Source organism: Pseudomonas sp. B14-6 (assembly GCF_013260315.1).
Taxonomy (GTDB): domain Bacteria; phylum Pseudomonadota; class Gammaproteobacteria; order Pseudomonadales; family Pseudomonadaceae; genus Aquipseudomonas; species Aquipseudomonas mandelii.
Window position 1 is genome coordinate 3630282 of sequence record NZ_CP053929.1, and the last position, 230686, is coordinate 3860967.

Annotated in this window: 219 protein-coding genes, 6 tRNA genes, 3 rRNA genes and 10 pseudogenes (1 of these 238 running past the window's edge); 88 read left to right on the plus strand and 150 right to left on the minus strand. The window is 57.2% G+C overall.

Going from position 1 to position 230686, the window contains the following annotated elements; all coding sequences use genetic code 11:
* Both HP062_RS16605 and HP062_RS16610 read right to left on the minus strand, forming a co-directional pair.
* Positions 1-987, minus strand: a pseudogene (locus tag HP062_RS16605) (TrkH family potassium uptake protein); it reaches 467 nt to the left of the window's first position.
* Between the two features lie 156 nt (positions 988-1143).
* Complete coding sequence (locus tag HP062_RS16610) at positions 1144-1680, minus strand: hypothetical protein (protein ID WP_172791713.1); 537 nt, start codon at positions 1678-1680, stop codon at positions 1144-1146.
* A 555-nt stretch (positions 1681-2235) separates the two neighbouring features.
* Between HP062_RS16610 and HP062_RS31340 the strand changes: the two genes are divergently transcribed.
* The 3 genes from HP062_RS31340 (at position 2236) to HP062_RS31515 (ending at position 4640) form a co-directional block, all read left to right on the plus strand.
* Positions 2236-2820 (plus strand): hypothetical protein, encoded by a 585-nt coding sequence (locus tag HP062_RS31340; protein WP_306163349.1) that lies wholly within the window; start codon positions 2236-2238, stop codon positions 2818-2820.
* A 184-nt stretch (positions 2821-3004) separates the two neighbouring features.
* Positions 3005-3781, plus strand: coding sequence for a GGDEF domain-containing protein (locus tag HP062_RS31345; protein ID WP_306163350.1), 777 nt, complete (start codon positions 3005-3007; stop codon positions 3779-3781).
* Between the two features lie 475 nt (positions 3782-4256).
* Positions 4257-4640: a DoxX family protein gene (locus HP062_RS31515; protein WP_218585105.1), complete on the plus strand. Its 384-nt coding sequence runs from the start codon at positions 4257-4259 to the stop codon at positions 4638-4640.
* A 71-nt stretch (positions 4641-4711) separates the two neighbouring features.
* Here the strand turns inward: HP062_RS31515 and HP062_RS16625 are convergent, their stop codons facing one another.
* From HP062_RS16625 to HP062_RS16635, 3 genes are all read right to left on the minus strand, one after another.
* Positions 4712-4999, minus strand: coding sequence for a hypothetical protein (locus HP062_RS16625; RefSeq protein ID WP_172791715.1), 288 nt, complete (start codon positions 4997-4999; stop codon positions 4712-4714).
* 510 nt (positions 5000-5509) lie between these two features.
* Complete coding sequence (locus tag HP062_RS16630; protein WP_172791716.1) at positions 5510-5851, minus strand: hypothetical protein; 342 nt, start codon at positions 5849-5851, stop codon at positions 5510-5512.
* A 106-nt stretch (positions 5852-5957) separates the two neighbouring features.
* Complete coding sequence (locus HP062_RS16635; protein WP_172791717.1) at positions 5958-6896, minus strand: sensor domain-containing diguanylate cyclase; 939 nt, start codon at positions 6894-6896, stop codon at positions 5958-5960.
* Positions 6897-7304: 408 nt separating this feature from the next.
* On the opposite strand from HP062_RS16635, the gene HP062_RS16640 reads away from it, so the two are divergent.
* Positions 7305-7706, plus strand: coding sequence for a response regulator (locus HP062_RS16640; RefSeq protein WP_172791718.1), 402 nt, complete (start codon positions 7305-7307; stop codon positions 7704-7706).
* 232 nt (positions 7707-7938) lie between these two features.
* The gene (locus HP062_RS16645; protein ID WP_172791719.1) at positions 7939-8226 is read left to right on the plus strand and encodes an HU family DNA-binding protein; all 288 of its coding nucleotides are present in this window, start codon (positions 7939-7941) and stop codon (positions 8224-8226) included.
* Positions 8227-8979: 753 nt separating this feature from the next.
* Here HP062_RS16645 and HP062_RS16650 read toward each other — a convergent pair.
* Positions 8980-9222, minus strand: a complete 243-nt coding sequence (locus HP062_RS16650) for a DUF6555 family protein (protein WP_172791720.1) — start codon at positions 9220-9222, stop codon at positions 8980-8982.
* Between the two features lie 219 nt (positions 9223-9441).
* Here HP062_RS16650 and HP062_RS16655 point away from each other — a divergent pair, with 219 nt between their 5' ends.
* Together HP062_RS16655 and HP062_RS16660 are read left to right on the plus strand one after the other, a co-directional pair.
* A complete protein-coding gene (locus HP062_RS16655; protein WP_172791721.1) occupies positions 9442-9927 on the plus strand; it encodes a hypothetical protein in 486 nt (161 codons plus the stop codon).
* A 53-nt stretch (positions 9928-9980) separates the two neighbouring features.
* Positions 9981-12836 (plus strand): EAL domain-containing protein, encoded by a 2856-nt coding sequence (locus tag HP062_RS16660; protein WP_172791722.1) that lies wholly within the window; start codon positions 9981-9983, stop codon positions 12834-12836.
* Between the two features lie 129 nt (positions 12837-12965).
* Here HP062_RS16660 and HP062_RS16665 read toward each other — a convergent pair.
* The 5 genes and pseudogenes from HP062_RS16665 to HP062_RS31120 all read right to left on the minus strand — a co-directional run bounded on the left by HP062_RS16665 (position 12966) and on the right by HP062_RS31120 (position 19651).
* A pseudogene (locus tag HP062_RS16665) lies at positions 12966-13321 on the minus strand (copper-binding protein).
* On the minus strand, positions 13318-16476 hold the full coding sequence (locus HP062_RS16670; protein WP_172791723.1) for an efflux RND transporter permease subunit: 3159 nt from the start codon (positions 16474-16476) through the stop codon (positions 13318-13320). Before HP062_RS16670 ends, HP062_RS16665 begins: the two are co-directional and overlap by 4 nt.
* Positions 16473-17957, minus strand: a complete 1485-nt coding sequence (locus HP062_RS16675; RefSeq protein ID WP_172791724.1) for an efflux RND transporter periplasmic adaptor subunit — start codon at positions 17955-17957, stop codon at positions 16473-16475. Before HP062_RS16675 ends, HP062_RS16670 begins: the two co-directional genes overlap by 4 nt.
* Positions 17954-19210 carry a TolC family protein gene (locus HP062_RS16680; RefSeq protein WP_172791725.1) on the minus strand — a complete coding sequence of 419 codons (1257 nt, stop codon included), beginning with the start codon at positions 19208-19210 and terminating at the stop codon, positions 17954-17956. Before HP062_RS16680 ends, HP062_RS16675 begins: the two co-directional genes overlap by 4 nt.
* A 99-nt stretch (positions 19211-19309) precedes the next feature.
* Positions 19310-19651: a hypothetical protein gene (locus tag HP062_RS31120; protein ID WP_256665827.1), complete on the minus strand. Its 342-nt coding sequence runs from the start codon at positions 19649-19651 to the stop codon at positions 19310-19312.
* Positions 19652-20077: 426 nt separating this feature from the next.
* Between HP062_RS31120 and HP062_RS16690 the strand changes: the two genes are divergently transcribed.
* Positions 20078-21547: a HAMP domain-containing sensor histidine kinase gene (locus HP062_RS16690; protein ID WP_172791727.1), complete on the plus strand. Its 1470-nt coding sequence runs from the start codon at positions 20078-20080 to the stop codon at positions 21545-21547.
* On the opposite strand, the gene HP062_RS16695 is transcribed toward HP062_RS16690, so the two are convergent.
* From HP062_RS16695 to HP062_RS16705, 3 genes are all read right to left on the minus strand, one after another.
* Positions 21544-21885, minus strand: a complete 342-nt coding sequence (locus tag HP062_RS16695; RefSeq protein WP_172791728.1) for a DUF3703 domain-containing protein — start codon at positions 21883-21885, stop codon at positions 21544-21546. The genes HP062_RS16690 and HP062_RS16695 overlap by 4 nt on opposite strands.
* Before the next feature lie 103 nt (positions 21886-21988).
* Positions 21989-23125 (minus strand): nickel/cobalt efflux protein RcnA, encoded by a 1137-nt coding sequence (locus tag HP062_RS16700; RefSeq protein WP_172791729.1) that lies wholly within the window; start codon positions 23123-23125, stop codon positions 21989-21991.
* A 7-nt stretch (positions 23126-23132) separates the two neighbouring features.
* Complete coding sequence (locus tag HP062_RS16705; protein WP_172791730.1) at positions 23133-23432, minus strand: metal-sensing transcriptional repressor; 300 nt, start codon at positions 23430-23432, stop codon at positions 23133-23135.
* Positions 23433-23943: 511 nt separating this feature from the next.
* Here HP062_RS16705 and HP062_RS16710 point away from each other — a divergent pair.
* Positions 23944-24681 carry a HupE/UreJ family protein gene (locus HP062_RS16710; protein ID WP_172791731.1) on the plus strand — a complete coding sequence of 246 codons (738 nt, stop codon included), beginning with the start codon at positions 23944-23946 and terminating at the stop codon, positions 24679-24681.
* 12 nt (positions 24682-24693) lie between these two features.
* On the plus strand, positions 24694-25341 hold the full coding sequence (locus tag HP062_RS16715; RefSeq protein ID WP_172791732.1) for a transmembrane anchor protein: 648 nt from the start codon (positions 24694-24696) through the stop codon (positions 25339-25341).
* Between the two features lie 388 nt (positions 25342-25729).
* On the opposite strand, the gene HP062_RS16720 is transcribed toward HP062_RS16715, so the two are convergent.
* A complete protein-coding gene (locus HP062_RS16720; RefSeq protein ID WP_172791733.1) occupies positions 25730-27118 on the minus strand; it encodes a heavy metal sensor histidine kinase in 1389 nt (462 codons plus the stop codon).
* Positions 27115-27798: a heavy metal response regulator transcription factor gene (locus HP062_RS16725; RefSeq protein ID WP_172791734.1), complete on the minus strand. Its 684-nt coding sequence runs from the start codon at positions 27796-27798 to the stop codon at positions 27115-27117. Before HP062_RS16725 ends, HP062_RS16720 begins: the two co-directional genes overlap by 4 nt.
* Positions 27799-28082: 284 nt before the next feature.
* On the opposite strand from HP062_RS16725, the gene HP062_RS16730 reads away from it, so the two are divergent.
* Positions 28083-28529, plus strand: a complete 447-nt coding sequence (locus HP062_RS16730) for a DUF411 domain-containing protein (protein ID WP_172791735.1) — start codon at positions 28083-28085, stop codon at positions 28527-28529.
* 51 nt (positions 28530-28580) lie between these two features.
* Here HP062_RS16730 and copD read toward each other — a convergent pair whose 3' ends face one another.
* From copD to HP062_RS16755, 5 genes are all read right to left on the minus strand, one after another.
* Entirely contained in the window at positions 28581-29516 is a 936-nt protein-coding gene (copD, locus tag HP062_RS16735) for a copper homeostasis membrane protein CopD (protein WP_172791736.1), read from the minus strand.
* 2 nt (positions 29517-29518) lie between these two features.
* Positions 29519-29905, minus strand: a complete 387-nt coding sequence (gene copC, locus HP062_RS16740) for a copper homeostasis periplasmic binding protein CopC (protein WP_172791737.1) — start codon at positions 29903-29905, stop codon at positions 29519-29521.
* A 69-nt stretch (positions 29906-29974) separates the two neighbouring features.
* Positions 29975-30985 (minus strand): copper resistance protein B, encoded by a 1011-nt coding sequence (locus tag HP062_RS16745; protein WP_372242592.1) that lies wholly within the window; start codon positions 30983-30985, stop codon positions 29975-29977.
* 10 nt (positions 30986-30995) lie between these two features.
* Entirely contained in the window at positions 30996-32861 is a 1866-nt protein-coding gene (locus tag HP062_RS16750) for a copper resistance system multicopper oxidase (protein ID WP_172791738.1), read from the minus strand.
* 149 nt (positions 32862-33010) lie between these two features.
* Positions 33011-33220 carry a co-regulatory protein PtrA N-terminal domain-containing protein gene (locus HP062_RS16755; protein WP_172791739.1) on the minus strand — a complete coding sequence of 70 codons (210 nt, stop codon included), beginning with the start codon at positions 33218-33220 and terminating at the stop codon, positions 33011-33013.
* Between the two features lie 285 nt (positions 33221-33505).
* On the opposite strand from HP062_RS16755, the gene HP062_RS16760 reads away from it, so the two are divergent.
* The 6 genes from HP062_RS16760 (at position 33506) to HP062_RS16785 (ending at position 38125) form a co-directional block, all read left to right on the plus strand.
* Positions 33506-33901 (plus strand): hypothetical protein, encoded by a 396-nt coding sequence (locus HP062_RS16760; RefSeq protein WP_172791740.1) that lies wholly within the window; start codon positions 33506-33508, stop codon positions 33899-33901.
* A 99-nt stretch (positions 33902-34000) separates the two neighbouring features.
* Entirely contained in the window at positions 34001-34402 is a 402-nt protein-coding gene (locus HP062_RS16765; RefSeq protein ID WP_172791741.1) for a hypothetical protein, read from the plus strand.
* A gap of 125 nt (positions 34403-34527) precedes the next feature.
* Positions 34528-34779: a DUF2933 domain-containing protein gene (locus tag HP062_RS16770; protein ID WP_172791742.1), complete on the plus strand. Its 252-nt coding sequence runs from the start codon at positions 34528-34530 to the stop codon at positions 34777-34779.
* A gap of 90 nt (positions 34780-34869) precedes the next feature.
* A complete protein-coding gene (locus HP062_RS16775; RefSeq protein ID WP_172791743.1) occupies positions 34870-37140 on the plus strand; it encodes a heavy metal translocating P-type ATPase in 2271 nt (756 codons plus the stop codon).
* Positions 37141-37254: 114 nt separating this feature from the next.
* Positions 37255-37527: a heavy-metal-associated domain-containing protein gene (locus HP062_RS16780; protein WP_172791744.1), complete on the plus strand. Its 273-nt coding sequence runs from the start codon at positions 37255-37257 to the stop codon at positions 37525-37527.
* Positions 37528-37678: 151 nt separating this feature from the next.
* Complete coding sequence (locus HP062_RS16785) at positions 37679-38125, plus strand: PAS domain-containing protein (protein ID WP_172791745.1); 447 nt, start codon at positions 37679-37681, stop codon at positions 38123-38125.
* Positions 38126-38199: 74 nt separating this feature from the next.
* Here HP062_RS16785 and HP062_RS31125 read toward each other — a convergent pair.
* The 3 genes and pseudogenes from HP062_RS31125 to HP062_RS16795 all read right to left on the minus strand — a co-directional run.
* Positions 38200-38426 (minus strand): annotated as a pseudogene (locus HP062_RS31125) (integrase core domain-containing protein); the annotation flags it as partial.
* A 137-nt stretch (positions 38427-38563) separates the two neighbouring features.
* A complete protein-coding gene (locus HP062_RS16790) occupies positions 38564-38839 on the minus strand; it encodes a DUF2790 domain-containing protein (protein ID WP_172791746.1) in 276 nt (91 codons plus the stop codon).
* Between the two features lie 276 nt (positions 38840-39115).
* Complete coding sequence (locus HP062_RS16795) at positions 39116-39445, minus strand: helix-turn-helix domain-containing protein (protein ID WP_172791747.1); 330 nt, start codon at positions 39443-39445, stop codon at positions 39116-39118.
* Positions 39446-39533: 88 nt separating this feature from the next.
* Between HP062_RS16795 and HP062_RS16800 the strand changes: the two genes are divergently transcribed.
* Positions 39534-40283: an SDR family NAD(P)-dependent oxidoreductase gene (locus HP062_RS16800; protein WP_172791748.1), complete on the plus strand. Its 750-nt coding sequence runs from the start codon at positions 39534-39536 to the stop codon at positions 40281-40283.
* A gap of 276 nt (positions 40284-40559) precedes the next feature.
* Here the strand turns inward: HP062_RS16800 and HP062_RS31350 are convergent, their stop codons facing one another.
* The 5 genes from HP062_RS31350 to HP062_RS16825 all read right to left on the minus strand — a co-directional run bounded on the left by HP062_RS31350 (position 40560) and on the right by HP062_RS16825 (position 44326).
* The gene (locus tag HP062_RS31350; RefSeq protein WP_306163351.1) at positions 40560-40985 is read right to left on the minus strand and encodes a Rho-binding antiterminator; all 426 of its coding nucleotides are present in this window, start codon (positions 40983-40985) and stop codon (positions 40560-40562) included.
* Positions 40986-41021: 36 nt separating this feature from the next.
* Positions 41022-41558 (minus strand): carboxymuconolactone decarboxylase family protein, encoded by a 537-nt coding sequence (locus HP062_RS16810; protein ID WP_172791750.1) that lies wholly within the window; start codon positions 41556-41558, stop codon positions 41022-41024.
* A 170-nt stretch (positions 41559-41728) separates the two neighbouring features.
* Entirely contained in the window at positions 41729-42676 is a 948-nt protein-coding gene (locus HP062_RS16815; RefSeq protein WP_172791751.1) for an alpha/beta fold hydrolase, read from the minus strand.
* A gap of 80 nt (positions 42677-42756) precedes the next feature.
* On the minus strand, positions 42757-43287 hold the full coding sequence (locus HP062_RS16820) for a RidA family protein (protein ID WP_218585106.1): 531 nt from the start codon (positions 43285-43287) through the stop codon (positions 42757-42759).
* Between the two features lie 13 nt (positions 43288-43300).
* On the minus strand, positions 43301-44326 hold the full coding sequence (locus tag HP062_RS16825) for a zinc-binding dehydrogenase (protein WP_172791752.1): 1026 nt from the start codon (positions 44324-44326) through the stop codon (positions 43301-43303).
* Positions 44327-44473: 147 nt separating this feature from the next.
* Here HP062_RS16825 and HP062_RS16830 point away from each other — a divergent pair, with 147 nt between their 5' ends.
* Positions 44474-45412 (plus strand): LysR substrate-binding domain-containing protein, encoded by a 939-nt coding sequence (locus HP062_RS16830; protein ID WP_172791753.1) that lies wholly within the window; start codon positions 44474-44476, stop codon positions 45410-45412.
* A gap of 383 nt (positions 45413-45795) precedes the next feature.
* Here the strand turns inward: HP062_RS16830 and grxC are convergent, their stop codons facing one another.
* Positions 45796-46050, minus strand: a complete 255-nt coding sequence (gene grxC, locus HP062_RS16835; protein ID WP_172791754.1) for a glutaredoxin 3 — start codon at positions 46048-46050, stop codon at positions 45796-45798.
* 24 nt (positions 46051-46074) lie between these two features.
* A complete protein-coding gene (locus HP062_RS16840) occupies positions 46075-46593 on the minus strand; it encodes a carboxymuconolactone decarboxylase family protein (RefSeq protein ID WP_172791755.1) in 519 nt (172 codons plus the stop codon).
* A 129-nt stretch (positions 46594-46722) separates the two neighbouring features.
* On the opposite strand from HP062_RS16840, the pseudogene HP062_RS16845 reads away from it, so the two are divergent.
* From HP062_RS16845 to HP062_RS31135, 6 genes and pseudogenes are all read left to right on the plus strand, one after another.
* Positions 46723-47535 (plus strand): annotated as a pseudogene (locus HP062_RS16845) (AraC family transcriptional regulator).
* 909 nt (positions 47536-48444) lie between these two features.
* Positions 48445-49275: an alpha/beta fold hydrolase gene (locus HP062_RS16850; protein WP_172791756.1), complete on the plus strand. Its 831-nt coding sequence runs from the start codon at positions 48445-48447 to the stop codon at positions 49273-49275.
* A gap of 362 nt (positions 49276-49637) precedes the next feature.
* Positions 49638-49763: a hypothetical protein gene (locus tag HP062_RS31130; RefSeq protein ID WP_256665829.1), complete on the plus strand. Its 126-nt coding sequence runs from the start codon at positions 49638-49640 to the stop codon at positions 49761-49763.
* A gap of 399 nt (positions 49764-50162) precedes the next feature.
* Positions 50163-51083, plus strand: a complete 921-nt coding sequence (locus HP062_RS16855) for a cupin domain-containing protein (protein WP_256665830.1) — start codon at positions 50163-50165, stop codon at positions 51081-51083.
* 584 nt (positions 51084-51667) lie between these two features.
* Positions 51668-52213 carry a YkgB family protein gene (locus HP062_RS16860; RefSeq protein ID WP_172791758.1) on the plus strand — a complete coding sequence of 182 codons (546 nt, stop codon included), beginning with the start codon at positions 51668-51670 and terminating at the stop codon, positions 52211-52213.
* Between the two features lie 199 nt (positions 52214-52412).
* Positions 52413-52570 (plus strand): annotated as a pseudogene (locus HP062_RS31135) (DUF1289 domain-containing protein); the annotation flags it as partial.
* 225 nt (positions 52571-52795) lie between these two features.
* Here the strand turns inward: HP062_RS31135 and HP062_RS16870 are convergent.
* The 5 genes from HP062_RS16870 to HP062_RS16890 form a co-directional block, all read right to left on the minus strand.
* Positions 52796-53125 (minus strand): hypothetical protein, encoded by a 330-nt coding sequence (locus HP062_RS16870; protein ID WP_172791759.1) that lies wholly within the window; start codon positions 53123-53125, stop codon positions 52796-52798.
* Positions 53126-53344: 219 nt separating this feature from the next.
* Complete coding sequence (locus HP062_RS16875) at positions 53345-54211, minus strand: hypothetical protein (protein ID WP_172791760.1); 867 nt, start codon at positions 54209-54211, stop codon at positions 53345-53347.
* Positions 54212-55543: 1332 nt separating this feature from the next.
* Positions 55544-55927, minus strand: a complete 384-nt coding sequence (locus HP062_RS16880; protein WP_172791761.1) for a hypothetical protein — start codon at positions 55925-55927, stop codon at positions 55544-55546.
* A gap of 61 nt (positions 55928-55988) precedes the next feature.
* Positions 55989-56411 (minus strand): hypothetical protein, encoded by a 423-nt coding sequence (locus HP062_RS16885; protein WP_172791762.1) that lies wholly within the window; start codon positions 56409-56411, stop codon positions 55989-55991.
* Positions 56412-56452: 41 nt separating this feature from the next.
* The gene (locus HP062_RS16890; protein ID WP_172791763.1) at positions 56453-56851 is read right to left on the minus strand and encodes a hypothetical protein; all 399 of its coding nucleotides are present in this window, start codon (positions 56849-56851) and stop codon (positions 56453-56455) included.
* A gap of 245 nt (positions 56852-57096) precedes the next feature.
* Between HP062_RS16890 and HP062_RS16895 the strand changes: the two genes are divergently transcribed.
* Entirely contained in the window at positions 57097-57546 is a 450-nt protein-coding gene (locus HP062_RS16895; protein WP_256666182.1) for a helix-turn-helix domain-containing protein, read from the plus strand.
* A gap of 105 nt (positions 57547-57651) precedes the next feature.
* Here the strand turns inward: HP062_RS16895 and hrpB are convergent, their stop codons facing one another.
* Together hrpB and HP062_RS16905 are read right to left on the minus strand one after the other, a co-directional pair.
* Positions 57652-60174: an ATP-dependent helicase HrpB gene (gene hrpB, locus HP062_RS16900; RefSeq protein WP_172791765.1), complete on the minus strand. Its 2523-nt coding sequence runs from the start codon at positions 60172-60174 to the stop codon at positions 57652-57654.
* Positions 60175-60448: 274 nt separating this feature from the next.
* Positions 60449-60829: pseudogene (locus tag HP062_RS16905) on the minus strand (DEAD/DEAH box helicase); the annotation flags it as partial.
* 109 nt (positions 60830-60938) lie between these two features.
* On the opposite strand from HP062_RS16905, the gene HP062_RS16910 reads away from it, so the two are divergent.
* Positions 60939-61358, plus strand: a complete 420-nt coding sequence (locus HP062_RS16910; RefSeq protein ID WP_010467395.1) for a hypothetical protein — start codon at positions 60939-60941, stop codon at positions 61356-61358.
* A gap of 29 nt (positions 61359-61387) precedes the next feature.
* Complete coding sequence (locus HP062_RS16915; RefSeq protein ID WP_010467394.1) at positions 61388-62293, plus strand: cation diffusion facilitator family transporter; 906 nt, start codon at positions 61388-61390, stop codon at positions 62291-62293.
* Here the strand turns inward: HP062_RS16915 and HP062_RS16920 are convergent.
* Positions 62278-63294 (minus strand): DUF6515 family protein, encoded by a 1017-nt coding sequence (locus tag HP062_RS16920; protein ID WP_145308840.1) that lies wholly within the window; start codon positions 63292-63294, stop codon positions 62278-62280. The genes HP062_RS16915 and HP062_RS16920 overlap by 16 nt on opposite strands.
* Before the next feature lie 435 nt (positions 63295-63729).
* Between HP062_RS16920 and HP062_RS16925 the strand changes: the two genes are divergently transcribed.
* On the plus strand, positions 63730-64209 hold the full coding sequence (locus HP062_RS16925; RefSeq protein ID WP_007894448.1) for an Lrp/AsnC family transcriptional regulator: 480 nt from the start codon (positions 63730-63732) through the stop codon (positions 64207-64209).
* 194 nt (positions 64210-64403) lie between these two features.
* Positions 64404-64613: a DUF2788 domain-containing protein gene (locus tag HP062_RS16930; protein ID WP_010467392.1), complete on the plus strand. Its 210-nt coding sequence runs from the start codon at positions 64404-64406 to the stop codon at positions 64611-64613.
* On the opposite strand, the gene HP062_RS16935 is transcribed toward HP062_RS16930, so the two are convergent.
* The 4 genes from HP062_RS16935 to HP062_RS16950 all read right to left on the minus strand — a co-directional run bounded on the left by HP062_RS16935 (position 64608) and on the right by HP062_RS16950 (position 71107).
* Positions 64608-65249 (minus strand): pseudouridine synthase, encoded by a 642-nt coding sequence (locus HP062_RS16935; protein ID WP_010467391.1) that lies wholly within the window; start codon positions 65247-65249, stop codon positions 64608-64610. The genes HP062_RS16930 and HP062_RS16935 overlap by 6 nt on opposite strands.
* Before the next feature lie 70 nt (positions 65250-65319).
* On the minus strand, positions 65320-66819 hold the full coding sequence (gene amn, locus HP062_RS16940; RefSeq protein ID WP_169858286.1) for an AMP nucleosidase: 1500 nt from the start codon (positions 66817-66819) through the stop codon (positions 65320-65322).
* A 180-nt stretch (positions 66820-66999) separates the two neighbouring features.
* On the minus strand, positions 67000-68649 hold the full coding sequence (locus HP062_RS16945; RefSeq protein ID WP_172791767.1) for an acyl-CoA dehydrogenase family protein: 1650 nt from the start codon (positions 68647-68649) through the stop codon (positions 67000-67002).
* A 73-nt stretch (positions 68650-68722) separates the two neighbouring features.
* Entirely contained in the window at positions 68723-71107 is a 2385-nt protein-coding gene (locus HP062_RS16950; protein WP_172791768.1) for a hybrid sensor histidine kinase/response regulator, read from the minus strand.
* A gap of 417 nt (positions 71108-71524) precedes the next feature.
* Between HP062_RS16950 and HP062_RS16955 the strand changes: the two genes are divergently transcribed.
* The 4 genes from HP062_RS16955 (at position 71525) to HP062_RS16970 (ending at position 75058) form a co-directional block, all read left to right on the plus strand.
* Complete coding sequence (locus HP062_RS16955; protein WP_010467387.1) at positions 71525-72322, plus strand: hydroxymethylpyrimidine/phosphomethylpyrimidine kinase; 798 nt, start codon at positions 71525-71527, stop codon at positions 72320-72322.
* 32 nt (positions 72323-72354) lie between these two features.
* Positions 72355-72978 carry a thiamine phosphate synthase gene (thiE, locus tag HP062_RS16960; protein ID WP_010467386.1) on the plus strand — a complete coding sequence of 208 codons (624 nt, stop codon included), beginning with the start codon at positions 72355-72357 and terminating at the stop codon, positions 72976-72978.
* A 15-nt stretch (positions 72979-72993) separates the two neighbouring features.
* Complete coding sequence (gene hemL / locus HP062_RS16965; protein ID WP_010467385.1) at positions 72994-74277, plus strand: glutamate-1-semialdehyde 2,1-aminomutase; 1284 nt, start codon at positions 72994-72996, stop codon at positions 74275-74277.
* Between the two features lie 226 nt (positions 74278-74503).
* Positions 74504-75058: a tetratricopeptide repeat protein gene (locus HP062_RS16970; RefSeq protein ID WP_010467384.1), complete on the plus strand. Its 555-nt coding sequence runs from the start codon at positions 74504-74506 to the stop codon at positions 75056-75058.
* Positions 75059-75237: 179 nt separating this feature from the next.
* On the opposite strand, the gene HP062_RS16975 is transcribed toward HP062_RS16970, so the two are convergent.
* Positions 75238-75567, minus strand: a complete 330-nt coding sequence (locus tag HP062_RS16975) for a DUF1820 family protein (RefSeq protein WP_007894425.1) — start codon at positions 75565-75567, stop codon at positions 75238-75240.
* A 134-nt stretch (positions 75568-75701) separates the two neighbouring features.
* Here HP062_RS16975 and miaB point away from each other — a divergent pair, with 134 nt between their 5' ends.
* From miaB to lnt, 5 genes are all read left to right on the plus strand, one after another.
* Complete coding sequence (gene miaB / locus HP062_RS16980) at positions 75702-77030, plus strand: tRNA (N6-isopentenyl adenosine(37)-C2)-methylthiotransferase MiaB (RefSeq protein ID WP_010467383.1); 1329 nt, start codon at positions 75702-75704, stop codon at positions 77028-77030.
* Positions 77031-77236: 206 nt separating this feature from the next.
* On the plus strand, positions 77237-78241 hold the full coding sequence (locus HP062_RS16985; protein ID WP_010467382.1) for a PhoH family protein: 1005 nt from the start codon (positions 77237-77239) through the stop codon (positions 78239-78241).
* A complete protein-coding gene (gene ybeY, locus HP062_RS16990) occupies positions 78234-78728 on the plus strand; it encodes an rRNA maturation RNase YbeY (protein WP_010467381.1) in 495 nt (164 codons plus the stop codon). Before HP062_RS16985 ends, ybeY begins: the two co-directional genes overlap by 8 nt.
* Before the next feature lie 5 nt (positions 78729-78733).
* Positions 78734-79573 carry an HlyC/CorC family transporter gene (locus HP062_RS16995; RefSeq protein ID WP_010467380.1) on the plus strand — a complete coding sequence of 280 codons (840 nt, stop codon included), beginning with the start codon at positions 78734-78736 and terminating at the stop codon, positions 79571-79573.
* A gap of 14 nt (positions 79574-79587) precedes the next feature.
* Positions 79588-81111, plus strand: a complete 1524-nt coding sequence (gene lnt, locus HP062_RS17000; RefSeq protein ID WP_172791769.1) for an apolipoprotein N-acyltransferase — start codon at positions 79588-79590, stop codon at positions 81109-81111.
* A gap of 140 nt (positions 81112-81251) precedes the next feature.
* Here the strand turns inward: lnt and HP062_RS17005 are convergent, their stop codons facing one another.
* Together HP062_RS17005 and HP062_RS17010 are read right to left on the minus strand one after the other, a co-directional pair.
* A complete protein-coding gene (locus tag HP062_RS17005; protein ID WP_010467378.1) occupies positions 81252-82010 on the minus strand; it encodes a YdcF family protein in 759 nt (252 codons plus the stop codon).
* A gap of 104 nt (positions 82011-82114) precedes the next feature.
* Positions 82115-82435 (minus strand): hypothetical protein, encoded by a 321-nt coding sequence (locus HP062_RS17010; RefSeq protein WP_010467377.1) that lies wholly within the window; start codon positions 82433-82435, stop codon positions 82115-82117.
* A gap of 279 nt (positions 82436-82714) precedes the next feature.
* Here HP062_RS17010 and leuS point away from each other — a divergent pair, with 279 nt between their 5' ends.
* From leuS to HP062_RS17035, 5 genes are all read left to right on the plus strand, one after another.
* Positions 82715-85321: a leucine--tRNA ligase gene (gene leuS / locus HP062_RS17015; RefSeq protein ID WP_083375690.1), complete on the plus strand. Its 2607-nt coding sequence runs from the start codon at positions 82715-82717 to the stop codon at positions 85319-85321.
* Positions 85322-85410: 89 nt separating this feature from the next.
* The gene (gene lptE / locus HP062_RS17020) at positions 85411-86016 is read left to right on the plus strand and encodes an LPS assembly lipoprotein LptE (RefSeq protein WP_077749947.1); all 606 of its coding nucleotides are present in this window, start codon (positions 85411-85413) and stop codon (positions 86014-86016) included.
* Positions 86017-86055: 39 nt separating this feature from the next.
* A complete protein-coding gene (gene holA / locus HP062_RS17025; RefSeq protein WP_077749946.1) occupies positions 86056-87093 on the plus strand; it encodes a DNA polymerase III subunit delta in 1038 nt (345 codons plus the stop codon).
* 205 nt (positions 87094-87298) lie between these two features.
* A complete protein-coding gene (gene arfA / locus HP062_RS17030) occupies positions 87299-87463 on the plus strand; it encodes an alternative ribosome rescue factor ArfA (protein WP_003176285.1) in 165 nt (54 codons plus the stop codon).
* A gap of 62 nt (positions 87464-87525) precedes the next feature.
* A complete protein-coding gene (locus HP062_RS17035) occupies positions 87526-88848 on the plus strand; it encodes a lytic murein transglycosylase (RefSeq protein ID WP_010467373.1) in 1323 nt (440 codons plus the stop codon).
* Positions 88849-88941: 93 nt separating this feature from the next.
* Here the strand turns inward: HP062_RS17035 and HP062_RS17040 are convergent, their stop codons facing one another.
* The 13 genes from HP062_RS17040 to HP062_RS17100 form a co-directional block, all read right to left on the minus strand.
* Positions 88942-89892, minus strand: coding sequence for an LD-carboxypeptidase (locus tag HP062_RS17040; protein ID WP_172791770.1), 951 nt, complete (start codon positions 89890-89892; stop codon positions 88942-88944).
* A gap of 162 nt (positions 89893-90054) precedes the next feature.
* A complete protein-coding gene (gene lipA, locus HP062_RS17045) occupies positions 90055-91080 on the minus strand; it encodes a lipoyl synthase (RefSeq protein WP_010467371.1) in 1026 nt (341 codons plus the stop codon).
* A gap of 1 nt (position 91081) precedes the next feature.
* On the minus strand, positions 91082-91729 hold the full coding sequence (gene lipB / locus HP062_RS17050) for a lipoyl(octanoyl) transferase LipB (protein WP_010467370.1): 648 nt from the start codon (positions 91727-91729) through the stop codon (positions 91082-91084).
* Entirely contained in the window at positions 91729-92004 is a 276-nt protein-coding gene (locus HP062_RS17055) for a DUF493 domain-containing protein (protein WP_010467369.1), read from the minus strand. The genes lipB and HP062_RS17055 overlap by 1 nt, the downstream gene beginning before the upstream one ends.
* Positions 92005-92084: 80 nt before the next feature.
* Entirely contained in the window at positions 92085-93242 is a 1158-nt protein-coding gene (locus HP062_RS17060) for a D-alanyl-D-alanine carboxypeptidase family protein (RefSeq protein WP_010467368.1), read from the minus strand.
* A gap of 181 nt (positions 93243-93423) precedes the next feature.
* Positions 93424-94434, minus strand: a complete 1011-nt coding sequence (locus HP062_RS17065) for a septal ring lytic transglycosylase RlpA family protein (RefSeq protein ID WP_102594337.1) — start codon at positions 94432-94434, stop codon at positions 93424-93426.
* Positions 94434-95444, minus strand: a complete 1011-nt coding sequence (gene mltB, locus HP062_RS17070; RefSeq protein WP_010467366.1) for a lytic murein transglycosylase B — start codon at positions 95442-95444, stop codon at positions 94434-94436. The genes HP062_RS17065 and mltB overlap by 1 nt, the downstream gene beginning before the upstream one ends.
* Positions 95445-95461: 17 nt before the next feature.
* Positions 95462-96565 carry a rod shape-determining protein RodA gene (rodA, locus tag HP062_RS17075; protein WP_049870746.1) on the minus strand — a complete coding sequence of 368 codons (1104 nt, stop codon included), beginning with the start codon at positions 96563-96565 and terminating at the stop codon, positions 95462-95464.
* 31 nt (positions 96566-96596) lie between these two features.
* Positions 96597-98492, minus strand: coding sequence for a penicillin-binding protein 2 (gene mrdA / locus HP062_RS17080; protein WP_010467364.1), 1896 nt, complete (start codon positions 98490-98492; stop codon positions 96597-96599).
* 10 nt (positions 98493-98502) lie between these two features.
* Entirely contained in the window at positions 98503-98970 is a 468-nt protein-coding gene (rlmH, locus tag HP062_RS17085; RefSeq protein ID WP_007937439.1) for a 23S rRNA (pseudouridine(1915)-N(3))-methyltransferase RlmH, read from the minus strand.
* A 9-nt stretch (positions 98971-98979) separates the two neighbouring features.
* Positions 98980-99474, minus strand: coding sequence for a ribosome silencing factor (gene rsfS / locus HP062_RS17090; protein WP_010467363.1), 495 nt, complete (start codon positions 99472-99474; stop codon positions 98980-98982).
* 73 nt (positions 99475-99547) lie between these two features.
* On the minus strand, positions 99548-100237 hold the full coding sequence (nadD, locus tag HP062_RS17095) for a nicotinate-nucleotide adenylyltransferase (RefSeq protein ID WP_169858290.1): 690 nt from the start codon (positions 100235-100237) through the stop codon (positions 99548-99550).
* A 1-nt stretch (position 100238) separates the two neighbouring features.
* Positions 100239-101510, minus strand: coding sequence for a glutamate-5-semialdehyde dehydrogenase (locus HP062_RS17100; protein WP_172791771.1), 1272 nt, complete (start codon positions 101508-101510; stop codon positions 100239-100241).
* 189 nt (positions 101511-101699) lie between these two features.
* Between HP062_RS17100 and HP062_RS17105 the strand changes: the two genes are divergently transcribed.
* Positions 101700-102398, plus strand: coding sequence for a DNA-3-methyladenine glycosylase (locus tag HP062_RS17105; RefSeq protein ID WP_042932526.1), 699 nt, complete (start codon positions 101700-101702; stop codon positions 102396-102398).
* Between the two features lie 176 nt (positions 102399-102574).
* The gene (locus HP062_RS17110) at positions 102575-103891 is read left to right on the plus strand and encodes a bifunctional DedA family/phosphatase PAP2 family protein (protein ID WP_010467359.1); all 1317 of its coding nucleotides are present in this window, start codon (positions 102575-102577) and stop codon (positions 103889-103891) included.
* A gap of 53 nt (positions 103892-103944) precedes the next feature.
* Here HP062_RS17110 and HP062_RS17115 read toward each other — a convergent pair whose 3' ends face one another.
* The 5 genes from HP062_RS17115 to HP062_RS17135 form a co-directional block, all read right to left on the minus strand.
* Positions 103945-104523, minus strand: a complete 579-nt coding sequence (locus HP062_RS17115; RefSeq protein ID WP_172791772.1) for a hypothetical protein — start codon at positions 104521-104523, stop codon at positions 103945-103947.
* An 87-nt stretch (positions 104524-104610) separates the two neighbouring features.
* Complete coding sequence (locus tag HP062_RS17120) at positions 104611-104826, minus strand: hypothetical protein (RefSeq protein WP_102594344.1); 216 nt, start codon at positions 104824-104826, stop codon at positions 104611-104613.
* Between the two features lie 112 nt (positions 104827-104938).
* Positions 104939-105529: an LON peptidase substrate-binding domain-containing protein gene (locus HP062_RS17125; RefSeq protein ID WP_010467356.1), complete on the minus strand. Its 591-nt coding sequence runs from the start codon at positions 105527-105529 to the stop codon at positions 104939-104941.
* A gap of 10 nt (positions 105530-105539) precedes the next feature.
* Positions 105540-106256, minus strand: a complete 717-nt coding sequence (locus HP062_RS17130) for an LrgB family protein (RefSeq protein ID WP_010467355.1) — start codon at positions 106254-106256, stop codon at positions 105540-105542.
* Entirely contained in the window at positions 106253-106615 is a 363-nt protein-coding gene (locus tag HP062_RS17135) for a CidA/LrgA family protein (protein ID WP_010467354.1), read from the minus strand. The genes HP062_RS17130 and HP062_RS17135 overlap by 4 nt, the downstream gene beginning before the upstream one ends.
* Positions 106616-106812: 197 nt before the next feature.
* On the opposite strand from HP062_RS17135, the gene HP062_RS17140 reads away from it, so the two are divergent.
* From HP062_RS17140 to HP062_RS17150, 3 genes are all read left to right on the plus strand, one after another.
* Complete coding sequence (locus tag HP062_RS17140; protein WP_010467353.1) at positions 106813-107268, plus strand: MaoC family dehydratase; 456 nt, start codon at positions 106813-106815, stop codon at positions 107266-107268.
* Positions 107269-107383: 115 nt separating this feature from the next.
* A complete protein-coding gene (locus HP062_RS17145) occupies positions 107384-109102 on the plus strand; it encodes a C13 family peptidase (RefSeq protein ID WP_172791773.1) in 1719 nt (572 codons plus the stop codon).
* A gap of 27 nt (positions 109103-109129) precedes the next feature.
* Positions 109130-109771, plus strand: coding sequence for an oxidoreductase (locus HP062_RS17150; protein WP_010467351.1), 642 nt, complete (start codon positions 109130-109132; stop codon positions 109769-109771).
* Between the two features lie 117 nt (positions 109772-109888).
* Here HP062_RS17150 and HP062_RS17155 read toward each other — a convergent pair.
* The 4 genes and pseudogenes from HP062_RS17155 to HP062_RS17170 form a co-directional block, all read right to left on the minus strand.
* Positions 109889-110172: pseudogene (locus HP062_RS17155) on the minus strand (YceK/YidQ family lipoprotein).
* On the minus strand, positions 110165-110797 hold the full coding sequence (gene ubiX / locus HP062_RS17160) for a flavin prenyltransferase UbiX (protein WP_010467349.1): 633 nt from the start codon (positions 110795-110797) through the stop codon (positions 110165-110167). Before ubiX ends, HP062_RS17155 begins: the two are co-directional and overlap by 8 nt.
* Positions 110794-112143: a UDP-N-acetylmuramate:L-alanyl-gamma-D-glutamyl-meso-diaminopimelate ligase gene (gene mpl, locus HP062_RS17165; RefSeq protein WP_172791774.1), complete on the minus strand. Its 1350-nt coding sequence runs from the start codon at positions 112141-112143 to the stop codon at positions 110794-110796. The genes ubiX and mpl overlap by 4 nt, the downstream gene beginning before the upstream one ends.
* 183 nt (positions 112144-112326) lie before the next feature.
* A complete protein-coding gene (locus HP062_RS17170) occupies positions 112327-114240 on the minus strand; it encodes a sigma-54-dependent Fis family transcriptional regulator (protein WP_172791775.1) in 1914 nt (637 codons plus the stop codon).
* Between the two features lie 316 nt (positions 114241-114556).
* On the opposite strand from HP062_RS17170, the gene HP062_RS17175 reads away from it, so the two are divergent.
* The 9 genes from HP062_RS17175 to HP062_RS17215 all read left to right on the plus strand — a co-directional run bounded on the left by HP062_RS17175 (position 114557) and on the right by HP062_RS17215 (position 123991).
* Positions 114557-116077, plus strand: a complete 1521-nt coding sequence (locus tag HP062_RS17175; protein ID WP_010467346.1) for an aldehyde dehydrogenase family protein — start codon at positions 114557-114559, stop codon at positions 116075-116077.
* A 115-nt stretch (positions 116078-116192) separates the two neighbouring features.
* Positions 116193-117641, plus strand: a complete 1449-nt coding sequence (gene eat, locus HP062_RS17180) for an ethanolamine permease (protein ID WP_172791776.1) — start codon at positions 116193-116195, stop codon at positions 117639-117641.
* 51 nt (positions 117642-117692) lie between these two features.
* Positions 117693-119087: an ethanolamine ammonia-lyase subunit EutB gene (locus tag HP062_RS17185; RefSeq protein WP_172791777.1), complete on the plus strand. Its 1395-nt coding sequence runs from the start codon at positions 117693-117695 to the stop codon at positions 119085-119087.
* An 8-nt stretch (positions 119088-119095) separates the two neighbouring features.
* A complete protein-coding gene (gene eutC / locus HP062_RS17190) occupies positions 119096-119920 on the plus strand; it encodes an ethanolamine ammonia-lyase subunit EutC (protein WP_172791778.1) in 825 nt (274 codons plus the stop codon).
* Positions 119921-120040: 120 nt separating this feature from the next.
* On the plus strand, positions 120041-120499 hold the full coding sequence (locus HP062_RS17195) for an N-acetyltransferase (protein WP_010467342.1): 459 nt from the start codon (positions 120041-120043) through the stop codon (positions 120497-120499).
* A gap of 238 nt (positions 120500-120737) precedes the next feature.
* Positions 120738-121394, plus strand: a complete 657-nt coding sequence (locus tag HP062_RS17200; RefSeq protein ID WP_010467341.1) for a DedA family protein — start codon at positions 120738-120740, stop codon at positions 121392-121394.
* A 6-nt stretch (positions 121395-121400) separates the two neighbouring features.
* Positions 121401-122213 (plus strand): zinc-dependent peptidase, encoded by an 813-nt coding sequence (locus HP062_RS17205; protein ID WP_010467340.1) that lies wholly within the window; start codon positions 121401-121403, stop codon positions 122211-122213.
* Between the two features lie 273 nt (positions 122214-122486).
* Positions 122487-123014, plus strand: a complete 528-nt coding sequence (ppa, locus tag HP062_RS17210; RefSeq protein ID WP_008052339.1) for an inorganic diphosphatase — start codon at positions 122487-122489, stop codon at positions 123012-123014.
* A gap of 230 nt (positions 123015-123244) precedes the next feature.
* Complete coding sequence (locus tag HP062_RS17215; RefSeq protein ID WP_102593823.1) at positions 123245-123991, plus strand: S24 family peptidase; 747 nt, start codon at positions 123245-123247, stop codon at positions 123989-123991.
* Positions 123992-124395: 404 nt separating this feature from the next.
* Here HP062_RS17215 and HP062_RS17220 read toward each other — a convergent pair whose 3' ends face one another.
* Genes HP062_RS17220 through HP062_RS17245 form a run of 6 tightly spaced genes read right to left on the minus strand, consistent with a single transcriptional unit; the run spans position 124396 to position 134574 of the window.
* The gene (locus HP062_RS17220; RefSeq protein ID WP_172791779.1) at positions 124396-125211 is read right to left on the minus strand and encodes a YfaP family protein; all 816 of its coding nucleotides are present in this window, start codon (positions 125209-125211) and stop codon (positions 124396-124398) included.
* A gap of 3 nt (positions 125212-125214) precedes the next feature.
* Complete coding sequence (locus HP062_RS17225) at positions 125215-126834, minus strand: DUF2300 domain-containing protein (protein ID WP_172791780.1); 1620 nt, start codon at positions 126832-126834, stop codon at positions 125215-125217.
* 1 nt (position 126835) lies between these two features.
* Entirely contained in the window at positions 126836-131401 is a 4566-nt protein-coding gene (locus tag HP062_RS17230; protein ID WP_172791781.1) for an alpha-2-macroglobulin, read from the minus strand.
* Complete coding sequence (locus tag HP062_RS17235) at positions 131398-132000, minus strand: DUF1175 domain-containing protein (protein WP_186353740.1); 603 nt, start codon at positions 131998-132000, stop codon at positions 131398-131400. Before HP062_RS17235 ends, HP062_RS17230 begins: the two co-directional genes overlap by 4 nt.
* A gap of 32 nt (positions 132001-132032) precedes the next feature.
* Complete coding sequence (locus HP062_RS17240; protein ID WP_010467334.1) at positions 132033-133745, minus strand: DUF2138 domain-containing protein; 1713 nt, start codon at positions 133743-133745, stop codon at positions 132033-132035.
* A gap of 37 nt (positions 133746-133782) precedes the next feature.
* Positions 133783-134574, minus strand: a complete 792-nt coding sequence (locus HP062_RS17245) for a YfaP family protein (RefSeq protein WP_172791782.1) — start codon at positions 134572-134574, stop codon at positions 133783-133785.
* Between the two features lie 15 nt (positions 134575-134589).
* Here HP062_RS17245 and HP062_RS31140 point away from each other — a divergent pair, with 15 nt between their 5' ends.
* From HP062_RS31140 to HP062_RS17265, 5 genes are all read left to right on the plus strand, one after another.
* Positions 134590-134715, plus strand: a complete 126-nt coding sequence (locus tag HP062_RS31140) for a hypothetical protein (RefSeq protein ID WP_255311815.1) — start codon at positions 134590-134592, stop codon at positions 134713-134715.
* A gap of 367 nt (positions 134716-135082) precedes the next feature.
* On the plus strand, positions 135083-135325 hold the full coding sequence (locus HP062_RS17250; RefSeq protein WP_007894317.1) for an exodeoxyribonuclease VII small subunit: 243 nt from the start codon (positions 135083-135085) through the stop codon (positions 135323-135325).
* A complete protein-coding gene (locus HP062_RS17255) occupies positions 135322-136224 on the plus strand; it encodes a polyprenyl synthetase family protein (protein ID WP_010467332.1) in 903 nt (300 codons plus the stop codon). The genes HP062_RS17250 and HP062_RS17255 overlap by 4 nt, the downstream gene beginning before the upstream one ends.
* 92 nt (positions 136225-136316) lie before the next feature.
* Positions 136317-138215 (plus strand): 1-deoxy-D-xylulose-5-phosphate synthase, encoded by a 1899-nt coding sequence (gene dxs, locus HP062_RS17260; RefSeq protein ID WP_010467331.1) that lies wholly within the window; start codon positions 136317-136319, stop codon positions 138213-138215.
* A 132-nt stretch (positions 138216-138347) separates the two neighbouring features.
* Positions 138348-140261: a TonB-dependent receptor domain-containing protein gene (locus tag HP062_RS17265; RefSeq protein ID WP_372242596.1), complete on the plus strand. Its 1914-nt coding sequence runs from the start codon at positions 138348-138350 to the stop codon at positions 140259-140261.
* Between the two features lie 105 nt (positions 140262-140366).
* Here the strand turns inward: HP062_RS17265 and HP062_RS17270 are convergent, their stop codons facing one another.
* The 12 genes from HP062_RS17270 to nrdR all read right to left on the minus strand — a co-directional run bounded on the left by HP062_RS17270 (position 140367) and on the right by nrdR (position 149175).
* Positions 140367-141167 (minus strand): cobalamin-binding protein, encoded by an 801-nt coding sequence (locus HP062_RS17270; RefSeq protein ID WP_145309999.1) that lies wholly within the window; start codon positions 141165-141167, stop codon positions 140367-140369.
* Positions 141167-141586, minus strand: coding sequence for an MFS transporter (locus HP062_RS17275; RefSeq protein ID WP_154913615.1), 420 nt, complete (start codon positions 141584-141586; stop codon positions 141167-141169). Before HP062_RS17275 ends, HP062_RS17270 begins: the two co-directional genes overlap by 1 nt.
* A complete protein-coding gene (gene ribA / locus HP062_RS17280; RefSeq protein ID WP_027924335.1) occupies positions 141583-142200 on the minus strand; it encodes a GTP cyclohydrolase II in 618 nt (205 codons plus the stop codon). Before ribA ends, HP062_RS17275 begins: the two co-directional genes overlap by 4 nt.
* A 251-nt stretch (positions 142201-142451) precedes the next feature.
* Positions 142452-143189 (minus strand): ABC transporter substrate-binding protein, encoded by a 738-nt coding sequence (locus HP062_RS17285; protein ID WP_010467326.1) that lies wholly within the window; start codon positions 143187-143189, stop codon positions 142452-142454.
* 22 nt (positions 143190-143211) lie between these two features.
* Positions 143212-143715, minus strand: coding sequence for a phosphatidylglycerophosphatase A (locus HP062_RS17290; RefSeq protein WP_008033735.1), 504 nt, complete (start codon positions 143713-143715; stop codon positions 143212-143214).
* Entirely contained in the window at positions 143712-144677 is a 966-nt protein-coding gene (gene thiL / locus HP062_RS17295) for a thiamine-phosphate kinase (protein ID WP_172791783.1), read from the minus strand. The genes HP062_RS17290 and thiL overlap by 4 nt, the downstream gene beginning before the upstream one ends.
* Positions 144678-144698: 21 nt before the next feature.
* Positions 144699-145199: a transcription antitermination factor NusB gene (gene nusB / locus HP062_RS17300; RefSeq protein WP_077749235.1), complete on the minus strand. Its 501-nt coding sequence runs from the start codon at positions 145197-145199 to the stop codon at positions 144699-144701.
* Complete coding sequence (gene ribE / locus HP062_RS17305) at positions 145196-145672, minus strand: 6,7-dimethyl-8-ribityllumazine synthase (RefSeq protein WP_172791784.1); 477 nt, start codon at positions 145670-145672, stop codon at positions 145196-145198. Before ribE ends, nusB begins: the two co-directional genes overlap by 4 nt.
* Before the next feature lie 91 nt (positions 145673-145763).
* Positions 145764-146855 carry a bifunctional 3,4-dihydroxy-2-butanone-4-phosphate synthase/GTP cyclohydrolase II gene (ribBA, locus tag HP062_RS17310; protein WP_010467323.1) on the minus strand — a complete coding sequence of 364 codons (1092 nt, stop codon included), beginning with the start codon at positions 146853-146855 and terminating at the stop codon, positions 145764-145766.
* Between the two features lie 16 nt (positions 146856-146871).
* Positions 146872-147534, minus strand: a complete 663-nt coding sequence (locus HP062_RS17315; protein WP_010467322.1) for a riboflavin synthase — start codon at positions 147532-147534, stop codon at positions 146872-146874.
* Between the two features lie 46 nt (positions 147535-147580).
* Positions 147581-148714 (minus strand): bifunctional diaminohydroxyphosphoribosylaminopyrimidine deaminase/5-amino-6-(5-phosphoribosylamino)uracil reductase RibD, encoded by a 1134-nt coding sequence (gene ribD / locus HP062_RS17320; RefSeq protein WP_102593812.1) that lies wholly within the window; start codon positions 148712-148714, stop codon positions 147581-147583.
* On the minus strand, positions 148711-149175 hold the full coding sequence (gene nrdR, locus HP062_RS17325; RefSeq protein ID WP_003228656.1) for a transcriptional regulator NrdR: 465 nt from the start codon (positions 149173-149175) through the stop codon (positions 148711-148713). The genes ribD and nrdR overlap by 4 nt, the downstream gene beginning before the upstream one ends.
* 128 nt (positions 149176-149303) lie before the next feature.
* Between nrdR and HP062_RS17330 the strand changes: the two genes are divergently transcribed.
* The 3 genes from HP062_RS17330 to trxA all read left to right on the plus strand — a co-directional run bounded on the left by HP062_RS17330 (position 149304) and on the right by trxA (position 151480).
* The gene (locus HP062_RS17330) at positions 149304-149768 is read left to right on the plus strand and encodes a YbaY family lipoprotein (RefSeq protein WP_042932997.1); all 465 of its coding nucleotides are present in this window, start codon (positions 149304-149306) and stop codon (positions 149766-149768) included.
* A complete protein-coding gene (locus HP062_RS17335) occupies positions 149765-150421 on the plus strand; it encodes a methyltransferase (protein WP_077749237.1) in 657 nt (218 codons plus the stop codon). The genes HP062_RS17330 and HP062_RS17335 overlap by 4 nt, the downstream gene beginning before the upstream one ends.
* Before the next feature lie 186 nt (positions 150422-150607).
* Positions 150608-151480: a thioredoxin gene (gene trxA, locus HP062_RS17340; protein WP_077749238.1), complete on the plus strand. Its 873-nt coding sequence runs from the start codon at positions 150608-150610 to the stop codon at positions 151478-151480.
* Here trxA and HP062_RS17345 read toward each other — a convergent pair.
* The gene (locus HP062_RS17345; RefSeq protein WP_172791785.1) at positions 151477-151824 is read right to left on the minus strand and encodes a hypothetical protein; all 348 of its coding nucleotides are present in this window, start codon (positions 151822-151824) and stop codon (positions 151477-151479) included. The genes trxA and HP062_RS17345 overlap by 4 nt on opposite strands.
* Positions 151825-151958: 134 nt before the next feature.
* Here HP062_RS17345 and HP062_RS17350 point away from each other — a divergent pair, with 134 nt between their 5' ends.
* The 5 genes from HP062_RS17350 to HP062_RS17370 all read left to right on the plus strand — a co-directional run bounded on the left by HP062_RS17350 (position 151959) and on the right by HP062_RS17370 (position 156122).
* The gene (locus HP062_RS17350; RefSeq protein ID WP_077749239.1) at positions 151959-152537 is read left to right on the plus strand and encodes a DUF2796 domain-containing protein; all 579 of its coding nucleotides are present in this window, start codon (positions 151959-151961) and stop codon (positions 152535-152537) included.
* Between the two features lie 163 nt (positions 152538-152700).
* A complete protein-coding gene (locus tag HP062_RS17355) occupies positions 152701-153411 on the plus strand; it encodes an ABC transporter ATP-binding protein (RefSeq protein WP_172791786.1) in 711 nt (236 codons plus the stop codon).
* Position 153412: 1 nt separating this feature from the next.
* The gene (locus HP062_RS17360; RefSeq protein ID WP_102593808.1) at positions 153413-154678 is read left to right on the plus strand and encodes an ABC transporter permease; all 1266 of its coding nucleotides are present in this window, start codon (positions 153413-153415) and stop codon (positions 154676-154678) included.
* A gap of 11 nt (positions 154679-154689) precedes the next feature.
* Positions 154690-155202 (plus strand): DUF3299 domain-containing protein, encoded by a 513-nt coding sequence (locus HP062_RS17365; protein WP_042932995.1) that lies wholly within the window; start codon positions 154690-154692, stop codon positions 155200-155202.
* Between the two features lie 221 nt (positions 155203-155423).
* Positions 155424-156122: an OmpW family protein gene (locus HP062_RS17370; protein ID WP_172791787.1), complete on the plus strand. Its 699-nt coding sequence runs from the start codon at positions 155424-155426 to the stop codon at positions 156120-156122.
* Positions 156123-156197: 75 nt separating this feature from the next.
* Here the strand turns inward: HP062_RS17370 and HP062_RS17375 are convergent, their stop codons facing one another.
* Together HP062_RS17375 and HP062_RS17380 are read right to left on the minus strand one after the other, a co-directional pair.
* Positions 156198-157127 carry an NAD-dependent epimerase/dehydratase family protein gene (locus tag HP062_RS17375; RefSeq protein ID WP_172791788.1) on the minus strand — a complete coding sequence of 310 codons (930 nt, stop codon included), beginning with the start codon at positions 157125-157127 and terminating at the stop codon, positions 156198-156200.
* The gene (locus HP062_RS17380; RefSeq protein WP_010467310.1) at positions 157120-158004 is read right to left on the minus strand and encodes a sugar nucleotide-binding protein; all 885 of its coding nucleotides are present in this window, start codon (positions 158002-158004) and stop codon (positions 157120-157122) included. Before HP062_RS17380 ends, HP062_RS17375 begins: the two co-directional genes overlap by 8 nt.
* A 308-nt stretch (positions 158005-158312) precedes the next feature.
* Between HP062_RS17380 and HP062_RS17385 the strand changes: the two genes are divergently transcribed.
* Positions 158313-162638 (plus strand): DEAD/DEAH box helicase, encoded by a 4326-nt coding sequence (locus HP062_RS17385; RefSeq protein ID WP_172791789.1) that lies wholly within the window; start codon positions 158313-158315, stop codon positions 162636-162638.
* A 97-nt stretch (positions 162639-162735) separates the two neighbouring features.
* Here HP062_RS17385 and HP062_RS17390 read toward each other — a convergent pair.
* A pseudogene (locus tag HP062_RS17390) lies at positions 162736-164852 on the minus strand (mechanosensitive ion channel family protein).
* Between the two features lie 356 nt (positions 164853-165208).
* Between HP062_RS17390 and HP062_RS17395 the strand changes: the two are divergent.
* The 5 genes from HP062_RS17395 (at position 165209) to HP062_RS17415 (ending at position 170533) form a co-directional block, all read left to right on the plus strand.
* Entirely contained in the window at positions 165209-166411 is a 1203-nt protein-coding gene (locus HP062_RS17395) for an MFS transporter (protein ID WP_172791790.1), read from the plus strand.
* 121 nt (positions 166412-166532) lie between these two features.
* The gene (locus HP062_RS17400; RefSeq protein ID WP_172791791.1) at positions 166533-167459 is read left to right on the plus strand and encodes a DUF72 domain-containing protein; all 927 of its coding nucleotides are present in this window, start codon (positions 166533-166535) and stop codon (positions 167457-167459) included.
* Positions 167456-168253: an endonuclease/exonuclease/phosphatase family protein gene (locus tag HP062_RS17405; RefSeq protein WP_172791792.1), complete on the plus strand. Its 798-nt coding sequence runs from the start codon at positions 167456-167458 to the stop codon at positions 168251-168253. Before HP062_RS17400 ends, HP062_RS17405 begins: the two co-directional genes overlap by 4 nt.
* Positions 168250-169545, plus strand: coding sequence for a cardiolipin synthase ClsB (clsB, locus tag HP062_RS17410; protein ID WP_083375656.1), 1296 nt, complete (start codon positions 168250-168252; stop codon positions 169543-169545). The genes HP062_RS17405 and clsB overlap by 4 nt, the downstream gene beginning before the upstream one ends.
* The gene (locus HP062_RS17415; protein WP_172791793.1) at positions 169532-170533 is read left to right on the plus strand and encodes a lysylphosphatidylglycerol synthase domain-containing protein; all 1002 of its coding nucleotides are present in this window, start codon (positions 169532-169534) and stop codon (positions 170531-170533) included. Before clsB ends, HP062_RS17415 begins: the two co-directional genes overlap by 14 nt.
* 65 nt (positions 170534-170598) lie before the next feature.
* Here the strand turns inward: HP062_RS17415 and HP062_RS17420 are convergent, their stop codons facing one another.
* The 3 genes from HP062_RS17420 to HP062_RS17430 all read right to left on the minus strand — a co-directional run bounded on the left by HP062_RS17420 (position 170599) and on the right by HP062_RS17430 (position 173756).
* Positions 170599-171357 carry a S9 family peptidase gene (locus HP062_RS17420; RefSeq protein ID WP_010467301.1) on the minus strand — a complete coding sequence of 253 codons (759 nt, stop codon included), beginning with the start codon at positions 171355-171357 and terminating at the stop codon, positions 170599-170601.
* Complete coding sequence (locus tag HP062_RS17425) at positions 171347-172456, minus strand: DUF3182 family protein (protein WP_172791794.1); 1110 nt, start codon at positions 172454-172456, stop codon at positions 171347-171349. The genes HP062_RS17420 and HP062_RS17425 overlap by 11 nt, the downstream gene beginning before the upstream one ends.
* Before the next feature lie 304 nt (positions 172457-172760).
* Complete coding sequence (locus tag HP062_RS17430; RefSeq protein ID WP_077749249.1) at positions 172761-173756, minus strand: GlxA family transcriptional regulator; 996 nt, start codon at positions 173754-173756, stop codon at positions 172761-172763.
* A 104-nt stretch (positions 173757-173860) separates the two neighbouring features.
* On the opposite strand from HP062_RS17430, the gene HP062_RS17435 reads away from it, so the two are divergent.
* The 10 genes and pseudogenes from HP062_RS17435 to HP062_RS17480 all read left to right on the plus strand — a co-directional run bounded on the left by HP062_RS17435 (position 173861) and on the right by HP062_RS17480 (position 183169).
* Positions 173861-174415 (plus strand): cysteine hydrolase family protein, encoded by a 555-nt coding sequence (locus tag HP062_RS17435; RefSeq protein WP_172791795.1) that lies wholly within the window; start codon positions 173861-173863, stop codon positions 174413-174415.
* A gap of 283 nt (positions 174416-174698) precedes the next feature.
* Positions 174699-175280: a YjfI family protein gene (locus tag HP062_RS17440; RefSeq protein ID WP_010467297.1), complete on the plus strand. Its 582-nt coding sequence runs from the start codon at positions 174699-174701 to the stop codon at positions 175278-175280.
* A gap of 24 nt (positions 175281-175304) precedes the next feature.
* A complete protein-coding gene (locus HP062_RS17445) occupies positions 175305-176003 on the plus strand; it encodes a PspA/IM30 family protein (protein WP_010467296.1) in 699 nt (232 codons plus the stop codon).
* Between the two features lie 160 nt (positions 176004-176163).
* Entirely contained in the window at positions 176164-176727 is a 564-nt protein-coding gene (locus HP062_RS17450) for a rhomboid family intramembrane serine protease (protein WP_077749252.1), read from the plus strand.
* Positions 176728-176798: 71 nt separating this feature from the next.
* Positions 176799-177832 (plus strand): annotated as a pseudogene (locus HP062_RS17455) (ion channel).
* Entirely contained in the window at positions 177819-178493 is a 675-nt protein-coding gene (locus HP062_RS17460; RefSeq protein ID WP_077749254.1) for a DUF2491 family protein, read from the plus strand. The pseudogene HP062_RS17455 and the gene HP062_RS17460 overlap by 14 nt, the downstream one beginning before the upstream one ends.
* A gap of 15 nt (positions 178494-178508) precedes the next feature.
* The gene (locus HP062_RS17465; RefSeq protein ID WP_010467290.1) at positions 178509-178937 is read left to right on the plus strand and encodes a DUF350 domain-containing protein; all 429 of its coding nucleotides are present in this window, start codon (positions 178509-178511) and stop codon (positions 178935-178937) included.
* 18 nt (positions 178938-178955) lie between these two features.
* Positions 178956-179675: a DUF1190 domain-containing protein gene (locus HP062_RS17470; RefSeq protein ID WP_010467288.1), complete on the plus strand. Its 720-nt coding sequence runs from the start codon at positions 178956-178958 to the stop codon at positions 179673-179675.
* Between the two features lie 12 nt (positions 179676-179687).
* The gene (locus tag HP062_RS17475; protein ID WP_172791796.1) at positions 179688-180845 is read left to right on the plus strand and encodes a glutathionylspermidine synthase family protein; all 1158 of its coding nucleotides are present in this window, start codon (positions 179688-179690) and stop codon (positions 180843-180845) included.
* A 120-nt stretch (positions 180846-180965) separates the two neighbouring features.
* Positions 180966-183169, plus strand: a pseudogene (locus HP062_RS17480) (OsmC domain/YcaO domain-containing protein).
* A gap of 68 nt (positions 183170-183237) precedes the next feature.
* On the opposite strand, the gene HP062_RS17485 reads toward HP062_RS17480, so the two are convergent.
* On the minus strand, positions 183238-183765 hold the full coding sequence (locus HP062_RS17485) for a single-stranded DNA-binding protein (RefSeq protein WP_010467282.1): 528 nt from the start codon (positions 183763-183765) through the stop codon (positions 183238-183240).
* Positions 183766-183774: 9 nt separating this feature from the next.
* The gene (locus HP062_RS17490) at positions 183775-185172 is read right to left on the minus strand and encodes an MFS transporter (protein WP_010467280.1); all 1398 of its coding nucleotides are present in this window, start codon (positions 185170-185172) and stop codon (positions 183775-183777) included.
* A 191-nt stretch (positions 185173-185363) separates the two neighbouring features.
* Here HP062_RS17490 and uvrA point away from each other — a divergent pair, with 191 nt between their 5' ends.
* On the plus strand, positions 185364-188198 hold the full coding sequence (uvrA, locus tag HP062_RS17495) for an excinuclease ABC subunit UvrA (protein WP_010467278.1): 2835 nt from the start codon (positions 185364-185366) through the stop codon (positions 188196-188198).
* Positions 188199-188263: 65 nt separating this feature from the next.
* Here the strand turns inward: uvrA and bfr are convergent, their stop codons facing one another.
* The 55 genes from bfr to HP062_RS17770 form a co-directional block, all read right to left on the minus strand.
* On the minus strand, positions 188264-188728 hold the full coding sequence (gene bfr / locus HP062_RS17500; RefSeq protein WP_010467276.1) for a bacterioferritin: 465 nt from the start codon (positions 188726-188728) through the stop codon (positions 188264-188266).
* 149 nt (positions 188729-188877) lie between these two features.
* Positions 188878-190332 (minus strand): catalase, encoded by a 1455-nt coding sequence (locus HP062_RS17505; RefSeq protein WP_172791797.1) that lies wholly within the window; start codon positions 190330-190332, stop codon positions 188878-188880.
* 209 nt (positions 190333-190541) lie between these two features.
* Positions 190542-190928, minus strand: coding sequence for a 50S ribosomal protein L17 (gene rplQ / locus HP062_RS17510; protein ID WP_008145500.1), 387 nt, complete (start codon positions 190926-190928; stop codon positions 190542-190544).
* Positions 190929-190970: 42 nt separating this feature from the next.
* Complete coding sequence (gene rpoA / locus HP062_RS17515) at positions 190971-191972, minus strand: DNA-directed RNA polymerase subunit alpha (protein ID WP_003176403.1); 1002 nt, start codon at positions 191970-191972, stop codon at positions 190971-190973.
* A gap of 22 nt (positions 191973-191994) precedes the next feature.
* Positions 191995-192615, minus strand: coding sequence for a 30S ribosomal protein S4 (gene rpsD / locus HP062_RS17520; protein ID WP_003210056.1), 621 nt, complete (start codon positions 192613-192615; stop codon positions 191995-191997).
* A gap of 18 nt (positions 192616-192633) precedes the next feature.
* Positions 192634-193023, minus strand: a complete 390-nt coding sequence (gene rpsK / locus HP062_RS17525; protein ID WP_002555466.1) for a 30S ribosomal protein S11 — start codon at positions 193021-193023, stop codon at positions 192634-192636.
* Between the two features lie 30 nt (positions 193024-193053).
* The gene (rpsM, locus tag HP062_RS17530; protein ID WP_003186020.1) at positions 193054-193410 is read right to left on the minus strand and encodes a 30S ribosomal protein S13; all 357 of its coding nucleotides are present in this window, start codon (positions 193408-193410) and stop codon (positions 193054-193056) included.
* Between the two features lie 130 nt (positions 193411-193540).
* Complete coding sequence (gene rpmJ / locus HP062_RS17535; RefSeq protein WP_002555468.1) at positions 193541-193657, minus strand: 50S ribosomal protein L36; 117 nt, start codon at positions 193655-193657, stop codon at positions 193541-193543.
* A gap of 27 nt (positions 193658-193684) precedes the next feature.
* Positions 193685-195013 (minus strand): preprotein translocase subunit SecY, encoded by a 1329-nt coding sequence (secY, locus tag HP062_RS17540; RefSeq protein WP_007896784.1) that lies wholly within the window; start codon positions 195011-195013, stop codon positions 193685-193687.
* A complete protein-coding gene (gene rplO / locus HP062_RS17545; protein ID WP_010467269.1) occupies positions 195014-195451 on the minus strand; it encodes a 50S ribosomal protein L15 in 438 nt (145 codons plus the stop codon).
* Between the two features lie 3 nt (positions 195452-195454).
* On the minus strand, positions 195455-195631 hold the full coding sequence (rpmD, locus tag HP062_RS17550) for a 50S ribosomal protein L30 (RefSeq protein ID WP_003186033.1): 177 nt from the start codon (positions 195629-195631) through the stop codon (positions 195455-195457).
* Positions 195632-195633: 2 nt separating this feature from the next.
* Complete coding sequence (rpsE, locus tag HP062_RS17555) at positions 195634-196134, minus strand: 30S ribosomal protein S5 (protein WP_007943782.1); 501 nt, start codon at positions 196132-196134, stop codon at positions 195634-195636.
* Positions 196135-196137: 3 nt separating this feature from the next.
* A complete protein-coding gene (gene rplR / locus HP062_RS17560; RefSeq protein ID WP_003186037.1) occupies positions 196138-196488 on the minus strand; it encodes a 50S ribosomal protein L18 in 351 nt (116 codons plus the stop codon).
* Between the two features lie 10 nt (positions 196489-196498).
* Positions 196499-197032, minus strand: a complete 534-nt coding sequence (gene rplF, locus HP062_RS17565; RefSeq protein WP_003176412.1) for a 50S ribosomal protein L6 — start codon at positions 197030-197032, stop codon at positions 196499-196501.
* A 12-nt stretch (positions 197033-197044) separates the two neighbouring features.
* Entirely contained in the window at positions 197045-197437 is a 393-nt protein-coding gene (rpsH, locus tag HP062_RS17570) for a 30S ribosomal protein S8 (RefSeq protein ID WP_003186040.1), read from the minus strand.
* Between the two features lie 209 nt (positions 197438-197646).
* Positions 197647-197952 carry a 30S ribosomal protein S14 gene (rpsN, locus tag HP062_RS17575; protein ID WP_003176414.1) on the minus strand — a complete coding sequence of 102 codons (306 nt, stop codon included), beginning with the start codon at positions 197950-197952 and terminating at the stop codon, positions 197647-197649.
* Between the two features lie 13 nt (positions 197953-197965).
* Complete coding sequence (rplE, locus tag HP062_RS17580) at positions 197966-198505, minus strand: 50S ribosomal protein L5 (protein ID WP_003176415.1); 540 nt, start codon at positions 198503-198505, stop codon at positions 197966-197968.
* Between the two features lie 20 nt (positions 198506-198525).
* The gene (rplX, locus tag HP062_RS17585) at positions 198526-198840 is read right to left on the minus strand and encodes a 50S ribosomal protein L24 (RefSeq protein WP_003176416.1); all 315 of its coding nucleotides are present in this window, start codon (positions 198838-198840) and stop codon (positions 198526-198528) included.
* An 11-nt stretch (positions 198841-198851) separates the two neighbouring features.
* Positions 198852-199220 (minus strand): 50S ribosomal protein L14, encoded by a 369-nt coding sequence (gene rplN / locus HP062_RS17590; protein ID WP_002555479.1) that lies wholly within the window; start codon positions 199218-199220, stop codon positions 198852-198854.
* Between the two features lie 23 nt (positions 199221-199243).
* Entirely contained in the window at positions 199244-199510 is a 267-nt protein-coding gene (gene rpsQ / locus HP062_RS17595) for a 30S ribosomal protein S17 (protein ID WP_003176419.1), read from the minus strand.
* A 2-nt stretch (positions 199511-199512) separates the two neighbouring features.
* Positions 199513-199704: a 50S ribosomal protein L29 gene (gene rpmC / locus HP062_RS17600; protein WP_008030901.1), complete on the minus strand. Its 192-nt coding sequence runs from the start codon at positions 199702-199704 to the stop codon at positions 199513-199515.
* On the minus strand, positions 199704-200117 hold the full coding sequence (gene rplP / locus HP062_RS17605) for a 50S ribosomal protein L16 (protein ID WP_007896757.1): 414 nt from the start codon (positions 200115-200117) through the stop codon (positions 199704-199706). The genes rpmC and rplP overlap by 1 nt, the downstream gene beginning before the upstream one ends.
* Positions 200118-200129: 12 nt before the next feature.
* Positions 200130-200816, minus strand: coding sequence for a 30S ribosomal protein S3 (rpsC, locus tag HP062_RS17610; protein WP_003176422.1), 687 nt, complete (start codon positions 200814-200816; stop codon positions 200130-200132).
* A 13-nt stretch (positions 200817-200829) separates the two neighbouring features.
* Positions 200830-201162 (minus strand): 50S ribosomal protein L22, encoded by a 333-nt coding sequence (gene rplV, locus HP062_RS17615; RefSeq protein ID WP_003103908.1) that lies wholly within the window; start codon positions 201160-201162, stop codon positions 200830-200832.
* 13 nt (positions 201163-201175) lie between these two features.
* Positions 201176-201451, minus strand: coding sequence for a 30S ribosomal protein S19 (rpsS, locus tag HP062_RS17620; RefSeq protein WP_002555486.1), 276 nt, complete (start codon positions 201449-201451; stop codon positions 201176-201178).
* 16 nt (positions 201452-201467) lie between these two features.
* A complete protein-coding gene (rplB, locus tag HP062_RS17625) occupies positions 201468-202292 on the minus strand; it encodes a 50S ribosomal protein L2 (protein WP_003176423.1) in 825 nt (274 codons plus the stop codon).
* Between the two features lie 14 nt (positions 202293-202306).
* Positions 202307-202606 carry a 50S ribosomal protein L23 gene (gene rplW, locus HP062_RS17630; protein WP_002555488.1) on the minus strand — a complete coding sequence of 100 codons (300 nt, stop codon included), beginning with the start codon at positions 202604-202606 and terminating at the stop codon, positions 202307-202309.
* Positions 202603-203205 (minus strand): 50S ribosomal protein L4, encoded by a 603-nt coding sequence (gene rplD / locus HP062_RS17635; protein ID WP_007896707.1) that lies wholly within the window; start codon positions 203203-203205, stop codon positions 202603-202605. The genes rplW and rplD overlap by 4 nt, the downstream gene beginning before the upstream one ends.
* A 12-nt stretch (positions 203206-203217) precedes the next feature.
* Positions 203218-203853 (minus strand): 50S ribosomal protein L3, encoded by a 636-nt coding sequence (gene rplC, locus HP062_RS17640; protein WP_003186059.1) that lies wholly within the window; start codon positions 203851-203853, stop codon positions 203218-203220.
* 80 nt (positions 203854-203933) lie between these two features.
* A complete protein-coding gene (gene rpsJ / locus HP062_RS17645) occupies positions 203934-204245 on the minus strand; it encodes a 30S ribosomal protein S10 (RefSeq protein WP_003186070.1) in 312 nt (103 codons plus the stop codon).
* 156 nt (positions 204246-204401) lie between these two features.
* The gene (tuf, locus tag HP062_RS17650) at positions 204402-205595 is read right to left on the minus strand and encodes an elongation factor Tu (RefSeq protein WP_007896660.1); all 1194 of its coding nucleotides are present in this window, start codon (positions 205593-205595) and stop codon (positions 204402-204404) included.
* 31 nt (positions 205596-205626) lie between these two features.
* Positions 205627-207732 (minus strand): elongation factor G, encoded by a 2106-nt coding sequence (gene fusA / locus HP062_RS17655; RefSeq protein ID WP_010467261.1) that lies wholly within the window; start codon positions 207730-207732, stop codon positions 205627-205629.
* A 30-nt stretch (positions 207733-207762) separates the two neighbouring features.
* A complete protein-coding gene (gene rpsG / locus HP062_RS17660) occupies positions 207763-208233 on the minus strand; it encodes a 30S ribosomal protein S7 (RefSeq protein WP_002555493.1) in 471 nt (156 codons plus the stop codon).
* 118 nt (positions 208234-208351) lie between these two features.
* A complete protein-coding gene (rpsL, locus tag HP062_RS17665; protein WP_002555494.1) occupies positions 208352-208723 on the minus strand; it encodes a 30S ribosomal protein S12 in 372 nt (123 codons plus the stop codon).
* A gap of 216 nt (positions 208724-208939) precedes the next feature.
* On the minus strand, positions 208940-213139 hold the full coding sequence (rpoC, locus tag HP062_RS17670; RefSeq protein ID WP_007896632.1) for a DNA-directed RNA polymerase subunit beta': 4200 nt from the start codon (positions 213137-213139) through the stop codon (positions 208940-208942).
* 64 nt (positions 213140-213203) lie between these two features.
* Positions 213204-217277, minus strand: a complete 4074-nt coding sequence (gene rpoB, locus HP062_RS17675; protein ID WP_010467260.1) for a DNA-directed RNA polymerase subunit beta — start codon at positions 217275-217277, stop codon at positions 213204-213206.
* A gap of 220 nt (positions 217278-217497) precedes the next feature.
* Positions 217498-217863, minus strand: a complete 366-nt coding sequence (gene rplL, locus HP062_RS17680) for a 50S ribosomal protein L7/L12 (protein ID WP_077749256.1) — start codon at positions 217861-217863, stop codon at positions 217498-217500.
* Between the two features lie 80 nt (positions 217864-217943).
* Positions 217944-218444, minus strand: a complete 501-nt coding sequence (rplJ, locus tag HP062_RS17685) for a 50S ribosomal protein L10 (RefSeq protein WP_010467255.1) — start codon at positions 218442-218444, stop codon at positions 217944-217946.
* Positions 218445-218642: 198 nt separating this feature from the next.
* The gene (gene rplA / locus HP062_RS17690; protein ID WP_007896626.1) at positions 218643-219338 is read right to left on the minus strand and encodes a 50S ribosomal protein L1; all 696 of its coding nucleotides are present in this window, start codon (positions 219336-219338) and stop codon (positions 218643-218645) included.
* Positions 219338-219769 (minus strand): 50S ribosomal protein L11, encoded by a 432-nt coding sequence (gene rplK, locus HP062_RS17695; protein ID WP_003210097.1) that lies wholly within the window; start codon positions 219767-219769, stop codon positions 219338-219340. The genes rplA and rplK overlap by 1 nt, the downstream gene beginning before the upstream one ends.
* Positions 219770-219886: 117 nt before the next feature.
* On the minus strand, positions 219887-220420 hold the full coding sequence (gene nusG, locus HP062_RS17700) for a transcription termination/antitermination protein NusG (protein ID WP_007896622.1): 534 nt from the start codon (positions 220418-220420) through the stop codon (positions 219887-219889).
* Between the two features lie 9 nt (positions 220421-220429).
* Positions 220430-220798, minus strand: coding sequence for a preprotein translocase subunit SecE (gene secE, locus HP062_RS17705; protein ID WP_008145488.1), 369 nt, complete (start codon positions 220796-220798; stop codon positions 220430-220432).
* A gap of 45 nt (positions 220799-220843) precedes the next feature.
* Positions 220844-220919 (minus strand) — tRNA-Trp (locus tag HP062_RS17710).
* A gap of 53 nt (positions 220920-220972) precedes the next feature.
* Positions 220973-222166: an elongation factor Tu gene (gene tuf / locus HP062_RS17715; protein WP_010467251.1), complete on the minus strand. Its 1194-nt coding sequence runs from the start codon at positions 222164-222166 to the stop codon at positions 220973-220975.
* A gap of 83 nt (positions 222167-222249) precedes the next feature.
* A tRNA-Thr gene (locus HP062_RS17720) sits at positions 222250-222325 on the minus strand.
* Positions 222326-222352: 27 nt separating this feature from the next.
* Positions 222353-222426: transfer RNA gene (locus HP062_RS17725), tRNA-Gly, on the minus strand.
* A 24-nt stretch (positions 222427-222450) separates the two neighbouring features.
* Positions 222451-222535 (minus strand) — tRNA-Tyr (locus HP062_RS17730).
* A gap of 142 nt (positions 222536-222677) precedes the next feature.
* The gene (locus tag HP062_RS17735) at positions 222678-223118 is read right to left on the minus strand and encodes a hypothetical protein (RefSeq protein WP_010467249.1); all 441 of its coding nucleotides are present in this window, start codon (positions 223116-223118) and stop codon (positions 222678-222680) included.
* Between the two features lie 7 nt (positions 223119-223125).
* Positions 223126-223875 carry a pantothenate kinase gene (locus HP062_RS17740; RefSeq protein WP_010467247.1) on the minus strand — a complete coding sequence of 250 codons (750 nt, stop codon included), beginning with the start codon at positions 223873-223875 and terminating at the stop codon, positions 223126-223128.
* Positions 223865-224824, minus strand: coding sequence for a bifunctional biotin--[acetyl-CoA-carboxylase] ligase/biotin operon repressor BirA (gene birA / locus HP062_RS17745; protein ID WP_077749258.1), 960 nt, complete (start codon positions 224822-224824; stop codon positions 223865-223867). The genes HP062_RS17740 and birA overlap by 11 nt, the downstream gene beginning before the upstream one ends.
* A gap of 136 nt (positions 224825-224960) precedes the next feature.
* Positions 224961-225076 (minus strand): 5S ribosomal RNA (gene rrf / locus HP062_RS17750).
* 158 nt (positions 225077-225234) lie between these two features.
* Positions 225235-228126, minus strand: a 23S ribosomal RNA gene (locus HP062_RS17755).
* Positions 228127-228364: 238 nt separating this feature from the next.
* Positions 228365-228440: transfer RNA gene (locus tag HP062_RS17760), tRNA-Ala, on the minus strand.
* A 10-nt stretch (positions 228441-228450) separates the two neighbouring features.
* Positions 228451-228527: transfer RNA gene (locus HP062_RS17765), tRNA-Ile, on the minus strand.
* A gap of 123 nt (positions 228528-228650) precedes the next feature.
* Positions 228651-230189, minus strand: a 16S ribosomal RNA gene (locus tag HP062_RS17770).
* The 16S, 23S and 5S rRNA genes sit together here with 2 tRNA genes alongside, the layout of an rRNA operon.
* Between the last annotated feature and the right edge of the window lie 497 nt (positions 230190-230686).

Here is a 230686-nt window from a genome sequence, read left to right on the forward strand (position 1 = left end):
AACTGCCCCACAGTGTGTAATCACCCAATGCAACGCCTGTGGTGGTCACGACGGAGGTCACGTTGACGGCCACGATACGAATGGAATCCCACCAGCTATTGTCGCTGTTCAGACTCAGCCATGTACCAACTACCAACCAGGTAATGACCAAAAAGCTGATGAAACCGCGTACCTGTTGATCTTTCACCAACGCCATCCTATGTCCACGCAAAGTCGCGACATACAAGGTGAATGGCAGGCTACCTAAAATCATGATGACCACCGCTATCCAATGGATAGCTGGCTGCGGCCAGTGAGCTAGCGATGCATCCGAGGTCGAGTATCCACCTGTAGAAATCAACGACATTGCGTGATTGATCGCCTCAAACGGCGTCATTCCTGCCAACCAAAGTGCCAAGGCTGATCCACCAGTCAACCCGAGGTAGAGCCATAAGATGTACGTGGCAGCAACATGGGAACGCGGCGTTACTTTCTCTGACCAATCTGAAGATTCGGTTTGAAACAGACGCATGCCGCCCACCCGCAACAGTGGAAGGATTGCCACCGCCATACCGATAAAGCCAATCCCCCCAACCAGTGAAGCATTGAGCGCCAAATCAGCAAACCAGGAGAAGCGGTATCCAACCCGGTGAGAATGGTAGAGCCAGTGGTCGTGATGCCGGACATCGTTTCAAAGAACGCGTCGGTGTAGCTGATATGGTGGATGAACACCATGGGAAGAGCGGCAAAAGAACAGACGACAACCCAACTGGCTGTCGTCAGCAGATACATATCTCTTGGCCTAAGCTGCGAGGTTTCTGGACGACCGCGCACAATGAGCATCAGCCCACAGATGAAGGTGATCAGGCTAGACCAGAGAAAGGCAGAGAGTTCATCGCTTCGCTCATAAAGCACCAGCGTAATCATGGGGATCGCCATGCTTACGGCCAGTGTGATCAGAAAAATACCTAGGATGAAGCCAATAAGCCGCATTGCAGCGATAGACATGAAAAAGCCTGATTGGTGAACGTCGCGCAATATTAAATGTACTAAGGACGCACAACGTAGTTTTTTGCAGCTTTTCTTTGGTGGGTTGGAGACGGGATAGCGCGAGCAGAAACAACGCGTCTGGTGCACATGAAGATAAAGCCCTTACGCGAGGGCTTAGGCACCTGGATTTGTGATTTGGATGTAGACCGACCAAGAACCAAGCAATATCCAGAACATCGCGGAGATCCATGGTGTACGAACTGAAAACAGCAAAGCCTTACGATATCCCTTATGAGTGGATTCCCTATCACAAAATAAGGGCGATTCGTCAAAAGCCAATCCCATCAAAGGTTGGCTGCTTAAAAGCTCACTTTGCTTGAAATGCCAGTGATCAATGATGTCATAGGCCGCTCGAATCCCGGGCCAAGCATTCAACGAACTCAGCATTCCAAGCAGCGCAAGAAACGGTGGCACCACTAGAGTGAACAGCTTTCCCCACTCAGGGTTCAGATTGGACATGCACGATGCAAAGGCTATGACCAAAAAGGACTGCGCAGCCAAGTAAGCATCAGTTCGATTTGCCAAGATTCTGGTCTCGTACTGAATCTCCCTCCTGTAAAAATCTAATCGATCTTTTGGGGCTCCGAATATCTTGGTATTATGCTCGTTGAGTTCGGTATCCCCAATTTGGGAAGTCAAAATTCTAGGCATGATTTGTTAATCCCAATAAACTGATAAATCTCCGATATCTATTCTTCTCTGTGCCCGGAGAATTGAGGGCCATCCGCACAATTAATGCTGCACTGGTCGGAAACACCTGCTGCGTTCCTATTTTGTGGTTTAGACAGCGTTAGGCGTTGAGCAGATCCAGGGGTTCATAGCGTGCGACAGTCGGCTGATTTCTCAGCCTTGGAAGGGGGAGTGCATTCCGATTGGGCTAGATGCACGGAAGAAATAGATCCACCTAATGAGGAAAATAGGCCTGGAGCGTAGGCCCAACGCTGCACTGATACAGGATTTTTTCTCATTAACAAAGGAGTTCCGACGACATCGGAAGGCGAATCGATAAGTTTCGATACCTAGCCTATGACGGCCAATAATGGGAAATAGGCCCAATCTACTCTTCAAAAAATCTTGGATTGATCGCGAGGCAGCAAATTCTCTAGTCCTAAAGGGCAAGATCCAACATACTTATCCTACTGATGAACTGCTCACACCAAACAACATCTAAAGACTACCCACCCGAATCTCATGCTAGGAGATCTTGTGAATAATCTTCCCGAGGACACCGCTCGGCAACCTGAATTCCGGCCAAGAAGACTACCGGCTACAGTGATATCGGTCGCTTTCATGGCTCTGGTGACTATTTCAATTATTAGTATCTATTGGATCCAGGCCGTTCAAAGTAAAGCATATGATATTTCACAAGCAGAATTAGTTTCAGGAAATCTAACACGTTCAATTGCTCAGCAAGCCACTGATACTTTCGATGAGGCCAATTTAATTTTAGATGAGTTAATCGAAAGGATTCACGACAATCTGTTAAGCCCCCATGAGCTTGATAAAACCCAAAGGCTTCTTAAAAGAAGAGTATTTACCACCGAGCAGCTTCATGGACTTTTTTTCTATGATAAAGATGGTAATTGGATTTTGTCTTCGTTCGACTCAAAACCAGATGCTGCAAATAACGCTGATCGTGATTACTTTCAATTCCACAAACACAACGTCACACTCTCCCCCGAATCGGCCAAGCAATACGCAGCCGGACAACAGGGGAATGGGTTATTCCATTTTCGAGACGAGTCAACGACAGCGAAGGGAGCTTCAGAGGTGTCGCGTTGGCAACTATAAAAATGACATATTTCGACGACTTTTTCTCTACTTTCTCCATAGATAAGAAAGGCGCTATATTTCTAGCACTTCCTGACGGGAGGATTATCGCAAGACGGCCTTTTGTTGAACAGGTAATTGGCACGTCTCTGGCTAAAGGTGAAATATTTTCCATACATTTGCCAAAATCCCCGCAAACACTGTAATGATCAATTCAATAATAGACGGAGTAGATCGTCTGTTTGGATATAGCTTGCTTCAGAAGTACCCTTTGGTTGTTGCTGCTGCAAATTCGCGAGAAGCGATTTTGAGCGCTTGGTGGGCTGGGACAATCAAGATGGGAGCGATGATTGGAGTAGTTCTTGTAGTAAATCTCCTTGTTGGCCTATTACTGATTAAGCAAGTCCGTCATGGGCTAACGGTAGAGGGCGATTTGAAGGATGCGCAGGCAATCTTAGAAAAGTTAGTATTACAAGATGCGCTAACTGGCCTTTCAAATCGACGTCATTTAGAGAAAAATCTAAAACTTGAATGGCTTCGCGCTATACGGCATCGCTCTTCTATCAGTTTGATAATGATTGATATTGATTTCTTTAAAAGTTTTAATGACCAATATGGTCACATTGCTGGCGATCATTGCATAACTTCGGTGGGAGAAGCCGCCAGGCAATCTATCAATAGGCCATCTGACTTGGCGGTACGATACGGCGGCGAAGAGTTTGCAATATTGCTTCCTGACACAAAAGCAGGCGGCGCTTACAAAATGGCCGAGAAAATCAGGCTGGCTGTGATGAGCTTATCCATTCCCCACCAAGAGAATCCGAACGGATCTGTCACCGTTAGTTTGGGGGTCTATACATGCGTCCCGGACAGCTCCGATTACCAGTTTCTTATGACACAGGCAGATTCCGCACTTTATTTGGCGAAACGTTCTGGCCGCAATAGGACTATAGCTGCAGTGGTTACGAACAGCAATTCATGAGCATGGTGCCTTCCTACTTTTAGCAAAAGTAAGCCGTTAAAACACGAGGGATACAGTTCTCACCACGGAAGCTAAGCAGGGGCTAGCTAGCTATAAGGAGCCTCTTAACTTAATTGCTCATGCTTAGGTTGAACCGGAACCTTTCAATGGAATCATTGAATTTCAAAAACACGCCACCATATAAGAAATCAAGACAATTTAACTCAGGGGCCTTCATTAAAACCAGAAGTTTGATTGCAAACTATAAGTTGCAAAAAATCTTGTCACTCAACCAGAAACCCGCCGAAGCGGGTTATTCAAGGTAGTCACTTAATCAGTTAATCTCTTATTTATTGACTTGTATCGTCCTCGTCCATGTCGTCCTTTTTCATGCCATCGTTCTTCATGCTATCGTTAGACATTGAGCCTTTCGTCATGCTGTCCTTTACCTCCGCGCTTTGTTCGCAAACGAGAGGGGCTTCGACGACTCCTTCGTTTGATACTCGCGCTGTTCTACTTTACTGCGGGTTGTTTTCACCTCTATGCGACAGCGGGATTCGTGAGCATCGTCCCGGACTGGGTTCCATATCCCGTTGTGGTGGTAATTCTCACGGGTTGCTGCGAACTTCTGGGGGCTATCGCATTGCTAACGCCACGTTTTCGTAGGCTGGCCGGGATAATGTTGGCTGTTTATGCCGTGTGCGTGTTTCCCGCGAACATCAAACACGCGCTGGAAAACATACCTGTTGGTGGTTTTTTACTGGGTTGGGGATACCACGCGCCACGGCTAATTTTTCAACCCTTCTTGATCTGGCTTGCGTTGTTCTGTGGTGATTTGGTGACATGGCCGTTCCACAGCCACCGACGTGTCTCTGCGTGATTTCTTCGAATCGAAAGGCAGTTGCCTGACGCTCATCATACAGGCCCCGCGAGATAACTTCGGCAACGCCTTCAAACAAGAGCGTGCCGTGTCGGCACAAGGAAGTTCCCTACTGTCGCTTCAGAGTCGAGCTGATTGGAGAGGCTAACAGTTCGACATGGCTCATTCACATCCGTTGAGCCGATTGCATTCATCACGCGCAGCCGCTGGCAAGGAATAGGTTCTATCCAATCGCGTTTTTTTTGAGTGTCATAGATGCTGAAACTGCTTTTCGCCATCACGGAGTAAAAGCGAACGCCGTCACGAAAAGTTTCAGTTTCTGTTAAGACGGCTGGCACTACTACAAATCGCGTACTCATTTCCAGCTCCCAGGTAAGGCCTCGTTGTGCAAGCTAAAGATATCCTCCAAACCGTATTTTTCATTTTTCCCGACACAGCAAATTGAAAAATGACAGAGCAAGGACTGTCGCACGCATCCCTCCGCTCTCAACGGTGAAACACGACCAACACATCAGTGACAGCCAGCCGCTGATCTTTGTGCAGTCTGCCTTGAGTCTTATAACGATGGCAGTACTCTGAACGCCTTGAGTGGAAATCTATCGAGGGGGCGCCAGCAATTCATTGTCGAGAAGTCTCACCTTAGCTGCGCAGCGTGCTGTTGCATACGCCTAGTATCTGGTGGCCTCTGGAAACGATGCGTGCTTTGGCCGCTGAAGGTTATACGGGGTGAATGCACCTCAACGATCCCGCCTTTAGGAGTGGGGTTTAGCGGAAGATGGCAGACTCTCAAGGCAGCAAATATCCTTGGTCATACTTGCAGGTACTGGCTTGCTCACATACTCGCGCTGCGACGGTACAATTTCTTTCGCTCAGTCTCTGTTGATGAAGCGAAAAAGCTGTGGCGCAACAACGGCCAGTAAAGGCAGTACGAGAACCATCAGAAACAGCTCCGGAAGCACACCCAAAACTGCTCGATAGAACCCTTTCTGGATCATTTCAACGAGCACCGATAGGCTGCTTGAAAACAACAGCACCGACGTGCAATAAGCAATGACGCCCCCGCTCCACTGCTTGGGATACCTGCTCATTCGGCTTAAAACAACACCCCATACGACACTCAATAGTGACAGCGCGATTAAGCCTGGCGGTGAGCCTGAGAAGAGCCAGCTTATTAGCGCACCGGTCAATGCGCTCGTACCATAAATATGCATGAATCAATCGCTCCTTTACGTACAGGGTGACGGGCGAACTATTTCCATCATGGCTGTAAAATTAGACCATTTGAAAGATCTATCAGCTTGGCAGACCGGTTGCGCTTTAGATGCGCTCTTTTTCTTCAATTTTTTTCATGCGTTTCTGCTCGTACATTTTCTTGTCGGCCAGGGTCAACGCCAAGCTTATATTGTTGGCAGCGCTTGCCATGGCTAACCCCACAGATGCGCTAACGCCTGACACTTGAAGTGATTGATAGACCCTCTCACGCAGCGCTTCGCCGCCAGCTCTGTCGCAATTGACACCGATGATTCCAAACTCATCGCCCCCCAATCTTGCAACAACATCGTCAGCCCGAGATGCTTGGTTGAGTGCGCTAGCCGCCTGCTTGATCACTTCATCACCCGCAGCGTGACCCTCGCTATCATTGATGAATTTCAAATCATCGAGATCAATGATCACAACAGCCGAGGACTTTCCGTAACGCCGGTTACGTCCATCCTGACAAGCTGCCAGCTGATCCCAGCCGGCACGGTTGTAAAGTCCCGTCAGACCATCGCAAAGCGCCTGCGCCTCAAATCGCTCCGCTCTGCTGGACTGCTCATCAGCCCTTAACTCCATTTGCAAAATCTTACTCAGCACCTTACCAACCATCTCAATGAGCGCTTGATCCTCTCTGATTTGTTCGGGTTGAGGAGCAGGATCAATTGCGCAGAGAGTGCCAAAGAGGGAGCCATCTGAGAGCAGAAGCGGAACACCAATGTATGAGTGGATTCTTAATTGCTGGCCTATTGGTGCAGCCGCATAGCAAGGCACCAATCGAGAGTTCGGCGCTATGCGCGGCCCGTTTCCATTCACCATTTCACTGCAAAAGGAATCGCTCCAACGGAGAACTCTGCCGGGCTGAATTTCATAGCCATGATTTTCGCAATGCAAAACAGTCCATTCATCACCGTCTGCCCGAGTAATCATCCACAAGTCGAATCCTAGCCGGTGCCGCAAGAACGAAAGCACTTCTCGCGCTGTATCTTCAAAATCACTCATCTGGTGTTTCGACTCATAGGTTCGGCGTGGGCAAAAGGTGGGCACCATCGCCAGAGCGCCGCGTGGGCCTATGAATGGTGGGCGAGTGCATCCGCGAAATGCATTGCTTAGCATCGAGTCTGCTACGGAATAAGACCTTTCCGATGAAATACGTAATCGACTCGTGGTTTCAAGTTACAACGCCCTCCGAGCAAAGTTTTAACAAAGACCCTCACAGCAATTTTCTTAGGGAGCGCTCGTGGCCTGGAGATGTGATTATTTGGACTGTCGTTCTTGACGGTTTTGATTGGGTTTCAGCAGAATAAATGCAGCTAGGATAGGTGTCCGTGATGCAGGTCGATCTAACTCAAAAAAGGTGAAATACTTGTAGATCTTGGAATTTGAATTTGAATTTGAAGGGAGGGAAACATGATTGTGAGTCGCGATCTGCAGCTGTCCATCGAAGGGGACGTGATAATCGTCGAGGACGACGACCTGCTAAGTAATCTGATGATGGAAATTCTTAGCGATATCGGCGCAGGCTGCTTAGCGTTCGACACAGCGGATGACGCACTAATTCACCTACTTCAATCCCACCGCGCTTGTTCATTGGTGATCGCAGATCACGGCGTTCCTGGACAGATACTAGGTACCGATCTTGCTAAAATGGTCAAAGAAAAATGGCCTGAAATAGCAGTGATCCTTACCAGTGGCCACGAGCTAAAGGTGAGCGATTTACCCTCAAATGTTAGATATCTTCAAAAACCCTGGGCCATAGATTCGTTGGTATCGACTGTGCGTGAGGTGCTTCATCCCCACGGTCGGCTCTAGCTCAAACTGAACGAAGCTCGATCTCCAGCAGCTGTGCCAACAGCCTTGAGCCCTCATCAATAACGTCGGTACCGGACAAAAAATTTCACCACGTCGGAGTTCAGACTCAATAGGATCAACGGCATCACTCGCATCGGCAACGACAGGAAATATAGTCTTTACTCAGTGTTCTGCGTGCCAAACGTTAGTAGAAAGCACGTCAAAAAACACTGTCATTTTCTGGAGTTTCGTCATGAACAAAGCTGAACTCATTGACGCCATTTCTGCGGCGGCACAGGTGCCGAAAGTAACTGCAGCGTCTGCTCTGAATGCGATCACCAACTCAATTTCCGAGGCTTTGCAACAAGGCGATAATGTAACCCTGGTAGGATTTGGAACGTTCACGGTAAAGGCCAGAGCCGCCCGTGAAGGTCGAAACCCGAGAACAGGTGGGAAAATAAACATCGCGGCGGCAAAATCCCCCACCTTCAAAGCTGGAAAAGACTTAAAGAATGCAGTCAACCTTGTACCGAGGGGATAAACAGAAGCGCCTGCGCCCAGAGCCTTCGTGAAGATAAGTCTATAAGACAACCGTCTACAAATTTACAGTGCTGCAGAACAAAACTAGATACCGCAGTTTTTGCGGGGCCAGGCATCCAGCTTTTCATTAAGATAGATATAGTCTAACTGTCCGGCCTGAAAATGTAGACTCTTTGCTAGAGCCTAAAGGACTTGCACTGTTGCGGAGATTGCCTTTAGTGCCTGACTGTTCGGTTGAGACATTTGGGCTATGCACCCTACGTTACGTAGCCATGCCTTAGTTCGCGCTATATCAAAACTTCAGCGCGATCATATCCACCACGATGACGACACTCGGTGATCCATCAAGTGTGTTGACGATATGAATGTGGCTTTAGACCAATATGCTTCTTGACTAACTTATCTAAAGAGATCATCACCATCGAGCCATGAAATTCCGACGCCCGCATAGCCATTTTTTGCAATGCTCGGATTGAGGCAGTAAGGGTTTTACCTCCCTAATTCCGCTCGAAAAATTGCACCTTTCAGTGCGCTGCCCTCAAAGGTTTTATAGGAAAGACGCGTAGAGTGCTCCCAAGCTGATGACTAAGTGCCATAACCTTTAAGAAAGCTGTACGCGGAATTTATGTTGTATAGTTGTCAGCTCGAAACACGTACTCAGGCTTCGAAAATTCGCGGTATGCGGGGCTTTGCAAACGAGATGGTCGTACCGTCATTTCTCTCAGACACACGCTAAGGCTAGTCGACTACTAATTCAAATTTTTGACTCAAACTCTCTAGCTAGGCCCCACCAAACATCAGTAATGCCAAGCTTTTCCGTTTGTGTTTTCGCTTGGCGCATTGGTCTGAAGGCGGTATCAGGCACTTCATCAACCCCGGCATGGAGAGCGGCAAAATGACAGGCATCGCTGTCGCACAGATGAGTTGTCTCCATGAAGAAACTTCTACGCTTGGCATTGAAGAGGTAACGGATTTCGAACACCGTTATTTGTGTCATCACTGGCCTCCTGTCACAGCTACTAGAACGTTCCGAAAGCCTAGTGCCACCACAACCGCGTTGGAAATTAACCGACTGGTGGTAAAGATTTCCAGTGCAGGCAGAGCAAATCAATCCAGCGCGTTTTGCGGAGCATTTTTATCGTTAAACGAACGAAAAATGAAGTGGACGTCAGAGACGTTCAGACTTTTCCATGACCAAATAATTGGGGCCTGAACCTTGGAAAAATCACAGACGGCGACTTCGGACATAGAGCCATCCATCCCCTTTCCACAGACCTGGTCTCTTCGATCCTTTTTGTTTCCCATTTGCATTCTGCTGCTGGGTGTTTTGCTTTCCGTGACCCTAGGTCATTTGGACGTCCAGCAGGAATTAAGTGAGGATAAAGCGCAGGTCACTGCAAAATTGACGGGCGTTCGAGCTCATTTGGAAGGGCAAATACATTCAACGTTTGATGTGACTGAAGGTATCGCTCAGCTATTGAGGTTAGACGGAGGCATAACATCAGCGCATTTTGAAGGTATGGCCAAGCAGGCAATTGCTCTGCAGCCCCATATCCATCACATCGCCCTTGCTCCGGGCAATGTGCTTCGCAGCGTTTACCCACTCAAAGGAAATGAAGGAATTCTAGGCGTCGATTATCGCAATGTGCCTGGTCAGTATGCTGCGGTATTGCGATCTCTCGAATCTAGATCCCCCTGCTAGCGGGCCCTATTGATCTTTTCCAAGGAGGGCGGGGGTTTATTCATCGTCGCCCAGTGTTTGTTACCGCAGAAGATAGCACTGAACGATACTGGGGCAGCGCTTCAGTGGTTGCTGATGTAGACGCTCTGCTTGAGGCGGGCGGCATAACGGCGACAGGGACGCTAGAGCTGGCATTGAGAGGAGGAGACGGCTTAGGAAACAATGGCGAGATGATTTGGGGCAATCCTAAAGTCTTTCAAGAAGATGCAATTACAACGCCTGTTGATGTGCCTGGCGGTACGTGGCAACTCGCTGCGATTCCTCGGGATGGCTGGCGGAGCGAATCGCTCTTCAGATCCTCCTTGTTCCTGTTCGCGCTCACCTGCACGGGCTTTTTTACATTCTTCGCAGCTCAACTTAGCAGAAGTCACCGCCTTGTCCGGCAACGTCATGCGGAGCTCGCTCGAGAGGTCGAAGTGCGTAAAAGTGCTCAGCAATCTTTAGTGCAAAGCGAAGCTCGCTTTCGCGCACTCTTTGAACGGTCTCCAGATCCGACCTGGATTCTGGGACGTAGAGGCATTTGTAGTGATGCAAACGCAGCGGCACTCAAGATATTCGGCTATGAGGACATAACAACATTACATAAAATCAAAGCCACGGATATTTCGCCGCTATTTCAAAACGATGGTCAGTCCACGACAAATAAAGCACAAGCCATGTTAAATATGGCAATAGAAAAAGGTGTTCATCGTTTTGAATGGCTCCATAAACGCGCCGATGGAACTGTATTTCCAGCCGAAGTAACACTTTCCAGTGTCACCTTATCAGACGAACCGATGCTGTATGCCGTAGTGCGAGATGTATCAGGCCGTAAGCAGACTGAACAGGCATTGCTAACTCAAACGGCTTTGTTACAGGATGTCGTAGATAATGCACCGTCTTTAATTTACGTCTTCGATCTTGAAGGAAAGCTTCAGCTATGCAACCTCATGTTTGAGCGTTCAGTAGGCCGATCATTTGCAGAGATGAAAGGTAGACCACGGGAAAGCTTTCTTCCCCTTGGTGAAGCCGAAACTCAGCGTCAAAATGACGAAAAGGTTCTGGCCACTGGGAATGCTCTGCGCTTTGAAGATCAGATTAAAAAAAATGATAGCACTCATTTTTATCTTACAACAAAATGCGTTCTTCATGATAATGATGGCAAGCCTACAGGCGTGCTTGGTATTTCTACCGATATCACTGAGATCAAACAGAACACTGAGCAATTACGCCTAGCCGGTGTTGTCTTGGAAAACACTGCCGACGGGGTCATTATCACTTGCGCGCAGGGCTATATCGTATCCGTCAATAAGGCATTCTCCACTATCACCGGATTTAGTGCAGATGAGTCTATAGGATTTAAGCCGCATGTTTTGATTTCAGAAGAACAGGATATTTATTTCTATCGAGACATTATTGAAAATCTTAGGATGACCGGATTTTGGAGAGGTGAACTCTGGAATCGTAGGAAAGATGGATCGCTTTATCCTGAGTGGTTGACCATCAATGCTGTGTTCGATGAATTCAGTAGCCCGGTAAACTATGTAGCAGTATTTTCAGACATATCCGCTATTAACCAGTCTCAGTCCGACCTTCAGCGAATGGCACATTATGATCCAGTGACGAGCTTGCCCAATCGAGCCCTTTTTCATGAAAGGCTTCAGCACTCTTTAGATCTTTCGTTTAGCTATGACCAGACGCTGGCAGTGCTTGTAGTAGATCTGGATGGTTTCAAGACTGTGAATGATAGTCTCGGTCACTCCATGGGAGACTTACTTTTACAGCAAGCAGGAATTCGCTTTTTGCAGTGTGTACGCTTGGAGGATACCGTCTCCCGTTTAGGCGGTGACGAGTTTGCACTCATCTTGAACAACCTAAGCCAACCAACCGATGCCACTGTCGTCGCCCAAAAAATGCTGGCCTCACTGCAAGAACCTTTTGATCTAAAGGGCAACTCAACTCTGCTGACCGCCAGCATTGGTATCGCAGTAGCCCCTCAGGATAGCGGAACTCCCGAGCAGTTGCTCCGTCAAGCTGATACAGCCATGTATGGTGCAAAGGAGGGAGGCCGCAACGACTATCGCTTTTATCAGCCCGAGATGACCATACGTGCGCACGAGAGACTGATCCTTGAACGTTCGCTTCGACGCGCAGTAAAAAACCACGAATTTGAAGTTTGGTATCAGCCAAAGATCAATCTTTTGAGCGATAGGGTCGAGGGGGCTGAAGCGTTAGTTCGGTGGAGGGATCCGATCCATGGCCTGATTTCTCCGGTAGACTTCATTCCTCTCGCAGAAAGTACGGGATTGATAATCCAGATAGGCGCGCAAGTTGTCGACATGGTCTGTCATGATATTCGCTATTGGACTGATAGCGGTATTTCCCATGGGGTCATCGCAGTAAACGTGGCAGCTCTGCAAATTGATAGAACCGACTACATCGCAACGCTTCGAGATGCACTAGATAATTATGACTTGCCTGCTAGTGTCTTAGAAGTCGAGGTTACAGAAAGTCTGATGATGGCTAGTCCGGAGCATTCCAGGGAAGTCTTGAGCACGCTTCAGGGTCTGGGCATAACCACAGCAATAGATGATTTCGGCACAGGGTATTCATCCTTGGCCTACCTCAAAGTATTACCCATCAATAGTTTGAAAATTGATCGTAGCTTCGTTTCGGATCTGCCCCACGATAAAAATGACGTGGCCATCACTAAGGCAATAGTAGAGCTGGGGCATGCACTTGGCTTTAAGATTGTCGCAGAGGGTGTTGAAACAGCTGAACAAAGCTCTTTTCTGAAAAGTATTGGATGCGATCAAGCGCAGGGATATTTTTATGCCCAACCTATGCCTCTAATTGAATTTGAATCTTGGTTAAAAGGCAGAGAGGCGTGAGCTATGAAAATATTAATTGCCTATTTAGCAGCTTGAGCTTCAGGGGCGTACAGCAAAAGTCCAAACAAAGCTCGGGATGGTTGCCTGAAAACACAGTGTGAGTATCGAGCCAGGCAGCCACTCGCATGTTTAATTCAGAGTTTCGATAGATACGATGCTGGCGGCGTCGCCCTCAGCGCGAAACTCAAACTTAACTCGACCCCCAACATGTAGTCCGGTCAATTGTTCATTTGTTGCTTTAAATCCCATGGTCATTGGAGGCCATTTCAAGGCCGGCACAGCGCCATGGGCGATGGTCACCGTTAGCTTCCCGTTATCGATAGATTTGATCGTGCCCCCGGCTTGCTTGCTTGAGCTTACTTCGTCTCCTGCTTCATCTGCATGCCCTCCATACCGTCCATTTTCATGCCCGGCATGTCCTCCGCGTGGACAGAAAGCGAAAGCGCAAATACGGTGCTTGCAACTGCAATCATGGTCAGTTTCATACGACTTTTCCTTGAGGGTTGATGGGTTCAACTATGAGGTGCCGGCGACGCATCAGGCGATAGGCTGCCGGAATGACAAACAGGGAAAGCAAGGGTGCCGTGATCATGCCGCCGACCATAGGCGCGGCGATGCGGCTCATCACTTCGCTACCAGTACCGCTGCCTAACAAAATGGGTAAAAGGCCGGCAATGATCACGGCAACGGTCATGGCCTTGGGTCGAACGCGCTGCACAGCGCCTTCGCGAATGGCCGCAACCAGCCCACGCTCAGTGTTGTCGCCGAGGTCTTCACGCTCGGCCCAGGCGTTCTTCAGGTAGAGCAGCATGATTACGCCGAACTCGGCAGACACCCCGGCCAAGGCGATAAAGCCGACTCCGGTGGCGACCGACAGGTTGTATCCCAGCAGATAGAGAAACCATGCTCCGCCAGTCAGTGCGAATGGCAGAGTGGCCATGATCAGCAACGCCTCATCGAAGCGGGCAAACGTCAGGTAGAGCAGCACAAAGATGATCAACAGCGTGGCAGGCACCACCAGTTTGAGGCGTGCGTTGGCTCTTTCTAGAAACTCGAACTGTCCTGAGTAACTCAGGCTCATGCCGGGCTGCAACTTGACCTGCTCATTGACGACCTGGCGTAGATCGGCGACCACCGAGGCAATGTCTCGCCCCCGCACGTCGATGTATACCCAGCCAGAAGGCCGTGCGTTCTCGCTCTTGAGCATTGGCGGCCCGTCGCTGACCTTGACCTTCGCCACAGTGCCGAGGGTGATCTGGCTGCCTAACGGAGTGTAAATCGGTAATCGCTCCAGGCTGCCGACCGAGTCACGCCACTCACGTGGGTAACGCACGTTAATCGGAAAGCGTGCGAGACCTTCAATGGTCTCCCCAACGTTTTCGCCGCCGATAGCGCCGGCCACAATTGACTGCACATCGGCGATATTCAGTCCGTAGCGGGCGGCGGCCTTGCGGTCGATATCCACGTCGATATAGCGGCCACCGGTCAGTCGCTCAGCCAGAGCCGAACTGACACCGGGCACATCCTTGGCCACCCGCTCGACCGCCTGAGTAGCGGCATCGATCTCCGTCAGATTGGTGCCGGCAACTTTCACGCCGATAGGACTCTTGATCCCAGTGGCCAGCATGTCGATGCGGTTTCGAATCGGTGGTATCCAGATATTGGTTAACCCAGGAACTCGTACCACTCGATCCAGTTCTTCCACCAACTTTTCCTGGGTCATGCCAGGGCGCCATTGCTGATGAGGTTTGAATTGAATCGTGGTTTCGAACATTTCCAGCGGTGCCGGATCGGTAGCGGTTTCGGCGCGACCTGCTTTACCAAAGACGTGTTCGACCTCTGGAACAGTCTTAATCAGGCGGTCGGTTTGTTGCAGCAATTGCGCCGCTTTCTGCGCCGACAATCCCGGCAGGGCTGAAGGCATATAGAGCAGATCGCCTTCGTCCAACGGGGGGAGAAACTCACCGCCCAAGCGCGACATTGGCCATAGCGCACTGACAAAAACCAATAGCGCCACCAGCAGCGTGATCCTTGGTCGACGCAAGACCGCGTCCAGAGCGGGCTGGTAGATCCGGATCAGCCAACGGTTTAGCGGGTTATGTTGCTCAGTGGGGATTCGACCCCGAATCCAATAGCCCATCAGCACTGGCACTAAGGTCACTGACAATCCCGCCGCTGCGGCCATGGCGTAGGTTTTGGTGAAAGCTAATGGGCCGAACAATCGCCCTTCCTGTGCTTCCAGGGTAAAAACCGGAATGAACGACAGGGTGATGATTAACAAACAGAAGAACAGTGCTGGGCCTACTTCTGCCGCCGCTTCGGTCATTACATGCCAATGACGCTCCCCCTTCAGTTCCTCCCCAGGATTGGCTACATGCCAGGCCTCGATCTTCTTATGGGCGTTTTCGATCATCACCACGGCGGCATCGACCATGGCGCCGATGGCGATGGCAATCCCACCCAACGACATGATGTTGGCGTTGATCCCTTGGTAACGCATGACGGTGAAGGCAATCAACACACCAACAGGCAGGGAGATGATCGCCACCAGCGATGAGCGCAAGTGCCAGAGAAAGATCCCGCAGACCAACGCGACGACGATGAACTCTTCGATTAGCTTGTGGCTGAGGTTTTCCACGGCACGGTCGATCAGCTTGCTTCGGTCATAGGTGGTGACGATTTCCACCCCGACTGGCAAACTTTTTTTCAGCTCGTCGAGTTTGGTCTTGACCGCCGCAATGGTCTCGCGAGCATTCTTGCCACTGCGCAAAATTACCACGCCGCCGACGGTCTCACCTTCGCCGTCAAGTTCAGTAATGCCACGCCGCATTTCCGGCCCCAACTGGATCGTGGCGACATCGCCAAGACTCACCGGTACACCTCCAGCACCAAGCTTCAACGGGATAGCACGAAAGTCATTGAGCGTTTTTAGGTAGCCTGAGGCCCGCACAATGAACTCGGTCTCAGCCATCTCCAGCACGGCCCCACCGGTTTCCTGATTGGCCTTGCCGATGGCCTCGGTTACCTCAGCTTGAGTGATACCGAGGCTGGCCAGTTTGAGCGGATCAAGCTGCACCTGGTACTGCTTGACCATACCCCCCACAGTGGCCACCTCCGCAACGTTCGGCAGGGTCTTGAGTTCGAACTTTAGAAACCAATCCTGAAGCGCACGAAGCTGTGCCAGATCGTGTCCGCCACTGCGATCCACCAGTGCGTACTGATAGATCCAACCCACGCCCGTCGCATCCGGCCCCAACGCGGGCTTGGCGCTGGCTGGCAACCGACTTTGTATCTGACTTAGATACTCCAACACCCGTGAGCGGGCCCAGTACAGGTCAGTCCCGTCCTCGAACAGCACGTAGACGAAGCTGTCACCGAAGAAGGAATAACCACGGACGGTCTTTGCGCCTGGCACCGAGAGCATGGTGGTCGCCAACGGATAGGTCACTTGGTTTTCGACAATCTGCGGTGCCTGGCCTGCGTAAGGTGTACGGATGATCACCTGCACATCGGAGAGATCCGGCAGCGCATCGATGGGCGTGCTCTGCACCGACCAAATGCCCCAAGCCGTGACGAACAGTGTCGCCAGTAGTACCAGGAATCGGTTGGCCACCGACCAACGAATGAGGGCAGCAATCATGGCTGGCGCCCCGATTTATCCAGACGCTCAACACGCAAGCCATCGTCAGTCTGGCTCACCGCGACCCGAACCTTGTCACCCGTTTTGAGGCCCTGCATCAGGGCCGGGTTGGCGAGTGGGAAAGCCATCGTCATGCCAGGCATGCCCAGCGTCTTGAAGGGGCCATGGGCGAGTGTGACTTCTTTGTCGTTGATCTCAACGATCTGCCCATCCGCCTCATGAAAACTGGAGGTTGCTGCGCTGGGCAGTGACTCTTCCTCCGAGCTTGCAACAATTCCCTTAAGACTGGCCTCTGAGTCGAGCAGGAACTGGCCAGACGTAACCACCTTCTGGCCTTCTTCCAGACCTTTCACTATCGCCGTCTTGCCATCGCTTTCCTGCCCGAGGTGCACTTCCACTGGACGGTAGCGGCCCGCGTCTTCGGCGAGCATCACTAAGGCACGTCGGCCAGTGCGGATGACGGCCTCGCTCGGCACCCACAACACACTTTGCCCGGTCGAGCGATTCAGGCGTACCTGCGCCGTCAAACCCGGTCTGAGGCGCCCGTCGGGATTGGGTAGTTCCACACGCACGCGAAGAGTGCGGCTGTCCGGGTTGGTCTCGGGTAAAATCGCACTGACCTTGCCACTGAGCATTGTCCCAGGGAAGGCTGGCAGACGCGCTTCGACCGCCTGCCCCACGGTGATCGATCCGGCATCCGATTCTGGAACGGCCACGGCGAGCCAGACACTGCTCAAGCCATTGACGCGTGCCAGAGTATCTCCAGTCGCCACGGTCATCCCCGCACGTACATTCAACTCTTGCAGCACACCACCAATAGGGCTGGTGAGGGTCAGGTAGGGCTGAACCTTACCGCCACGCTCTACTTGAGTAATCAGTGCTGCCGGCATCCCTGTGAGCCGCAGTCGCTGGCGGGCCGCAGCCAACAGGTCAGCATCCCCGCTGCGCTTCAGGGCAAGAAACTCTGTCTGGGCAGCCGCCCATTCCGGCACCAGGATATCCGCCAACGACGCGTTGGCTTTGAGCACATCACCGGGAGCGTGGGCATAAACCCGCTCCACAAAGCCCGTGGTGCGTGCCTGAATCACAGCGACATCACGTTCGTTGAATCCCAAGACACCTGTCACATCGAGGCTGGAGTCAAAAATTCCACGGGTGACTGTTGCAAAACGCAGACCGAGATTCTGGGTCAGACTCGGATCGATACTGGCGGTCGCACGATCCCCTGCTCCACCGGCGTACTGAGGAACCAGTTGCATGTCCATGAAGGGGGACTTACCCGGATTTTCGAACTTTTGCTGCGGGTACATGGGGTCGTACCAATACAGTGCTTTGCGTTCGCCCGGTGAATTGAGGCTCTGCTCCTGTGTGGTATTTGGTAGTCCACTCAAGCGCTGATGCGCCAACCAGTAACCACCGGCAACACCCAATGCCAGCGAGATGCCTAACAGCAATGCCCCGTTCCCTTTTTTAAGGATCATTGGCTGGACTCCCCATAAGCAAAATACAACCGCGCACTGGTCAGCGCTCGCTGCTCTTCCACGTCGATCTGTTTGAGGCGGGCCTCGATGAGTTCACGTCGGGCGGCAACAACGGCGTTTAAATCGCCTTTGCCCGAGCGATAACTGGCCATGCTGAGTTCGACCTTTTCCTCAGCCAGCGTCAACAGGTTTTCCTGGTTACGGCGTACCGCACGATTCAGGCGCTCATAGTCAGCCAGTTCGTTTTCCAGTTGCTGGGTATGCTCGCGTGACAGGGCTTCGCGCTCGGCCTCAAGCTGACTGAGTTCCGCCTGTTTGGCTGCGATTTTGGGGTTTTGGCGAGAGTCAGGAAACAGCGGCAGATCCCAGGAAAATTGCACGCTGACCATATCGCCGAACTCACGGCCACGGCGCTGGTAATCCAGTTCCCAGCTCCAGTCTGACTGCTTCTCCGACACGGCTTCACGAACCTTGGCTTGCGCTTCGCGGGTCATCGGCGCAAACGCTGCCAACTCGGGATGGTGTTGCACTTTATGGGAGTAACTTGAGGTGTCGACGGGCCATTCAGGCAAGCTGCCCACAGGCTTGTCGTTGGCGGCGGAGCCAATCCAGCGTTTGAGGGCCGCTCGGGCCTGTGCGCGCTGGCGAATCAGATCGTCCTGCTGCTCCGCCAATTGCGCCGCTTCTTGCTTGGGCGTCACCGCATCGGCGGGTTGAGCGCGGCCCCCGGCAATCTGGGCCCGGACGGTATCGGTCAATAATCGGTTTTCTTTGTAGAAGTCTTGGAACAGCGCATCTTTGCGCTCAACAGCATAGCTACTGATCCAGGCCAATGCCGTGGACTGGCGTACCTTCAGACGTTCGACTCTACGCTCCGCAGCAGCGCGATCAACAGCCGCATCGGCGACCTCGATGCGCGCTTTGCGCTTGTCGCTGTTGGGCATCTCCTGCCTGACCCCGACCATTTGCATGGTCATGAAGTCCTGGTCGATGCTCCAGCGATCCGGGCCGCCAATGGGGTAGTTCTGCACACCCACCAATAACTTAGGATCGGGTAATTCACCAGCGGGGATAGCTGCACTGCTGGCAGCCTGAATTTTAGCGTCTTGCGCGTTTAGCGACGGCGCATTGTTTTCGGCCAGCCGCAACGCTTCATCGAGTGTCAATGCGGCAGCGAAGCTCGGCAATGCCAGTACGCTTGCCGCCAGACCGGCCACGAGGGGCCAACCTGTGCAATAGCACCTAAAGGTCATGTTTGCGATTCCTGTGATCATCCACTGCACGCGAAAAAAAACATGCGCGCAGCTAGTCCATCCCGCTAATTCGGAATGAGGCTCAATGTGGGACAGGAATCAAACGCGAGGCGGTCGCCAAACCCCAGACGAGGTCTTTACAGGTAAGGAATTGCTGAAGGATGAAAACACGACGGGGCTGAATACGGTTGCAGGAGGCTTTAAGATCGAGACTTGCAGCATGCCGCTCGTCTTGCATTCCTGGCCCGGCTTACAAGGTTTACCGTGCTCGGAAGGGCTTTTCATATCGTTGCAGCAGTCCATCCCCATGTCGTCCATCATCGCCATGCCCATCGTCTTCATTGGGCATGGTTCTGTCGGCGCCTGGACGCCCGCCATCCCGCTGAGGGGAAGCGCCAAGCTAATCATGAAGATGATGCAAAACCGCAAATAGCGTTTCATGGGCTGGAGTGTAGTCGCTGCAAATGTCTCTTACAATTGGTCATGTATCATCAACAACCCGTCATCAAGGTGTGACGTAGGCAATAACACCTGATATCAATTAAGACAGAATTACGTGTCAAAAATAGATATCTAACCCATCGATTCAACCATAAAACATCCCTACCCCGCGCGCCCCCTCAAAAGGGGATTTTGTCCCCGGAGTTGGCTGTATTTCCCCAATGCTCGTGTCTGGCTATCTAAACTGTCGGAACGGTCGCGGATTTAATTTGCCTGTTTCAAACGCAGCGCAGTTCAGATACTGGCTGCGCGCCCCATCATTGCTTGGCAGCGGATACTTGGCATAGAGAATGCTGGATGTCACCTAGGCTTCATTGAGAAATTCAAATTGAAGGTGTAGTTAGGAATTCTCTATAGGACGCTATCATGCCTGCAATATCAGTATTGTTTAGGCGCCTACATCGGGTAGCAGATGACTCAGTTGCTTCGACCAGACAACCAAATCTCCTGCGCTGGTTTTCGATCATCAGCTTCATCCTGATCAGCGCGATAGCTTTTGGGCTGGGTTCAGTATCGACTCGCTTCCTGGTCATCGAAAGCCTGGAGCGCGACGCGCTGCTGTCGGCGCAATTTATTCAGACCATCGCTGTGGGTGAAATCCGTCACCACGGGTTGTCCGGGATGCGGATGGGTGACGTTTTGGCAGCCACCCCATATGGAATGCTGTCGGAAGAAATGGCGCTGAATCGGCACCGTGCCCGCTCCGAGTTCCTCGACCACCTTTCACACCTCCCGGATTCACTCCTGATTAGCATCTACTCGCCACTTAGGACGGTGATGTGGTCAACCAATCCGCAACTGATTGGACAGAAAATTCTCAACGACGAAGCACTTGAAGCGGCATTCAGCTCGAAAGACAGGGTTTCCACTAAGTACAGCAATGCTGATGAACGCCGTCCCGAACAGCAGTTTTTGCTCGCACCGAAAATGTTCTTCATCGAGAGCTACATCCCCCTTTTAGATGATCTGGGGAATACCCTGGCTGTGGTGGAAATTTATAAGGAACCAGCCGATTTGATCGAACGCCTTAACCGGGGCCACTGGATCATCTGGCTGTCTACCGCACTGGGCGGTCTACTGCTTTATTTCGGGCTGTATTGGATCGTTCGACGGGCATCGATTCAGTTGGCCTCACAAGAGGCGCAACTCGTCGCCAACAAGACTTACGTGGGCTTGGTCGAGATGTCCACGGCAGTCGCCCACAGTCTGCGCAACCCCTTGGCCTGTATCCGCTCCAGCGCAGAACTGGCGAACGAAACGGAGGGCCAACCCGCCAAGAAGAACATCGACGATATTGTCAGCCAAGTGGATCGGATGTCGCAGTGGGTGCATGAACTGTTGCTGTGCTTGCGACCGATTCGTGGAGAGGCGGAACTGGTGGAGCCGATGAATGTGGTACAGGCCACGTTGGCCGGCTACAGCGCGCAACTGGCTCAATCAAGAATCCAGGTCGAGTTCAACAATGAGCCGACACCCCGGATCATCAGCAATCCACTTTTGCTTTCTCAAATTCTCAATAGCGTCATTGCCAATGCAATAGAGGCGATGCCGGGAGGCGGGAAGCTAACCATCCAGGCGAACGTGGATGACACCCATCAGTGGCTGCATCTCATCATTGGTGACACTGGGGATGGAACGTCACGACAACAGGAAATGATGGCTTTCAAGACCTTCTACACCACCAAGCAAGGCAAGCTCGGTATAGGGCTGATCATGGTGAAGCAGATCATGGAAAATTTTGGTGGAGAAGCCAGTTTGACCCACCACGAAGACCAGGGAACATCCGTGCACCTGAGTTTCAGGGTTGTGGAAAGAAGAGCCAGTGGGGTGCGCTAGTCTTCGCGCAACAGTTCCTCTAGATCGGCAGAAAGCGGCATGGCGGAAAAAGCACTGACGCGCGCTCTTCCCCTGTTGCCGACAGGCACCCAGATCCTGGAAAACAACAATGCGGCAATGATCCGAGGAAGCTGACCTGCAACCTCCCGCCAATCCTTGGTAAGTAAACCAAGGTTCAACATAAGCCAATGAGATTTCGCATGAGCCAGCGGCATACGCTGGGTAAGGATGTGCGCACGCTCAATCCAGCTGTAAGCAGCCTGAAAGTCATGGGCCCTCATAGCAAGCCCAGCCTCATGGAACGCCTCGGTTATGGCGTTACGCAAAACCTCTTTCATGTCGACCTCCAACGCTACTTCTTCAGCAATCGAAGCCCGTTAAGCACCACCAGCAAGCTGACTCCCACATCGGCAGAGACAGCCAACTGTCGCGCTTTGTCCACTATACGTTTAGGCCTATCCAGCCATGGAAGCCAACGTAGAGGCCAACAGCGATAATCAGCACGCTGGATAGGTAGGGCGCACGTCGAGCAACGGTGCCCAGCCATGGCCAGCGGTTGGAAGCCTGCTTGGCACCGATGGCTGCCGCCGCACCGACAGATACCAACGTGAGCGCCAAACCAATACTGAAGCACAGGACGAGAACACCACCCAAGGCGACTTCTTTGACTTGAAGGCAGAGCAACAGGACGGTGATAGCCGCTGGGCAAGGAATGAGCCCACCCGTCAAACCGAATATGATGATCTGGCCCGTGGTGACTTCACGGTTGGTGAAGCGTTTGCGGATATCGTTGGCATGGGTACGCTCATGCGCATCCTGATAGCCGTCAATCGACAACTCCAGACCTTCCAGTTCGGAATGCGCATGCCCGTGATCATGCTCCTGGTAGTCCAGATCATAATCATGGGAGTGGCCCGCATGCCCAAGACTCAAGCGAGCACTGAACTCATGAGGTTCCGGGATATCGACTGCCGATTCCAGGAAGCCTCCGCGCTCGACGAAAGAGAACGATTGGGTGCTGCCGTCTGGACGGGTAGTCATCAGGCGAACATCTGAGTCAGCCCAGGCATGTCCGGTCAATGTCTTCAGGCGCCAATGCGGTGGCATACCTACTTCAAAAATCGACAGTTCGATGCGCCCGTGGCCGGTATCGATTCGATGAGTTTCATCATGATGACCATGGTCATGCGAACCGTGGTGGCGGTCATCAGCTTGCTCGAACTTGAACATCTGCTCACCGCGCCAGGTACGCCACAGCATCCAAAGCGCAATCACGATGATCAGTGCAGAGGACGCAAGCTGGAAGTACGGCTCAGTGGTTTGAGCATCCAGGCGTTTGCCCAGGTACATGCCGCCGATGGCGACCAACCACACCACAGCGGTGTGCGACAGCGTCGCGGCCAAACCCAACAAAACAGCCTGTTTTACCGAGCCACGGATGGCCACGATGAAGGCTGCCATCATAGTTTTTGAATGTCCTGGCTCAAGGCCATGCAAGGCGCCAAGCAGGATAGCGCTCGGGAAATACAGCCAAGCGTGAGCCCCGCCTTGTTGTAACAGTTCAGCGAAGTTGGGCATGTCAGACCTAGAGGTACTTGGTGATTTGCTTGAAGGCTTCCAGTGGTGCGCGCTCGCCATTGTTCAACGCCGAGACGGTGTCCTCCAGACAGTGATCAATGTGATCCTGAATGAGCGTGCGCTTGGCTTGGCACACCGCTTTTTCAACAGCATGCAACTGCTGGGCGATGTCCACGCACTGACGACCCTCTTCGATCATGGTGATGATGCCGCGTAAATGGCCATCCGCCCGCTTGAGGCGCTTGATGATCGCCTCGTGACTTTGGTGGGTATGGGGATGGCTGTGCTGGTGATCGTGCTCACTCATGACTTGAGCCTCAGGCCTCAATGAATTACGCTGGCATCCTATCCCCCTAGGAGGATGGGTCAAACGCATCAAAGCCCTACAAAACGAGTTGAAACCCGAACGCTATGTTCAGCAGAACACTGACAACGACGGTGGTGATCGCGCTTGCTCTCGCCATGTTTGTGGCCTGGGCCGGGCATACCTATACGTTGTCAGTGATGTCGAAACAGCCAGCCTGGGAGATTGCGCAAGACGCTCATCACTCCCATGAAGAACAAGCCGAGATTTCGTGTGCGAGCTGTTCGGATCACTTTCACTCCCCGTTGACCCCTGACCACCAGCACGAAACGCCACAGCTCAGTTCTGCGTTGATTTTGTCTGCGCAGCCGAAGCTGTCCATGCGACTCGAAGCCCCATCCTATTCCGTTCCTCGTCCGCCGATTTTCTTGATCGAGCGTCCTCCCCGTCCTTCGTTCGCATCCTGACCATGGCCGTACTGCGGCCTTTGATCCCTGCAACGTAGGATAGATCTATGCATTCGCACTCGATGAGCGGCGTTGACGCATTTACTGCGCCTTCGCGTCGCCTGCTACTGCTGTTGTTTTTATTTGTCGCGGCACTTTTCCTCGCAATGCCCGAGGCGATGGCTCACGCCGTCGCCGAAGGTGACAAGGGTTTCATCCAGGAAAGCTCCGGCGTCATGTTGTTGCCCTTCATCTACATGGGCGCCAAGCACATGATGACGGGCTACGACCACCTGCTGTTTCTGTTCGGGGTGATCTTCTTCCTCTACCGCCTGAAAGACGTGGGGCTCTACGTCACGCTTTTCGCCGTAGGTCACTCGGTCACGCTGCTGCTTGGCGTACTGACCGAGATCAGTATCAGCTCGTACATCATCGACGCCATCATCGGCTTCTCGGTGGTGTACAAGGCGCTCGACAACCTGGGCGCATTTCAGCGCTGGTTCGGCTTCCAACCGGACACCAAGGTGGCCACGCTGATCTTCGGCCTGCTCCACGGTTTTGGTCTGGCTACCAAAATTCAGGAGTACGAAATCTCGCCTGACGGCCTGATTCCGAACCTGATCGCCTTCAACGTCGGCGTTGAGATTGGCCAATTGCTGGCCCTCAGCGCGATTCTCATTCTGATGGGGTATTGGCGGCGCACCGGCAGTTTCTGGCGCCACGCCTATACCGCCAACGTCGCCATGATGAGTGCCGGCTTCCTCCTGATGGGTTACCAGATCACTGGCCTGTTTGTCTCCGCGTAAGGAATTCTGACTATGTTCAATACTCCGCTTCCAACTGCTAATGAATTGCCTAGCACTCGCAAACTGGTGCGCTCGACTGTCATTGCAATACTGGTCGCAGCTGGCCTTTTGGTGACCGTGGTCATGCCCTCGGAATACGCCATTGATCCGACAGGCGTGGGCCGGACACTGGGTCTGACCCAGATGGGCGAACTGAAGATCACCCTTGCCCAGGAGGCGTTGGCGGATGCAGCGCCACCTCAACCAGCCGCTTCAGCTCCAACTCCGGCTCCGCAGGTTGCGCAAGTTCAACCTATTGCGAAACCGGTGGCTCAATCGGTGGCGACCCCTGACCCTGCTTTGAAGACAGATCAAATGACCGTCACGCTCAAACCTGGTGAAGGGACAGAGATCAAACTGGAAATGTTGAAGAACAAGACGGTCAGCTATGAATGGACTGCGGCTGGTGGGCCTGTGAACTACGACACTCATGGCGAGCCCTACAACGGTGCGAAGGGTTACTTCCACAGCTACAACAAGGGCAAGCAAGTCAAAGGTGATAAAGGTGAATTCACCGCCATTTTTGACGGCACCCACGGTTGGTTCTGGCGTAATCGCAGCAACAACGACGTGACCATCTCACTGAAAACGACTGGTGATTACTTGAGCGTCAAACAGTAATCCGAAGCAGCGATGGCTGTTCACTGCCGAAAACGCGGCGCACATCCTGAACACAGACCATTTATTTCATCCATTTTTTGAAGAGTCTTCCCATGAAAAACCCAACCACCCTACTTCGTTCGATGCTCCTGATCTGCTTCCTTGGCCTGATGACGGCATGCGGTGGTGAAAAAGGCACTACCTCCGAAAGCGCTGAGCACGGGCACTCGCACGAGTAGGTCGCTGGATGAAACAGGGCCGCTTTTGCGGCCTTGTTTGCTTTCTTATCTCAACTTTTACCGAGTTCGATCACACGGTTCAGCGGCAGATTTGAGGTTTCTAGTCGCTTACAGAGCAGGCGCCACATCCTGTTGTCATAGGGTAAGGCACGCAACCGATCTCTTTACTTTCACTCCTGGTCAGCACGCCACGCGGGAAGGCTGATCACAAAGGTCGTATGGCCTTCTCTGGAGACACATCCGACGGTGCCGTCATGGGCGTCAACCAGTGATTTGACGATTGCCAACCCTAACCCCGCATGGTTCGTAGCGCCCTCTCTCCGTGCGGGATCGACTCGGTAAAAACGGTCAAACAGCCGGGGCAGATGCTCTACCGCTATCTCCTCGCCGGGGTTTTCCACTGACAAGCTGATCATGTCGCCAAGGGGCTCGATTTTCACGGAGATCGTACAGTCAAGTGCGGTATACCTGAGCGCATTGGACAGCAAATTCGAGATCATCCTATCCAGCATCGTCCCATCACCATTCACCGCGCCGTGCCCGACTACCTCCAGCTTTACCCCTGTGTCGTCTGCCAGAAGCTGGTAATACTCGAACAATTTCTCGACGACCGAACGCAACTCGATTTTCTCTTTGGCAGGTAGAACCAGACCGTTGTCCGACTTTGCTAAGAAAAGCATGCCGTCAATAATGCTGGAGAGTCGGTTCAGATCTTCCAGGTTGGAATAAAGATTCTCTTCATAATCCTCTGGTGCACGTTTCTTTGTGAGGATGACTTCGGTATGTGTGCGCAGATTGCTGATAGGAGTACGTAGCTCGTGCGCGATATCGGCTGAAAAGTTAGACAACCGAGCAAATGACTCTTCAAGGCGAGCAAGCATAGCGTTGAATGAAGTGACAAGGAGCTCAAGCTCGCGAGGCACAGAATCCATCGGAATACGCTCTTTCAGCGATCCGGCTGACATCGAGGCCGCGACTTTCGTTACTTGTGCGACCGGCTTCAGCCCGCTGAGCGCGACCAACCACCCTAAACCTGCGCTGACCAAGGCGCTAATCGCCAGCCCGATCACCAACCACCAGCGCAGAGTTTCAACGAAATGCATATGGCTTGTGACGTCTAGACTCAGCCACGCGGTCAGCGGCTCAGCTTCATTCACCAAATGAACTTGGGCTTTCATGCCTCGGTACATATGGCCTCCAGCTGTCCACTCCCACATATCTTTCCCAAGCACATCAGAGGAGAAAGGAGGAAGTCCAACTGCATTTGGAGTCGCAAAGATCGTTTTCCCTCCATTCGTGATAATTGAAGCCGAGAGTTCCTGGTGAGCACCGAGCAGAGCTTGTAGCTGCAACACAACTTCTGAAGGGTCTGCGGAGCCAGCTTCGCCATCCATTATTTGCCGAATGGATTCGAGCTTTTCCGTCATCGATTGACGGTCGAGGGCCTTGAAGTGATGTTGGCTGAATCCGTCAAAAGTAAAGCCTGCAACTACCAGCACGGCGACCACGGCGCAGACAAACATCATGCTTAAACGGAGGGTAAGAGATGCACGCTTCATTCTGTATCCGGAGCATCTAGCATGTAGCCCATTCCCCTCGCGGTCTGAATCATCTTGGTGTCGAAATCGTCATCGATTTTGGCCCGGAGCCGACGAATCGCGACTTCGATCACGTTGGTATCACTGTCGAAGTTCATGTCCCAAACCTGCGATGCGATCAGTGATTTCGGCAAGACTTCTCCCCGACGGCGCATCAGCAGTTCTAACAGTGAAAATTCCTTGGCAGTAAGGTCAATGCGTCGACCTGAGCGCGAGGCCCGTCGCTTTAGAAGATCGACCTCCAGATCCCCAATCTTAATAGATGTCTGGTTGGGTACGGCAGCACCACGGCGAAGCAAGCTTCTGACGCGAGCAAGCAACTCGGAAAATGCGAAGGGTTTGACTAGATAATCGTCCGCACCTAACTCCAAGCCTTTGACCCGGTCATCAACTCCGTCCCTGGCCGTCAGAAACAGCACAGGGACTAAACTTCCGCCTGCGCGGACATTTCGGATGACTTCCCAGCCATCAATGCCCGGCATCATTACGTCCAAAATTAGAAGATCGTAGGCCTCATTTTGCGCCTGGTGCAGCGCCTCTGTTCCCGTTACAACCCGGTCGACACTGAAGCCAGCTTCCAGGAGGCCTTGCTGTAGGTACATTCCAATTTTGGGTTCGTCTTCTGCAACCAAGATTCTCATGCAGGGGCTCCGGTTTTGCGGTGTTCTAGTGTGCTACCAATCTGACGACTGTGCGGAAGCTTACGCAAATGTAATTGCCCCAACAGCAAACAGAAAGCACGCAGTCACGACAGGCTCGGGGGCAATTGAGCGGCGGCAGCGAAGATGCGGCTTACAAAAATGTAATCGGCAACCTGACTTTTTGCGCTTAACCTACTTTTCTGACGGTGCGGAAGCGCTACTCGTGGCGCACGGCCAAGGGCATGCAGAGCAACCGCGCAATGACACGTGACGAGGTGCATAGCATGTTCAAACGAAAGCTATCGCTTGCTGTGGGATTGATGATTTGTGGGGTTGTGCAGGCAGCTGATCCACTCACGATTGACGTACATCGTGACGCGAACTGCGGGTGCTGCAAGGAGTGGGTAAAGCACCTTGAATTGAATGGATTCAATGTAGTCGACCACGTGGAAAGTGATATGAGCGCTATCAAGCAGAACCTGGGCGTGCCACAGGGACTCGCTTCATGCCATACGGCTGTAATCGACGGCAAATTCGTGGAGGGTCATGTCCCAGCCGATGAAATCAAGAAGCTGAATGGTCGTTCAGACCTCGCAGGAATTGCAGTGCCAGGCATGCCCGCAGGTTCTCCTGGCATGGACTACGGCCAGAATCATCAACCTTACCAAGTCCTGGGGCTCACCAAGGCAGGTGCGAAAGAAGTGGTCGCTGACTACCCCATCAACCGATAGTCGTTGCTCAGATCTGAGCGCACTTGGGGCCGCTCGGATCTAGCTCCTGAATCACCCTTGAGCCATCTCGATTGAGGGGCTCAATGTTCCTAGCCAAGCCACCAAGCAAACGATGACGACAGCACAGGTCGATTCGATCACCACACTTTTTCTCAAAGCAGTTGCTGCTAGAGAAAAATCACCGGCCACCACAGACCGCTCTAGTGAAGGGCTCAGGTAGAAACGATTGAGGGTAGCTAGCCCGATCATGCCCACGAAAAGTATGATCTTCACGAGTAGGAGAGCGCCATAGGTGCTGGTTACGACTTCGATTACTGTCGGCCCGACAATGAAGAGATAATTAGCGACGCCAGTAACTATGATCGTACCAACAATGAATGCGCCCGCTGTTTCGAATCCCTTGAGCGCTCGCGATAGCACTCGTACCAGTTGCTCCGAATTAGCCCCCCTAATACTCAACATCAGACCGAACGCCGCGAGAGCTCCGATCCAGCCGCCAGCGGCAAGTAGGTGCAGAATATCAGCGGCAAAGTGCCAGAATCGCAGGGCGCCTTCATCCATCGCCCCGTGACCTGTCCATGGGAGTGTCGCTAATGCAATGCTCCCAGCCAAGGTAGCAACCCAGAGACTGCCCGTTGGCCATCGCTTGCTCTGGCTTCCAACAAAAATCACCACTGCTAGCGAGATCATGCGCGTCACCCAGCTGTAGCCGATCTCTGTCTCGTACAGCATCATTTCCAGGTGAGTTCGCAGTTCCGCCCAGTCGGATGCGCCGCTCATATTTTTTGTCATAACTGCGAAAGCTGCTAGGGACAAAAGCATACCTATAGCGGCGGTGCCAGGCAGTAGCGACCCAAAATGTAGCACAGTTCCCGATACCCGCTCTTTTCCCCGAAGGCTGTACAGCCCAAAGACAGCGAGACCGAACAGGAGCATCAGATCCAGGTAAAGGGCGAGGCGCAGTACCACATTCAAAGGGTCGCTCATGCTTATTTCACTTTGAAAGTAACGCTGCCGGTAATCGGATGGGTATCGGAGGAAACCGCTCGCCATTCCACTTTGTAGGTGCCCGCTGTGAGAGGAGAGGCCGGGGTCAAGACCATGGTTTTAGGATCGTTACTGCCGGCCACGCTGGCTTTCACACCCATAGGAGAGTGCGACGACATGCCAGGCATTTCGGTCATGACCAACTTAGCTCCGGAAAACTGGGTAACCAGATTTTCAGAAAAGTGCAGCTCAATCTTCGCCGGAGCTGGGCCGCTCTCGCCTTCGGCAGGAGTGGAGGACACCAGTTTGGGGTGAGCCTGGGCAATTGCACTGAGCAGAAGGCTGGATGAAAGAGCGACGGCCACAACACAGGATTTAAATACAGACATGCAAGGCTCCTCACAGCGCGTAGCTGTTGTAATGAGGTTATATAATTATTTGGTGCCGCTAACTGTGGTTTAGAACCACATCCGGACGCCGAGCACTAGGCGTGCTTCGTTATTGTCTTCGCCTTCCTCGCGGGCATAGTCAGCAGTCTTTCCATACGCCCGATTCCAACTCACACCTACGTAAGGTGCGAATTGTGGGCGGATTTCGTACCGGAGCCGCAAACCGACCTCACTCTCAGACAGCCCTGAACCAACTCCACGTTTGGGATCGTTTTTGCCATAGAAATTGAATTCTGCCGTTGGTTGCAAAATCAGCTTATTGGTTAGGAGAATGTCGTAATCACCTTCCAGCCGCGCTGCGGTCTGGCCGCCTTCTCCCAAATAAGCAGTAGCCTGGGCCTCGAAATTGTATAGCGCCAAGCCCTGGATACCGAAAGCCGCCCACGTTTGGGGTTCGCCTGGTTTGAAGTCTTGACGAACGCCGCCGACTAGATCCCACCAGGGGCTGATGGCGTGGCCCCAAAGAGCTTGAACCTCTGCCTCCTCAGTCTTCCCATTGGTGCGCTCGCCTTCGGAGCGCAACCATAGACGATCAATATCTCCCCCTATCCAACCTTGGGCTTCCCAGTTCAGTGCGCTTCCATCGTCAGCATCCTGCCATTCCAATTTCTCAAATATAAAAAATGAGTTGAGGGCTGTGTCATGAACTTGGTGACCACCAGGGGACTTATAGACTGCAGCTCTGTCAGCATCGGTTAGCGGTGGTATCGGAGTCCGGCTTTGAGTTTGTGGTTGCTTGGCGGGCTGCATACCCTCCATTTTGCTGTGATCCATGCCCTGCATCTGGCTATGATCCATGCCCTGCATTTTGCCGTGATCCATACCCTGCATCTGGCTGTGATCCATACCTTCCATCTTGCCGTGATCCATGCCCGGCTTTTGGCTGTGATCCATGGTCTGCATCTGCCCGTCTTCGGTACCCTGGCTAGTTTCAGCGGCTGCCGGCAAGACAAAACCAGCGGCTAGAGCGACGGTAAATACAGCTGAGTGCATGCGAGTTCCGCAAAAATAATTGCTCATAGTCGACTCCTTATTCCTCTACACGCACTTCGCGGAACATCCCCATTTCCATGTGATACAGGAGATGGCAGTGGTAGGCCCAGCGCCCCAGCGCATCGGCTGTTACTCGGTAGCTGCGCTTCGAGCCTGGCGGCATATCAATGGTGTGTTTGCGGACAAGGAATTGCCCGTTTTCATCTTCAAGGTCGCTCCACATGCCATGCAAGTGGATGGGATGAGTCATCATGGTGTCGTTGACGAGAACGATCCGGACTCGCTCGCCGTATTTCAGTTTTAAAGGCTCGGCGTCCGAAAACTTCACGCCGTTGAAAGACCAAGAAAATTTTTCCATATGACCGGTCAAGTGCAGTTCGATAGTTCTACTTGGCTCACGGCCATCTGGATCTTCAAACGTGCTTTTTAAGTCAGAGTACGTCAGTACCTTTCGACCATTCTCACGAAGCCCCATGCCAGGATCATCAAGCTTTGGCGACGTCGACATTGCCTGCATGTCGACGAGAGGATTGTTGGACTCCGTGGCTGGGTGCGACTGCATTTCTCCCATACCACTCATGCCGCCCATAGACATTTTGCTGTGATCCATTCCAGCCATGCTGTCCATGCCGGACATGTCCTGCGTAGCGCCATGGTTCATACCTTTCATGGCACCGCCGTCCATTCCCGACATACCCTCCATTGAGCTGTCTCCCGAACCCGCCATCTTGCTGTGATCCATTCCTGGCATATCACCCATACCAGCCATCGCGCCGTGATCCATACCGGCCATACCCATGTCAGCCATGGTGACGAGAGGACGTGGGTCTAGCTCAGGTACTGGAGCGGCCAAGCCAGACCGGACGGCCAAGGTGCCTCTTGCGTACCCCGACCGATCCATCGACTGCGCAAACAGTGTGTAGGCGTCCTGAGTTGGTTCGACGATCACATCGAAGGTCTCAGCTGTGGCGATCCTGAACTCGTCCACGCTTACGGGCTTAACATACTGGCCATCGGCAGCCACAACAGTCATCTTCAAACCCGGAATACGGACATCGAAGTAGCTCATGGCTGAACCATTGATGAACCTCAACCTAAGCTTTTCGCCAAGTTTGAAGGTGCCCGTCCAGTTGGAGTTCGGCGCGAGGCCGTTCATCAAGTAGGTGTATGTCGCGCCACTGACGTCTGCAATGTCAGTGGGGTTCATCTTCATTTCTGCCCACATCTTGCGGTCAGCAACGGTAGCTGACCAACCTTTGTCAGCTACGTCATGTATGAAATCACTGACTGTGCGTTTATGGGTGTTGTAGTAGTCAGACTGTTTCTTCAATGTTTTCATCAGCGAAGCAGGATCTTCATCCGTCCAGTCAGTAAGCATCACCACGTAGTCACGGTCATACTCAAATGGCTCGGGCTCTTTCGCGTCGATTACCAATGGGCCGTATACACCTACCTGTTCTTGGAAGCCGGAGTGACTGTGATACCAGTACGTTCCGTTCTGCTTGACCTTGAATTGATAGACATACATGCCGTTAGGCTCGATCCCATGGAAGCTAAGGCCCGGCACACCGTCCATATTCGCGGGGAGGATAATCCCGTGCCAGTGGATTGATGTCATATCCTTGAGGCGGTTCTTGACCCGCAAGGTCACGGTATCGCCCTCACGCCAGCGCAGCTGAGGCCCCGGAATCCCACCATTGATTGTCATGGCAGTCCGGGCATTCCCAGTGATATTTACCGGTGTTTCTCCGATAAAGAGGTCGAACTCTGTACCTGACAGGACATTAGTCTCGCCTAAGCTACGGGCCGCCCATATAGGGGTATGCCAGAGGCCTAAGCCACCGAGAATCCCGCCTGCGGTGAGACCTTTCACAAAGGTGCGCCGAGAAGTTTTGAAATGCATACCGATTCATGTCCCGTCAGTCGGATGTCAGGTGCACGCACGTTGGCGTGTTCCCGAGGGTTCACGCTTTGGATAGCTAGTGCGCTTGATACATCGAAGATGCCATAAGCCAGCAAACGGGGTGATTACATTTCCGTAAGCTGGGCGGCTCAGCATTGATGCTTCTGCTCTTCAGCCGTGGGCTTTTCCTGTGCAATATCCTCTTGCACTTGCGCTTGTGAGACGGGTTTGGTGGTGGCCGTTGCCGTCTCGCGAGCTCGTTCCATGCGCTCAACCGCACGGTCGCCGCCACCTTCGCCAAAGGCCAGGGACGATATAGCCAAACTGAGTGTAAGAATCACAACGTAGGTAGCTTTCATAGTGCATCTCCTTCAAGGAATTGACTCTCGATGAAACCAGAGAGTTTGAGCGTCAGCTCGATGAGGATGATGAGGGGACGCACCTGTCAGCACGCTTAGCCGGTGATTACACTTTTGACAGCACGCGGAGAAACTCAACATCTGAAAGATCGACGGGCGTCATAAAATTTGACCGCACCACAGAACCGACAGCCGGCTGCATAAATTGATGTAGATCAACCGTGGCACTTCAATGTGGCGTATGTTGAAAAATCAAAATCCGCTAATCAGTACCGGAGATTCTCCATGTTCTGGTTTCGCCATCGTCAACCAACGTTCATACGCCTCGCCATCGTGCTGTGGGTGTTAGCGTTTGGTCTGGCAGCGACCCAGGGATGTCTGGCACAGCCCAGCCACAATCCGGCTACAACTCATGTCTCGCTGATCACCGCGCAAGATCACGATAGCCACGACGCCCATGCCCTCGGTTGCCTTCAGCACTGCGCCGATGCGTCAATAGCTGTAAGTCCTTCGCTCCATCTTCATATATTTGACCTGTTCAGTTGGACGTTTCTGCTCCTTATCCCAGCGTTGCTGATTTTGTATCCCGCCAATCCCTCCGCTTTTGCCTTTCTTGCATTACGGCGCCCTGTACCGGCCAGACCGCCTGCCCGCCTGATTTTCGTCCGTTTCAACGATTAATCCGACCTTCTGCGCGCCGATCTTCGGCGCACTGTCTGACTGCGCCAGCCTGGCGCGGCTTGGTATTACCTGAGTTGTCCTGACCCTTTGGAGATTGCCATGCATGCCACATTGAAATTTATCCTCGCCACCCTGCTCGTGAGCAGCCCACTTATCGCCTCGGCAGTCGATGAGCATCACCCGGAGGGGCAGACCGCGCCCACCAAGACAAGCGAAGCAGCTACGCCGATGCAAAACAATGTCATGACCGAGCAAATGCAAAAAATGCAGGCTGCACACGACAAGGCAGCCGCCGCCAAGACCCCTGCCGAGCGACACGCCGCCATGCAGGAGAACATGAAGACGATGAAGGACAGCATGGCCATGATGCATAAGAACTGTCATGGCAAGGGCATGGGCATGGACGGCAACAAAGACGGCATGGAGATGGGAATGATGAACATGATGATGAAAATGATGGATCAGCAAACGAGCATGATGAACATGCCGATGAGCAAGTGACGCGCACAAGCCTGTAGGCAATGCAGCGACGGTTTTACTTTAGCCAATATGCCAACGGTAAAACTGCCGCCCGTTGCACCTTTACGACGTATCACTAAACAGCACTCCCTTAGGAGTACAGAACCATGATGAATTCGCCACATTCCGCTAACACCTCTCCAACATTTTGGAGGAGTAAACCCGGCATAGCGCTGGGTATGCTGCTGGTGATCGTGCTGTTCTATCTGGCAAGAGAACACTACGGCCATATGCTGGGTTTACTGCCTTATATGATTTTGCTGTTGTGCCCGCTGATGCATTTTTTCGGGCACCACCACGGTGGTCACAGTCATCACGGCGAAACCTCAGTCTCAACCAAGGATGCGAACAGGAGTTAGCTCATGCACACTCCTGAGGTTCGTCAAGCGCACGGCCCAATACAGAACTCTGAACCCCAACCCACCGGCTCCCATGACCCGGTATGTGGCATGACCGTCAGTAACGACAGCCAGTTCAGCACGGAATATGAGGGGCAAAACTACCGGTTCTGCAGCCAGAAATGCCAAACGACCTTCAGGGCAGCGCCCGAGCGTTATCGAATATCTCAACTGAAAATCGAACAAATCCCTCAGACAACAGTAGAACCGTTAACGGGTGCCGCTGAATACACATGTCCCATGCATCCGGAGATTCGCCAGATCGGCCCCGGCGTCTGCCCTAAGTGCGGCATGACCTTAGAGCCGGTGATTCCCGAATTGGAGGAAGAAGAGAACTTAGAACTCAAGGACTTCAGCAAGCGCTTCTGGTGGACATTGCCACTGACAATAATCGTCACCGTTCTGGCCATGGGCGGCCATGCCTTTGTGCTGTTTCACGGCCCCACGCAAAACTGGATCGAGATGGGACTGGCCACGCCCGTGGTGCTATGGGCTGGATGGCCGTTTTATGTGCGCGGCGTCCGCTCGGTGATTCAGCGTAGTCCGAACATGTGGACGTTGATCGGGCTTGGCACGGCGGGAGCCTTCCTTTACAGCTTCGTGGCCACCCTGGCCCCCGATGTATTCCCCAGCAACTTCATGATGGAGGGCCGCATCGGTGTGTACTTCGAAGCTGCGGCTGTGATCATCTCACTGACCCTTCTCGGCCAGATGCTTGAGCTCAAGGCTCGCTCGCAAACCTCGGCTGCCATCAAGTCGCTGCTTGGACTGGCACCCAAAACTGCCCGACGGATCAATGCCGATGGCACGGAAGAAGACATCCCTCTGACACACGTATACAGCGGCGATACGTTACGTGTGCGACCGGGCGAAAAAGTGCCTGTCGACGGCCAGGTGTTACAAGGCGAAAGCGCTGTAGATGAGTCGATGCTCACCGGAGAACCGATACCGATCATGAAGAGGGCCGGCGACGCGCTGATCGGTGCCACTCTCAACATTCACGGCAGTCTGGTGATGCAGGCGCAGAAGATAGGGTCGGCGACCCTGCTCGCACAGATTGTGCAGATGGTTGTGCAGGCACAACGCTCAAAAGCGCCGATGCAACGGCTGGCAGACGTGATTGCCAGTTACTTCGTGATTGTGGTGATTACTATCGCCGCGCTGACGCTACTCGGCTGGGGGCTGTGGGGGCCCGAGCCAAGTTGGGTGTTCGGACTGATCAACGCTGTCGCGGTCATGATCATCGCCTGTCCCTGTGCCCTTGGCCTAGCGACACCGATGTCAGTCATGGTCGCCACCGGGAAGGCTGCTGGCAGCGGCGTATTGTTTCGCGATGCCGCCGCCATCGAAAACCTGCGCAAGATAGACATCTTGATAGTCGACAAAACTGGCACCCTCACTGAAGGTCGACCAGCGTTCCATAGCGTCGAGGCCGTACCCGGATTTACTCAGGATGAAGTGTTGCGCCTGGCCGCAAGTCTCGATCAGGGCAGTGAGCATCCATTGGCCCACGCCATCGTCGAGCAGGCTCGTGCCGCAGGGCTAAAACTGGTGACACCTGAAACCTTCGAGTCAGCCTCAGGTATTGGTGTAAGCGGTCAGGTCGAGGGTCGCCGCCTGATGCTAGGCAATACCGCGTTGATGCAGGAGGCCGGCGTTTCCACAGAGAGCTTGCAAGAACATGCCGAGAAGCTACGCGGCGACGGTACGAGCATCATGTACCTGGCAGTCGATGGCGCCCTGGCGGGTTTGCTGGCTGTTGCCGACCCCATCAAACCCACCACGAAGCTGGCCGTCGAGCGTCTGCAGGCGGATGGCGTCAAGGTCATCATGGCCACTGGCGACGGCCTTACGACTGCTCGCTCGGTAGCTCGCCAGTTGGGCATCGAGGAGGTTCACGGCGAGGTCAAACCGCAAGATAAAGAGCGCTTGGTGGCATCTCTGCAACAAGCCGGACACCGGGTGGCGATGGCCGGCGACGGCATTAATGATGCCCCCGCACTGGCTCGCGCTGATGTAGGTATCGCCATGGGCACTGGCACTGACGTGGCGATGAACAGCGCTCAGGTCACCCTGGTCAAGGGGGATCTGCTCGGTATCCTACGTGCTCGCAGCCTGTCAGTCGCGACGGTGAGAAATATGCACCAGAACCTGACCTTCGCCTTCCTTTACAACGCCATGGGCATCCCACTGGCTGCCGGCTTGTTCTATCCACTTACCGGTCACCTTCTGTCACCGCTCATTGCCGCACTGGCCATGAGCGTGAGCTCGGCGTCGGTAGTATTCAACGCCTTGCGTCTGCGCCAGGCGTCCATTGATTGAGTGACAACGACCGCTTGACCTTGCCATGGCAGCAAGGTTGAGGATAAGCCAACGCCGCAGAAAAGCCTCATGCGTCAGTCTTTCCATGATCAACTTTGTTGTGAGGAGTCACCAATGAAAACTGTTGAACTGCAAGTCCAAGGCATGAGCTGTGGTTCATGTGTCAAACATGTCACCGAAGCGCTGCGCCCAGTTGAAGGCGTGAGTGACGTAGCGGTGGATTTACAAGCCGGACGGGTGAAGGTCAGCGGCGATTCGGACAGCCATGCGCTGCTTGCAGCCCTGGAGAACGCGGGCTATCAAGCACAGCTGGCGACAGTGGAAAGCGTAGCGAGTAAGAAAACCTCGGGCTGTGGCGGGAACGGCGGTGGTTGCTGCTGTCGGTAAGCGTTATTTTTAAACTGGAGACTCGCAGGTACGGGTCTTCGCCCAGTCCAAAAGGGCAAAATCATGAAAAAAACAGGTCGTGATTTTCTCGAAAGCGTTCAGAAGCCCTAAGTTATCCTAGAATGATTTGACATTCACTGGGGCTCTGAAAATGATCGACGCAGAACTGCTGAAACTGGTGGTTGAAGCATCCAACGATGGCATCGTGGTAGCAGAGCAGGAAGGCGACGAAAACATCCTGATCTATGCCAACCCCGCCTTTCAGCGCCTGACGGGGTACAGCGTTGACGACATCCTGTACCAGGACTGCCGCTTCCTGCAGGGTGATGACCGTGACCAAGCCGGCCTTTCAGTTATCCGAGAGGCGATAAAAAACCTTCACCCCTGCCGGCAAATCATTCGCAACTACCGCAAGGACGGGAGTGCCTTCTGGAACGAACTGTCGATTACTCCAGTATTCAACGACACCGATCAACTCACCTACTTCATCGGTATCCAGAAGGACGTCAGCGTCGAGGTTGAGGCTAGCGAGCGAGTGCGCGAACTGGAAGCTGAAGTCGCACTGTTGAAGAGCCAACTGGCTCAATTGCAACGCTAAATCTAAGAGCACTCGGAGAAAGAACAACTTTGAACATAGACTTGCCCCTACAAAAACCGGACACCAACTGCCAGTTAAATTGATGCTATCGCTAAGCGCCTGAACTCCCTCAGTGAACGATATTTCAAGGCGCTGTGCGGATGCTGCTCGTTGTAATGTTCGAAGGTGATAGCCAGGTATCGCAGCGCCGTTTCTCGATCTGGCGTGAGTATATGCGCAAGTAGTCACGCGTGATTGTCTTCACGAAGCTCTCGGCCTTGCAGTTGCTGCGTGCTGTGGTGGTCTCCCGTCGCAGGCTGATCTCTCGAGCATGCATCATCTCCTCCTGGCAGCCGACCGATCAAGCGCATCAACCACCAATCGCCTAATGAGAGCAACAGAAAATATCAACACATCTCCTTACAGAACTCTGTTAAAACTGGACTCGCTACAATTAAATCAGCTTCCAATAAAGCAATTATCTGAGTGCAACTGGTAAGTAATGGCGTGTTGAAGTCCTGCATAATCAAGGTAAGTCATCTTGGATTGTATTATTTCGCAATGATTGGTGTGAGGTTTTTCAATTGAAAGCACCTTGGCGACATCTAAGCTCATGCCATAAGCGTAAGGAATCGCTGGTACAAGCTCGGGATCCGTAGACGCTGATGCAAAGGACGCCGTCAATCCGGACAGAGAAATGGAAAGCAAGAGGCCAACTATCGATAAACGTTTCATAACCTTTCTCCAAGACCAGCGCGAATTGCGTTGGGTATGGAGCTATCTTCGTTTGTCTCGACGATTCTGAGCATACCGAATTTCTCAATAACTGTGCAGATCGTCTAAATCGCCCGCGACGGATAAAGGTTTTCTGGCGACATGTTGGCTCACCATTTCAAATTGTTGGATTTCCGATTAAAAACTAAGACGGTATGCAGTCTGCGCTTGATTCCAGAACCATTGGTACCCGTTTGCACAGGCACTTATTAACTATTTCGATCATGGCTATAGTTTTTAAATAGCTGGAAAATTACTTTCAACATGACGCCTATTTTCATTTCCCCAATCACACAGTGGCATGAGAGCTTGAGCAAGCGTCCTGCCAAACTCAGTTATCGAATAAACAACGCGAGGTGGTACTTCTTGATAATCACGTCGTACAATAATTCCGTCGTCCGTTAGCCCTCTCAATTGTTGGATCAATACCTTTTCGCTGATGCCTGCCACAAGCCTTTTCAGTTCACCAAAGCGGCGCGAGTCGGCACTTAGGTAAAAAAGAATCAGCGGCTTCCATTTGCCGCCAACCACCCGCAACGCTACATCCAGCCCACAAATATTTTCCATCACAGCACCATACTTACCTTTTAGTAGGTACTACCTTAATTGAAATCAATCCTTCAAAGTAGTCCTTCTTTTGATTGAGGTTTCCGAAATGGGCAAGCTTGAAGGAAAAATCGCGGTGGTCACAGGTGCAAACAGTGGTATCGGCCTAGCCACCGCGAAGCGATTCGCAGAAGAAGGCGCACGAGTGTTTATGACTGGCCGGCGTCAGAAGGAGCTTGATCTAGCGGTTTTAGCGGTTGGACAAAACGCTCGGGGAATCCAAGGTGACGTGTCCAAATTAGAAGATCTCGATAGACTGTTCGAGACAATCAAAAATGAAGCCGGTGCAATCGACGTGTTGTTCGCGAATGCCGGCGGTGGAACGTTTGCAGCCTTAGCGGACATTACTGAGGAACATTTCGAAAGCATTTTCGCCACCAACGTCAAAGGAACACTGTTCACAGTCCAAAAGGCGCTTCCCCTACTGAAAAATGGATCATCGATAATTCTGACAGGATCGACGGGCGCTACGACAGGTATACCGGCATTCAGCGTCTATTGCGCAAGCAAAGCGGCAATACGTAACTTCGCAAGGGGTTGGATTCTCGACCTTGCCCCTCGAAAAATCCGCGTGAACGTTCTGGTTCCAGGCGCAACTTCAACTCCTGGATGGCATGATCTAGCCCCGAATTTAGAGACTAATCAGGAAATGATTCGGTTCGTGGAGTCGAGCACGCCACTGGGTCGTTTGGCGAACCCTGAGGAGTGCGCAAGCGCAGCCTTGTTCCTAGCCTCCGATGAGAGCAGCTTCGTTAATGGAAGTGAATTGTTCGTGGATGGGGGCTCAGCGCAGATCTAAAGGAAAACATCGGCGCTGAGAAAAGAAGGTCATCGTGAAAAACCTTAACACGATGACTTTCCATAAGTTTTGATTGGGCGTCTTTGAGTTTCAATCGTCGAATTTTTGGCAAAAAAAAGCTCGCAATGCGAGCCGAATCAAAACAAGGAGCCCTACTAACATGCCGTTTCAATTGTGAAATTTTTGTGAAATGGTGTATTGGCGGATCAAAAAAGGCGGTAAATTGTGCTTGGGTTTCCAAAGCGGCGGCCCTTATGCTAATTCGTTAATGTCTGATCAAATGGTACAGGAATTATTGGTAAACTCTTTTCGCAGATAACCGGAGTTTTCTTCTAGTATAGTAATTGCCAAAATCATATCCAGCCTAACCTCTTGTATTCGGCCCGGCGACTCCAATTGAAGATACTCCTCCTTGGATGTTGATATCTTCGTAGTTAAGGCTCTCGCTTTCAGACATTCACCGTCGAGCAATTCTACTTTAAGTTCGTAATTTCGCATGCAGACAATCTCAATAAAATCGTAGAGACTACAATCCAGCGGTTGGTATTTCATATTGATGACCTTTTTCCTTCGAGTGCTGCAAGCCAACGACCAGCGATAAAATTTGAAATCGCGAGAAGCGCTAGATCTTTTCGCAAAAATTGCCCAGGTGCAACAGTTTCTTATCGTAGGCCCGCACCGAGCCAGAGCTAATACCAACATCAGTGCCGCATGTAAATATGCGGCACTGACGGATACTCAGCTAACAGCTGGAAAATCAAGTGGCGTATCGTTTACTCGGTTGATCAGGTTAGTGAATGTAATGCTGGTGACGGCGAGCAAGATATCCATAATCTGCTGATCACTGTACCCTGCATGCTTAACGGTATTAACAGTATCGGCAGAGATGGTTCCCGAAGTGCTCACCAGCGTTCTAGCGAACTTGGACAAAGCATCAAATTTTATGTTTCCAGAAGATGTGCTATGGCGAGCCGCCAGTATCTCATCGTTCTTAAGGCCGGCACCTTTCCCGATGACAGTGTGTGCAGCAAGGCAATAGTCACAGCCAGAAGTCTGGCTGACGGCAAGCTTGATGACCTCGATTTCCTTGACGCTCAAACTGCCCTTATGTAGGGCGCCGTCAAGTGCAAGTGCAGCTTCCAAAGCTAAGGGACTATTGGTGCCAGCAACCAAAAAAGCGTTCGGTACAGCACCAAATGCACGTTTGATAGAAGCAAATACTTCTGCGGTGTGGCCAGTTGCTTCGTCGACGCTAACAACATTTAAGCGGTTCATAGTAATACCTTTTTTTTTGCATGGGAGAACACGGCAGCGCCTTCGTAATGAGTGCTGGATTCTGCTTTCGTGTTCATATTTACGCCTTAGTATAGGCGATCTCTAATGCTGGCTATAAAACCAGCATTGGTGGATTTAGGGTGATGGAAAAACTAATAGTATCGCGACGATTACTTCAAATTCTGTCCGAGAAATTTAAGCATTTTCTCAGCGATGACATCTCCATGAGTTTCAATCGCGAAATGCCCGGTGTCGAGAAGTACGATTTCAGCATTTGGAATGTCGCGTTTAAATGCCTCGGCGCCAGCGGGCAAGAAGAATGGGTCGTTTTTACCCCAGATTGCTAACACAGGAGGTTGCTTAGATTTAAAGTATTTATGTAATTCAGCGTACTGCTTAATGTTTTCGCCATAATTCATAATCAAATCAAGTTGAATGTCAACGCCTAAGCGCTCTACAGCGGCTTGTGCCAAGAAATAACTTTCGGGCGGTATAAGAGCTGGATCCTTGACTCCTTCGGTGTACTGCCATTTAGTCATTTCCAGCGTATTCAACTTGCGCAACGCTTCGCGATTTTCAATGGAGGGATCTGCCCAAGCTTTACGCATATCAGCCCAACCAGGACTAAGCCCCTCCTCGTAGGCGTTTCCATTTTGAGTGATAATAGCTGTAATTTTCTCAGGGTTTTTTACCGCCAGACGCCAGCCTACAGGCGCACCGTAGTCGAACACATACATTACATATTTATCTAAAGCTTTAGCCTCGGTGAATTTTTGTATTGTTACTGCTAGATTATCGAAGTTGTAGACAAACTTCCTTTCCGGATTGACCGTTGTTAAGCCAAATCCTGGCAAATCCGGTGCGACAACGTAGTATTTTTTAGCCAATTTCGGAATTAGATCGCGAAACATATGAGATGATGCGCCAAAGCCGTGCAGCAACAGAATCGCAGGGGCGCTCTTGTCACCCGCTTCGCGATAAAAGACTTCTACTCCGTCGATATTTATACTTAGGTGACGAGTTTGGTTAGCAGCAGGGTTCGCCGAGGTGACGCTTGAAAGCAAACCTAAAGCAGCCACCAATCCGGCAAACAACACAGTTTTCACATTGAGTTTCATAAATTTCTCTCGCCTCATAAAGTTAAGCACTCTATAAATACAGATTGACTCATTTATTAATAGAGGCCAGGCAGCGGCCTTCAATAAACTTCTGAGTATTCGCCTGTAACTGCAAAGGTTACTGCAAGTTCCACAGAAGCCCCAAGGGGCAACTGTGTTACAGAAAATGCCGTTCTGCTATGGCGACCTAGAGACTCGCCAAAAACCGATACAAACAGCTCTGACGCTCCATCCAACACATGTGGCTGCGCAATGAAACCCGGCGCACTCGCAACATAACCTTCCACTCGGAGTAAACCGCCAAACCGTTGAAACCCGCCTAAGGCCGTTTCGATTTGCGAAATGACATTGAGTGCTGCCGCCCTAGCAGCGGCATAGCCATCAGCTTCACTTAAATGGAAGCCAACCGCACCTGGGTGCAAAAGTTTGCCGCCTACCAAAGGAAACTGGCCAGAGACAGCCCCAATGCCATTGCGAATCACGACCGCACGATAGGAACCTACCGGCTTAGGGGCCTGAGGTAACGTAATGCCTAGCAAGCGTAGTCTTTCGGCAATCTCGTTGGCATTGCGCGCGTCTGACGATAATTCCAATGACATAGGCGTCTTCATAGGCTGCTCCAGATTAAGGCTTCAAGACAAGATTGCCCGACACACGACCTTCAGCAAGTAATTCATGAGCACGAGATGCTTCAGAAAGCGGAATCACTTGATCCAGTACCGGGCGCACCGCGCCTTTCTTAATCAAGTCCAATCCGAAGCGTAAGTCATCCAAATCCCCCATAAGCGTCCCAAGCAGCCGGCGCTGACTGAAGAAGAAGCTTCGAATATCAAGATTCAGCTCAGACCCCGCGACGAAGCCCAGGGTAACCACTGTGCCAGTAGGACGCGTGGCTTCAATACTGCGCGCCAGAATCTCACCGCCGAGGTTATCGATAGTCACATCGATACCTTTACCCCCTGTCCATTCACGAGTCACTGCAACAAAGTCTTCAAGCTTACTGTTGACGACCAGATCGGCACCGAGCTTACGTGCGACTTCAGCTTTCTCATCGCTACTAACTGTCGTTACGACCCTGGCACCAAGCGCCTTGGCAATTTGGATGCTCATCGAGCCAGTGCCCGAACCGCCCGCTTGAACCAAAACGGTGTCTCCTGCTTTCACTGCGCCAACGACTTTCACAGCTCGTACTGCGGTCACCACAACCATTGGCAGCGTGGCGAGCTCCTCAGGTGAAAGTCCGGTATCGTCGCGCAGCAACCAATGTGCTGGCACCTCCATGTATTCAGCGTAAGCGCCCCAACTCATGATGCCTGCAATGGCATAGCTGGGAGCTGCGCTCATTGGGGAGAAGGCATAGTCAGCGACATCTAGCGGGTAACCTGGCATTGGAACAACACGCTCGCCCAGAACGAAGTCAGTCACACCGGCACCCAGCTCAACGACTTCACCAACCGCATCTGATCCCAGAACGTGGGGAAGAGCGAGATCACGTGTTATGGCACCTTCACGCAGGTAGAGTTCAAGGCGGTTTATGCCCGCAGCTAGTACCCGGATGACCACGTGTCCCGGACGCGCGCTAGGCGTAGCGACATCCTCGTAGCGCAAAACACTTGGAGCACCAAACTCACGAAAAATAGACGCTTTCATAAACACTCCGTTAATAAGAAACAGTTACAACAATTAGAGAGATCATGTCGGCGGTCATCCATCTCACTTACCCGCGTGGCATGGCTACAATTATGTTAGCTAATGAATCAGCCGAATATTGGGATTTTCTTGCCGGGGTAATAAGCTGTGCTTAACGAAGAAGCTCGCCGAATCGCCATCTATTTGAATGCTCTCCGAGCATTCGAGGCAGCAGCAAGGCTGCAAACGTTTTCCGCTGCTGCGGAGGAACTCCACGTGACCCCTCCTGCGATCAGTCAGCTAATAAAAACGCTAGAGGATTACGTAGGACGCTCACTATTTGAACGATCTCGGAGTGGCGTGACATTAACGCCGGAGGCCGCTGCTATTTATCCCCAAATTCGTGACGGCTTTGCGCTTCTAGCAGGGGGACTGCACCGTTTGCGAGCAGCCCTACCGGTTAACGTCGTAACGCTATCGGTGACACCTGCTTTTGCTAGCAAATGGCTTCTCACCCGCATTTCAGGCTTCAGTGCTCGCTATCCACAATGGGATATTCGATTGCACACCACTGACCGTCTTGTCGATTTTCGCAGTGAGGGCGTAGACATCGGAGTTCGCTTTGGTATCGGTCGTTATCCCGATTTGACCGCAGAGCGAATGATGGGAGAGTACGTATTCCCGGTTTGCAGTCAAAAGCTGTTAGATAAGCTAGGAAAAACCTCATTGAGTCTCGACGACATTGCCTCTTTGACCCTGATACATGATGCAACCATAAGCTTTGACTCAAATTTCCCAACGTGGTCTTCCTGGCTGTCATCACGAGGCTACAGCCGCAACCAAGGCTTACGAGGCATGCACGTAAATGCGTCGGCTTTGGCTATCCAGGCAGCGGTAGAAGGGCAAGGCGTCGCGCTAGCACGCAGCCAGCTGGTAAAAGAAGATTTGGCTTCCGGGCGATTAGTGCGTCCTTTTGAGGGATACGAAACCTCTCACTCATCCTATTTTGTAGTGTATCCCCATCATGCAACCTTACAACCCCAAGTGAAAGCAGTGCGTGATTGGCTAATGGCGGAAGCGGAGGTAGAGCAAATACTACATCTCTGATTTTTAAAGTGTGGGTTCAGGCATTATCTAAAAAATGGATAGCATTCTACCAATGAAGTTGGCTATCCATTGAGATATGCATTTTTACTCGGGAATGGAGAGATGATTCCCTACGCAAAAAAGACAATGACAATGGCCTGCCTTTTCCAATTCCCGAAGCAGGCGATGTAAGGTTATTTAAGGTTGATATAGCGGTGGCGGTCAAAATCCCACAAATAACAACTACCCGGAAACAGACAAAAAACTGTAGCAATTGCATAGCACTCTTCATGACGGACTATGACACTTCCGATTGGATGTTCCAGGAGTGGCGAATAATTGGCTTTAATTAAGTTAAGTTATAGTCTTGGTCAGCTCAAGATGTCTGACCAAGCCCATATTTTTCACAATCCTAGCAGTGCGTCAAGACGACCAGTACGTTCGAGCGCAGCCATATCATCGAAGCCACCGATGTGGCGCCCACCTATAAAGATTTGCGGCACACTGCGCCGTCCACTTTTTGCGACCATTTCGCGCAACCGCTCTGGGTTTGCTTCAACATTGATTTCTTTTGCCTTTATGCCCTTGCCTGCTAGCAACGCTTTCGCGTTACGGCAATATGGGCAAACACTGGTGGTATACATAGTCACGTTGTTCATTTTCACTTCTCCAGATTTAAAATATTAGTCTTCGATGGCAGGCCAATCGATGTCAGTAGCCGCGACGTTGTTGAGGTAGTTCGTAAAGGTAAGCAGCGCGACCTGTGCAATGATCTCTACGATTTGGGCATCGTTTAGTCCCGCCTGACGGGCCTCCGAGAGTTGTACGTCCGTAACCTGCCCACGGCTTTCGGTAACATGGAGAGCAAAACGTGCGAACTCGTTAAGTTGACCATGGCGAGCATCCCGAATTTCCGATGCAGACAAGCCGGCCTTCTGAGCGAACAACGAATGCGCCGCCAAGCAATAATCGCATCCGTTTACTTGAGACGCGGCGAGCGCTACTGCTTCCCGCTGGCTCGCGCTGAGCGAGCTTTTACCCATTGCCTGATTGAATTGCATGAAGCCGTTTAGCGCGGCTGGTGAGTGGGCAAGTGTCCTAAAAGTGTTTGGCAAAAAACCCAAGCCCTTCTGAACGCTTTCCAATGTCGGGCGAATGTTTTCAGATGCGTTTTCGATTAAAAGTGCGGGTATGCGGGACATAATTTTTCTAAAAAGCCCAGGCGCAAAATGCGCTAGGTACAACGCCATATTGGAGAAAAAATAGATTTTCTTGGATGCAAATCGTCGATAATATGATGCAGATCGTCCAAGCTTGATAAAGGTGAATCCATGGATCGCTTGTCAACGTTGCTGTCCCAATTCGGCGTGCGCGCAAACCTATTCCATAGCGGGCGGGTTTGTGGAGTGGCGTCATTTGATGGCGTCGAGCAGCGCGGTCACATTCACTTGCTGCAGGCCGGTGATCTTACGTTCAGCGGGCCCAACGAGCGTGGTTTGCTTATCACTAAGCCAAGCCTTATTTTCTCGCCGCGCCCTAGCAGACATAAGCTAATAGCCAACGAGGCAGAAGGGGCGCAACTTCTTTGTGCATCGTTGGAGTTCGCGGGTGGTGTCGATAATCCTTTAGCTGCGTCCCTACCGGACTTGCTGGTACTCTCACTAGATGAAATGCCTATGCTGGCCGATACGCTGACATGGTTATTCGCAGAGGCTAAAGGTGCTCATTGCGGTAGGGAAGCAATGCTGGATCGCTTGTTTGAATTACTAATTATCTAACTGTTGCGATACCTCCTTGACCATCAAGAACTTAGCACCGGTATGATGGCAGGACTAGCCGATTTGCGCCTCGCACGCTCGCTGGTGCAGATGCACAATGCCCCGCAGCGGAGTTGGTCAGTTGCTGAGTTAGCAAGTGAGTCAAACATGTCACGAGCTAGCTATGCTGCGCACTTTCGTGACGTGGTAGGTAAGACACCCGCCGAGTATCTTTTGAGTTGGCGCATTAGTTTGGCACAGAAGCGACTGCGTGAGGGCCGGCCAATTACATTGATTGCCGACGAGGTGGGTTATGAAAGTCCTTCAGCCCTTGCGCGCGCTTTCCGACGCAAGACGGGATTAAGTCCTAGACAGTGGATGAAGTGATGCGACACCGAAACAGAGCTTTGTGCACAGCGTTTCACGAGTCGACGGTGTAACTGATGGATAAGGTGGCGACTCCGAGAGGGAACGCTTGCGGGTTGTATCTGCGAAAACGCAACCTTGAAAAGCTATCGCTATTGAATTAAGTTCAAGATTTACCACCCAAAGCCGTCGCTTCAGGCACCTTGGTACTGTAATCCAAACAAACTCTGCGGATGCGTTATCGGAAAGTGAAAGGTGTCGCACAGCGCACTCAGGAGGATCCTTCAGATTTTACCTGGCTTGGGCGCTTGAAACCACGCCCTAACCTAGTGCCCAGCGCACTTCGAGTTTGGCCTCTACGCGCTCATTCTGTTCTCCATAAGTACTGCGTTCCTGACAGTCGAACCCGACCGCTTAGAGCTTTTACTAGCGACCATGGCATTACTCAAGAAGAACACCGATCCGCCAAAATATTTGAGCATGGCCTCAATCAACGCTCATACCTCTGAATCACGTTGATTCTCCCTGCTAACCTCAACCTTCACATTGGGCAACCTAAATACACAGTGTCGTTACCCAAGGCTAAGCGGGTCAGTCGTACTTAAATGACGCTCTTCCTAAGGCAAGGATCGGCCTCTGGCTTGGTTACCGACTGCCAAATTGGTGTCTGCACAAACGTACAAAAATCATGTTACATCGTTCAATCGCCCCTTGCGTTCTGTGACTACAATTAAATGAGTTTATGGCGAGGATAAAACGATGCAGCGAAACTCAGATGGAAAAGCGTTGATTGATAGTGATGGCGTTGCACTGCCGCGACGACACTTTCTCGTGGGCATTACAGCAGTGACCATACTCGCGAGCGTTCCTTTTGGAGTAATGGCAGCAACGCAAAATAGAGCTCAACCACAAACAGCACGGAGTGGTTCCATGACGTCGATGAAAACAAAAGATGGCACGGATATCTTCTACAAAGATTGGGGCCCCAAGGACGCGACGCCAATCATGTTTCACCACGGCTGGCCATTAAGCGCCGATGACTGGGACAGCCAGCTGATGTTTTTCCTGGAAAAAGGCTACCGCGTTATTGCTCACGACCGTCGCGGCCATGGACGCTCGACCCAGACGTGGACAGGCAACGACATGGACACTTATGCCGCTGACGTGATCGAGCTGACGGACGCACTTGACCTTAAGGGCGCGATTCATATCGGCCACTCCACCGGTGGCGGCGAAGTGGCTCGTTACGTCGCCCGCGCCAAGTCAGGCCGTGTTGCAAAGGCAGTGCTGATCAGCGCGGTACCGCCAATCATGGTCAAATCAGAAAAAAACCCTGGAGGACTGAGCATCGAAGTCTTCGATGGTCTTCGCAAGGCGCTTCTTGAAAACCGAGCACAGCTCTACACGGACTTGCCGTCGGGCCCGTTCTACGGCTTCAACCGGCCAGGCGCCAAGATCTCTCAAGGCACCATTGAGAACTGGTGGCGTCAAGGCATGATGGGAGGGGCCAAGGCTCAATACGACTGCATCAAAGTGTTTTCTGAAACAGACTTCACCGAGGATCTCAAAAAAATCCAGGTGCCTACGCTAGTTATGCATGGTGATGATGACCAGATCGTGCCGTACGACGACTCTGCCCCCCTTTCTGTGGCGCTTCTGAAGAACGGTACCCTGAAAAAATACCCAGGCTTCCCTCACGGTATGCCCACCACAAACGCAGCTGAAATTAACGCGGACATCTTGAAATTTATACGCGGATGAACGCATATGTCGCACCGGCTAACAAGGCTGTGCAAGTAACCTCGAAGACTATGTCGGGAGACGGGCGGCGGGCATCACAAAGGCCCGTCTATGGAAAACAGGGAAGATATGACCTTTTGAGTTAGGAAAATGTGAAGAGGATGAAACGCGGGAGCCGTGTCGTCGGCATCTGTGAGGAAATTTATCTACTATTTAAGATACATTTCTTTGTACAAACGAAAAAGGAGACCATCAGTCTCCTTACCTTGTTCACCGGCTGATCGAGGGGCGACCACGACGTTTGGTTACCCTCGTTATCCCATACACATTACTTCACCGGCGGCATGTTCGCGTCGTTGATACGATTGTAGGTTCTGGTGAGGATGGTCAAAGCAACCGTCATCGACGATCTCCGGCTGGTGCGCATCGCTATAGCCAGCCTCGCGAATGGCGGGGAAATCAGCCTCACCAGTAGTGCCGCTGTTTTTGCAGTTGCAAAACGAACCTGATCAGAGCATCACCTGTCGCTGCGCCTGTGCGAGTCTGGTTCAGCCACTCTGAGGACTGCTGACGGTTTCTAGGTCTTGTTTGCTCAGGTTGCCATTTGGCCAAAACGCCCTCTACGTTAAGCACTTCGGAAAGTGCATTCGGTGCCTGTTGACCCAAGACAGCAAACAGGTGTGGGACGTTACCGCCGGCGTTTTTTTCACTTCTGAGTAAAAGTCTGCAGCACTTACAGTTACTCATGATTTAGCTCCTACTCGGCGCGTAGAAAGCCCCACTTTATGCGACGCCAGTGATCTTGTAGAGATCGATAGAACGCACTAGAGTGCTCAAAAGTCTGAACCTCGGATGTGCCCATGCCCACCTCGTCCCGGCAACAGGATTGGCTCAGTCGACTTCTGGACATGATTACTGTTAAAGGTCGGTTGGAGATCCGGTGCTCATACGGAGCCCCATGGCAGGTGGCCCATGAAGACTCAGAACCTGGCGAAATGCCTTACCACATTATCCTGCGTGGGTCAGCGTTTCTTGAAACTCCTGGCATGGGAGCGCCACGACTATTGCAGGCAGGCGACGTGGTGCTTCTTCTCCATGGATCTCAACACCGTCTTCATGACGGGAGTGGATTCACGCCTTTACCGGCAAATACGCGTGATGAACTTAATTTTTCGGTTAGCGCGAACGCAGGCACTGGTGACCGTTTGGACATGCTATGTGGTCGCTTTGTCATCACGCCACCTCATGACCGCTTCATTCGCGATTATTTGCCAGGGCGTCTCATTGTCAGCACCTCAAATGCAGATCAAACATTAAATACAGATACCGCCGCGCAGTTGACCAATCTGGTTGCCCTGATGAGAGGAGAATCTAGTGCCCAAAGTCTTGGCGGCAAAGCAATGCTCAACGCCTTATCCGCAGCTTTGTTTACCCTGACACTCAGATTAGCCAGCGAGTCTAACGATACTCCCATCGGCTTATTGGCAATGGCTGGTCATCCCCGGCTTGCTCCTGCACTTACCGCTATTTTCAACGACCCAGCTCATCCTTGGACGTTGCCTGAACTAGCTGAACTCTGCAACATGTCCCGAGCAACCCTAATTCGCCAATTTCAACTAAAGGTTGGTAAATCAGCAAATGCAGTTTTGACTGATGTAAGAATGACCATGGCTGCGAATGAACTTGCTTCCACAACCGTGTCGACAGAGGTTATTGCAGATAAGGTCGGTTATCAATCTGTCGCTGCATTCCGACGAGCATTCACTCAACGCATGGGTATGACGCCGGGGGATTTGCGAAGATCGAGCCATGTAGAAAATGAGTCATGACTTAAATCTCGCCTTTCCCTGTAACTGCCCATTTATCTATAGGTTTATATGTAATATCAGGCGAATTGCCTGGTAAGCGTCATAGTCTTAGTGATCCGAGGATATGCTAGGGTTTCAGGCAAAGTTCCAAAAGTGAAGCGCAATTGGATCAATCGCTATCTCCAGGTGCATCCGGAAAACACTCCACGACCTAGCCACCAATCAATACAATTGGATTCGATTGGCTTGAGCAGCACTCTGATTGATGACGAACTCCGACCTTGCACAGATTCGCTGTTGATACCTACCAGCATCGATATTACCTCAGCTCGCTGCTGTGTAGGGCGTGTATGCGATTCTGCTGGAGAGATCAAGGAGCCGGCTTAACAATCCGTTCAGTAGAGACCTAAGCCTTACATTTGATACTTTTAGGCATGTCATCGAGACGTTTCGACCTTATTGATATTACTCCTGGCGCATATAGTGGGGTCACTTACGAAAAGCCATCACTGATGGAAGGAGTTTCCAATGTTACGCATCCAAATCCAAGCCATTCAAATCGGCACCAATGCCTCAGAACTCGCGGCTAAAAATTGGAGAAAGTCATGAATTATCTCGTTAACATACTGGGACGTTCAGGTCTTCTGAAGCGCGATTTGGACTACCACCTTCTCCGCGCTGCCATGGTGATCATTTTTGTGTGGTTCGGATACGACAAATGGTTTGAGGCTGAAATCAGAGACTTAATTCCATTAATCAGTAACGGCCCATTAATCTCTTGGACGCTTCCAGTTTTGGGTGTTCGAGGCACAAGCTTTCTTTTGGGAGCTTCGGAATGGACTTTTGGTTTGTTACTGCTGCTGGGATTTTGGAATAAGAAGTTAGGGGTGCTAGGCGCTCTTGGATCTTGCGCTACCTTCATTGGTACCCTCACGATCTTGCCATTCGCTCCTGGCGCCTGGCATCCCGAGGCTGGAGGATTTCCAGCCATGACAATAGTTTCGGCCTTCCTTTTGAAGGATCTCGTGTTGCTGGTTGTCTCTTTCTACCTACTAAAGCAAGATGTTGCCAGAGTGATCAATGCTCGGGCTCTGCCGATTACAAAAAATTTGGACAAGTCGTCAAATGTGCTTAAAGCAGGCAGGTCATAGCAGGATTAAATCACCGATAAAGCCTAGGAGTCGTCGTGCTGCCATAATAAACTGACTTAAACTCAAAATCGCTCAATCTTTAACCTGACTTTTGAGCGATGTGAAGCGCAAGGCAGATCATCGCTTTCGTTGAAAGTTAAGCGGTAATTAGCGAGTAGCAAGCCACCTTTTAGCGCCAAGCAGCGATGCGCTTGTTTTAATGGGCTATCCGTGTATCTCGACGTGACAGCTCAGTGGTGTTCTATGTGTGAGCTGTGGACGGAGCAAGGACGACATTCGCAAGTGGAAACGTATGAAACGGCAAGAAAAATGGCCGCTGTTCAACGGACAAGCTTGCGGTTGAAGGGGATGAAAAAGGGAGAGAGGATAGTCAAACCTACATCCGAGGTATGCCCACCTATAATCACTCCAAAAAGTTTGGCGCACAAAAACAATGCCGCGATTTGAGGTGGGCTGTACCCATGAGACCAACCGCACTGCTGCACCTGAACTCTCTCACCTCAGGTAGTCAAAGCTGACTATGCTCAGGAATCTTCAGGGCCGCTGTTGATCCAGCGGCACCCATTGCTCACAAAGAATTGGCTAAGGGATAGGTTTGACGGACATCACATTGAAATACCTGAACCTTTTCTTTTTCGCCTCATTTTTCGCTTCCTGCTCCGCGACAAGGGTGCTCAATGTGTTCGCGTCATAAGTGAACACTTCAACGTCTCCTTCAAATTCCTTTGTGACGTGTAGCACCACCCTAAGCTTTGGCGAAAGCGGTTTTGCTACCGAGCGAGGCTTTGGACTTGGCTGCGGCTTTGCAACAGCCTCCGGTTCAAGCCATTTCGGTGCTGACTCTGGCTCGGGTTGGTTTGAAGAGCCGAATAGCGCCTGGCGCATCTCCTCCTCACTCAATTCTGTGCTCATTTATAATTTCTCGTCGCAAAAAATGGATGTCCGGCTTCATCAGACCTTTACACAAAGCCAGGCCAAACAACTACGGTTATCAGTAGGTCGGTAGAATGCAAGGTAACGTCGTAGCCTCGGCGGCGATAAGTACCGCCTGAAGGGCGAACGAACATTGCTCTTTCGGTCGACCAATGTTCTGCGATTACACAGAAAATTCTATGAAAACCAGCGAAACAATTATCGCAAGCTTTCAAATAAGGGCGAAATCATTTGCTTGATCGAAGGTAGCGGATCGGCAAGCAAATGCACATCCGTATCGGGCCTTTGTGATCTGATGCCTATTATCAAGCTTTTATCATCCTGAGTCCGGGCGAAGGCTATGAAACCATTTTCAAGCGGGTGAACTCGCTCCCCAGGAAGGACGCCTGGGTAATTTATCGCTGGCTGGAAGTCGCTTAACACAGCAATAAATCTGACCGAAGAATGAATCCAAGGCTGATACTTTTGCGTTAAAAAGGTGTAGCTGCTTAGGAGAAAAATACCAGCTATGATCGCTCCGAATGAGTGAAAGATCGTTAGATTTTTATTTTTTCTAGCCGATAAATTGCAGCCAACTATTTTAAGATAAGTTGCAACGTATTGAAACAGGAGCTCTATTAGCATTAGAGCCATCGAAGCTGAAAACATTATGAGTCCGATGATAGTTAAAATTATCGCTGCTACAACCATCCAAGCCGGTATGTAAAAAACCAGCGCCAGAAAGCCCACGGTCATATCGAAAGTTTGCGGTGGCAGCCCAAGCGCCTCCGCCACAACAAAGCGAGAAAGTACGGTTGCCACTATCAGCACCAACACATGCAGAAGCACAACCGGAGTTTTGCCAAATGGTTTTTCCCACATAGCACGCATCCAGTGGACTGCGGGTAAGCACCACGTGACGAATCCGCCGATGATCGCTGCTGATGATACGGTCGTAGCGGCATCTACAACTATATTACCAAACACAAGGGAGAGCAGCACTCCCGAAATAAATACGGCCATCGAGAAAATATAGAAACGATAAGGGACAGGTGTTGCGTTGTATTTCCTTTTCAACCATTGCATTATAACGACCAACACTTATAGAAATAGAGAAAACGAATTCTAATGCGCTAAGCACGAATAGTGAGATCTTTTCTTGCTAATAACGCTCGGAGCTCGATAACTTAGTGCGATCTCTGGCTGTGTTCGCAATTGCAGCTCCCTGGAGAGCTTCGATCCTGTACTCGAATCGAGGCTAGGGAAGCCAATCCAAGGCTTCCACCACTGCTTTCTCATCAGCGAATTTCGTCTGTCGGTAGTCATCACGACGTATTTGCATGCAAAGCCTCCCTGGGGCATCGTCTCTAACGGGTCGACTAATGTAATGGAGTGATGAAATGGCCGTCTAAGTGCATTTAGAAATGAGCACTGAAACAGCATTAAAGCTGTTGGCATTTATTCGGCAGCAGGACGGCAGCGATTCATCGAAATAAACTGTAAACCACCTCATCTATAAGGAGGGCGATTCATAGTTTTTTATAATGCTAAGTAACGCATTGGTAGCACGCCAAGCGTAGTCGGGCATTTTGCAAATTTAAATATTTTACGAACTTACTGCTCATACGCACAGTACGCACCCCTCCACCTGCAGCAAACCAAATTTGCAAGTTTTATATTTGTCTCGGCGCGCCTTGAATTTTTTTTCTTGATGGAAAACAATTGCCTCATTCCCAAAAACCATTCAACGCCCATTCAAACAACTGAGTATCATATGAGATATCAGATTCATTATCTTTTAGCCGACACGACTGTTGAGCTGGCCTCTTTGGGCGCTCATGACACGATCAGTAAGCTAATGACTGAAACCATCAATACTGAAAATAATCGGGTATATGGTCATTGCAAAAATGAGAGAGAGATCGAACACGAATTTTTGGAGATGCGTAATTTTTGTATGGATTCGTCTACTACCGTAGGTTACCCGGAAGCGAAAACTCTGATTCTCAGAGTGGATCAACTTCCGGAATAGCAGATCCGGAACTTCGTTGCAGTTGACGACGTAATTTTTTCCTATATCGCTGCCGTTTGATCGGCCTGACTGAAACGCTTCTTCGTCAAATCGGTGAGGAACTGCCGTGGCTGCCCTGGCCGAGGCAACTCGGTGCAGAAGGACGAGCGCTGTCTAAGTCGGGGTGTGCTATCTCCGGACGTTAAGGTAGGAATTGTAAATCTCCATCCCATGAAGGAGGTAACTGTAGCGGTCGAGCGAGCGCGAGCGTCATTCATAGTCACGATTAAATTAGGGGACAGAGAATTAAGGCGGGTAAAGATTATGCGCTGAGCAGCAATAAATCGTTTCTTCGCGCAAGCGCCTAGCTTTTTTTGCTTTCCAAGCTTTCAAAAGGGCCCGATTATTTACAGGAACACAGTTGGCGGAACGTGAGATGTATTTTTTGCTAGTTGAAGAAAAGATCTGAAGGTAGCTCGCCCTCCCCCTTTTTTAAACGAAGCGACAAGATATCGCGAATTCAAGGTAGTCAGCACCCAAAATCTCCCCTCCTTTTTTGCATAACGTATGCTGGAGGTGCGCATAAAATGTCCGTCAGCGAAGCGTCCAAAGCGATCCACCTTGGTATGGCCAAAAACAACACCCACCGCCACGCCATTTGATACGAAGACATCACTCAAGCATGCGGTAATAGGCGCGTCATAGACGTGTTCGCTTGCACGAACGATCCGGCGTAGCTGGAAATCCGTGAGACGCTTCGAATGAAGTTCGACTTCGTGTTGGTCGCGCATTATTTTCTCCGATTCGTGATACGTTCGACATTCGCCAAAATGCCCAGAAATCAGGCCTTTATCAGTAAATTTTTCTGACATTGGTTAACAACTTTGGATCGAATGAGCACTCATGGGAGTCGGCGTAGATCTTGCCGCCCTCCACCTCAAGCAGACAGATCACGGCGCCATTTCGGTCATAGCCTATGGAGACCGCATTGAGTATTTCCAGTCGCCAACTCTTACTACCTGTCATCCAGGGCGGAATCAAACCTTGAATCTCTGTAATGACGAAATCTTCGTTCTGTAACTTAAGAACCTCGAGTAGTCTTGTCTCGTCATTCAACATCTCAGTCATACTTATAAACCGACCGTCGTGCCGTTCTTTCACGCATACGTGATACCAGTGCATGTTTAGCGCCCGCGAAATGCCATGCCAGTGGGCGAGGCCATCCTCAAACATACCTGGTTCACCTTGAATGTCTTTGATTTTGGTTCTGAACATTTTTGTCTCAGTTTGAAATCATTGCCTAGGCAACGCGCCATCTAAAAGAAAGAAAAGATTGTTTCTAGGCTTGCTGATTTTTCATGACCGGGCCCTGTCAATACATAAACGGTATTCCACGTTTCAAAAAGGAAGCCCTCGTGAAATGACATCGCCATTGTGGAGCGCACCCAATCACCCACATCAAAGCGCCGCTCGCTGTCAAAACGTACGTTGTGAGCAAATAAAACCAGCGGTAGCTTTCCCGCCGCGTGGATTTTTTGTAGCTCGTCTTCGGTGACTTTGGCTCGAAAAATTGTCCAGTCTTCTACTAAGCAATACGGTTTGCGCGGATAAAGAGCCCGCACCAGTTCGATGAGAACCTCGTCTGAATCCGTCGATCCCTGGCGGTGCTCACCTGAGCCACTGAGAAGCTCGCTGTGAGATGAACTATTGGTCACTGATTTCCCCAAACGTATTGGCAATATATAAAAATATTTAATGTAAGGCGTCCGACTCAAGGTGATAGCCTCGGATCACCCCGACTTGGCATCGATACTACTCAGGCTTCGCGGTGCAGAAGGCGTCCACGCCAGTCGTGAAACACACCAGAACTCCCAGCACGATTAATATATAGATTTGAATGGGAACTAGCAAACGCGGCATACCGTCTGGTTTACAGAGGACGGTTCAGATGTCACTACGGATGGCATATGCAGCGGTGCTGCAACTGGTTAGAACACGCCGGGGACTATCACAGCACGATATAGCTGTGACAGTGACGCAATCTCACATCAGCCAACTTGAATCGCTAAAGACTTCCGCGACTCTGGAAGTCAGTCAGGAGCTAGCTTCGGCGCTGAACCTGCATCCAATTTCGTTCTTAACCCTGGTACAAGCGGCACAAGACCAAAGACCCGCACGAGAAATATTGATGCTGGCTCTCCAAGAATTGGGGGGCATGGCGCTCTTGGACAACGCTCCTCCCCTAGAGCCTAAAAAACTGCGACCACCGCAGACCGTGGACGCCGAGAGGAGTTGGGAGGCTGTTCAGGCATTAAAAAGCAAAGGACACACTCAAGCTGAGGTAGTACGAATGCTGGGGATGCCTAAATCGACTGTGGGGCGGCATTGGCACAAGGCAAACGGAGCATAGGGGTAAAATAGGCGCTTTAAGGGGGGCACGGATGGTAGCTCAGCCGGAACCGTCATACGCCGATTCGACTTAGCCTCCCAATGCTCACTCGCTGAACAGCATGTTCTATGATTTTCGCGGTTTGACTCGCGCAGTTGCTTCAGCGATCAATGGGTCGTCTGGCCAAAAATGTTTGGGGTAACGCCCCTTCAGATCCTTCTTCACGTCCAAATAGGTGTTGCTCCAAAAGCTGGCTAAATCCCTCGTAACTTGGACTGGGCGTCGAGCTGGAGAGAGTAGATGAAGCATCAGCGGCATGCGCCCACCCGCAATGCGAGGCGTATCTACAGCACCGAACAGCTCCTGAAGACGTACTGCGAGCACCGGAGGCACTTCGCTGTAATCCAATTTGATCGACGATCCCGAGGGCACCGCTATGTGAGTGGGGGCCATTTCATCCAATTGTTTTGGAAGCGGCCACGGCAGGATGTGGTGGAGAATTGAGGAAAGGTCGAGCTGGCCAAAATGGCTCAGCCGGCGAACATTCCCCAAGTAAGGCAATAACCACGTTTCCAATGATTCAAGCAGTGCAGCGTCTGAGAGGTCTGGCCATTGGGTTTCTCGGTGCCGCTCGAGGTCAAGGTCGCGGAGCAATCGGACACGTGCTTGCCACTGTCGAAGCTCTGGCGTCCAAGGTAACAGCTCAATACCTTTACGGCGGACGAACGCGAGTAGAGCTCGGCCACGAGTATCGTCATCCAGGTTACTCAAAGGTTCGCGAGAAAGAATCAGCTCTCCGACCCTGCGCTGCCGTTCGGCTCTCAGGACACCTTCACGGTCGTCCCAATTCAGCTCGTCAACCACAGATACATGATCACTCAGCACGGTCTCAAACAGTTGAGGGTCAAAATCGCTCGCTAAGTAGATACGCTCCTCCCGCTGTCCCTGTCGACTTCCCAGGTTCGCGATGACCAACCAGGAGTGTTTCATCAACGCATCGGATTCGGCGAACAGGGCCGCACGACCATTGGCCAAGCGATACTCGGCACCGCCTGGACGCCGCTGCTGGGCGATGCGATCAGGGTAAGCAAGAGCCAACAGGCCGCCAACCCAGCGGGAAGCTCCTGGATCAGCCACTGGAGCTTGAGATGTACTGCGTAGATATCCCCGGTACTGACGCACCAACTGACGTATCCGCTGTACGGCACTTTGTGATTGGCGTTGGAGCCGCTGCTGCCCATCCAGCATTGCAAGACGGCTATGCAAATCAGCGCCGGCGCCACGCAAGATGTCGCGCTCACCAAGCAACGCAGCTATCTCGCACGCCATCTCGGTTAAGCCCAATGCATGGCCGCGCAACAACAGATGGGCAATTCGCGGATGAGCTGGGAGCTCTGCCATGGCTTGGCCGTGAGTATTAAGTCGTCCGTCCGGTTGGAGTGCGCCCAATCGTCCCAAAAGATCTCGTGCCCGAGAAAAAGCAGCCGCAGGCGGAATGTCTAGCCACTTCAGTTGATCAGGAGCGACTCCCCATCGGGCCAGTTGCAGTGCAAGGCTGGATAGATCCGCCTGCAGTATCTCAGCATCGGAATAGCCTGCGAGTTGATCATGCTGCGTCTCTGACCAGAGTCGATAGCACGTACCCGGCTCAAGTCGTCCGGCTCGACCAGCGCGTTGGGCAGCGCTCGCTCGGGAAATACGCTGAGTGTCCAGCCGTGTCATGCCGCTCCCAGGATCGAAGCGCGGAACCCTTTCTAGACCCGAGTCGACTACGACCCTCACCCCTTCAATTGTCAGGCTGGTTTCAGCGATATTGGTGGCTAAAACAACTTTACGTTTACCCGCAGGTGCGGGGTTTATGGCTTCCCGCTGTGCATTCAGATCTAGCTCCCCATGCAAAGGGCACAGCATTACATCCTGATAACCTTCGAGCTGCTCGGCCAGTTGCTGGTGCACACGACGTATCTCGGCTTGGCCAGGCAAAAATACGAGGATACTGCCAGCTTGGTCTTCGAGCGCGTTCAAGCACATCTGCACAACTCTCGTTTCAATAAACTCACCGGACTGATACGGACGACCCCATACAGTCGTCACTGGATACATGCGGCCTTCGCTCGTCACTACTGGCGCATCATCCAGAAGCTTGGACAAACGCTCCCCCTCTAACGTCGCCGACATAAGTAGGATTTTTAAGGGCATCTCATCACGGAGCAGTTCGCGTCCGTTGAGACATAAAGCCAATGCAAGATCTGAATCAAGGCTTCGGAGGTGGTACTCGTCGAAGATAACAATCCCTACACCATCCAGCGCGGGATCGTCTTGAAGTCGCCGGGCAAGGATCCCCTCGGTCACTACCTCAATTCGAGTTCGTGGGCCTACTCGACTTTCGAGTCGGATTCGGTAGCCAACTGTCTCACCTACCTTTTCACCGAGCTCGCTCGCTAACCTCTCAGCCGCAGCTCTAGCAGCCAAGCGACGAGGCTCGAGCATTAGGATTGTCTGGTCTCCTAGCCAAGACTCTTGGAGCAATGCTAACGGCACACGTGTGGTCTTGCCTGCACCGGGAGGAGCTTCGAGCACTACTTCATTTCGCTGAGTCAGGGCTAGACGGAGAGCTGGCAATACAGCATCGATAGGTAGAGAAATCATTAGAACTCCCAGGCAGGATGCGCAGTATACCGGGGAAGATCATCTCGATCAGGCAGGCGTGGTGTGAGCGACCAAGCGCCGTGACCGAGGTTGAGCGGGAGTGAGGTGTGGTGTGTGTGGTGAAGCAATGGGCTGACGCTGCCCACTCCCCAACCAAAGCAGTTTTTTGATTTTTGGAAAGGTCAGGCTTTGAGTCTTCAGGGCGTCCCAAAGGCTTCTGGAGACGCGAATCGCTTTGACAAGATTCGAATTATTTTGGTGCATATGGCAAAACGTGGAATTCGTCGAAAATCAGCAGGCCAACGCCGTCGAGTGCGGGGTCATCCTGCAAGCGTCGGGTGAGAATGCCTTCAGTGACCACTTCAATACGGGTTTTGGGGCCGACTTTGCTGTCCAGCCGGATCCGGTAGCCAACGGTTTCACCGACCTTCTCGCCCAGCTCACTGGCCAAGCGCTCCGCCGCCGCCCGCGCCGCCAAACGGCGCGGCTCAAGCATCAGAATGGTCTGCCCGGCCAGCCACGGCTCGTTGAGCAAGGCCAGCGGAACACGGGTGGTTTTACCGGCGCCGGGCGGTGCTTCGAGCACGGCTTCGTGACGTGTAGCCAAGGCTTCACGCAGGGCGGGTAAAACTTCATCAATCGGCAAAGAAATCATGCTGGCTCCAAAACAGAGCGGCGAGTATAACGGCGAACTGCTCGGCGTTAATGACGGTCCTAATTCATACAGGCGTCCTTTCGTTTTGAAATTATCCAGGAGATTTCATATGCGTGTTCCCTTTCGCTTGATTGGCGGTGTATTGGTCGCGACGTTGCTGACCCAGGTGACCGCTTGCGGATCGATTTTCTACCCTGACCGTCGTGGTCAGATTGACGGCAAGATCGACCCGGCCATCGCCGCGCTCGATGCCGTGGGCCTGCTGTTCTACATCATCCCCGGCCTGATCGCGTTCGCCGTGGACTTCGCCACTGGCGCGATTTACTACGCGCCCGGTGAGACCGCACAGGTGGCCCCGGAAAAACTCAAGGAAGCGATCGGCGCCGACGGCAAAGTTGATAACCATAAGTTGCAGACTATTCTCGAAACCGAGTTGGGCCGCAGCTTCCCGCTGGATGACCCACGCCTGATTCAACACAAAGGCAGCACCCAGCAACTGGCCCTGTTAGGCCTGCAACCCGCCGCGTAATCCGTGCACGTAAAGGAATAGCCGCCCCTATGATTTCCAGCTCCGAACACGCCCGCCTGCTGCGGCTGGCGACTCGTGCCTCGGTGGCGGTGGCGTGTACGCTGATCGTCGCCAAAGCCATCGCCTGGTGGTTGAGCGGTTCGGTGAGCATGCTCGCCGGGTTGACCGACTCGGCGCTCGACGGCGTCACCTCCTTGCTCAATCTGCTGGCGGTGCATTACGCGTTGCGCCCGGCCGATGACGATCACCGTTACGGGCACGGCAAGGCCGAGTCGCTGGCGGGCATGGCTCAAGCGTTGTTCATTGGCGGCAGTGCGGTGCTGATTTCTTTGCAGGCGATCGAGCGGCTGAAACATCCGGAACCGGTGGGCGCGCCGTGGATCAGCATCGGCGTGATTGTGTTCTCCCTGGCGCTGACCGTGGCGTTGCTGATGTTGCAACATCGGGTGGTCAAGGCCACCGGCTCCAACGCGGTGCGCGCCGACTCCCTGCACTACCGCTCGGACTTGCTGCTCAATGGCAGCATTCTGCTGGCGCTGGTGTTGGCCGGGTTTGGCTGGCATCAGGTCGACCCCTGGTTCGGCCTGGCAATCGCTGCGTACATCTTCTGGAGCGCGATTCAGATCGCCAAGGAAAGTTTTACGGTGCTGATGGATGAGGAACTGCCGCCGGAGGTGAGCCAGCACATGCTTGAGCTGGCCTGCGGCGTTCCGGGGGTGCTGGGCGCGCATGACCTGCGCACGCGGATTTCCGGCAACCAGTGGTTCGTGCAGTTGCACCTGGAATTGCCGGGGGACCTGACCCTGTCAGTCGCCCACGGCATCAGCGATCAGGCCGCCGATGCGATTCACGCCGCTTACCCGCGAGCCGAAGTGCTGGTGCACGCCGACCCGCAGGAAGTGGTACTGGCGGCAAAGACTCAGAAAGAAACCTGATAGCCGCGACTGCTCAGGCAGTTACCTTGAGCCTGGCGGTAGGCTTGCACCACTGACGGGTCTGGCTGGTAGGTGGCCGTCCGCGGATTGAAGCCACTTTGCTGCACCGCGTATTGATAACACTCGTAACCGTCCTGGTTGACCTGCTCCGGCGACTGGCCGTTGGCCGGATAGGCCTCCACGTCGTAGCTGTTGCTGACCGGCTGCGGCTGCATTTGCACCGGCGGCTCGACCACCACGTAGTCCTGAGTGTTTTCCTGATAGGCGTAATACGAACCGGCCGCCAGGAACAGCAGCGCCCCGCCGATCCACACCTCACGCGCGTAATCGGGCAAGTAACTGACTCGAATCCCGCGAGGCGGTTGAACCACCACATAACGCGGGCCTTGTGGGCGATACCAATAGCCGCCGGAATAGAAATAATCCCGACCACCGTAAGGCACGCGGTAGTCACGGTCCGGGAAGCGGTCGATCACATGACCCGGGCGATATTGCGGGCCGGGGCCCCAGCCATTACCGTGCCCATCCGGACGACCCGCCCACCGACGATCATCGGGACGCGGACCGTTGTTCTGCCATTGCTGGTTGTAATTGTTGCGCTGTGGATTGTCCTGATAGTAACCACGCTGTGGCTGCTGGGTCTGGCGCACCGCGTCGGGGCGACCCTGGATCGGCAGGTCATTGGCCGGGAGCTGCGGTGGCGGCGGCGGTGAGCGAACAGGATTGTTGTAGTCGGGCTGCGGACGGTTCTGCCACTGGCCGTTGTTCTGAGTCTGGCCGTTGTGCTCGAACTGGCGGCTGTTGTCGCCACGAATGATGTCGTTGTCCTGCGGGCGCGGCTGATTATTGCCGCCATGCCCCTGATTGTTGCCCTGATGGCCGTCCGATCCACGTTGCCCGCCATCGGGACCACGGTTTTGCTGATCATCGGCCAGCGATTGCGCAGTGACACTCACACACAGCAAACCAACACCGGCCAAACGCCAGATGCGCGACTTCATGCTTTTCCTCACTGCGGGTTAGGGCCTGTACGTAAGACTGGGAAAGTACAGGGCGGTTCTGCAACAGGTTATCAGTCGCGCAACTTATTTATTGAGGGCCGCTCTCAAATTCAAGGCAAAAGAAAAGGGAGACCCGTCGGCCTCCCTTAGAGAACTTCGTCCGTGCTCGACGCTTATGACGTCGGCTCACCTCACGCCGTCTTCTGGACAGTGTGTAGCTCGGAGGCCGGCACATCCCCTGTGGGGGTGGCGGCCGCCGCCGGCCTGATTCGGCGAGCGGCTGTGGACTGTTTGTCCGAGCAGTGATTCTGGTGATAAGAATAGGCCGCGAGTGCCGGCAGAGGATTGCGAAGATTGCTCAATTAAACATCACTTGCGCAATTTTTAACCCTGGATAGATAATCTGCCGCAATAGTTATGACAAAGGCCTGATTGATGAGCAAACTCGACCGATACGACTTGAGCATTTTGGCGGAATTGCAGCGTGACGCGCGCATCTCCAACCAGGAGCTGGCCGAACGCATCGGCCTGTCGCCTTCGCCTTGCTCGCGCCGGGTCAAGCAACTGGAAGACGACGGCTACATCACCCGCCAGGTGGCGCTGCTGGACCGCAAGATGCTCGGTTTGAGCCTCACGGCTTACGTGCTGATCGGCATGGACCGCCATACGCCGGAGCGTTTCGAGAACTTTGAAGCCGCGATTCGAACGTTGCCCCAGGTGCTGGAATGCAGCTTGGTGACGGGGATGGATGCGGATTATCAACTCAAGGTTGTGGTGCCAGACATGGATCACTACCAGAAACTGCTGCTGGGGCATTTGACCCGGATTGAAGGGGTGACCAGCGTTCGTTCGAGTTTTGTGTTGAATCAGGTGCTCAATAGTACCGAGCTGCCGTTAACTCATCTGCGCAGCTGATGTCCCCATCGCGAGCAGGCTCACTCCTACAGTGGATCTCCTGAACACCGAAGATCCCTTGTAGGAGCCTGCTCGCGATAAGGCCGGCACAGGCGACGAATGACTGCGACACACTGCCGCAGGTCAATCCTCCAGCCCGTCCCCATGCCGTATACTCCAGCGCCTTTTAGCCCCGCCCGCGCTGGAGATATTCAATGGATCCTGCCGTACTCGAAGAGTGGATGATGACCGGACTGGTCAGCGTCCTGATCATTTTCATGGGTTTCATCGTCTGGGATCTGGCGAAAAAATCCAAGGCCGGACGTTTTGGCTCGTTCATTCTGTTCTTCGTACTGGGTCTGGGCGTGGCTGCGTTCGTGATCAAAAGCGTGGTCATCGGCCTGATCGAAACCGGCACGTTATAAGCGCGCCGGCACTTCCTTCCACTGGCCCTGATCGAGTCCTTCGATTGTCCAGTCGCCGATTCTGACCCGTACCAGGCGCAACGTCGGCAAGCCGACGGCCGCTGTCATGCGCCGCACCTGACGGTTGCGCCCCTCGCGAATCACCAACTCCAGCCAACTGGTCGGCACGCTTTTGCGAAAGCGCACCGGCGGGTTGCGTGGCCACAGCTCGGGCTCCTCCAATTGCCGCGCCTCGGCCGGCAAGGTCATGCCGTCATTCAGTTCGACGCCGTCACGCAAACGCTGCAACTGCTCAGCGCTCGGCTCACCCTCCACCTGCACCCAATAGGTCTTGGCCAATTTGTGTTTCGGGTCGGCAATTCGCGCTTGCAGCTGGCCATCGTTGGTCAGCAGCAGTAATCCTTCGCTGTCGCGGTCCAGCCGTCCTGCCGGATAGATCCCCGGAATCTCGATGTAATCCTTGAGCGTCGCCCGCCCTCCTTCGTCACTGAACTGGGTCAGCACATCGAAGGGTTTGTTGAACAGGATCAGCTTCGGCTCGGCCGGCGGCGCTTTGGCGACACGGCGCGGGGCTGGGGAGGATGGCGCAGGCTTCGCGCCAGGGCGGCGAGAAACGGGACGTTGTGGACGGGACATGGGAAAGAGGAGCATCTAACGGTCAGGGCTGCCAATGCTAGTGCCCTGACCGTCAAATGACCATCACGAATCAGCGGAACGGCGGCTCGTCGAAGCTGCGCAGTTTGCGCGAGTGCAACGAGTTGAGTTCGGTGCGCAACAGATCCACCGCCTCGATGCCGATCTTCAAGTGCTGGCTGACCGCGCGCTCATAGAAGGCGTTGGCCGAACCCGGCAGCTTGATTTCGCTGTGCAGCGGTTTGTCCGACACACAGAGCAACGTGCCATAGGGCACCCGCAGGCGATAGCCTTGGGCGGCGATGGTGCCGCTTTCCATGTCCACCGCCACGGCGCGGGACAAGTTGATCAGCGGACGCTCCTGCGCCCAGCGCAATTCCCAGTTACGGTCGTCGTAGGTCAACACGGTGCCGGTGCGCAGGCGTTTCTTCAGCTCGTCGCCCTTTTCGCCGGTAATGTTGGCGGCCGCTTGCTGCAAGGCCATCTGCACTTCGGCCAGGGCCGGGATCGGAATGTTCGGCGGCACCACCCGGTCGAGAATCCCGTCGCGACGCATGTAAGCGTGCGCCAGCACGTAGTCGCCAATGGTCTGCGACTGACGCAAGCCGCCGCAGTGGCCGATCATCAACCAGCAATGTGGGCGCAGCACCGCCAAGTGGTCGGTGATGTTCTTGGCGTTGGACGGGCCGACGCCGATGTTCACCAGGGTCACGCCATGGCCATCGCTGGCAATCAGGTGATAGGCCGGCATCTGATAGCGGTGCCACACCACGCCCGCAGCAATCGCCGAGGCTTCGCCGTGGTCCATGCTCTTTTCGATGATCACGTTGCCGGGCAATACCATGCGCACGAAACGCGGGTCACTGCGCAACTGCTCCAAACCATGGACGATGAATTGGTCAACGTACCGGTGGTAGTTGGTCAGCAGAATCCACGGCTGCACATGACGCCAGTCGCTGCCGGTGTAATGCACCAGTCGACGCAGGGAGAAATCCACCCGCGCGGCATCGAACAGGGCCAGTGGCAGCGGATCGGTGTTCTCCCAGTCGTACAAGCCATCGGCAATGCCGTCGGTCGCGGCGGACAAGTCGGTGCTCGGGAACACCCGCGCCAGCACGGCGGCGGTGACGCCGGAGCCGGCCAGTTCATCGCCCTGCTCGACCACGTAAGGATAAGGAATATTTTGCTGGCTGATGCCGACTTCGACGGTCACGGTGAAGTCGTGCATCAACGGCACGAGTTGTTCCAGCAGGTATTTACGGAACGCCGCCGGATGGGTGACGGTGACACTGTAGGTCCCAGGCAACTGAACCTTGGCGTAAGCGCGGGTGGTCTGTGGGACTTCGCCCTGGCAGTGGTAGGTCAGACGCAGTTCGGGATAACGAAACATCGCACGCTGTTCAGCGTCCGGCTCGACTCGGTCCTTGAGATAACGCTTGAGCGCCTGGTTCAGCGCAGTGGTTGCACGATTGTGCAAGAGCGCAAGCCGGTCCACGGCTTGCTCGGCGGTTTGAACGACAATAAAAGCTTCGGTCACGATCAGCATCCTGTGTTCTGACTTGCAGAGCTTCATCTTGCCTGCATCGTCGCTTCACGGGAACAGTGGCGTGTTGGCTATATGTCACTGATAGCCCCTGTAGGAGTGAGCCTGCTCGCGATAACGGCTTGTCAGTCACATCGATGTTGGATGTGCCAACGCTATCGCGAGCAGGCTCACTCCTACAGGGGTTCTGTGTGGTTCATGCCATCGTGGTCAAAAACCCTGCGGAGTCGAGCGGGCGACGATCGCCTCAACATCCAGCCCACGCGGCAACGCGCCATACACCCGACCGGCCGAGCCGAGGCGACTGGCGATGAACGCATCGCTGACTGCCGAGTTGCCGGCTTCCAGCAACAGTTTGGCCTGAAGCCCCAGCGCAATGTCTTCAGTGAGCTGCCGCGCACGGTATTGAATGTCGCTGGTGTCCTTGAACGCCGTCTGCAACTGGCTGATGTGCGCAGCCAGGCGCTTATCACCGTGACCATCACCCAACTCGCTGAACAACACATCAAGCAAACCTGGCTCCTTCGATAGCGCCCGCAGCACGTCCAGGCACTGCACGTTGCCGGAACCTTCCCACGTCGAATTGACCGGTGCCTCACGGTAGAGGCGCGGGAGGATGCTTTCCTCGACATAGCCCGCACCGCCCATGCATTCGGCGGCTTCGTTGATCATTGCCGGCGCGCGCTTGCAGATCCAGTACTTGCCCACCGCCGTCACCAACCGGGCGAATTTGGCTTCGTGGCTGTCATCCAGATGATCCAGCGCCTTGCCCATGCGCAGGCTCAAGGCCAGGGCCGCTTCGCTTTCCAGCGCCAGATCGGCGAGTACGTTTTGCATCAACGGCTGTTCGCTGAGCAACTTACCGCCGACCATGCGATGTGCGCAGTGATGGCTGGCCTGGGTCAGCGCCTGACGCATCAGCGAGCTGGAACCGACCATGCAATCGAAGCGAGTCATCGCGACCATCTCAATGATGGTCGGAACCCCGCGCCCTTCTTCACCGACCATCCACGCCAGCGCGCCACGAAACTCCACTTCGCTGGAAGCATTGGAGCAATTGCCGAGTTTGTTCTTCAGGCGCTGGATGTAGAACTGATTGCGCGTGTCGTCCGGGCGATGGCGTGGCAGCAGGAAACAGGTCAAGCCCTTGTCCGTCTGCGCCAACGTCAGGAAGGCGTCGCACATCGGCGCGGAACAGAACCACTTGTGCCCGACCAATTCATAAGCCTGGCCCGGGCCACTGGCGCCGACCGGGTACGCCTTGGTGGTGTTGGCCCGCACGTCGGTGCCGCCCTGTTTCTCGGTCATCGCCATGCCGATGGTGACACCGGCCTTGTGGGCCATGCCGACATTGCGCGGGTCGTATTCGATCGAAAGGATTTTCGGCAGCCATTGCTTGGCCAGGTCCGGTTGCAGGCGCATCGCCGGGACGCTGGCGAAGGTCATGGTCAACGGGCAACCGCTGCCGGCTTCGGCCTGGCTGTGCAGGTACGTCATCGACGCGCGAGCCACATGGGCGCCGGGTTGCGGATGCGCCCAGGGTAATGAGGTCAAGCCGTGCTCGACCGCCGTGCGCATCAACTGGTGATACGCCGGGTGAAATTCCACCAGGTCGATGCGATGCCCGTATCGGTCATGGCTGACGAACACCGGTTTGTTCTGATTGGCCAGGAACCCTGCTTCCATCAGCGGCCCGCCGGCCAATGCACCATAAGCGTCGATCCGCGACTCGGCCCAACCCGCCCCGAAACGCCGAGACCATTCTTGCAAAGGCAGGTCGATGCGATAGAGGTTGGCGCCGTCCAGCGACGGGGGCTGATTGGTGACTTCGTGGGTTTCGGCGAACTGATGCAGGTTCATGACGGGGCTCCTTTGGTCAGCCAAGGGATTCAGTTAAGCACCGCCTCTTGGCCGAACAAAGTGTCATACCCGCCTAAATGTCGGCGCTTTCGCCTTGCCCCGAACAGAGTACCCGGCGATAGAGCGCCGCTTGCAGATCCTCGAATTTCACCGGTTTGCTCAGGTGATCGATCAAGGCTCCCGTCGGGCAGCGCTCCCGGTCGGCGCTCACGGCAATCACGAACACCGGCAAGTCGGCACAGCCCGGCAAGCTGCGGATCTGGCAGCAAAAGGCGGTGCCATCCAGCGTCGGCAACTGACCATCGAGCAGGACAGCATCGAAGCTTTCACGCTGCAAGAGGTCGAGCGCGGCAGCGCCGCTGTCGGTGGCGCGCACCCGGAACCCGAGCTTGAGCAACATGCCACGCATCACCAATTGATTGATGCTGTTGTCATCCACCAGCAGCACCGTGCAGTCCTGTGGCAATCGAAGACGCGGAAACTCGCGGGTCATCAAGGGCACTGCCGGCCGCTCGACCACAGGCAGTTCGAACTCGACGTCCAACTGGAAACGGCTGCCGCTGCCGGGCTCGGATCGATGGGTGAGGCGTCCGCCGAGCAATTCGACCAGTTGCCGACAGATCGCCAGGCCTACGCCCAGGCCGCCGTATTCACGGGTCATCGAGCCATCGAGCTGGAAGAAGCGCTGATACAGCGTCGCCTCTCCCAGATCGGTAAAACCGATACCGGTGTCGATCACCGCAAACGACAGCGACACCCGGCCGTTTTCCACCGGTTTACCCGTCACGCGCAGGGCCAGCCCGCCGACCCGGGTGAATTTGATGGCGTTATCCAGCAGGCATTCCAGGCATTGCGCCAACTTGGCGCTGTCACCGTTCAAGCGATCCGGCAGGCCCGGCATCACTTCGACTTTGAAGTCCAGGGACTTGCCTGAAGCATTGCCCTCGAATTGGGTGCGCAAGGTGTCGACCACGCCACGCAGACTGAACGTTGCCGGGATGACTTTAAGCTTGCCGGCCTGCAACTCGGTGAGGGTCAGGATGCCGTTGACCATGCGCATCATGTCCCGTGCGGAGCCGGCGGCGGTTTGCTGGTATTGCTCCAGTTCCGGGTCCATCTCGACGGTTTGCATCAACTCCAGCGAACCGATCACACCGTTCATGGGCGTGCGCAATTCGTGGGTCAGGGTGGCGAGGAATTCATCCTTGAGCTTGTTACTGTGGGCCAGTTGCTGGTTCAGCACCTCGAGTTTCTGACCGGCATCGAACAGCGTCTGCGCTTGCTGCTCGCGCATGGCGTTGATGCGGTCGGCCAGGGCCAAGGACAGCAACGCCACTTCGATGGCCGAACCGATCTGGCTGGAATACATGGTCAGGAACACGTTCGGCAGGTATCCCAACACCATGAGGGTGTTGACGATGCCGCCGAGCAGGAAGGCCGACCAGGCAATGATGAAATATCGGGCCACCCGCAAGCCACCCAGCCAGGCGCATAGCCCGGCGATGAAAATCGCCACGGTGAAAACCAACGCCAAGGCTGTTGCCAGGCGCAAGGCCAAGGCGTAGCTGGTCATCAACGACAACCCGACCACGAGCGCACTGAACGCCACCAGCGCCAACAGTAAACGGTCGAGCCAGCGACTGTGGTTGGCCGTCTGCAAGAAGCTGCGGGCGAACTGGCTGCCGAACAGTCCAGCACAACCGATGAAGAATGGCGTCGCGGCGTTGGCCCACCACGGATTGTCCGGCCAGAAATACTCCACGGCTGCGCCGTTCACTGACAGTTGATACAGGCCGAAGGAAGCGATGTAGAAGATGTAATAGAGATAGCTGGTGTCGCGCACGCTGAGGTAGATGAACAGGTTGTAGACCAGCATCCCCAACAACACGCCATAAATCAGCCCCAGCACATAAAGGCGGACCGGCTGTTCTTCGAGGTAAGCGGTGCTCGACCACAAGGTGACGGGCGCCTGGATCGACCCTTCGCTTTGCAGGCGCAAGTACACGGTTTGCGCCTGGTCAGGCAGGAAATTGAGATCGAACAGGTAGTTGTTCTGGCGGAACTCGCGACTGGCAAACGGCAACGCATCGCCTGTTTGCCGGGCCAATCGAAAGTCACCGCCAGCATCGGGCAAGTAGAGATCGAGGTGATCGAGGGGCGGATAGGCCAGTTCCAGCAGCCAGGTCCGTTGCGCCGCCGGGTTCGACGGACGGTAATGCAGATCGATTTTCAGCCAGAACACCGAACGCGAGTAACCGGCGTTGAGGGTGGCTTTATCGTGGGGCTTGAAGTTACCGGCCGCGGCTTGCGCACGGACATCGGCGATGGTCGCCTGACCGCCCGCGTCTTCGTAGACCTGCAGGGTTCGGCCCAGGGGAAGGCTCTGGGTGAATTCATCGAATTCGACGGCGCTCGCCATGAGGGGCAAGCACAACAGCAACATCAGCAAATAGCGCATTTAAGCCCCAGCGTGGCCTGTCCGGTTATCTCAGGAAGCCCCTCATTCCCTTTGAGTAGACGTAAAACCGGTATTACCTGTTATTGGTTTGGATCCACTCTAGCATAGCCGCTGATGGCCATTGAGCACCATTGAAATTTTTCCTGCAAGGGCTCTAGTACGGGCGTTCCAGCGGCACACTTCAGGAAAATCTGTTTATACGGTCAGCTTATGGCTATATGCAACACCTGAGGCGAGGGAGCTTGCTCTCATGGAGGTGCGCAGCGCCCCACCCTTTGCATTCGGTCGGTAACATTGCGCCGCCAGATTCACCACGGCTTCGCAGCGGAACGGGGCAAGCCCCCTCACCACAATGTATCGGCAGACCTGGCGACCACTGCACCCGAAAATCGATGTTTGGTGGTAAGCTCGCGCACCATGAATATCTACAGCTCTCGCCCCGTTGTCCTCTGTCTCTCCGGCCACGACCCCAGTGGTGGCGCCGGCTTGCAGGCAGATATCGAAGCCCTGCTCGCCCAGGGTTGTCATGCGGCCCCGGCCGTCACCGCCCTGACCGTGCAAGACACGGTCAACGTCACTGACTTTCGCGTGCTCGACCGCGAGTGGGTGCTGGCCCAGGCCAACGCCGTGCTCAACGACTCCGAAGTCGCTGCCGTGAAACTGGGCATGCTCGGTTCCCTGGAGATGGTCGACACTGTCGTCGAACTGCTCTCGGCACACCCGCACTTGCCGGTGGTCTGCGACCCGGTGCTGCGCGCCGGTGGCGGCGGACGCCTGGGTAAGGATGAAGTCGGCTACGCCATGCGCGAACGCCTGCTGCCCCTGTCCATCATCGCCACCCCTAACCTGCCCGAAGCCCGCATCCTCGCCGAACTGCCCGAAGGCACCGCGGACGAGTGCGCTGAAAAACTCCTGCCGTTCGTCAAGCACCTGCTGATCACGGGCGGCCATGGCGACGAACACGAAATCCACAATCGCCTGTACAGCCGCGATGGTCACCGCGAAACCTTTACTTGCCAGCGCTTGCCCGGCAGTTATCACGGCTCCGGTTGCACCTTGGCCAGCGCCCTGGCCGGTCGTCTGGCCCAGGGTGAAAATCTCGTCAGTGCCGTGCAGACCGCGCTTAACTACACGTGGCGTACCCTGCGGGATGCCGAGCAGTTGGGCAAAGGCCAGTTCGTGCCGCGTCGCCTGCCGCTGGATTTCTGTTCGTAACTTTCTATTCGCACTGCGGTGAGGCTTGTCCGATGAAACTACGTGGCCTGTACGCCATTACCGACAGCCAGTTGCTGGCCGGTAAATTTCTTTCGTACGTGGAGGCGGCGCTGGAAGGCGGCGTCACCCTGCTGCAATACCGCGACAAAAGCAGCGACGAGGCCCGACGTTTGCGTGAGGCCGAAGCCCTGCGCAATCTGTGCGACCGCTACAAGACTCAGCTGATTATCAATGACGACGCCGAACTGGCCGCTCGCCTGAATGTCGGCGTACACCTGGGCCAGACCGATGGCCCGCTGTCGCCGACCCGTGCGCTGCTCGGTCGCCAGGCGATCATCGGTTCGACCTGTCACGCGCAACTCGAACTCGCCGAGCAAGCAGCCAAGGAAGGCGCCAGTTACGTCGCCTTCGGCCGCTTCTTCAATTCCAATACCAAACCCGGCGCACCGACCTGCAGCCTCGAATTGCTGGACCAGGCCCGCAGCAAACTGCACCTGCCGATCTGCGCGATCGGCGGCATCACCCTCGACAACGCCGCCCCGCTGGTGGCCCACGGGGTCGACTTGCTGGCGGTGGTGCATGGCCTGTTTGGCGCCGAGAGCACGGCTGAAGTGACACGCCGTGCCCGCGCCTTTAACGAATTACTGAAAATCTGATTTGAGAGCCCGATCATGTCTCGTTCCGAAACCCTGTTTGCCAACGCCCAGAAACACATCCCCGGTGGCGTGAACTCGCCTGTTCGCGCGTTCAAAAGTGTGGGCGGCACGCCGCTGTTCTTCAAACACGCCGAAGGCGCCTACGTCACCGACGAAGACGACAAGCGTTACGTTGACTACGTCGGTTCCTGGGGCCCGATGATTCTCGGTCACAGCCACCCGGACGTGCTGGACGCTGTGCGTAAACAACTGGAGCACGGCTTGTCCTACGGCGCCCCGACCGCGATGGAAACCGAGATGGCCGACCTGGTCTGCTCGATCGTGCCGTCGATGGAAATGGTGCGCATGGTCAGCTCCGGCACCGAAGCGACCATGAGTGCCATCCGTCTGGCCCGTGGTTTCACCGGTCGCGACAACATCATCAAGTTCGAAGGCTGCTATCACGGTCACTCCGACAGCCTGCTGGTCAAGGCCGGCTCCGGCGCGCTGACCCAAGGCGTGCCGAGCTCGGCCGGTGTGCCGGCGGATTTCGCCAAGCACACCCTGACTCTGCCGTTCAATGACATCGACGCGGTCGAAGCCATGCTCGCTGACGTCGGCCAGGACGTGGCCTGCATCATCGTCGAGCCGGTGGCCGGCAACATGAACTGCGTTCCGCCGGCGCCAGGTTTCCTCGAAGGCCTGCGGACCCTGTGCGACAAACACGGCGTAGTGCTGATTTTCGACGAAGTGATGACCGGTTTCCGAGTTGCCCTCGGCGGTGCACAAGCGCACTTCGGCGTGACGCCGGACCTGAGCACCTTTGGCAAGATCATCGGTGGCGGCATGCCGGTCGGCTGCTTCGGCGGCAAGCGCGAAATCATGTCGCACATCGCGCCACTGGGTCCGGTGTATCAGGCAGGCACCTTGTCGGGTAACCCATTGGCAATGGCGGCGGGCCTGACGACGTTGCGCCTGATCAGCCGTCCCGGTTTCCACGACGAGCTGACCGACTACACCAGCCGCTTGCTCGATGGCCTGCAACAGCGCGCCGATGCCGCTGGCATTCCGTTCGTGACCACGCAGGCTGGCGGTATGTTTGGCCTGTACTTCAGCGGTGCCGACGACATCGTGACTTTCGATGACGTGATGGCCAGCGACGCCAAGCTGTTCGGTCGTTTCTTCCACTTGATGCTCGAAGGCGGCGTGTACCTGGCCCCAAGCGCTTTCGAAGCCGGCTTCACCTCGATCGCTCATGGCGAAGCCGAGTTGAAACTGACGCTGGATGCCGCCGAGCGTGCCTTCGCCGCATTGAAATAACGCTGTGCCCGCTGACGTTGGCGATTGCCAGCGTCAGCTTTCACCTGGATTTACACCTTTATTCCTACGCTTCTGCTAATAATCCCCCGTCAATCGGGCGATATATTCCCCGTGCAGCAGAAAAACGAGTAAAGACTTTGTAAGGTTGGCCCTGCTTATTTCATAATGCGCGCTTATTGGATCCCCTCGATGGGTCCGCGCGCCCTTCAGAGGTAAGTCGATTCCCATGAACCGCACCGGCCGCGCCCTTGCACTGGGCTGCCTGTTGCTCCTTCAGCCCCTGCTCGCGCTCGCACAAGCAGGCGGCAACTCGTTGTTAATCCCAGCGATGGGTCGCTGCACCCTCAATACTCAGCCGCAAGACCTGACGCAAGCGCTCGCTGCCTGCCAGAAAGCGTCGGATGAAGGGGATGCACAAGCGCAATACGAGTTAGGTGAGTTCTACTACGACGGCAAAAACACCCCGCGCGACCTCAATAAGGCCCTGGGCTATTTTGAAAAAGCTTCGTTGCAAGGCCACGCCCAGGCGCAATTCAAACTCGGCACCATGTTCTTTCACGGCGAAGGCGTACCGGCCAATAACGTTCAGGCGTATATCGTGCTGAAAATGGCCGCGGTCAACGGTGCTGAAGAGGCACTGGATACGGCCGACGAAGTGGCCGAGAAGATGCCCCGCGAAGACCTCGAGATGGCGACTCAGGTGCTTGGGCAAATCTTCCGTAAATACCTGATGGAATTGCAGAGCGCCGATGGGCGTACGCCGTTTTCGCCGCTGCCCTGATTGACGCAGGCCCCTGTGGCGAGGGAGCTTGCTCCCGCTCGGCTGCGCAGCCGTCGTAACGTCAAACAATGCGGTGAATCAGAAAAACGGTGTTTGCAGAGTTTAGGGCCGCTTCGCGCCCCAGCGGGAGCAAGCTCCCTCGCCACAAACAACCCAGTTCATTTCAAAAGCTTTCCTGCTTACTTCTCAGGCATCGGCATCGGAAACGGCATGACATTGCCGACCGCGCCGCGGGCTTCGCTGATTTTCGGTGTGCCGAGGCGTTCCACTTCGTCGATGCGCACAATCGAATGCATCGGCACAAAACTGCGCACCACGCCTTCGAACTGAGCTTTCAACTTCTCTTCGCTCGGGTCGACGACCACTTGCGTGCGCTCGCCAAAGACGAACTCTTCCACTTCCAGGAAGCCCCACAGATCACTTTGATAGATCTGCTTGGCATACATTTCGTACACCTGGCCCTGGTTGAGGAAAATCACCTTGTAGATTGGGGCTTCACGTTTGGTCATGGTGGGCGGGCAACACATAGGGGATAAAAATGAGGGCGCGAACTATAGCATAGCCGCCGGACGCACAGCGGTAGGAACCTTGGGACATGTTCCCTATAATGCGCGGTTCTTTGAATCACGTGATGACACTGTCCATGGCCAAGAAGCTTTACATCGAAACCCACGGTTGCCAGATGAACGAGTACGACAGCTCGCGCATGGTCGATCTGCTGGGTGAACATCAGGCCCTGGAAGTGACCGCTCGCGCTGAAGACGCCGACGTGATCCTGCTCAACACCTGCTCCATTCGTGAACGCGCCCAGGACCGGGTGTACTCCCAGCTCGGCCGCTGGCGCGAACTGAAACTGGCCAACCCGGACATGGTGATCGCCGTCGGCGGTTGTGTGGCCAGCCAGGAAGGCGCGGCCATTCGCGATCGCGCGCCGTATGTGGACGTGGTGTTCGGCCCGCAGACCCTGCACCGCCTGCCGGAAATGATCGACGCCGCGCGCGCCACCAAGCTGCCGCAAGTTGACGTCTCGTTCCCGGAAATCGAAAAATTCGACCACTTGCCCGAGCCGCGCATCGATGGCCCGAGCGCTTATGTGTCGGTCATGGAAGGCTGCAGCAAATACTGCACCTTCTGCGTGGTGCCTTATACCCGCGGTGAAGAAGTCAGCCGACCGTTTGATGACGTCATTGCCGAGATCATGCACCTGGCCGAAAACGGCGTGCGCGAAGTGACGCTGCTGGGCCAGAACGTCAACGGCTATCGCGGGACCACGCACGACGGACGTTTGGCCGATCTGGCCGAGCTGATTCGTGTGGTGGCCGCCGTCGATGGCATCGACCGGATTCGCTACACCACCTCGCACCCGCTGGAGTTCTCCGACAGCCTGATCCAGGCCCACGCCGACGTGCCGGAACTGGTAAAACACCTGCACTTGCCGGTGCAATCGGGCTCGGACCGCATTCTCTCGGCGATGAAACGCAACCACACCGCGCTGGAATACAAATCCAAACTTCGCAAGCTGCGGGCAGCTGTCCCAGGGATCTGCATCAGTTCGGACTTCATCGTCGGCTTCCCGGGCGAGACCGAGAAAGACTTCGAACAGACCATGAAGCTGATCGAAGACGTCGGTTTCGACTTCTCCTACTCGTTCGTCTACAGCCAGCGCCCTGGCACCCCGGCTGCGGATCTGGCCGACGAGACGCCGGAAGAACTGAAGAAAGAACGGTTGAACGCGCTGCAACATCGCTTGAACCAGCAAGGTTTCGAGATCAGCCGACAAATGGTCGGTTCTATCCAGCGGATTCTGGTCACGGATTATTCGAAAAAAGACCCCGGCGAGCTGCAAGGCCGGACCGAGAATAACCGGATCGTCAACTTCCGCTGCGACAATCCGACCCTGATCGGCCAGTTCGCCGACGTGCACATCGACGCCGCACAGCCGCACTCGCTGCGGGGCTCGCTGATTTCGTAACACCGTAAAACCTGTAGGAACGAGGCTTGCCCGCGAAGGCGGACTGACACTCACCACATGAGTCGTCTGAAATACCGCCTTCGCGGGCAAGCTTCGCTCCTACAGGGCCGGTGTTTGGCGCTGGATTATTTAAGAGCTTTCGCACCCAGCCCACTGGCGTTATCCTTGATTTCATCTTAATTGCCCCAGGGCGGCTAAATACGACCTTGAACGCACCCATAGAACCACATCGTTTTATCCTCGAGCCCTTCGAGGCCCGTCGCTTCGCCAATCTGTGCGGGCAATTCGACGAGCATCTGCGCTTGATCGAACAGCGCCTGACCATCGAGATCCGCAACCGCGGAAACCAGTTCGAGCTGATCGGCGAGCCCAAACACACCACCTCCGCGGAAAATCTGATTCGTCGTCTGTATCGGGAAACCAAAGGTACAGAGCTGTCGCCGGACACGGTTCACCTGTTCCTGCAGGAATCGGCCGTCGAAGAGCTGGACAACGTCTCCCCGTCCGAACCCTCCGTCGCCCTGCGCACCAAAAAAGGCATGATTCGCCCTCGCGGCTTGAATCAGCTGCGCTACGTGAAGGAAATCCTCGGTAACGACATCAATTTCGGCATCGGCCCGGCCGGTACCGGCAAGACTTATCTGGCCGTTGCCTGCGCGGTAGACGCGCTGGAACGCGAGCAGATTCGCCGCATCCTGCTGGTGCGTCCGGCGGTTGAAGCGGGCGAGAAGCTTGGCTTCCTGCCCGGCGACCTGTCGCAAAAGATCGACCCATACCTGCGCCCGCTCTACGACGCACTCTACGAGATGCTCGGCTTCGAACACGTCGCCAAGCTCATCGAACGCCAGGTGATCGAAGTTGCGCCACTGGCCTACATGCGCGGTCGCACGCTCAACAACAGTTTCATCATCCTCGACGAAAGCCAAAACACCACCGTCGAGCAGATGAAGATGTTCCTGACCCGGATCGGCTTCGGCTCCACGGCCGTCATCACCGGTGACATCACCCAGGTCGACCTGCCGAAAGGCACCAAGTCCGGGCTGCACCATGTGATTGAAGTACTCAAAGACGTGCCGGGTATCAGCTTCACCCATTTCATGCCCAAGGACGTTGTGCGCCATCCATTGGTGCAACGCATCGTCGAAGCCTACGAGCGCTTCGAGAATCGCGCGGCAGACGAAACTCCAAAGGACAGTCGCCGCGATGCTTGAGCTTGATCTGCAACTGGCTACCGAGGCGCCTGCACCCAGCGAAGCCGAGTTCCGCCAATGGTGCGAACTGGCCCTGCGCCAGCGCACTGCCGACTCTGAAATGACCATTCGCCTGGTCGATGACGAAGAGGCCCGCGAGCTGAACCACACCTGGCGGCAAAAGAATTACGCCACCAACGTCCTGTCGTTTCCGGCCGATGTGCCTGACGAGTTTCTCGACATCCCGCTGCTGGGCGATCTGGTGATCTGCGTGGCCGTGGTCGAGCGCGAAGCCGCCGAACAGGGCAAGGAACTAAAGGCCCATTGGGCGCATCTGGTGATTCATGGCTGCTTGCATCTGCTGGGTTACGACCATATAGATGATGACGAAGCCGAAGAAATGGAAGCACTGGAACGAACGTTGCTTGCCGAGTTGGGCTTTCCCGACCCCTATGCGGACGACGAAACAGACACAACCCCTATCGTTACAACAAAGGATTCAGAGTAATCGCTATGAGCGAAGATCGATCGAGCAACGGGCAAAAGTCTTGGCTGGGTAAGCTCACCCAGGCTTTTGCCCACGAGCCGAAGAACCGCCAGGAGCTGCTGGAGCTGCTGCGCGACGCACACCAGAACAAACTGTTGGACAGCGAAGCGCTGGCCATCGTCGAAGGCGCCATCCAGGTCGCTGACCTGCAAGTACGGGACATCATGGTCCCGCGCTCGCAGATGATCAGCATCAAGGCGACCCAGACACCTCGCGAGTTCCTGCCTGCCGTGGTCGACTCGGCCCACTCCCGCTACCCGGTCATCGGCGAAAGCCACGATGATGTGATGGGCGTGTTGCTGGCCAAGGACTTGCTGCCGCTGATCCTCAAGGAGAACGGTGACAGCTTCAACATCAGGGACCTGCTGCGTCCGGCGACCTTCGTGCCCGAGTCCAAGCGCCTGAATGTGCTGCTGCGCGAGTTCCGCGCCAACCACAATCACATGGCCATCGTCATTGACGAATACGGCGGTGTGGCAGGCCTGGTGACCATTGAAGATGTGCTGGAACAGATCGTCGGCGACATCGAAGACGAGCACGACGTCGAAGAAGACAGCTACATCAAGCCGCTGCCCAGCGGTGACTTCCTGATCAAGGCCCTGACGCCGATCGAGAACTTCAACGAGTTCTTCGACAGCGAATTCTCCGACGACGAGTTCGACACCGTTGGCGGCCTGGTGATGAGCGCGTTCGGACACTTGCCAAAACGCAACGAAATCACTGAAATCGGTCCATATCGCTTCCGCATCCTGAACGCCGACAGCCGTCGGATTCACTTGCTGCGCCTGACCCCTATCGCCCGATAAATCCAAGGATTGAAATGCATCGTATGACCCGCCCCGGCTGGCCCGGTAACCTGCTGGCCGTGGCGGCCGGTGCACTCACCACCCTGGCCCTGGCGCCGTTCGATATCTGGCCGTTGGCATTGCTGGCGGTCGGGTTCTTCTATGCCGGCTTGCGCGAACTGAGTCCCCGCCAGGCCCTGGGCCGTGGCTGGTGTTTCGGTTTTGGCTTGTTTGGCGCTGGTACCAGCTGGATCTATTACAGCATTCACCACTTCGGCGGCGCGTCAGTGCTGCTGGCCGGTTTCCTGATGCTGATCTTCACGGCCGCGATTGCCTGGTTCTTCGCCCTGCCGGCCTGGATCTGGGCGCGCTGGCTGCGTCGTAACGAAGCGCCGCTGGCCGATGCCTTGGCGTTTGCCGCGCTGTGGGTTGGCCAGGAAGCTTTTCGTGGCTGGTTTCTCACCGGTTTCCCATGGCTCTATTCCGGTTACAGCCAGCTCGACGGCCCATTGGCCGGGCTCGCACCCGTCGGCGGAATGTGGCTGATTTCCTTCACCCTGGCCCTGACGGCGGCGCTGATCTATAACGCCATGCGTCTGGTCCGCACGGGCCGTAAAGGTTTCATCGCCGCTGGCGTATTGCTGCTGGTCGGCCCCTGGGTGGCCGGCATGGCGCTGAAGGAACACGCCTGGACCAGCCCGGCGGGCCCGGCGCTGAGCGTTGCCGCCCTTCAGGGCAATATCGAACAAAGCATGAAGTGGGACCCGGCGCAGCTCAACGCGCAGCTGGCCCTGTACCGCGACATGAGTTTCAACTCCAAACGGGTCGACCTGCTGATCTGGCCGGAAACAGCCGTCCCGGTGCTCAAGGAGTCCGCCGAGGGCTACCTGAACATGATGGGGAATTTCGCCGCCGAGCGTAAATCTGCGCTGATTACCGGCGTACCGATCCGTCAGGAAGTCCGACACGAGAAGCGCTTCTTCAACGGCATCACCGTCCTCGGTGAAGGCGACGGCACTTATCTCAAGCAGAAGCTGGTGCCGTTTGGCGAATATGTTCCGTTGCAGGAAGTACTGCGTGGGCTGATCGCGTTCTTCGACCTGCCGATGTCCGACTTTGCCCGTGGCCCGGCTGACCAGGCGATGCTGCAAGCCAAGGGTTATCAGATCGCGCCGTTCATCTGCTACGAAGTGGTCTACCCGGAATTCGCCGCCAGCCTGGCGGCCCGCAGTGAATTGCTGCTGACCATCAGCAACGACACCTGGTTCGGCACCTCCATCGGCCCACTGCAACATTTGCAGATGGCGCAGATGCGCGCACTGGAGGCGGGCCGCTGGATGATCCGCGCCACCAACAACGGCGTCACCGGCCTGATCAACCCGTTCGGGCAGATCACGGTGCAGATCCCGCAGTTCGAACGCGGCATCCTGTACGGCGAAGTCGTGCCGATGCACAACCTGACGCCTTACCTGCAATGGCGCTCGTGGCCGCTGATCATCGTTTGTGTGTTGTTGTTTGGCTGGGCACTGGTGGCGAACCGGATGGCCAAGACCGTCTGACTCTGGCGAGGGAGATTGCTCCCGCTCGGCTGCGCAGCAGCCGCAATACCGGTTAATGCGCTTTGTCAGCCAGAAATGGATTAGCCGGACTCAGGGCTGCTTCGCAGCCCGGCGGGAGCAAGCTCCCTCGCCACAGGTCATCAGTAAAACATTGAATACCCGATCTGCCCCACCGCCTCATTCAGCAACTGCCCGCTCTGCCAGATCGACTTGAATTCCGGCATCCAGCCGCCCAGTGGCCGGGCGTTGTCCACGCCTAAAAAGCCCACCGGTGCCGGCACCACTTCAAATCCCGCCTGCTGAAAGCTCCAGACTGATCGCGGCATGTGCCAGGCCTGCGTCACCACCACCACCCGTTTGATTCCCTGCGGCAGCAACACCTCGGCGCTGAACTGCGCGTTCTCCCACGTCGTGCGGCTGCGCCCTTCCTGCCAGCGCACGGTGACGCCAAAATCATCAAGCAATGAATCCGCCATCAACTTCGCTTCGGTCGGCGGCGTACCGTAATGCAGGCCGCCGCTGGTAAGAATGGGCAACCCGGAGGCCTTGGCCAGGCGTGCCGCATACCGTTCGCGCTCAAGACCTACGCCCGTCGGCTGATCAGCCCCCCAGGCAATATCGCCCCGCTCACGCCCCGAACCCAACACCACAATCGCATCCGCACGCTGACTCAGGGTGGCCCATTCCTCGCGCGCCAGTGGCGGCTCACTTTCCAGGGCCTTGGCGCCCCACTGCACCACCACCGGCAAACTCATTAACAGGAAGCCGCCGAACCCCAAGGCAAAACACACACCCGCAAGCCGCGGCCTTGAGCGGCGCAACCACCACGCGAGCATCAACAGCAGCAAAAGAATGCCGGGAGGCAACAGAAGTTGTTTCACGAAATAACGAAAAGGCATCGAGCATCTCCATAAGATGCCCGAAGCCTAAGTGGGTTGACGCAATGCGACAACAAATGCGGAAGGACTATGCTTTAAAAAACATGGGTAATGGCTTGCAGCCGTTATTTGAATTGCAGAGACCGGACCTTTTCCGCGTCCCTGCCAGGTGCCTTGTCCTTGAGCCAGATGATCTTGGCCGAACGTGGTGCGTCGAGTTGCTTCACTGCTGCAGACAAGCATCCGTGCGTCTCACGTTCACTGCGATCCAGATAGGCTTTGACCAGTGCAAACTCTGCGGGGCTCAAACCACGCAGTTCCAGCTCCAGGGGACGCTCATCGCGTAGCCGGTCAGCGGTTTTTGCAGCGTCCAGAGCCATCCCCAGACGATCGATCAGTCTTTCGTACAGCTGCGGTTTCGTGACTTTTTGCTGTGACTCAACCATCCCTCACCTCATTGAAGATAAGACTCGCTCCCCATTTAGAGCTTAGCTTCCATGAACAAACCGGCTGGATGCCGCGACCAACGGCCCTCGCGGCAGTTTTCGCAAGACGCGCGGCAGTAATCAGGGTTTCCCTCGGTAGAGTGCGGTCATGTATGCTACGGCGCTTCCTGTAACTCCACTTCCAGCTCGTTCGGGCACTGAAACGTCGATTTGGCGTCGTCACCGTCCAGCGTTGCATTGAAGAGGATTAGGCCACCCCTATTCAGTTCAAAAGTAGCCATGCACGAACAATATCAGCCCCGTGAAATCGAAGCCGCCGCCCAATCGTTCTGGGACGAGCAAAAGTCCTTTGAAGTCAGTGAACAGCCAGGCAAGGAGACGTTCTACTGCCTGTCGATGTTCCCTTACCCCAGCGGCAAGCTACACATGGGGCACGTGCGCAACTACACCATCGGCGACGTGATCTCCCGCTACCAGCGCATGCAAGGCAAGAACGTCCTGCAACCCATGGGTTGGGACGCCTTCGGCATGCCGGCGGAAAACGCCGCGATGAAGAACAACGTAGCGCCCGCCAAGTGGACCTACGAAAACATCGCCTACATGAAAACCCAGCTGCGCAGCCTGGGCCTCGCGGTGGACTGGTCCCGCGAAGTGACCACCTGCAAGCCTGATTACTACCGCTGGGAACAATGGCTGTTCACTCGCCTGTTCGAAAAAGGCGTGATCTACAAGAAAAGCGGCACCGTGAACTGGGACCCGGTCGACCAGACCGTCCTGGCCAACGAACAGGTGATCGACGGTCGCGGCTGGCGTTCCGGCGCGCTGATCGAAAAGCGCGAAATCCCGATGTACTACTTCAAGATCACCGCCTACGCGGATGAGCTGCTGGAGAGCCTCGACGAACTGACGGGCTGGCCTGAACAGGTCAAGACCATGCAGCGCAACTGGATCGGCAAATCCCGCGGCATGGAAGTGCAGTTCCCGTACCACGTCGATTCCATCGGCGAAACCGGCGCATTGAAAGTCTTCACCACCCGTCCAGACACCCTGATGGGCGCGACTTACGTCGCCGTGGCCGCCGAACACCCGCTGGCCACCCTGGCCGCGCAGAACAACCCTGAGCTGCAAGCGTTCATCGCTGAATGCAAAGGCGGCAGCGTCGCCGAAGCCGACGTCGCCACCCAAGAGAAAAAAGGCCTGCCGACCTCGCTGTTCGTCGAGCACCCGCTGACCGGTGAGAAGCTCCCGGTGTGGGTCGCCAACTATGTGCTGATGCACTACGGCGATGGCGCGGTGATGGCGGTTCCGGCTCACGACGAGCGTGATTTCGAGTTCGCCACCAAGTACAACCTGCCGATCAAGTCCGTGGTGCGCACAAGTGCAGGTGATACCAACCCGGCTCCATGGCAGGACGCCTACGGCGAGCACGGCACGCTGATCAACTCCGGCGAGTTCGACGGCCTCGACTTCGCTGGCGCGTTCGACGCCATTGAAGTTGCGCTGATCAAGAAAAACCTCGGCGCCTCGCGCACCCAGTTCCGCCTGCGCGACTGGGGCATCAGCCGTCAGCGCTACTGGGGCTGCCCGATCCCGATCATCCACTGCACCACCTGCGGTGATGTGCCGGTCCCGGAAGATCAATTGCCTGTGGTACTGCCGGAAGACGTGGTGCCGGACGGCGCGGGCTCGCCATTGGCGCGCATGCCTGAGTTCTACGAGTGCGCTTGCCCGAAATGTGGCGCACCGGCCAAGCGTGAAACCGACACCATGGACACCTTCGTCGAGTCCTCGTGGTATTACGCCCGTTACGCCTCGCCACACTATGAAGGCGGTCTGGTTGAAAAATCGGCGGCTGACCACTGGTTGCCGGTGGATCAGTACATCGGCGGTATCGAACATGCCATTCTTCACCTGCTGTACGCGCGCTTCTTCCACAAGTTGATGCGCGACGAAGGCCTGGTGAGCTCCAACGAGCCGTTCAAGAACCTGCTGACCCAGGGGATGGTGATCGCCGAGACTTACTACCGTCGTGAAGCCAACGGTGCTTACACCTGGTTCAACCCGGCGGACGTCGAACTCGAACGCGACAGCAAGGCCAAGGTCATCAGCGCCAAGCTGATTGCAGACGGTCTGCCGGTGGAAATCGGCGGCACCGAGAAGATGGCCAAGTCGAAGAACAACGGCGTCGACCCACAGTCGATGATCGACCAGTTCGGCGCCGACACCTGCCGTCTGTTCATGATGTTCGCCTCGCCCCCTGACATGAGCGCGGAATGGTCCGACTCTGGCGTCGAGGGTTCGCACCGTTTCCTCAAGCGCGTCTGGCGCCTGGCTCAAGCCCATGTCACTCAGGGTTTGCCGGGAAAACTGGACGTCGCCAGCCTGAACGACGAGCAGAAAGCCATTCGTCGTTCGATCCACCTGGCCATCAAGCAGGCCAGCCACGACGTCGGCCAGAACCACAAATTCAACACCGCCATCGCCCAAGTGATGACGCTGATGAACGTGCTGGAGAAAGCCGCACAAGGCACCGAACAGGATCGCGCACTGGTTCACGAAGGTCTGGAAGCCGTGACGTTGCTGCTGGCTCCGATCACCCCGCACATCAGCCACGAGCTGTGGCATCAACTGGGTCACGCTGGCCCGGTGATCGACGCCGGTTGGCCGGTGGTGGACGAAACCGCGCTGGTGCAGGACAGCCTGACGTTGGTCATCCAGGTCAACGGCAAGCTGCGCGGCCAGATCGAAATGCCGGCGACCGCGACTCGCGAAGAAGTCGAAGCCGCTGCCCGGGTCAACGAGAACGTGCTGCGCTTCGTCGACGGCCTGACTATTCGTAAAGTGATTGTAGTGCCCGGGAAACTGGTCAATATCGTCGCCAGCTAAAATTGGATCAGGCGCCAGGTGAGCCTGGCGCCGAGTAAAACCTTTCGGGCCGCACGATCGGCCCACATGGTTTCAAGGGGAGCAACAAGATGATCAAACGCAATTTGCTGGTGATGGGCCTCGCGGTCCTGTTGAGCGCCTGCGGGTTCCAGCTGCGCGGCACCGGCACCAATGAAATGGCGATCAGGGAGCTCGATCTGAGCGCCCGCAACGCCTACGGCGAAACCGTGACGCAATTGCGTCAGGTATTGCAAAGCAGCGGCGTCAAGGTTTACGCCGGAGCGCCGTACAAGCTTGTGTTGACGGATGAGCAGGAAAGCCAGCGCATCCTCAGCTACGCCGGTGCCGGCCGTACTGGCGAGTATCAGGTGAGCACCGTGCTGAGCTACGACATCCGGGGTGCGCAAGGCCTGCCGCTGCTGAGCGACAAGCTCGAAGTGCAGAAGATCTTCATCCACGACGGCAACAACCTGGTGGGTTCTGACCAGGAAGCCAATACGGCTCGTACAGAAACCCGTCGCGAGTTGGTTCAACGCATGATGCTGCGCCTGTCACAACTCACGCCGACTCAGTTGGATCAGTTGCAACAGACCGCCGACGCCAAGGCAAAAGCCGAAGCCCAGGCACTGGAAGCGGCGCAGAAAGCTGAAGCGGAAACCCCGCGTCAGTCGCCTATCGAAATCCCGCAGCAATAAGACTTACGGGGCGCCCAGGCGCCCCGTTCGCCCTTTCTTATGAAACTCGCCCCCGCCCAACTCGCCAAACACCTGCAAGGTGCCCTCGCGCCGGTCTACGTCATCAGCGGCGATGACCCGCTGCTGTGCCAGGAAGCCGCCGACGCCATTCGTGCCGCCGCTCGCCAACAGGGTTTTGACGAACGCCAGGTTTTCGCCGCCGACGCCAGTTTCGACTGGGGGACGTTGCTGCAAGCCGGTGCAAGCATGTCGCTGTTCGCTGAAAAGCGCCTGCTGGAGCTGCGCTTGCCCTCCGGTAAACCCGGCGACAAAGGTGCCGCTGCCTTCATCGAGTACTGCTCGCGCCCGGCGGAAGACACGGTGCTGCTGATCAGCCTGCCCAAACTGGATGGCAGTGCGCAGAAAACCAAGTGGGGCAAGGCGCTGGTCGAAGGGCAGCAGACGCAGTTCGTGCAGATCTGGCCGGTGGATGCCAACCAGTTGCCGAGCTGGATTCGTCAACGGCTATCCCAGGCCGGGCTTTCCGCCAGCCAGGACGCCGTGGAACTGATTGCCGCGCGGGTCGAAGGCAACCTGCTGGCCGCCGCCCAGGAAATCGAAAAACTCAAGCTGATGGCCGAAGGTGGACAGATCACCGTCGAAACCGTGCAAGCGGCGGTGGCCGACAGTGCGCGCTTCGATGTGTTTGGCCTGACCGACGCGATTCTCAACGGCGAAGCCGCCCATGCCCTGCGCATCCTCGAAGGGTTGCGAGGTGAAGGCGTCGAGCCACCGGTGATTCTCTGGGCGCTGGCCCGGGAGCTGCGTCTGCTGGCCAACCTTTCGCTGCAATACAGCCAGGGTGTGCCGCTGGACAAAGCCTTCAGCCAGGCTCGACCGCCGGTCTGGGACAAGCGCAAACCGCTGATGAGCAAAGCCCTGCAACGCTATCCGGCGCAACGCTGGGCGCAGTTGTTGCTGGAAGCGCAGCGGATTGATGCGCAGATCAAGGGTCAGGCTGCCGGGTCACCGTGGATGAGTTTGAGTCGGTTGTCGTTGCTGATGGCGGGCCAACGGCTGACGTTGCCTGCGGAGTAAGGTTTTTTGTGGCGAGGGAGCTTGCTCCCGCTGGGTTGCGAAGCGACCCCGCTTATCCCTGAAAGCAGGGGACCGCTGCGCAGTCCAACGGGAGCAAGCTCCCTCGCCACAGATATCATTGCCTACGCAATACGGGGACTAGACAGAACCCCAACTTCAGCAGATTATTTCCCCCGCAAAACCCACTCAATCGAGAGATCTGATCATGAGCAAAAAGCCATCCAAGCATGGCCCCAACAAGGCCAAATCCATCATCGCCCAGCCACTGTTCCGCAGCCGTCAGGAACGAGCCGGCAAGGGCAAAGGCAGCTACCGCCGCGAAGCCTTCCAGTCTAATAGCTGGGAGGCTTCTTACTTTCTGGCGGCCTGAAAGGCAAGCCATCGCTCAACATGTTAAGGTCTGCACCTGATTCGTATTCCCTGGACCTGTGCATGCCCCTTTGTATTTCCCGTCGTTGGCCCCTGCGCCAACTGATCGCTGCCTCCAGCCTCATTTTGCTTGTCGCCTGCGCGGAAAAACCGACCGCCGCCGACGCCCAGCCGCTTCAGACCCTTCCCGTATCGACAGCCCCTGCGGTCATTCCGCCCGTGGTGCCGACCGGTGAAAACCTCGACCTCCAGCCCACCCAGACCTTCGCCGAATGGCAGGCGGGTTTCCGCAAAGACGCGCTAACCGCCGGCATCCGCGCCGATCTCTTCGACCGCGCCTTCGCCAATGTCAGCCTCGACACCAGCGTGATCCGTGCCGATCGCAGCCAACCCGAGTTCTCCCGCCCGGTGTGGGAATACCTCGACGGCGCCCTGTCGCCGCTGCGGGTACGCAAAGGTCAGGCGCTGGTCGGCCAATACGCTGACATTCTGCAAAGCATCGAGCAGCGCTACGGCGTTGATCGCCAGGCCTTGGTGTCGGTGTGGGGCATGGAGAGTAATTTCGGGCAGTTCCAGGGCAACAAGTCAGTGATCAACTCCCTGGCGACCCTGGCCTACGAAGGCCGGCGTCCGGGCTTTGCTCATGCGCAACTGATCGCCGCCCTGCAAATCCTGCAACAAGGCGATATCGAACCGGAGAAAATGCTCGGTTCCTGGGCCGGCGCCATGGGTCAGACCCAGTTCATCCCGACCACCTACAACACCCACGCCGTGGATTTCGACGGTGACGGCCGCCGCGACATCTGGGGCAGCCCGGCCGATGCGCTGGCCTCGACGGCGCACTATCTGCAAAGCTCCGGCTGGCAGAAAGGTCAACCGTGGGGCTTTGAAGTGCAGCTACCAGGCAGTTTCAACTACGTCCTGGCCGACGGCACGATTCGCAAGAGCGTCGCCGAATGGCAACAGTTGGGGGTCTCGCTGCCTAATGGCGCCCAGGTTCCGGCAGGTTCCGAACACCTGTCCGCCGCCCTGCTGCTGCCGGCCGGTTATCGTGGCCCGGCGTTCCTGGTGCTCGACAACTTCCGCGCAATCCTCAAGTACAACAACTCGTCGTCTTATGCATTGGCGGTGAGCCTGTTGTCCGAGCGCTTCAGTGGCGGCGGCCTGATCAATGGCACGTGGCCAAAAGATGACTTGCCGTTGAGCCGCACTGAGCGAATCGAACTGCAAAGCCTGCTGAGTGCGCAGAATTACGATGCGGGCACGGCTGACGGGATCATCGGCGCGAACACTCGCAAGGCGATCCGCAGTGCACAACAGTCGTTTGGCTGGCCGGCGGATGGGTATCCGACGCACAAGCTACTTGAAGGCCTGCGTAACCGCTAAAAAGCTTCGCGGGCAAGCCTCGCTCCTACGGGATCACACCATCCTGCAGGAGAGAGGTTTGCCCGCGAAGACTTACTGACAGGCGCTATCGCACTACCGCTTGACGACCACATCCTGTTCCAACACCAATTCCTTCTTCCCCGCATCCAGCCGAACCAGCGCGCCCATCGGCAACGTCAGGTTCGGATCGCAGTGCCCGCTGCGCCACCCGGCCAACACCGGTATCCGCAACGGCTCGAGCGTCTGCTTGAGCAACCGCTCCAGCGCAAACGTATCAACCCCAGCCACATCGCCCACCAGCACGCCGCGCAACTTGCCCAGCGTGCCGGCCAGGCGCAGATGAGTCAGCAAGCGGTCGATGCGATACAGCGGTTCGTTGATGTCCTCAATGAAAAGAATGACGCCTTCAGCCTCCATCTCAAATGGCGTGCCCATGGTTGCGGCAATCATCGACAGATTGCCCCCCAGCAACCGCCCGTGAGCGATGCCGGGCTCGATCGTGGTGAGCGGCCAGGCCACCGGGTGCGAAAGCACACTGCCCGCCTTCACCTGCCCTCTGAGCATGTTGAAAAACGAAGACTCGGTCGGTTTTTGCTTCTCGCCCAGCAAATCGGCATTAAGCAGCGGACCATGAAAGGTCACAAAACCGGCGTAACGGCTGATCGCCACGTGCAGCGCAGTGATGTCGCTGTAGCCGATAAACGGCTTGGCGTTGTTCTGCAGCAATTCGAAATCGATGCGATCGAGCAGACGCGGCGTACCGTAACCGCCCCGCAGGCAAATGATCGCGTCGACTTCCGTGTCGGAGAACGCGGCGTGCAAGTCATTGAGCCGCACGTCGTCGCTGCCGGCCAGGTAGCCATCCTGTTCGTACACCCCGGGAAATATCCGCAGCGCATAACCGCGAGCGCGCATCCAGGCAACGGCTTTATCGGTGTCCAGCCCGGCAGGCCCGGCGGGCGCAATCACGCCAATCAGCCCTTCCGAGGGCAAGGCCGGAACGGCTGAGTGAGGAAACAGCGTGTGGGTCGGTCGAACAGTCATCCATGAATCTCCCTGCGTGAAAAGCTTCAGCACACAGTAGTCAGGAACGGGGACAAACAGAAGAGGATCAATCGCCCCGCAGGTTGCAGGAAAAGACGGTTGCGGCCGTAGGCACGGCCAACAAAAACGCCCGCAAGGCTGAAAAGCCTTGCGGGCGCTTTATTACAGAGACGACATCAGTTCAGCTTTGACCAGCTTCGCCTGCTCGTCGGCGTGGTACGAGGAACGCACCAACGGGCCGGAAGCGACGTTTTTGAAGCCCATTTTGTAGCCTTCCTCGGCGAACCAGGCGAAGGTATCCGGATGCACAAAACGCTCCACCGGCAAGTGACTGCGCGACGGTTGCAGGTACTGGCCCAGTGTCAGCATGTCGATGTCGTGTTCGCGCATGCGCTTCATGACTTCGATGACTTCTTCGTCGGTTTCGCCCAGACCCAGCATCAGGCCGGACTTGGTCGGAATGTGCGGCATCATCTGCTTGAAGCGTTGCAGCAGGGTCAGCGACCACTGGTAATCCGAACCCGGACGCGCAGCCTTGTACAGGCGCGGCACGGTTTCCAGGTTGTGGTTGAACACATCCGGTGGCTCGGCGGCGGTGATTTCCAGCGCAACGTCCATACGGCCACGGTAGTCCGGGACCAGAGTTTCGAGCTGCACGTTCGGCGACAGTTTGCGGATCTCGCGGATGCAGTCGGCAAAGTGCTGGGCACCGCCGTCACGCAGGTCGTCGCGGTCGACCGAGGTGATCACCACGTACTTGAGTTTCAGGTCGGCGATGGCGATGGCCAGGCTTTCCGGCTCATTGACGTCCAGAGGCTTCGGACGACCGTGGCCAACGTCGCAGAACGGGCAGCGACGGGTGCAGATGTCGCCCATGATCATGAAGGTCGCGGTGCCGCCGGAGAAGCACTCGCCGAGGTTCGGGCAGGACGCCTCTTCGCACACGCTGTGCAGCTTGTGTTTGCGCAGCAGGGCCTTGATGCGGTCGACTTCCGGCGAAACCGGGATGCGCACGCGGATCCAGTCAGGTTTTTTCGGCAGTTCGGTGGTCGGAATGATCTTTACCGGGATACGTGCAACCTTCTCGGCGCCGCGCAGCTTGACGCCGGCTTCAACCTTGGCACGCGGGGCCGGACGCTCGGTAACATCCAGCGTCGGGATCATGGTTTGCACTGCATCAGTAGTCATATCAGTCGATTCCGCCCGTTAGGGTCGTCTGCTCAGCATAGTCGAGGTGTTTGACGAGCTGCGCGCGCAGCCGGGCACTTACCTCGGCAAATTCAATCGATCCTGCGTGATCGCTCAGCTGGGTCATCGCCAGCCCGGCGTAGCCGCAGGGATTAATCCGTCGAAACGGTTCCAGGTTCATGTCCACGTTCAGGGCCAGGCCATGAAAGGAACAACCGTGGCGGATCCGCAGACCCAGGGAGGCGATTTTCGCCCCATTGACATAGACACCCGGCGCATCAGGCTTGGCCGCTGCGGTCACGCCATAGCTGGCCAGCAGCTCGATCAGGCAGTGTTCCATGCGGGTGACCAGGTCACGCACGCCGAAACCCAGTTTGCGCACGTCGAGCAACAGGTAGGCCACCAACTGGCCGGGACCGTGGTAAGTCACCTGACCACCGCGATCGACCTGCACCACCGGGATATCCCCCGGCAGCAGCAAGTGCTCGGCCTTGCCGGCCTGGCCCTGGGTGAACACCGGCGGGTGTTCGACCAGCCAGATCTCGTCCGCGGCATTGCTGCCGCGTTCGTTGGTGAAGCGTTGCATGGCATGCCAGACCGGCTCGTAAGCCATCTGGCCGAGCTCGCGAAAGCCCAGCGTGCCAGACATCACAGCACCATGTGCACGAAACCGGTAGCCCGCAGTTCGCTGTTGATGTCGTACAGCTGGTCTTGACCGGTGGCGATGATGTGCAACTGGATGGTGGTGTACTTGCCGTTGCTGCTCTGGCGTTCGTCCACCCTTTCATCGTTGATCGTTGCGTGCTTCTTAACGATATCGATGATCTTTTGCTTGATGTCCACAATGGTGTCGCCGATCACTTTGATCGGGTAATCATTGGAAGGAAATTCGATCTTTGGCGCCTTTACTTCGGTATCTGTCATGGCGTAACGGCCTCGTAAGCCGTGGCAACGGACATGGCCCCGCTCCGGATTGGAACGGGGCCATGCAAGTCCACACTAATTCAGTTGAACAAGCCGTAGAAGAATAGACGGATGCTATCCCACATGCGGCGGAAGATACCACCCTCCTCGACAGCGTCCAGGGCGATCAGGTCGGCGCTATGCACCACTTTGTCGTCCAGTTTCACTTCGACTTTACCGATTACGTCGCCCTTGGCGATAGGCGCAACCAGTTGCGGGTTCATGGTCATGCTGGCGGCGAGCTTTTTCAGCTGGCCTTTTGGCAGGGTCATGGTCAGGTCTTCAGCCAGGCCGGCCTTGACTTGATTGGTGCTGCCTTTCCAGACAGGGGCCTGAGCCAGCTCGGCGCCTTTCTGATAGAAGGTCTGGGTTTCGAAGAAGCGGAAACCGTAGGTCAGCAGCTTCTGGGTTTCAGAAGCACGGGCCACTTCGCTGTTGGTGCCGAACACCACGGCGATCAGGCGCATGCCATCACGTACAGCCGAAGACACCATGCAGTAGCCGGCTTCGTCGGTGTGGCCGGTTTTCAGACCGTCGACAGTCTTGTCACGCCACAGCAGCAGGTTGCGGTTAGGCTGCTTGATGCCGTTCCAGAAGAACTCTTTCTGCGAGTAGATCGCATAGTGAGCCGGGTCTTCGTGGATGATCGCGCGAGCCAGCACCGCCATGTCGTGAGCCGACGAGTAGTGCTCAGGGTTCGGCAGACCGGTCGGGTTCATGAAGTGGCTGTTGGTCATGCCCAGATCGGCCACGGTTTTGTTCATCATGTCGGCGAATGCGTCTTCGCTGCCGGCGATGTGCTCGGCGAGCGCAACACTGGCGTCGTTACCCGACTGGATGATGATGCCGTGCAGCAGGTCGCTGACAGTGACTTGCGAACCCACCTTGATGAACATCCGCGAACCGCCGGTACGCCAGGCGTTTTCGCTGACGGTCACCGGATCGTTTTCACCGATCTGGCCACGACGGATTTCCAGGGTCGCGATGTACGCGGTCATCAGCTTGGTCAGGCTGGCCGGTGGCAGACGCTGGTCACCGTTGTTCTCGACCAGCACGTTGCCGCTGCTGGCATCCATGAGTACGTAGGATTTAGCGGCCAGTTGTGGTGGCGACGGCATCATCTCGACCGCGAACGCGGCAGGCGAGAGGAGCAGCGGGACTAGCAGACACAGGCGTTTGGCAAAGGTGGTGATGTTCATCCGTCTCTCGAAATCGCTAATGGAAACTGCCCGAAGGCAAAACTAATCAGATGGCCTTCTAACGGGCCATCGCGTGTTCAGTTGCTCACTCAGAACCCTTGCCGGGCTTTTGTTCTTCAACGAGCCAACAACCAGGTCCACCCCCCAAACCGCAAGCGAACCGTCAATCAAGTACTACGTATTATTCGGCGGTGACCACGCTCGGCGAACCGAGATTGGCCAGGCGCACACTGTTCTGCACTTGCTGGATTTCACCCGGCGAACCGATCGGCCCCAGACGCACCCGATGCAGCGTCTGTTGATTACGCACGATCGAGCTGATGAACACCGGAGCGCTCACCATCCCGCTGAGCTTCGATCTCAGGAGTTCTGCAGCGTCCGGGTTGGCGAACGCGCCCACCTGCAGATACTGGCCAGAGGCTGGTACAGAAGCGTTTTTTTTTGCATCAATCTGCACGGGCACCACGGCCGCCGCGTGTTGCTGCGGCGGTGGCGTCCATTGCTCGACGGTGCCCGCCGAAGCGGTAATCGTCGGCGCGGCATTTTGCGCTACTTGCGGTTCGTTGAGCATCAAAGGCGCCGGACGGCCCTTTTGTGCCCACCACTGTTGCGGATCGATACCCTCGACTTTCACCCGTGCGGTGCCGGTTTCGGCGTAACCGAGTTTTTTCGCGGCGGCGTAGGACAAGTCGATGATGCGGTCCGAGTAGAACGGCCCGCGGTCGTTGACCCGCAGGATCACGGTCTTGTGGTTGTCCAGGTTGGTCACCCGGACGTAACTTGGCAGTGGCAATGTCTTGTGGGCGGCACTCATGCCGTACAGGTCGTACACCTCGCCATTGGCGGTGTTCTGACCGTGGAATTTGGTGCCGTACCAGGACGCCGTGCCCGAGGCGACGTAGGTCTTGGATTCTTGCAGCGGAAAGTAAGTCTTGCCCAGCACGGTGTAAGGATTGGCTTTGTAAGGACCGGAGTGCAGGGTCGGCGTGGCATCCGGGATGCGCGATACGTCGACGTCCCACCATGGCGCGCCGTCTTTGTGCGCCCGGTTGATGTCCAGGCCAGGCGTTGCGCGCACGGCCGTTGAAGGCTTTTGCGTCGGCGCGCGGCTGGTCGAACAACTGGCGACCAGCACCGCCAACGCGGCGAATGCCATCAGCTTCAGGGGTTTATTCATAGGCAATGCCCGCATTACTTGACGCCCCGTGCTTGGACCAGCTGTTCAGACAGTTGATGTACCGCCATGGCGTACATCACGCTGCGGTTATATCGCGTGATTGCGTAAAAATTCTTCAGGCCCATCCAGTACTCCGGGCCATTGTCACCTTCCAGGCGGAAAGCCGTGACCGGCATATCATCGCGCAGCGCATCATGACTCGACCAGCCCAAGGCTCGCAACTCCCCGACCGTTTTAGTCGGCTCGATGCCCGTCGTCAAACCTTCATCCACTTGCTCGCCACGCACATCGGCGCGACTGACCACCGGCTCGCCGGCGACCCAGCCGTGACGCTTGAAATAACTGGCGACGCTGCCGATGGCATCGTCCGGGTTGGTCCAGATATTAATGTGGCCGTCACCGTCGAAGTCCACCGCATAGGCGCGAAAGCTGCTCGGCATGAACTGCGGCAAACCCATGGCGCCGGCGTAAGAGCCTTTGAGAGTCAGCGGATCGACCTGCTCCTCACGGGCCAGCAACAGGAACTCACGCAACTCCTTGCGGAAGAATTCGGCACGGGGAGGATAGTCGAAACCCAGGGTCGATAAAGCGTCGATTACCCGGAAATTGCCGGTATTGCGGCCGAAAAAGGTCTCAACCCCGATGATCGAGACGATAACCTGAGCCGGCACGCCATATTCCTGCTCGGCACGGGCCAGTACCGCTTCGTGCTGACGCCAGAAGTCCACACCACGGGCGATGCGCGCGTCGGTGATGAACATCGGGCGATATTCGTTCCACTGCTTGACCCGCTCGGCGGGTTTCGAGATCGCGTCCAGAATCGACTGCTTGCGCTCGGCTTCGCGGAACACGCCCATCAGCTGTTCACCGGCAAAACCGTAGTCGCGGGTCATTTCACCGACGAATTCGGCCACCTGGGGTGAACCTTCGTAATCGCCGGCCAACGCGTCCTGCGTTGTGCCAAGGATGCTTACCAGGCCGACCCATGGCGCGTATCGAGTCGCCCAGCCGCGCATTACTTGCATTGACATCTTCACCTTATTCAAACCTGTGCGATCCACTTACGATGGGTATGGATCGACATCAAAACCCCAAACGCTGACAGCAGCGTCACCAGCGAAGTTCCTCCGTAGCTAATGAACGGCAACGGCACCCCCACGACCGGCAACAGGCCACTGACCATACCGATGTTGACGAAAACGTAAACAAAAAACGTCATGGTCAGGCTGCCCGCGAGCAATTTTCCGAACAATGTCTGGGCCTGGGCGGTTATCACCAGCCCACGACCGATCAACAACAGGTAAATCAACAGCAGTGCGCAGATGCCCACCAGGCCGAATTCTTCGCCCATCACCGCAATAATGAAGTCGGTGTGGCTTTCCGGCAGGAAGTCCAAGTGCGACTGAGTGCCGAGCAGCCAGCCTTTGCCGAACACGCCGCCGGAACCGATGGCGGCTTTCGACTGAATGATGTTCCAGCCGGTGCCGAGCGGATCGCTCTCGGGATCAAGGAACGTCAGGACGCGCTGCTTCTGGTAGTCGTGCATCACGAAGTACCACATGGCCACAGACACCGGCACGGCGGCAGCAATCACGCTGAGAATCCAGCGCCAGCGCAACCCGCCCATGAACAAGACGAAGGCGCCACCGGCGAGAATCAGCAGCGAAGTGCCGAGGTCCGGCTGACGCACGATCAGGATGAAGGGCAAGCCGATCAGGAACAGACTGACCCCCACATGCTTGAGCTGCGGCGGCAACGTGCGCTTGGACAAGTACCAGGCGATGGTCGCCGGCATCAGGATCTTCATGAACTCCGAAGGCTGGAAACGGATCACCCCCGGGATGTTGATCCAGCGCGTGGCGCCCATGGCGTTGTGGCCCATGACGTCCACCACCACCAGCAACAACACGCCGATCACGTAACCGACCGGCACCCAACGCGCCATGAATCGCGGCTCGAACTGGGCGATGACGATCATCGACACCAGGCCGATGCCGAACGAAGTGGCTTGCTTGGCCAGCAGGTCCCAGCTCTTGCCACTGGCCGAATACAGCACGAACAGACTGCCGGCGGCGAGGGTCAGCAACAGGATCAGCAACGGGCCGTCGATGTGCATGCGTTGCAACAGCGTCGCACGGCGACGCATCACATCCTCACTGGAGAGAATGCGATCGAAATTACTCTTCACGGGCCGTAGCCTCCGCACTGATAGGGCTGGCGTATTCGGCCTTCAACCGACCGTCCTGGTCCAGAAGCCAGGCGTCCATGATCTGACGCACCACAGGCGCTGCGACGCCGGAACCGGACTCGCCGTTCTCGACCATCACCGACACCACGATTTGCGGGTTGTCAGCCGGTGCGAAGCCGACGAACAAGGCGTGGTCACGATGGCGCTCCTGAACCTTGGAGCGGTCGTACTTCTCACCCTGCTTGATCGCGACCACCTGGGCCGTACCACTTTTGCCCGCGATGCGGTATTGCGCACCGATCGCCGCTTTGCGCGCCGTACCCCGGGCACCGTGCATCACCTGCTGCATGCCATGGTTGACCTTGGTCCAGTCGGACGGGTCGCGCAGGATGATGTCCGGCATCGGGTTGTCATCCTTCGGCCGCTCGCCTTCGACGGTCTTGGCCAGGTGCGGACGGTTCCAGACACCCTTGCTCGCGACCAGCGCTGTGGCTTGGGCCAATTGCAATGGCGTTGATTGCATGTAGCCCTGACCAATCCCGAGAATCAGCGTTTCGCCCGGGAACCAGGCCTGACGCCGGGTTGCACGCTTCCACTCACGTGTCGGCATCAGCCCCGGCGACTCCTCGAACATGTCCAGCGAAACCTTCTGGCCGATGCCGAACTTGCTCATATACGCCGACAGCCGATCGATCCCCAGTTTGTGAGCCAGATCGTAGAAATAGGTGTCGTTGGACCGCATGATCGCCGTGTCGAGGTCCACGTAGCCGTCACCGGTACGGTTCCAGTTACGGTATTTGTGGTCATAGTTGGGCAGCTGGTAGTAGCCGGGGTCGTACACCCGACTTGATGCAGTCACGACACCGGCATCCAGGCCGGCAATCGCCACCGCCGGCTTGATGGTCGAACCCGGCGGGTACAAACCGCGCAGCACGCGGTTGAACAGCGGCCGGTCGATGGAATCGCGCAGTTCGGCATAGGCCTTGAAGCTGATGCCGGTGACGAACAGGTTCGGATCGAAACTCGGCGCACTGACCATCGCCAGCACCTCGCCGGTTTTCGGATCGAGCGCCACCACGGCGCCACGACGACCGCCAAGTGCGGCTTCGGCGGCTTCTTGCAATTTGATGTCCAGGCTCAGGACGATGTCCTTGCCGGGAATCGGATCGGTACGCTTGAGCACGCGCAATACGCGGCCGCGAGCGTTGGTTTCGACTTCTTCGTAGCCCACCTGACCGTGCAGCTCCGGCTCGTAGAAACGCTCGATGCCGGTTTTGCCGATGTGGTGCGTGCCGCTGTAATTGACCGGATCGAGAGACTTCAGCTCTTTCTCGTTGATCCGCCCCATGTAACCTACCGAGTGCGCAAAGTGCGGGCCCTGCGGGTAGTGACGCACCAACTGCGCGACCACTTCCACGCCCGGCAGACGGAACTGATTCACCGCGATACGGGCGATCTGCTCCTCTGACAGCTCGAACAGGATCGGCACCGGCTCGAACGGACGACGCCCCTGACGCATACGCTTCTCGAAGATCACCCGGTCCTCGGGCGTCAGCTCCAGCACTTCGACGATCACGTCGAGCACTTGCTGCCAGTCACCGGACCGTTCGCGGGTCATGCTCAGGCTGAAGCTGGGCCGGTTATCGGCCACCACCACGCCATTGCGGTCGAAGATCAACCCGCGGGTCGGCGGAATCGGCTGTACGTGGACGCGGTTGTTTTCCGACAGGGTCGAGTGGTACTCGTACTGAATCACCTGGAGGAAATACAGCCGCGCGATCAGCACGCAGATCAGCAACACCACCGCAATAGCCCCGAACACGACGCGGCCACGCACCAGACGGGCGTCTTTTTCGTGGTCCTTGATGCGGATCGGCTGGGGCATGAGGGCAGAACTACTTGTGGTAAGGGTGGCCGGACAGAACTGTCCAGGCACGATACAGCTGTTCACCGATCAGAATCCGCACCAGCGGGTGCGGCAACGTCAACGGCGACAACGACCAGCGCTGATCGGCCCGCGCACAGACTTCCGGCGCCAGCCCTTCGGGGCCGCCGACCATGAAGTTCACCGTGCGCGAGTCCAGCCGCCAGCGATCGAGCTCGACCGCCAACTGCTCGGTGCTCCAGGGCTTGCCGTGGACTTCCAGGGTCACAACACGCTCATTCGGCCCGACCTTGGCCAGCATGGCTTCGCCTTCCTGACGGATGAAGCGCGCCACGTCGGCGTTCTTGCCACGGGTGTTGAGCGGTATTTCCACCAGTTCCAGCGCCAGCTCGGACGGAAGACGCTTGGCATATTCATGCCAGCCTTCTTCCACCCACTTGGGCATGCGGGAGCCGACGGCGATCAGTCGCAGTCGCACAGCGGTCCCTTATTGCTGGTCTTTGTTGAGCTTGACGAAGTGCTCATGGGTGTTTTCCGGGCTGTGGTGAGCCGCGTTCAGAGCACGGCTCTGCTCTGCACCGGACCACAGACGCTCGAGGTCGTAAAACTGACGAGCCGAGGCGGTCATCATGTGCACGATGACATCATCCATATCCAGCAGCACCCAGTCGCTGTCGCCCTTGCCTTCTTCACCCAGTGGCTTGACGCCCAGGGCTTTGACGGCTTCGCGAACCTTGTCCAGCATCGCGCCGATCTGGCGGTTGGAGGTACCGGTCGCGATGATCATGTAGTCAGTGATGCTCTGCTTTTCACGAACGTCGATGACCTGGATGTCCTGGCCCTTCACGTCTTCCAGGGCGGCTACGGCCACCTTGACCAGCTCGTCACCTTTCAGAGGTTCAGTGGTGAGAACCGGCTCAGGCAGCGGGGCGCTTTTGAACGTGCCTTTGCGCTTTACTTTAGTTACGTCTTTGTTCGTCATATAAAACTCGTTTTGCTCGTATGTTCGGGCGCTTCAATACACGTCATTACGTGCCTGGAAGCGTGCCCTCTTTTCAGTTCGACGCACGGTAGAGACCGTGCGCATCGATGTAGGCCAGGACCGCGTCGGGCACCAGGAAACGTACCGACTTACCGCTGGCCAGCAGTTGACGGATCTGGGTGGCGGATACCGCGAGCGGCGTCTGCCAGACGAATGCAATCTGTCCGCTCGGCCCTTTGAGGGCCAGCGGGTCGCTCACCGAGCGTGCCGCCAACAGATTGCGCAAGGCATCCGGCGGTTCGCTGTCGGCATCCGGGCGTTGCAGCACCAGGATGTGGCAATGCTGGAGCAACTCTTCCCAGCGGTGCCAAGTGGGCAGGCCGCAAAATGCGTCCCAGCCCAAAAGTAGAAAAACCTGGTCAGAGGCGGCCAGTTCGGCGCGCATCAGTTCCAGGGTGTCGATGGTGTAGGACGGTTTGTCCCGCTGCAATTCGCGGGCGTCCACCACCAACGGCGCCACACCGGCCACCGCGCACTCGACCATCGCCAGACGGTCCTTTGCCGACACCTGCGGCGTACCGCGATGCGGCGGCCTGGCACTGGGTGTCAGGCGTAACTCATCGAGCGACAGCGACTCGGCGACTTCCAGCGCACCGCGCAAATGGCCGATATGCACCGGGTCGAACGTCCCGCCCAGCACGCCAATGCGTCTTGGCGCAGGCTCGCTGGCAGTTTGCGGTGCTGACGGTTTGAGGTCGCCCAAGTCAGACCGACGCCTGGCCGCGCAACTGGCCATCACCGACCACGATGTACTTCTCGCAGGTCAGACCTTCGAGACCCACCGGGCCGCGGGCGTGCAGCTTATCAGTAGAAATGCCAATCTCGGCACCCAATCCGTATTCAAAGCCATCGGCGAAGCAGGTCGGCGTGTTGATCATCACCGATGACGAATCGACCTCCGCCACAAAACGCCGGGTGTCGGCGAGGTTTTCGCTGACGATCGAGTCGGTGTGATGCGAACCGTACTGATTGATGTGTTCGATCGCCTGGTCCAGCCCGTCAACGACGCGGATCGAAAGAATCGGCGCCAGGTATTCGGTGCTCCAGTCTTCTTCGCTGGCCGCCACGGCATCGATGATCGCCCGGGTACGTTCGCAACCGCGCAGTTCGACGCCTTTTTCGCGGAACTGTGCAGCCATCGACGGCAGGAAATCCTTGGCAACGGCTTGATCCACCAGCAGCGTCTCCATCGCACCGCAGATGCCGTAACGGTAAGTCTTGGCATTGAAGGCGATGCGCTGGGCTTTCGGCAGATCGGCGTGGGCGCTGACGTAGACGTGGCAGATGCCGTCCAGGTGTTTGATCACCGGCACGCGGGCATCGCGGCTGACGCGTTCGATCAGGCCACGGCCACCACGGGGCACGATGACGTCGACGTATTCCGGCATGGTGATCAACGCGCCAACGGCCGCACGATCGGTGGTTTCGACCACTTGCACCACGGCAGCCGGCAGCTCGGCTTCGGCCAGGCCGCGCTGGATGCAGGCGGCAATGGCGCGATTGGAATTGATTGCCTCGGAACCGCCACGCAGGATCGTCGCATTGCCCGACTTCAGGCAAAGGCTCGCGGCGTCGATGGTTACGTTCGGCCGGGATTCGTAGATGATCCCGATCACGCCCAACGGCACGCGCATCTTGCCGACCTGGATGCCCGACGGCCGGAAACTCATGTCGCGAATCGCGCCAACCGGGTCCGGAAGTGCCGCCACCTGACGCAAACCGACGATCATGCCGTCGATGCGCTCCGAGGTCAGCGCCAGACGGTCAAGCAATGCCGGCTCAAGACCATTGGCGCGGCCTGCGGCCAAATCCAGTTCATTGGCAGCCGTCAGCTCGGCGCGTGCAGCGTCCAGCGCATTGGCAGCCGCCTGCAACGCGCGGTTCTTCTGCGCAGTGCTGGCACGGCCAATGACGCGAGAAGCCTCGCGGGCGGCGCGACCCAGGCGGGTCATATAGTCAAGAACGGACTCAGTCATGGTCTGTGGGGGTCTTTGCTAAGGTCTTGGTAAAGAGTAAAGCGGCAGATTATAGCTGTCGCGTCCCGGGACTAACAGCGGTGACGGGCGGATGGTCGAAATGGAGGGCAATTTGCCGACGTTCAGCCGGGATTAAGCTGCACATTGTTATCATCACGACTCAATCAGCCTTGATAAACACCGTTCATCATGTCCAACCTGACTGTTCGAGCGTCCGCTGCACGCCTGCCCATGGGGCTCCCGGACGCATTTTTTGACCGCGATGCGCAAACCCTGGCCCGGGATTTACTGGGCAAGGTCATCCGTCATAGGGTCGGCGACCTGTGGCTGAGCGCCCGGATTATCGAAACCGAAGCCTATTACTGCGAAGAAAAAGGCAGCCACGCGTCCCTCGGCTACACAGAAAAGCGTAAGGCTTTGTTTCTGGATGGCGGGCACATCTATATGTATTACGCCCGCGGCGGTGATTCCCTGAACTTCAGCGCCCAGGGGCCGGGCAACGCGGTGCTGATCAAATCTGCCTATCCGTGGGTCGACGAGCTAAGCGGGCCAGCGAGCCTGGCGCAGATGCTGTTGAACAATCCCGACGCCCAGGGTCGTCCTCGCCCGACGCAAAAGCTCTGCGCCGGGCAGACATTGTTGTGCAAGTCGCTGGGGTTGAAGGTGCCCGTCTGGGATGCCAAGCGTTTTGACCATGATGTGTTGCTGGTCGAAGACGTCGGCCCGGCGCCTGCTCAGATCATCCAGACCACGCGCCTGGGCATTCCCCACGGACGCGACGAACATTTGATGTATCGCTTCGTCGATGCGGCTTACGCGCCACATTGCACGCGGAACCCGCTACGACGGGGGCAGGTCGAAGGTCGCGATTATTTTTTGCTGACTTGAAGATGGAAAATCCCTGTGGGAGCGAGCCTGATCGCGATAGCAAGTATCAGGCGACATCGGTTTCGAATGTCAGTCCGCTATCGCGAGCAGGCTCGCTCCTACAGGGGACTTGTGGTGCCTGGAAGGTTGCGTGCGCGCCTTTCGAGCCCAATTGAACATCAGAGGGAGTTGTTTTTATGGGCCCATGGCTCGATAGCGTGACCGGTTGGCTGGCGGCTAACCCGCAATGGCTGGCCGCGGCGGTGTTCATCGTGGCATTCGTGGAGTGCCTGGCGATTGCCGGGCTGATTGTGCCCGGCACGGTGTTGCTGTTCGCCGTGGCGGTACTGGCCGGCAGCGGGGCGCTGTCATTGAGCGAAACGCTATTGCTGGGGTTTACCGCTGGCGTGCTGGGCGACATCGTTTCGTACTTCATCGGTCGACATTTTCACCAGAATATCCGGCGCCTGCCGGGGTTGCGCCACCATCCGGAATGGATCGCCGGCGCCGAGGCGTATTTCCAGCGATACGGTATTGCCAGCCTGTTGGTCGGACGTTTTATCGGCCCGCTACGCCCGATGCTGCCGATGGTTGCCGGGATGTTCGACATGCCGTTCCCGCGTTTCGCCGCTGTCAGTTTGTTGGCCGCCGCGGGCTGGAGCGTCGCTTACTTGCTGCCTGGCTGGGCCACGGGCGCAGCGATTCGCTTGCCATTGCCCGACGGGTTCTGGCCTGAGGCAGGAATCGTCGCCGGCAGCATTGCGGTAATGATCGGCTTGAGCGTAACCAGCAGCCTGCGCCGCCATCGCCACGCCACCGCCTATATAGCCGGCCTCGGCCTGTTAATTCTGGCAGGGCTGTTTATCGGCTACCCGCACCTCACCGCGCTCGACCAAGGCGTGATGACCCTGGTGCAGGAACATCGCAGCCCGATGCTCGATGAACTGGCCGTCACCTTCACGCTGATCGGCGAATTCCGCAACATGCTGGTGTTCAGCGCCCTGCTGACCGGCTTGCTGTTGCTCACCCGGCAGTGGCGCCAGGCGATTTTCGCCGGCGGCACCCTGCTCTTCACCGCGCTCGGCAACACGTTCACCAAACAATTTTTCGCCCGCGTGCGCCCGGAAGTACTGAGCGATCCGCTGACCAGCTACAGCATGCCCAGCGGCCATGCATCGGGCGCCTTCGCGTTGTTCCTGACCCTCGCCGTGCTGGCCGGTCGCGGTCAGCCGCCGCGGATGCGCCTGACCTGGTTGCTGCTGGGTTGTTTGCCGGCCCTGACAATCGCCCTGTCCCGGGTGTACCTGGGCGCACATTGGCCAACGGATATATTGGCCGGCGCGATGCTGGCGGCGTGCGTGTGTGCTGCCAGCTTGTGGCTGAGCCAGCGCCAGACACCGCTCAATGCCATGCCACCCAAGATCTGGTGGCTGGTATTGCCGGCGATGGTGGCGTTGTTCGGGTTCTTTGCATTGCGACATTTGCCGAATGCAATGTTGAGATATGCGTATTAGGCTGTTGCCTGATGAGGTACACGCCATCAGCTTGCAAAACTGATGGCGTTTTTTTATTTGCGCTCCTCACCCGGCTTATCAACAATCTTGATCACGAAGTTGACGGGATCATTGTTGAACGCATCATGCTTGGAGACATTAGGATCAACATCTTTAAAATGCACTTTCCCCTTGTCGTTTGCCAGATAGAGCGGCCGACCATTTAGCTCACTCACAAGCTGCACATACCCTGGACCGGCAGCAAAATCATCAAAACTCGCTTGGTCCACCCCATGCTTGCGTATTGAAAACCTGGCACCTTCCGAACCGCTATTCATATATAGATGACGGGTTCCGACATTAACCGTCAAATGACCACCTTCATAGGCGCCTCGAATAACGGCCAGCACTTCATACTTGCCAGCCTTGGGCACAAACTTCAACAATAGAGGCTTGTCATCCTCATGATCGGCGAGCGTCAGAATACTCGTGCTGTCGTCACTCGCCAATGCCACCTCCACGTCCAGGCGTTCGCGCCGGGTGATTCGCGGGTCACGCAGCCTAAGCTTCAGGCGCTGCTGGTTGAGCACCACCGGCGTGCCGTTGACGTAAAGATTAGCGGTAAATGCACTGCTTTGATTTTCCAGGGACATCAATCACCTCAAGATGCTGTTCACTCAATTTTTTTCAGCAAGACGCGCAAAACCCAGTCCGTTGCCGAATAGTTTATAAGTCGTGTACTAAAGAGCCGTCGGAGCGTTTGAAGTATCGACGGCAGTACCGGAGACTGGAAGTTTTACGCGCTTGCGCTTACGTCGAGCGACAACCATTGAATCGGCATAGTAAGCAGCGGCATCAATAATATTAGCCGTATTCGGATCGTTGCTCGCGTGCTTTAAAATATAGCGCCCGGCAATATCATCCCAGAACATCCATTCATCTTCATATAGCGTCATAACCACATCCATATAGTTAACCGTTATCCGCTCCATGCGAATAACTGCAAACTACTGACTGAGCTTTACGAAGACAATAGTGGCGAACCGGAGAACTTAATACAAAGTACAACTAGGCAAACAACTCACCCTGCAACTCGTCCAGCAGCGCCTGGATCGCATCCAGCCGCTGCTGGGGATCATCGAGTTGCAGCAGGTCGATCTTGTCCACTTCGGCAAACGGCAGCAGATAGGCCAGCTGATTGGCCAGCGACTGTTGCCCGGTCGCTTCGGTGCCCATGTTCAAGGCTTCGACCATCGGGTGTTCGGCCAATGCCTTGAGCAGGGCGACCAGGTCCGCATCCTCATCCTGCAGCGGCTGCTCAGGTTCGTCTTCCAGCCACTCGACCTCAGCGACGGTCAATTGATCGCGCTGTACCTCGGTGCGCAACACATGAAAACGCCGCCCGCCCTGCACGCGAATGCCCAGCAGGCCATTGTCCTGTTGTTTGAAATCAGTGATCAACGCTTCACAGCCGACCAGCGCATAGCCCGCAGGTGCGATGCCCACTTCTTCGCCGTCGAGAATGCACACAACGCCGAAGCCGACGCCCTTTTTCATGCAACTGCCGATCATGTCCAGGTAGCGCGCCTCGAAGATCTGCAAGTCGAGGATGCAGCCAGGAAACAGCACAGTGTTCAGCGGAAAAAGCGGCAAGCTCATAGACATATCCTTAAACCACCATCGACACCGCCAACGGCAGGAACACCGCCGTGGCCACGCCCATCAGACTCATCGCCAGCGCCGCGAAAGCGCCGCATTCTTCACTTTCCTGCAAGGCCACCGAGGTGCCGACCGCATGGGCGGTCATGCCCAGCGCCATGCCCCGGGCTTCAGGGCTGTGCACGCCCAGCCGGGTCAGCATACTCGGACCGAAGATCGCACCGATCACGCCGGTGATCAACACGAACACCGCGGCCAACGCCGCGACACCACCGATCTGCTCAGCCACCAACATGGCAATCGGCGACGTCACTGACTTCGGCGCCATGGTCATCAGGATCATGTGTTCGGCGCCAAACCACCAACCCAGCAACACGCCCATGCCCGTGGCAACCACGCCGCCTATCACCAGCGTAGTAAAAATCGGCCAGAACAACTGCCGAATGCGTCGCAGATTGAGATACAGCGGCACTGCCAGCGCAACGGTCGCAGGTCCGAGCAAGATGCTGAGGATCTCAGTGCTCTTGCGGTACTCGACAAACGTGATCCCACAGACCGTCAGCACACCGATCACCAACAGCATGGAGACCAGCACCGGTTGCAGAAAGATCCAGCGGGTTTTTTCAAAGGCTGCCAGCACCAGTTGATAAGCGCCCAACGTAATGCCGAGGCCGAACAACGGGTGATGAATCACCGAGTCCAGCGCACCCTGCCAATCGAGGATCATGAGCGATCTCCGCGATGGGCATGACGCTTGACCATGCGCTGCATCAGCACCCCGACAAACGCCATGGACAGCACCAGCGACAACACCAGCGCGCCGGCAATGGCCCAGAAGTCTGCGGCGATGTCCTTGGCGTAAACCATCACGCCCACGGCCGGCGGCACCAACAGCAAAGGCAAATAGCGCAGCAGGCTGCTGGCGGCCAGGTTCAACGGCTCGCCGACTTGCCCGCGCGAAATCAGGTACACCAGCAACAGCAGCAGGCCGACAATCGGCCCGGGCAGTACCGGTAAAAACAAATGGTTGATGGCTGTGCCCAGCAATTGGAACAGCACCAGCCAGGTCAGGCCACGTAACAACATCCAGCATCTCCCACACGCGCGCCCCACCAAAAAGGGGCCGGGCATTATAAGCACGTCAACGCTATGGATCGGCATTCGCCAAAAGCATGGTCAGTTGACCGGAGCAATTTGCCATGTTGATCTAAAGTGGTTCACAGGGAGGCCAAATCCCCCCACTCGAAAAACTATAAATCCGATGAAACCCAAGGAGAGTCTCAATGCCCTATGTTCCCGTTGCAGAGCTCAAAGATTATGTCGGCAAGGAACTCGGACGTTCCGAATGGCTCACCATCGATCAGGAGCGCATCAACCTGTTCGCAGAAGCCACAGGCGATTATCAGTTTATTCACGTCGACCCGGTCAAAGCCGCGCAAACGCCATTTGGCAGCACCATTGCACACGGATTCCTGTCACTGTCGCTGATCCCGAAACTGATGGAAGACATCCTGATCCTCCCTCAAGGGGCGAAGATGGTGGTCAACTATGGCCTGGACAGCGTGCGCTTCATCCAGCCAGTAAAGGTCAACTCCAGGGTTCGGCTCAAGGTCGACATGAACGAAGTCATCGAGAAAAAACCCGGCCAATGGCTGCTCAAAGCCACCGCCACGCTTGAAATCGAAGGCTCGGACAAACCGGCGTATATCGCCGAGCCGCTGTCCCTCTGTTTCGTCTGACACAGGCCTGATTGCGAAACAGCTCACGCTGTTTCGCGCCGTGTCTCTGCCGTGTCTCTATAAATGCGACACATAGCTGCGGCATACTCCGTCGCATAATTGCCCGGATCCCGCTATGCGCTCACTTGCACTCCTCGCCCTGACCCTGTTGCTCACCGCTTGCGGCGATGGCGAATCGCTGCTGCCCCCGGATGCCCGCTTGCCGGACGGCGGGCGCTATCGCGGTGATCTGGTCAACGGCTTATTGCAAGGCCAGGGCCGCATCGACTACCCCAACGGCAGCTGGTACGCCGGCGAGTTCGACAAGGGGCAATGGCATGGCCAGGGCGAATGGCATGGCAGCAACGGCGAAGTCTATCGGGGCCAATTCAATCAAGGCCTGTTTGACGGCAAGGGCACACTGACCACCAGCGGCAGCAGCTACACCGGCGGATTCAAACTCGGCCGCCGTGACGGTGAAGGCACGCTAAAAGAAAACACGATGACCTATCGCGGTGAATTCAAGGCCGATCAATATTCAGGGCTCGGGCGTCTCGAACTCGACGACGGCAGTTCCTACCAGGGCCAGTTCGCCAACGGCAAACCCAACGGTGAAGGCCAGCGCGGCGACGCCAGTGGCAATCAGTTCACCGGGCACTTCAAGGACGGTCAGCTGGAAGGCAACGGAACCTTCAACAGCGCCGACGGCGACATCTATGTCGGCGGCTTCAAGAACAATCAACTGCACGGCAAGGGCCGCTACGAAAACGCCGACGGCGATGTCTGGCTGGGCCAGTTCAAGGAAGGCTCGCTGAACGGCAAGGGCGAGTTGATCGGCGCTGACGGCAGTCATTACATCGGCCAGTTCAGCGACTGGCGCTTTACCGGCCAGGGTCGATTGAACCTGCCCGACGGCAGCTTCTACATCGGCCAGTTCGACAATGACAGCTACTCGGGGCGCGGCACCCTGGTGCTCACCGACGGCACGGTGCAAAGCGGAACATGGGTCAATGGCCAGCGTGTTCGCGATGCCGACGGCAAGTTGCTGCCCGACACCCTGGAGCTCGGTTTGCTGGCCCAGGGCCGGTTACTCGATGACGCTCTGTCCAACGTGCCAGCCTCGACCCCGATGGTCGAGCTGTACACCTTGACCCTGGGCGGCGACGGCAAGCAGAGCGTGTTCCTGCGCGAGTCCGATTACGTCAGCAACATGCTCAGCAGCCGCTTCGGCGCCTTCGGCCAGATCCGCCTGGTGAACCATCGCGATCACCTCGTCGACCGGCCGATGGCCACCCGGGAAAACCTGCGCCGCGCCGCGATGACCCTGGCCGAACGCAGTGGCCCGGAAGACTTGATCTTCATCTACCTGACCAGCCATGGCAGCAGCGAACATGAACTGGTGCTCGACCAGCCGCGCATGGAGCTGGCCGACCTGCCGGCCGACGAACTCGCCGCCGTGCTCGCGCCCTTGAAGAACCGCGACAAGATCGTGGTGATTTCGTCCTGCTATTCCGGCGGCTTCATCCCCGCGCTCAAGGATGAACGCACGCTGATCATGACCGCCTCGCGCGCTGATCGGGTGTCCTTCGGTTGCTCGGAAGAAGCCAATTTCACCTACTTCGGCGACGCGCTGTTCGCCCAGGCGCTGAACCAGACCGACGACCTGGAGCATGCCTTCAAGCTGGCCAAGGCCACGGTGGCAGAGCGTGAACTCGCTGACGGCTTCGAGGCCTCTGAACCGCAGCTCTGGGCGCCGAAAACGGTCCTCTCGCACTGGCAACTCTTGCGCAAACAGCAGGCACGAAAAGCGCTACAAAGTGTCTCTATCAGCAGCAAGGATGCAAAGAGCAACTAAGCTGAACAGTATCAAGGGGGAAACACTATGTACTTGACGCCTCAGCATGTACTGCTTGCCGGAGCTACCGGGTTGACCGGCGAACATCTGCTTGATCGCCTGCTCAATGAGCCAACGATTTCAAGGGTACTGGCCCCCTCACGCCGGCCACTGGCCGAGCATCCCCATCTGGAAAACCCGGTCGGCGACGCGGCGGCGTTTCTGCCGCAACTGAACGGTCGCGTCGACATCGCCTACTGCTGCCTCGGCACCACAATCAAGCAGGCTGGCTCCGAACAAGCCTTTCGTGCGGTCGACCTGGACATGGTGGTGGCGTTCGCCAAACGTGCACGGGAAATGGGTGCCCGGCACCTGATCGTGATCAGTGCCCTGGGGGCCGATCGCAGATCCTCGATTTTCTACAACCGGGTCAAAGGCGAGATGGAGTACGCATTGCGCGCGCAGGACTGGCCGCAGCTGACCATTTGCCGACCTTCGTTGTTGCTGGGCGATCGACTGGAACCGCGCACGGCCGAGCAACTCGTCGGGCCGTTGTCGCGCTTGATCCCTGGCAAGTACCGCGGCATCGAAGCCTGCCAACTGGCCCGCGCCATGTGGAGACTGGCGCTGGAAGAGCAGGATGGGGTACGGATTGTCGAATCGGATGAACTGCGCAAGCTAGGCAAATAATCCTTTGGTGTCTGAGAGGGCGCCTTCGCGGGCAAGCCTCGCTCCTACACAGGCAACGGAGAACCCGTAAGAGCGAGGCTTGCCCGCGAAGGGCGCACACCGATTCAAAGCCGAACGCTACAACCCGCCCGTCGCCTGGAAACTCACCCCGATCACCGTCAGCAATGACAACGGCAATAACAGCGTGTCGAGCAACGCGCTGGCCGGCAGGTCGACGCCGGGGTAGCTCGGCGCTTCGGCGCCGAACCGGTCCTTGGCGCAGCAACCGCCATTCATGGCATACAAATCCAGGCGCGTCCCCGCGTACACCACTGGCGCCCCAGGCTTGGCCGCGTCCAGCGTGCGCGCCGTGGCGCAGCCCCCAGTTGCAGGGCCAGCAGAACAATCAGCAGCTTATTCATCGCTGCTCAAATGGTGTTCACCCCAGCGCGGCAGCATGTCTTGCGGGATGTTCAGCAGATTGAGAATCCGCGCCACGACAAAGTCGATCAAGTCATCGATCGTCTGCGGCTGATGATAAAAGCCCGGCGACGCCGGCAATATCGTCACGCCCATGTTCGACAGCTTGAGCATGTGCTCCAGATGAATGCTCGAATACGGCGCTTCACGCGGCACCAGAATCAGCTGGCGACGCTCTTTCAACGTCACGTCGGCAGCCCGCTCGATCAGGTTGTTGCAGGCACCAGTCGCGATCGCCGACAACGTCCCGGTGGAGCACGGCACCACCACCATCGCCGCGGGCGCACCAGACCCCGAGGCCACTGGCGACATCCAGTCTTCCTTGCCGTACACCTTGATCTGCCCGGCGGCCGCACCGGTGTATTCAGTGAGGAAAGCCTGCATCGTCTGCGGTTTGGCCGGCAGCGTGACGTCAGTCTCGGTAGCCATCACCAGTTGCGCCGCCTTGGAGATCAGGAAATGCACCTCGCGGTCTTCGCGGATCAGGCAGTCGAGCAGACGTAAACCGTACTGGGCGCCCGAAGCACCCGTCATCGCGAGGGTGATGCGTTCCGGGCCGTTGTTCATTGCAGCGCCTCGGCGAGTTTGCCGTGCAGGCCGCCGAAGCCGCCGTTGCTCATGATCACCACGTGGGTGCCGGGCTGGGCCTGGCTCTTCACGCGCTCGATGATGCCTTCCAGGGAGTCGCTGACGATCGACGGCACCGTGCACAACGCGGCGGTCGCGCCCAGGTCCCAACCGAGGTTGGCAGGGGCATACCAGATCACTTGATCGGCATCGACCACGCTTTCCGGCAAGCCGTCGCGGTGAGCGCCGAGCTTCATGGAGTTGGAGCGCGGCTCGATGATCGCAATCAACGGCGCATCACCGATGCGTTTGCGCAGGCCGTCGAGGGTCGTCGCAATGGCCGTCGGGTGGTGAGCGAAGTCGTCGTAGATGGTAATGCCGCGAACCTCGGCGACTTTCTCCATCCGGCGTTTCACGCTTTTAAAGACGCTCAATGCAGCGATGCCCATCGACGGTACAACGCCGACGTGGCGAGCAGCCGCCAGGGTGGCCAGGGCGTTGGCGACGTTGTGCTGGCCGGTCATGTCCCAATCGACGACGCCTTGGGCAATGCCTTCGAACATCACTTCGAACCTGGAGCCGTCTTCGCTCAGCAGCTTGACCTGCCACTGACCGCCGGCACCGGTGGTTTGCACCGGGGTCCAGCAGCCCATCTCGATGACGCGCTGCAACGCTGGCTCGGTGGTCGGGTGAATCACCAGGCCTTCGCTCGGGATGGTTCGCACCAAGTGGTGGAACTGCCGCTCAATGGCGGGCAAATCCGGGAAGATGTCGGCGTGATCGTATTCCAGGTTGTTCAGAATGGCCGTGCGCGGGCGGTAGTGAACGAACTTGGAGCGCTTGTCGAAGAACGCGCTGTCGTACTCGTCGGCTTCGATGACGAAGAACGGTGTGTCACCCAGACGCGCCGACACCGAGAAGTTCTGCGGCACGCCGCCGATCAGGAAGCCCGGGCTCATGCCCGCGTGCTCCAGGACCCAGGCAAGCATGCTGCTGGTGGTGGTTTTACCATGGGTGCCGGCGACGGCCAGGACCCAGCGACCTTGCAGCACGTGGTCGGCCAGCCATTGCGGGCCGGAGACGTAGGGCAGGCCTTTGTTCAACACGTATTCGACGGCCGGGTTGCCGCGCGACATGGCGTTGCCGATCACCACCAGATCCGGCGCCGGATCGAGCTGGGCGGGGTCGTAGCCTTGGGTCAACTCAATGCCCTGCGCTTCAAGCTGAGTGCTCATCGGCGGATAGACGTTGGCATCGGAGCCCGTCACGTGATGGCCCAGCTCTTTGGCCAGAACCGCCATCGAACCCATGAAAGTGCCGCAGATACCAAGAATATGAATATGCATAGTCGACCTCGTAAAACATGGCCGCAGGTTAGCGTAGGGTGGGAAAATTCGCACCTTTGTTTCGGGTCAACGCAAAACCCGCAGGAGCGAGGCTTGCCCGCGAAGGCCATAACACGATTCCGCCAGTACACCGCGTAATCGTTCTTCGCGGGCAAGCCTCGCTCCTGCAGTGTGACGGCGTGCCTAGCGGGCGATGCCGTGTTTACGCAGTTTTCGATAGAGGGTGTTACGGCTGACGCCGAGCTGCTCGGCGGTATGGGTCATGTGCCAACGGGTCTGCTCCAGCGCATTCAGCAACGCCAGCCGCTCGGCATCGTCCAGCGGATGTTCGGAAGTCTCTTCAACGGCCACAACCGGCACCGGTCGAACCTGACGAATCATCACCGGCAAATCCTCCAGCCCGATCCGCCCGTTGTCACACAACGCCGCCAAGGTGCGCAGCACATTGCGCAACTGCCGCACGTTCCCCGGCCAGGCGAAACCCAGCAAGGCTTGCCGGGCCGGCTCATCGATCAGCACCGTCTCCGCGCCCGCTTCCTCGGCCAGCAGAAAATCAAGCAACTGCGATTTATCACTTCGCTCACGCAACGCCGGCAATGCGATCTCCAGCCCATTGAGCCGGTAATACAAATCCTCGCGGAAGCTGCCGTCCTGCACCCGCTCCAGTAAATGGCGGTGAGTGGCGCTGATGATCCGCACATTGACCGACTCCGGCTCGCCGCCAATCGGCACCACCTGACGATCTTCCAGCACCCTTAATAGCCGGGTTTGCAACGCCAACGGCATGTCGCCGATTTCATCGAGGAACAGTGTGCCGCCGTCCGCCTGCTGCAACTTGCCGCGCATGCCTTCCTTGCGCGCGCCGGTAAAGCTGCCGCCGCGATAACCAAACAGTTCGCTCTCGATCAGGCTTTCAGGGATCGCCGCGCAGTTAAGGGCGACGAAGGCCTTGTCGGCCCGCTGGCTGGCCTGATGCACGGCTTTGGCAAAGGCTTCTTTGCCGGAACCGGTTTCGCCATTGATCAACAGCGGCACGTCTCGCTCGAAAACTCTCAAGGATTTTCGGAAATCTTCCTGCAACGCGGCGTCGCCCAGGCAGATGCCCGACAGGCGCGGACGCTCGGCAATTGTCGGACCTGGCACCACCGGCACCGGAATGCTGCGCGGCTGCCCGCGCAACACGGCAAACAGACTCCGCCCATCACGGGTGCGCAACGGCCAACTGGCGCTGGCGTTGACACTGGCGCGGCCGAGCAAGTCATCCAGCGAGCAATCGAAAAACGCCTCCACCGGCTTGCCCAGCAATCCACCGCGAATATGCCCCAGCAAGTTCAGCGCACTCTGGTTGACCGCGCTGATCCGCCCTTCCCCGTCGAACGCCAGCAAGCCTTCGCTGAACAGCCCGACGGATTCGGCTTGCAGGTGAAAGCGCAGCAACCATTGATTGTCGAAGTAGCGCAGGAAATAGCAGCTCTCGATCATCTTCGCCGAGAGATTGACCAGGGCCATGGTGTGGAACTGGCTTTGACGTGAGACTTCGTGACGCGCCGAGGACACATCGAGAACCGCCAGCAGCTCGCCGTGAGGGTCGAACACCGGGCTCGCCGAGCACGTCAGGCCGGTGTGGCGGCCGCGAAAGTGTTCATCCTGGTGAATGGTCAGCGACTGGCGCTCCACCAGGCAGGTGCCGATGCCGTTGGTGCCTTCGCAGGCTTCGCTCCAGTCGGCGCCAAGCCACAGGCCGGCGCGCTCGAAGATTTTCCGTTCGGCCGGTGCGGTGACGCAGTTGAGGATCACCCCACGGGCGTCGGTGAGCAGCACGGCGTGGCCGGCGCCGGAAAGTTGCTGATGCAGACTGGTCATTTCGCTGCCAGCAATGTGCAGCACTTGCTGCAAGCGTTCGCGGCTTTCCAGCACCCGCCCATGTTCCAGCACCGTCGGCGCCATCGTCAGGGCCGGGTCGAGGTGATAATCCTCAAGGCAGCGCAGCCATGAACGGGCAATGGACGGGTCGCTGCCAGGACCGTGCAGGTGGGATTTGCCCTGGGTGACGGTCAAGACTTGTTGGGCATGGCGACTCAAATGGTTGTCGTGCATTTCTTATTGTTCTCTCCGAGAGCTGTGCTGAACCCCATCAAGGGCTGACACACATCTTGTGGCCCAGCATCCTCCAGCCATCGGCGCATTGCAATGCTGGCAAGACCGCCCGGTCACAAGCTGTGCCACAAGCGGTACAAAGTGTCACGAGGGCTGTACCGGAATCGTCACAGGCGCCGCCCGCCCGTCCGACAAAAAACGCGCAAGACCTTGATTTGCCTGACCTGCAGGGCAGTGGCCCGACCTTTGCTCTACGCTTATAGCAAGCGCACATGCGCTCTCCCTTATAAGCACAAAAAGCCAAGGAGAAATCACCATGCGTTACGCTCACCCCGGTACTGAAGGCGCTATCGTTTCGTTCAAGAGCAAATACGGTAACTACATCGGCGGCGAGTTCGTCGCGCCTGTCAAAGGTCAGTACTTCACCAATACCTCGCCCGTGAATGGCCAACCGATTGCCGAATTCCCGCGCTCCACGGCCGAAGACATCGACAAAGCCCTGGACGCCGCCCACGCCGCTGCCGATGCCTGGGGCGCCACGTCCGCCCAGGCGCGCTCGCTGGTGCTGCTGAAAATCGCCGACCGCATTGAACAGAACCTGGAAGTCCTGGCAATCACCGAATCCTGGGACAACGGCAAAGCCGTGCGTGAAACCCTCAACGCCGACATCCCGCTGGCCGCCGACCATTTCCGCTACTTCGCCGGTTGCATCCGCGCCCAGGAAGGCAGCGCCGCCGAGATCGATGGCAACACCGTGGCCTATCACATCCACGAACCGCTGGGCGTGGTCGGGCAAATCATCCCCTGGAACTTCCCGATCCTGATGGCCGCCTGGAAACTCGCCCCGGCCCTGGCCGCCGGTAACTGCGTGGTGCTCAAGCCTGCCGAGCAAACCCCGCTGGGCATTACTGTGCTGATGGAGCTGATCGGCGACCTGCTGCCGCCCGGCGTGCTGAACGTCGTTCAAGGCTTTGGCAAAGAAGCCGGCGAAGCCCTGGCCACCAGCAAACGCATCGCCAAGATCGCCTTCACCGGCTCGACCCCGGTCGGCTCGCACATCATGAAATGCGCCGCCGAAAACATCATTCCGTCCACCGTGGAGCTGGGTGGCAAGTCGCCGAACATCTTCTTCGAAGACATCATGAAGGCCGAACCTTCCTTCATCGAAAAAGCCGCCGAAGGCCTGGTGCTGGCGTTCTTCAACCAGGGCGAAGTCTGCACCTGCCCTTCCCGCGCGCTGGTGCAGGAGTCGATCTACGACGACTTCATGAAAGTGGTGATGAAGAAAGTGCTGTCGATCAAACGTGGCGACCCGCTGGACACCGACACCATGGTTGGCGCCCAGGCGTCCGAGCAGCAATTCGACAAAATCCTGTCGTACCTGGAAATCGCCAAGGGCGAAGGCGCCGAGCTGCTGACCGGCGGCAAGGTGGAAAAACTCGAGGGCAACCTGGCGACCGGGTATTACATCCAGCCGACCCTGCTCAAGGGCACCAACAAAATGCGCGTGTTCCAGGAAGAAATCTTTGGCCCGGTGGTGAGCATCACCACCTTCAAGGACGAAGCCGAAGCCCTGGCCATCGCCAACGACACCGAGTTCGGCCTGGGTGCCGGCCTCTGGACCCGCGACATCAACCGCGCCTATCGCATGGGCCGCGCCATCAAGGCCGGTCGTGTGTGGACCAACTGCTACCACCTGTACCCGGCGCATGCCGCGTTCGGTGGTTACAAGAAGTCCGGCGTCGGCCGTGAAACCCACAAGATGATGCTCGATCACTATCAGCAGACCAAAAACCTGCTGGTGAGCTACGACATCAATCCGTTGGGCTTCTTCTAAACCGACTGTCGCAGGCAAGCCACTCTCCTTGTGGGAGTGGGCTTGCCTGCACATTGGGCCTTCGCTCCCACCCGGCAACCACGCCGGTCAAAAACAATAAGAACAGGTGAAACCTATGCCTAGCGATCAAGCCAGCGTGCAGCCGGCTACCTCCTCGGTCGACTTTGAAAAAGTCGGCTCCGACTATTTCCAACAACGGGAACTGAAAAAAGGTGCAGCAGGCTGGGTCCTGCTGGTGGGTCTGGGCGTGGCCTACGTCATCTCCGGCGATTACGCGGGTTGGAACTTCGGCCTGGCCCAGGGTGGCTGGGGCGGCATGTTTCTCGCTACGTTACTGATGGCGACCATGTACCTGTGCATGTGCTTCTCCTTGGCGGAACTGTCGTCGATGATCCCTACCGCGGGTGGCGGCTATGGTTTTGCCCGTAGCGCATTCGGACCGTGGGGCGGTTTTCTGACCGGCACCGCGATCCTGATCGAATACGCCATCGCTCCGGCGGCGATCGCGGTGTTTATCGGCGCCTATTGCGAGTCACTGTTCGGCATTGGTGGCTGGATGATTTACCTGGCGTTCTACATCATCTTTATCGCCATTCACATTTTCGGGGTCGGCGAAGCCCTGAAACTGATGTTCGCTATCACCGCCATCGCCGCGCTGGCATTGGGCGTGTTCCTGGTGTCGATGGTGCCGCACTTCGACGTCGCCAATCTCCTCGACATCCCGGTGACTGACGCCAAGGGCGCCAGCAGCTTCCTGCCTTTCGGCTACGTCGGCGTGTGGGCGGCAATTCCTTACGCGATCTGGTTCTTCCTCGCTGTCGAAGGCGTGCCGTTGGCAGCAGAAGAAACCAAAAACCCGAAACGCGACCTGCCCCGCGGCTTGATCGGCGCCATGCTGGTGCTGGTGAGCTTTGCCCTGCTGATTCTGGTCATCGGCCCGGGCGGTGCGGGCGCCAATGCACTGCTGACCTCGGGCAATCCGTTGGTCGAAGCATTGAGCAAGGCCTATGGCGGCTCGACCTGGATGGGCCACTTCGTCAATCTGGTGGGCCTGGCCGGGCTGATTGCCAGTTTCTTCTCGATCATCTACGCCTATTCGCGACAGATCTTCGCACTGTCCCGCGCCGGCTACCTGCCGCGCAAACTGTCAGAAACCAACAAGAGCAAGGCGCCCGTACTGGCTCTGATTATTCCCGGCATCATCGGATTCGGCTTGTCACTGACCGGTCAGGGTGACTTGCTGATTCTGGTAGCGGTGTTCGGTGCGACCATTTCCTACGTCCTGATGATGGCGGCGCACATCACACTGCGCATTCGACGCCCCAAAATGGATCGGCCCTATCGCACGCCCGGCGGTATTTTCACCTCCGGTGTAGCGTTGGTGCTGGCTTGCATCGCCGTAGTAGCGGGTTTTCTGGTAGACCCACGCGTAGTGATTGGCGCTGCGATCATCTATGGAGTGTTAATTGCTTACTTTGCTTTCTACAGTCGGCATCACTTGGTAGCAGGCACGCCCGAAGAAGAATTCGCGGCCATTCAGAACGCTGAAAAAGCCCTGCACTAACGGCCAGAAATTACGGCGCAGGCCCTGTCTGCGCCGTCACGGAGAATCTGTATGGCAAGTTTTGCTCACACGGTCGGCGCCCTGACCTTCCGTTTCGACAGCCTCAAGGACGTCATGGCCAAGGCCAGTCCGGCGCGCTCCGGGGATTTTCTGGCCGGCGTCGCCGCCCTCAACGATGGCGAGCGCGTAGCGGCGCAAATGGCCCTGGCTGACATTCCGCTGACTCACTTCCTGCAGGAAGTACTGATTCCCTATGAGGCTGATGAGGTCACCCGACTGATCATCGACACTCACGACAAACATGCGTTCATGGCCGTCAGCCACCTCACCGTCGGCGGCTTCCGCGACTGGCTGCTGAGCGACGCGGCTGACGAACAGAGCCTGCGCGCCCTGGCGCCCGGGCTGACCCCGGAGATGGTCGCCGCTGTCTCGAAGATCATGCGTGTGCAGGATCTGGTGCTGGTGGCGCAAAAGATTCGCGTGGTCACGAAATTCCGCGGCACGATGGGCTTGCGCGGGCGTTTATCCACGCGCCTGCAACCCAACCACCCCACCGACGAACCGGCCGGCATTGCGGCGAGCATTCTCGACGGCCTGCTGTATGGAAACGGGGACGCGATGATCGGCATCAATCCGGCCACCGACAGCATCGCGTCGATCTGCGCCATGCTGGAAATGCTCGACGCAATCATTCAGCGCTACGAAATCCCGACCCAGGCCTGTGTGCTGACCCACGTCACCACCTCCATCGAGGCGATCAATCGCGGGGTTCCGCTGGACCTGGTGTTCCAGTCGATCGCCGGCACCGAAGCGGCCAACGCCAGTTTCGGCATCAACCTGAATGTCCTGCAGGAAGGTTACGACGCCGGGCTGAGCCTGAATCGCGGCACCCTGGGCCAGAACCTGATGTATTTCGAGACTGGCCAGGGCAGTGCCCTGTCAGCCAACGCCCACCACGGCATCGATCAACAGACCTGCGAGACCCGTGCCTACGCTGTGGCGCGTCATTTCAAGCCGTTTTTGGTCAACACCGTCGTAGGATTCATCGGCCCGGAATACCTCTACAACGGTAAACAGATCATCCGCGCCGGCCTTGAAGATCACTTCTGCGGCAAGCTGCTCGGCGTACCGATGGGCTGCGACATCTGCTACACCAACCACGCCGAAGCCGATCAGGACGACATGGACACGTTGCTGACCCTGCTGGGCGTCGCCGGGATCAACTTCATCATGGGCATCCCCGGCTCCGATGACATCATGCTCAACTACCAGACCACCTCGTTCCACGACGCCCTTTACGCCCGCCAGACCCTGGGCCTGAAACCGGCGCCGGAGTTCGAACAATGGCTGGCGAGAATGGGCATCCTGACCCAGGCGGATGGCAAGATTCACTTCGGCGCCAGCCTGCCGCCGGCCTTCCGTCAAGCCATGGCGCAATTGGGATGAGCGTTGAAATGGATAAACCATCTGTTAACCCAGAGAATCCGTTGCTGGAGCTGCGTCGCCTGACCCCGGCGCGGATTGCCCTGGGCCGCACCGGCACCAGCATGCCGACCAGCGCGCAACTGGATTTCCAGTACGCCCACGCACAAGCCCGGGACGCGGTGCACTTGCCGTTCGATCATGCCGGCCTCAGCTCGCAACTGGCCGAGGTCGGGCGCGAGAGTTTGCTGCTGCACAGTGCCGCCACGAACCGGGACAGTTACTTGCAGCGGCCCGATCTTGGGCGAAAGTTGAGCGATGAATCGGCGCAGACCCTGCGCGAATACGCGCAGGCGAACCCGGGTGGCGTGGATCTGGTGATCGTGGTCGCAGATGGCTTGTCGGCGCTGGCCGTTCATCGCCATACCTTGCCGTTTCTGGCGCGGATGCAGGAGCAAGTCGAGGCTGAAGGCTGGTCCGTTTCACCGGTGGTGCTGGTGGAGCAAGGGCGGGTCGCGGTGGCCGACGAGATTGGCGAACTGCTCGGCGCAAAAATGGTGGTGATCCTGATCGGTGAACGCCCGGGTCTCAGTTCGCCGGACAGCCTGGGTTTATATTTCACCTACAATCCAAAGGTCGGGCTGACGGACGCCTACCGCAATTGCATCTCCAATGTCCGGCTCGAGGGCCTGAGCTACGCAATGGCGGCACACCGCTTGCTGTACCTGATGCGCGAGGCTTGCCGCCGCCAGCTGTCGGGGGTCAATCTGAAGGACGAAGCCCAGGTTCAGACGCTGGAGTCGGACGCAGGTGCGGACATGAAAGGTAATTTCCTACTGAGCCCGCCGAATGCCTGAACCGTTTCCGCATTGCGTTTCTGTTCCGGTTTCAGGCAGGATCAATGCACGGCTGCCCGAGTGAAGAACCGTTCGCCGTCAGAGCACGTGAAGACAGCCACTTGAAGACGAGACCTATCGATGCGGATTATTCAAGCGACCCTCGAACACCTGGACCTGCTGACCCCATTGTTCGTCAAATATCGCGAGTTTTATGGCTCATTGGCTTATCCAGACTCCTCCCGGGCATTCCTTGAAAAACGTCTGCGCCGCAAGGAATCGGTGATCTATCTGGCGCTGGCCGATGACAAAGACAAGCTGATGGGTTTCTGTCAGTTGTACCCGAGCTTTTCGTCCCTTTCGCTCAAGCGCGTGTGGATCCTCAACGACATCTATGTCGCCGAAGACGCCCGCCGTCAGCTGGTGGCCGACAACCTGATTCGCACCGCGAAGAAAATGGCCAAGGAAACCAATGCCGTGCGCATGCGCGTTTCCACCAGCAGCAACAACGAAGTGGCGCAGAAAACCTACGAATCCATCGGGTTCAAGGAAGACACCGAGTTCAAGAACTACGTATTGCCGATCAGCGACGAGCTCTGATCCTGACTTCTGTGATGAGGGAGCGCGCTCGTTCATCACAGAAAGGGTTATTTATTGTCACCAGACTTCCGGCCGCGCCATAGACATCCCCCGCTACAATCTCGACGCGCGTTTCACCACTCAGCCCGTATAATGCCGGCCTTTTCGGCTTGTAAGAAAAACTACACTCGTCTGTAGGCTTTCGCGAAGTCATCCGCACAGGCCTGCTGAGTCCGGCCGTCACCACAGGTGCCCCTCCATGGATTTCAACCCGATCGACCTTATCCTGCATCTCGATGTTTACCTCGATTTGCTGGTGAACAACTACGGGCCATGGATCTACGCCATCCTGTTTCTGGTGATCTTCTGCGAAACCGGTCTGGTGGTGATGCCCTTCCTGCCGGGCGATTCCCTGCTGTTCATCGCGGGCGCCGTTGCGGCCGGCGGCGGCATGGACCCGGTGTTGCTGGGCGGTTTGCTGATGCTCGCAGCGATCCTCGGAGACAGCACCAACTATGTCATCGGCCGAACAGCGGGCGAACGCCTGTTCAGTAACCCGAACTCGAAAATCTTCCGTCGCGACTACCTGCAACAGACCCACGATTTCTATGACAAGCACGGTGGCAAGACCGTGACCCTGGCGCGCTTCCTGCCGATCATCCGCACTTTTGCACCGTTCGTCGCCGGCGTCGCCAAAATGCCTTACCCGCGTTTCTTTGCCTTCAGTGTCCTCGGCACCATTCTGTGGGTCGGCGGTCTGGTGACCCTGGGTTATTTCTTCGGCAACGTGCCGTTCATCAAGAAAAACCTTTCGCTGCTGGTGGTGGCTATCATCCTGCTGTCGCTGGTACCGATGATCATCGGCGTGGTCCGCAGCCGTTTCGGCAACGCCGCGTCCAAAACCCAATCGCGCTGACCCGCGATGTGGTCCCTGAGCGCCTGGCGTCGCCGGCGCATCCTGGCCAGACACCCGATTGCCGACGACGTGTGGCAGCGGGTGCGCCATCACTTGAGTTTTCTTGACGGCATCAGCGCCGCCGAAGACCAATGGCTGCGTGAAGCCTGCGTGCTGTTCCTGGAAGATAAACACCTGACCGCCCTGCCCGGCGTCGAACTCCATCAGGAACAACGCCTGTTGCTCGCCGCTCAAGCGCAACTGCCACTGCTGCACCTGGGCGATCTGAACTGGTATCAGGGTTTCCACGAAATCGTCCTCTACCCCGACGACTTCCTCAGTCCCCAACGGCATCGCGATGCCAGCGGTGTCGAACACGAGTGGGACGGCGAACACAGCGGCGAAGCCTGGCAGCAAGGCCCGATCATCCTTGCCTGGCCCGGTGTGATGGCCAGCGGCGGCTGGGAAGGCTACAACCTGGTGATCCACGAGCTCGCGCACAAACTCGACATGCTCAACGGCGACGCCAACGGCTTGCCGCCGCTGCACCCCGACATGCGGGTCAGCGAGTGGGCCAAGGTCATGCAACACGCCTACGACGACCTCAATCGGCACCTTGACCGCAATCCGGACGCCGAAACGGCCATCGATCCCTATGCGGCGGAAAACCCCGCCGAATTCTTCGCCGTCACCAGCGAATACTTCTTCAGCGCTCCGGATTTGCTGCACGAGGCGTATCCTCAGGTCTACGAGCAACTGAAGCTGTTTTACCGCCAGGACCCGCTGGCCCGGCTACGGCAACTTCTGGCCGAGAACCCGGTCTATCAGGCACACGACTAGTGCCCAGCCTCACCGATACGTTGCTCTTTTGACGAGTGGTCGTTGTGGTCAGGCAAGGCGCCGCGACGAGTCATAGCTGGCTATGGCGAGGAGCGGCAACGCAGCATGACCGCAACGGACGCCGTCAAAAAGCAACAGTATCGGTGAGGCTGGGCACTCGGGTCTACACGACCTCTGGCACATAGCAACGGTGGCGGAATATGCCTATAATCGCCGCCACTTTTTGGTCAATCCGGCCAAGTGTTTTTGGTCAACTAACGGGGGCACCGCCCAATGAGCTACAGCAAGATTCCGGCTGGCAAAGACCTGCCGAACGACATCTACGTCGCGATCGAGATCCCGGCCAACCACGCGCCGATCAAGTACGAAATCGACAAAGACAGCGATTGCCTGTTCGTTGACCGTTTCATGGCCACCCCGATGTTCTACCCGGCCAACTACGGTTACATCCCGAACACCCTGGCCGACGACGGTGACCCCCTCGACGTGCTGGTCGTTACCCCTTACCCGGTAGCGCCAGGCTCGGTGATCCGCGCTCGTCCGGTCGGCATCCTGAACATGACCGACGACGGCGGCGGCGATGCCAAAGTCATCGCAGTCCCACACGACAAGCTGTCCCAGCTGTACGTCGACGTGAAGGAATACACCGACCTGCCACCCCTGCTGATTCAGCAGATCGAGCACTTCTTCGCGAACTACAAAGATCTCGAAAAAGGCAAATGGGTGAAGATCGAAGGCTGGGCCGGTGCAGATGCCGCTCGCGACGCCATCACCAAGTCGGTTGCTGCCTACAAAGGCTGAGACGCTACTGGCCTCGCGCCTGTGACGACTTGAAAAAAACCCCGGTTGATCCGGGGTTTTTTGTGGGCGTCTATCAAGGGCCTTTTAAACGCAGCGTTTAATTTCAGAACGCTACGTTTTTTCTTGTTTAATTTGTTCCAAATACGTCTTACATCCGGTCGTAAATTTCCCTCGAAATTTGAACGGCTCGTTTATTCAAAGCCCGGCGCAGCAGCCGTAGACTCGTGTTTATGAAAAAGAACACTAGCGGCCCACGGTTTAAAGCGCTCCTCGAAAAAGCGAAAATAACGACGACAGGTTTTGCCGCTTTCTTCGACACGGAGCCGCAAAATATCCATAACTGGTACACCCGCGGTGTGCCCGCCTACCGCATGGAAGAGGTCTCCAGATTACTCTCGGTAAACAGTGACTGGCTCAAAACAGGTGAAGGCCCACAAGACTCCAAACACCTGCGCCTTCTCGACGAGGCCGGCAACACCTTCGACGCCCAGGCCATTCGCGGCATCTACACGGTGGTCGAGCCCTCCGACGTCAAACTGCCCCTCTTCAAGGAAATCCCCATCGCCCCGGGGTCCTGTAAAACCCACGTCGCCGAAGACCCCGGCCAATTCATCCGCCTGCCCAAAAGCCACCTTGACTCTCTGGAAATCAAATACACGGATGTCTTCTGCGTCCACATGATCGGCAACGGCATGGGCGAGCGCATTGAGGACGGCTCCACCCTGGCCATCGACCGCGGACTGACCAAAGTGATTGACGGGGAAATCTATGCCATCGAGCACGACGGGATGCTGCGAATCAAATACCTGCACCGGATGCCGGGCAACGCCCTGCGGCTGCGCAGCTACAACAAAGCTGAACACCCGGATGAAATCTTCAATGCCGAGCAGATTGATAAGCAGAACATCAGGGTGTTGGGGTGGGTGTTCTGGTGGTCGACCCTGAACAAACGGCGGCCGGCGGTGCCATTTTTGTAGCACCGCGCCGTACTCGCGAGCGCTCCCACAGGTATTGCGCAATCCATGTGGGAGCGAGCCTGTTCGCGATGAGGGCGGAACATTCACGCTAAAATTCCGGACGGGGCACTTAATCCCGAGCTCCGATAGCTCTAAGACGCACACCACACTGGGAATTCCCCAAAAAAATCAGTATGCTGCGCCCCACATTTGCGCATCACCCCGCCCCGCGGCTCTGATCGCACCGACAAGGCAGATGACTTTCTCGCCGAGTCCCACAGCCGGACGCAAGATCCGGGTGTACGTTTTGAAGGCTGGTGAGGTTTACCAAAAATGAACCAAGCCAGTCCCCGAGAAGCCGGCCACAAGCCGGCTTTTTAATGCCCGGAAAAAGTAAATAGTGCAGCAAGCTGCTGCACAATTCCTCACGGATAACTAAACCCCTTAACCAACGTCAACTCCCCCACCGCCCGCATCGGCACCAGGAACGTCTCCATCTTCTCATTCGGCGTCCCTTCCTCCGTAATCACCGTCACCTGCGCCGTGGTCAGCGGCTGAACCGCATCCTCCTGCCCCTGTTCATCACTCCGATACCCACCCCCGAAGTAATTCACATAGACGAGGTATTGGCCTTTGATTGGCGCCGGCATGGCGAAGATTTCCGGGCCGTATCCCGTCGTCACGTCGACATCGAGCGCAGCGCCATTGGGAACAGCGCGGTCGCCGTACCAGATGTGGGCGCCATCAGGCGTGATGAGGTGCAGGTCCAGATCCGTCCCATCGCTGTCCCACGCCAGCAGCACGCGCAACTTGGCCGGCGTAGCCCCACCACTGACATTAAGAAACTGCGTCCGAGACCGTTGCAGCCCATCAGGGCTGCGAACTTCAACGCTGTTGCTGCCATTGGGAAACGAGAACGGTCGATCAAAACGCCCAGACGGATCAATCTTCAGCGGCATGCTGACGCCGTTGACGATCAACCGCCCAGGTTCTCTGGACTTTGGCGTGGCGTTGATCTGCCCGGTGATACGGGCGGTATTGGCTTGGCCGACCGGCGTGTTCACCGAGGAGGCTGGATAGTTAACGGTTTGACGAAAGTTTTCACCTTCACCTTCGGACGCGCCAGTGCGCCAGCCACCAACGGGCGTATTGAGTTTCACGCCACTCTCAGCCGCAAAAACTGCGGGCAATACACAAAAAGAACAAAGGAACAGGAAGACCTGTGGATAACGGAGTTTCATGGCCTATTCCAGCAAGAGGTGGCGGGCGAGCCCTTCGATGTAGGTTTCATCCTGGCCGTTGGGGTGTGCTTCGAAGGCCAGGTGCAGGTATTCGTGGGTCAGGTCGAGACGGTCTTGCAGTGACAGCACGCCGCGCACGTAGATGCGCTGGCGTTCGCGGTCGACGTAGGGGCGGCCGAAGGCCAGGCGGCAGACGGCGAAAGTGCTGACGTCGTTGTAGCCGACCTCGCTTTCCAACTGCGCACGCCAGCCGCGGCGTTGCTTTAGTAGCCAGTCTTGCGCGGCGGGCAACGCTTCGCAGGAGGCGACGGGGTTGTCCCAGCGGCTGAGGCTGGCGCGCGGGTAGGCGTGCAGCAGGATGGCGTCGTAGCGCTGGCCGGCGTTGGCTTGTTCGATGGCGTGCTGCCAAGAGAGTTTGTCCGGGCCGGGTTGGTCGGAGTGATAGGTGACGCTGGTGCCGGCGAGGACGAGGTCGCTGGTCCAGGCGGCGATGTGGCGTGACTCGGCGGTGGCCGGGCGTGGGGCGACGCGTTGGCGGTTGCTGCTGTCGTCGATGCTCAGGCAGTCGCCGTGGCGGGTGGCGTTTTGCAGCAGATAGGTTCTGATCGCGACAGCCAGGGCTTTGGCGGCTTCAATGGGTTCGGGTTTGGCTTCCCTTTGCAGGACGCGGGCGACGTATTCTTCACGGTCGAGTCGAGCGACGAGTTTGCCCTTCAGCAAAAACAGTTCGCCGTCGCTGTGGATATCGAGTTGATTGCCGTTGGCGAATTCGACGCGATAGTCGCCCAGCAGAGGCCCGGAAGAAACAACCCGATCCCCCGCAAGAACACGCTCGATCGGATAACGAGAAAACAGACCGACTTCGACGCAACGTCCCGCATCCAAAGGCCACTCAACCGGCAACACAGAAGCCAACACCCCACCGTAGTGACGCAAGACCATTTGACTGGTCCCCCGGCCGCCCGCCCAGATCGGCGTACCGTCCGCCGTCCATCCGGCAAACCCGCCCTGACGCGACGCAGGGTCCTGATCGCCCAACCAGCTCCAGGTTTTCACCCGCAACCGGCCACCGAGTTCGCCGACGACATTGCCGTCAGCGGCGCTTAGCACCACATCGAGCAACACCCGCCGCGCCTGGTCCTGCGCCGGCATCACGGCCAGCACTTTCAGCAATTCAGCCACGGAAACTCGCGTAGAAGGCTGCAACGAAGGCAGGTTCAGCAACCATTCCGGCGCCTGCCGTGCTTGCCAATAATCCCGCCAGCCAGCCTCAGAAATACCCAATCGCGCAGGCTCAAAGTACAAGCCACATGACTTCACTAACGCCTGATCGCGCTCGATCTTGCCGCCAGCAGCGCAGCAATACACTTCCTCTTTCGACTGCCCGCGACACTCGTAAGCGGGCTCACGAGCGCCGGTGTCCACCAGCCAGCCGTACACAAACAACTTCCACAAACTGCCGAGCGGTGCCTGCACATCAGCAGGCAATGGCTCACGTGAAATCACTTGAGTCTGGCTTAACGAAATCAACCCACCCTTGAAGCCCAGACGCAGCGGCTCCTCCTGCGCTGTCGCCAGCGCAGGGATCAAACACAGCAGCCACCAGACCAGCGGTCGGGTCATGTCAGTTGACCGTGGCCTGGCCGAGGGCCGGTTTCTGTTCCTGGGCTTGATGCTGCGGCGCGTAGACCTGAGTGAAACGCACCGGCGGCAGGTTGAATTGGCCTTTCTGCGAGAAGCGCACCAGATGACGCAGGCGCAGTTCGCCGCTCAAGGCATCGACCGGAATCGCATAAGCCATCTGGCCCGGCTCGAAACGCGCTTTCTCCAACGCGGTAGCTTCCGTGCCGGCCTTGCCCATCAACTTGATGCCCCACGTCGTGCGTTCGACATCGGCGCCCGGTGGCAGCGGCACTTCGAGCATGCCGTAGCGCAGCGGTTTCGCGGCTTTGCTGGTGATGATCACTTCGTCCAGGTACAGGCTGTCGCTGGACAACGGCTGGGGGCCGACGGCTTCCAGTTTGAAGGTGAAGGCTTCGTCACCCGGCACCAGACGCGACAGGCGACGGGTGATGGTCACGGCCATCGGATCGACCGGTGGTTGTTTGCTCTGGAAGCTCAATGCCGCTCGCAACGGACGTTCTTGCGTCCCGGTCAGCGACAACACCGCCGGTACGGGTGAAGCGCCCTGCCACGTCCAGTACATTTCACCGGTAGCACCGTGTTGTTTTTTCCAGCCTTCACCCGGCGCCAGTGCGATGGTGGGCGAGGCCTGCTCGATGCTGCGTTGCAACCAGGTCAGCGCCAAAGCGCGCTCCAGGGTCGATTGCTGCGGCAGCAAACGCTGCAACAACGCTTGCGCACGAGCCTGATCGAAGGGCTGTAGCGACAGGTTCAAGGCTTCGGCAAATGGCTGAGAACTGACCGCCAAACGCTGCTGGGCATCCGGCAGTTGACGATTGAATGCGTCCGGCAGAGTCACCTTCGATTGCTTCGCCAACGAGGCAGTCAGCGTACGAGCAGCCGCGAAGCCAAGCGCCGAATCAGGATCGCTCATGACAAGGCTGTCCTCGCCATCTTCCATCAGATTCGCCGCGCTGCCCTCGCCTGCTTTCGCCAGGTCATCCATCAACCCACTGAGCAAGGTGTTGACCGGCAATTGCATCTGCTTGGCGAACGAAAGAATCAGCGCCCGCTGCAGCAACGGCGTGTTTTTCGCCTGCTTGGAATACACCTCCAGCACCCGCTGCCAATGCTCCGGCGGCAGGCTCAGTTCCAGCGCTTTGCTGGCGTGCCAGTCGGCGTAATAGGCGTAGGCAGTGAGGAACGCATCCGGCTCGCCGGCCATGCCCCACCAGGTGAAACTCGCCGAAGGCCCGGCCATTTGCACCAGGCGCAGACGGCTGTTTTGCATGATCAGGCGCAAGCGATCGCGGATCTGCGGGTTCGACGACAAGGTCGGGTACGCAATGCTCAATGGCAGCAAACGACTCGCGGTTTGTTCGACGCCACCGTATGGATAGCTCAGGAGATCATCGAGCGCCGAGCGGAACAGCGCTTGCGGACTGTCATCCAGACGCAAGCGAATATCCGTCGCGTCCACCGGCAAGGTCAACGGCGTGTCACCGCTGGCCACGTCCAGGCTTTGGCTTTGCGTGACCTGCCAGCCTTCGCCGGTCGCGGTCAGGCGCACGGCGAGGGCGTCGGCGGTTTTGCCGTCCTGCACCAGTTCGGCGGTCCACTCGCCGGAGGTCAACGCGAACGCCGGCAGTGCGATGTAGTTGATGCCATTGTTCAGGGTCACCGGCACGCGCTGATCGGCGCCGCCGTAATGGATCACCAACTCGGCCTTGACCGTTTTTTCCGCCTGACTGAAGGCGAACACACCGAGATCCGGTTTGTCGCCATTGCGGAATTGGGTCGGGCCGCTCCATTTCAGGTACAGCGGTTTCTCCGAGCGCAGGAATTGCTTCTTCTGCCCGACCTGCCCGTCATCGGCGATGGCGCGGGCAGTGATGCGCCAGCGGGTCAGCGAGTCCGGCATCTTGAAGGTGAAGCGGGTTTTGCCGTTGGCGTCGGTGATCAACTCAGGTTCCCACGCGGCGGTGTCGACGTCTTCCCGGCGCGGCCGCTCCAGCACTTTCACCCCGCGCTCGCTGCGGTTGGCTTTACCCGGTGCGCCAGGGCTGCCCGGCAACGCAACGTCGTAGCTGATGAACGACAGGCTGGCGCTGGTGCGCACGTTGTTGCGGCGTGGGTGATAGAAGAATTGGTCGATGGTCGGCGCGACTTCCGGTTGCAGCGCGTAGACCATTTCATCGACCACGCTGACCGTCAGGTGTGCCGGAATCGGCTTGCCGGCGAACTGGGTGGTCAGGTCCACCGACACGGTATCGCCCGGCTGATATGCCTCTTTATCAGTGGCAATGGCCACGTCGATCTGCGGCGCGATCACCTTGATGCCGGCGTTCTGGAAGCTGTACTGACCGCCCTTGGTGTACAGCACCGAGAAGGTCAGGTTCGGCGCGAAAGTGTCCTTCACCGGGATGCGCGCGCGGTATTGGGTGTCGCTGAGTTTTTCCATCTTCAGCCAGTCGCCGCCCTTGGACAGCAACGCCGTGGACTCGACCTTGTCACGCTCCAGCGACAGCAATGCATCGCTGACTGGCTCAGGGAAAGTGATCAGCGCCAAGGCTTCGTCGCCCGCCTTGTACTCGGGCTTGTCGAGGACGATTTCCACAGTGCCAGGCACGGCTTTGACGCCATCGCCGGTAACCGAATGGCCGGTGGCGCCGACGACCCGGCCATGGTCATCCTTCAACGTCAGGTTGTAGGTGCCTGGACGGTCGAAGGCCAAGGTGAAGCTTTTATCCGTCGCGGCGAGTTTGCCTTCGCCAGTGCTCTGGTCTTCAAGGCGCACCCAACTGTAGCTGCCCGGCATGACGGCTTTGGCCTGCTCGCTGCCACCCTCATTCAAATAGCTGAACGCAACCTTGTCACCCACTGCGCTGAAGCGCTGCGGTGCACTCAAGCGGAAACTCGCGGCGCCACGGTCGATGAGGATTTCCTTGGTGGTCTTGACCCGATACGCCGCGCCATCGCTGGCAAACACGGTGAGCATGTAACGGCTCGGTTTCTCGGCGGCCGGCAGGTCGAGGGTCGCGTTGCCTTTGCTGTCGGTGGTCAGTTCGGTGCTGGTCAGCTCCACCGGGAACTGACCGAGGTATTGCAGTTCGTTGTCGACCATCGACAGTTGCTGGGCGCGCAGGCTCAGGCTCAATTTTGCGTTCGCCACCGGTTTGCCGTCCGGGTACAGCAGCACCAGGCTGCCCTTGACCGGTTCGCCGGTGCGGTAATCCTGCTTGGCCAGGTTCAGCGAGATTTCGAAATGCGGCTTGATGTATTCGGCTACGCGGAAAGCGCTGCTGTAGGCCTGGTCCTTGTAGCTGAAACGCAGTTCATAACCGCCGGCCACGGCGTTATCCGGCAACTGGAATCGGCCTTGGGTGCCAGCCTTGGAATCAAGCTTCAGCGCCAGCGATTGCAGCGCCGTGCCGGTGGCATCGAGTACCGTCACGTTGACGTCGGCAGCGGTCGGTGCCACGGAATCCCGGGCGTTCTTGAACTCGCGACCGACGATTTTCAGCGACACCCAATCCCCCGGCCGATACAGCGGCCGGTCGGTGAAGGCGTAGAGTTTGGTGTCGTAGATTTCACTGTCGTAATAGAAGTTCTCGGAGACAAACACCCCACCCTCTTCGTCCTCGCCAATCACGAACGAACGCTCGGGGCTGACGTGTTTCAGGCGCAGCAAACCATCGGCATCGGTGGCGCCGCTGCTCATCACGCCGAGGCCATCGGTCCACAGCACATTGACCTTCGGCACCGAACTGCCTTCGTGCTTGCGAGCAGCCCAGACCACCAGTTCATCACCGGCAATCTTGCTCACGGCCACAGTGTTGGAAACGAACACCATGGTGGTCGCACGGTACTTGCCGATCAGCGCTTCCACCAGGTACAGACCGGGTTTCAAATTGCCCAGCGGAATGTAAACGTTGCCCGGCGCGACGCTGACGAACTCACTGGAAGAACCGGCCAGATTCACACCGGTTGGCGGCTGGATCGGTTTGGCTTGCCACAGCGGATAACGGAACTGGCTGACCACCGGCAAACCCGGAATCAGCGCGAATTGCGGCTGAGCGTCGTAAGGCGTGGGTGCGGCAATCGCGCTGCCCATCTTCAGTTCCGGCACTTCCTCGGTGACTTGTTTGCGCGACTCGTAGGAAAACGCCCGCTGCATCACCCGACGGGATTTTCGATACCAGTTGTCCCACAGGTACGCGAGCGTATTCGACAGGCCTTCACCCTTGAACTGACCGTCGCTGACCACGCGGTGCAGGTTCTTCTGGCGCTTGAGGAAATCCAGCGGTTTGTCGATGCGGTACACGCGAATGTCGGCGCCGCCATAGGGCTCCATGCGGAAACGACGGTAATCGCGTCCCGGCGCTTCGAGACGCACCATCGCCTGTTCGTCACTGGCGAAACTGCTGTCCGCCAGCAGGAAAAAGCTTTCACCGGCCACCGGCGTGTAGCCGCTCGGCTCGACGGTGTCTTCGGCGTTGACCGCCGTAAACGGCAGCACCAAAACCAACAGCAGAGGCAGGAAACGCAACATGCGGGCACCGATCATTGGGAGAGAAAGTTCAGTCGATAGACGCCGATGAAGTTGGGGTTGGCTGCGTCGGGTATCCATCGGGTGTCCTTCCATGTCATGAGTTGCTGCAGGCTCGCGGAACGCATGCCGTTGTCAGTGGGGGTGGTGGTGCCGGTGTGATAGGCAATGAAGCGGCCCATCCAGATCATCAGGTGCTGGTCGTCGCCCTGATCGAAAAACATCAGGTCGCCGGGTCGGGCTTGCGCCAGATCGCGACCGACCAGATGGCTGTTGAACTGAATCAACTTGATCGCGTTGACGTAGGGCCCGACCTTTCCGCCGCCCTGCTGCCACTGCTGGGCGAGGCTGCGTTGGGCCTCGCTCAATTGCAGTTCCGGCGGCAGGTAGCGGTTGCTCAGGCCATTGCTGCGCAGCCATTTGTCGTCATGGACTTTCAGCGCTTCGTTGGCGGCGAAGCGCACCAGTCCGGCGCAGTCCTGCTGATACCAGCGCGGGCTGGGGCCTTGGGTCAGCTGCTCCTGGGCGATGCGCACGAACCAGGCGCGGAACACCTGGGATTGCTGCGGATCCAGCGCTGCGGCTTCTCCCGCAAACGCGCGACTGCCCAGCAACATCGCCAGCAGGCCGAGGCCTCGGATAAGTGCGGTCACAGCGCTTTCCACTCCAGCGGCAGCCACTGCCAATGGCCGTCAGGCTCGCTGCCTTCGGGCAAAGTCAGGGCGTACTTGCCATAGCCGCCAAGCTTGCGCAGTTTCGGGATCAGGTAGGTTTGCGCGGCGTTGTAGAACACCGGCTCCATGTCCTGCGGCAGGCTGTCGAGGGTTTCCTGCTGCATCAGTTGCGCCATGGATTCCGGGCCGAAGTAGACCGGCATCAGCAGGTCTTTCGGCACCACATCAGCCATCGGCGGGAAACGTTTGTCGAGGGTGCCGAGGGCCTTGTCCACGAGCTTGTCATCGAGGGAGAACAGCAACGTCGAACCGTGACGCGCCAGGCTGACTTTCATGAACGCCTTGCCGGTGATCGCGTCAGGGTTCTCGGCGTCCTTGGCTTTGTAGGGACCGAAGTTGGAGCTGACCTGGCGCTGCCACTGATGGCTTTGGCCTTCCTGTTTCTCGACCACCGGGAACGCGTGTTCTTCGACGTTGCCTTCATAGGCGCCAACCATCGAGCCGAACAGGTTGCCCAAGTCACCGTCGAGTTTGGCGCTGTCGTCGTCATTCAGGCTGGCCACCAGCAACGGCGTGTACAACCGCGAATCGGCGTACCAGCACAGTCCGGCGGCCCCGGCCATGTGTTCGGTCAGCGCCTGGGCGACGGATTCTTCGGCGCCGAGTTTCACCAGCAGCGGCTTCTGCTGTTCGGCGGCGAGCGGCAGGGCCACGCAAGCGCTGGCGCCCATTGGCATGGCTTGCCAGATCGGTTTGAAATCGAAGTCCGGCTGGTTGTCCAGTTCGTCCATGGCGAGGAAGCTGTGCCAGCCCTTGTCGTCCATGTCGAAGCGCAGGCCGGCGAAATTCGGGATGAAACGCTGGTAACCCATGGCCAGGACGCTAGCGTTGACCGACAGGCGTTGTTTCACCTCGGGCGCGCGCGGTGGCAGGCCGAAGGCTTCGGGGAACAGTTTGTCGCCGTTGAGCAACGCGGCGATGGACTGGGTCGAGACGCTGCCCGGTTCTTCCGAAGCTCCGCCTTCTGAATCGTAGAGTTTGGTCGGGTTGGAAAGCACCACCAGTTTGTCGCCATGGGAGGCGAACAGCAGCGCCTTGCTGGCGTTGTAAGTGAGTTGATAAAGCGTCACATCGTCGGTGCCGACTTTCACTGTGGCGACGGTGGTCAGCTGCGAATCATCCAGCGCCACTTTCGCCAGCGGCTCCAGCACCTTGGCCAGCCCACCGCGATCCATCACCAACAAAAAGTCTTTCAGCCGGCCGTCCGCCCCACGCCACAACGCTACATCCGCCGGTTGGTCGAAGAGCTGCTCGATCAAACTGTCCTGCAACTTCAGGTCATGTTCATAAATGATCCGCCGCAGACTGCCGATCAGGCCGAGGCGATCCGCATGCGCTTCGTAATAGAAGACGAAATCCTCGGTCAGGGTTTCCTTGAGGAACGGCACCGCCAGCAAGTCTTTGGGCAATTGGCTCAGGGAATGGGTTTCGAGCAGACCGTCCGGGCGGCTCATGCCCAGCTTGTCGCTGGCCAGTTCGGCCGGTGGCGCCTTGGGTTTGTGCATGAACCAGCCCAAGCCGGCCGCGACGCCAGCCACCAGGATCAGCCCGACCAGTAGCGCCGGCCAGCGGCGAGGAGTTTTGGCAGCTGGCGTTTCGGCGGCCGGAGAAACAGTGTTATCGCTCATGTTCACAAAACCCGATGTCATCCGTGGAGCGGGATGCTTAATAGTTGAAAGTCTTGACCAGCAGCAGGTCACCGATGGCCCGCAGGGGCACGATGAAGGTCTCGCGTTTTTCGTCGACGGTGTTTTCGTTGAGCACCAGGTTGATCTGCGAGGTGATCACCTCGTTCTGGTTGCTGGTCTCCTCGAAGTTATAGCCGCCGCTGCCGAAGTTGCCCCAATAGTTCACGTAAACCAGATAGGTGCCATGCATCGGCGCGGTCATGGTGAACATTTCCGGGCCGGGGCCATCGACGCCGTCCGGATCCAACCCGCCGCCATTGCTCATCGCTGGGCGAGCCCAGAACGCGTGTTGGCCGTCGGGGGTAATGATGTGCAGATCGAGTTCGGCTTTCGGGTCATCCCAACCCAGCACCACGCGAATCCGCGCCGGGGTGCGCAGGTTGTTGGCTTCATAGAATTGAACGCGCTTGAGGGACTTGCCTTCAGAGCTGCGCACTTCAACGCTGTTGGAACCGGCGCCGAACGCATACGGCTGGGCGAATCGCCCCTGGTCGTCGGTGTACAGATTCAGGGGATTGCCGTTGACGGCCAGCGTATGAGGCCCGCGTTGCGTGCCGATGGCCTTGAGCTGGCCCTGGATCATCGTGCGATTGCGCTGCACGCCCCGGTCGATGGGCGGCGTCGGATAGGCGACTTGAGGATATTCGCTGCGGTCCAGCAGGCCGTTGAAGCGCCAGCCGCCGACCGGCTCCGACAACTCAGCCGTCGGCTCGGCCCAGGCAGCGGTCGCGCAGACCAACGCCATCAGCACCAGAAGAAATGAACGCATGTGACGCCTCCTGCCATGCATAACGAAACCTTGCACCCGATCCTCGGCGCGTTACAGATCCTGAAACTGCGTTTCGTCAGAAAGACCCGTGACTATTGGGTCGTAGAAGGCGCGAAGGTTAGCCATTTGGCGGTTTTTTAACAATCGGATACATCTATATTTGCGGTAGGAATCACGCTCATTTGAGTCCGTGAGCCGAATAGCGCGTTTATTCGGCTCACGAAATGAGCCGAATAATCCCCATCACTCACGGAAGCGACATTCCTTTGTGGCGAGGGAGCTTGCTCCCGCTCGGCTGCGCAGCAGTCGTAAATGGCTGAATGCGGTATTCCTGAAAACCCTGGGTAAATGGTTTTGGGGCTGCTGCGCGACCCAGCGGGAGCAAGCTCCCTCGCCACAAGGGGTGTTTTCAACTTGCGATCAAGGCTCAAAAACCCGCCCTCATTTGCCCATACCCCCCATGTCTGCTAGTGTCGCGCCGGTTTAACGTCAACCGGAAATAGCCGCCATGGCCCGCAAAAAAGCTGCACTGGATTTCGAACAATCCCTCGCTGACCTGCAAACGCTGGTGGAGCGACTGGAGAACGGCGAATTGTCGCTGGAAGACTCGCTGACGGCTTTCGAGCAAGGCATCGGTCTGACCCGCGATTGCCAGGCGGCGCTGGCCCAGGCCGAGCAAAAGGTTCAAGTGCTGCTCGAGCGTGATGGCGAGCTGGCCGAGGAACCCTTCGACGCGGATCAGCCGGAATGATTGCTGCGTATTCGGCGACCAGCCAGGCCCGCGTCAACGCTGCACTGGAAACCCTGTTCAACGCGCCGAGCCCTGAGCTCGCGCGGTTGTACGAAGCCATGCGCTACAGCGTGATGAATGGTGGCAAACGGGTTCGCCCGCTCCTGGCCTACGCCGCGTGCGAAGCGCTCGGTGGCAAGGCTGAGCAAGCCAACGGCGCGGCCTGCGCGGTGGAGCTGATTCACGCGTATTCCCTGGTACACGACGACCTGCCAGCCATGGACGACGACGATCTGCGTCGCGGCCAGCCGACCACTCACAAAAAATTCGATGAAGCCTGCGCGATCCTTGCCGGTGACGGCCTTCAGAGCCTGGCGTTCAGCGCCCTGCTCGACCCGCGCCTGAGCACGTCGGACGCTGCTCTCACCTCCGACCACCTCCGCCTGCAGATGGTCAGCGCCCTGGCATTGGCGGCAGGCCCGGCCGGCATGGTCGGCGGTCAGGCCATCGACCTTGGTTCGGTCGGTCTGAAACTTGACCAAAAAGCCCTCGAAACCATGCACCGGCACAAGACCGGCGCGCTGATCGAGGTCAGCGTCAAACTCGGCGCCCTGGCCAGCGGCCGTGCCGAGAAGGACGAACTGAAGTCCTTGCAGACTTATGCACAGGCCATCGGCCTGGCGTTCCAGGTGCAGGACGACATTCTCGACGTCGAAAGCGATACCGAAACCCTCGGCAAACGCCAGGGTGCCGACATCGCGCGCGACAAACCGACCTACCCGGCCCTGCTCGGCCTCGACGCGGCCAAGGCCTACGCCCTGGAACTGCGCGATCAGGCCCTGCACGCACTGCGACCGTTTGACGCGGCAGCCGAGCCGTTGCGCGATCTGGCCCGCTACATCGTCGAGCGGCGCAGCTGACGGCGTATCCGCCAAGTTAAAAGCAACGCGTGGGCAGGGGGCGATGCATCAGGTAAACTGCCGCATCTTTTATACCTATAACGATTCGCCTGATGCCCACGACGTTTCATGAGATTCCCCGCAAGCGCCCGACCACGCCCCTGCTCGACCGTGCCAACACGCCGGACGGCCTGCGCCGGTTAGGCGAAGCCGAGCTGGAAACCCTGGCCGATGAGTTGCGCCTGGAATTGCTCTACACGGTCGGTCAGACCGGCGGGCATTTCGGTGCCGGCCTGGGCGTCATCGAGCTGACCATCGCGTTGCATTACGTCTTCGACACCCCGGACGACCGGCTGGTGTGGGACGTGGGTCATCAGGCCTATCCGCACAAAATCCTCACCGGCCGTCGCGAGCGCATGGGCACCCTGCGCCAAAAGGACGGCGTCGCTGCCTTCCCGCGTCGTTCCGAGAGCGAGTACGACACCTTTGGCGTCGGCCACTCCAGCACTTCGATCAGCGCAGCGCTGGGCATGGCGATTGCCGCCCGCCTGCAGAACAGTGATCGCAAGGCCATTGCCGTGATCGGCGACGGCGCACTGACCGCGGGCATGGCCTTCGAGGCGCTGAACCATGCGCCGGAAGTGAACGCCAACATGCTGGTGATCCTCAACGACAACGACATGTCGATCTCGCGCAACGTCGGCGGGCTGTCGAACTACCTGGCGAAGATCCTTTCCAGCCGCACTTACGCGAGCATGCGTGAAGGCAGCAAAAAGGTCCTGTCGCGCCTGCCCGGCGCTTGGGAAATCGCCCGTCGCACCGAAGAATACGCCAAAGGCATGCTGGTTCCCGGCACGCTGTTCGAAGAGCTGGGCTGGAACTACATCGGCCCGATCGATGGCCACGACCTGCCGACCCTGATCGCCACCCTGCGTAACATGCGCGATCTGAAAGGCCCGCAGTTCCTGCACGTCGTCACCAAGAAAGGCAAAGGCTTTGCCCCGGCGGAAATCGACCCGATCGGTTACCACGCCATCACCAAGCTTGAGCCCGTTGATGCGCCGGCCGCTGCACCGAAGAAATCCGGTGGGCCGAAGTATTCCGGTGTGTTCGGCGAATGGCTATGCGACATGGCCGCCTCTGATCCGCGCTTGGTGGGCATCACCCCGGCGATGAAAGAAGGCTCCGACCTGGTGGCGTTCAGCGAGCGTTTCCCGCTGCGTTACTTCGACGTGGCGATTGCCGAGCAACACGCCGTGACCCTCGCCGCCGGCATGGCGTGCGAAGGCGCAAAACCTGTTGTGGCGATTTATTCGACCTTCCTGCAACGCGGTTACGATCAACTGATCCATGACGTCGCGGTACAAAACCTCGACGTGCTGTTCGCCATCGACCGCGCAGGGCTGGTGGGTGAAGACGGCCCGACCCATGCGGGCAGCTTCGACCTGTCGTTCCTGCGTTGCATCCCCGGCATGCTGGTGATGACCCCGAGCGACGAAAACGAATTGCGCAAAATGCTCACCACCGGTCACCTGTTCAACGGCCCGGCGGCGGTGCGTTATCCGCGCGGCACCGGCCCGAATGCAACGATCGAGAAAGACTTGCAGCCGATTGAAATCGGCAAAGGCGTGGTTCGTCGCCAGGGCAGCAAAGTCGCCCTGCTGGTGTTCGGCGTGCAACTGGCCGAGGCGCTGAAAGTCGCCGAGACGCTGGATGCAACCGTGGTCGACATGCGTTTCGTCAAACCGTTGGATGAAGACCTGGTTCGCGACATTGCCGGCAGCCATGAGTTACTGGTGACGATCGAAGAGAACGCGATCATGGGCGGCGCCGGTGGCGCGGTCAGCGAGTTCCTGGCACGTGAAAACATCCTCAAGTCGATGCTGCATCTGGGCTTGCCGGACAGTTACGTCGAGCACGCGAAGCCTGCGCAGATGCTGGCCGAGTGCGGGCTGGATGAGGCCGGGATCGAGGCTTCGGTTCGCCAGCGCCTGCAACTACTCAACATCTGAACAAATGCAAAACCCCTTGTGGGAGCGAGCCTGCTCGCGATAGCGGTCTGCCAGTCACCTCTTCTTTGACTGACACACCCTCATCGCGAGCAGGCTCGCTCCCACATTGGTTTTCTGTGCCTTTCAAAATTTGTGTTCGCTTTAAAGCGCCAACGGATTACCGATGAAACTCTCCCCCTCGCCCTGACGCTGACCCTGCTGCCGGCCGGCCAACTCCTGGCCGACACCTTCGAACGCGATCAAGCCCTGAAACTCCCTGAAGTGCTGATCAGCGCCAACCGTCAGGTCGAAGCGCGTAACGACAGCAGCGCCGCCAACACCGTTTTCACCCGCGACGACATCGACCGCCTGCAACCGGGCAGCGTCACGGACTTGCTGAGTCGTGTACCCGGTGTGCAAGTCGTGCAAACCGGCGGGCGCGGCAGTCTGCCGGGGATCTACATTCGCGGCACCCAGTCAGCGCAGAGCCTGGTGCTGGTGGACGGCCAACGCATCGGCAACTCAACCTCCGGCGACAGCAACCTGCAACACATCAACATCGACCAGGTCGAGCGCGTGGAAGTGCTACGCGGCTCCCGTTCGGTGATTTATGGCAGTGATGCGATTGGCGGCGTGATCCAGATTTTCACTCGCCGTGGTGGCGAACAAGGCCTGCAACCACGTATGCACATGGGGTTTGGCAGCCATCAGACCTGGGAGCGCAGCCTCGGATTATCCGGTGGCGATGAGAAAACCCGCTTCAACCTCGGCGCCAGCCTCGATGAAACCGCCGGGATCAACCGCACCCACGAGTCCTATCCCAGCGACGGAGATCATGACGAATACCGCAACAAATCGGTCAGTCTGAGCCTGAGCCATGCCCTCACCGACGACATCGAAATCGGCGCCAACCTGCTGGATAACCGCGGCAAAAGCGAGTTCGACAATCCATTCGGGCGCTTCGACACGACGACCTTCGAATCGCTCCAGCAGCAGCCTTACAGCGACTTTGCCGTGAGCAGCATCAGCAGCTATGTCGATGCCCGGGTCAACGACATCTGGAAAACCCGCGTCGAATTCGGTCACAGCGAAAACCGCGAGAAGACCCTCGACAAACTCAGCGATGAACGCAGCGTGTTCAACACGTACCGTGATTCGGTGAACTGGCAGAACGACCTGACGCTCAATGAGCGCAACAGCCTGATTCTCGGCGCCGACTGGTACGAAGACCGGATCAACAGCAGCACCCCGTTCGACGAGGACAGCCGCTGGAACCGCGCAGCGTTTATCCAGCATCGCTACCAGGCGGACAGTTTCTCCACGGAACTGGGTCTGCGCCGGGACCAGAACCAGCAGTTTGGCGGCCAGAACAGCTGGAGCGGCACCTTCACCCTGCCGCTGAACCCGGACAACGACGTATTACTGACCTACAGCGAAGGTTTCCGCGCACCGACCTTCAATGACTTGTACTACCCGGATTTCAGCAACCCGGACCTCAAGCCTGAAACCTCGAAAAGCTACGAGCTGCAATGGCGCAGTCAGTTGACCGAGACCAGTCGTCTCGAAACGTCGCTTTATCGCACGGACCTTGAAGACGCGATTATTTTTGGCAGCAACTCACGGCCACAGAACGTGGCTTCGGCTCGGATCAACGGGTTCGAAGCGGCTCTGAAACAAGAACTGTTCGGCTGGCAGAGCAACCTCGGCGTGGCGATCATCGACCCAAGGGATCGCGACAGCGGCCATACCCTTGCCCGTCGTGCGCGGCGCACCTTGAGCCTGGACCTGGATCGTCAGTTCGACCGGTTCGGCCTCGGCGCCAGCTGGCAAGCGGTGAGCAGCAGCTATGACGACTTGAACAATCAACAGCCGTTGGGTGGCTATGCCCTGCTGGGGTTGCGCAGCAGCTGGGAATTGAATCGCGAGGTCAAGCTTGAGCTGAAAGTCGATAACCTGCTGGACAAGGGCTATAGCCGGGCGTTGTACACCCATGATGGCAGTCAGTATGGGTATCGCGAGGAAGGTCGGGCGTGGATGTTTGGGGTGACCTGGACGCCTGGACTCTGAATGTATGGTGTTCGGGCGGGCCTCTTCGCGGGCAAGCCTCGCTCCTACAAGGATCACCCCGGACCTGTAGGAGCGAGGCTTGCCCGCGAAGGACGCACCTTGGTCTTAGCGGTCGGGCGCGATGACCTGGCAAAGTTTGGACGTCGCCTCGATCATCTGCCCACTCGGCCGCTCCAACCCCTTGTCCGTCACCAACAGCAACCGCCCCTGCGCCACCGCCGCCACCTGCGGCCAGGCTTTCCACGCCTCCAGCTGCGCCTGATCACTGGCCAGAATCACGTCGGGATTACGCTGCAACACCGCCTCGACGCTGACCTGCGGCGCCGGCAATGTCAGGTCGGCGAATACATTGCGCGCCCCGCACACCTCCAGCGCATCACTGATGATCTGCCCGCCGCCAACGGTGTACAGCGGCCGATCCCACACCTGATAAAACACCCGCAACGGTTGATCCCGGCGATATCGCTGGCGCAGCAGATCCAGGCGCTGGCGTAATTGCGCGGCCAATGAAACGCCACGCTCAGGCCGACCGAGTTGCGTGGCAATCGCTTCGATCTGCGCAGTCAGTTGTTCGAGGTTGTGGGGTTCGGCGACATACGTAGGGATGTTCAGGCGCTTGAGTTGTTCACGCTGGGCCGGGCCAACGCTGCCGGGCCAGAGCAGAAGTAAATCGGGTTTCAGGCTGAGCAACTGCTCCATATCCAACTGGCCATAGCGGCCAACCGATGGAAGCCCGTTGAGTTCGGCAGGACGTTCACCGGCATCCAGCACGCCGACCAGAAGGTCCGCGGAGCCCAGTTCGACAACGATTTCAGACAGAGACGGCGCGAGGCTGACAACGCGCTCAACAGCGCAGGCCATGCCGCTGCCGGCCAGCAGCATCAGCGCCAGCCAGAAGCGATACATCAGCCGAGTTGACGCGGGATACGGTAGAGGTAGAACAGCACGGTGGTCGACAGCGCCAGCAGCACCAACGGCACCGCTTCAAGGCCGACGAACACCGCCAACGCGCCGATCCAGGCCGGCAGGCTCGCAACCAGCAACGCCGTGCGGCGCTTGGCGGCCAGGACAATCCAGGCGGCGGGTTCTTCCGGGGTGTCGAGGGCTTTCTGGGTGGAGATCAATGCGTGCTTGTAGCCACCAAAAAACTTCAGGCTGACAAACATCGAGGCGACACCAGCGATGAAAAACGGCATCGCCAGCACCGGCAGGAGCGCCTCGCCCTGGCCGAACACGCCATTGATCACGAACAGGGGCAGCAGGGCCAGAGCCAGGTATTGCCACCAGTTGAAGGACAATCGCCGCCGTACTTGACCGCGCGTCACGCCCGGTCTGCCTCGCCCTGATGCTCGTTGCCCATCATGTGGTCGAGCTTGCTGGCCTTGGTGGCCAGGTAGAGTTTGTTGTGCGGGTTGTGACCGGTGTGCAGCGGCACACGCTCGGCGACCACGATGCCCATGTCGGTCAAGGCTTTGACCTTGCGCGGATTGTTGGTCATCAGGCGCAGGGATTTCACGCCCAGGTGTTCCAGCATCGGCAGGCACATGGCGTAGTCACGCTGGTCGGCGGCAAAGCCCAGACGCTCGTTGGCTTCAACGGTGTCGGCACCGCCATCCTGCAACTCATAGGCGCGGATCTTGTTCAGCAAGCCGATGCCACGGCCTTCCTGGCGCAGGTAAAGCAACACGCCACGACCTTCACGGGCGATGGCCTGCAAGGCGGCCTCAAGCTGCGAGCCGCAGTCGCAACGCTGGCTGAACAAGGCGTCGCCGGTCAGGCATTCGGAGTGCAACCGACCCAGTACCGGGGCACCGTCGGCGAACTCACCCAGGCTCAGCACCACGTGCTCGCGTCCGTTCTCTTCATCGAGAAAGCCGTGCATGGTGAATTGCGCAAAAGGCGTTGGCAGCTTGGAAGCGGCGACAAAAACGACAGGCACCGGTGTGCTCCTGATCAATGAGTACTGGAGTTTCGCAGAGGCGGCATTGTAACAGCAGGTTCCTACAGACGCTTAGGCTGAATTATGGGGCATAACGATCAAAAAGTTAGATCTCAGGTCCGTCCAAGCACCCTGTGGGAGTGAGCCTGCTCGCGACAGCAGTGTGTCGGAACACCGATCTTTAACAGATAGTCGCCATCGCGAGCAGGCTCACGCCCACAGGAAATCATCAGTGCCACAGGGACTTGTGTTCATTTCGAATCGAACGGATAGGGTTGTTTCCAGCGTTCGAAGATCGGTTTCAACCGGCCGCTTTTCACCAGCAACTCCATGCGCTCATCGAACAGCGCCATCAACGTCCGAGCCTTGGGCGTATCGGCGAAGCACAGGTACAGCGGCAATTCCGCGATGTGGGTGCGACGAAACTGCGAAGGATCCTTGGCCCACTTGAGGACATAGTCGACTTCGGTCAGCGCATCGATGTAGTAGTCGGCGCGGTTGTGGGTCAGCATCGACAGAATCCCGGTGCGCCGGATGACTTCGTTATAGCGCTGCACGTTGGGCAGGTAATCCTGGTAGTCGTAGCCGCGGACCCAGGCCAGTCGATAGTTGCCCAGCGTCTCCAGGGTCGGTGCCGGATTGCTCGCCAGGCCCAGGGCGTAGATGTGATCGGTATCGAAGTTCCAGCGCGGATAAAGCAGATCGCTGTTTTCGTCGCGGTAGGAGCCGACACAGGCATCCACTTCGCGGAGTTGCGCCAGGCCTACGGAGCGGGTGTAAGGCTCGGTGCGGATGTCCAGTTTTACACCGGCCGGCTCGAACACTTCCCGCAGCACGTCCCAACCCAGGCCATGACCGTCAGCGGCGGTGTAGTCTTCCCAGTCTTCGCTGGCCAGATGAATCACGGACGGCGTCGTCGTGGCATCGCCCGCTCGGACGATCGAGCAAAACATGGCGAACACCATCACAACCCACCAGCGCCGAGCCATCCCTAGTCCCCTGTTTCGCCCGTCAGGCGAAAATCCACACCAGCCCTTGCATGGCCAACCACGCAAACACGCCTGCCAATACGTCATCGAGCATGATCCCGACGCCACCGTGCACATGCCGGTCGATCCAGTGAATCGGCCAGGGCTTGAGAATGTCGAAGAAGCGGAACACCAGGAACCCCGCCAGCAACCAGTACCAGCCTTCCGGTACCAGCCACAGGGTGATCCACATCCCGACCATTTCGTCCCAGACGATGCCTTCGTGATCGTGTACCCGCAAATCGTCGGCAACCTTGCCGCACAGCCAGAAGCCGAACAGCATGGTGATGCCGAGCATCAGCCAGTAACCCCAGTCGGGCAGCATCTGCCACAACGGGATAAAGGGTAGCGCAACTAACGAACCCCAGGTGCCCGGTGCCTTTGGCAAGGTGCCCGAGCCGAAGCCGAACGCCAGGAAATGCCAGGGATTGCGCCAGACCGAAGGCGGTACGAATTCCGCCGGGACCTGTTTGGGATGATCTGTCACGGTGTCTCCCGAAAATGTTGATAGCCCCGGGTTTGCGGGGTGATGTCCTGTCCATCGGCGTCCAGCAGTACCACGCCCTGCCCGGCCTCTACCCTGCCGATCACATGGATCGGCCAGCCGGCGGCCAGCAACGCGGGCAACTCGACGGACGGTAGGGTGAAGGCCAGCACGTAATCGTCCCCGCCGCTCAACGCTGCCGCTTGGGCGCCCGATTGGCCGAGGAAGGCCACTAAAGCGTTCGACAGCGGCAATCGGTCCCGTTCAACTTGAATGCCGACCTTCGACGCCAGGGCAATATGCCCGCAGTCAGCGAGCAGGCCGTCGGAGATATCCAGCGCCGACGTGGCTTTGCCGCGTAGCGCCTGGCCCAACGCCAGCTGCGGCCGCGGCGACCAGTAATGGGCCAGCAATGGATCAGCGATGGCGGCGTCAGCCGTCCGCTGCCCCAGCACCAGCGGCAAGGCACCCGCTGCATTACCCAACTCACCGCCCACGCAGAGCAAATCGCCGGGCTGCGCACCGCTGCGGGTCAACGCCTTGCCGGCCGGCACACGACCAAACACGGTCATGGTCAGGCTCAGCGGCCCACGCGTGGTATCACCGCCCACCAGCGCCACGCCACAGTGCTGCGCCATGACGTTCAAACCACGGGCGTAAGCGTCCAGCCAATCGGCGGTCACCGTCGGCAAGGTCAGGGCAAGGGTAAAGGCGACGGGGGTGGCGCCCATGGCGGCCAGATCACTGACGGCCACAGCCAGCGAACGCTGACCGAGCAGAAAAGGGTCGCAAGGCTCTGCGAAATGCACGCCGGTAACCAGCGTGTCGGTGGAAATGGCCAACTGCTCCCCGGGGGGAACAGCGAGCAAGGCGCAGTCATCACCGATCCCGAGGGCAACGCCTTCGCCGCCTTGCGCACAAGGCGCGGCGGCGAAGAAATTGCGGATCAGCTCAAACTCGCCCATGTGGCAGCTATCAAGCGCCGATTAGCGCTTGAACGCCTTCACTTCAGCTTCACGCAGACGCGGGGCCAGCTTGTCGAGTACACCGTTGACGAATTTGTGGCCATCGGTGGAACCGAAGACTTTCGCCAGCTCGATACCTTCGTTGATCACAACGCGGTACGGCACGTCGACGCGCTTGAGCAGTTCCCAGGTCGACAGGCGCAGAACAGCCAGTTCAACCGGGTCCAGCTCTTCGATGGTGATGTCCAGGCACGGCGTCAGTGCAGCGTCGATTTCAGGCTTGTTGGCCGGAACGCCGTGCAGGATGTCGTGGAAGTACGCGGCATCGACATCGCTGAAATCGTTATCGACCCGAAACTGCGCTTCGATCTCGTTCAGCGACTGCTTGGCCATGTGCCATTGGTACAGCGCTTGGGTCGCGAGCTGACGGGCTTCGCGACGCTTGACGCTTTTCGATGGCTTGCCGGCATCCGCAGGCTTTGGATCGCGCGGGTTGAAACGATCACTTTCGTCGCTAATCACTTGGCCTCCAACTGCGCCAGCAGGCTGACCATTTCCAGAGCGGACAGGGCAGCTTCGGCGCCTTTGTTACCGGCCTTGGTGCCGGAACGTTCGATGGCTTGCTCGATGGAATCAACGGTCAGCACGCCAAATGCGACTGGAACGCCGAACTCCATGGACACCTGGGCCAGGCCCTTGGTGCATTCGCCCGCCACGTATTCGAAGTGCGGAGTACCGCCACGAATGACCGCGCCCAGGGCGATGATTGCCGCGTACTCGCCCTTCTGAGCGACTTTCTGCGCAACCAGCGGGATTTCGAAGGCGCCAGGCGCGCGGATGATGGTGATGTCGGTTTCGCTCACGCCGTGGCGAACCAGGGCATCAACTGCACCGCTGACCAGGCTTTCAACGACGAAGCTGTTGAAACGGCCCACTACCAGAGCGTAGCGGCCTTTAGGGGCGATGAAGGTACCTTCGATGGTCTTCAGGGTCATTCGTTAGATCTCTTAAAGAGCCGGGACGCGTTTTCTACGCATCCCTCGGTGATGTGTTAGCCGCGAATCAAGGACTGGAAACAACCGGTCATTATTCGGAGGGCACGTATTCTACAACTTCCAGATCGAAACCGGATATCGCATTAAATTTCATTGGCGCAGACATCAAGCGCATTTTGCGCACGCCCAGGTCCCGGAGGATCTGCGAACCGGCACCGACGATGCTGTAGGTGGTCGGTTTTTTCACGATAGCCTGATCCGCAGTTTCACGGATGTGCGCCAGCAATACGTCGCCATCGAGCGGGTGACCGAGCAACAGCACCACGCCGCTGCCGGCCTCGGCCACCGCAGCCATGGCGGCGCGCAGGCTCCAGCGGCCCGGTTGCTTGACCATCAACAGGTCGCGCAGCGGGTCCATGTTGTGCACGCGAACCAGGGTCGGTTCTTCGGCACACACGGTGCCCAGGGTCAGGGCCATGTGCACGTCACCTTCCACGGAATCACGATAGGTCACCAGGTTGAACTGGCCCAGTTCGCTGTCCAAAGGCTGCTCGGCAATCCGCTGAACGGTACGTTCGTGGATCATCCGGTAGTGAATCAGGTCGGCAATGGTGCCGATCTTGATGTTGTGTTCGGCCGCGAAGGCTTCGAGCTCGGTGCGACGGGACATGGTGCCGTCGTCGTTCATCACTTCGCAGATCACGCCGCTTGGCTCGAAACCGGCCATGCGCGCCAGGTCGCACGCCGCTTCGGTGTGGCCAGCGCGGGCCAAGGTACCGCCGGCCTGGGCCATCAGCGGGAAAATGTGGCCGGGGCTGACGATGTCTTCAGCCTTGGCGTCTTTCGCCGCAGCCGCTTGCACGGTGCGTGCGCGGTCGGCAGCGGAAATACCGGTGGTCACGCCTTCGGCCGCTTCGATGGACACGGTGAACTTGGTGCCGAAGCCGGAACCGTTGCGCGGCGCCATCAAGGGCAGCTTGAGCAGCTCGCAACGCTCGCGGCTCATCGGCATGCAGATCAGGCCACGGGCGTGCTTGGCCATGAAGTTGATGTGTTCGGCCTTGCAGCACTCGGCGGCCATGATCAGGTCGCCTTCGTTCTCGCGGTCTTCGTCATCCATGAGGATGACCATCTTGCCTTGGCGGATGTCTTCAACCAGTTCTTCGATGCTATTGAGCGCCACAAGGCACCCCCTTGGGTCAGGATTTGAGGTAGCCGTTGGCGGCCAGAAAGCTTTCGGTGATGTTTCCGGAGGTTGGCTCTGCGGCCTTGTCGCCCAGCAACAGGCGCTCCAGATAACGTGCCAGCAAGTCAACTTCAAGGTTTACCCGGCGACCTGGCTGGTATGACGCCATGATGGTTTCGCTCAGGGTGTGCGGAATGATCGTCAGCATGAACTCGGCGCCATCGACCGCGTTCACGGTCAGGCTGGTGCCGTCGACGGTGATCGAACCTTTATGGGCAATGTACTTGGCCAGGTCTTTCGGCGCACGGATGCGGAATTCCACGGCGCGCGCATTCTCGGTACGGGAAACCACTTCACCCACGCCATCGACGTGACCGCTGACCAGGTGCCCGCCGAGGCGAGTGGTCGGGGTCAGGGCTTTTTCCAGGTTCACCGGGCTGCCGCTTTTCAGGTCGTTCATGGCGGTGCAGTCGAGGGTTTCGCGACTGACGTCCGCCGCAAAGCCGTTACCCGGCAGCTCAACCGCCGTCAGGCACACGCCGTTGACCGCGATGCTGTCGCCCAGTTTGACGTCGCTCAAATCGAGCTTGCCGGTTTCTACGTGGACCCGCACATCACCGCCTTTGGGGGTCAATGCACGAATACTGCCGATGGATTCGATGATGCCGGTAAACATGGAGTTCTCCTCGAGAACAGGGCCGTCGCGTGGCGCAGGCCGGGAATTATACGCTCGCCGCTGGCGCAGGAATGGCGATGACTCGCCAGTCATCGCCAACCGCGCGAATTTCGGTGATTTTGAGCTCAGGCGCATCCTTCATTTGCGCGATCGGCCAGTCCAGCAGCGGCCGAGCCGAGGAGCCGAGGAACTTGCCGGCGATGAAAATCTGGAATTCGTCCACCAGACCTTGCTGGGCAAAAGCCCCGGCCAGACGCGGGCCTGCCTCAACCAACACTTCGTTGACCCCGCGTGCAGCGAGTTCGACCAGCAATTTTCGCAGGTCAACCAAACCATCGTCGCCCGCCACGATCAGGCATTCCGGGCCGTTCGCGTACTGCTCTTCAATCGCCATGCAGGTGGCGACCAATGCCGGCCCGGCCTTGAAAAACGGTGCATCCAGCGGCACTCGCAGACGGCCGTCGATCAGCACGCGCAGCGGCGGACGGCTCATGGCCTGGGCCGTTTGTTCGGCGTCCAGGCCCAGCTCATCGGCACGCACGGTCAAGCGGGCGTTGTCCGCCAGCACCGTGTCGGCGCCGGTCAGCACCACGCTGGCCTGCGCCCGCAGGCGTTGCACCGCCGAACGTGCGGCCGGGCCGGTGATCCATTGGCTCTCGCCGCTTTCCATCGCCGTGCGACCGTCCAGGCTCATGGCCAACTTGACCCGCACGAACGGCAAGCCGTGTTCCATGCGCTTCAGGAAGCCTTCATTAAGCTTGCGCGCCTCGCCTTCCAGCACGCCACTTTCGATGGCGATGCCGGCCTGGGCCAGGCGCTGCAGGCCGCGACCGGCCACCGACGGGTTCGGGTCTTGCATCGCTGCGACGACCCGCGCAAGGCCAGCATTCACCAGCGCATCGGCGCAAGGCGGCGTATGGCCGTGGTGGCTGCACGGTTCGAGGGTCACGTAAGCGGTGGCACCTCGAGCCTTGTCGCCTGCGGCACGCAGTGCGTGGACTTCAGCGTGGGGCTCGCCGGTGCGCACATGCCAGCCTTCGCCGACAATCTGCCCGTCACGCACGATCACGCAGCCAACGCGAGGGTTGGGGTGTGTCGTGTAATGGCCTTTGCGCGCCAGTTCCAGGGCGCGGGCCATGTAATGGGCGTCGAGGATGGCTTGTTCGGGGGACGTGGTCATTCTTTCACCGGCTCACGGGCCAGGCGATCGATCTCTTCCCGGAACTCGTTGAGGTCCTGGAAGCGCCGATACACGGAGGCGAAACGAATGTAGGCGACTTCGTCGAGCTTTTGCAGCTCGGCCATCACCAGTTCACCGACCACGAGGGATTTGACCTCGCGCTCGCCGGTGGCGCGCAGTTTGTGTTTGATATGCACCAGCGACGATTCGAGGCGCTCGACACTCACCGGGCGCTTCTCCAGCGCACGCTGCATGCCCGCGCGAAGTTTTTCTTCATCGAAGGGCTGACGGCTACCGTCGGTTTTGATCAGGCGCGGCAACACCAGTTCGGCGGTCTCGAACGTCGTGAAACGCTCGCCGCAGGCCAGGCATTCACGCCGGCGGCGCACCTGTTCGCCCTCGGCGACCAGACGCGAGTCGATGACCTTGGTGTCGTTGGCACCGCAGAAGGGACAGTGCATGGTGGCAGGCAACAAAAAAAGGGAGGGCCATGGTAGCGCATCCCCGTGGCAAGACAAGACATAGGGTTTACGGTATACAGACTGGCTATAGAGCTTGATCCATGGATTTCACCTTGCTGGAGCCGCAAATGTCCCTAAGACCACTCGTATTGCTCAGTGTTTTCAGCCTGCTGGTGGCCTGCAGCAGCGATGCGCCCAAGCCCCAGCCGCCAACACCAGGGCCCGCCCCACAGGCCGCGCAGAAAAAAGCCAAGGAGTCCGCCAACCTCGGCCCGTTGCCCGCCTATCAGCGTGAACTGAGCGGCACCCTGCAAGGCATACCGGCCGGCGCCGAAGTTGAACTGGCGCTGCTGGTGATTGACGCCCAGGACCGCCCGCAACAATTGCTCGCCAGTTCGAGCCTGATCGGCACCAATCAGCTTCTGCCGTTTCACCTGCGCTTCAACCCGGAATCGTTCCCTGCCGGCGTTCGCGTTGAATTGCGCGGTCGCGCCAGCCAGTCCGGCCAGTTGATTTTGCACCTGCCTTCGCAGGTCATTACCCAGCCGACGACCCAGGCCTTGGGTCAGCTGCAATTCGTCAAAGCCCCATGATTGCACCGCTCGACCTGCAACGGGCGTTGGGTGAATTGCTCGGTGATGCGCAGCTTGTGCCTGTTGCGTTGCCCGATACCGAGCTGAAACTCTGGCTGATCGACGGCGATAACATGGACCGCGCGTTCAGCCCGGAAGAAACCCGGCGGATTCTGCATGAACCGCCCTACTGGAGTTTCTGCTGGGCCAGCGGCCTGGCGGTTGCCCGCTATCTCGCCGCATTCCCTGAATGGGTCGAAGGCAAGCGGGTGCTGGATTTCGGTGCTGGCTCCGGGGTGGCGGGGATTGCGGCAGTAAAGGCCGGCGCGCTGGAAGTGGTGGCCTGTGACCTCGACCCGCTGGCGATTGCCGCGTGTCGGGCGAATGCCGAACTCAATGGCGTACACCTCAACTACTCGACGGATTTTTTCGCCGAAGCGGATCGGTTTGATCTGATTCTGGTGGCCGACGTTTTGTATGACCGGGCTAACCTGCCGTTGCTTGATGAGTTTTTGAGCCGGGGCCAGGAAGCGTTGGTGGCGGATTCGCGGGTGAGAGATTTCAGGCATCCGCTCTATCAACGTATCGAAATGCTGGAAGCGATGACCCTGCCGGATCTGGCCGAGCCTGAAGAGTTTCGGCATGTGAGCCTCTACCACGCGCGGCGCGGCTAAAAGCTTCGCGAGCAAGCTTCGCTCCTACAGGTTCGGCGTCGGTCTTCAAATCGGCGTGGGCCTGTAGGAACGAGCGGTGCGACGATCCGACTTGCCCGCGAAAGCGCCCTGTCAGACCGCCCACACTTTCAGCGATACCCTGCCAAGCCTTATAGTTGCCCCATTCACGCTTTTACGAGATCCCCCATGAGTCAGGAAACGCCGTACATCTTCGACGCCACGACCGCCGATTTCGACCAGTCGGTGATCGAGAACTCTTTCCACAAACCGGTGCTGGTGGATTTCTGGGCCGAATGGTGTGCGCCGTGCAAATCGCTGATGCCGCTGCTGCAAACCATCGCCGAGAGCTACCAGGGCGAATTGCTGCTGGCCAAGGTCAACTGCGATCTCGAACAGGACATCGTCGCCCGCTTCGGCATTCGCAGCCTGCCGACCGTGGTGTTGTTCAAGGACGGTCAGCCAGTGGACGGTTTTGCCGGTGCGCAGCCCGAGTCCGCCGTGCGGGCGATGCTTGAGCCTCATGTGCAAATGCCGCCACCCGCAGCGGCCGATCCATTCGAACACGCCCAGGCCCTGTTCGACGACAGCCGTTTCGCCGATGCCGAAGCCGCGCTCAAAGTGCTGCTGGGCGAAGACAACACCAACGCTGCCGCCTTGATCCTCTACGCCCGTTGCCTGACGGAACGGGGCGAACTGGGCGAAGCGCAAACCGTGCTCGACGCAGTGAAAAGCGACGAGCACAAAGCAGCACTGGCCGGCGCCAAGGCGCAAATCCAGTTCCTTGGCCAGGCCAAGGATTTGCCGGATGCCGCAGACCTGAAAGCGCGCCTGGCGAAAAACCCGCAGGACGATGAAGCGGTGTATCAACTCGCGATCCAGCAACTGGCCCGCCAGCAGTACGACGCCGCGCTGGATGCGCTGCTGAAGCTGTTCGTCCGCAATCGCAGCTACAGCGAAGGCTTGCCGCACAAGACCTTGCTGCAGGTGTTCGAACTGCTGGGCAATGATCACCCGTTGGTGACCACCTACCGCCGCAAGTTGTTTGCTGCGCTTTATTAACCTGCGTTGATCCAGCTATAGAGCGGCGTATCCCCGCCGCTCGACACCTTCACATCCGCGCAATGACGCAAACGCACCAGCATGCGCTTGCCCGACGCCGCGCTGCCGGTCAGTCCTTCCAACTGATCCAGCAGATCCGGCCCGCTCAATTGCCCGGCCTTGCGCAGCAAATCCTTGGCGATTTGCCACAGCGCATCATCCTGATTCACCGGCTTGGCCGGGGCGTCACTGGCCTCAGGCTTGACCACCTGCAACTGCGCACCAAGCCGCGCCCAATCGCCGTCGTCCATCTCCAGCGTCAAATCCACCGGCCAGTCGCCGATGCTTCCGCGTATACGCAACATAAGTCTGCTCCTGCACATTTCTGACGAGCATGCTCCCATGTGACTTGCGCAACGCCAAGCAGACGGTCAAACTCCCCGCACTTTCGTTATAAGATTACATAACAAACTCTTCATTTTACTTTCGGAGACCCGCCATGCGCCGTCTGCTGCTCGCTCTGCCGTTCGCCCTGTTGCCGCTGACCGTCGCCCACGCGGCTGAAGAACATGATCATGACCATGAACACGGCAGCCTCAGCGCCCACGAACATGGCGTCGCTCGCCTGAATGCAGCGCTGGACGGTCAGACCCTGGAGCTGGAGCTGGAAAGCCCGGCGATGAACCTGGTGGGCTTCGAACACGCTGCCACCACTGACGCCGACAAGGCCAAAGTGGCCGCCGCTCGTGCGCAGCTTGAGAAACCGTTGGCACTGTTCAACCTGCCGAAAGCCGCCGGTTGCGTAGTGGCGACCCAGGAACTGGAAAGCCCGTTGTTCGGTGACAAGCCGGATGCTGATGACGATCACGATGCCAAAGACGAACATCATCACGACCACAGCGAAATCCACGCCCATTACCAATTCACCTGCTCAGCCCCGGGCGCGCTGAAAACCCTGGACCTGGCCAATATCTTCAACACTTTCCCAGCCACTCAGAAGATTCAGGTACAGCTGATCAGCCCGAGCGGGCAGCAAGGGGTTGAAGTGACGGCCAAGGCTGCCGCTCTCAAGTTCTGAATTCACCACCGCCCCTGTAGGAGCGAGGCTTGCCCGCGAAGGCATCTAATAGTCAACATCTCGTTGAATGAGATGGCCTCTTCGCGGGCAAGCCTCGCGCCTACAGGGATCGGTGTTGGATGTGACATTGAGACAAGTACCCAAAACCCATGAAATCGGCGCTATGACCCAAGCACTCATCGAACTGTCCGACCTGAGCTTCAGCTGGCCCGGTCACCCGCCGCTGCTGGACATCCCGGCGTTTCGCCTGGAGCCCGGCGAAACCCTGTTCCTCAAAGGCCCCAGCGGTAGTGGCAAGACCACCCTGCTTGGCCTGCTTGGGGGCGTTCAGAAACCCGATCGCGGCAGCATCCGCCTGCTGGGCCAGGAGCTGACCGAACTCGGCGCCGGCGCGCGTGACCGCTTTCGCGTCGATCACACCGGCTATATCTTCCAGCAGTTCAACCTGCTGCCGTTTCTCTCGGTGCGCGAGAACGTCGAGCTGCCCTGCCACTTTTCCAAACTGCGCGCCGAGCGGGCGAAACAGCGCCACGGCAGCGTCGACCAGGCCGCCGCCACTTTGCTGGCTCACTTGGGCCTGAAGGATGCAAGCCTCCTCAGCCGCCGCGCCGATTCGCTGTCCATCGGCCAGCAGCAACGGGTCGCCGCCGCGCGCGCGTTGATTGGTCAGCCGGAGCTGGTGATCGCCGACGAACCGACCTCGGCCCTGGACTACGACGCTCGCGAAAACTTCATTCGCCTGCTGTTCGCCGAATGCCGTGAAGCCGGCTCGAGCCTGTTGTTTGTCAGCCACGATCAAAGCCTCGCGCCGCTGTTCGATCGCCATCTGTCGCTGGCCGAACTCAATCGCGCCGCCACCCCGTTCGAGGTCTGAGATGTATTTGTTTCGTCTAGCCCTGGCCAGCCTGGCTAACCGCCGCTTTACCGCGATCCTCACCGCGTTCGCCATTGCCCTGTCGGTCTGCCTGCTGTTGGCCGTGGAACGGGTGCGCACCGAAGCCAAGGCCAGTTTCGCCAGCACCATCAGCGGCACCGACCTGATCGTCGGCGCGCGTTCCGGTTCGGTGAACCTGTTGCTGTACTCGGTGTTCCGCATCGGCAACGCCACCAACAACATTCGTTGGGACAGCTTCGAACACTTCGCCAACAACCCGAAAGTGAAGTGGGCGATCCCGATGTCCCTCGGCGATTCCCATCGCGGTTATCGCGTGATGGGCACCACCGAGGCGTACTTCGAGCACTACCAATACGGCCATCAACAGCACCTCGAAGTGGCCGATGGCCGCGCCTTCGCCAGCGATCCGTTCGAAGTGGTGCTCGGCGCCGAAGTGGCCGATGCGCTGCATTACAAACTCGGCGACAAACTGGTTCTGGCCCACGGCGTGGCAGTGATCAGCCTGGTCAAGCACGACGACAAACCGTTCACCGTAGTCGGCATTCTCAAACGCACCGGCACCCCGGTGGACCGCACGCTGCACATCAGCCTCGGCGGCATGGAAGCGATTCACGTCGACTGGCACAACGGCGTGCCGGCCCAGGGCAAAGGCCGGATCAGCGCCGATCAGGCACGCAACATGGACCTGACGCCACAAGCGATCACCGCCTTCATGCTCGGCCTCAACAGCAAGATTTCGACGTTCGCCGTGCAGCGCGAGATCAACGAATTCCGTGGCGAGCCGATGTTGGCGATCCTCCCCGGTGTGGCGCTGCAAGAGCTGTGGAGTTTGATGAGCACGGCGGAAAAAGCCTTGTTCGTGGTGTCGCTGTTTGTGGTGCTGACCGGTTTGATCGGCATGCTCACGGCGATTCTCACCAGCCTCAACGAACGACGGCGCGAGATGGCGATTCTGCGCTCGGTCGGCGCCCGGCCCTGGCACATTGCGACGTTGCTGGTGCTGGAGGCGTTTGCCTTGGCGCTGGCCGGCGTAATGGCCGGGCTGGGGCTTTTGTATGTGGGCATCGCCCTGGCCCAAGGCTATGTGCAAGCCAATTACGGTTTGTACCTGCCACTCGCCTGGCCCAGCGAGTATGAATGGACGCTGCTCGGTGGCATCCTGATCGCCGCGTTGCTGATGGGCAGCGTGCCGGCGTGGCGCGCGTATCGCCAATCCCTGGCCGATGGCCTGTCGATCCGACTATGAGGACGTTAATGATGCCCCGCGCTCTGCTTGCGCTGTTGATGCTGGTCGCCCTGCCGCTGTGGGCGGCCGAGCCGAAAGAGCTGACCTGGTCGGAAATGATCCCGCCGGACGCCGCACCGGAAGTACCGAACATGACACCGCTGCACGACCTGTCGCAGATGAGCAGCGCGCTGGAATCGGCGCCCGCCGCCAGACAAGACATGCCCAATGCACCTGTGGTGAAAAACCTCGACGGGCAGAACATTCGCTTGCCGGGTTACATCGTGCCGCTGGAAGTGAGCGAGGAAGGTCGCACCACGGAGTTTTTGCTGGTGCCGTATTTCGGCGCCTGCATCCATGTGCCGCCACCGCCGTCGAACCAGATCGTGCACGTGAAAAGCGAAGTGGGCGTGAAGCTGGATGAGCTGTATCAGCCGTACTGGATCGAGGGCGCGTTGCAGGTCAAAGCGTCGACCAGCGAGTTGGCGGACGCGGGGTATCAGATGGAGGCGGACAAGATTTACGTGTATGAATTGCCGGAGTGAATCCGGCGATTCTGTATTGCTTGATCGATAGCTATCGCGAGCAGGCTTGCTACCACAGGGGATCACCAAATCTCTGTGGGAGCGAGCCTGCTCGCGATGAGGCCATCTGCCGCACAACAAAAACAAGGCCATCACTGTTTCATTGAGCTGAGTCAAAAGACCGTATCAGACGCCTCCGTACCATTGGACATCGAATATTTTTAACGTCCTTTGGAGCTCCTATGCACAAGTCCTTGCTCAGCGCTTCGCTGTTTGCCGTCGCGCTCGCAGCCCCGCTCGCTTACGCCCACGAAGCCGGTGACATCCTGGTTCGTGCCGGTGCAATCACCGTCAACCCGAAAGCCGACAGCTCCAGCGTCAAGGTCGATCAAGGCCCTCTGGCCGGCGCCGACCTGGGTGGCAAGGCGACCATGAGCAGCGACACGCAACTGGGTCTGAACTTCGCTTACATGATCGACAGCCACTGGGGGATCGAACTGCTCGCCGCCTCGCCATTCGAGCATGACGTGAAGCTCAAAGGCACCGCCCTGGGCGCAGCCAACGGCAAACTCGGCACCCTGAAACACCTGCCGCCAACCCTGAGCGTTGTGTACTACCCACTGGACGCGAAGTCTGTATTCCAGCCATATGTCGGCGCCGGCATCAACTACACCTGGATCTACGACGAGCACGTCGGCAGCGAAGCACAAGCCAACGGCTTCAGCAATTTCAAGGCGGATAACTCTTGGGGCATGGCGTTTCAGGTTGGTGCTGACTACATGATCACCGACAACATCATGCTCAACGCCCAGGTGCGCTACATCGACATCGACACCACGGCGACCGTGGAAAACAACGCCGTGGCGCCGGGTACTCGTGCCAAGGTCGATGTGGACGTCGACCCGTTCATTTACATGGTTGGCCTGGGTTACAAGTTCTAAACCCACACACCCAAAAAAGGCGCCTCGAAAGGCGCCTTTTTCATGATCGTTCCCACGCTCCGTGGTGGGAACGATCTATCGTCCCAACAACCGCGCCAAGCCAACATTCATCGGCGTCTGCTCAGGGTAAGTAAACCGCTCCAGCAACCGCCGATTGTTCGCTCGCGAGTGGCGGATGTCACCGGAACGTGCCGGGCCGTAACTCACCGGGGGCAATTGACCGACCACCACCTCCAGCGCCTCAAGCATTTGCTTGAGAGAAGTTGCCTGGTTCCAGCCAACATTGACCGCGCCGACTTCGACCTGCGGTTGCTCGATGGCTTGCACCAACAAATCCACCAAATCTTCAACGTAGACGAAATCGCGTGTCTGCTCGCCATCGCCAAACACGGTGATCGGCAGGCCTTTCTGCGCGCGTTCGCTGAAAATACTGATCACGCCGGAATACGGCGAGGATGGATCCTGACGCGGACCGAAAATGTTGAAGAAGCGGAAAATCACCGGCTCCAGACCATGCTGGCGACGGTAGAAATCGAAGTAATACTCGCTGGCCAGTTTGTCCGACGCATACGGTGTCAATGGCGCCTTGGGCGTGTCTTCATCGATCGACTCGCCTTCGCCATTGTTGCCGTAGACCGCCGCGCTGGAGGCGTACAGCACTCGCTTGACGCCAGCCTCACGCATGGCTTCGCAGACATTCAGCGAGCCGATGAAATTGCTGCGGTGAGTCTTCACCGGATCGTCCACCGAGGCCTGCACTGACGCCACCGCGGCCAGATGCGCCACGGCGCTGCAACCGAGCATGGCCTGGGCCACCAGCGCAGCATCGGCGACGTCACCCACAACGAGTTCGACCTTGGGATTGTCCAGCGGCAGGTTGCTGCGTTTGCCGGTGGACAAGTCATCAAGAATTCGCACCGAATGGCCTTTGGCAAGCAAGGCATCGGTCAGGTGCGAGCCGATGAAACCGGCGCCGCCGGTGATTAAAACAGGGCCGTCAGCCATGGCGATAGAACCTATCCAGTAAGCCCGGGAGTGCCGCGCGCCAGGCGCGGGGCTTGATTCCGAAGGTGTGCAGTATTTTCTTGCAGGCCAGCACCGCGTGTTGCGGCTCTTCGGCGGCGTCCGGGCGCGCGGCGTGAGCCTGGGCGGTCGGCGCTTCGATGGCCAGCGGATGCAGGCTGCGGGCTTCGGTCAGGATCGCCTGCCCCAGCGCCAGCGGCGTGGTCGCCTCATGCCCGGCGTAATGATAGGTGCCCCACAGCGGCGCCGCACAATCGAGCTGCTTGAGTACCGAAATGATCACCCGCGCCGCGTCGTCGACCGGAGTCGGGTTGCCCCGGCGGTCGTCGGCCATCAGCAATTCTTCAGGCTGTTCGGCGCGACCGAGGAAGCGCCCGAGAGTGCCGTCGGGGCTGTCATCGAGCAGCCAGCCGAAACGCAACAGCACGTGTTGCGGGCAGGTAGCGCGCACGCTTTGTTCGATCCGCCACAAGGCCTGGCCGCGCAAGCCCAATGGCACCGGTTCGTCTTTTTCGCTGTAGGCGGTCGCCCGGGAGCCGTCGAACACGCGATAGCTCGACGGTTGCAGCAGCACGATGTTGTGGTGCTGGCACAGTTCGGCCAGACGCTCGATCGCCCGCTCCTGCCCGGCCAGGCGCTGTTCGCTAACCGTCTCCGCCTGAAACCAGTCGAAGTAGTAGGCGAGATTGATCAACGCGTCCGGGCGGGTGTCGTCGAGCAGTTGCGTCAGGCTCGCGGCATCCCAGCCGTCTTGCGGTGGGCGGGGGGCGAGGAAACCGATGTCTTCCTCCGCACCGAGGCGAATCAGCGCCTGCCCAAGGGCATTTCCGCCGCCCAGTAACATAAGGCGCATTCGCATAGAGTCAGCAGGCCCAGTCTGATTGGAACGATGGCTTTATCGACAGCGCCCGTGGGCGATGTCGTTGATAGTTGCCGGAATCGTTGCATTTTGCGGGTTTAGTGCGCAACCGTCATCCGTAAAGTGTAGATCCCCGGGATTTGTGGTGCCTGTCCCGACCCCATCGCGAGCAAGCTCGCTCCCACAGGGGGCTGCGGCGCACACAAATCCAATGTGGGAGCGAGCCTGCTCGCGATGAGGCCATTGGAAACAATGAAGGTCTTGAGCGGTACTTGCATCTTCAGTCCCCCACCCGCATAAATTACCCAATGAATCTGCCCATCCCCACGGACGCGGCCCTGGCAGGCTTCCACCCCGCCGTCAGCGCCTGGTTCAGCAATACCTTCCCGACGGTCACCGCCGCCCAGGCCCGGGCGTGGCCGTTGATCCGTCAGCACCGCTCGACCCTGATCGCCGCGCCCACCGGGTCCGGCAAAACCCTCACGGCCTTCCTCGCGGTCATTGACGACTTGGTCCATCGCGGCCTGGAAAATGAAGGCGGGTTGCCTGACGAAACCCTGGTGGTCTACGTCTCACCGCTCAAAGCCCTGTCCAACGACATCCAGATCAACCTGCAAAACCCGCTGGCCGGCATCACCGAGCAATTGCGCGTCATGGGCCTGCCCGAATTGCAGATCAACACCGCCGTGCGCACTGGCGATACGCCGCAAAAAGACCGCTCGTCCATGCGCCGAACGGCACCGCACATTCTGGTGACCACCCCGGAATCCCTTTACGTGCTGCTTGGTTCCGATTCCGGCCGGCAGATGCTCGGTACCACGCGCACGGTGATCGTCGACGAAATCCACGCCATCGCCGCCAGCAAACGCGGCAGCCATTTGGCCTTGAGCCTCGAACGACTGCAGGCGCTGTGCGCGGTCCCGCTGATGCGGATAGGCCTGTCTGCCACGCAAAAACCCATCGAAGCGGTCTCGCGCTTCCTTGTGGGCCGTGACCGCGAGTGCGAAATCATCGACATCGGCCACGCCCGCCCACGGGATCTGGACATCGAAGTGCCGCCAGTGCCGCTCTCGGCAGTGATGGCCAACGATGTCTGGGAACGGGTCTACGACCGCCTCGCCGCCCTTGCCCGCGAACACCGCACCACGCTGATTTTCGTCAACACCCGACGCCTGGCCGAGCGCCTGAGCCGGCACTTGAGCGAACGCCTCGGCAAGGAGGCCGTCGCCGCTCACCACGGCAGCCTGGCCAAGGAGTTTCGCCTCGACGCGGAACAGCGGCTCAAGCGCGGCGAGCTGCAAGTGCTGATCGCCACGGCCTCGCTGGAACTGGGGATCGACATAGGCGACGTCGACCTGGTGTGCCAGATCGCCTCTCCGCGCTCGATTGCCGGTTTTCTGCAACGGGTCGGCCGCTCCGGGCACCAGGTCGGCGGCACGCCCAAGGGCCGTTTGTTCGCCACCACCCGAGATGACTTGATCGAATGCGCCGCCCTGCTCGACTGCGTGCGCCGTGGCGAACTCGACACCCTGCAGATTCCCAAGGCGCCGCTGGATGTCTTGGCGCAGCAGATCATCGCCGAAGTCAGCTGCCAGGAATGGCAGGAGCAGGCCTTACTGGAGATGTTCCGCAAAGCCTCGCCCTACGCCGACCTCGACGAAAAGCATTACCAGGCGCTGCTGAACATGCTCGCCGAGGGCTACAACGGTCGCCAGGGGATTCGCAGCGCCTACCTGCACCGCGACGCCGTGACCCGCACGTTGCGCGGTCGTCGGGGCAGCAAACTGACGGCGGTGACCAGCGGCGGAACGATTCCGGACAATGCCGATTACAGCGTGCTGCTGGAGCCTCAGGGGCTGAACATCGGCAGCGTCAACGAAGACTTTGCCGTGGAAAGCATCGCCGGGGATATCTTCCAGTTGGGCAATACGTCGTACCGGATCCTGCGCGTCGAAACCGGCAAGGTCCGGGTCGAAGATGCTCAGGGCCAGCCGCCGACCATTCCGTTCTGGCTTGGGGAAGCACCGGGACGCAGCGCTGAACTGTCATTCGCCGTCGCGCGCCTGCAAGCGCAGCTCGATGACCTGCTCGGCGCCACTCCGGGCGACTTGCAACCGGCCATCGACTGGCTGACCGACACCCTCGGCCTGAACCTCGCCAGCGCCGAGCAGTTGGTGGATTACCTGGCCCGCGCACGCCTGACATTGGGCGCCCTGCCCTCACAAGACACGCTGCTGATGGAACGGTTTTTCGACGAATCCGGCGGCACGCAATTGATCATCCACTCGCCGTTCGGCAGTCGCATCAACCGCGCCTGGGGCCTGGCCTTGCGCAAGCGGTTCTGCCGCACCTTCAACTTCGAATTGCAGGCCGCCGCCAGCGAAGACGCAATCGTGCTGTCGCTGTCCACCAGCCACAGCTTCGAACTCGACGACGTTTGGCGCTACGTTCACAGCAACACCGCCGAGCACCTGTTGATCCAGGCGATACTCGATGCGCCGCTGTTCGGCGTGCGCTGGCGCTGGAACGCCGGGGTCGCACTGGCGCTGCCGCGTTACACCGGAGGGCGCAAAGTCGCGCCGCAGATCCAGCGCATGAAAAGCGAAGACCTGATCGCCAGCGTGTTTCCCGATCAGATTGCCTGCGTGGAAAACCTCGCCGGTGAACGCGAAGTGCCCGAGCATCCGCTGGTGGAGCAAACCCTCGACGATTGCCTGCACGAGGCCATGGACAGCGAAGGCTGGCTGGCACTCTTGCGGCGTATGGAAAGCGGCGATGTCCGACTGATCAGCCGCGATTTGCCGGCGCCCTCGCCGCTGGCAGCAGAAATCCTCAGCGCCCGCCCCTATACCTTTCTCGACGATGCGCCGCTGGAAGAACGCCGCACCCAAGCGGTGCTCAACCGGCGCTGGACCGACCCGCAGTCCACCGACGACCTCGGTGCGCTGGATGCCGAAGCGATTCAAGCGGTGCGCGACGAAGCCTGGCCAGCCCCGACGGGCGTCGATGAAATGCACGAAGCCTTGATGAGCCTGGCGTGCATCACCGATGCCGAGGCACAGGCCAATGCGCATTGGCTCGACTGGCTCAACGTCCTCGCTGCAAGCGGTCGCACCAGCCGTTTGCAGCTCAATGCCGGGCAATCGCTGTGGTTGGCGTTGGAGCGTCTGACCTGCCTGCGGGCGATTTATCCACAGGCAGATTTGCTGCCTCCGCTGGAGGCGCTACCGGGATTTGATGAGGTCTGGGAAACGGACGAAGCCGTGCTGGAAGTGATTCGCGCGCGGCTCAGTGCGTTTGGCCCACTGCCGTTGCAAGCGATTGCCGAACCTTTGGGATTGCCGGCCATTGAAGTCACCCAAGCGCTGGCGCAACTGGAGCGCGAAGGTTATGTGCTGCGTGGTCAATTCACCCCTGGCGCCATCGAGGACGAATGGTGTGAGCGGCACCTGTTGGCGCGGATTCATCGCTACACGGTCAAGCGTCTGCGGCGGGAAATCGAGCCGGTGGCGTTGCAGGATTTCATGCGCTTTCTGTTCGACTGGCAGCACTTGTCCGCCGCGACGCAAGGCCAGGGCAACGCGGTGCTGCCGGCCATCGTCGCGCAGTTCGAAGGCTATCCCGCTGCCGCTTCAGCCTGGGACAGCGACATTCTGCCGATGCGGATCAAAGGCTATTCGGCAAGTTGGCTGGACGACCTGTGCCGCAGCGGCAAGCTAGTCTGGACCCGCCTGACCGCGCGCAACAAGACGGCCGGCACGGCGTTGCGCAGTACACCGATTCTGCTGCTACCGCGCAGCCAGGTCGGGTTGTGGAGCAGCCTGACCGAGCAGACCCCGGTCAGCGAACTGTCGCCCAAGACGCAAAAGGTCTACGAAGCACTCAGCCAACATGGCGCGCTGTTTTTCGATGAGCTGATTCACGAGGCGCACCTGCTGCGCACCGAGCTAGAAATCGCCTTGCAGGAACTGGTCGGCGCCGGACTGGTGAACGCCGACAGTTTCGCCGGCCTGCGAGCGCTGATCACCCCGGCCAGCAAGCGACAGAACCGCAGCAGCCGACGTGGGCGTGGGGCGTTTGTCGGCGGGATGGACGATGCCGGGCGCTGGGCCTTGCTGCGACGTGGTCCTGCCGCGCCGGTTGTGGATAACAAGCGCCCGACGCCGACGCCGAGCGACACCCTGGAACACATCGCCATGACGTTGCTGAGACGCTACGGCGTGGTGTTCTGGCGCTTGCTGGAACGGGAAGCGGATTGGTTGCCGAGTTGGCGGGAATTGCTGCGCACGTTCCATCGGCTGGAGGCTAGGGGGGAGATTCGCGGTGGACGGTTTGTCAGCGGTTTGGCTGGCGAGCAATTTGCGTTGCCTGAGGCCATTCCATTGCTGCGCGAAGTCCGGCGCCGGCCGCATGACGGGAGTTTGATCGCGGTGTGCGGGGTTGATCCGCTGAACCTTGCCGGGACGCTACTGCCCGGAGCGAAGGTGCCGGCGTTGGCGAGTAATCGGCTGGTGTATCGGGATGGGTTGCCGGCGGCGGCCGAGATTGCCGGCAAGCAGGTTTTCTGGGTCGAGCTGGATCAGCAATCGGCTGCTGAATTACACAGCAAGCTGATCCGCCACAATCCCCTGTAGGCGCGAGGCTTGCCCGCGAAGAACGAAGACACGGTTCTACTGATACACCGCGGTGCGCCCTTCGCGGGCAAGCCTCGCGCCTACAAGGTTTGCGGTGTTATTGAGTACGCGGCTGATCCGGTAACAACACCGGCGAATTCTCCGGCGCCGGCCCGTCGTCTTCCTGCCCGGCCATCGCCTGCCTCGGCATCAAAACCTGCTGTGGATAAGTCTGCGCGAAATGCACGCACGGGCTGTTATCCACAAGCTTCTTCAACCGTTGGTTAAATGCCCGGCTCACCGCATATTGCCCCCCGACACCGTGCGGAACTGCGCCGTCAGCACCACGCCGTTGAGGTCCATTTTGTCGACGCCAAACACATCCAGCGGCCCTTGCAGGTTGTACTTGAGAAACGCGTCCTCGCGGATCGAATCCCCCGCCTCACGGATCAGTTCGATCGCTTTGTCGACATCGGTGTCGTAGGTGAACTGCACCGAGAAAAACGCATAGGCAAACTGCCGCGATTGGTTGGTCACGGCCTTGATCTGCCCGAACGGCACCGAGTGCACGAAACCCTTGCCGTCCCGCAGGCGCAAGGTGCGGATGGTCAGGCCTTCGACCGTCCCGGCATGGCCGGAGTCGAGCACCACCCAGTCGCCGATCGACAGCGTGTCTTCGATGATGATGAACAACCCGGTGATCACGTCCTGCACCAATTGCTGCGAACCAAAACCGATGGCCAGGCCGACCACCCCGGCACCCGCCAGCAACGGCGCAACGTTGATCCCAAGGTTGGCCATGGTGGTAATTGCGCAGATCACCACCAGGATGATTTTGATCGCGTTGCGCAGCAGCGGCAGGATGGTTTTTACCCGCGTACTTGGCTGCGTCGTGCGTTTGTTGACCGGCGGTTTCAGCGCTTCCTGGATCGCCGTATCGAGCACCACCCACAGCAACCAGGTCACCAGAAAGATCAGCCCCATGCTGCTCAACGAATCACTGATCGCCCGCCCTACCTTGTTTTGCTCGGCGAATTCGAACAGCGACACGCCCCAGATCCGCCCAAGGATTTCGATGAAAGCCACGGCCATGATGATTCGTAGCAGCGCATGCAGCAGACTGAGAAAACGCTCCTTGTAAGCGCTGCTGCGCTGGATCGCTTCAACCTGACGCGACTTGAACATGTGCTGGAAAATCGTGCTGAGAAACACCGTGGCAATCAGCAGGATAGTGGTGAACAACGCACAGCGCAGCGCCTTCTGATTGTCATCGCCGACGCCGAGCAGGTTGATCGCCGAGACCATCACCATCAGCAGGATCGGCCAGTACCAGAGCCCGGAAAAGATCCGCAGGGATTCTTGCAGCGACGGCTGTTTGAGGCGCTGGGCCAGGGGCCGGTTACGGATCAGATGCGCCACCGGGCGCCTCAATCGAATCACCAATAAGCCGAAGATGATCGAGACGAAAAAACCGGTGAGCACGGCAGCGCTGCTGGTGATGTTGCCGCCCAGTTGCCGGGCGATCTGCGGGCTGGTCAGCGCATCGCTGAGCGCGGCAAGGAAACCGATCAGGAACAGCGGTCGTGGGCAGAAATCGCGGATGATCTGCACTGCCGTGCGCTTGTGGCCGGTGTTGAACATGACAATCACGCAGAGCAGCATCGAGGTCGAAAAAATGCCGCTGCTGGTGGCGTAGGCGAAACACAGCGCCAGCGCACGGCCCACCGAGGCAGGCAGGAAATGGCTGACGTAAAGGGTCAATGGCAGGCAAATCAGGGCCGGTAGCGTGTAAGGCAACACATAATTGAGCAGATCCTGACTGCGCTGGCGCGTTCGCAGAAAGCGGCCCCGATTCAAGCGTTTGGCGAGTATCCCGCCGAGCACGGTGAGCAAGGCAAAGCTGCCGAGCCAGACGCCGGACAGCATCAGGAAGTCGCCAATCACGCTCCAGCCGGAACGGTTAGAAGGTCGATTGACCAGTTTGTCCACCTCATTCGCCGCCCGGTCCGCCCGCAGGCGCCAGGCATCGACCAGGTCTTCGTTGAGGTCGAGCTTGTCCTGAACGTCGTCGATGCTGGAGCTGATGGCCCCGAGCAGGCCGCCCTGGACCAACGGTTCAGGCGTAGCAGGCTCCTCGGCAGCGGCGGGAATACCCGGCAGCGTGACGGCTTCCAACTCGTTGCTGCCCAGAAACAGCAACGCCCCCAGCAGTATCGCGGTCTTGAACTTGAGCAAAACGGGAAGCTCCTTGGGAAGGGTCTGTAAGGAACTGATCGGGAAATGGCGGGCAAGTTCGGTTTTGCCCGCGAGATAACGGCCAGCAAGTTCCCCTGTGGCGAGGGAGCTTGCTCCCGCTGGGGTGCGAAGCGCCCCCCAAAACCTGCAAACCTGGCTCCTCAGATACAGCGTGCGATATGGCATTTGCGACTGCTGCGCAGCCGAGCGGGAGCAAGCTCCCTCGCCACAGGGTTTCATTTGCCCGCGAGATATTTGACCTGCACGCAAATATCAAATGCCCACCCCTCTATTTTTCCGCACAACCCAAACCCCGACACTGCGCTCCATCAATCAAACCCACCGGAGTTGCAGTCATGCCCATTGCCTTGCTCGCGCTGACCCTCAGCGCCTTCGCCATCGGGACGACCGAGTTCGTCATCGTTGGCCTGTTACCCACCATCGGCGCCGACCTCGGCGTCAGCCTGCCGTCCGCCGGCCTGCTGGTCAGTCTCTACGCCCTGGGCGTCGCCATTGGCGCCCCGGTGCTGACCGCCCTCACCGGCAAAGTCCCGCGCAAATTGCTGCTGTTGTCGCTGATGGTGCTGTTCACCCTTGGCAACCTGCTGGCCTGGAAAGCCCCCAGCTACGAATCGCTGATCCTGGCGCGGATCGTCACCGGCCTCGCCCACGGGGTGTTTTTCTCGATTGGCTCGACCATCGCCACCAGCCTGGTGCCAAAGGAAAAAGCCGCCAGTGCGATCGCTATCATGTTCACCGGCCTGACCGTGGCGCTGGTCACCGGCGTACCGCTGGGAACCTTCATCGGTCAGCATTTCGGCTGGCGTGAAACCTTCCTCGCCGTGTCCGCCCTGGGCGTGATCGCCTTTATCGGCAGCCTGCTCTACGTGCCGAAAAACATCGCCCACAGCAAACCGGCTTCGCTGTTGCAGCAATTGCAGGTGCTCAAGCAGCCACGTCTGCTGCTGGTGTACGCCATGACCGCGGTCGGTTACGGCGGCTCGTTCATCGCTTTTACCTTCCTGGCGCCGATTCTCCAGGACATCTCCGGCTTCAGCGCCAGCACGGTCAGCCTGGTGTTGCTGGTCTACGGCATCTCGGTGGCGGTCGGCAACATCTGGGGCGGCAAACTGGCGGACAAGCACGGCCCGATCAGCGCCCTGAAAATCATCTTTGCCTTGCTCGCGGCGGTGCTGTTCGTGTTGACCTTTACCGCTGGCAACCCATGGCTGGCGCTGGCTACCGTGCTGGTCTGGGGCGCAGTCGCGTTCGGTAACGTGCCGGGGCTGCAAGTCTATGTGGTGCGTCAAGCCGAACATCACACCCCACATGCGGTGGACGTGGCGTCGGGGCTGAACATCGCGGCCTTCAACCTTGGCATTGCCGGTGGCGCGTGGGGTGGCGGCTTGATCGTGGCTCACATGGGCCTGATCCATACCGCCTGGATTGGCGGGCTGGTGGTGTTGGTGGCGTTGGCGCTGACGGCGTGGAGTGGACGTCTTGACCGACTCGGCCCGGTCTACGCCGAAAGCACGACCCGCATCGTCGCCGGACACTAACCCCACAGAAGGTCGGTATGGTTTTCCGGAACCACCGTCCGTAGCCCCGTCGAAACTTTCTCGGTTGCCCCACGGTCATCAAAAGACAGAGGCAACCGAGGACCATTAGACGGGAGGCGACATGGCGGCGATTCACATTGGCATTTCAGGCTGGCGCTACACACCCTGGCGGGGAGGTTTCTACCCGAAGGGGCTGACCCAGAAGCGCGAATTGCAATTTGCGTCCCGGGCGGTCAACAGCATCGAAATCAATGGATCGTTTTACGCCCTGCAACGGCCTGAGCGTTACGCCCAGTGGTACGCCGAAACCCCGGCGGACTTCGTGTTCAGCGTCAAAGCCCCACGTTTCATCACCCACATCAAGCGTCTGCGGGACATTCATACACCGCTGGCGAATTTCTTTGCCTCCGGGATCCTGGAGCTGAAAGAGAAACTCGGCCCGATCCTCTGGCAGTTTCCGCCCAACTTCAAATTCGATGTCGAGTTGTTCGAAAGCTTCCTCAAGCAATTACCCCACGACACCCAGCAAGCAGCCGCCCTTGCCCGCCAGCACGATTCGCACCTGCACGGCCCCGCCAGCATGAAGGCGTACAAGAAAAAGCCCCTGCGCCACGCCGTTGAAATCAGAAACGAGAGCTTTATTGATCCAGCGTTCGTGCGCCTGCTCAAGCGCTACAACGTGGCCTTGGTTATCGCCGATACCGCCGGAAAATGGCCGTACCGCGAAGACGTCACCAGTGATTTCGTCTATCTGCGCCTGCACGGTGCCGAAGAACTCTACGCCAGCGGCTACACCCCTGAGGCGCTGGAACGCTGGGGCGAACGGATCGACGTCTGGAACCATGGCCAGCAACCGGCCGATCCGCAGTTGATTGCACCTGGGCAAAAGCCGAAAGCACGCAAGTCCCGGGAAGTGTTCTGCTATTTCGACAACGACATCAAAGTCCGCGCGCCTTTCGATGCGCGGCGCTTGCTTGAGCACTTCCACCTCGACAAAGACCTCGCCACCCGTCCCGGTGAACCGGTCGCCGAAGGAGTGCTGTCATGAGTATTTCCGAACCGGTCGGCAGTACCGACGAACAGCAACCCGTCATCACCGCCGTGCGCCGTTTCACCGTACTGACGGTCAACACCCACAAGGGGTTCACCGCGCTCAATCGGCGTTTCATCCTGCCGGAATTGCGCGAAGCGGTGCGCAGTGTGTCTGCCGATGTGGTGTTTTTGCAGGAAGTCCACGGCACCCACGAGGACCATCCGCAGCGCTACAGCAACTGGCCGACGATGCCGCAGTACGAATTCCTCGCCGACACCCTGTGGCCACAATTTGCCTATGGCCGCAACGCGGTGTACCCGGCGGGTGATCACGGTAATGCGCTGCTGTCGAAGTTCCAGATCATTCGCCATGACAACCTCGACGTCTCGATCAGCGGCCATGAGAACCGCGGCATCCTGCATTGCGTGCTGCGCCTGCCGGGCGATGGCCAGGAAGTGCACGCCATCTGCGTGCATCTGGGGCTGCGTGAGAGCCACCGCACGGAACAACTGAAGTTGCTGGCGCGACGCCTCGAAGACCTTCCGGTCGACGCCCCGGTGATTGTCGCCGGTGATTTCAACGATTGGCGCCTACGGGCCGACGCCTTGCTCAAGCCCTGTGGCCTGCGCGAGGTATTCGCCGAGCACCACGGCAAACCGGCGCGCAGTTTTCCAGCGCGACTCCCAGCGCTACGCCTGGACCGCATCTATGTGCGCAACCTCAAGGCCAGCCGTCCGCAAGTGCTGGCGGCACGTCCCTGGTCACACCTTTCCGACCACGCACCGCTGTCGGTGGAGATCGAGCTATGAGCAGCGCCCCGATGGAAAAAGCCACCGTTGAACACGTGCCGACTACCCCGCCGGTGCGTGAGCCCGGCGTGGTCGACGTCGAATACGGCTGGCAGGGCAACAACCTCGTGGAAATGCTGGAAAACGGCGAAGCCTATTTCCCGCGGGTGTTTGAGGCCATGCGCCAGGCCAAGACTGAAATACTCCTTGAAACCTTCATTGTGTTCGAGGACAAGGTCGGCAACGAGCTGCAGCAAGTGCTGGTCGAAGCCGCGCAACGCGGTGTACGGGTCACCGTCAGCCTCGACGGGTTTGGCTGTGGCGAGTTGAGCAACGGCTATCTCGCAACGTTGAGCGAGGCCGGCGTTCGCCTGCAAATATTCGATCCGGCGCCCAAGCTTCTGGGGATCCGCACCAACTGGTTCCGACGCCTGCACCGTAAGATCGTGGTGGTGGACGGCACGATTGCGTTCATCGGCGGGATCAACTTTTCTGCCGACCATCTGGCCGATTTCGGCCCCGAGGCCAAGCAGGATTACTCGGTTGAAGTGCAAGGCCCGGCGGTGGCCGATATCCATCACTTCGCGCTGCTGCAATGTGGCCGCCCGGCCCGCGCCAAATACTGGTGGCAACGCCGCCGGCAGCGACGCTCGGAACTGGCCTTCAGCGACCACGACGGCCAGGTTCGCCTGGTGTACCGCGACAACGGTGACCACCGGACGGATATCGAAGAGGTTTACCTTCAGGTGCTGCGTAGCGCCCAACGCCGGGTCGTGATCGCCAACGCCTATTTCTTTCCGGGCTATCGCTTGCTGCGCGAAATCCGCAACGCCGCTCGTCGTGGCGTCGACGTGCGCCTGATTCTGCAGGGGCAACCGGACATGATGGTGGCCAAACTGGCTGCGCGCATGACCTACGACTATTTGCTCAAGTCGGGCGTGCAGATCTTCGAATATTGCGAACGCCCGCTGCACGGCAAAGTCGCGCTGGTGGATGAGGACTGGAGCACCGTCGGCTCAAGCAATCTCGACCCGTTAAGCCTGTCGATGAACCTGGAAGCCAACGTGTTGATCCGCGACCGAGCCTTCAACCAAGATCTGTTCGAACGGCTTGAGGTGCTGAGCAATAACCACTGCAAAGCCATGTCAGCGGACACGTCGCCGCGCGGAAGGATCTGGCACATGACCGTCGGCTTTCTGGTGTTTCACTTCCTGCGTCACTTCCCGGCATGGGCCGGTTGGCTGCCTGCGCATAAACCACGCCTGAAACCCTTCACCCATCCGGCCGGGAGTGACCACCATGAACCGCGTTGAAGCGCACTCGGCACCTCAAGACGGCAGCACAACACCTGTCCCGGAAAAGAAGACACGCTGGAGCCGCTGGAAAAAACCGCTGACGATGCTGTTTTTCCTGGCGCTGATCGTGCTGTTGACGATGCTTGCCCAGCGCATCGAATGGGACGAAGTGTTCCACACCCTGGCCAATTTCAAGGTGCGCACGCTGATCATTGCGTCCGGCCTGACGCTGGTGAGTTTTCTGGTGTATGCCTGTTTTGATCTGATCGGCCGCACCTACATCCGCCAGGACCTGACCTGGAAACAGATCCTGCCGGTGGGGATCATCAGCTACGCCTTCAACCTGAACCTGAGCGCGTGGGTCGGCGGGATTGCCATGCGTTATCGCCTGTATTCGCGGCTAGGGGTGAGCAAAAGCAACATCGCGAAAATCCTCGGGCTGAGCCTGGCGACCAACTGGTTCGGCTACATGGTGATTGCGGGCGCCGTGTTCAGCAGCGGACTGGTCAGAATGCCGCCGGGCTGGAAGTTGAGCAGCGGTGCCTTGCAAGTTGTGGGCGTGTTGTTACTCCTGGTGAGCGCGGGATATCTGGCGGCGTGCCAGTTCTCCAAACGTCGGGAATGGGCGATACGCGGGGTGGAAATCAACCTGCCGTCCTTGCGCATGGCGATGCTGCAACTGGCCCTCGGAGCGCTGAACTGGTCGCTGATGGCGGCGGTGATCTTCACGTTGCTGCCTAACAAGCTGGATTACCCATTGGTGCTGGGCGTGTTGCTGATCAGTGCGATTGCCGGGGTGATTACGCACATTCCGGCCGGGTTGGGTGTGTTGGAGGCGGTGTTTGTGGCACTGCTGCAACATGAAGCGTCGCGGGGGAGCCTGGTGGCGGGGTTGCTGGCTTATCGGGCGATCTATTTCATCTTGCCGTTGCTGATTACGTTGGTGATGTATCTGGTGGTGGAGGCCAAGGTGAAGTCGCTGCGGATTGCCAAGAAACCTTCCTGAGATTGTTGGGGAGGCGGATGACGCTTTCGCGGGCAAGCCTTCGAAAGCGTCCGCAAACCCACCACTCATTTCGACTGAATAATGCTCAACCGCTCACCCACGACCATCTCGGTAATCCAGTCCACCAGGATCGAGGTGTAGGCCTGTTGCGACACCGGCTCGCTCAACGCGTGGTCGGCGCCGTCAATGATCCGGTGCGTCAGCGAATGCGTCTGCTGGCACGCAGCGCGGTAGCTCATGATCGTCGCGTGAGGCACATAGTCGTCGGTCTCGGACTCCACGAGCAGCACATCCCCGGTGAATTGCGAGCACGCATGCAGCGCACGATTGCTGTCGGCGCGTACCAGCGTGTTGCGGTAATCGCGTAAATCAGCCTTATCCAGCTCACGCTTGGGCGTATGCCATTGATCGTCGCGATACAGCGCCGGCACCCGCAGCGCCAGCCAGCGCACCGGGCGCAATGAAGTCAGTATCGAGGCCAGATAACCGCCATAACTGGTGCCGACCACCGCAATGGCGGAGGTGTCGAGCGCCGGGTGGGCGAGCAAGCGGTCGTAAGCCGCCAGCAGGTCGCGCAGGTTGTCTTCGCGCGTTACGCGAGTAAGCGGGATGCCGGTGCCGCCGGTGTGCCCGCGCAAGTCGAACGTCAGGCACACGCATCCCAGACCGGCGATGCCTTTGGCCCGCTCCAGGTCCCGCTCCTGGCTGCCGCCCCAACCGTGCACAAACAACACGCCGGGGACTTTCGATTTGGGGCTCAGAAAGGTCCCGCTCATCTGTTCATCGTCGATGTCGATCTGAATGGTTTCGCTTCTAGCCGTCATAGGATTTGACCGTCACGTACTTGAGAAGAAAGTCACTGTTTTCCGCGGGCCCGCGATACACCTCAATGGCGTCCGGCGGCAGCGGTTGGTCGATGTAGGTTTCCACTGAAGACACGCGAATCGCGCGCATCCCCGGGTTGTTGACGAAGCTCTGCAACGCGGCCACTTCGGCGCTGCTGGCACCGCCCATGCGCCAGGACTGTTCGAGCACGCCGCTGCGCTGTTTGCCACTGCTGTCCAGGCCTTGGGCGATGTCATAGTTGCGGCGCGAGGCGTAAAAACCGGGATAGGCCTCGTCCGCGGCGCTGTCGAACACTTGCGCTTGCCGGATCGCCAGTTGCACATCGTCAGGCAGGTCCAGTTTCAGCAGGTCTTCGTAATACCCCTGCACCACCAGCAGATTGGAACCTCCATAAACCTGCTCGCCCTGACCGTCTTCGGTCAAGTATTGATCACCGCAATAACTCAGCACCTTATCGCCGATAAAACTCTGGCCAACACTGTGGGTGACGACGTTGTCGAGATCCTGTTCAAGCACCACGCCTTCGCTGAACAGTGCCCTGGCATCGGGGCGAGCCAGAACTTCGTCGAACTGGTCGAGGCTTTTGATCACTTCCTGTCCACGTCCGGCGCAGGCATGAATCGGCTTGATGCGGATCGGGCCGGTGTAAAGCAAATGCTCTGCGGCCGGCCGCGCATCGTCGAGCGAGAACACGCTGAGGCCATCGAGCACGACGTTGCGCACACGTTCGGAAAACAACGGAGACCAGCCTTGCGGGGCGTGCGCATGTTTATTGCGCAACCCGTGGCTGATGGCTTTGGTGCAGATGAAATCGTGGTCGACGTAACCGCCCCACAGATCTTCCGGCCCGGTGACGCCCAATGCCCGGGCGGCAGCGACGCCGACCAGGGTCTGGGTCGGCAAGAGATAAAGATCTCGGGCCTTGTGAAGTCCGGGGTCGTAGCTGCCACCGAACTTGAGCCCCAGGATGTGCGCCAGCCAACGGGCCAGCGCGTGATTGGTGTCGACTTCGTGCTGGGGCGCCTCGGGGCGGATTGAGTGGGCGACTACCAGTTTCTTGCGGTTTGTTGGGGTCATGCGTCCCCCTTCAATCGGCTTTTGATGAATGTAGTTGAAGGGGTGCAGAGATCAAGCCATCGAGGGTTGGATAGAAACGGGTTTCAAATCAGGCAGTTGCTACGAAGGTGATGGCACTGAGCCTGTTTTATTCTGCACGAAGGGTTTCTCCACCCCTGCATTTTGCACGATCCAAGCCTTGCACTGAGCCAATGCGGGAGAGAGCCTGCTCGAGAATTCGGCGTGGGTCAGCCTGCATCTAAGTCACTGACATTGCGCCTTCGCGAGCAGGCTCGCTCCCACATTTGGCTTGGCGGTGATCTGGCTACCGCGCGACAGCTGCACCCGGCGTCACGCCAAACCGCGCCCGGTAATCACTTGGCGCCAGCCCGGTGATTTTCTTGAAGGTCGCGCGAAACGCACTGGGGTCTTGATAACCCACGGTCCACGCAATGTGATCGATGGTGCCGTTGGTGAATTCAAGCATTTCCCGCGCCTTGCCGACCCGCAGATGCTGGCAGTACTCGGTGGGTTTCAACCCGGTCGCTGCACGGAAACGGCGCAGGAACGTGCGCTCTTCCAGCCCCGCCCGCTCGGCCATCGCCGTCAGCGATACATCGGTGGCCCCGGTGCTTTGCAGCCAGTGCTGAACCTTGAGAATCGAAGCATCCCCGTGGCTGAGAATCGGTGAAAAATTGCTGCCGCACTCACTCGCGCTGTCGCTGTGTTCCACCACCAGAAAACGCGCAGTGCCGGTGGCAATGCTCGGGCCGAGCAGGCGGTCGACCAGGCGCAATCCCAACTCGGACCAGGCCATCAACCCGGCGGTGGTGATCAGGTCGCCGTCGTCGACGATAGGGGTATCGGCCTTAAGCTTGATGGCCGGGTAACGCTCGGCGAAGGTTTTGGCCGAGGTCCAGTGGGTGGTGGCGCTGCGGCCGTCGAGCAAGCCGCTTTCCGCCAGTAGAATCGAGCCCACGCAGACGCCGCCGAGGGTCGCGCCCCGGGCGTGTTGCTGACGCATCCAGTGGATCAACGCCTGCGGTGCCTGACCTTCGGAAAATCCGGCAATCGATGGCGGAATCAACACCGCCACCAAGGCGCGCTCGGGCCCGGGATGACTGTCGTACACCCGCTCGGGCGCCTGCTCGCCATCAACTTGCCAATGGCTGACCCGCAGCAGCGGCAATTGCGCAGCCTGATGCTCGGCGGCAATCCGGTTCGCCACCCCGAACAGGTCCGTCAACCCGTGCACCGCCGCCATCTGCGCGCCGGGATAAATCAGCACGCCGAGTTCGACGATTGCCCTTTCTGCGTCCATTGTCAGTTTTCCCCCTTCTATTGTCGGTGCGGCCAATCCTCGGAAGGCCTGCCACAGACAATACTTCTTTCCACGCCCAACCCACACATTTCGAGGAATCAGGCATGGCCAAGCAAGCACTCATCGTAGTTGATATCCAAAACGACTACTTTCCTCAAGGCAAGTGGCCGCTGGTCGGCGCCGACGCTGCCGCCGACAACGCCGCCCGTCTGCTCAAAGCGTTTCGCGACGCGGGTGATTCGGTGGTGCACATCCGCCACGAATTCACCTCCGAAGAAGCCCCCTTCTTCACCCCGGGTTCCGAAGGCGCGAAGCTGCACCCCAAAGTTCTGAACCGTGCCGAGGAGCCGGTGGTGCTCAAGCACTTCGTCAACTCGTTTCGTGAAACCGAACTGAAATCGATCCTCGACGAGCAAGGCATCAAGGAATTGGTGGTTGTTGGCAGCATGAGCCACATGTGTGTGGACGGCATCACCCGCGCAGCCGCGGACTTTGGCTACACCGTCACGGTGATCCACGACGCCTGCGCCTCACGCGATCTGGAATTCAACGGCGTTACGGTGCCCGCCTCCCACGTTCACGCCGCGTTCATGTCGGCCCTGGGTTTCGCCTATGCGAGCGTGATTTCCACTGATGAATTCCTGGCGGCTAACCACTAACCACATAACGTATTGATCAAATTCCAAAAAAGGGCCCGCCGCGTTTTAGCGCTGCGGGCCTTTTTCATGGAGCGGAAAATGTATGACAAAAAATCTCACGCGTGAGCTATTGAGCGTGACAAAAATTGCCTGTAGTGTTTCTCACGCGTGAGTTTTTCACAACGAGGTCAGCCCCATGAAAAGCAGCTCTCCATCGAGTCCTCCCACAGGGCCCGATACCGATTCGGCAAGCCGCAAGGGAGAGCGCTCCAAACCGTCCGCGAAAAAACCATCGAGCTTTTACATGAAGCAGATGCGCGCGGGCCTGGGTGCCGCCGGTTATGTGAAACACGAGACTTGGGTGCTTCCCGAAAACCGAAGCCTGCTCAAGCAGATGGAGAAACAGCTTCGCCAACCGATTCTGGCTGGCTCATTCATGTCGGAGAATTACATGAGCGCAGGTACAAACTGGAACATCGACCGCCTCTTCAGCGCCCTTCAAGCCCTGGACGAAGTGGTTTCAAACGACATCACGCTTTCTCTCGTTCAAGGCTCCGAGTCCAGCATCAAGCTGGAAATGAACGACTTCGGTGGCTTGCCGATTTACATCGCGGTGGTGGGCGAACAGATCATCGTCGACACCGTTCTGGTCGACATCGAGTCCATCAATGACGTACCGGCCTTCAATGACGCCGTGCTGCGCAGCCGGGAGATGTTCCCGCTGTCCTCGATCGGTATCGAGTCCATGCCGAACGGGCAGATTGTCTACAACATGTTCGGCGCTCTGAGCTCCGACTCCAGCCTGACGAACATCGTGACCGAGGTCAAAACCCTGGTCGACAACGTCCAGCGCGCCAGCGAAGCCTTCGAACGTTTCTTCAATTAATTATTCGGGAACAGGAAATATCCAATGACTCAGTCCATCTGGAGCAAATTGTTCACCGCGCTGCGTGGCGGTGCCAACGAAGTCGGCGAATCGATCGTCGACCAACAGGCCCTGCGCATCCTCGATCAGGAAATTCGCGATGCGGACAGCGCCCTGGCCAACGCCAAGCGTGAGCTCGTCACCATCATGGCCAAGCACAAACTGTCGGCTGACCGCGTCAGCGAGTACAACGCCAAGATCAAGGACCTGGAATCCAAGGCTCTGGCCGCCATCCAGGCCAACCGTGAAGACCTGGCCCTGGAAGTGGCCGAAGCCATTTCGACCCTGACCAACGAGCTGGACGTCGAGCAAAAGCAGGCCACCGAGTTTGGTGGTTACGCTGAAAACATGCGCAAAGACATCACCAAGGCTGAAAGCCGCATCAAAAGCCTGCGCCAGCAAGTGGACATGGCCAAGGCGCGCGAAAGCGTACAGAAAGCCCAGGTCAGCGCTTCGATTGCCAGTGGCGGCGCCAACGGCAAGCTGGAAACCGCCGTCGGTACGCTGAACCGTTTGCAGGCCAAGCAACAGCAACGCGCCGCTGAACTGGAAGCCCAGGACCAATTGGCCGATGCGTCGACGGGCACTGACCTGGAACGCAAACTGCGCGATGCTGGCATCACCCCGGACGCAGGCAGCGCCAATGCGATCCTGGAGCGCCTGAAGCAAAAATCGGCCGAATAACCGACTCTCGAGTCGAACGCATAACCTGTGGGAACTAGCCTGCTAGCGATTGCGGTTTGTCAGAAAACATTGATGTCGACTGACACTCCCCCTTCGCGAGCAGGCTCGCTCCCACATGGAATGCGCTGAACTGACAGACATTCAACTGTCGAGGTCAAGGATGGATGCCCTGAAGGGTTTCAAGACAATCGCAGGCCTGGCGCTCTTCATGGTCGCGTTGCAACTGTTCAACGTCGCGACCGGCTACAGCCTCATGGCCTTCGGTTTGATCCCGAGAACCGTGCACGGTCTGCTCGGCATCATCACCTCGCCTTTCCTGCACGCCTCTTTTGCGCACCTGAGCGCGAACCTGATTGCCTTTTTGATTCTGGGTACCCTGGTCATCATCGAAGGACTCAACCGGTTCATTGCGGTCAGCGCGATCATTATTCTGCTGGGCGGCGCGCTGGTCTGGCTGTTCGGCTTTGCAGGCGTACACATCGGCGCCAGCGGCTGGGTGTTCGGACTGTGGGCATACCTCTTGTCCCGCGCCTGGTTCCACAGGAGCTGGGGCAACCTGATAACAGCCGGCGTCGTGGCCCTGCTCTACGGCGGTCTGATTTTTGGCTTCCTGCCTCGCCAGGGTGTTTCCTTCGAAGGCCATCTGTTTGGTGCACTCGCCGGATTTATTGCAGCCAAGGTACTTTTCTCGGCGCCGCGCAACAGGTTTAATGCCGCCGGCTGAACGCACTTGCGCAGTCAGACGCCGAGGCGATGACGTCGCCAGGAACAAGTACCCACGGAGTCAGGGACGAAATGTCGATTTTCCTTTTATTGCGCATGTATGCCTCGTCCCTCTTCCACCGTTTCGGCTGGGCAGGCCTGGTCATTGCCTTGGGCGTACACCTGACCACGGCGTATCTGGGCCTGGTGTTACTGGGCGAACAACACCTCACCGCGCCCGCCACGTTTACTTACTTCTATCTGACCACCACACTCACCGTCGGTTATGGCGATCTCGCGCCGCAGACAGCGGCGGGACGGATATTCGTGGCCACCTGGGTCATGCTCGGGGCATTGCGCTGCTGACGGCAGCCATCGGCAAAACCACCAGCAGCGTCATCGATGCATGGAGAAAAGGCATGAAGGGCAAAGGCGATTTCACCGGCAAGGTCGGCCATACGGTTCTCATCGGCTGGGAAGGCGCGTCCAGCGAACGGGTCATTGAGTTGTTGCTCCAGGACGAAACCTCGAACGACAACCTGATCGTCATTTGCGATTGCACCCTTGAAGAAAACCCGATGCCGGGCAAAGCGAGCTTCATCAAAGGTGAAAGCCTGTCCTCCGTGGCCTTGTTGCTGCGCGCGGGCGTTCCCGGTGCCGAGCGCGTTCTGGTGCGAACCCATTCAGACGACCTGACCCTGGCCACCGTGCTGGCGGTCAATCAACTGCAGCCTGTCGGGCATGTGGTCGCCCACTTCAATGACAGTGAAATCGCTGCGCTCGCCAGCGCCTACGCGCCCAGCCTGGAATGCACTTCCAGCATGGCCATCGAGATGTTGGTGCGCGCCTCGCAGGATCCGGGCTCGTCAGCGGTCATCAATGAACTGCTGTGCGTGGGCCAGGGCGCCACTCAATACCTGATGAAACTGCCCGAGGCCTTTGAAGCGACGTTTGGCGATCTGTACACACGGATGAAAGAACATCACAACGCCACGCTCATCGGCTATCGCGCCAAAGGCGCCCGACAACCGTCGATCAACCCGCCCGGCGCCACACGCGTTGAGGGCGGCGAGCTCTTCTACATCGCCTCCACTCGCCTCAAGGAAATCTCCAATGGGATGGTTTAAACAGTTGATGGGGCTTGAGGCCCCGAACGCGACGACAGAGTCGAAATGGACCGCCAGCGAATCCCTGCCCGTCACCGGTCCGCTGGACCTGGCACTGGGCAAAGGCGTGATGTTCGACACCACCCTGAAATTGTTGCTCGACGGCAACACCACGGTGACCATCCCGGGCTCGCAGCAGATCTGGAGCAACGGCACCGTCGATCTCGGGCAGTCGACCTGGCTGTCACGCTACTACATGAACGAGGAAGACTACTGGCTGCAGGTGCATACCACCGGCGAAATCGCCGGGCAGGTTGAGTCGGTGATCCTGTTCAATTACCTCAGCTACATCACCATCAGCAGTGAAGCGGAGTTGCGCCGATTGGCCGGTCCGCAAAGCCTGATCGGGCTGCCGACCTACACCCACAACGGCGTCGAATACACCCGCGAATGGGGCACCGAGGATGGCCAGACAGAATTGGTGGCGTTGAGCGAGCAGCTGAAAAACCCGGAGGAGTCCTACGGCATCGAGCACCGTTCGATGCTGTACGCCCGCGAAACCGGCCTGACCGACCGCCGGGAATTCCTGCTGTTTTCCGTTGAGGAAGACGCCGAAGGCACCATCAGCTTGAGCACGTCGCTGGGCATTTCGCTGTACACAACCGACCTGAATACGTTCTAAAAAAGGAAGCAGTCCATGCTAGAAGCACTCTCTATCTCCTTGAACAAAGCCGCCGTGTTCGGGTTTGTTTCGTACATCCTCGGCGCCGCGGTATTGTTCGCACTGTTCCAGTTCATCTACACCCGCATCACCCCGCACAAGGAATTCGAACTGATCCGTTCCGGCAACGTAGCCGCTGCGATCGCCCTCGGCGGGGCCATCATCGGTTTCGCCATTCCGGCGAGCAACGTGATTGCGTACTCGATCAGCATCCTCGACTTCGTGGTCTGGGCGGTCATTGCAGCCCTCGTTCAATTGCTGGCATTTCTGGTGACCAGCCTGGTGCTCAAAGGCACCTCCGAGCGCATCAAGAAAGGTGAAATCGCGGCGGGCATCTACGTGGCAGCCGTGGCCATCAGCGTCGGCATGTTGAACGCCGCGTGCATGACTCCTTCCCAGAACTGATTGCGCCCGGAGATCCCGATGAAACGAAGCAAGTACGTTCAGCTTTCGCTGGCAGCGTCGGTCGCCATGGCGATATCAGGCTGCGGGCCGACGGAAAAAACCTACGCGGTGCAGAAGAAGTACAACTTCCAGTCCGTTCAGCAGTGTGCCGATGAAAAGCTCCCGGTGGACGTGTGCTCGGACGCCTACATGACGGCCATGGCCGAGCATCGCCGCATTGCGCCGGTGTACGACAGCCAGGCCGATTGCGATGCCGACTTCGTCGCCGACTGGTGCCAACAGGATTCCGCCGGCAAGTTCATCCCCAAGCTCGGCGGCTTCGAACTGACCGCTGATGGCCAGGTGACGCAATCCCAGGTGGACGCGGCCAAGGCTCAATTACCCGCCTCGGAAGCGGCGAACACGGGTGGGTCGGGTTTCTCCACCAGCAGCCTGCTGACCGGCCTGCTGATCGGCAACATGCTGAGCAGCAACCGCAACAGTTACTACTCCGAGCCGGTCTACCGCTATCGCGATGACCGCGGCAGCTACTCGAACTCGACGCTCAGCCAGCGGATTGCCAAGGGCTCGACGTTCACCAAGTCCAATCAGGCAAGGTACGGCAGCAGCAACTACGCCGACTCGGTTCGCTCTTCTACAAGCAAGCCGGTCTCCGTTGCCTCGTCCACCTCCCGTGGCGGCTTCGGCAGCAAGGCCAGCGCACGCAGCGGCTGGGGCGGCGGCGGATCGAGCAGTTAAGGAAACCTGGCCATGAAGAAGATCCATTGCGCAGAGCGTCCTGACTGGAAACAGACCGCCGAGAATCTCGGCTTTCTGTTCCACACCATCGACAACGAACCCTACTGGGATGAGAGCGCGTATTACCAGTTCTCGCTCAAGCAGATCGAGAACGATCTCGAAGACCCGACCACCGAGATCCATGGGATGTGCATGGACCTGGTGGCCCGCGTGGTTCAGAGCGAGGAGTTGCTGGAGCGCCTGAGCATTCCCGCGCCATTCTTCGACATGGTGCGCATCTCATGGCTCGAAGGTCACCCGCACCTGTACGGGCGCATGGATTTCTCCTACAACGGCACCGGGCCCGCCAAGTTGCTGGAACTCAATTACGACACGCCGACCAGCCTGTATGAGGCGGCGGCGTTTCAGTGGGGCTGGCTGGAGCAATGCATCGAACGCGGCTTGCTGCCCAAGCATGCCGACCAGTTCAACAGCATCGACACCAAACTGCATCAGGCCTTCGCTCAATTGCAGCTCAAGCAACCCTTCTATTTTGCCTCGATGAAAGACTCGGTCGAAGACAAGGGCACTACCGACTACCTGCGGCTGGTGGCGGAAAAGGTCGGCATCGAATCACGCCACATCGATATCGAAGACATCGGCCTGACCAGTGACGGACGTTTCGTCGACCTCGAAGATCGCTGGATCCCTCACCTGTTCAAGCTGCACGCCTGGGAGTTCATCTTCCACGAGCCCTTCGGTGCAGCGATTGCCCAGAGTGATACGCAATTTTTCGAACCGGCCTGGAAATCCATCATCTCCAACAAAGGCATCCTGCCGCTGTTGTGGGAATTCAACAAAGGTCATCCAAACCTGCTCGCGGCGCACCTGGATACCGAGCCGGGCAAAGCCGTACCAAAAGGCTGGGTGCGCAAGCCGTTCTTCTCCCGGGAAGGTGCCAATATCGAGCTGCAAACTGCTGACGGCCTGATCGTGAAAGAGGACGGCCCCTACACCGATGCGCCGTTTATCCTTCAGGAGTTCGCGCCGCTTCCGCAGTTCGGCGACAGCTTTACGTTGATTGGCTCCTGGGTAATCGGCGATCAGGCGGCGGGGATCGGTGTACGTGAGGACAACAGCTTGATCACCAAGGATTCGAGCCGGTTCTTGCCGCATCTGATACTCGACTGACCGCTCCATCGCCCACTAAAAAGGCCCGGTGAGGACATATCGACAGACGCCCGCAAGACTTATGGCTGAAATGCCGGATAATGGCGGCCATTCGTTTAGCCGTTATTCTGGTAATCCCCCATGGAAATCAAGGTCAACTTTCTCGACAACCTTCGACTTGAAGCCAAGTTCGACGACTTCACGGTGGTGGCCGATCAACCTATCCGCTACAAGGGCGATGGCTCGGCGCCGGGTCCGTTCGACTATTTCCTGGCGTCATCGGCGTTATGTGCGGCGTATTTCGTGAAGTTGTACTGCGACACTCGCAGTATTCCCACCGAAAACATCCGCCTGTCGCAGAACAACATTGTTGATCCGGAAAACCGCTACAACCAGATTTTCAAGATCCAGGTCGAGTTGCCCGCGGACATCTCCGACAAGGACCGCCAGGGCATCCTGCGTTCCATCGACCGTTGCACCGTGAAAAAAGTGGTGCAAGCCGGGCCTGAGTTTGTGATCGAAGAGGTGGAAAACCTCGACGCCGATGCCCAGGCGTTGCTGATGCCTGCTTCTACCTCAGAGGCGAGCACCTATATCGCGGGCAAGGATCTGCCGCTGGAGCAGACCATCGCCAATATGTCGGCCATTCTGGCGGACCTGGGCATGAAGATTGAAATCGCCTCGTGGCGCAATATCGTGCCCAACGTATGGTCGCTGCATATCCGCGATGCGCACTCGCCGATGTGTTTTACCAACGGCAAGGGCGCAACCAAGGAAGGCGCGCTGGCGTCGGCGTTGGGCGAGTTTATCGAGCGACTCAACTGCAACTTCTTCTACAACGACCAGTTCTGGGGCGAAGAGATCGCCAACGCGCCGTTTGTGCATTACCCGGATGAACGCTGGTTCAAGCCTGGCCGTAAAGATGAACTGCCGAGCGAAATACTCGACGCGCACTGCCTGAAGATTTACAACCGCGACGGCGAGTTGCGTGGCTCCCACCTGATCGACACCAACTCGGGCAATGAAGAACGCGGCATCTGCGCGCTGCCCTACGTGCGCCAATCGGACGGCGAAGTGGTGTATTTCCCGTCCAACCTGATTGAAAACCTGTTCCTGAGCAACGGCATGAGTGCCGGTAACACGCTGGCCGAAGCCCAGGTGCAGTGCCTGTCGGAGATCTTCGAGCGCGCGGTAAAACGCGAAATCATCGAAGGTGAATTTGCCCTGCCGGATGTACCCGCCGATGTGCTGGCGAAGTACCCGGGAATACAGGCCGGTATTCAGGCGCTGGAAGAGCAAGGGTTCCCCGTATTGGTGAAGGATGCGTCCCTGGGGGGGAATTCCCGGTGATGTGCGTCACGTTGATGAACCCGCGTACCGGCGGCGTGTTCGCCTCGTTCGGCGCGCACCCGAGCCTGGAAGTGGCGCTGGAACGCAGCCTGACCGAATTGCTCCAGGGCCGAAGCTTCGAAGGCCTCAACGACTTGCCCCAGCCGACGTTTGAAGGTCATGCGGTGACCGAGCCGAATAACTTCGTCGAGCACTTCATCGATTCCAGCGGCGTGGTGTCGTGGCGCTTCTTCAGTTCCAAGTCGGACTACGAATTCGTGGAGTGGGACTTCTCCGGCCAGGGTGAAAACTCGAATGCCGAGGAAGCCGCGACCTTGTTCGGCATTCTCGAAGGCATGGGCAAGGAAGTGTACATGGCGGTCTACGAGCATATCGGCGCGACGGCATGCCGCATCCTGGTCCCGGACTATTCGGAAATCTATCCCGTGGACGACCTGATTTGGGATAACACCAACAAAGCGCTGTTCTTCCGCGCCGATATCCTGAACCTGCATCGCCTGGACGACGAAGAACTGCAAGCGCTGGCTGAGCGTCTGGTGGAAAGTGAGCTGGACGACTACACCGACATCACCTCCCTGATCGGCATCGAGTTTGACGACAATACCGCTTGGGGTCAGCTGACAATCCTGGAGTTGAAACTGCTGATTTATCTCGCCTTGCAGCAATTTGAAGAGGCCAAAGAGGCGGTGGAGATGTTCCTGCAGTACAACGACAACACGGTTGAGCGCGGCTTGTTCTACCAAGCTGTCAACGCGGTGCTGGAGATGAAGCTGGACGAAGACCTGGAGCTGGAAGACTACGAGGCCAATTTCCGTCGGATGTTTGGTAACGAACGGATGGATGCAGTGATCGGCTCGGTGGACGGCAGTGTACGCTTCCATGGTTTGACGCCGACCAGCACCAAACTGGAGGGGCTCGACAGGCACCTGCGGTTGATCGAAAGCTACAAGAAACTGCACTCGGCACGGGCCAATGTGACCACGTTGGCCGGTTAACAGCGGCAACAAAAAAGCGAAGCCATATGGCTTCGCTTTTTTTGTCTACGGTTCTGAAAAACTGCGGATCAGAACGGGATATCGTCATCAAAGCTGTCGAAATCCGGAGCCGGTTGTGGCGCTGCCTGCTGTGGAGGCGGAGCCTGACGCGACTGCTGCGGTGCTGACTGCTGCGGGCGCGGAGCCTGCTGGCGTGGAGCCGGGGCGGACTGCTGGTAGTTATTGCCCCCGCCTTGTTGGTCGCCCTGCTGTGGACGGCCGCCGAGCAGTTGCATGGTGCCTTGCATGTCGACCACGATTTCGGTGGTGTAACGCTTGATACCGTCTTTTTCCCACTCGCGGGTCTGCAGCTTGCCTTCGATGTAGACCTGCGAACCTTTACGCAGGTATTCACCGGCGATCTCGGCCACCTTGCCGAACATCGAAACACGGTGCCATTCAGTCTTCTCGACCTTCTGACCGGTTTGCTTGTCGGTCCACTGTTCGCTGGTCGCCAGACTCAGGTTGGTCACGGCGTTACCGTTAGGCAAGTAGCGAACTTCGGGATCCTGGCCGCAAGTGCCGACCAATATGACTTTGTTAACCCCACGGGCCATAACGTTCTCCTAGGCTACGCACGCTGCCCCGGCCGGGTTGTTCACCAGGCGCTCAAGGGTGGTGCGATCCAATAGTTCTGTGTCCAATTTGATGTAAATCGCCGCTTCATCAGCAACGATTACCGCATCTGTTACCCCTACGACGGCCTTCAGGCGGTCAACCAACCCCGCTTCGCGGATCGCCTCGGGCGACAGCGGCAAGCGCAGACTCGTCACGTAGGGAGGTTCGCGCATGGTAACAGCAAAGGCCAGCCAAAGTGCAGCCAGGCCGGCGCATCCGAGGAATACAACCGACAAACCGCCGTGCTGGAACATCCAGCCGCCGAGGATCCCCCCCAGCGCCGAACCGAGGAACTGGCTGGTGGAATAAACCCCCATCGCCGTGCCTTTGCCGCCCGCCGGTGAAACCTTGCTGATCAGCGATGGCAACGAAGCTTCCAGCAAGTTGAACGCGGTAAAGAACACCACCGTCCCGATCACCAGAGCCCGCAGGCTGTCGCCGAACTGCCAGAAGAATAGCTCAGTGAGCATCAGCGTCAGCACTGCGCCCAATAAAACTCGTTTCATTTTGCGTTTCTTCTCGCCGTAGATAATGAACGGGATCATGGCGAAGAAGGAGATCAGCAGCGCGGTGAGGTAGACCCACCAGTGCTGCTCTTTGGGCAGCCCGGCTTTTTGCACCAGAGCCAGGGGCAATGCAACGAAGCTCGACATCAACATCGCGTGCAACACAAAAATGCCAAGGTCCAGGCGCAGCAGGTCCGGGTGCTTTAGCGTCGGCATCAGCGCCGAACGGGCGACGCCGGACTCACGGTGCTGCAACGGTCCGGTGGAACGCGGCACCATGAACATGACGATCACGATGCCGAACAGCGCCATGCCGCCCGTGGCGAGGAACAACCCCGACAGGCCGAAGGCGCGGGTCAACAGCGGCCCGACAACCATGGCCACGGCGAAGGACAGACCAATCGTCATGCCGATCATGGCCATGGCTTTGGTCCGGTGCTGCTCGCGGGTCAGGTCTGAAAGCAACGCCATCACTGCGGCGGAAATAGCCCCGGCGCCTTGCAGGATGCGTCCGGCGATGACGCCCCAGATCGAATCGGCATTGGCTGCCAGCACGCTACCGAGGGCGAAGATGATCAGCCCGAGGTAAATCACCGGACGACGGCCGATGCGGTCGGAAATGAAGCCGAAAGGAATCTGAAAGATTGCCTGGGTCAGGCCGTAAGCGCCAATCGCCAGTCCGATGAGGGCCGGGGTCGCTCCTGCCAGATCCATCCCATAGGTCGCCAGTACCGGCAACACCATGAACATGCCAAGCATACGGAAGGCGAACACCAGGGCCAGCCCGCTTGCTGCGCGGGTCTCACTGCCACTCATGCGTTCGCTGTGGGGATCGTGCATGGAAAAACCTCATGTGAACCGGCGGCGATTCTACCAGTCCCATCGATTGACGGGGTATATCGCGACGCTTTGACGCGCTCCGCTGACAGACTCTTCATGTAAGACACAACTCCGCTCGTTTGACAGTGTGCATCCATCCAGTATTTGGCCGTATACTCCTACGTTTTCGACGCCCGCCAAGCGAGGCCACTTTGGACAAGATCCTGATTCGTGGGGCCCGAACCCACAACCTGAAGAACATCGACCTGACCCTGCCACGGGACAAACTGATCGTCATCACCGGCCTGTCCGGATCCGGCAAATCGTCCCTGGCGTTTGACACGCTGTATGCCGAAGGCCAACGCCGCTATGTCGAATCACTGTCGGCCTATGCCCGGCAGTTTTTGTCGATGATGGAAAAGCCTGACGTCGACACCATCGAAGGTTTGTCGCCAGCCATTTCCATCGAACAGAAATCGACCTCGCATAACCCGCGCTCGACGGTCGGCACCATCACCGAAATCTACGACTACCTGCGCCTGCTGTACGCACGCGTGGGTATTCCACGTTGCCCGGATCACGACATTCCGCTGGAAGCGCAAACCGTCAGCCAGATGGTCGACCTGGTCCTCGCGCAACCGGAGGGCAGCAAGCTGATGCTGCTGGCCCCGGTGATTCGCGAGCGCAAAGGCGAACACCTTTCGGTCTTCGAAGAACTGCGCGCCCAGGGCTTTGTCCGGGCCCGGGTCAACGGCAGGATCTGCGAACTGGATGAGCTGCCGAAGCTGGATAAGCAAAAGAAGCACTCGATTGATGTAATAGTCGACCGCTTCAAGGTCCGCGCCGATCTGCAGCAGCGCCTGGCCGAGTCGTTCGAAACCGCGCTGAAACTGGCGGACGGGATCGCACTGGTCGCGCCGATGGACGACGAGCCCGGCGAAGAGATCATCTTCTCCGCGCGCTTCGCCTGCCCGATTTGCGGCCATGCGATCAGCGAGCTGGAACCCAAGCTGTTCTCCTTCAACAACCCCGCCGGCGCTTGCCCGACCTGCGATGGTCTGGGGGTCAAGCAGTTCTTCGACATCAAGCGTCTGGTGAACGGCGAGTTGACGCTGGCCGAGGGCGCTATTCGCGGCTGGGACAGGCGCAACGTCTATTACTTCCAGATGCTCGGGTCGCTGGCTTCGCACTACAAGTTCAGCCTGGAAGTGCCGTTCAACGACCTTTCGGCGGATCAGCAGAAATTCATTCTGCATGGCAGCGGTTCGCAAAACGTCGACTTCAAATACCTGAACGACCGCGGCGATATCGTCAAACGCTCGCACCCGTTCGAAGGCATCGTGCCGAACCTGGAACGCCGCTATCGCGAAACCGAGTCGGCTTCAGTGCGTGAAGAGCTGGCCAAGTTCCTCAGCACCCAGCCCTGCCCGGATTGCCGTGGCACGCGCTTGCGTCGTGAGGCGCGGCACGTCTGGGTGGGCGAGAAGACGCTGCCGGCGGTGACCAATCTGCCGATTGGCGATGCTTGCGAGTATTTCGGCATACTGAAGCTCACGGGCCGTCGCGGTGAAATTGCCGACAAGATTCTCAAGGAGATCCGCGAGCGCCTGCAGTTCCTGGTCAACGTAGGCCTCGACTATCTTTCGCTGGATCGCAGTGCCGACACGTTGTCCGGCGGTGAAGCTCAGCGGATTCGCCTGGCCAGCCAGATTGGCGCCGGCCTGGTGGGGGTTCTGTACATCCTCGATGAGCCGTCGATCGGTCTGCATCAACGTGATAACGATCGGTTGCTCGGCACACTCAAGCACCTGCGCGACATCGGCAACACGGTGATCGTGGTCGAGCATGACGAAGACGCTATTCGCCTGGCCGACTACGTGGTGGACATCGGGCCGGGCGCGGGGGTCCACGGTGGGCATATTGTTGCCGAAGGGACGCCGGCCGAAGTGATGGCGCATCCTGATTCGTTGACCGGCAAGTACCTGTCGGGCCGAGTAAAGATTGCCGTTCCAGCCAAACGCACACCGCGCAACAAGAAGTTGTCACTGTCGCTCAAGGGCGCTCGCGGTAACAACTTGCGCAATGTCGACCTGGACATTCCGATAGGTCTGTTGACGTGCGTGACCGGTGTGTCCGGCTCGGGCAAATCGACGCTGATCAACAATACGCTGTTTCCCTTGAGCGCTACGGCACTCAACGGTGCAACGACGCTTGAGGCGGCCGCCCACGACAGCATCAAGGGACTGGAGCATCTGGATAAGGTCGTCGATATCGACCAGAGCCCTATCGGCCGAACGCCGCGCTCCAATCCGGCGACCTACACCGGGCTGTTCACGCCGATTCGCGAACTGTTCGCCGGCGTACCGGAATCACGCTCACGCGGTTATGGTCCGGGACGCTTCTCCTTCAACGTGAAGGGCGGACGCTGCGAAGCGTGTCAGGGAGATGGCCTGATCAAGGTGGAAATGCACTTCCTGCCGGACATCTATGTCCCGTGCGACGTCTGCAAGAGCAAGCGTTACAACCGCGAGACACTGGAAATCAAGTACAAAGGCAAGAGCATCCACGAAACCCTCGAGATGACCATCGAGGAAGCGCGGGTGTTCTTTGACGCCGTTCCTGCGCTAGCGCGCAAGCTTCAGACATTGATGGACGTAGGTCTGTCCTACATCAAGCTGGGGCAATCGGCGACGACGTTGTCGGGCGGTGAAGCCCAAAGGGTGAAGCTCTCCCGTGAACTGTCCAAGCGCGATACCGGCAAGACGCTGTACATCCTCGACGAACCAACCACTGGCTTGCACTTCGCGGATATTCAGCAATTGCTCGACGTACTGCATCGACTGCGCGACCACGGCAACACTGTGGTGGTGATCGAGCACAACCTGGACGTGATCAAGACCGCCGACTGGTTGGTGGACCTGGGGCCGGAAGGCGGCTCCAAGGGCGGCCAGATCATTGCGGTTGGTACCCCGGAGGAAGTGTCCGAGATGAAGCAATCTCACACCGGCTTCTACCTCAAGCCGCTGCTGGCTCGCGACAAGGCCTGAATCGGGCCCACGAAAAAGCCCCTGTCACTTTGTCGGTGACAGGGGCTTTTTTGTATAGGGAGCAATCAGGCGTGAGATTGCAGGTAGTTCTCAAGACCGATCAACTTGATCAGACCCATCTGCTTTTCAAGCCAGTAGGTGTGGTCTTCTTCAGTGTCATGCAATTGAACCCGCAGCATCTCGCGGCTGACATAGTCCTGGTGTTGCTCGCAGAGTTTGATGCCCTTGCAGAGCGCGGCGCGGACTTTATATTCAAGTCGCAGGTCAGCGGCGAGCATGTCCGGCACAGTGGTGCCAACATCAAGGTCGTCGGGACGCATGCGCGGCGTGCCTTCGAGCATCAGAATCCGACGCATCAGGGCATCAGCGTGCCCGGCCTCTTCTTCCATCTCGTGGTTGATGCGTTCGTAGAGCTTGGTGAAACCCCAGTCCTCATACATCCGCGAATGGACGAAATACTGATCACGCGCCGCCAGTTCGCCGGTCAGCAACGTGTTGAGGTAATCGATTACGTCTGGGTGCCCTTGCATCGCCCTACATCTCCCTGCATGAAAGTCTGTAGTTTGAACCAAGGCGACTGTTTGGTCACTCCGTTTACGCGATAAAAGCGAAGATATTCTGAGAAAAGTGGTTCAAATAACGCAAAAACCGCCCAAATGAGGGCGGTTCTGCTTCTCGTTTAGACTTCGTTAAGCTGTACACCCAACGCCTTTGCAATTGCTTCTCCATACGCCGGATCGGCCTTGAAGAAGTGCTGCAATTGACGATCAATCACATCACCGGAAACGCCGGCCATGGCTCCGGCAATGTTGTTGGTCAGCAGCGCTTTCTGCTCGTCACTCATGAGTCGGAACAGAGCACCGGCATGGCTGTAGTAGTCGGAGTCTTCACGATGATCGTAACGATCAGCGGCACCGCTCAATGCCAACGGTGGCTCAGCGTAGCGAGGCGCTTGTTTCGGCGAATCGACGTAGCTGTTCGGCTCATAGTTAGGTGCTTCACCGCCATTGCTGCCGAATGCCATCGAACCATCACGCTGATAGCTATTCACCGGGCTGCGGGGCGCATTCACCGGTAGTTGCTGATGATTGGTGCCAATGCGGTAGCGGTGCGCGTCGGCATAAGCGAACACGCGGCCCTGGAGCATGCGGTCCGGAGAAAGACCAACGCCCGGGACCATGTTGCTCGGGCCGAATGCCGCTTGCTCGACTTCGGCAAAGTAGTTTTGCGGATTGCGATTGAGCTCCAGCTCGCCGACTTCGATCAACGGAAACTCTTTCTGCGACCAGGTTTTGGTCACATCGAACGGGTTCTCATAGTGCGCCGCGGCCTGAGCCTCGGTCATGATCTGAATGCACACACGCCATTTCGGGAAGTCACCGCGCTCAATCGCCCCAAACAGGTCACGCTGCGCGTAATCCGGATCGGTACCGGCCAAACGTGCCGCTTCTGCAGGCGCCAGGTTTTTGATGCCTTGCTGAGTCTTGTAGTGCCACTTCACCCAGTGCCGCTCGCCATTGGCGTTGATCAAGCTGTAGGTGTGGCTACCAAAGCCGTGCATGTGACGATAGCCGTCAGGAATGCCACGGTCGGAGAACAGAATAGTGACCTGGTGCAGCGCCTCAGGCGAGTGCGACCAGAAATCCCACATCATCTGCGCGCTTTTCAGATTGCTCTGCGGCAGACGCTTTTGGGTGTGGATAAAGTCCGGAAATTTCAACGGATCACGGATGAAGAACACGGGCGTGTTGTTGCCGACGATGTCCCAGTTACCTTCCTCGGTGTAGAACTTCAGGGCAAAGCCACGCGGATCGCGCTCGGTATCGGCCGAACCACGTTCGCCGCCAACCGTAGAAAAGCGCAAGAACGTCGGAGTTTGCTTGCCGACCGATTCAAACAGTTTAGCGCTGGTGTACGGGGTGATGTCGCGAGTGACAGTAAACGTGCCGTAAGCACCCGAGCCCTTGGCGTGTACACGGCGCTCAGGGATGTTCTCGCGATTGAAGTGGGCAAGCTTTTCGATCAGGTGAAAGTCGTCGAGCAGCAGCGAGCCACGAGGGCCGGCGGAACGGGAATTCTGGTTGTCGGCGACAGGAGCGCCACTGGCGGTGGTCAGCGTTTTATTTTGACTCATGCGATCTCTTCCTCTGTCAGTCTTTAACTGCCGGCTAATCGGCTGAGGGGGAGTATTGATCAGGAACGTTACAGCTACAAATTCATTGCGTTGCGACTATCGATAGAAAATTACTAATTACCTTTCTATTCATGCATTGATGGCAATGCTTTTCGAGCGCGCACAAAAAACCGGGCACTAGGCCCGGTTCTTCGTTTCAGACTGACGTCTTACTCAGCGGATACAGCTTCACCACCGGCAGGACGATCAACCAACTCGACATACGCCATAGGCGCGTTGTCGCCAGTGCGGAAACCGCACTTGAGGATGCGCAGGTAGCCACCCTCACGGGTAGCGTAACGCTTGCCCAGGTCGTTGAAGAGCTTACCAACGATAGCTTTCGAACGAGTACGGTCGAAAGCCAGACGGCGGTTAGCCAGGCTGTCTGTCTTGGCCAAAGTGATCAGCGGCTCAGCAACGCGACGCAGTTCTTTAGCTTTTGGCAGTGTAGTTTTGATCAGCTCGTGCTCGAACAGCGACACCGCCATGTTTTGAAACATGGCCTTGCGGTGCGAGCTGGTGCGGCTCAGGTGACGACCACTTTTACGATGACGCATGGTTCATTCCTTACCAAACACAACGTTCGGTGATTACGACGATCAGGCAGTCGCCTTGTCGTCCTTCTTAAGACTTGCAGGCGGCCAGTTGTCGAGGCGCATGCCGAGGGACAGACCGCGGGAGGCCAGAACGTCCTTGATTTCAGTCAAGGATTTCTTGCCAAGGTTCGGAGTCTTCAACAGCTCTACTTCGGTACGCTGAATCAGGTCACCGATGTAGTAGATGTTTTCCGCCTTAAGGCAGTTAGCCGAACGTACAGTCAGTTCCAGATCGTCAACCGGGCGAAGCAGGATCGGATCGATCTCGTCTTCCTGCTCGATAACCACTGGCTCACTGTCACCTTTGAGGTCGACGAACGCAGCCAGCTGCTGTTGCAGAATGGTTGCAGCGCGGCGGATAGCCTCTTCAGGATCCAGGGTACCGTTGGTTTCCAGATCAATAACCAGCTTGTCCAGGTTAGTACGCTGCTCGACACGGGCGTTTTCCACCACGTATGCGATACGGCGAACCGGGCTGAACGAAGAGTCAAGCTGCAAGCGACCGATGCTGCGGCTTTCGTCTTCATCGCTCTGACGCGAGTCTGCCGGTTCATAACCACGACCACGAGCTACGGTGAGCTTCATGTTCAGGGCGCCGTTAGACGCCAGGTTAGCGATTACGTGATCGGGGTTAACGATCTCGACATCATGATCCAGCTGAATATCGGCAGCGGTAACCACCCCCGAACCCTTCTTCGACAAGGTCAGCGTAACTTCGTCACGACCGTGCAGCTTGATAGCCAGACCTTTAAGGTTCAACAGGATTTCAATTACGTCTTCCTGTACGCCTTCGATGGCGCTGTACTCATGGAGCACACCGTCAATCTCGGCCTCGACTACTGCACAGCCGGGCATTGAGGACAACAGGATGCGTCGCAGCGCGTTGCCCAGGGTGTGGCCGAAACCACGCTCGAGAGGCTCGAGAGTGATCTTGGCGCGGGTTGGACTGACAACCTGCACATCAATATGGCGGGGTGTCAGGAACTCATTTACCGAAATCTGCATGGATGCACCTATTTTCTAGCCCTTACTTGGAGTAGAGCTCGACAATCAGGCTTTCGTTGATGTCGGCGGACAGATCACTGCGAGCAGGAACGTTCTTGAAAACGCCCGACTTCTTCTCAGTGTCTACTTCTACCCATTCTACGCGGCCACGTTGGGCACACAGATCGAGAGCTTGGACAATGCGAAGTTGGTTCTTTGCTTTCTCGCGAATCGCGACCACGTCACCAGCACGAACCTGGTAGGACGGTACGTTTACGGTCTGACCGTTAACGCTGACGGATTTGTGCGATACCAGCTGACGGGATTCGGCACGAGTAGAGCCAAAACCCATACGGTATACAACGTTGTCCAGACGGCATTCGAGCAGTTGCAGCAGGTTTTCACCGGTTGCACCTTTCTTGCCAGCAGCTTCTTTGTAGTAGCCGCTGAATTGACGCTCGAGAACGCCGTAGATACGACGGACCTTCTGCTTTTCACGCAGTTGGGTGCCGTAATCGGACTGGCGACCGCGGCGTTGGCCGTGGATACCAGGTGCTGCTTCGATGTTGCACTTCGATTCGATCGCGCGCACGCCGCTCTTCAGAAAGAGATCGGTGCCTTCGCGACGAGCGAGTTTGCATTTTGGACCAATGTAACGAGCCATTCTTTACAATCTCCTGGATTACACGCGGCGCTTCTTCGGCGGACGGCACCCGTTGTGCGGGATTGGCGTCACGTCGGTGATGCTGGCGATCTTGTAGCCACAGCCGTTCAAAGCGCGGACTGCAGATTCACGACCTGGGCCTGGACCTTTGACGTTAACGTCGAGGTTTTTCAGACCGTATTCCAGCGCAGCTTGACCAGCACGTTCAGCAGCTACTTGAGCAGCAAACGGGGTGGACTTGCGGGAACCGCGGAAACCCGAACCACCGGAGGTAGCCCAGGAAAGAGCGTTGCCTTGACGGTCGGTGATGGTCACGATTGTGTTGTTAAAAGATGCATGGATGTGGGCGATGCCATCAACCACTGTCTTTTTAACTTTTTTACGAGGACGAGCAGCAGGTTTAGCCATGATTAATTTCCTGTCGATTCGCTGGGGCGATTACTTGCGGATCGGCTTACGCGGACCTTTACGGGTACGCGCGTTAGTCTTGGTACGCTGACCGCGCACTGGAAGACCACGACGATGACGCAGACCGCGATAGCAACCGAGGTCCATCAAACGCTTGATTTTCATGTTGATTTCGCGACGCAGGTCACCTTCAGTGGTGAACTTCGCCACTTCGCCACGCAGCTGTTCAATCTGCTCGTCGCTCAGATCCTTGATCTTTGCGGCTGGGTTTACCCCAGTCACTGCACAGATCTTCTGCGCAGTAGTGCGACCAACACCATAGATGTAGGTCAGCGAGATAACAGTATGCTTGTTATCTGGAATGTTAACGCCTGCAATACGGGCCATTCAGTGGGACTCCAATTGACAGCTACCTACGCCCCGGAAGCCAAGAAATAGGGCGCGAGATAATATCGCTGTAATAACAAATAATCAACCCGGTAGCGCACTAGCTACCGGGCTTGAAGCACAATCACACTCAGCCTTGGCGCTGTTTGTGACGCGGTTCCGCGCTGCAAATTACTCGAACAACACCTTCGCGGCGAATAATCTTGCAGTTGCGGCACAGCTTTTTCACCGATGCACGAACTTTCATCACCAACTCCTCGAACCTTATGGGTACTCAGCGCAACATGCCGCTGCCGTAACCCTTCAGGTTGGCTTTCTTCATCAGGGATTCGTACTGGTGCGAAACGAGGTGCGATTGTACTTGGGACATGAAGTCCATCACAACCACGACGACGATCAGCAACGAGGTCCCGCCAAGGTAGAACGGAACGTTTGCTGCAACCACCAGGAACTGGGGCAACAGGCATACGGCCGTCATATATAGAGCACCGAACAGGGTCAAACGAGTCAGAACGCCATCAATGTAGCGCGCAGACTGCTCACCTGGACGGATGCCCGGAATAAAGGCACCGGACTTCTTCAGGTTTTCCGCTACGTCTTTCGGATTGAACATCAACGCCGTATAGAAGAAGCAGAAGAAAATAATCCCTGCACTAAACAGCAGAATATTCAACGGCTGACCAGGAGCGATCGACTGCGAGATGTCCTGCAGCCAGCCCATACCTTCAGACTGACCGAACCAGGTACCCAACGAAGCCGGGAACAGCAAAATGCTGCTCGCGAAAATGGCCGGAATAACACCGGCCATGTTCACCTTCAACGGCAAGTGGCTAGTCTGCGCAGCAAAGACCTTACGACCCTGCTGACGCTTGGCGTAATGAACAGCAATACGACGCTGACCACGCTCAATGAACACCACAAAACCGATAATCGCTACTGCCAGCAAACCGATGGCAACCAAGGCAAAAATGTTGATATCACCCTGACGCGCAGACTCGAAAGACTGCCCGATCGCTCTCGGAAGACCGGCGACGATACCTGCGAAAATCAACATCGAGATACCGTTGCCAACACCACGCTCAGTAATCTGCTCACCCAGCCACATCATGAACATCGCACCAGCCACAAACGTGGATACCGCGACGAAATGGAAGCCAAAGTCACCAGTGAACGCAACGCCCTGCCCCGCCAGACCAATGGACATGCCAATTGCCTGAACGAGAGCGAGGACGACAGTGCCGTAGCGGGTGTACTGGGCAATCTTGCGACGCCCAGCTTCACCTTCCTTCTTCAACTGCTCCAGCTGCGGGCTGACGGCTGTCATCAGTTGCATGATGATCGATGCCGAAATGTACGGCATGATCCCCAGTGCAAAGATACTCATCCGCTCCAGCGCGCCGCCGGAAAACATGTTGAACAAGCTAAGAATGGTCCCCTCATTCTGTCGAAACAGGTCCGCGAGTCGGTCCGGGTTGATACCTGGAACCGGGATGTGTGCGCCTATTCGGTAGACGATAATCGCCAGGAACAGAAAACGCAGACGAGCCCAGAGTTCAGACATACCGCCTTTGCCGAGCGCAGAGAGAGCACCTTGCTTAGCCATTTATTCCTCGAACTTGCCGCCAGCTGCTTCGATAGCCGAACGCGCACCTTTGGTGGCGCCGATTCCCTTTCCGATGGTAACAGCGCGAGTAACTTCGCCGGACAGCATGATTTTCACACGCTGTACGTTGACGTTGATCACGTTGGCATCTTTCAGGGACTGCACAGTGACGATGTCGCCTTCCACTTTAGCCAGCTCGGACAGACGCACTTCTGCGCGGTCCATGGCCTTCAGGGAAACGAAACCGAACTTTGGCAGGCGACGATGCAGCGGCTGTTGACCGCCTTCAAAGCCTGGAGCAATGGTGCCACCGGAGCGGGAGGACTGACCTTTGTGGCCACGGCCACCGGTCTTGCCCAAACCACTACCGATACCACGGCCCGGACGATGCTTTTCGCGACGGGAACCCGGCGCTGGACTCAGATCATTGAGTTTCATCGATTAACCCTCGACACGCAGCATGTAGTAAGCCTTGTTGATCATCCCGCGATTCTCGGGAGTATCAAGTACTTCTACAGTGTGACCGATGCGACGCAGACCCAGACCCTTAACGCACAGTTTGTGGTTAGGGATGCGGCCGGTCATGCTTTTGATCAGCGTAACTTTAACGGTAGCCATGATCAGAAGATCTCCTTGACGCTTTTGCCACGCTTGGCGGCAATGGATTCAGGAGACTGCATAGCTTTCAAACCTTTGAAAGTGGCGTGAACCACGTTTACCGGGTTAGTCGAGCCGTAGCACTTGGCCAGAACGTTCTGAACGCCAGCAACTTCGAGGACAGCACGCATAGCGCCGCCAGCGATGATACCGGTACCTTCAGAAGCAGGCTGCATGTACACCTTCGAAGCGCCGTGACCGGACTTCATTGCGTACTGCAGAGTGGTGCCGTTCAGATCAACTTGGATCATGTTGCGACGAGCAGCTTCCATTGCCTTCTGGATCGCAGCAGGCACTTCACGTGACTTGCCACGGCCGAAGCCAACACGCCCTTTACCATCACCTACCACGGTCAACGCGGTGAAAGTGAAGATACGGCCGCCTTTAACGGTTTTGGCTACGCGGTTAACTTGAACCAGCTTCTCAATGTAGCCTTCGTCGCGCTTTTGGTCGTTATTTGACATAACTTAGAACTCCAGCCCAGCTTCACGAGCAGCATCAGCCAGCGCCTTGACGCGGCCGTGGTACTTGAAGCCAGAGCGGTCGAAAGCCACCTGCGAGACGCCAGCGGCTTTTGCACGCGTAGCGACCAGCTGGCCAACCTTAGTGGCCGCGTCGATGTTGCCAGTGGCGCCATCACGCAGTTCTTTATCCAAAGTAGAGGCAGATGCCAGGACTTTGTTGCCGTCGGCCGAAATGACCTGGGCGTAGATGTGCTGCGACGAGCGGAACACGCAGAGACGCACGACTTCGAGTTCGTGCATTTTCAGGCGTGCTTTGCGAGCGCGACGCAGTCGAGTAACTTTTTTGTCGGTCATTTGCTATGCCCTACTTCTTCTTGGCTTCTTTACGACGGACGACTTCGTCCGCGTAGCGCACACCTTTGCCTTTGTACGGCTCTGGTGGACGGAAGTCGCGGATCTCGGCGGCCACTTGACCTACCAGCTGCTTATCGATGCCCTTGATCAGGATATCGGTCTGGCTAGGAGTCTCAGCGGTGATGCCTTCCGGCAGTTCATAATCCACTGGGTGCGAGAAGCCAAGAGCCAGGTTCAGCACTGTGCCTTTTGCTTGCGCTTTGTAACCAACACCGACCAGCTGGAGCTTACGCTCGAAGCCTTGGCTTACGCCTTGGACCATGTTGTTTACCAACGCACGAGTGGTACCAGCCATTGCGCGAGTTTGTTGATCGCCATTGCGAGCAGCGAAACGCAGCTCACCAGCTTCTTCAACGATCTCAACGGACGAATGGATGTTCAGTTCGAGAGTGCCCTTGGCACCCTTCACCGAAAGCTGTTGGCCTGCGAATTTTACTTCGACACCGGCTGGCAGCTTAACGGGGTTCTTAGCGACGCGTGACATGCTTATCCCCCCTTAGAACACAGTGCAAAGAACTTCGCCGCCGACACCGGCAGCGCGCGCAGCACGATCCGTCATCACACCTTTGTTGGTGGAGACGATAGACACACCGAGACCGCCACGAACTTTTGGCAGATCATCGACGGACTTGTACTGACGCAGGCCTGGACGGCTAACGCGCTTCACTTCCTCGATGACCGGACGGCCTTCGAAGTACTTCAGCTCGATGGACAGCAGTGGCTTGATTTCGCTGCTGATCTGATAACCCGCAATGTAACCTTCGTCCTTCAGGACTTTGGCAACAGCTACCTTCAAAGTAGAAGATGGCATGCTTACGACGGACTTTTCAGCCATCTGGGCATTACGGATTCGAGTTAGCATGTCCGCTAACGGGTCCTGCATACTCATGGGCTAGACGCTCCTAATACAAAAAAATTAGCCTTGCGGCTACTACTTGTCGCCGAGCTCATCCATGCGGAAAAAGCACGGGCTCAGGCGAGCCGGGTATTCTAGACACACCCCACAAATGAATCAAGCCCCAAAAGGGGCTTGATTCAAGTTCAAGGTCACCGGTGGTCAGGATCTTGCGATCCCGAACACCGAGACTTTGATAGTGCTTACCAGCTGGCTTTAACCAGACCAGGTACGTCACCACGCATTGCAGCTTCACGCAGTTTGTTACGGCCGAGGCCGAACTTGCGGTAAACGCCGTGTGGACGACCGGTCAGGCGGCAGCGGTTACGCATGCGCGAGGCGCTTGCGTCACGTGGCTGCTTCTGCAGAGCAACTGTAGCTTCCCAACGCGCTTCTGGACTTGCGTTCAGATCAACGATGATTGCTTTCAGTGCTGCACGCTTTTTGGCGTACTTGGCAACCGTGAGCTGACGCTTCAGCTCGCGGTTTTTCATGCTCATCTTGGCCATTTTCCTACTCCAATCAGTTGCGGAACGGGAATTTGAAAGCACGCAGCAGCGCGCGACCTTCATCATCGTTCTTGGCAGTGGTGGTCAGGGTAATGTCCAGACCGCGGAGAGCATCGATCTTGTCGTAGTCGATTTCCGGGAAGATGATCTGCTCTTTTACGCCCATGCTGTAGTTACCACGACCATCGAAGGACTTGGCATTCAGGCCGCGGAAGTCGCGAACCCGAGGCAGGGAGATCGACAGCAGACGATCCAGGAATTCGTACATACGCTCACGGCGCAGAGTCACTTTGACGCCGATCGGCCAACCTTCACGGACTTTAAAGCCAGCGATGGATTTCCGAGCGTAAGTCACAACGACTTTCTGACCGGTGATCTTTTCCAGGTCGGCAACAGCGTGCTCGATGACTTTTTTGTCACCGACAGCTTCGCCCAGACCCATGTTCAGGGTGATTTTGGTAACGCGTGGAACTTCCATCACGTTCGAAAGCTTAAGTTCTTCCTTAAGCTTCGGTGCGATTTCCTTCCAGTAAATCTCTTTTAGTCGTGCCATGGTCTTCTACCTAGCAGTGTTCAAGCATCAACCGCTTTTTGGGTCGACTTGAAGACACGAATTTTCTTGCCGTCTTCTACTTTGAAACCAACGCGGTCAGCCTTGTTGGTTTCGCCGTTGAAAATGGCGACGTTAGAAGCGTCCAGTGGAGCTTCTTTTTCGACGATACCGCCTTGTACGCCCGACATCGGGTTAGGCTTGGTATGACGCTTAACCAGGTTCAGACCACCAATAACCAGACGGTTATTAGCGAGAACCTTAAGCACCTTACCGCGCTTACCTTTGTCTTTGCCGGCGATCACGATGATCTCGTCGTCACGACGAATCTTTTGCATGTCGGATCTCCTTACAGCACTTCTGGGGCGAGCGAGACGATCTTCATGAACTTCTCAGTACGAAGTTCACGGGTCACTGGCCCAAAGATACGGGTGCCGATCGGCTCTTGCTTGTTGTTCAGAAGAACAGCAGCGTTGCCATCAAAGCGGATAATGGAGCCATCAGCACGGCGTACGCCGTGACGAGTGCGGACTACAACAGCAGTCATCACTTGGCCTTTTTTCACTTTACCGCGAGGAATTGCTTCCTTGACGGTAACTTTGATGATGTCACCGATACCAGCGTAACGACGATGGGAGCCACCCAGCACCTTGATGCACATAACACGGCGAGCGCCAGAGTTATCGGCCACATCGAGCATGGATTGAGTCTGAATCATATAATTTCTCCGACCCCTAGTCCTTAGACTTCCACAGCGCGTTCGAGAACATCAACCAGCGCCCAAGACTTAGTCTTGGCCAAAGGACGAGTTTCACGAATAGTGACTTTGTCGCCGATGTGGCACTGATTGGTTTCGTCGTGCGCGTGCAGCTTAGTCGAACGCTTAACGTATTTACCGTAGATCGGGTGCTTAACGCGACGCTCGATCAGAACGGTGATGGTCTTGTCCATTTTGTCGCTGACAACACGGCCAGTCAGCGTACGGACGGTTTTTTCGGCTTCAGCCATGATTACTTACCTGCCTGCTGTTTGAGCACAGTCTTCACGCGAGCGATGTCACGCTTAACTTGCCGGAGCAGGTGAGACTGCCCCAACTGGCCAGTTGCTTTCTGCATGCGCAGATTGAACTGGTCGCGCAGCAGGCCGAGCAGTTGCTCGTTAAGCTGCGGCGCGTCTTTTTCACGAAGTTCATTCGCTTTCATCACATCACCGTCCGTTTAACAAAAGCGGTGGCGAGCGGCAGCTTTGCAGCAGCCAGGGCAAAAGCCTCACGCGCCAGCTCTTCAGAAACGCCCTCGATTTCATACAGGACTTTGCCTGGCTGAATCTGGGCTACCCAGTACTCCACACTACCCTTACCTTTACCCATCCGAACTTCGAGTGGTTTTTTGGAGATAGGCTTGTCCGGGAATACACGGATCCAGATCTTGCCGCCACGTTTAACGTGACGGGTCAGAGCACGACGCGCTGACTCGATCTGACGAGCGGTGAGACGACCACGAGCTACAGACTTCAGCGCGAACTCGCCGAAGCTGACTTTGCTACCGCGCTGAGCCAGACCACGGTTGTGGCCTGTCATCTGCTTGCGGAACTTCGTACGCTTTGGTTGCAACATTTGGCGTACCCCTTACTTAGCAGCTTTTTTACGAGGCGCTGGTGCTTGTGGTTTCAGTTCTTCTTGGCGACCACCAATTACTTCGCCTTTGAAGATCCAAACCTTTACACCGATCACACCGTAAGTGGTGTGAGCTTCGTAGTTGGCATAGTCGATGTCGGCACGCAGGGTGTGCAGTGGCACACGACCTTCGCGATACCATTCAGTACGTGCGATTTCAGCACCGCCGAGACGACCGCTCACTTGGATTTTGATGCCTTTGGCACCAATGCGCATGGCGTTTTGTACAGCGCGCTTCATAGCGCGACGGAACATTACGCGACGCTCCAGCTGCTGAGCTACGCTCTGCGCAACCAACATACCGTCGAGTTCCGGCTTGCGGATTTCTTCGATATTGATGTGCACAGGCACACCCATTTGTTTGGTCAGGTCCTGACGCAGTTTCTCAACATCTTCACCTTTCTTCCCGATAACGATACCTGGACGAGCGGTGTGGATGGTGATACGTGCAGTTTGAGCCGGACGATGGATATCGATACGGCTTACGGACGCGCTTTTTAGTTTGTCTTGGAGATACTCACGCACCTTCAGATCAGCGAACAAATAGTCCGCATAAGTCCGACCGTCTGCGTACCAGACGGAGGTGTGTTCCTTGACGATTCCCAGGCGAATGCCAATGGGATGTACTTTCTGACCCATCTCTTCGACTCCGTTACTTGTCAGCAACCTTGACAGTGATATGGCAAGACCGCTTGACGATGCGATCAGCACGGCCTTTGGCACGTGGCATGATTCGCTTCAGCGAACGCCCTTCGTTGACGAAAACGGTGCTGACCTTGAGGTCATCAACGTCTGCGCCTTCGTTATGCTCGGCGTTGGCTACGGCCGACTCCAGCACTTTCTTCATGATCTCGGCGGCTTTCTTACTGCTGAAAGCCAACAGGTTGAGCGCTTCGCCCACCTTCTTCCCGCGGATCTGGTCGGCGACCAAGCGGGCTTTCTGGGCGGAGATTCGAGCGCCCGACAACTTAGCGGCTACTTCCATCGTTCCTTACCCCTTAACGCTTGGCTTTCTTGTCTGCCACGTGCCCACGATATGTGCGGGTACCGGCAAACTCGCCTAGTTTGTGGCCGACCATGTCTTCGTTCACGAGAACTGGAACATGTTGACGACCGTTATGAACTGCAATGGTCAGACCGACCATTTGTGGCAGGATCATCGAACGACGCGACCAGGTTTTAACTGGTTTGCGATCGTTCTTTTCCGCCGCCACTTCGATCTTCTTCAGTAGGTGAAGATCAATAAAAGGACCTTTTTTCAGAGAACGTGGCACTGTCGTATCCCTCTATTTACTTGCGACGACGGACGATCATTTTGTCGGTACGCTTATTACCACGAGTCTTCGCGCCCTTAGTCGGGAAGCCCCATGGCGATACCGGATGACGACCACCAGAGGTACGACCTTCACCACCACCATGTGGGTGGTCAACCGGGTTCATGGCAACACCACGAACGGTTGGGCGAACGCCACGCCAGCGTTTGGCACCAGCTTTACCCAGCGAACGCAGGCTGTGCTCGGAGTTCGAGACTTCACCCAGGGTCGCGCGGCATTCAGCCAGCACTTTACGCATCTCACCAGAACGCAGACGCAGGGTCACGTAGACACCTTCACGAGCGATCAGCTGAGCCGAAGCACCAGCGGAACGAGCGATTTGCGCGCCTTTACCTGGCTTCAATTCGATGCCGTGTACGGTGCTACCAACTGGAATGTTACGCAGTTGCAGAGCGTTGCCCGGCTTGATCGGCGCCAAAGCACCTGCGATCAGCTGGTCGCCAGCACTCACGCCTTTAGGGGCGATGATGTAGCGACGCTCGCCATCTGCGTACAGCAGCAGAGCGATGTGAGCAGTACGGTTTGGATCGTATTCGATACGCTCGACAGTGGCAGAGATGCCATCTTTGTCGTTGCGACGGAAATCGACCAGACGATAATGCTGCTTATGGCCACCACCGATGTGACGAGTGGTAATGCGACCATTGTTGTTACGACCACCAGTCTTCGATTTTTTCTCGAGCAGCGGTGCGTGAGGAGCGCCTTTATGCAGCTCCTGGTTGACCACCTTGACCACAAAACGGCGGCCAGGGGAAGTCGGTTTGCATTTAACGATTGCCATGATGCACCCCTTCCTTACTCAGCACTGCTGCTGAAATCGAGATCTTGGCCTGGCTGAAGGGAGATAACTGCCTTCTTCCAGTCATTACGCTTGCCCAGACCGCGAGCAGTGCGCTTGCTCTTACCCAGAACATTCAGGGTAGTAACACGCTCTACTTTCACGCTGAACAGGCTTTCGACGGCCTTCTTGATTTCCAGCTTGGTTGCGTCAGTTGCAACCTTGAAAACGAACTGGCCTTTCTTGTCAGCCAGAACCGTAGCCTTCTCGGAAACGTGCGGGCCAAGCAGAACTTTAAATACGCGTTCCTGGTTCATCCCAGCAGCTCCTCGAATTTCTTCACGGCCGACACGGTGATCAACACCTTGTCGTATGCGATCAGACTAACTGGATCGGAACCCTGCACGTCACGTACATCAACGTGTGGCAGGTTACGAGCAGCCAGGTACAGGTTCTGATCAACTACTTCAGACACGATCAAGACGTCAGTCAGGCCCATGCCGGTCAGTTTGTTCAGCAGATCTTTGGTCTTCGGTGCATCAACAGCGAAGTCCTGAACCACAACCAGACGATCAGTACGCACCAGCTCAGCAAGGATGGAACGCATTGCTGCGCGATACATCTTCTTGTTCAGCTTCTGGGTGTGATCCTGAGGACGAGCTGCGAAAGTGGTACCGCCGCCACGCCAGATTGGGCTACGGATAGTACCGGCACGAGCACGGCCAGTACCTTTCTGACGCCATGGGCGCTTACCGCCACCACGAACGTCGGAACGGGTCTTTTGCTGCTTGCTACCTTGACGGCCGCCGGCCATGTAGGCCACGACTGCTTGGTGAACCAGCGTCTCGTTGAATTCGCCGCCAAATGTCAGTTCGGAAACTTCGATCGCTTGAGCGTCATTTACATTTAATTGCATGTCAGCTTCCCCTTAACCGCGAGCCTTGGCTGCTGGACGTACAACCAAGTTGCCGCCAGTAGCGCCAGGAACAGCGCCCTTGACCAACAACAGATTGCGTTCAGCGTCCACGCGCACTACTTCGAGGGACTGCACGGTCACGCGCTCAGCGCCCATATGACCGGACATTTTTTTGCCCTTGAATACACGACCAGGAGTCTGGCACTGGCCGATAGAGCCTGGAACGCGGTGGGACACGGAGTTACCGTGGGTATTATCTTGCCCGCGGAAGTTCCAACGCTTGATCGTACCCTGGAAGCCTTTACCCTTGGACTGACCGGTTACATCAACCAGTTGACCAGCGGCGAAGATTTCAGCGTTGATCAGATCGCCGGCCTGGTACTCGCCTTCTTCAAGGCGGAATTCCATTACGGTACGACCAGCGGCAACGTTCGCTTTAGCGAAGTGGCCAGCTTGAGCAGCTGTAACACGCGAAGCACGACGCTCGCCTACAGTGACTTGCACTGCACGATAGCCATCGGTCTCTTCAGTTTTGAACTGGGTGACGCGATTCGGCTCGATCTCAATGACCGTGACCGGAATGGAGACACCTTCTTCGGTGAAAATACGGGTCATACCGCATTTACGACCGACTACACCAATAGTCATGTTGTAAACCTCATGAGTGTACGGGGCTTTCACCCGCTATGGCCGCCCATTTCAGAGCGTTACACGACTAAGACCGAGTCTTAGCCGAGGCTGATCTGTACTTCCACACCGGCCGCCAGATCAAGCTTCATAAGAGCATCAACGGTTTTATCCGTTGGCTGGACGATGTCCAGTACGCGCTTATGAGTACGGATCTCGTACTGGTCACGCGCGTCTTTGTTGACGTGCGGGGAGACCAGAACGGTGAACCGCTCTTTACGGGTAGGCAGTGGAATTGGACCACGCACTTGAGCACCAGTACGTTTCGCGGTTTCCACGATTTCCTGGGTGGATTGGTCGATCAGGCGATGGTCAAAAGCCTTCAACCTGATACGGATTTGCTGATTTTGCATTGGATTTCAGACTCCGGCTGCTATTCCCACCGAGCGCAATACGCCCGTTAAAAGGAGGCGCAATTCTATAGACGCCCCATATAGGTGTCAACCCAATAAAAAAGCCCCCGCTAAGCGGGGGCTTTTTCAATTCATCAAAGCCAACTCGAAAAGAGCTTACTCGATGATTTTGGCTACGACGCCAGCGCCGACGGTACGACCGCCTTCACGGATAGCGAAACGCAGACCGTCTTCCATTGCGATGGTCTTGATCAGGGTGACAACCATTTTGATGTTGTCGCCCGGCATTACCATTTCAACGCCTTCCGGCAGTTCGCAGTTACCAGTCACGTCAGTAGTACGGAAGTAGAACTGTGGACGGTAGCCTTTGAAGAACGGAGTGTGACGACCGCCTTCTTCTTTGCTCAGAACGTAGACTTCAGCTTCGAACTTGGTGTGCGGCTTGACCGAACCTGGCTTAACCAGAACCTGGCCACGCTCAACGTCGTCACGCTTGGTACCACGCAGCAGAACGCCGCAGTTCTCGCCAGCACGACCTTCGTCGAGCAGCTTACGGAACATTTCAACACCGGTGCAGGTGGTGACGGTAGTGTCACGCAGACCAACGATTTCCAGTGGATCCTGAACCTTGACGATACCGCGCTCGATACGGCCAGTTACAACAGTACCGCGACCGGAGATCGAGAATACGTCTTCGATTGGCATCAGGAACGGCTTGTCGATAACGCGAACTGGATCTGGAATGTAGCTGTCCAGAGTCTCAACCAGCTTACGAACGGCAGTGGTGCCCATTTCGTTGTCGTCTTGGCCGTTCAGAGCCATCAGAGCCGAACCGATGATGATCGGAGTGTCGTCACCTGGGAAGTCGTAAGTGCTCAGCAGGTCGCGCACTTCCATCTCAACCAGTTCCAGCAGCTCAGCGTCGTCAACCATGTCAGCCTTGTTCAGGAAGACAACGATGTACGGAACGCCAACCTGACGGGACAGCAGGATGTGCTCACGGGTTTGTGGCATCGGACCATCAGCGGCCGAGCAAACCAGGATAGCGCCGTCCATCTGAGCAGCACCGGTGATCATGTTCTTCACGTAGTCAGCGTGACCTGGGCAGTCAACGTGAGCGTAGTGACGGATCAGCGAGTTGTATTCAACGTGCGCGGTGTTGATGGTGATACCACGAGCCTTTTCTTCCGGAGCGCTGTCGATTTTGTCGAAAGCAACAACGGCCGAACCGAAAACTTCGGAGCAGACGCGAGTCAGAGCAGCGGTCAGCGTGGTTTTACCGTGGTCGACGTGACCGATGGTGCCAACGTTGACGTGCGGGAGGGTACGGTCAAATTTTTCTTTAGCCACGACAATTAACTCCTAGCCTAAAGGGGCTGAATCAGCCTTGTTTTTTGGTAACGGTTTCGACGATGTGCGACGGAGCCGTATTGTATTTTTTGAATTCCATAGAGTAGCTTGCGCGACCTTGGGACATGGAACGGACGTCAGTTGCATAACCGAACATCTCGCCCAGCGGAACCTCAGCACGAATTACTTTGCCGGAGACCGTGTCTTCCATACCCAGGATCATGCCGCGACGACGGTTAAGGTCGCCCATCACGTCACCCATATAGTCTTCAGGTGTAACAACCTCTACCGCCATGATCGGCTCAAGCAACTCACCACCGCCCTTCTGGGCCAGTTGCTTGGTTGCCATGGAAGCAGCCACCTTAAACGCCATCTCGTTGGAGTCGACGTCGTGGTAAGAACCATCAAACACGGTAGCCTTCAGGCCGATTAGCGGATAGCCGGCCACAACGCCGTTCTTCATCTGCTCTTCGATACCCTTCTGGATAGCCGGGATGTATTCCTTAGGAACCACACCACCCACTACTTCGTTCAGGAATTGCAGACCTTCCTGACCTTCGTCAGCAGGAGCAAAACGAATCCAGCAGTGACCGAACTGGCCACGACCGCCGGACTGACGAACGAACTTGCCTTCAATTTCGCAGCTCTTCGTGATGCGCTCACGGTACGAAACTTGTGGCTTACCGATGTTGGCTTCGACGTTGAACTCACGGCGCATCCGGTCAACCAGGATGTCCAGGTGCAACTCGCCCATGCCGGAGATGATCGTTTGACCAGTCTCTTCATCAGTCTTGACGCGGAAAGATGGATCTTCCTGAGCGAGCTTGCCCAGAGCGATACCCATTTTTTCCTGGTCATCCTTGGTCTTAGGCTCTACGGCAACCGAAATAACCGGCTCCGGGAAGTCCATGCGAACCAGGATGATTGGCTTGTCAGCGTTGCACAAAGTCTCACCAGTGGTGACGTCCTTCATGCCGATCAAGGCCGCGATGTCACCAGCGCGTACTTCCTTGATTTCTTCACGGGCGTTTGCGTGCATTTGCACCATACGACCCACACGCTCTTTCTTGCCTTTAACCGAGTTGATCACGCCGTCGCCGGAGGCCAACACGCCCGAGTAAACTCGAACGAAGGTCAAGGTACCCACGAATGGGTCGGTAGCGATCTTGAACGCCAGAGCCGAGAACGGCTCGCTGTCGTCTGCGTGACGCTCCATTTCCTTGGTCTCGTCATCCGGGTCTGTACCCTTGATGGCAGGAATGTCGGAAGGAGCAGGCAGGTAGTCGATCACGGCGTCGAGAACCAGGGGAACACCCTTGTTCTTGAAGGAAGAACCGCAAACAGCCAGAACGATCTCACCAGCGATAGTACGCTGACGCAGAGCGGCCTTGATTTCCGCGTTGGTGAGTTCTTCACCTTCGAGGTACTTGTTCATCAGCTCTTCGCTGGCTTCAGCCGCAGCTTCAACCATATTGCCGCGCCATTCGTCAGCCAGTTCCTGCAGTTCTGCAGGGATAGGCTTGCGAACTGGAACCATGCCTTTGTCAGAATCATTCCAGTAAACAGCTTCCATAGCCATCAGGTCGATCTGACCCTGGAAGTTGTCTTCGGAACCGATAGCCAACTGGATTGGAACCGGGGTGTGACCCAGACGCTGCTTGATCTGACCGATCACGCGCAGGAAGTTCGCACCAGCACGGTCCATCTTGTTTACATAAACAAGACGTGGAACGCCGTACTTGTTGGCCTGACGCCATACGGTTTCCGACTGAGGCTCAACACCCGAGGTGCCGCAGAACACAACGACCGCGCCGTCGAGAACACGCAAGGAACGCTCAACTTCAATAGTGAAGTCAACGTGGCCCGGGGTGTCGATGACGTTGAAGCGATACTGGTCTTTGTGCTGCTTCTCGGAACCCTGCCAGAAGGCGGTAATAGCAGCAGAAGTAATGGTAATACCACGCTCCTGCTCCTGCACCATCCAGTCTGTGGTCGCGGCGCCGTCATGCACCTCGCCCATTTTGTGACTTTTGCCAGTGTAAAAAAGGACGCGCTCGGTGGTGGTGGTTTTACCAGCATCCACGTGAGCAACGATACCAATGTTACGGTAGCGATTAATCGGTGTAGTACGAGCCATAAAGCCCTCGCAAAATTAGTGACGCTAAAATTAGAAGCGGTAGTGCGAGAAAGCCTTGTTGGCTTCAGCCATACGGTGCACGTCTTCACGCTTCTTAACTGCAGCACCTTTGCCTTCAGCAGCGTCCAACAGTTCGCCAGCCAAACGCAGAGCCATAGACTTCTCGCCGCGCTTACGGGCGAAGTCTACCAACCAGCGCATTGCCAGAGCGTTACGACGGGACGGACGAACTTCGACCGGAACCTGGTAAGTAGCACCGCCTACACGGCGCGACTTTACTTCGACCAGCGGAGCGATGGCGTCGAGAGCTTTCTCGAAGATTTCCAGGGGATCGCTGTTCTTGCGTTCTTTAACCTTTTCCAGCGCGCCATAAACGATACGCTCGGCAACGGCTTTCTTGCCGCTTTCCATTACGTGGTTCATGAACTTGGCCAGGATCTGGCTGCCGTATTTTGGATCGTCAAGCACTTCGCGCTTGGCTGCTACGCGTCTTCTTGGCATGGATAAGCCCTCAAACGGTCTTCAGGTTCGCTCGGAATCGGTGCCCTTTCGGGACGCCTCCGACCTTACTCTTATCGACTCAGAAAAATAGAAAATCAGTTCTTACAAAAAGCCGCTACTACTTAGGCTTCTTGGTACCGTACTTCGAACGACCCTGGTTACGACCTTTAACGCCGGAAGTATCCAAAGAACCGCGTACGGTGTGGTAACGAACACCTGGCAAGTCTTTTACACGACCGCCGCGGATCAGTACCACGCTGTGCTCTTGCAGGTTGTGGCCTTCACCGCCGATGTACGAGGAAACCTCGAAACCGTTGGTCAGACGCACACGGCATACTTTACGCAGTGCCGAGTTAGGTTTTTTCGGCGTGGTGGTATACACACGGGTGCATACGCCACGACGTTGCGGGCAGTTCTGCAGCGCAGGCACGTCGGATTTCTCGACGATACGCTTACGCGGCTGACGTACCAGCTGGTTGATAGTTGCCATCTACTAGCTCCACTGTTGTCTTGCGACGCTATTGTCTTGCAAGAAAAGCAAAATGGCAGGAACGAATTCCCGCCAAATTTAGGGGTACAAGAGTCTAAAGAGGATCTTGTCCCCAGTCAAGGCAAGGCCCCGACCTCCCCGCTCATCCAACCTCGACAAATTGTCTCGATTCGATGAACGGAACGACCGGGGCCCCACACTCATTTACCGCAGAACTCAGTTACCGCTCGAGTTCAGTGCTTCGGTCAGTGCAGCTTCCACTTCACTGGCGCTAACGCGCAACGGTTTGTCAGCATCACGGCGGCGCTTGCGCTCGCTGTGATAAGCCAGACCGGTACCGGCCGGGATCAGACGACCCACGACTACGTTTTCTTTCAGGCCGCGCAGGTAATCGCGCTTGCCGGTTACCGCCGCTTCGGTCAGTACGCGAGTGGTTTCCTGGAAGGAAGCCGCCGAGATGAACGATTCGGTGGACAACGACGCCTTGGTGATACCCAGCAGCACGCGAGTGAACTTGGAAACGAATTTCTCGTCGCCAGCCAGACGCTCGTTCTCTACCAGAACGTGAGTCAATTCCATCTGGTCGCCCTTGATGAAACTGGAATCGCCGGATTCAGCGATTTCAACTTTACGCAGCATCTGACGCAGGATGGTCTCGATGTGCTTATCGTTGATCTTCACGCCTTGCAGACGATAAACGTCCTGGATCTCGTTCACGATGTACTTGGCCAGCGCACTCACACCCAGCAGACGCAGGATGTCGTGTGGATCGCTTGGGCCGTCGGAGATAACTTCGCCGCGGTTTACCTGTTCGCCTTCGAAGACGTTCAGGTGACGCCACTTCGGAATCAGCTCTTCATACGGATCGCTACCGTCGTTCGGGGTAATGACCAGACGGCGCTTGCCTTTGGTCTCTTTACCGAACGCGATGGTGCCGCTGACTTCAGCCAGAATCGAGGCTTCTTTCGGACGACGGGCTTCGAACAAGTCGGCAACACGCGGCAGACCACCGGTGATGTCACGGGTTTTCGAAGTCTCTTGCGGAATACGAGCGATAACATCACCGATCGCGATTTTCGCGCCGTCCGCTACACCGACCAGGGCGTTAGCAGGCAGGAAGTACTGAGCAATTACGTCGGTACCCGGCAGCAAGAGATCCTTGCCATTGTCATCAACCATCTTCACAGCAGGACGGATATCTTTACCGGCAGCTGGACGGTCTTTGGCGTCGAGTACTTCAATGTTGGTCATACCGGTCAATTCGTCAGTCTGACGCTTGATCGTGATGCCTTCTTCCATGCCCACGTAGGTCACGGTACCTTTCATTTCGGTAACGATTGGGTGAGTGTGCGGATCCCACTTGGCCACGATTGCGCCAGCGTCGACCTTGTCACCTTCTTTAACCGAAATCACAGCACCGTACGGCAGCTTGTAACGCTCGCGCTCACGACCGAAGTCATCAGCGATCGCCAGCTCACCGGAACGGGACACAGCAACCAGGCAACCATCCACTCGCTCAACGTGTTTCAGGTTATGCAGACGGACGGTACCGCCATTCTTCACCTGAACGCTATCAGCTGCGGAGGTCCGGCTTGCCGCACCACCGATGTGGAACGTACGCATGGTCAGCTGGGTACCCGGCTCACCGATGGACTGGGCAGCGATAACGCCGACCGCTTCACCGATGTTCACCTGGTGACCACGAGCCAAGTCACGGCCGTAGCACTTGGCGCAAATGCCATAGCGGGTTTCGCAGCTGATCGGCGAACGCACGATCACTTCATCGATGCTGTTCAGCTCGATGAACTCGACCCACTTCTCGTCTACCAGCGTGCCGGCAGGAACGATGATTTCTTCGGTACCTGGCTTGAACACGTCACGAGCAATGACACGACCCAATACGCGCTCACCCAACGGCTCGACAACGTCACCGCCTTCAATGTGCGGAGTCATTACCAGGCCATGTTCGGTGCCGCAATCGATCTCGGTCACAACCAGATCCTGCGCCACGTCTACCAGACGACGAGTCAGGTAACCGGAGTTCGCAGTTTTCAACGCGGTATCCGCCAAACCTTTACGAGCACCGTGAGTGGAGATGAAGTACTGAAGTACGCTCAAACCTTCACGGAAGTTCGCAGTAATCGGCGTTTCGATGATGGAACCGTCCGGCTTGGCCATCAGGCCACGCATACCGGCGAGCTGACGGATCTGCGCAGCAGAACCCCGTGCGCCCGAGTCGGCCATCATGTACATCGAGTTGAAGGACTCTTGGTCGACTTCGACGCCATGACGGTCGATGACTTTCTCTTTCGAGAGGTTGGCCATCATCGCCTTGGAAACTTCGTCGTTCGCCTTGGACCAAAGGTCGATCACTTTGTTGTACTTCTCGCCCTGGGTTACCAGGCCGGAGGCGTACTGACTTTCGATCTCTTTCACTTCGTCGGTAGCAGCACCGATGATGCGGGCTTTTTCATCCGGGATAACGAAGTCGTTAACACCGATGGAAACGCCGGAGATGGTCGAATAAGCAAAACCGGTGTACATCAACTGGTCAGCGAAGATCACGGTCTCTTTCAAACCAACCACGCGGTAGCACTGGTTGATCAGCTTGGAGATCGCCTTTTTCTTCATCGGCTGGTTGACGACGTCGTATGACAGGCCAGGTGGAACAACCTGGAACAACAGCGCACGGCCGACAGTGGTGTCGACGATACGGGTGTTCTTGACGCTGCCACCATCACGATCGTTGACGGTTTCGTTGATCCGCACTTTGACCTTGGCGTGCAGCGCGGCTTCGCCGGCACGGAACACACGGTCAACTTCTTGCAGATCCGCGAACACACGACCTTCGCCTTTGGCGTTGATCGCTTCACGAGTCATGTAGTACAGACCCAATACAACGTCCTGCGACGGAACGATGATTGGCTCACCGTTGGCTGGCGACAGAATGTTGTTGGTCGACATCATCAACGCACGCGCTTCCAGCTGGGCTTCCAGTGTCAGCGGTACGTGCACGGCCATTTGGTCGCCGTCGAAGTCGGCGTTGTACGCAGCACAGACCAGAGGGTGCAGCTGGATAGCCTTACCTTCGATCAGTACCGGTTCAAACGCCTGGATACCCAGACGGTGAAGGGTCGGTGCACGGTTGAGGAGAACCGGGTGTTCACGGATCACTTCAGCGAGAACGTCCCAAACCTCTGGCAGCTCGCGCTCGACCATCTTCTTGGCAGCTTTGATGGTGGTAGCGAGACCACGCATTTCCAGCTTGCCGAAGATGAACGGCTTGAACAGCTCGAGGGCCATTTTCTTCGGCAGACCGCACTGGTGCAGACGCAGGGTCGGACCTACGGTAATTACCGAACGACCGGAGTAGTCAACACGCTTACCGAGCAAGTTCTGACGGAAACGACCTTGCTTACCCTTGATCATGTCAGCCAGGGATTTCAGAGGACGCTTGTTCGAACCGGTGATAGCGCGGCCACGACGACCGTTGTCGAGCAGTGCATCGACAGCTTCCTGCAACATACGCTTTTCGTTGCGCACGATGATGTCCGGAGCGGACAGATCGAGCAGACGCTTCAAGCGGTTGTTACGGTTGATTACTCGACGATACAGATCGTTGAGGTCGGAAGTCGCGAAGCGACCGCCATCCAGCGGGACCAGTGGACGCAGATCTGGCGGCAGAACCGGCAGAACGGTCAGCACCATCCATTCTGGAAGGTTGCCGGAACCCTGGAAGGCTTCCATCAACTTCAGACGCTTGGACAGCTTCTTGATTTTGGTTTCGGAGTTGGTTTGCGGAATTTCTTCGCGCAGACGGCCAATCTCGTGTTCCAGGTCGATAGCGTGCAGCAGTTCACGGACAGCTTCGGCACCCATGCGGGCATCGAAATCGTCGCCGAACTCTTCCAGCGCTTCGAAGTACTGCTCGTCGTTGAGCAGCTGACCTTTTTCAAGGGTGGTCATGCCTGGATCGATAACGACATAGCTCTCGAAATAGAGAACGCGTTCGATATCACGCAGGGTCATGTCCATCAGCAAGCCGATACGCGACGGCAGCGATTTCAAGAACCAGATGTGGGCAACTGGCGAGGCCAGTTCGATGTGCGCCATGCGCTCACGACGAACTTTAGCCAGCGCGACTTCAACGCCGCACTTCTCGCAGATCACGCCACGGTGCTTCAAGCGCTTGTACTTACCGCACAGGCACTCGTAATCCTTTACCGGGCCAAAGATCTTGGCGCAGAACAGGCCGTCACGTTCAGGTTTGAACGTACGGTAGTTGATGGTTTCCGGCTTTTTAACTTCACCGAACGACCACGAACGGATCATCTCAGGCGATGCCAATCCAATACGGATGGCGTCGAACTCTTCGACTTGACCCTGGTTTTTCAGCAAATTCAGTAGGTCTTTCAAGGCCTTTCCTCCTGGCGGAGCAGAGAGCGGGCAATCCTGCCCCGCTCTCGATTCGCGTCACGTGTTATTCGGTTTCCAGATCGATATCGATGCCGAGGGAACGAATTTCCTTGATCAACACGTTGAAAGACTCGGGCATGCCCGGCTCCATACGGTGATCGCCATCCACGATGTTTTTGTACATCTTGGTACGGCCGTTCACATCGTCCGACTTCACTGTGAGCATTTCTTGCAGAGTGTAAGCAGCACCGTATGCTTCCAGTGCCCAGACCTCCATCTCCCCGAAACGCTGACCACCGAACTGTGCCTTACCACCCAGCGGCTGCTGGGTAACCAGGCTGTACGAACCGGTAGAACGAGCGTGCATCTTGTCGTCTACCAAGTGGTTCAGCTTCAGCATGTACATGTAGCCAACAGTAACCGGGCGCTCGAACTTGTTGCCGGTACGGCCGTCGGTCAGCTGCATCTGGCCGCTTTCTGGCAGGTCTGCCAGTTTCAGCATGGCCTTGATTTCGCTTTCCTTGGCGCCGTCGAACACTGGAGTGGCCATTGGAACGCCGCCACGCAGGTTCTTCGCCAGATCCAGAATTTCCTGGTCGGAGAAGCTATCCAGATCTTCGTTACGACCGCCGATCTGGTTGTAGATCTCGTCGAGGAATTTACGAAGCTCAGCGACTTTGCGCTGCTCTTCGATCATCCGGTTGATCTTCTCGCCCAGACCTTTGGCCGCGAGGCCCAGGTGGGTTTCAAGGATCTGACCAACGTTCATACGCGAAGGTACGCCCAACGGGTTGAGGACGACGTCGACCGGAGTGCCATTGGCATCGTGCGGCATGTCTTCAACCGGCATGATCACGGAGACCACACCCTTGTTACCGTGACGACCGGCCATCTTGTCGCCCGGCTGGATGCGGCGACGGATTGCCAGGTAAACCTTGACGATTTTCAGCACGCCTGGAGCCAGGTCATCGCCCTGCTGCAGTTTGCGCTTCTTGTCTTCGAACTTGTCGTCCAGCAGACGGCGACGATCAACGATGTAGGCCTGAGCCTTCTCAAGCTGCTCGTTCAGAGCATCTTCAGCCATGCGCAGTTTGAACCACTGACCATGCTCAAGACCGTCGAGAACTTCGTCGGTGATGTCCTGACCTTTCTTCAGGCCGGCGCCGCCTTCGGCTTTGTGGCCGACCAGAGCGGAACGCAGACGTTCGAAAGTGGCGCCTTCAACGATACGGAACTCTTCGTTCAGGTCCTTGCGGATCTCGTCGAGTTGAGTCTTCTCGATCGACAGTGCACGAGCATCACGCTCAACGCCGTCGCGGGTGAAGACCTGTACGTCGATGACGGTACCCTTGGTGCCGGTAGGCACGCGCAGGGAGGTGTCTTTAACGTCGCTGGCTTTTTCACCGAAGATGGCACGCAGCAGTTTTTCTTCCGGAGTCAGCTGGGTCTCGCCTTTCGGAGTGACCTTACCAACCAGGATGTCGCCTGCGCCTACTTCAGCACCTACGTAAACGATACCGGCTTCGTCCAGCTTGTTCAGTGCAGCTTCACCCACGTTCGGGATGTCTGCAGTGATTTCCTCTGGCCCAAGCTTGGTGTCACGCGCCACACAGGTCAGTTCCTGAATGTGGATCGTGGTGAAGCGATCTTCCTGAACCACACGCTCGGACAGGCAGATGGAGTCTTCGAAGTTGAAGCCGTTCCATGCCATGAACGCGATGCGCATGTTCTGACCCAGAGCCAGCTCACCCATATCGGTGGACGGACCGTCGGCCATGATGTCGCTACGCTGAACCCGATCACCTTTACGCACCAGCGGACGCTGGTTGATGCAGGTGTTCTGGTTGGAGCGGGTGTACTTGGTCAGGTTGTAGATGTCGACACCAGCTTCGCCGGTTTCAACTTCGTCATCAGCAACTCGAACCACGATACGGCTGGCGTCGACGGAATCGATAACGCCACCACGACGAGCCACGACGCAAACGCCGGAGTCACGAGCTACGTTACGCTCCATGCCGGTACCGACCAGCGGCTTGTCAGCGCGCAGAGTTGGTACAGCTTGACGCTGCATGTTCGAACCCATCAACGCACGGTTGGCGTCGTCGTGCTCGAGGAACGGGATCAGCGACGCAGCAACCGAAACTACCTGCTTCGGCGATACGTCCATCAAGGTGACGTCTTCCGGCGCCTTGACGGTGAATTCGTTCAAGTGACGAACAGCTACCAGCTCGTCGATCAGGACTTTCTTGTCGTTCATCGTGGCCGAAGCCTGAGCGATCACGTGATCAGCTTCTTCGATGGCGGACAGGAACACGATCTCGTCGGTGACCAGAGCGTCTTTCACCACACGGTACGGGCTCTCGAGGAAGCCGTACTGGTTGGTGCGCGCATAGGCTGCCAGGGAGTTGATCAGACCGATGTTCGGACCTTCCGGCGTTTCAATCGGGCATACACGACCATAGTGAGTCGGGTGTACGTCACGAACTTCAAAGCCAGCACGCTCACGAGTCAAACCGCCAGGGCCGAGTGCAGACACACGACGCTTGTGGGTGATCTCGGACAGCGGGTTGTTCTGGTCCATGAACTGGGAAAGCTGGCTGGAACCGAAGAACTCTTTCACCGCCGCAGCCACTGGCTTGGCGTTGATCAGGTCTTGCGGCATCAGGCCTTCACTTTCAGCCATCGACAGACGCTCTTTGACCGCACGCTCAACACGTACCAAGCCAACGCGGAACTGGTTCTCGGCCATTTCGCCTACGCAGCGAACACGACGGTTACCCAGGTGGTCGATGTCATCGACGATGCCTTTACCGTTACGGATGTCGACCAGAGTCTTCAGTACCGCGACGATGTCTTCTTTGCACAACACGCCCGAACCTTCGATCTCGGTACGACCGATACGACGGTTGAACTTCATCCGGCCGACCGCAGACAGGTCATAGCGCTCAGGGCTGAAGAACAGGTTGTTGAACAGAGTCTCGGCAGCGTCTTTGGTTGGCGGCTCGCCTGGACGCATCATGCGATAGATCTCGACCAGCGCTTCCAATTGGTTGCTGGTGGAGTCGATCTTCAGGGTGTCGGAGACAAACGGACCGCAGTCGATATCGTTGGTGTACAGAGTTTCGATGCGAACAACCTGGGCCTTGGCAATTTTTGCCAGGATCTCGGTGTTCAGCTCGGTGTTGCACTCTGCCAGGATTTCGCCGGTTGCCGGATGCACGATGGCCTTGGCGGTAGTGCGGCCCAGGACGTAGTCCAGAGGCACTTCCAGGGTCTTGAGACCGGCTTTTTCGATCTGGTTGATGTGGCGCGCAGTAATACGGCGACCAGCCTCAACGATGACCTTGCCCTTCTCATCCTGAATATCAAGAACAGCGATTTCACCACGCAGACGCGAAGCAATCAGTTCCAGACTGAGGGTTTCGCCGCTCAGGTGGAAAACGTTGGTGGTGTAGAACGCGTCGAGCACTTCTTCAGTGGTATAGCCGAGCGCGCGCAGCAGTACCGATGCAGGCAGCTTGCGACGACGGTCGATACGCACGAACACGCAGTCTTTCGGGTCGAACTCGAAGTCCAGCCACGAACCGCGGTAAGGAATGATGCGCGCGGAGTACAGCAGTTTGCCGGAGCTGTGCGTCTTGCCACGGTCGTGGTCGAAGAACACGCCCGGGGAACGGTGCAGCTGGGAAACGATTACACGCTCGGTACCGTTGATTACGAAGGTACCGTTCTCAGTCATCAGGGGGATTTCACCCATGTAGACTTCTTGCTCTTTAATGTCCTTGATCGCTTTGTTCGACGATTCTTTGTCGAAAATGATCAGGCGCACTTTTACCCGCAAAGGTACGGCGTAAGTCACACCGCGCAATACGCATTCTTTGACATCAAATGCCGGTTCGCCCAGGCGATAACCGACGTACTCCAGCGCAGCATTGCCGGAGTAGCTGATGATCGGGAAAACGGATTTGAAGGCCGCATGCAGGCCCACGTCGCGGAACTGATCTTTAGTCGCTCCCGCTTGCAAGAATTCACGATACGAATCCAGCTGGATGGCCAGGAGGTACGGCACATCCATGACGTCCGGCAACTTGCTAAAGTCCTTGCGGATACGTTTTTTCTCAGTATATGAGTAAGCCATCAGCGTTCCCCAGCTTGGTCACCTGCTTGTTTGGCCCCTCCCGACGGGAGCAGCCAGAAAATCGTGCAAACCCCATGGTTTGCGCCACCGCATCGGGTGGTTACAGCTCGTTACCAGCACCGACCCAGTCGGCTGCCAATAACGGAAAAAGGCCGGTGGCAAGAGCCACCAGCCATCAGCCTTTCGCTTAACGCTCGGGCTGGAGGAGCAAAGTCGATGCTTACTTCAGCTCGACTTTAGCGCCTGCTTCTTCCAGAGTGGCTTTGGCTTTGTCAGCTGCGTCTTTCGAAACAGCTTCCAGAACGATGCCAGGAGCGCCGTCAACTACAGCCTTGGCTTCTTTCAGGCCCAGACCGGTCAGTTCACGTACTGCCTTGATCACGTTAACTTTCTTCTCGCCAGCTTCCAGCAGCATGACGTTGAATTCAGTTTGTTCTTCAACAACAGCAGCGACAGCAGCTGGACCAGCGGAAGCAGCGGCAGCAGAAACGCCGAACTTCTCTTCCATGGCCTTGATCAGCTCAACGATTTCCAGAACGGATTTTTCGCCGATTGCTTCGATGATTTGGTCGTTAGTCAGAGACATGACTATAAATTCCTGTATTGGGGTGACAGCCTACGCGGCCGTCGAAATAAACAATAAACGCTGAAAGGTGTCGCTCAGCCTTAGGCTGCAGCGGCTTCTTTCTGGTCGCGAAGAGCCGCCAGAGTACGAGCCAATTTGCTGGTTGCGCCTTGAATCACGCTCATCAGCTGAGAAATTGCTTCGTCACGGGTCGGCAGGCTTGCCAGTACGTCGATCTGATTAGCCGCGAGGAACTTGCCCTCGAACGCAGCTGCCTTGATCTCGAACTTATCCTGACCTTTTGCGAACTCTTTGAAGATACGAGCAGCAGCGCCCGGATGTTCTTTGGAGAATGCAATCAAGGTCGGGCCAGTGAACACGTCGTTGAGCACGTCATATTGAGTGCCAGCAACGGCGCGCTTGAGCAGGGTGTTACGTACAACACGTACGTAAACGCCAGCTTCACGAGCCTCTTTACGGAGTCCGGTCATAGCGCCTACTGTTACGCCACGGGCATCAGCCACGACAGCGGACAGAGCAACTTGGGCAGCCTTGTTGACTTCAGCGACGATGGCCTTCTTGTCTTCAAGTTTAATTGCCACGGGAAAAACTCCTGCTTGTTACCGTTTCATCCAACCGAGGCCAGATGTCGTTTTGGTGTCTGATTCGGTAAGGAACCGGGAGCACCATCTGCGTAGGCTTGAGGTTTAAGACTTGCGTCGCCTACGGTCTTGGATAGCCCCCGCCAGGCAGGGACCCCAATCTTTCAATTGGCGCAATCGCTTGCGCCAATCTGTGTCTTACGCGTCGAGCGAGCCTTGGTCGATGACCAGACCTGGACCCATGGTGGTGCTCAGGGTAACGCGCTTGACGTAAATACCTTTCGAGGAAGCTGGCTTGATACGCTTCAGATCAGCGATCAGGGCTTCAACGTTTTCCTTCAGCTTGACGGCATCAAAGCCGACTTTGCCAACGGAGGTGTGAATGATGCCGTTTTTGTCGGTGCGATAACGAACCTGACCAGCCTTGGCGTTTTTAACCGCGGTAGCTACGTCTGGCGTTACGGTGCCGACTTTAGGGTTAGGCATCAGGCCGCGCGGGCCCAGGATCTGACCCAACTGACCAACAACGCGCATGGCATCCGGGGATGCGATAACTACGTCATAGTTCAGGTCGCCGCCTTTCATTTCGGCAGCCAGGTCGTCCATACCTACACGGTCAGCGCCGGCAGCCAGAGCGGCCTCAGCAGCTGGACCCTGGGTGAACACAGCTACGCGAACGGTCTTGCCAGTGCCGTGTGGCAGCACAGTAGCGCTACGAACAACCTGGTCAGATTTACGCGGGTCAACACCCAGGTTTACAGCAACGTCGAACGACTCGCTGAACTTCACAGTCGACAGCTCAGCCAGCAGGGCGGCAGCATCTACAAAGTTGTAGGACTTGCCCGCTTCGATTTTGCCGGCGATAGCCTTTTGACGCTTGGTCAACTTAGCCATTACACACCCTCCACGTTAAGGCCCATGCTACGAGCAGAACCGGCGATAGTACGCACGGCTGCGTCCATATCAGCTGCAGTCAGATCCGCGTTTTTGGTTTTCGCGATTTCTTCCAGCTGAGCACGGGTCACGGTGCCAACCTTAACGGTGTTCGGACGAGCGGAACCGCTAGTCAGACCAGCAGCCTTCTTCAGCAGAACCGAAGCAGGGGTGGACTTGGTTTCGAAAGTGAAGCTACGGTCGCTGTAGACAGTGATGATCACTGGAGTCGGCAGACCTGGTTCAATACCCTGAGTACGGGCGTTGAAAGCCTTGCAGAATTCCATGATGTTCACGCCGTGCTGACCCAAAGCAGGACCAACAGGTGGGCTTGGGTTAGCCTGAGCGGCCTTCACTTGCAGCTTGATGTAAGCGGTAATCTTCTTGGCCATGAGGCACTCCAATTACGGGTTCGAACGCCTCGAAAGGCTCCCCGGTTACTTGCGCGTTTATCCCAGTGACGACAAAACCCCACAGCCTAGGGCTGCGGGGTTGGGATGCTTGCTCAGCTAGACCTTTTCGACCTGACTGAACTCTAACTCTACCGGAGTAGAGCGACCGAAAATGAGCACTGCCACTTGGATCCGGCTCTTTTCGTAGTTAACTTCTTCGACCGTGCCAGTGAAATCAGCAAACGGCCCGTCATTGACACGTACCGACTCGCCCGGCTCGAACAACGTCTTCGGCTTCGGCTTGTCGCTACCATCAGCAACACGACGCAGAATCGCTTCTGCCTCTTTATCAGTGATCGGCGCAGGTTTATCAGCTGTACCACCGATGAAACCCATCACCCGAGGAGTATCCTTGACCAAGTGCCAAGTACCCTCATTCATGTCCATCTGAACCAGCACATAACCTGGGAAGAATTTGCGCTCGCTTTTGCGTTTCTGGCCATTACGCATTTCAACCACTTCTTCAGTGGGAACCAGAATCTCGCCAAAGCCATCTTCCATGCCAGCCAGCTTTACGCGCTCTACCAACGAGCGCATGACATGCTTCTCGTAACCGGAGTAAGCATGCACAACGTACCAACGCTTAGCCACGGGACACCCTTAGCCGACAATCAAGGAAACAAGCCAGCCGAGCAGGGAATCAAGCCCCCACAACAGCAACGCCATAACCAGAACAACAGCCACAACAATCAGCGTGGTCTGCGTGGTTTCTTGGCGAGTTGGCCACACGACTTTACGAATTTCGGTGCGAGCTTCCTTAACCAGTACAAAGAAAGACTTGCCCTTGACTGTCTGCAGGCCTACAAAGGCAGCTACGGCAGCAATGGCGAGCAATGCAAGTACGCGGTACAGGATCGGCGAAGCAGAGTAATACTGATTGCCAACAACGCCAACAACCACCAAGGCGACTACTACAAGCCACTTGAGCAGATCGAAGCGAGAGCCTTGAGCTTCAGCTTTAGGAGTCATCTATGAAGATCCTGTGAAAAGAAAGCCAGACACACCAAGTGAATCTGGCAGGTCAGGAGGGAATCGAACCCCCAACCTACGGTTTTGGAGACCGTCGCTCTGCCAATTGAGCTACTGACCTAAAACAAAATCAGGCCGACCATTATGCCGGCCCGAAAAAGACATTACAACAATTTACTCGATAACTTTGGCTACGACACCAGCGCCGACGGTACGACCGCCTTCACGGATAGCGAAACGCAAGCCATCTTCCATCGCGATGGTTTTGATCAGAGTGACAGTCATTTGAATGTTGTCACCTGGCATCACCATTTCAACGCCTTCTGGCAATTCGCAGTTACCAGTCACATCAGTTGTACGGAAGTAGAACTGCGGACGATAACCCTTGAAGAACGGAGTATGACGCCCTCCCTCTTCCTTGCTCAGAACGTAAACCTCAGCAGTGAACTTGGTATGCGGCTTGACTGTGCCCGGCTTGACCAGTACCTGGCCACGCTCGACATCATCACGCTTGGTACCGCGCAGCAGAACGCCGCAGTTCTCGCCAGCACGACCTTCGTCGAGCAGCTTGCGGAACATCTCAACACCAGTACAAGTAGTTTTGACAGTGTCACGAAGACCAACAATCTCAACTTCTTCCTGAATGCGAACAATGCCACGCTCAACACGACCAGTCACAACAGTGCCGCGACCGGAGATCGAGAACACATCCTCGATCGGCATCAGGAACGGCTTATCAATAGCACGCTCAGGCTGCGGAATATATGTATCCAGCGTCTCGACCAACTTCTTGACGGCAGTGGTACCCATCTCGTTGTCGTCTTGACCGTTCAACGCCATCAGCGCCGAACCAATGATGATAGGAGTGTCGTCGCCTGGGAAATCGTAAGTGCTCAACAGATCGCGCACTTCCATCTCAACCAGCTCCAACAGCTCAGCATCGTCAACCATGTCAGCCTTGTTCAGGAAGACAACGATGTACGGAACGCCAACCTGACGGGACAACAGGATGTGCTCACGGGTTTGCGGCATCGGACCATCAGCGGCCGAGCAAACCAGAATAGCGCCATCCATCTGAGCAGCACCGGTAATCATGTTCTTTACGTAGTCGGCATGACCTGGACAGTCAACGTGTGCGTAGTGACGCACAGCCGAATCGTACTCAACGTGAGCTGTGTTAATGGTGATACCACGTGCTTTTTCTTCTGGGGCGCTATCGATCTTGTCGAAGTCAACCTTTGCCGAACCGAAAACCTCGGAGCAGACACGGGTCAGCGCAGCGGTCAGGGTAGTTTTGCCGTGGTCTACGTGACCAATGGTGCCTACGTTGACGTGCGGCTTATTACGCTCGAACTTTTCCTTAGCCATCGAAGCAACCCCCAGCAGAAGATTTAAACAGTGATACCAGCCATTAAAACAAAGGCAGATATTTTCATATCTGCCTTGTTATATGGAGCTCTTGAGCGGATTTGAACCGCTGACCTCACCCTTACCAAGGGTGTGCTCTACCAACTGAGCTACAAGAGCGTAACGCCTTTGCAGGACCTGCAAACTTGGAGCGGGTAGCGGGAATCGAACCCGCATCATCAGCTTGGAAGGCTGAGGTTCTACCACTAAACTATACCCGCGGAGCTTGCAGCTCTCGCTAAAAATGGTGGAGGGGGAAGGATTCGAACCTTCGAAGTCGTAGACGTCAGATTTACAGTCTGATCCCTTTGGCCGCTCGGGAACCCCTCCTAAGCGAGCCGGCATTCTATATCATGCCGACCTTCTGTCAAGCATTTTCTCATTAAAAACCTGAGGTTAGCTGCGTTGACACCGCTTCGTACCGCTGACCGTTAAAGGTCTTCACTGCGAAGCGGGCGCCATTCTATGCAAACTATTCCGAAGGCGCAACCCCCTCGCACGGCATTATTTTATGTTTTAACTCATTGAATTCTTTGGAAAGGTTTAGCAACTGAAGATCATCCACTAAACGCCGGCTTTCAGGTGCTACACGGAGCCAGTAGCCAGACGGATCAGAGGAGTCTTTTGGCAAGGCTTGAACTTTGATATCCATCCTACCCAGTCGGCGCTCAGCTGCCAGGGCGACCTCCTGACGGGTGAAACCACCCAAATAAAGGCAGCCACTATCGGTCGACGCCAACTTTACCTTCTCACGCCCCGCATCAGCTGCCTCGCTTAGCAAACGGATATCCTGGTGCGATCCTCGATACAAACTCAAAGGCGTTACATCTTTCGCACGCAGCGGGGCCTCTTGTTGATGCCAGATGTAATAGAAGACATTGAGAACCAGCAACAGCAGGAACAACCAACGCATAAGAACCTCAAGACAAAGGGCATGCCATCGCCAGACCTACAAACACCAGGTCTGGAACCAGCCTGGCATCCGGTACGATTTCAGAGACGAGCGTCGCATCGCCTCCCGTGAGGAATACCGCAAAATCCTCCCCCCAATAACTACGCGCCATTTCCAGCTGAGTCAGGACAAACCCCCTCAACATCAGCGAACATCCACGCTCAACCGCCTCAACAGTTGTGCGACCAGGCACGAGGCTTTCCAGCGCACGCTCGGCTGCGATATCGCCATAGCGAATCTTACGGGTATGAGTTCGCAACTGGTTGCGCATCAGAGGCATTCCAGGGCAAATAAACCCGCCAAGATGCTCTCCGTCCCCCGCAATAAAATCAGCAGTCACTGCCGTACCGAAATCGAGCACCAGACAGGCTCCTGGGGAAAGATGAAATCCACCAAGCATCGCAAGCCATCGATCAAGTCCCAACCGCTCGAACTCTTCGTATCCATTTCGAACGCCAGCCATCTCGCGCGCCGGCGCGGCACATATCGCGGACACTGAGAACGTTTGTGCCAGTAGAGAAGTCAATGCAGCAGTCTCTTCGGTCGTTCTCACGCTGACCAACCGACAATGTTTGAGGGACAGCCCCTCAAGTCGATTCAGGCTTTCCAGCAACGCGAGATCCGAATCCACCACCCCCTCTCCAAACACCTGCTTGGCATCCGCATAGAGAACGCGCCACTTTATAAAACTGTTTCCGCAGTCGAGCTCAAGAATCATCACGCAACCTCAGGCTGAGCTCACCACCACTAAAGACTTTTTCCACACCATTTACCTTCAAGCGTAAGGCACCCTGGCTGTCGATACCCAACACCTCACCATCAATCTGGTTGACACCAGCAATCAACGAGACTGCCCGCCCTTGCCAAAGATGGTTCTGCTCCCATTCCCGCTGAATGGCGGAAAACCCATCAATCTGATGACGGGTCAGATATTTCTGAAGCATCAACCCTAATTGCGCGACAAGGTGATTGCGATCAAGCACCCCGCCCGACTCCAGCCGCACGGATGTCCATTGCTGATCAATCTCATCGGTTGCCTGCATGTTCACATTAATTCCAACACCCAGCACCACGTGACACACGTCAGCAGGATCACCCACCAACTCGAGCAATATCCCGGCGATCTTTTTCTGACCAACCAGAACATCGTTGGGCCACTTCAAGCCCGCGCCCGGGATACCGAGATCTCTCAACGTTTGCATGACAGCAAGCCCGACCACAAGACTCAACCCTTCAAGCTGACGCATTCCACCTTCGATGCGCAATACGAGGCTGTAATAGATGTTTTCTGCGAAAGGACTGGCCCAATTTCGCCCACGTCGGCCGCGACCCGCAGTCTGCCGTTCGGAGAGCACCAAAAATGGTGCAGCCTGGCCTCGGTGTATTGCGCGCAACGCTTCAGCATTAGTGGAGTCAATTGAGTCGAAGAGCAGAATAGGCCAGTCGCACGAGGGCGCCTGTTCTTTTATGCGGGCAGGATCAAGCAGCGTCAGTGGCGTAGCCAATTGATAGCCACGTCCGCGCACCTTGTGGATAGACAAGCCAAGCTCAGCTTCTAAATGCTGTAGCTGCTTCCATACCGCACTACGACTGATGCCCAAGGCGACGCCCAGGGCCTGACCCGAATGGAACTTGCCATCCTTAAGAAGCTTTAACAACGTCAGCATGCAAGTCTCGCCTCACAATGAGGCCCGCATGATAGCCATGCCCCGGGCCGTTGCATAGAAACCCGGAGAGCCAGATTTTCCTGCGGACAAAACAAAACCCCTACCTGCATACGCAGATAGGGGTTTCGGAATTTAATCTTGACGATGACCTACTCTCACATGGGGAAACCCCACACTACCATCGGCGATGCATCGTTTCACTGCTGAGTTCGGGATGGGATCAGGTGGTTCCAATGCTCTATGGTCGTCAAGAAATTCGGTAGCCAGGTCGTTTGCCTTACGGCACACGCTCCAGCGAATGGGTATGTGATAGATCTCGGTGTTTGTGAACAATCGAACTTTCGGTTCGTTTCGTCTTCACACACCGCAATCTGGTGCCCTTTCAGGTCAGCAAATTGCTTGGGTGTTATATGGTCAAGCCTCACGGGCAATTAGTATTGGTTAGCTCAACGCCTCACAGCGCTTACACACCCAACCTATCAACGTCGTAGTCTTCGACGGCCCTTCAGGGGACTCAAGGTCCCAGTGAGATCTCATCTTGAGGCTAGTTTCCCGCTTAGATGCTTTCAGCGGTTATCTATTCCGAACATAGCTACCCGGCAATGCCACTGGCGTGACAACCGGAACACCAGAGGTTCGTCCACTCCGGTCCTCTCGTACTAGGAGCAGCCCCTCTCAAATCTCAAACGTCCACGGCAGATAGGGACCGAACTGTCTCACGACGTTCTAAACCCAGCTCGCGTACCACTTTAAATGGCGAACAGCCATACCCTTGGGACCGGCTTCAGCCCCAGGATGTGATGAGCCGACATCGAGGTGCCAAACACCGCCGTCGATATGAACTCTTGGGCGGTATCAGCCTGTTATCCCCGGAGTACCTTTTATCCGTTGAGCGATGGCCCTTCCATACAGAACCACCGGATCACTAAGACCTACTTTCGTACCTGCTCGACGTGTCTGTCTCGCAGTCAAGCGCGCTTTTGCCTTTATACTCTACGACCGATTTCCGACCGGTCTGAGCGCACCTTCGTACTCCTCCGTTACTCTTTAGGAGGAGACCGCCCCAGTCAAACTACCCACCATACACTGTCCTCGATCCGGATAACGGACCTGAGTTAGAACCTCAAAGTTGCCAGGGTGGTATTTCAAGGTTGGCTCCACGCGAACTGGCGTCCACGCTTCAAAGCCTCCCACCTATCCTACACAAGCAAATTCAAAGTCCAGTGCAAAGCTATAGTAAAGGTTCACGGGGTCTTTCCGTCTAGCCGCGGATACACTGCATCTTCACAGCGATTTCAATTTCACTGAGTCTCGGGTGGAGACAGCGCCGCCATCGTTACGCCATTCGTGCAGGTCGGAACTTACCCGACAAGGAATTTCGCTACCTTAGGACCGTTATAGTTACGGCCGCCGTTTACCGGGGCTTCGATCAAGAGCTTCGCGTTAGCTAACCCCATCAATTAACCTTCCGGCACCGGGCAGGCGTCACACCCTATACGTCCACTTTCGTGTTTGCAGAGTGCTGTGTTTTTAATAAACAGTCGCAGCGGCCTGGTATCTTCGACCGGCATGGGCTTACGCAGTAAATGCTTCACCCTCACCGGCGCACCTTCTCCCGAAGTTACGGTGCCATTTTGCCTAGTTCCTTCACCCGAGTTCTCTCAAGCGCCTTGGTATTCTCTACCCAACCACCTGTGTCGGTTTGGGGTACGGTTCCTGGTTACCTGAAGCTTAGAAGCTTTTCTTGGAAGCATGGCATCAACCACTTCGTGTTCTAAAAGAACACTCGTCATCAGCTCTCGGCCTTAGAATCCCGGATTTACCTAAGATTCCAGCCTACCACCTTAAACTTGGACAACCAACGCCAAGCTGGCCTAGCCTTCTCCGTCCCTCCATCGCAATAACCAGAAGTACAGGAATATTAACCTGTTTTCCATCGACTACGCTTTTCAGCCTCGCCTTAGGGACCGACTAACCCTGCGTCGATTAACGTTGCGCAGGAAACCTTGGTCTTTCGGCGTGGGTGTTTTTCACACCCATTGTCGTTACTCATGTCAGCATTCGCACTTCTGATACCTCCAGCAAGCTTCTCAACTCACCTTCACAGGCTTACAGAACGCTCCTCTACCGCATCACCTAAGTGATACCCGTAGCTTCGGTGTATGGTTTGAGCCCCGTTACATCTTCCGCGCAGGCCGACTCGACTAGTGAGCTATTACGCTTTCTTTAAAGGGTGGCTGCTTCTAAGCCAACCTCCTAGCTGTCTAAGCCTTCCCACATCGTTTCCCACTTAACCATAACTTTGGGACCTTAGCTGACGGTCTGGGTTGTTTCCCTTTTCACGACGGACGTTAGCACCCGCCGTGTGTCTCCCATGCTCGGCACTTGTAGGTATTCGGAGTTTGCATCGGTTTGGTAAGTCGGGATGACCCCCTAGCCGAAACAGTGCTCTACCCCCTACAGTGATACATGAGGCGCTACCTAAATAGCTTTCGAGGAGAACCAGCTATCTCCGAGCTTGATTAGCCTTTCACTCCGATCCACAGGTCATCCGCTAACTTTTCAACGGTAGTCGGTTCGGTCCTCCAGTTAGTGTTACCCAACCTTCAACCTGCCCATGGATAGATCGCCCGGTTTCGGGTCTATTCCCAGCGACTAGACGCCCTATTAAGACTCGCTTTCGCTACGCCTCCCCTATTCGGTTAAGCTCGCCACTGAAAATAAGTCGCTGACCCATTATACAAAAGGTACGCAGTCACCCAACAAAGTGGGCTCCCACTGCTTGTACGCATACGGTTTCAGGATCTATTTCACTCCCCTCTCCGGGGTTCTTTTCGCCTTTCCCTCACGGTACTAGTTCACTATCGGTCAGTCAGTAGTATTTAGCCTTGGAGGATGGTCCCCCCATATTCAGACAAAGTTTCTCGTGCTCCGTCCTACTCGATTTCATGACTAAGAGATTTTCGCGTACAGGGCTATCACCCACTATGGCCGCACTTTCCAGAGCGTTCCGCTAATCTCAAAGCCACTTAAGGGCTAGTCCCCGTTCGCTCGCCACTACTAAGGGAATCTCGGTTGATTTCTTTTCCTCAGGGTACTTAGATGTTTCAGTTCCCCTGGTTCGCCTCTTAAGCCTATGTATTCAGCTTAAGATAACCATCTTATGATGGCTGGGTTCCCCCATTCAGACATCTCCGGATCAAAGTCTGTTTGCCGACTCCCCGAAGCTTTTCGCAGGCTACCACGTCTTTCATCGCCTCTGACTGCCAAGGCATCCACCGTATGCGCTTCTTCACTTGACCATATAACCCCAAGCAATCTGGTTATACTGTGAAGACGACATTCGCCGAAAATTCGATAATACTCAATTAAGAGCAACTCACAAATTTTACCTTAGCCTGATCCGTTACCAGTGAAAGTAACGTTCAGTCTATCTTTCTATCACATACCCAAATTTTTAAAGAACGATCTAATCAAAGACTAGAAATCAATATTCATCCGAATATTCATTTCTAAACTCTAACAGCAGAAGCAGTTATATGGTGGAGCCAAACGGGATCGAACCGTTGACCTCCTGCGTGCAAGGCAGGCGCTCTCCCAGCTGAGCTATGGCCCCATAACAAAATTGGTGGGTCTGGGCAGATTCGAACTGCCGACCTCACCCTTATCAGGGGTGCGCTCTAACCAACTGAGCTACAGACCCAATTTCGAGCGCGCAACTGTTAGCTTGGAGCTATCAGCTTGGAGCTTAAAGCTGCTTCTATCGTCTTCTTCAATGAATCAAGCAATTCGTGTGGGAACTTATGGAGCAGCTGATGTCGTCGATTAAGGAGGTGATCCAGCCGCAGGTTCCCCTACGGCTACCTTGTTACGACTTCACCCCAGTCATGAATCACACCGTGGTAACCGTCCTCCCGAAGGTTAGACTAGCTACTTCTGGTGCAACCCACTCCCATGGTGTGACGGGCGGTGTGTACAAGGCCCGGGAACGTATTCACCGCGACATTCTGATTCGCGATTACTAGCGATTCCGACTTCACGCAGTCGAGTTGCAGACTGCGATCCGGACTACGATCGGTTTTCTGGGATTAGCTCCACCTCGCGGCTTGGCAACCCTCTGTACCGACCATTGTAGCACGTGTGTAGCCCAGGCCGTAAGGGCCATGATGACTTGACGTCATCCCCACCTTCCTCCGGTTTGTCACCGGCAGTCTCCTTAGAGTGCCCACCATTACGTGCTGGTAACTAAGGACAAGGGTTGCGCTCGTTACGGGACTTAACCCAACATCTCACGACACGAGCTGACGACAGCCATGCAGCACCTGTCTCAATGTTCCCGAAGGCACCAATCCATCTCTGGAAAGTTCATTGGATGTCAAGGCCTGGTAAGGTTCTTCGCGTTGCTTCGAATTAAACCACATGCTCCACCGCTTGTGCGGGCCCCCGTCAATTCATTTGAGTTTTAACCTTGCGGCCGTACTCCCCAGGCGGTCAACTTAATGCGTTAGCTGCGCCACTAAGAGCTCAAGGCTCCCAACGGCTAGTTGACATCGTTTACGGCGTGGACTACCAGGGTATCTAATCCTGTTTGCTCCCCACGCTTTCGCACCTCAGTGTCAGTATCAGTCCAGGTGGTCGCCTTCGCCACTGGTGTTCCTTCCTATATCTACGCATTTCACCGCTACACAGGAAATTCCACCACCCTCTACCATACTCTAGCTTGTCAGTTTTGAATGCAGTTCCCAGGTTGAGCCCGGGGATTTCACATCCAACTTAACAAACCACCTACGCGCGCTTTACGCCCAGTAATTCCGATTAACGCTTGCACCCTCTGTATTACCGCGGCTGCTGGCACAGAGTTAGCCGGTGCTTATTCTGTCGGTAACGTCAAAACAGATACGTATTAGGTAACTGCCCTTCCTCCCAACTTAAAGTGCTTTACAATCCGAAGACCTTCTTCACACACGCGGCATGGCTGGATCAGGCTTTCGCCCATTGTCCAATATTCCCCACTGCTGCCTCCCGTAGGAGTCTGGACCGTGTCTCAGTTCCAGTGTGACTGATCATCCTCTCAGACCAGTTACGGATCGTCGCCTTGGTGAGCCATTACCTCACCAACTAGCTAATCCGACCTAGGCTCATCTGATAGCGCAAGGCCCGAAGGTCCCCTGCTTTCTCCCGTAGGACGTATGCGGTATTAGCGTCCGTTTCCGAGCGTTATCCCCCACTACCAGGCAGATTCCTAGGCATTACTCACCCGTCCGCCGCTCGCCACCAGGTACAAGTACCCGTGCTGCCGCTCGACTTGCATGTGTTAGGCCTGCCGCCAGCGTTCAATCTGAGCCATGATCAAACTCTTCAGTTCAAACATCTTTGGGTTTTTAAGAAACCCTAAACTTGGCTCAGCAATCGTTGGTTACATCTTTGATTTCTCGCGGAGTAACTTGTGATGCTGATAATCTTGTTGACTATCAGTCTGACTCCACAAGCACCCACACGAATTGCTTGATTCAGTTGTTAAAGAGCGGTTGGTTAAGATCTTTCGTCTCAACCGAGGCGCGCATTCTACAGCAGCCTCTGTTGCTGTCAAGCGGTTATTTTCAGAAGTTTTCAAAGTTTCCTTTGCAACTTCAACCACTTGCGCTTCCGATCTCTCGTTAGCGGGAGGCGAATTCTACAGCGTTACTCGCTGCTGTCAACACCTCTTTTTCTCCGCTTTCGACCGAGAAGATCGAACCGTCAATCAAGCCAAACAACCCCGCTTGATCAACTCCTTCTGGGCTTCGATGACCTGAAGCAACTCGCTGTCGAAAACTGCGTAACTCTTTGTTTACCAAGGAGTTTTCCGTTTCGACTGCGCCG

Excerpts from the sequence above, each read along its gene's own strand:
- rplK (WP_003210097.1), bottom strand. The coding sequence starts at position 219,769 with ATGGCCAAGAAGATTACCGCTTACATCAAGCTGCAAGTGAAGGCCGCT.
- HP062_RS17120 (WP_102594344.1), bottom strand. The coding sequence starts at position 104,826 with ATGACGCTATATGAAGATGAATGGATGTTCTGGGATGATATTGCCGGG.
- HP062_RS17060 (WP_010467368.1), bottom strand. The coding sequence starts at position 93,242 with ATGAACATCACCACCTTTGCCAAACGCCTGTGTCTGCTAGTCCCGCTG.
- HP062_RS17115 (WP_172791772.1), bottom strand. The coding sequence starts at position 104,523 with ATGTCCCTGGAAAATCAAAGCAGTGCATTTACCGCTAATCTTTACGTC.
- tuf (WP_010467251.1), bottom strand. The coding sequence starts at position 222,166 with ATGGCTAAGGAAAAGTTCGAGCGTAATAAGCCGCACGTCAACGTAGGC.
- secE (WP_008145488.1), bottom strand. The coding sequence starts at position 220,798 with ATGACTCCTAAAGCTGAAGCTCAAGGCTCTCGCTTCGATCTGCTCAAG.
- rsfS (WP_010467363.1), bottom strand. The coding sequence starts at position 99,474 with ATGACGAACAAAGACGTAACTAAAGTAAAGCGCAAAGGCACGTTCAAA.
- rpsM (WP_003186020.1), bottom strand. The coding sequence starts at position 193,410 with ATGGCCCGTATTGCAGGCGTTAACATTCCAGATAACAAGCATACTGTT.
- rpoB (WP_010467260.1), bottom strand. The coding sequence starts at position 217,277 with ATGGCTTACTCATATACTGAGAAAAAACGTATCCGCAAGGACTTTAGC.
- rpsK (WP_002555466.1), bottom strand. The coding sequence starts at position 193,023 with ATGGCTAAACCTGCTGCTCGTCCTCGTAAAAAAGTTAAAAAGACAGTG.
- mltB (WP_010467366.1), bottom strand. The coding sequence starts at position 95,444 with ATGCAAGTAATGCGCGGCTGGGCGACTCGATACGCGCCATGGGTCGGC.
- rpsJ (WP_003186070.1), bottom strand. The coding sequence starts at position 204,245 with ATGCAAAATCAGCAAATCCGTATCAGGTTGAAGGCTTTTGACCATCGC.
- miaB (WP_010467383.1), top strand. The coding sequence starts at position 75,702 with ATGGCCAAGAAGCTTTACATCGAAACCCACGGTTGCCAGATGAACGAG.
- clsB (WP_083375656.1), top strand. The coding sequence starts at position 168,250 with ATGAGCAGCGCCCCGATGGAAAAAGCCACCGTTGAACACGTGCCGACT.
- lptE (WP_077749947.1), top strand. The coding sequence starts at position 85,411 with ATGATCAAACGCAATTTGCTGGTGATGGGCCTCGCGGTCCTGTTGAGC.
- HP062_RS17225 (WP_172791780.1), bottom strand. The coding sequence starts at position 126,834 with ATGACCCGACCGCTGGTCTGGTGGCTGCTGTGTTTGATCCCTGCGCTG.
- HP062_RS17125 (WP_010467356.1), bottom strand. The coding sequence starts at position 105,529 with ATGAGCTTGCCGCTTTTTCCGCTGAACACTGTGCTGTTTCCTGGCTGC.
- ribD (WP_102593812.1), bottom strand. The coding sequence starts at position 148,714 with ATGACCACGTCCCCCGAACAAGCCATCCTCGACGCCCATTACATGGCC.
- rpmD (WP_003186033.1), bottom strand. The coding sequence starts at position 195,631 with ATGGCTACCGTTAAAGTTACGCTGATCAAAAGCATGACCGGCCGCATC.
- HP062_RS17250 (WP_007894317.1), top strand. The coding sequence starts at position 135,083 with ATGGCCCGCAAAAAAGCTGCACTGGATTTCGAACAATCCCTCGCTGAC.
- HP062_RS17485 (WP_010467282.1), bottom strand. The coding sequence starts at position 183,765 with ATGGCCCGTGGGGTTAACAAAGTCATATTGGTCGGCACTTGCGGCCAG.
- hrpB (WP_172791765.1), bottom strand. The coding sequence starts at position 60,174 with ATGATTTCTCTACCTATCGATGCTGTATTGCCAGCTCTCCGTCTAGCC.
- HP062_RS17405 (WP_172791792.1), top strand. The coding sequence starts at position 167,456 with ATGAGTATTTCCGAACCGGTCGGCAGTACCGACGAACAGCAACCCGTC.
- copC (WP_172791737.1), bottom strand. The coding sequence starts at position 29,905 with ATGTCTGTATTTAAATCCTGTGTTGTGGCCGTCGCTCTTTCATCCAGC.
- HP062_RS17360 (WP_102593808.1), top strand. The coding sequence starts at position 153,413 with ATGTATTTGTTTCGTCTAGCCCTGGCCAGCCTGGCTAACCGCCGCTTT.
- HP062_RS17150 (WP_010467351.1), top strand. The coding sequence starts at position 109,130 with ATGTACTTGACGCCTCAGCATGTACTGCTTGCCGGAGCTACCGGGTTG.
- HP062_RS16975 (WP_007894425.1), bottom strand. The coding sequence starts at position 75,567 with ATGACCAAACGTGAAGCCCCAATCTACAAGGTGATTTTCCTCAACCAG.
- rplR (WP_003186037.1), bottom strand. The coding sequence starts at position 196,488 with ATGACCGACAAAAAAGTTACTCGACTGCGTCGCGCTCGCAAAGCACGC.
- rpsC (WP_003176422.1), bottom strand. The coding sequence starts at position 200,816 with ATGGGTCAGAAAGTACATCCCATTGGCATTCGCCTGGGAATCGTCAAG.
- HP062_RS16635 (WP_172791717.1), bottom strand. The coding sequence starts at position 6,896 with ATGAGTGATTTTGAAGATACAGCGCGAGAAGTGCTTTCGTTCTTGCGG.
- HP062_RS16745 (WP_372242592.1), bottom strand. The coding sequence starts at position 30,985 with ATGAGCAATTATTTTTGCGGAACTCGCATGCACTCAGCTGTATTTACC.
- HP062_RS17355 (WP_172791786.1), top strand. The coding sequence starts at position 152,701 with ATGACCCAAGCACTCATCGAACTGTCCGACCTGAGCTTCAGCTGGCCC.
- HP062_RS16720 (WP_172791733.1), bottom strand. The coding sequence starts at position 27,118 with ATGAAGCGTGCATCTCTTACCCTCCGTTTAAGCATGATGTTTGTCTGC.
- ybeY (WP_010467381.1), top strand. The coding sequence starts at position 78,234 with ATGCTTGAGCTTGATCTGCAACTGGCTACCGAGGCGCCTGCACCCAGC.
- HP062_RS17230 (WP_172791781.1), bottom strand. The coding sequence starts at position 131,401 with ATGATCGGTGCCCGCATGTTGCGTTTCCTGCCTCTGCTGTTGGTTTTG.
- HP062_RS16625 (WP_172791715.1), bottom strand. The coding sequence starts at position 4,999 with ATGAGTACGCGATTTGTAGTAGTGCCAGCCGTCTTAACAGAAACTGAA.
- rpsH (WP_003186040.1), bottom strand. The coding sequence starts at position 197,437 with ATGAGTATGCAGGACCCGTTAGCGGACATGCTAACTCGAATCCGTAAT.
- lnt (WP_172791769.1), top strand. The coding sequence starts at position 79,588 with ATGCATCGTATGACCCGCCCCGGCTGGCCCGGTAACCTGCTGGCCGTG.
- rplE (WP_003176415.1), bottom strand. The coding sequence starts at position 198,505 with ATGGCACGACTAAAAGAGATTTACTGGAAGGAAATCGCACCGAAGCTT.
- HP062_RS17010 (WP_010467377.1), bottom strand. The coding sequence starts at position 82,435 with ATGGTTGAGTCACAGCAAAAAGTCACGAAACCGCAGCTGTACGAAAGA.
- rpmC (WP_008030901.1), bottom strand. The coding sequence starts at position 199,704 with ATGAAAGCGAATGAACTTCGTGAAAAAGACGCGCCGCAGCTTAACGAG.
- HP062_RS16775 (WP_172791743.1), top strand. The coding sequence starts at position 34,870 with ATGACCGTCAGTAACGACAGCCAGTTCAGCACGGAATATGAGGGGCAA.
- HP062_RS17055 (WP_010467369.1), bottom strand. The coding sequence starts at position 92,004 with ATGACAGATACCGAAGTAAAGGCGCCAAAGATCGAATTTCCTTCCAAT.
- holA (WP_077749946.1), top strand. The coding sequence starts at position 86,056 with ATGAAACTCGCCCCCGCCCAACTCGCCAAACACCTGCAAGGTGCCCTC.
- HP062_RS16725 (WP_172791734.1), bottom strand. The coding sequence starts at position 27,798 with ATGAGAATCTTGGTTGCAGAAGACGAACCCAAAATTGGAATGTACCTA.
- HP062_RS16760 (WP_172791740.1), top strand. The coding sequence starts at position 33,506 with ATGTTCTGGTTTCGCCATCGTCAACCAACGTTCATACGCCTCGCCATC.
- rplQ (WP_008145500.1), bottom strand. The coding sequence starts at position 190,928 with ATGCGTCATCGTAAAAGTGGTCGTCACCTGAGCCGCACCAGCTCGCAC.
- rplA (WP_007896626.1), bottom strand. The coding sequence starts at position 219,338 with ATGGCTAAGTTGACCAAGCGTCAAAAGGCTATCGCCGGCAAAATCGAA.
- bfr (WP_010467276.1), bottom strand. The coding sequence starts at position 188,728 with ATGCAAGGGCACCCAGACGTAATCGATTACCTCAACACGTTGCTGACC.
- HP062_RS17335 (WP_077749237.1), top strand. The coding sequence starts at position 149,765 with ATGATTGCACCGCTCGACCTGCAACGGGCGTTGGGTGAATTGCTCGGT.
- HP062_RS16970 (WP_010467384.1), top strand. The coding sequence starts at position 74,504 with ATGAACCGCACCGGCCGCGCCCTTGCACTGGGCTGCCTGTTGCTCCTT.
- HP062_RS17385 (WP_172791789.1), top strand. The coding sequence starts at position 158,313 with ATGAATCTGCCCATCCCCACGGACGCGGCCCTGGCAGGCTTCCACCCC.
- HP062_RS17135 (WP_010467354.1), bottom strand. The coding sequence starts at position 106,615 with ATGTTGTTACGTGGCCTGACCTGGCTGGTGCTGTTCCAATTGCTGGGC.
- HP062_RS16675 (WP_172791724.1), bottom strand. The coding sequence starts at position 17,957 with ATGATCCTTAAAAAAGGGAACGGGGCATTGCTGTTAGGCATCTCGCTG.
- arfA (WP_003176285.1), top strand. The coding sequence starts at position 87,299 with ATGAGCAAAAAGCCATCCAAGCATGGCCCCAACAAGGCCAAATCCATC.
- HP062_RS17315 (WP_010467322.1), bottom strand. The coding sequence starts at position 147,534 with ATGTTTACCGGCATCATCGAATCCATCGGCAGTATTCGTGCATTGACC.
- HP062_RS17365 (WP_042932995.1), top strand. The coding sequence starts at position 154,690 with ATGCCCCGCGCTCTGCTTGCGCTGTTGATGCTGGTCGCCCTGCCGCTG.
- HP062_RS17450 (WP_077749252.1), top strand. The coding sequence starts at position 176,164 with ATGGATGCCCTGAAGGGTTTCAAGACAATCGCAGGCCTGGCGCTCTTC.
- rpsL (WP_002555494.1), bottom strand. The coding sequence starts at position 208,723 with ATGGCAACTATCAACCAGCTGGTACGTCAGCCGCGTAAGCGTATCGTC.
- fusA (WP_010467261.1), bottom strand. The coding sequence starts at position 207,732 with ATGGCTCGTACTACACCGATTAATCGCTACCGTAACATTGGTATCGTT.
- HP062_RS16945 (WP_172791767.1), bottom strand. The coding sequence starts at position 68,649 with ATGAACCTGCATCAGTTCGCCGAAACCCACGAAGTCACCAATCAGCCC.
- grxC (WP_172791754.1), bottom strand. The coding sequence starts at position 46,050 with ATGAACAACGTGACTATGTATACCACCAGTGTTTGCCCATATTGCCGT.
- HP062_RS17205 (WP_010467340.1), top strand. The coding sequence starts at position 121,401 with ATGTGGTCCCTGAGCGCCTGGCGTCGCCGGCGCATCCTGGCCAGACAC.
- HP062_RS17470 (WP_010467288.1), top strand. The coding sequence starts at position 178,956 with ATGAAACGAAGCAAGTACGTTCAGCTTTCGCTGGCAGCGTCGGTCGCC.
- HP062_RS17440 (WP_010467297.1), top strand. The coding sequence starts at position 174,699 with ATGAAGCAGATGCGCGCGGGCCTGGGTGCCGCCGGTTATGTGAAACAC.
- HP062_RS17110 (WP_010467359.1), top strand. The coding sequence starts at position 102,575 with ATGGGCCCATGGCTCGATAGCGTGACCGGTTGGCTGGCGGCTAACCCG.
- HP062_RS17240 (WP_010467334.1), bottom strand. The coding sequence starts at position 133,745 with ATGAGCGATAACACTGTTTCTCCGGCCGCCGAAACGCCAGCTGCCAAA.
- HP062_RS16610 (WP_172791713.1), bottom strand. The coding sequence starts at position 1,680 with ATGCCTAGAATTTTGACTTCCCAAATTGGGGATACCGAACTCAACGAG.
- HP062_RS31130 (WP_256665829.1), top strand. The coding sequence starts at position 49,638 with ATGGTCAAAGCAACCGTCATCGACGATCTCCGGCTGGTGCGCATCGCT.
- HP062_RS16650 (WP_172791720.1), bottom strand. The coding sequence starts at position 9,222 with ATGACACAAATAACGGTGTTCGAAATCCGTTACCTCTTCAATGCCAAG.
- HP062_RS16785 (WP_172791745.1), top strand. The coding sequence starts at position 37,679 with ATGATCGACGCAGAACTGCTGAAACTGGTGGTTGAAGCATCCAACGAT.
- dxs (WP_010467331.1), top strand. The coding sequence starts at position 136,317 with ATGCCCACGACGTTTCATGAGATTCCCCGCAAGCGCCCGACCACGCCC.
- HP062_RS31345 (WP_306163350.1), top strand. The coding sequence starts at position 3,005 with ATGATCAATTCAATAATAGACGGAGTAGATCGTCTGTTTGGATATAGC.
- HP062_RS16910 (WP_010467395.1), top strand. The coding sequence starts at position 60,939 with ATGCGTGTTCCCTTTCGCTTGATTGGCGGTGTATTGGTCGCGACGTTG.
- HP062_RS17035 (WP_010467373.1), top strand. The coding sequence starts at position 87,526 with ATGCCCCTTTGTATTTCCCGTCGTTGGCCCCTGCGCCAACTGATCGCT.
- HP062_RS16780 (WP_172791744.1), top strand. The coding sequence starts at position 37,255 with ATGAAAACTGTTGAACTGCAAGTCCAAGGCATGAGCTGTGGTTCATGT.
- leuS (WP_083375690.1), top strand. The coding sequence starts at position 82,715 with ATGCACGAACAATATCAGCCCCGTGAAATCGAAGCCGCCGCCCAATCG.
- HP062_RS17105 (WP_042932526.1), top strand. The coding sequence starts at position 101,700 with ATGTCCAACCTGACTGTTCGAGCGTCCGCTGCACGCCTGCCCATGGGG.
- HP062_RS16630 (WP_172791716.1), bottom strand. The coding sequence starts at position 5,851 with ATGCATATTTATGGTACGAGCGCATTGACCGGTGCGCTAATAAGCTGG.
- HP062_RS16810 (WP_172791750.1), bottom strand. The coding sequence starts at position 41,558 with ATGAACCGCTTAAATGTTGTTAGCGTCGACGAAGCAACTGGCCACACC.
- HP062_RS17195 (WP_010467342.1), top strand. The coding sequence starts at position 120,041 with ATGCGGATTATTCAAGCGACCCTCGAACACCTGGACCTGCTGACCCCA.
- HP062_RS16915 (WP_010467394.1), top strand. The coding sequence starts at position 61,388 with ATGATTTCCAGCTCCGAACACGCCCGCCTGCTGCGGCTGGCGACTCGT.
- HP062_RS17445 (WP_010467296.1), top strand. The coding sequence starts at position 175,305 with ATGACTCAGTCCATCTGGAGCAAATTGTTCACCGCGCTGCGTGGCGGT.
- HP062_RS16825 (WP_172791752.1), bottom strand. The coding sequence starts at position 44,326 with ATGAAAGCGTCTATTTTTCGTGAGTTTGGTGCTCCAAGTGTTTTGCGC.
- HP062_RS16770 (WP_172791742.1), top strand. The coding sequence starts at position 34,528 with ATGATGAATTCGCCACATTCCGCTAACACCTCTCCAACATTTTGGAGG.
- mpl (WP_172791774.1), bottom strand. The coding sequence starts at position 112,143 with ATGCATATTCATATTCTTGGTATCTGCGGCACTTTCATGGGTTCGATG.
- HP062_RS17140 (WP_010467353.1), top strand. The coding sequence starts at position 106,813 with ATGCCCTATGTTCCCGTTGCAGAGCTCAAAGATTATGTCGGCAAGGAA.
- HP062_RS16640 (WP_172791718.1), top strand. The coding sequence starts at position 7,305 with ATGATTGTGAGTCGCGATCTGCAGCTGTCCATCGAAGGGGACGTGATA.
- HP062_RS16860 (WP_172791758.1), top strand. The coding sequence starts at position 51,668 with ATGAATTATCTCGTTAACATACTGGGACGTTCAGGTCTTCTGAAGCGC.
- HP062_RS16670 (WP_172791723.1), bottom strand. The coding sequence starts at position 16,476 with ATGATTGCTGCCCTCATTCGTTGGTCGGTGGCCAACCGATTCCTGGTA.
- eutC (WP_172791778.1), top strand. The coding sequence starts at position 119,096 with ATGGATAAACCATCTGTTAACCCAGAGAATCCGTTGCTGGAGCTGCGT.
- HP062_RS17040 (WP_172791770.1), bottom strand. The coding sequence starts at position 89,892 with ATGACTGTTCGACCGACCCACACGCTGTTTCCTCACTCAGCCGTTCCG.
- HP062_RS17350 (WP_077749239.1), top strand. The coding sequence starts at position 151,959 with ATGCGCCGTCTGCTGCTCGCTCTGCCGTTCGCCCTGTTGCCGCTGACC.
- HP062_RS17490 (WP_010467280.1), bottom strand. The coding sequence starts at position 185,172 with ATGCACGATCCCCACAGCGAACGCATGAGTGGCAGTGAGACCCGCGCA.
- HP062_RS17425 (WP_172791794.1), bottom strand. The coding sequence starts at position 172,456 with ATGACCCCAACAAACCGCAAGAAACTGGTAGTCGCCCACTCAATCCGC.
- HP062_RS17370 (WP_172791787.1), top strand. The coding sequence starts at position 155,424 with ATGCACAAGTCCTTGCTCAGCGCTTCGCTGTTTGCCGTCGCGCTCGCA.
- HP062_RS17330 (WP_042932997.1), top strand. The coding sequence starts at position 149,304 with ATGTCCCTAAGACCACTCGTATTGCTCAGTGTTTTCAGCCTGCTGGTG.
- HP062_RS17185 (WP_172791777.1), top strand. The coding sequence starts at position 117,693 with ATGGCAAGTTTTGCTCACACGGTCGGCGCCCTGACCTTCCGTTTCGAC.
- HP062_RS17255 (WP_010467332.1), top strand. The coding sequence starts at position 135,322 with ATGATTGCTGCGTATTCGGCGACCAGCCAGGCCCGCGTCAACGCTGCA.
- trxA (WP_077749238.1), top strand. The coding sequence starts at position 150,608 with ATGAGTCAGGAAACGCCGTACATCTTCGACGCCACGACCGCCGATTTC.
- rplL (WP_077749256.1), bottom strand. The coding sequence starts at position 217,863 with ATGTCTCTGACTAACGACCAAATCATCGAAGCAATCGGCGAAAAATCC.
- HP062_RS16730 (WP_172791735.1), top strand. The coding sequence starts at position 28,083 with ATGTTCAAACGAAAGCTATCGCTTGCTGTGGGATTGATGATTTGTGGG.
- HP062_RS16950 (WP_172791768.1), bottom strand. The coding sequence starts at position 71,107 with ATGCGCTATTTGCTGATGTTGCTGTTGTGCTTGCCCCTCATGGCGAGC.
- birA (WP_077749258.1), bottom strand. The coding sequence starts at position 224,824 with ATGCTGACGTTGTTAAAGCTTCTTAAGGATGGCAAGTTCCATTCGGGT.
- HP062_RS16695 (WP_172791728.1), bottom strand. The coding sequence starts at position 21,885 with ATGAAAGAGGTTTTGCGTAACGCCATAACCGAGGCGTTCCATGAGGCT.
- HP062_RS17220 (WP_172791779.1), bottom strand. The coding sequence starts at position 125,211 with ATGAAACTCCGTTATCCACAGGTCTTCCTGTTCCTTTGTTCTTTTTGT.
- HP062_RS16840 (WP_172791755.1), bottom strand. The coding sequence starts at position 46,593 with ATGTCCCGCATACCCGCACTTTTAATCGAAAACGCATCTGAAAACATT.
- HP062_RS17170 (WP_172791775.1), bottom strand. The coding sequence starts at position 114,240 with ATGCACGACAACCATTTGAGTCGCCATGCCCAACAAGTCTTGACCGTC.
- HP062_RS16765 (WP_172791741.1), top strand. The coding sequence starts at position 34,001 with ATGCATGCCACATTGAAATTTATCCTCGCCACCCTGCTCGTGAGCAGC.
- HP062_RS16750 (WP_172791738.1), bottom strand. The coding sequence starts at position 32,861 with ATGCATTTCAAAACTTCTCGGCGCACCTTTGTGAAAGGTCTCACCGCA.
- HP062_RS16870 (WP_172791759.1), bottom strand. The coding sequence starts at position 53,125 with ATGAGCACAGAATTGAGTGAGGAGGAGATGCGCCAGGCGCTATTCGGC.
- HP062_RS17740 (WP_010467247.1), bottom strand. The coding sequence starts at position 223,875 with ATGATTCTTGAGCTCGACTGCGGAAACAGTTTTATAAAGTGGCGCGTT.
- thiL (WP_172791783.1), bottom strand. The coding sequence starts at position 144,677 with ATGGGCGAGTTTGAGCTGATCCGCAATTTCTTCGCCGCCGCGCCTTGT.
- HP062_RS16820 (WP_218585106.1), bottom strand. The coding sequence starts at position 43,287 with ATGAAGACGCCTATGTCATTGGAATTATCGTCAGACGCGCGCAATGCC.
- HP062_RS16815 (WP_172791751.1), bottom strand. The coding sequence starts at position 42,676 with ATGAAACTCAATGTGAAAACTGTGTTGTTTGCCGGATTGGTGGCTGCT.
- rpsD (WP_003210056.1), bottom strand. The coding sequence starts at position 192,615 with ATGGCTCGTTACATTGGTCCAAAATGCAAACTCGCTCGTCGCGAAGGC.
- HP062_RS16880 (WP_172791761.1), bottom strand. The coding sequence starts at position 55,927 with ATGCGCGACCAACACGAAGTCGAACTTCATTCGAAGCGTCTCACGGAT.
- HP062_RS17380 (WP_010467310.1), bottom strand. The coding sequence starts at position 158,004 with ATGCGAATGCGCCTTATGTTACTGGGCGGCGGAAATGCCCTTGGGCAG.
- lipA (WP_010467371.1), bottom strand. The coding sequence starts at position 91,080 with ATGACTACTGATGCAGTGCAAACCATGATCCCGACGCTGGATGTTACC.
- rplF (WP_003176412.1), bottom strand. The coding sequence starts at position 197,032 with ATGTCACGCGTCGCTAAGAACCCCGTTAAGCTGCCAGCCGGTGTCGAA.
- rpsE (WP_007943782.1), bottom strand. The coding sequence starts at position 196,134 with ATGTCAAATAACGACCAAAAGCGCGACGAAGGCTACATTGAGAAGCTG.
- HP062_RS17435 (WP_172791795.1), top strand. The coding sequence starts at position 173,861 with ATGGCCAAGCAAGCACTCATCGTAGTTGATATCCAAAACGACTACTTT.
- HP062_RS16680 (WP_172791725.1), bottom strand. The coding sequence starts at position 19,210 with ATGACCTTTAGGTGCTATTGCACAGGTTGGCCCCTCGTGGCCGGTCTG.
- HP062_RS16645 (WP_172791719.1), top strand. The coding sequence starts at position 7,939 with ATGAACAAAGCTGAACTCATTGACGCCATTTCTGCGGCGGCACAGGTG.
- HP062_RS17345 (WP_172791785.1), bottom strand. The coding sequence starts at position 151,824 with ATGTTGCGTATACGCGGAAGCATCGGCGACTGGCCGGTGGATTTGACG.
- HP062_RS16755 (WP_172791739.1), bottom strand. The coding sequence starts at position 33,220 with ATGAAAGCTACCTACGTTGTGATTCTTACACTCAGTTTGGCTATATCG.
- copD (WP_172791736.1), bottom strand. The coding sequence starts at position 29,516 with ATGAGCGACCCTTTGAATGTGGTACTGCGCCTCGCCCTTTACCTGGAT.
- HP062_RS16800 (WP_172791748.1), top strand. The coding sequence starts at position 39,534 with ATGGGCAAGCTTGAAGGAAAAATCGCGGTGGTCACAGGTGCAAACAGT.
- rplC (WP_003186059.1), bottom strand. The coding sequence starts at position 203,853 with ATGACTATTGGTGTAGTCGGTCGTAAATGCGGTATGACCCGTATTTTC.
- HP062_RS16690 (WP_172791727.1), top strand. The coding sequence starts at position 20,078 with ATGCCTGCAATATCAGTATTGTTTAGGCGCCTACATCGGGTAGCAGAT.
- HP062_RS17005 (WP_010467378.1), bottom strand. The coding sequence starts at position 82,010 with ATGCCTTTTCGTTATTTCGTGAAACAACTTCTGTTGCCTCCCGGCATT.
- rpsQ (WP_003176419.1), bottom strand. The coding sequence starts at position 199,510 with ATGGCTGAAGCCGAAAAAACCGTCCGTACGCTGACTGGCCGTGTTGTC.
- HP062_RS16955 (WP_010467387.1), top strand. The coding sequence starts at position 71,525 with ATGAATATCTACAGCTCTCGCCCCGTTGTCCTCTGTCTCTCCGGCCAC.
- lipB (WP_010467370.1), bottom strand. The coding sequence starts at position 91,729 with ATGTCTGGCACGCTGGGCTTTCGCGAGCTCGGCCAGATGGCTTACGAG.
- HP062_RS16895 (WP_256666182.1), top strand. The coding sequence starts at position 57,097 with ATGGCATATGCAGCGGTGCTGCAACTGGTTAGAACACGCCGGGGACTA.
- ubiX (WP_010467349.1), bottom strand. The coding sequence starts at position 110,797 with ATGAACAACGGCCCGGAACGCATCACCCTCGCGATGACGGGTGCTTCG.
- mrdA (WP_010467364.1), bottom strand. The coding sequence starts at position 98,492 with ATGCCCCAGCCGATCCGCATCAAGGACCACGAAAAAGACGCCCGTCTG.
- HP062_RS17130 (WP_010467355.1), bottom strand. The coding sequence starts at position 106,256 with ATGATCCTCGATTGGCAGGGTGCGCTGGACTCGGTGATTCATCACCCG.
- HP062_RS16715 (WP_172791732.1), top strand. The coding sequence starts at position 24,694 with ATGTTCAATACTCCGCTTCCAACTGCTAATGAATTGCCTAGCACTCGC.
- HP062_RS16885 (WP_172791762.1), bottom strand. The coding sequence starts at position 56,411 with ATGTTCAGAACCAAAATCAAAGACATTCAAGGTGAACCAGGTATGTTT.
- HP062_RS16790 (WP_172791746.1), bottom strand. The coding sequence starts at position 38,839 with ATGAAACGTTTATCGATAGTTGGCCTCTTGCTTTCCATTTCTCTGTCC.
- nrdR (WP_003228656.1), bottom strand. The coding sequence starts at position 149,175 with ATGCACTGTCCCTTCTGCGGTGCCAACGACACCAAGGTCATCGACTCG.
- HP062_RS16995 (WP_010467380.1), top strand. The coding sequence starts at position 78,734 with ATGAGCGAAGATCGATCGAGCAACGGGCAAAAGTCTTGGCTGGGTAAG.
- rpoA (WP_003176403.1), bottom strand. The coding sequence starts at position 191,972 with ATGCAGATTTCGGTAAATGAGTTCCTGACACCCCGCCATATTGATGTG.
- HP062_RS17400 (WP_172791791.1), top strand. The coding sequence starts at position 166,533 with ATGGCGGCGATTCACATTGGCATTTCAGGCTGGCGCTACACACCCTGG.
- HP062_RS31140 (WP_255311815.1), top strand. The coding sequence starts at position 134,590 with ATGCATAACGAAACCTTGCACCCGATCCTCGGCGCGTTACAGATCCTG.
- ppa (WP_008052339.1), top strand. The coding sequence starts at position 122,487 with ATGAGCTACAGCAAGATTCCGGCTGGCAAAGACCTGCCGAACGACATC.
- hemL (WP_010467385.1), top strand. The coding sequence starts at position 72,994 with ATGTCTCGTTCCGAAACCCTGTTTGCCAACGCCCAGAAACACATCCCC.
- rplB (WP_003176423.1), bottom strand. The coding sequence starts at position 202,292 with ATGGCAATCGTTAAATGCAAACCGACTTCCCCTGGCCGCCGTTTTGTG.
- rpsG (WP_002555493.1), bottom strand. The coding sequence starts at position 208,233 with ATGCCAAGAAGACGCGTAGCAGCCAAGCGCGAAGTGCTTGACGATCCA.
- HP062_RS17235 (WP_186353740.1), bottom strand. The coding sequence starts at position 132,000 with ATGTTGCTGGGCAGTCGCGCGTTTGCGGGAGAAGCCGCAGCGCTGGAT.
- HP062_RS17465 (WP_010467290.1), top strand. The coding sequence starts at position 178,509 with ATGCTAGAAGCACTCTCTATCTCCTTGAACAAAGCCGCCGTGTTCGGG.
- eat (WP_172791776.1), top strand. The coding sequence starts at position 116,193 with ATGCCTAGCGATCAAGCCAGCGTGCAGCCGGCTACCTCCTCGGTCGAC.
- HP062_RS17245 (WP_172791782.1), bottom strand. The coding sequence starts at position 134,574 with ATGCGTTCATTTCTTCTGGTGCTGATGGCGTTGGTCTGCGCGACCGCT.
- HP062_RS17270 (WP_145309999.1), bottom strand. The coding sequence starts at position 141,167 with ATGTATCGCTTCTGGCTGGCGCTGATGCTGCTGGCCGGCAGCGGCATG.
- HP062_RS16935 (WP_010467391.1), bottom strand. The coding sequence starts at position 65,249 with ATGTCCCGTCCACAACGTCCCGTTTCTCGCCGCCCTGGCGCGAAGCCT.
- HP062_RS17420 (WP_010467301.1), bottom strand. The coding sequence starts at position 171,357 with ATGACGGCTAGAAGCGAAACCATTCAGATCGACATCGACGATGAACAG.
- rplO (WP_010467269.1), bottom strand. The coding sequence starts at position 195,451 with ATGAAACTCAATGATCTGAGTCCAGCGCCGGGTTCCCGTCGCGAAAAG.
- HP062_RS16700 (WP_172791729.1), bottom strand. The coding sequence starts at position 23,125 with ATGCCCAACTTCGCTGAACTGTTACAACAAGGCGGGGCTCACGCTTGG.
- HP062_RS17375 (WP_172791788.1), bottom strand. The coding sequence starts at position 157,127 with ATGGCTGACGGCCCTGTTTTAATCACCGGCGGCGCCGGTTTCATCGGC.
- rodA (WP_049870746.1), bottom strand. The coding sequence starts at position 96,565 with ATGCGTCGCCGTGCGACGCTGTTGCAACGCATGCACATCGACGGCCCG.
- HP062_RS16875 (WP_172791760.1), bottom strand. The coding sequence starts at position 54,211 with ATGCAATGGTTGAAAAGGAAATACAACGCAACACCTGTCCCTTATCGT.
- HP062_RS31350 (WP_306163351.1), bottom strand. The coding sequence starts at position 40,985 with ATGTTGGTATTAGCTCTGGCTCGGTGCGGGCCTACGATAAGAAACTGT.
- HP062_RS17200 (WP_010467341.1), top strand. The coding sequence starts at position 120,738 with ATGGATTTCAACCCGATCGACCTTATCCTGCATCTCGATGTTTACCTC.
- rpmJ (WP_002555468.1), bottom strand. The coding sequence starts at position 193,657 with ATGAAAGTTCGTGCATCGGTGAAAAAGCTGTGCCGCAACTGCAAGATT.
- rplP (WP_007896757.1), bottom strand. The coding sequence starts at position 200,117 with ATGTTGCAACCAAAGCGTACGAAGTTCCGCAAGCAGATGACAGGCCAC.
- HP062_RS17065 (WP_102594337.1), bottom strand. The coding sequence starts at position 94,434 with ATGCGGGCATTGCCTATGAATAAACCCCTGAAGCTGATGGCATTCGCC.
- secY (WP_007896784.1), bottom strand. The coding sequence starts at position 195,013 with ATGGCTAAGCAAGGTGCTCTCTCTGCGCTCGGCAAAGGCGGTATGTCT.
- rplD (WP_007896707.1), bottom strand. The coding sequence starts at position 203,205 with ATGCAATTAAATGTAAATGACGCTCAAGCGATCGAAGTTTCCGAACTG.
- HP062_RS16930 (WP_010467392.1), top strand. The coding sequence starts at position 64,404 with ATGGATCCTGCCGTACTCGAAGAGTGGATGATGACCGGACTGGTCAGC.
- HP062_RS17475 (WP_172791796.1), top strand. The coding sequence starts at position 179,688 with ATGAAGAAGATCCATTGCGCAGAGCGTCCTGACTGGAAACAGACCGCC.
- HP062_RS17735 (WP_010467249.1), bottom strand. The coding sequence starts at position 223,118 with ATGCGTTGGTTGTTCCTGCTGTTGCTGGTTCTCAATGTCTTCTATTAC.
- thiE (WP_010467386.1), top strand. The coding sequence starts at position 72,355 with ATGAAACTACGTGGCCTGTACGCCATTACCGACAGCCAGTTGCTGGCC.
- HP062_RS17215 (WP_102593823.1), top strand. The coding sequence starts at position 123,245 with ATGAAAAAGAACACTAGCGGCCCACGGTTTAAAGCGCTCCTCGAAAAA.
- HP062_RS17430 (WP_077749249.1), bottom strand. The coding sequence starts at position 173,756 with ATGGACGCAGAAAGGGCAATCGTCGAACTCGGCGTGCTGATTTATCCC.
- HP062_RS16850 (WP_172791756.1), top strand. The coding sequence starts at position 48,445 with ATGACGTCGATGAAAACAAAAGATGGCACGGATATCTTCTACAAAGAT.
- HP062_RS17175 (WP_010467346.1), top strand. The coding sequence starts at position 114,557 with ATGCGTTACGCTCACCCCGGTACTGAAGGCGCTATCGTTTCGTTCAAG.
- HP062_RS16925 (WP_007894448.1), top strand. The coding sequence starts at position 63,730 with ATGAGCAAACTCGACCGATACGACTTGAGCATTTTGGCGGAATTGCAG.
- rplW (WP_002555488.1), bottom strand. The coding sequence starts at position 202,606 with ATGAACCAGGAACGCGTATTTAAAGTTCTGCTTGGCCCGCACGTTTCC.
- HP062_RS17395 (WP_172791790.1), top strand. The coding sequence starts at position 165,209 with ATGCCCATTGCCTTGCTCGCGCTGACCCTCAGCGCCTTCGCCATCGGG.
- HP062_RS17100 (WP_172791771.1), bottom strand. The coding sequence starts at position 101,510 with ATGACTGAGTCCGTTCTTGACTATATGACCCGCCTGGGTCGCGCCGCC.
- rplV (WP_003103908.1), bottom strand. The coding sequence starts at position 201,162 with ATGGAAGTAGCCGCTAAGTTGTCGGGCGCTCGAATCTCCGCCCAGAAA.
- ribE (WP_172791784.1), bottom strand. The coding sequence starts at position 145,672 with ATGACCCTGAAGACCATCGAAGGTACCTTCATCGCCCCTAAAGGCCGC.
- amn (WP_169858286.1), bottom strand. The coding sequence starts at position 66,819 with ATGAAGCTCTGCAAGTCAGAACACAGGATGCTGATCGTGACCGAAGCT.
- HP062_RS17145 (WP_172791773.1), top strand. The coding sequence starts at position 107,384 with ATGCGCTCACTTGCACTCCTCGCCCTGACCCTGTTGCTCACCGCTTGC.
- HP062_RS17415 (WP_172791793.1), top strand. The coding sequence starts at position 169,532 with ATGAACCGCGTTGAAGCGCACTCGGCACCTCAAGACGGCAGCACAACA.
- HP062_RS17460 (WP_077749254.1), top strand. The coding sequence starts at position 177,819 with ATGGGATGGTTTAAACAGTTGATGGGGCTTGAGGCCCCGAACGCGACG.
- HP062_RS17285 (WP_010467326.1), bottom strand. The coding sequence starts at position 143,189 with ATGGCTCGGCGCTGGTGGGTTGTGATGGTGTTCGCCATGTTTTGCTCG.
- HP062_RS16855 (WP_256665830.1), top strand. The coding sequence starts at position 50,163 with ATGATTACTGTTAAAGGTCGGTTGGAGATCCGGTGCTCATACGGAGCC.
- HP062_RS17505 (WP_172791797.1), bottom strand. The coding sequence starts at position 190,332 with ATGAGTCAAAATAAAACGCTGACCACCGCCAGTGGCGCTCCTGTCGCC.
- HP062_RS16710 (WP_172791731.1), top strand. The coding sequence starts at position 23,944 with ATGCATTCGCACTCGATGAGCGGCGTTGACGCATTTACTGCGCCTTCG.
- rpsN (WP_003176414.1), bottom strand. The coding sequence starts at position 197,952 with ATGGCCAAGATGAGCATGAAAAACCGCGAGCTGAAGCGTCAGCTCACG.
- HP062_RS31120 (WP_256665827.1), bottom strand. The coding sequence starts at position 19,651 with ATGAAACGCTATTTGCGGTTTTGCATCATCTTCATGATTAGCTTGGCG.
- HP062_RS16705 (WP_172791730.1), bottom strand. The coding sequence starts at position 23,432 with ATGAGTGAGCACGATCACCAGCACAGCCATCCCCATACCCACCAAAGT.
- HP062_RS16920 (WP_145308840.1), bottom strand. The coding sequence starts at position 63,294 with ATGAAGTCGCGCATCTGGCGTTTGGCCGGTGTTGGTTTGCTGTGTGTG.
- HP062_RS16795 (WP_172791747.1), bottom strand. The coding sequence starts at position 39,445 with ATGGAAAATATTTGTGGGCTGGATGTAGCGTTGCGGGTGGTTGGCGGC.
- rplN (WP_002555479.1), bottom strand. The coding sequence starts at position 199,220 with ATGATTCAGACTCAATCCATGCTCGATGTGGCCGATAACTCTGGCGCT.
- rplX (WP_003176416.1), bottom strand. The coding sequence starts at position 198,840 with ATGCAAAAGATTCGTCGTGACGACGAGATCATCGTGATCGCCGGCAAA.